The sequence below is a fragment of the Actinokineospora enzanensis DSM 44649 genome (genome assembly GCF_000374445.1).
GTDB lineage: Bacteria > Actinomycetota > Actinomycetes > Mycobacteriales > Pseudonocardiaceae > Actinokineospora > Actinokineospora enzanensis.
On sequence record NZ_KB894416.1, the window covers coordinates 1 to 164,672 of the forward strand.

General features: G+C 69.9%; 162 protein-coding genes, 1 tRNA gene, 2 pseudogenes and 1 riboswitch. Of the genes and pseudogenes, 67 read left to right on the forward strand and 98 right to left on the reverse strand.

Going from position 1 to position 164,672, the window contains the following annotated elements; all coding sequences use genetic code 11:
- Position 1: 1 nt before the first annotated feature.
- Both C503_RS0117560 and C503_RS0117565 read right to left on the reverse strand, forming a co-directional pair.
- Positions 2-883 (reverse strand): ABC transporter permease, encoded by an 882-nt coding sequence (locus C503_RS0117560; protein ID WP_051114864.1) that lies wholly within the window; start codon positions 881-883, stop codon positions 2-4.
- Between the two features lie 101 nt (positions 884-984).
- Positions 985-3,849: an alpha/beta fold hydrolase gene (locus C503_RS0117565; RefSeq protein WP_026316414.1), complete on the reverse strand. Its 2,865-nt coding sequence runs from the start codon at positions 3,847-3,849 to the stop codon at positions 985-987.
- A 362-nt stretch (positions 3,850-4,211) separates the two neighbouring features.
- Between C503_RS0117565 and C503_RS0117570 the strand changes: the two genes are divergently transcribed.
- The gene (locus tag C503_RS0117570; RefSeq protein WP_018683529.1) at positions 4,212-5,285 is read left to right on the forward strand and encodes a TerC family protein; all 1,074 of its coding nucleotides are present in this window, start codon (positions 4,212-4,214) and stop codon (positions 5,283-5,285) included.
- 125 nt (positions 5,286-5,410) lie between these two features.
- Positions 5,411-7,345, forward strand: coding sequence for a S9 family peptidase (locus C503_RS0117575; protein WP_018683530.1), 1,935 nt, complete (start codon positions 5,411-5,413; stop codon positions 7,343-7,345).
- A gap of 328 nt (positions 7,346-7,673) precedes the next feature.
- Here the strand turns inward: C503_RS0117575 and C503_RS39740 are convergent, their stop codons facing one another.
- Both C503_RS39740 and C503_RS0117585 read right to left on the reverse strand, forming a co-directional pair.
- Positions 7,674-8,450, reverse strand: coding sequence for a hypothetical protein (locus C503_RS39740; protein WP_018683531.1), 777 nt, complete (start codon positions 8,448-8,450; stop codon positions 7,674-7,676).
- Positions 8,447-8,674 carry a hypothetical protein gene (locus C503_RS0117585; protein WP_018683532.1) on the reverse strand — a complete coding sequence of 76 codons (228 nt, stop codon included), beginning with the start codon at positions 8,672-8,674 and terminating at the stop codon, positions 8,447-8,449. The genes C503_RS39740 and C503_RS0117585 overlap by 4 nt, the downstream gene beginning before the upstream one ends.
- A 314-nt stretch (positions 8,675-8,988) precedes the next feature.
- On the opposite strand from C503_RS0117585, the gene C503_RS0117590 reads away from it, so the two are divergent.
- Positions 8,989-10,275, forward strand: coding sequence for a toll/interleukin-1 receptor domain-containing protein (locus C503_RS0117590; RefSeq protein ID WP_018683533.1), 1,287 nt, complete (start codon positions 8,989-8,991; stop codon positions 10,273-10,275).
- Between the two features lie 16 nt (positions 10,276-10,291).
- The gene (locus C503_RS0117595; protein ID WP_026316416.1) at positions 10,292-11,512 is read left to right on the forward strand and encodes an Rv0361 family membrane protein; all 1,221 of its coding nucleotides are present in this window, start codon (positions 10,292-10,294) and stop codon (positions 11,510-11,512) included.
- Positions 11,513-11,578: 66 nt separating this feature from the next.
- Here the strand turns inward: C503_RS0117595 and C503_RS0117600 are convergent, their stop codons facing one another.
- Both C503_RS0117600 and C503_RS0117605 read right to left on the reverse strand, forming a co-directional pair.
- Positions 11,579-13,531, reverse strand: a complete 1,953-nt coding sequence (locus C503_RS0117600; protein ID WP_026316417.1) for a vWA domain-containing protein — start codon at positions 13,529-13,531, stop codon at positions 11,579-11,581.
- Positions 13,528-14,925, reverse strand: coding sequence for an ATP-binding protein (locus tag C503_RS0117605; RefSeq protein WP_026316418.1), 1,398 nt, complete (start codon positions 14,923-14,925; stop codon positions 13,528-13,530). Before C503_RS0117605 ends, C503_RS0117600 begins: the two co-directional genes overlap by 4 nt.
- 837 nt (positions 14,926-15,762) lie before the next feature.
- On the opposite strand from C503_RS0117605, the gene C503_RS0117610 reads away from it, so the two are divergent.
- The 3 genes from C503_RS0117610 (at position 15,763) to C503_RS0117620 (ending at position 17,844) form a co-directional block, all read left to right on the forward strand.
- A complete protein-coding gene (locus tag C503_RS0117610; RefSeq protein ID WP_033400728.1) occupies positions 15,763-16,557 on the forward strand; it encodes a hypothetical protein in 795 nt (264 codons plus the stop codon).
- A 401-nt stretch (positions 16,558-16,958) separates the two neighbouring features.
- Positions 16,959-17,531: a hypothetical protein gene (locus C503_RS0117615; RefSeq protein WP_018683537.1), complete on the forward strand. Its 573-nt coding sequence runs from the start codon at positions 16,959-16,961 to the stop codon at positions 17,529-17,531.
- Between the two features lie 37 nt (positions 17,532-17,568).
- Complete coding sequence (locus C503_RS0117620; protein WP_018683538.1) at positions 17,569-17,844, forward strand: hypothetical protein; 276 nt, start codon at positions 17,569-17,571, stop codon at positions 17,842-17,844.
- A 58-nt stretch (positions 17,845-17,902) separates the two neighbouring features.
- Here the strand turns inward: C503_RS0117620 and C503_RS0117625 are convergent, their stop codons facing one another.
- The 3 genes from C503_RS0117625 to fabG form a co-directional block, all read right to left on the reverse strand.
- Entirely contained in the window at positions 17,903-18,943 is a 1,041-nt protein-coding gene (locus C503_RS0117625; protein WP_018683539.1) for a ferrochelatase, read from the reverse strand.
- Positions 18,940-19,707 (reverse strand): enoyl-ACP reductase FabI, encoded by a 768-nt coding sequence (gene fabI / locus C503_RS0117630; protein WP_026316419.1) that lies wholly within the window; start codon positions 19,705-19,707, stop codon positions 18,940-18,942. Before fabI ends, C503_RS0117625 begins: the two co-directional genes overlap by 4 nt.
- A gap of 314 nt (positions 19,708-20,021) precedes the next feature.
- Complete coding sequence (gene fabG, locus C503_RS0117635; RefSeq protein WP_018683541.1) at positions 20,022-20,726, reverse strand: beta-ketoacyl-ACP reductase; 705 nt, start codon at positions 20,724-20,726, stop codon at positions 20,022-20,024.
- Positions 20,727-20,864: 138 nt separating this feature from the next.
- Here fabG and C503_RS0117640 point away from each other — a divergent pair, with 138 nt between their 5' ends.
- Positions 20,865-21,494, forward strand: coding sequence for a DUF2461 family protein (locus C503_RS0117640; RefSeq protein ID WP_051114865.1), 630 nt, complete (start codon positions 20,865-20,867; stop codon positions 21,492-21,494).
- Between the two features lie 27 nt (positions 21,495-21,521).
- Here the strand turns inward: C503_RS0117640 and C503_RS0117645 are convergent, their stop codons facing one another.
- The 6 genes from C503_RS0117645 to C503_RS0117670 form a co-directional block, all read right to left on the reverse strand.
- Positions 21,522-22,505 carry a VWA domain-containing protein gene (locus C503_RS0117645; RefSeq protein ID WP_026316420.1) on the reverse strand — a complete coding sequence of 328 codons (984 nt, stop codon included), beginning with the start codon at positions 22,503-22,505 and terminating at the stop codon, positions 21,522-21,524.
- A 5-nt stretch (positions 22,506-22,510) separates the two neighbouring features.
- The gene (locus C503_RS0117650) at positions 22,511-23,392 is read right to left on the reverse strand and encodes a DUF58 domain-containing protein (protein ID WP_084477190.1); all 882 of its coding nucleotides are present in this window, start codon (positions 23,390-23,392) and stop codon (positions 22,511-22,513) included.
- Between the two features lie 65 nt (positions 23,393-23,457).
- The gene (locus tag C503_RS0117655; RefSeq protein WP_018683545.1) at positions 23,458-24,528 is read right to left on the reverse strand and encodes an AAA family ATPase; all 1,071 of its coding nucleotides are present in this window, start codon (positions 24,526-24,528) and stop codon (positions 23,458-23,460) included.
- A gap of 62 nt (positions 24,529-24,590) precedes the next feature.
- On the reverse strand, positions 24,591-25,136 hold the full coding sequence (gene mobA / locus C503_RS0117660) for a molybdenum cofactor guanylyltransferase (protein WP_018683546.1): 546 nt from the start codon (positions 25,134-25,136) through the stop codon (positions 24,591-24,593).
- A gap of 65 nt (positions 25,137-25,201) precedes the next feature.
- Positions 25,202-26,404: an FAD-dependent oxidoreductase gene (locus C503_RS0117665; protein ID WP_018683547.1), complete on the reverse strand. Its 1,203-nt coding sequence runs from the start codon at positions 26,402-26,404 to the stop codon at positions 25,202-25,204.
- Positions 26,386-27,003, reverse strand: coding sequence for a PadR family transcriptional regulator (locus C503_RS0117670; protein ID WP_033400740.1), 618 nt, complete (start codon positions 27,001-27,003; stop codon positions 26,386-26,388). The genes C503_RS0117665 and C503_RS0117670 overlap by 19 nt, the downstream gene beginning before the upstream one ends.
- 132 nt (positions 27,004-27,135) lie before the next feature.
- On the opposite strand from C503_RS0117670, the gene C503_RS39745 reads away from it, so the two are divergent.
- The 3 genes from C503_RS39745 to C503_RS0117685 are packed head-to-tail and all read left to right on the forward strand — an operon-like array spanning position 27,136 to position 29,195.
- The gene (locus C503_RS39745) at positions 27,136-27,822 is read left to right on the forward strand and encodes a GNAT family N-acetyltransferase (RefSeq protein ID WP_018683549.1); all 687 of its coding nucleotides are present in this window, start codon (positions 27,136-27,138) and stop codon (positions 27,820-27,822) included.
- 40 nt (positions 27,823-27,862) lie between these two features.
- The gene (gene ligD / locus C503_RS0117680) at positions 27,863-28,822 is read left to right on the forward strand and encodes a non-homologous end-joining DNA ligase (RefSeq protein WP_018683550.1); all 960 of its coding nucleotides are present in this window, start codon (positions 27,863-27,865) and stop codon (positions 28,820-28,822) included.
- A gap of 10 nt (positions 28,823-28,832) precedes the next feature.
- Positions 28,833-29,195, forward strand: coding sequence for a hypothetical protein (locus tag C503_RS0117685; RefSeq protein WP_026316422.1), 363 nt, complete (start codon positions 28,833-28,835; stop codon positions 29,193-29,195).
- On the opposite strand, the gene C503_RS39750 is transcribed toward C503_RS0117685, so the two are convergent.
- The gene (locus C503_RS39750) at positions 29,181-31,142 is read right to left on the reverse strand and encodes a PEP/pyruvate-binding domain-containing protein (RefSeq protein WP_018683552.1); all 1,962 of its coding nucleotides are present in this window, start codon (positions 31,140-31,142) and stop codon (positions 29,181-29,183) included. The genes C503_RS0117685 and C503_RS39750 overlap by 15 nt on opposite strands.
- Before the next feature lie 117 nt (positions 31,143-31,259).
- On the opposite strand from C503_RS39750, the gene C503_RS0117695 reads away from it, so the two are divergent.
- The 3 genes from C503_RS0117695 (at position 31,260) to C503_RS46020 (ending at position 32,577) form a co-directional block, all read left to right on the forward strand.
- Complete coding sequence (locus C503_RS0117695; RefSeq protein WP_018683553.1) at positions 31,260-31,853, forward strand: ArsR/SmtB family transcription factor; 594 nt, start codon at positions 31,260-31,262, stop codon at positions 31,851-31,853.
- A 2-nt stretch (positions 31,854-31,855) separates the two neighbouring features.
- A complete protein-coding gene (locus C503_RS0117700) occupies positions 31,856-32,266 on the forward strand; it encodes a VOC family protein (protein ID WP_018683554.1) in 411 nt (136 codons plus the stop codon).
- Between the two features lie 140 nt (positions 32,267-32,406).
- Positions 32,407-32,577, forward strand: coding sequence for a hypothetical protein (locus C503_RS46020; protein WP_018683555.1), 171 nt, complete (start codon positions 32,407-32,409; stop codon positions 32,575-32,577).
- Between the two features lie 7 nt (positions 32,578-32,584).
- On the opposite strand, the gene C503_RS0117710 is transcribed toward C503_RS46020, so the two are convergent.
- From C503_RS0117710 to C503_RS0117720, 3 genes are all read right to left on the reverse strand, one after another.
- The gene (locus tag C503_RS0117710) at positions 32,585-33,010 is read right to left on the reverse strand and encodes a pyridoxamine 5'-phosphate oxidase family protein (protein WP_026316423.1); all 426 of its coding nucleotides are present in this window, start codon (positions 33,008-33,010) and stop codon (positions 32,585-32,587) included.
- 28 nt (positions 33,011-33,038) lie between these two features.
- Positions 33,039-33,734, reverse strand: a complete 696-nt coding sequence (locus C503_RS0117715) for an SDR family oxidoreductase (RefSeq protein WP_018683557.1) — start codon at positions 33,732-33,734, stop codon at positions 33,039-33,041.
- A 64-nt stretch (positions 33,735-33,798) separates the two neighbouring features.
- Entirely contained in the window at positions 33,799-34,494 is a 696-nt protein-coding gene (locus C503_RS0117720; RefSeq protein WP_018683558.1) for an SDR family oxidoreductase, read from the reverse strand.
- Positions 34,495-34,585: 91 nt separating this feature from the next.
- On the opposite strand from C503_RS0117720, the gene C503_RS0117725 reads away from it, so the two are divergent.
- Together C503_RS0117725 and C503_RS0117730 are read left to right on the forward strand one after the other, a co-directional pair.
- Positions 34,586-36,610, forward strand: coding sequence for a S9 family peptidase (locus C503_RS0117725; protein ID WP_018683559.1), 2,025 nt, complete (start codon positions 34,586-34,588; stop codon positions 36,608-36,610).
- A 229-nt stretch (positions 36,611-36,839) separates the two neighbouring features.
- Positions 36,840-37,046 (forward strand): hypothetical protein, encoded by a 207-nt coding sequence (locus C503_RS0117730; RefSeq protein WP_018683560.1) that lies wholly within the window; start codon positions 36,840-36,842, stop codon positions 37,044-37,046.
- Between the two features lie 213 nt (positions 37,047-37,259).
- On the opposite strand, the gene C503_RS0117735 is transcribed toward C503_RS0117730, so the two are convergent.
- Positions 37,260-38,168, reverse strand: a complete 909-nt coding sequence (locus C503_RS0117735; protein ID WP_018683561.1) for a helix-turn-helix domain-containing protein — start codon at positions 38,166-38,168, stop codon at positions 37,260-37,262.
- A gap of 65 nt (positions 38,169-38,233) precedes the next feature.
- Positions 38,234-38,713 carry a MarR family winged helix-turn-helix transcriptional regulator gene (locus C503_RS0117740; protein ID WP_169514550.1) on the reverse strand — a complete coding sequence of 160 codons (480 nt, stop codon included), beginning with the start codon at positions 38,711-38,713 and terminating at the stop codon, positions 38,234-38,236.
- Between the two features lie 86 nt (positions 38,714-38,799).
- On the opposite strand from C503_RS0117740, the gene C503_RS0117745 reads away from it, so the two are divergent.
- Both C503_RS0117745 and C503_RS0117750 read left to right on the forward strand, forming a co-directional pair.
- Entirely contained in the window at positions 38,800-39,768 is a 969-nt protein-coding gene (locus C503_RS0117745; RefSeq protein ID WP_026316424.1) for a quinone oxidoreductase family protein, read from the forward strand.
- 38 nt (positions 39,769-39,806) lie between these two features.
- Positions 39,807-40,097 carry a DUF6191 domain-containing protein gene (locus C503_RS0117750; RefSeq protein ID WP_018683564.1) on the forward strand — a complete coding sequence of 97 codons (291 nt, stop codon included), beginning with the start codon at positions 39,807-39,809 and terminating at the stop codon, positions 40,095-40,097.
- Here the strand turns inward: C503_RS0117750 and C503_RS0117755 are convergent, their stop codons facing one another.
- The 5 genes from C503_RS0117755 to C503_RS48525 form a co-directional block, all read right to left on the reverse strand.
- Positions 40,098-41,201 (reverse strand): hypothetical protein, encoded by a 1,104-nt coding sequence (locus C503_RS0117755; protein ID WP_018683565.1) that lies wholly within the window; start codon positions 41,199-41,201, stop codon positions 40,098-40,100. It lies immediately after the preceding gene.
- A gap of 1 nt (position 41,202) precedes the next feature.
- Positions 41,203-42,306 carry a hypothetical protein gene (locus C503_RS0117760; RefSeq protein ID WP_018683566.1) on the reverse strand — a complete coding sequence of 368 codons (1,104 nt, stop codon included), beginning with the start codon at positions 42,304-42,306 and terminating at the stop codon, positions 41,203-41,205.
- Between the two features lie 48 nt (positions 42,307-42,354).
- Positions 42,355-42,912: a riboflavin biosynthesis intermediates N-glycosidase gene (locus C503_RS0117765; protein ID WP_018683567.1), complete on the reverse strand. Its 558-nt coding sequence runs from the start codon at positions 42,910-42,912 to the stop codon at positions 42,355-42,357.
- A 10-nt stretch (positions 42,913-42,922) separates the two neighbouring features.
- Positions 42,923-44,977: a HelD family protein gene (locus C503_RS0117770; RefSeq protein ID WP_033400730.1), complete on the reverse strand. Its 2,055-nt coding sequence runs from the start codon at positions 44,975-44,977 to the stop codon at positions 42,923-42,925.
- Between the two features lie 97 nt (positions 44,978-45,074).
- On the reverse strand, positions 45,075-50,165 hold the full coding sequence (locus C503_RS48525; RefSeq protein ID WP_018683569.1) for an NACHT domain-containing protein: 5,091 nt from the start codon (positions 50,163-50,165) through the stop codon (positions 45,075-45,077).
- Between the two features lie 81 nt (positions 50,166-50,246).
- Here C503_RS48525 and C503_RS0117780 point away from each other — a divergent pair, with 81 nt between their 5' ends.
- On the forward strand, positions 50,247-51,359 hold the full coding sequence (locus C503_RS0117780; protein WP_018683570.1) for a MerR family transcriptional regulator: 1,113 nt from the start codon (positions 50,247-50,249) through the stop codon (positions 51,357-51,359).
- A 13-nt stretch (positions 51,360-51,372) separates the two neighbouring features.
- Here the strand turns inward: C503_RS0117780 and C503_RS0117785 are convergent, their stop codons facing one another.
- Positions 51,373-52,680 carry an NlpC/P60 family protein gene (locus C503_RS0117785; protein ID WP_018683571.1) on the reverse strand — a complete coding sequence of 436 codons (1,308 nt, stop codon included), beginning with the start codon at positions 52,678-52,680 and terminating at the stop codon, positions 51,373-51,375.
- Positions 52,681-52,896: 216 nt separating this feature from the next.
- Between C503_RS0117785 and C503_RS39755 the strand changes: the two genes are divergently transcribed.
- A complete protein-coding gene (locus C503_RS39755; RefSeq protein WP_018683572.1) occupies positions 52,897-53,388 on the forward strand; it encodes a hypothetical protein in 492 nt (163 codons plus the stop codon).
- A complete protein-coding gene (locus tag C503_RS39760; RefSeq protein ID WP_018683573.1) occupies positions 53,385-54,878 on the forward strand; it encodes a flagellar basal body-associated FliL family protein in 1,494 nt (497 codons plus the stop codon). The genes C503_RS39755 and C503_RS39760 overlap by 4 nt, the downstream gene beginning before the upstream one ends.
- 24 nt (positions 54,879-54,902) lie before the next feature.
- Here the strand turns inward: C503_RS39760 and C503_RS0117800 are convergent, their stop codons facing one another.
- A complete protein-coding gene (locus C503_RS0117800) occupies positions 54,903-55,292 on the reverse strand; it encodes a hypothetical protein (protein ID WP_018683574.1) in 390 nt (129 codons plus the stop codon).
- Positions 55,293-55,457: 165 nt separating this feature from the next.
- Positions 55,458-55,811 carry a VOC family protein gene (locus tag C503_RS0117805; protein WP_018683575.1) on the reverse strand — a complete coding sequence of 118 codons (354 nt, stop codon included), beginning with the start codon at positions 55,809-55,811 and terminating at the stop codon, positions 55,458-55,460.
- A gap of 147 nt (positions 55,812-55,958) precedes the next feature.
- Between C503_RS0117805 and C503_RS0117810 the strand changes: the two genes are divergently transcribed.
- Positions 55,959-58,757, forward strand: coding sequence for an aconitate hydratase (locus tag C503_RS0117810; protein ID WP_018683576.1), 2,799 nt, complete (start codon positions 55,959-55,961; stop codon positions 58,755-58,757).
- Positions 58,758-58,952: 195 nt separating this feature from the next.
- Here the strand turns inward: C503_RS0117810 and C503_RS47905 are convergent, their stop codons facing one another.
- A complete protein-coding gene (locus C503_RS47905; protein WP_018683577.1) occupies positions 58,953-60,899 on the reverse strand; it encodes a Scr1 family TA system antitoxin-like transcriptional regulator in 1,947 nt (648 codons plus the stop codon).
- A 590-nt stretch (positions 60,900-61,489) separates the two neighbouring features.
- Here C503_RS47905 and C503_RS39765 point away from each other — a divergent pair.
- The 3 genes from C503_RS39765 (at position 61,490) to C503_RS39775 (ending at position 64,719) form a co-directional block, all read left to right on the forward strand.
- Positions 61,490-62,860, forward strand: a complete 1,371-nt coding sequence (locus C503_RS39765; protein WP_483756923.1) for an NsdA family TPR-like regulatory protein — start codon at positions 61,490-61,492, stop codon at positions 62,858-62,860.
- Between the two features lie 17 nt (positions 62,861-62,877).
- Positions 62,878-63,765, forward strand: a complete 888-nt coding sequence (locus C503_RS39770) for a phosphotransferase (RefSeq protein ID WP_063710809.1) — start codon at positions 62,878-62,880, stop codon at positions 63,763-63,765.
- A gap of 69 nt (positions 63,766-63,834) precedes the next feature.
- On the forward strand, positions 63,835-64,719 hold the full coding sequence (locus C503_RS39775; protein WP_211222414.1) for a phosphotransferase: 885 nt from the start codon (positions 63,835-63,837) through the stop codon (positions 64,717-64,719).
- Between the two features lie 231 nt (positions 64,720-64,950).
- Here the strand turns inward: C503_RS39775 and C503_RS48535 are convergent, their stop codons facing one another.
- From C503_RS48535 to egtA, 6 genes are all read right to left on the reverse strand, one after another.
- Positions 64,951-65,076 carry a hypothetical protein gene (locus C503_RS48535; protein ID WP_018683582.1) on the reverse strand — a complete coding sequence of 42 codons (126 nt, stop codon included), beginning with the start codon at positions 65,074-65,076 and terminating at the stop codon, positions 64,951-64,953.
- A 336-nt stretch (positions 65,077-65,412) separates the two neighbouring features.
- Positions 65,413-67,002, reverse strand: coding sequence for an alpha/beta hydrolase (locus C503_RS0117840; RefSeq protein WP_033400751.1), 1,590 nt, complete (start codon positions 67,000-67,002; stop codon positions 65,413-65,415).
- Between the two features lie 151 nt (positions 67,003-67,153).
- Positions 67,154-68,134 carry an L-histidine N(alpha)-methyltransferase gene (gene egtD / locus C503_RS0117845; RefSeq protein WP_018683584.1) on the reverse strand — a complete coding sequence of 327 codons (981 nt, stop codon included), beginning with the start codon at positions 68,132-68,134 and terminating at the stop codon, positions 67,154-67,156.
- On the reverse strand, positions 68,127-68,912 hold the full coding sequence (gene egtC / locus C503_RS0117850) for an ergothioneine biosynthesis protein EgtC (protein WP_018683585.1): 786 nt from the start codon (positions 68,910-68,912) through the stop codon (positions 68,127-68,129). The genes egtD and egtC overlap by 8 nt, the downstream gene beginning before the upstream one ends.
- Before the next feature lie 3 nt (positions 68,913-68,915).
- The gene (egtB, locus tag C503_RS0117855) at positions 68,916-70,241 is read right to left on the reverse strand and encodes an ergothioneine biosynthesis protein EgtB (protein WP_033400752.1); all 1,326 of its coding nucleotides are present in this window, start codon (positions 70,239-70,241) and stop codon (positions 68,916-68,918) included.
- A gap of 5 nt (positions 70,242-70,246) precedes the next feature.
- Positions 70,247-71,518 carry an ergothioneine biosynthesis glutamate--cysteine ligase EgtA gene (gene egtA / locus C503_RS0117860; protein ID WP_051114862.1) on the reverse strand — a complete coding sequence of 424 codons (1,272 nt, stop codon included), beginning with the start codon at positions 71,516-71,518 and terminating at the stop codon, positions 70,247-70,249.
- Between the two features lie 398 nt (positions 71,519-71,916).
- Between egtA and C503_RS0117865 the strand changes: the two genes are divergently transcribed.
- Positions 71,917-72,507 carry a TetR/AcrR family transcriptional regulator gene (locus tag C503_RS0117865; protein ID WP_026316428.1) on the forward strand — a complete coding sequence of 197 codons (591 nt, stop codon included), beginning with the start codon at positions 71,917-71,919 and terminating at the stop codon, positions 72,505-72,507.
- Positions 72,508-72,519: 12 nt separating this feature from the next.
- On the forward strand, positions 72,520-73,704 hold the full coding sequence (locus C503_RS0117870) for an MFS transporter (RefSeq protein ID WP_018683589.1): 1,185 nt from the start codon (positions 72,520-72,522) through the stop codon (positions 73,702-73,704).
- Here C503_RS0117870 and C503_RS44665 read toward each other — a convergent pair.
- Complete coding sequence (locus tag C503_RS44665) at positions 73,652-73,834, reverse strand: DUF397 domain-containing protein (RefSeq protein WP_084477184.1); 183 nt, start codon at positions 73,832-73,834, stop codon at positions 73,652-73,654. The genes C503_RS0117870 and C503_RS44665 overlap by 53 nt on opposite strands.
- 27 nt (positions 73,835-73,861) lie before the next feature.
- Positions 73,862-74,740, reverse strand: a complete 879-nt coding sequence (locus tag C503_RS0117875; protein WP_018683590.1) for a helix-turn-helix domain-containing protein — start codon at positions 74,738-74,740, stop codon at positions 73,862-73,864.
- Between the two features lie 115 nt (positions 74,741-74,855).
- On the opposite strand from C503_RS0117875, the gene C503_RS39785 reads away from it, so the two are divergent.
- From C503_RS39785 to C503_RS44670, 5 genes are all read left to right on the forward strand, one after another.
- Entirely contained in the window at positions 74,856-75,128 is a 273-nt protein-coding gene (locus C503_RS39785) for a hypothetical protein (RefSeq protein ID WP_018683591.1), read from the forward strand.
- Between the two features lie 19 nt (positions 75,129-75,147).
- Positions 75,148-75,717 (forward strand): TIGR03086 family metal-binding protein, encoded by a 570-nt coding sequence (locus C503_RS0117885; protein ID WP_018683592.1) that lies wholly within the window; start codon positions 75,148-75,150, stop codon positions 75,715-75,717.
- 154 nt (positions 75,718-75,871) lie between these two features.
- Positions 75,872-77,194 carry a hemolysin family protein gene (locus C503_RS0117890; protein ID WP_018683593.1) on the forward strand — a complete coding sequence of 441 codons (1,323 nt, stop codon included), beginning with the start codon at positions 75,872-75,874 and terminating at the stop codon, positions 77,192-77,194.
- Positions 77,191-78,243 (forward strand): hemolysin family protein, encoded by a 1,053-nt coding sequence (locus C503_RS0117895; protein ID WP_018683594.1) that lies wholly within the window; start codon positions 77,191-77,193, stop codon positions 78,241-78,243. Before C503_RS0117890 ends, C503_RS0117895 begins: the two co-directional genes overlap by 4 nt.
- Positions 78,236-79,231, forward strand: a complete 996-nt coding sequence (locus C503_RS44670) for a 3-methyladenine DNA glycosylase (RefSeq protein ID WP_245572509.1) — start codon at positions 78,236-78,238, stop codon at positions 79,229-79,231. Before C503_RS0117895 ends, C503_RS44670 begins: the two co-directional genes overlap by 8 nt.
- Here the strand turns inward: C503_RS44670 and C503_RS0117905 are convergent.
- Both C503_RS0117905 and C503_RS0117910 read right to left on the reverse strand, forming a co-directional pair.
- Positions 79,118-80,107, reverse strand: coding sequence for an inorganic phosphate transporter (locus tag C503_RS0117905; RefSeq protein WP_018683596.1), 990 nt, complete (start codon positions 80,105-80,107; stop codon positions 79,118-79,120). The genes C503_RS44670 and C503_RS0117905 overlap by 114 nt on opposite strands.
- Positions 80,108-80,734, reverse strand: coding sequence for a DUF47 domain-containing protein (locus C503_RS0117910; protein ID WP_018683597.1), 627 nt, complete (start codon positions 80,732-80,734; stop codon positions 80,108-80,110).
- A gap of 247 nt (positions 80,735-80,981) precedes the next feature.
- Here C503_RS0117910 and C503_RS39790 point away from each other — a divergent pair, with 247 nt between their 5' ends.
- The 4 genes from C503_RS39790 (at position 80,982) to rnhA (ending at position 85,020) form a co-directional block, all read left to right on the forward strand.
- Entirely contained in the window at positions 80,982-82,781 is a 1,800-nt protein-coding gene (locus tag C503_RS39790) for a VWA domain-containing protein (RefSeq protein ID WP_018683598.1), read from the forward strand.
- Between the two features lie 100 nt (positions 82,782-82,881).
- Entirely contained in the window at positions 82,882-83,955 is a 1,074-nt protein-coding gene (locus tag C503_RS0117920) for a hypothetical protein (RefSeq protein ID WP_156893293.1), read from the forward strand.
- An 88-nt stretch (positions 83,956-84,043) separates the two neighbouring features.
- Positions 84,044-84,568 carry a SecDF P1 head subdomain-containing protein gene (locus C503_RS0117925; RefSeq protein WP_018683600.1) on the forward strand — a complete coding sequence of 175 codons (525 nt, stop codon included), beginning with the start codon at positions 84,044-84,046 and terminating at the stop codon, positions 84,566-84,568.
- The gene (gene rnhA, locus C503_RS0117930) at positions 84,565-85,020 is read left to right on the forward strand and encodes a ribonuclease HI (RefSeq protein ID WP_018683601.1); all 456 of its coding nucleotides are present in this window, start codon (positions 84,565-84,567) and stop codon (positions 85,018-85,020) included. The genes C503_RS0117925 and rnhA overlap by 4 nt, the downstream gene beginning before the upstream one ends.
- A gap of 24 nt (positions 85,021-85,044) precedes the next feature.
- Here rnhA and C503_RS0117935 read toward each other — a convergent pair whose 3' ends face one another.
- Positions 85,045-85,872, reverse strand: coding sequence for an aldo/keto reductase (locus C503_RS0117935; protein ID WP_018683602.1), 828 nt, complete (start codon positions 85,870-85,872; stop codon positions 85,045-85,047).
- A 115-nt stretch (positions 85,873-85,987) separates the two neighbouring features.
- Entirely contained in the window at positions 85,988-88,855 is a 2,868-nt protein-coding gene (gcvP, locus tag C503_RS0117940) for an aminomethyl-transferring glycine dehydrogenase (RefSeq protein ID WP_018683603.1), read from the reverse strand.
- 155 nt (positions 88,856-89,010) lie between these two features.
- A riboswitch (glycine riboswitch) is annotated at positions 89,011-89,103 on the reverse strand.
- A 227-nt stretch (positions 89,104-89,330) separates the two neighbouring features.
- Here gcvP and C503_RS0117945 point away from each other — a divergent pair.
- Positions 89,331-89,903, forward strand: coding sequence for a hypothetical protein (locus C503_RS0117945; RefSeq protein ID WP_018683604.1), 573 nt, complete (start codon positions 89,331-89,333; stop codon positions 89,901-89,903).
- A 283-nt stretch (positions 89,904-90,186) separates the two neighbouring features.
- Positions 90,187-90,717: a hypothetical protein gene (locus C503_RS0117950; RefSeq protein ID WP_156893294.1), complete on the forward strand. Its 531-nt coding sequence runs from the start codon at positions 90,187-90,189 to the stop codon at positions 90,715-90,717.
- Between the two features lie 177 nt (positions 90,718-90,894).
- Here the strand turns inward: C503_RS0117950 and C503_RS0117955 are convergent, their stop codons facing one another.
- The 8 genes and pseudogenes from C503_RS0117955 to C503_RS0117990 form a co-directional block, all read right to left on the reverse strand.
- Positions 90,895-91,461 carry a MerR family transcriptional regulator gene (locus C503_RS0117955; RefSeq protein WP_018683606.1) on the reverse strand — a complete coding sequence of 189 codons (567 nt, stop codon included), beginning with the start codon at positions 91,459-91,461 and terminating at the stop codon, positions 90,895-90,897.
- A 206-nt stretch (positions 91,462-91,667) separates the two neighbouring features.
- The gene (locus C503_RS0117960; protein ID WP_018683607.1) at positions 91,668-92,141 is read right to left on the reverse strand and encodes a bifunctional nuclease family protein; all 474 of its coding nucleotides are present in this window, start codon (positions 92,139-92,141) and stop codon (positions 91,668-91,670) included.
- Positions 92,142-92,396: 255 nt separating this feature from the next.
- Complete coding sequence (ftsR, locus tag C503_RS0117965) at positions 92,397-93,107, reverse strand: transcriptional regulator FtsR (protein WP_018683608.1); 711 nt, start codon at positions 93,105-93,107, stop codon at positions 92,397-92,399.
- Between the two features lie 7 nt (positions 93,108-93,114).
- The gene (garA, locus tag C503_RS0117970) at positions 93,115-93,567 is read right to left on the reverse strand and encodes a glycogen accumulation regulator GarA (RefSeq protein ID WP_018683609.1); all 453 of its coding nucleotides are present in this window, start codon (positions 93,565-93,567) and stop codon (positions 93,115-93,117) included.
- A 132-nt stretch (positions 93,568-93,699) separates the two neighbouring features.
- Positions 93,700-94,083: a glycine cleavage system protein GcvH gene (gene gcvH, locus C503_RS0117975; protein ID WP_156893308.1), complete on the reverse strand. Its 384-nt coding sequence runs from the start codon at positions 94,081-94,083 to the stop codon at positions 93,700-93,702.
- A gap of 53 nt (positions 94,084-94,136) precedes the next feature.
- Positions 94,137-94,736 (reverse strand): cardiolipin synthase ClsA, encoded by a 600-nt coding sequence (gene clsA / locus C503_RS0117980; protein ID WP_018683611.1) that lies wholly within the window; start codon positions 94,734-94,736, stop codon positions 94,137-94,139.
- Between the two features lie 44 nt (positions 94,737-94,780).
- Positions 94,781-94,987: a hypothetical protein gene (locus C503_RS0117985; RefSeq protein WP_018683612.1), complete on the reverse strand. Its 207-nt coding sequence runs from the start codon at positions 94,985-94,987 to the stop codon at positions 94,781-94,783.
- Between the two features lie 169 nt (positions 94,988-95,156).
- Positions 95,157-95,351, reverse strand: a pseudogene (locus C503_RS0117990) (protease); the annotation flags it as partial.
- Between the two features lie 389 nt (positions 95,352-95,740).
- Here C503_RS0117990 and C503_RS0117995 point away from each other — a divergent pair.
- The 3 genes from C503_RS0117995 to C503_RS0118005 all read left to right on the forward strand — a co-directional run bounded on the left by C503_RS0117995 (position 95,741) and on the right by C503_RS0118005 (position 98,132).
- On the forward strand, positions 95,741-97,084 hold the full coding sequence (locus C503_RS0117995; protein WP_018683614.1) for an FAD-binding oxidoreductase: 1,344 nt from the start codon (positions 95,741-95,743) through the stop codon (positions 97,082-97,084).
- 55 nt (positions 97,085-97,139) lie between these two features.
- A complete protein-coding gene (locus C503_RS0118000) occupies positions 97,140-97,409 on the forward strand; it encodes a hypothetical protein (RefSeq protein WP_018683615.1) in 270 nt (89 codons plus the stop codon).
- 90 nt (positions 97,410-97,499) lie between these two features.
- Positions 97,500-98,132 carry a class I SAM-dependent methyltransferase gene (locus C503_RS0118005; protein ID WP_018683616.1) on the forward strand — a complete coding sequence of 211 codons (633 nt, stop codon included), beginning with the start codon at positions 97,500-97,502 and terminating at the stop codon, positions 98,130-98,132.
- A gap of 206 nt (positions 98,133-98,338) precedes the next feature.
- Here the strand turns inward: C503_RS0118005 and C503_RS0118010 are convergent, their stop codons facing one another.
- Both C503_RS0118010 and C503_RS0118015 read right to left on the reverse strand, forming a co-directional pair.
- The gene (locus C503_RS0118010) at positions 98,339-100,042 is read right to left on the reverse strand and encodes an AMP-binding protein (RefSeq protein ID WP_018683617.1); all 1,704 of its coding nucleotides are present in this window, start codon (positions 100,040-100,042) and stop codon (positions 98,339-98,341) included.
- Between the two features lie 193 nt (positions 100,043-100,235).
- Positions 100,236-101,051, reverse strand: coding sequence for a crotonase/enoyl-CoA hydratase family protein (locus C503_RS0118015; protein ID WP_018683618.1), 816 nt, complete (start codon positions 101,049-101,051; stop codon positions 100,236-100,238).
- A gap of 133 nt (positions 101,052-101,184) precedes the next feature.
- Between C503_RS0118015 and C503_RS46025 the strand changes: the two genes are divergently transcribed.
- The 3 genes from C503_RS46025 to C503_RS0118030 all read left to right on the forward strand — a co-directional run bounded on the left by C503_RS46025 (position 101,185) and on the right by C503_RS0118030 (position 103,139).
- Complete coding sequence (locus tag C503_RS46025) at positions 101,185-101,343, forward strand: hypothetical protein (protein WP_018683619.1); 159 nt, start codon at positions 101,185-101,187, stop codon at positions 101,341-101,343.
- A gap of 144 nt (positions 101,344-101,487) precedes the next feature.
- Positions 101,488-101,931, forward strand: coding sequence for an ArsR/SmtB family transcription factor (locus C503_RS0118025; RefSeq protein ID WP_018683620.1), 444 nt, complete (start codon positions 101,488-101,490; stop codon positions 101,929-101,931).
- Positions 101,928-103,139, forward strand: a complete 1,212-nt coding sequence (locus tag C503_RS0118030; protein WP_018683621.1) for an MFS transporter — start codon at positions 101,928-101,930, stop codon at positions 103,137-103,139. Before C503_RS0118025 ends, C503_RS0118030 begins: the two co-directional genes overlap by 4 nt.
- A 141-nt stretch (positions 103,140-103,280) precedes the next feature.
- Here C503_RS0118030 and C503_RS0118035 read toward each other — a convergent pair whose 3' ends face one another.
- Positions 103,281-103,778: a MarR family winged helix-turn-helix transcriptional regulator gene (locus C503_RS0118035; RefSeq protein WP_156893295.1), complete on the reverse strand. Its 498-nt coding sequence runs from the start codon at positions 103,776-103,778 to the stop codon at positions 103,281-103,283.
- A gap of 90 nt (positions 103,779-103,868) precedes the next feature.
- Between C503_RS0118035 and C503_RS0118040 the strand changes: the two genes are divergently transcribed.
- Complete coding sequence (locus C503_RS0118040; RefSeq protein ID WP_018683623.1) at positions 103,869-104,522, forward strand: FMN-dependent NADH-azoreductase; 654 nt, start codon at positions 103,869-103,871, stop codon at positions 104,520-104,522.
- A gap of 236 nt (positions 104,523-104,758) precedes the next feature.
- Complete coding sequence (locus C503_RS0118045) at positions 104,759-105,898, forward strand: type I restriction endonuclease (RefSeq protein WP_018683624.1); 1,140 nt, start codon at positions 104,759-104,761, stop codon at positions 105,896-105,898.
- A 46-nt stretch (positions 105,899-105,944) separates the two neighbouring features.
- Here the strand turns inward: C503_RS0118045 and C503_RS0118050 are convergent, their stop codons facing one another.
- The 3 genes from C503_RS0118050 to C503_RS0118060 all read right to left on the reverse strand — a co-directional run bounded on the left by C503_RS0118050 (position 105,945) and on the right by C503_RS0118060 (position 109,995).
- A complete protein-coding gene (locus C503_RS0118050) occupies positions 105,945-106,421 on the reverse strand; it encodes an HAD domain-containing protein (RefSeq protein ID WP_211222415.1) in 477 nt (158 codons plus the stop codon).
- 84 nt (positions 106,422-106,505) lie between these two features.
- Positions 106,506-108,695 (reverse strand): excinuclease ABC subunit UvrB, encoded by a 2,190-nt coding sequence (gene uvrB / locus C503_RS0118055; RefSeq protein WP_018683626.1) that lies wholly within the window; start codon positions 108,693-108,695, stop codon positions 106,506-106,508.
- A 67-nt stretch (positions 108,696-108,762) separates the two neighbouring features.
- Complete coding sequence (locus tag C503_RS0118060) at positions 108,763-109,995, reverse strand: DUF5685 family protein (RefSeq protein ID WP_018683627.1); 1,233 nt, start codon at positions 109,993-109,995, stop codon at positions 108,763-108,765.
- A gap of 128 nt (positions 109,996-110,123) precedes the next feature.
- Here C503_RS0118060 and C503_RS0118065 point away from each other — a divergent pair, with 128 nt between their 5' ends.
- Together C503_RS0118065 and C503_RS0118070 are read left to right on the forward strand one after the other, a co-directional pair.
- Entirely contained in the window at positions 110,124-110,687 is a 564-nt protein-coding gene (locus tag C503_RS0118065) for a ribonuclease FAU-1 family protein (RefSeq protein WP_018683628.1), read from the forward strand.
- Positions 110,688-110,831: 144 nt separating this feature from the next.
- The gene (locus tag C503_RS0118070; RefSeq protein WP_018683629.1) at positions 110,832-111,350 is read left to right on the forward strand and encodes a ribonuclease FAU-1 family protein; all 519 of its coding nucleotides are present in this window, start codon (positions 110,832-110,834) and stop codon (positions 111,348-111,350) included.
- 140 nt (positions 111,351-111,490) lie between these two features.
- On the opposite strand, the gene coaE is transcribed toward C503_RS0118070, so the two are convergent.
- A complete protein-coding gene (coaE, locus tag C503_RS0118075; RefSeq protein ID WP_018683630.1) occupies positions 111,491-112,663 on the reverse strand; it encodes a dephospho-CoA kinase in 1,173 nt (390 codons plus the stop codon).
- A 137-nt stretch (positions 112,664-112,800) separates the two neighbouring features.
- Here coaE and C503_RS0118080 point away from each other — a divergent pair, with 137 nt between their 5' ends.
- Positions 112,801-113,019 carry a hypothetical protein gene (locus C503_RS0118080; RefSeq protein ID WP_018683631.1) on the forward strand — a complete coding sequence of 73 codons (219 nt, stop codon included), beginning with the start codon at positions 112,801-112,803 and terminating at the stop codon, positions 113,017-113,019.
- A 31-nt stretch (positions 113,020-113,050) separates the two neighbouring features.
- Here C503_RS0118080 and C503_RS0118085 read toward each other — a convergent pair whose 3' ends face one another.
- Both C503_RS0118085 and rpsA read right to left on the reverse strand, forming a co-directional pair.
- Positions 113,051-113,665 carry a hypothetical protein gene (locus C503_RS0118085; RefSeq protein WP_018683632.1) on the reverse strand — a complete coding sequence of 205 codons (615 nt, stop codon included), beginning with the start codon at positions 113,663-113,665 and terminating at the stop codon, positions 113,051-113,053.
- A 195-nt stretch (positions 113,666-113,860) separates the two neighbouring features.
- Positions 113,861-115,360, reverse strand: coding sequence for a 30S ribosomal protein S1 (rpsA, locus tag C503_RS0118090; RefSeq protein WP_018683633.1), 1,500 nt, complete (start codon positions 115,358-115,360; stop codon positions 113,861-113,863).
- Positions 115,361-115,684: 324 nt separating this feature from the next.
- On the opposite strand from rpsA, the gene C503_RS0118095 reads away from it, so the two are divergent.
- From C503_RS0118095 to C503_RS0118130, 8 genes are all read left to right on the forward strand, one after another.
- The gene (locus tag C503_RS0118095; protein ID WP_018683634.1) at positions 115,685-116,509 is read left to right on the forward strand and encodes a class I SAM-dependent methyltransferase; all 825 of its coding nucleotides are present in this window, start codon (positions 115,685-115,687) and stop codon (positions 116,507-116,509) included.
- The gene (locus tag C503_RS0118100) at positions 116,506-117,426 is read left to right on the forward strand and encodes a GNAT family N-acetyltransferase (protein WP_018683635.1); all 921 of its coding nucleotides are present in this window, start codon (positions 116,506-116,508) and stop codon (positions 117,424-117,426) included. The genes C503_RS0118095 and C503_RS0118100 overlap by 4 nt, the downstream gene beginning before the upstream one ends.
- 157 nt (positions 117,427-117,583) lie before the next feature.
- Positions 117,584-118,222, forward strand: coding sequence for an ABC transporter ATP-binding protein (locus C503_RS39795; protein ID WP_018683636.1), 639 nt, complete (start codon positions 117,584-117,586; stop codon positions 118,220-118,222).
- Positions 118,219-120,198, forward strand: coding sequence for a YhgE/Pip domain-containing protein (locus C503_RS0118110; RefSeq protein WP_018683637.1), 1,980 nt, complete (start codon positions 118,219-118,221; stop codon positions 120,196-120,198). The genes C503_RS39795 and C503_RS0118110 overlap by 4 nt, the downstream gene beginning before the upstream one ends.
- Positions 120,195-120,776 (forward strand): TetR/AcrR family transcriptional regulator, encoded by a 582-nt coding sequence (locus C503_RS0118115; protein ID WP_018683638.1) that lies wholly within the window; start codon positions 120,195-120,197, stop codon positions 120,774-120,776. Before C503_RS0118110 ends, C503_RS0118115 begins: the two co-directional genes overlap by 4 nt.
- 89 nt (positions 120,777-120,865) lie before the next feature.
- Positions 120,866-121,657, forward strand: coding sequence for a DUF3592 domain-containing protein (locus C503_RS0118120; RefSeq protein WP_018683639.1), 792 nt, complete (start codon positions 120,866-120,868; stop codon positions 121,655-121,657).
- Positions 121,658-121,773: 116 nt separating this feature from the next.
- The gene (locus tag C503_RS0118125; RefSeq protein ID WP_018683640.1) at positions 121,774-122,475 is read left to right on the forward strand and encodes a DUF3592 domain-containing protein; all 702 of its coding nucleotides are present in this window, start codon (positions 121,774-121,776) and stop codon (positions 122,473-122,475) included.
- A gap of 172 nt (positions 122,476-122,647) precedes the next feature.
- A complete protein-coding gene (locus C503_RS0118130; protein WP_018683641.1) occupies positions 122,648-122,869 on the forward strand; it encodes a hypothetical protein in 222 nt (73 codons plus the stop codon).
- A 5-nt stretch (positions 122,870-122,874) separates the two neighbouring features.
- Here C503_RS0118130 and C503_RS39800 read toward each other — a convergent pair whose 3' ends face one another.
- The 4 genes from C503_RS39800 to polA form a co-directional block, all read right to left on the reverse strand.
- Positions 122,875-123,456 (reverse strand): Rossmann-fold NAD(P)-binding domain-containing protein, encoded by a 582-nt coding sequence (locus C503_RS39800; protein WP_018683642.1) that lies wholly within the window; start codon positions 123,454-123,456, stop codon positions 122,875-122,877.
- Between the two features lie 16 nt (positions 123,457-123,472).
- The gene (gene bluB / locus C503_RS0118140) at positions 123,473-124,108 is read right to left on the reverse strand and encodes a 5,6-dimethylbenzimidazole synthase (protein ID WP_018683643.1); all 636 of its coding nucleotides are present in this window, start codon (positions 124,106-124,108) and stop codon (positions 123,473-123,475) included.
- Positions 124,109-124,188: 80 nt separating this feature from the next.
- Positions 124,189-125,052 (reverse strand): DUF3592 domain-containing protein, encoded by an 864-nt coding sequence (locus tag C503_RS0118145; protein ID WP_018683644.1) that lies wholly within the window; start codon positions 125,050-125,052, stop codon positions 124,189-124,191.
- Between the two features lie 58 nt (positions 125,053-125,110).
- A complete protein-coding gene (gene polA, locus C503_RS0118150) occupies positions 125,111-127,840 on the reverse strand; it encodes a DNA polymerase I (RefSeq protein WP_018683645.1) in 2,730 nt (909 codons plus the stop codon).
- Positions 127,841-127,883: 43 nt separating this feature from the next.
- Between polA and C503_RS0118155 the strand changes: the two genes are divergently transcribed.
- The gene (locus C503_RS0118155) at positions 127,884-128,321 is read left to right on the forward strand and encodes a hotdog fold thioesterase (RefSeq protein WP_018683646.1); all 438 of its coding nucleotides are present in this window, start codon (positions 127,884-127,886) and stop codon (positions 128,319-128,321) included.
- A gap of 84 nt (positions 128,322-128,405) precedes the next feature.
- Here the strand turns inward: C503_RS0118155 and C503_RS0118160 are convergent, their stop codons facing one another.
- The 6 genes from C503_RS0118160 to C503_RS0118185 all read right to left on the reverse strand — a co-directional run bounded on the left by C503_RS0118160 (position 128,406) and on the right by C503_RS0118185 (position 135,163).
- Positions 128,406-129,119, reverse strand: a complete 714-nt coding sequence (locus C503_RS0118160; protein ID WP_018683647.1) for an ABC transporter ATP-binding protein — start codon at positions 129,117-129,119, stop codon at positions 128,406-128,408.
- Positions 129,116-130,009, reverse strand: coding sequence for an ABC transporter ATP-binding protein (locus C503_RS0118165; protein WP_018683648.1), 894 nt, complete (start codon positions 130,007-130,009; stop codon positions 129,116-129,118). Before C503_RS0118165 ends, C503_RS0118160 begins: the two co-directional genes overlap by 4 nt.
- Positions 130,006-131,838, reverse strand: coding sequence for a branched-chain amino acid ABC transporter permease (locus tag C503_RS43400; RefSeq protein WP_018683649.1), 1,833 nt, complete (start codon positions 131,836-131,838; stop codon positions 130,006-130,008). The genes C503_RS0118165 and C503_RS43400 overlap by 4 nt, the downstream gene beginning before the upstream one ends.
- Positions 131,835-132,764: a branched-chain amino acid ABC transporter permease gene (locus tag C503_RS0118175; protein WP_033400733.1), complete on the reverse strand. Its 930-nt coding sequence runs from the start codon at positions 132,762-132,764 to the stop codon at positions 131,835-131,837. The genes C503_RS43400 and C503_RS0118175 overlap by 4 nt, the downstream gene beginning before the upstream one ends.
- An 81-nt stretch (positions 132,765-132,845) precedes the next feature.
- A complete protein-coding gene (locus C503_RS0118180) occupies positions 132,846-134,090 on the reverse strand; it encodes a branched-chain amino acid ABC transporter substrate-binding protein (protein ID WP_026316439.1) in 1,245 nt (414 codons plus the stop codon).
- A 491-nt stretch (positions 134,091-134,581) separates the two neighbouring features.
- Positions 134,582-135,163, reverse strand: coding sequence for an ANTAR domain-containing response regulator (locus tag C503_RS0118185; protein ID WP_018683652.1), 582 nt, complete (start codon positions 135,161-135,163; stop codon positions 134,582-134,584).
- 145 nt (positions 135,164-135,308) lie between these two features.
- Between C503_RS0118185 and C503_RS0118190 the strand changes: the two genes are divergently transcribed.
- A tRNA-Leu gene (locus tag C503_RS0118190) sits at positions 135,309-135,382 on the forward strand.
- Positions 135,383-135,966: 584 nt separating this feature from the next.
- On the opposite strand, the pseudogene C503_RS48885 reads toward C503_RS0118190, so the two are convergent.
- Both C503_RS48885 and C503_RS0118200 read right to left on the reverse strand, forming a co-directional pair.
- A pseudogene (locus C503_RS48885) lies at positions 135,967-137,304 on the reverse strand (recombinase family protein); the annotation flags it as partial.
- A complete protein-coding gene (locus tag C503_RS0118200) occupies positions 137,301-137,924 on the reverse strand; it encodes a hypothetical protein (RefSeq protein WP_245572511.1) in 624 nt (207 codons plus the stop codon). The pseudogene C503_RS48885 and the gene C503_RS0118200, both read right to left, overlap by 4 nt.
- A 1,001-nt stretch (positions 137,925-138,925) precedes the next feature.
- Here C503_RS0118200 and C503_RS0118205 point away from each other — a divergent pair.
- Positions 138,926-139,915 (forward strand): 1-aminocyclopropane-1-carboxylate deaminase/D-cysteine desulfhydrase, encoded by a 990-nt coding sequence (locus C503_RS0118205; RefSeq protein ID WP_245572512.1) that lies wholly within the window; start codon positions 138,926-138,928, stop codon positions 139,913-139,915.
- A gap of 5 nt (positions 139,916-139,920) precedes the next feature.
- On the opposite strand, the gene C503_RS47320 is transcribed toward C503_RS0118205, so the two are convergent.
- Positions 139,921-140,946, reverse strand: a complete 1,026-nt coding sequence (locus tag C503_RS47320) for a hypothetical protein (RefSeq protein WP_211222416.1) — start codon at positions 140,944-140,946, stop codon at positions 139,921-139,923.
- Between the two features lie 176 nt (positions 140,947-141,122).
- Here C503_RS47320 and C503_RS46030 point away from each other — a divergent pair, with 176 nt between their 5' ends.
- From C503_RS46030 to C503_RS0118225, 5 genes are all read left to right on the forward strand, one after another.
- Positions 141,123-141,806 (forward strand): hypothetical protein, encoded by a 684-nt coding sequence (locus C503_RS46030; protein WP_156893297.1) that lies wholly within the window; start codon positions 141,123-141,125, stop codon positions 141,804-141,806.
- Positions 141,807-141,878: 72 nt separating this feature from the next.
- The gene (locus C503_RS46035) at positions 141,879-141,992 is read left to right on the forward strand and encodes an albusnodin family lasso peptide (RefSeq protein WP_245572513.1); all 114 of its coding nucleotides are present in this window, start codon (positions 141,879-141,881) and stop codon (positions 141,990-141,992) included.
- Positions 141,993-142,020: 28 nt separating this feature from the next.
- A complete protein-coding gene (locus C503_RS39810) occupies positions 142,021-143,904 on the forward strand; it encodes an albusnodin/ikarugamycin family macrolactam cyclase (protein WP_245572517.1) in 1,884 nt (627 codons plus the stop codon).
- A gap of 275 nt (positions 143,905-144,179) precedes the next feature.
- A complete protein-coding gene (locus tag C503_RS47915) occupies positions 144,180-144,623 on the forward strand; it encodes a lasso peptide biosynthesis B2 protein (RefSeq protein ID WP_281170516.1) in 444 nt (147 codons plus the stop codon).
- A 63-nt stretch (positions 144,624-144,686) separates the two neighbouring features.
- Positions 144,687-145,241 carry a GNAT family N-acetyltransferase gene (locus C503_RS0118225; RefSeq protein ID WP_245572519.1) on the forward strand — a complete coding sequence of 185 codons (555 nt, stop codon included), beginning with the start codon at positions 144,687-144,689 and terminating at the stop codon, positions 145,239-145,241.
- Positions 145,242-145,565: 324 nt separating this feature from the next.
- Here the strand turns inward: C503_RS0118225 and C503_RS0118230 are convergent, their stop codons facing one another.
- The 23 genes from C503_RS0118230 to C503_RS48890 form a co-directional block, all read right to left on the reverse strand.
- Positions 145,566-146,966, reverse strand: coding sequence for a site-specific integrase (locus C503_RS0118230; RefSeq protein WP_018683659.1), 1,401 nt, complete (start codon positions 146,964-146,966; stop codon positions 145,566-145,568).
- The gene (locus C503_RS39815) at positions 146,966-147,187 is read right to left on the reverse strand and encodes a helix-turn-helix transcriptional regulator (protein ID WP_018683660.1); all 222 of its coding nucleotides are present in this window, start codon (positions 147,185-147,187) and stop codon (positions 146,966-146,968) included. Before C503_RS39815 ends, C503_RS0118230 begins: the two co-directional genes overlap by 1 nt.
- A complete protein-coding gene (locus tag C503_RS0118240) occupies positions 147,184-148,314 on the reverse strand; it encodes a DUF3631 domain-containing protein (protein ID WP_018683661.1) in 1,131 nt (376 codons plus the stop codon). The genes C503_RS39815 and C503_RS0118240 overlap by 4 nt, the downstream gene beginning before the upstream one ends.
- Positions 148,311-149,222, reverse strand: coding sequence for a DNA cytosine methyltransferase (locus tag C503_RS39820; protein WP_018683662.1), 912 nt, complete (start codon positions 149,220-149,222; stop codon positions 148,311-148,313). The genes C503_RS0118240 and C503_RS39820 overlap by 4 nt, the downstream gene beginning before the upstream one ends.
- Complete coding sequence (locus C503_RS39825) at positions 149,213-150,199, reverse strand: bifunctional DNA primase/polymerase (protein ID WP_018683663.1); 987 nt, start codon at positions 150,197-150,199, stop codon at positions 149,213-149,215. The genes C503_RS39820 and C503_RS39825 overlap by 10 nt, the downstream gene beginning before the upstream one ends.
- An 85-nt stretch (positions 150,200-150,284) precedes the next feature.
- Positions 150,285-150,569 carry a hypothetical protein gene (locus C503_RS39830; RefSeq protein ID WP_018683664.1) on the reverse strand — a complete coding sequence of 95 codons (285 nt, stop codon included), beginning with the start codon at positions 150,567-150,569 and terminating at the stop codon, positions 150,285-150,287.
- A gap of 152 nt (positions 150,570-150,721) precedes the next feature.
- Positions 150,722-151,225 (reverse strand): hypothetical protein, encoded by a 504-nt coding sequence (locus C503_RS43405; protein ID WP_156893300.1) that lies wholly within the window; start codon positions 151,223-151,225, stop codon positions 150,722-150,724.
- A 27-nt stretch (positions 151,226-151,252) separates the two neighbouring features.
- Positions 151,253-151,528: a hypothetical protein gene (locus tag C503_RS39840; RefSeq protein ID WP_018683666.1), complete on the reverse strand. Its 276-nt coding sequence runs from the start codon at positions 151,526-151,528 to the stop codon at positions 151,253-151,255.
- A 78-nt stretch (positions 151,529-151,606) separates the two neighbouring features.
- Complete coding sequence (locus tag C503_RS0118270) at positions 151,607-151,870, reverse strand: hypothetical protein (RefSeq protein ID WP_018683667.1); 264 nt, start codon at positions 151,868-151,870, stop codon at positions 151,607-151,609.
- 37 nt (positions 151,871-151,907) lie between these two features.
- Complete coding sequence (locus tag C503_RS0118275; protein WP_018683668.1) at positions 151,908-152,678, reverse strand: PP2C family protein-serine/threonine phosphatase; 771 nt, start codon at positions 152,676-152,678, stop codon at positions 151,908-151,910.
- Between the two features lie 295 nt (positions 152,679-152,973).
- A complete protein-coding gene (locus tag C503_RS43410) occupies positions 152,974-155,226 on the reverse strand; it encodes a DMT family transporter (protein WP_018683669.1) in 2,253 nt (750 codons plus the stop codon).
- Positions 155,223-156,362 carry a hypothetical protein gene (locus C503_RS0118285; RefSeq protein ID WP_018683670.1) on the reverse strand — a complete coding sequence of 380 codons (1,140 nt, stop codon included), beginning with the start codon at positions 156,360-156,362 and terminating at the stop codon, positions 155,223-155,225. The genes C503_RS43410 and C503_RS0118285 overlap by 4 nt, the downstream gene beginning before the upstream one ends.
- Positions 156,359-156,613, reverse strand: coding sequence for a hypothetical protein (locus C503_RS39850; protein ID WP_156893301.1), 255 nt, complete (start codon positions 156,611-156,613; stop codon positions 156,359-156,361). Before C503_RS39850 ends, C503_RS0118285 begins: the two co-directional genes overlap by 4 nt.
- A 5-nt stretch (positions 156,614-156,618) precedes the next feature.
- Positions 156,619-156,795 carry a hypothetical protein gene (locus C503_RS46815; RefSeq protein ID WP_018683672.1) on the reverse strand — a complete coding sequence of 59 codons (177 nt, stop codon included), beginning with the start codon at positions 156,793-156,795 and terminating at the stop codon, positions 156,619-156,621.
- Positions 156,792-156,935 (reverse strand): hypothetical protein, encoded by a 144-nt coding sequence (locus C503_RS46040; protein ID WP_018683673.1) that lies wholly within the window; start codon positions 156,933-156,935, stop codon positions 156,792-156,794. The genes C503_RS46815 and C503_RS46040 overlap by 4 nt, the downstream gene beginning before the upstream one ends.
- Positions 156,932-157,312 (reverse strand): WDGH domain-containing protein, encoded by a 381-nt coding sequence (locus C503_RS39855; RefSeq protein WP_018683674.1) that lies wholly within the window; start codon positions 157,310-157,312, stop codon positions 156,932-156,934. Before C503_RS39855 ends, C503_RS46040 begins: the two co-directional genes overlap by 4 nt.
- Positions 157,309-157,695, reverse strand: a complete 387-nt coding sequence (locus tag C503_RS0118310; protein ID WP_156893302.1) for a hypothetical protein — start codon at positions 157,693-157,695, stop codon at positions 157,309-157,311. The genes C503_RS39855 and C503_RS0118310 overlap by 4 nt, the downstream gene beginning before the upstream one ends.
- Before the next feature lie 92 nt (positions 157,696-157,787).
- Positions 157,788-158,216, reverse strand: a complete 429-nt coding sequence (locus tag C503_RS0118315) for an NUDIX domain-containing protein (protein WP_018683676.1) — start codon at positions 158,214-158,216, stop codon at positions 157,788-157,790.
- A 60-nt stretch (positions 158,217-158,276) separates the two neighbouring features.
- Positions 158,277-158,471 (reverse strand): hypothetical protein, encoded by a 195-nt coding sequence (locus tag C503_RS0118320; RefSeq protein ID WP_156893304.1) that lies wholly within the window; start codon positions 158,469-158,471, stop codon positions 158,277-158,279.
- 175 nt (positions 158,472-158,646) lie between these two features.
- A complete protein-coding gene (locus tag C503_RS0118325; protein ID WP_018683678.1) occupies positions 158,647-158,886 on the reverse strand; it encodes a hypothetical protein in 240 nt (79 codons plus the stop codon).
- Positions 158,887-158,942: 56 nt separating this feature from the next.
- The gene (locus tag C503_RS47325) at positions 158,943-159,377 is read right to left on the reverse strand and encodes an RRQRL motif-containing zinc-binding protein (RefSeq protein WP_018683679.1); all 435 of its coding nucleotides are present in this window, start codon (positions 159,375-159,377) and stop codon (positions 158,943-158,945) included.
- Positions 159,377-159,817 (reverse strand): DUF3307 domain-containing protein, encoded by a 441-nt coding sequence (locus C503_RS0118335; protein ID WP_018683680.1) that lies wholly within the window; start codon positions 159,815-159,817, stop codon positions 159,377-159,379. Before C503_RS0118335 ends, C503_RS47325 begins: the two co-directional genes overlap by 1 nt.
- The gene (locus tag C503_RS48890; protein WP_169514553.1) at positions 159,814-160,032 is read right to left on the reverse strand and encodes a WhiB family transcriptional regulator; all 219 of its coding nucleotides are present in this window, start codon (positions 160,030-160,032) and stop codon (positions 159,814-159,816) included. The genes C503_RS0118335 and C503_RS48890 overlap by 4 nt, the downstream gene beginning before the upstream one ends.
- Positions 160,033-160,583: 551 nt before the next feature.
- Here C503_RS48890 and C503_RS0118345 point away from each other — a divergent pair.
- Both C503_RS0118345 and C503_RS44695 read left to right on the forward strand, forming a co-directional pair.
- A complete protein-coding gene (locus tag C503_RS0118345; RefSeq protein ID WP_018683682.1) occupies positions 160,584-161,378 on the forward strand; it encodes a GntR family transcriptional regulator in 795 nt (264 codons plus the stop codon).
- A complete protein-coding gene (locus C503_RS44695; RefSeq protein WP_245572514.1) occupies positions 161,375-162,280 on the forward strand; it encodes an NAD(P)-dependent oxidoreductase in 906 nt (301 codons plus the stop codon). The genes C503_RS0118345 and C503_RS44695 overlap by 4 nt, the downstream gene beginning before the upstream one ends.
- A gap of 1,023 nt (positions 162,281-163,303) precedes the next feature.
- Here the strand turns inward: C503_RS44695 and C503_RS0118355 are convergent.
- The 3 genes from C503_RS0118355 to C503_RS0118360 all read right to left on the reverse strand — a co-directional run bounded on the left by C503_RS0118355 (position 163,304) and on the right by C503_RS0118360 (position 164,529).
- Positions 163,304-163,588 (reverse strand): hypothetical protein, encoded by a 285-nt coding sequence (locus C503_RS0118355; protein ID WP_026316444.1) that lies wholly within the window; start codon positions 163,586-163,588, stop codon positions 163,304-163,306.
- 74 nt (positions 163,589-163,662) lie between these two features.
- Positions 163,663-164,088, reverse strand: a complete 426-nt coding sequence (locus tag C503_RS44700; protein ID WP_084477189.1) for a TIGR03668 family PPOX class F420-dependent oxidoreductase — start codon at positions 164,086-164,088, stop codon at positions 163,663-163,665.
- A gap of 111 nt (positions 164,089-164,199) precedes the next feature.
- A complete protein-coding gene (locus tag C503_RS0118360; protein WP_018683685.1) occupies positions 164,200-164,529 on the reverse strand; it encodes a hypothetical protein in 330 nt (109 codons plus the stop codon).
- Positions 164,530-164,672 lie beyond the last annotated feature (143 nt).

The window sequence follows — 164,672 nt, forward strand, 5'->3', positions numbered from 1 at the left end:
ACTAGCTGGTGATGTCCTTGCTCCGGAACCGGCGAGCGGCCAACAGGCCGAAGATGGCCGCGAAAGTCACCGCCGAGAACGTCCCCTGAGCCAGGTTCGTCCAGTCGATATCGGTGGCGATGAGATCGGACCAGGCGAAGGAGAAGTGGGTGGGCAGGTAGTTCCGGAGATTGTCCAGCGCGGTGATCTGGTCGAGGATCTGCGACAGGATCGCGACCAGCACCGTGCCACCCACCGCCCCGAGCGGCGCGTCCGTCGTGACCGACAGCAGCAGAGCCAACCCCGCCACCCACAACAGGTTGATGGCGATGTAGACGACCGCGAACACCATCGCCAGCAACGCGTCCGAGAAGGCGATGGCGTCCCCGGTCGGACTGACCGCCTCGCCGGAGCCGTAGAAGATCACGCCAACCAGCAGGGCCACCGCGGGCAGCAGCACCAGGGCCAGCAGGGACAGCAGGCCGGAGGTGGCGGCCTTCTGGCGCAGCAGCCGACCGCGTGGGATGGGCATGGCGAGCAGGTACTTCAGGCTCGACCACGAAGCCTCCGACGCGATGGTGTCGCCGAAGAACAGGGCGACGATCATCGGGAGCAGGAAGCTGCCGGAGGCGAACAGGACGAACACCACGAAGTTCGGGGCGCTCGCCGTGGCCAGGTCGACGAAACCGCCCGATCGACGGTTGCCGCTGTTGGTGCCGAACTCGAACGCCGCCCACAGGATGAACGGCAGCAGCACCAGGAAACCCAGCAGCAGCTGCGTGCGGCGGCGCCGGAGTTGGCGGGCCAGTTCGACGCGCAGGGGCAGGGTGCGGGACTGGCGGAAGCCCTCGACCGAGCCGTCCGCGGCGAAGCCGGTGTGTTCGTGCGCGGCCGCGTCGACCATGTCGTCGATGGCGGCCGGGTCGGTGTGGACCGTGCTCACGTTGTCGGCGGTCGCGGCGTTGACCTTCCAGCTGCCCTCGACCGGCCGGTGTCCGTTGTCGTTCACGCCGGGGGCTCCTCTCCCACGAGACTCAGGAACGCGTCCTCCAGGCGGCGGCGCGGGCCCGCCTGTTCGACCGCGACGCCCGCGTGCACCAGCGCGGTCAGGGCCGCGGAGCGCGGGGTGCCGTCGAGATCGGCGTGCACCAGGTCGCCGTCGACGATCACCTCGCGCACGCCGGTGACACCACGCAGGGCCTCGGCGGCGGCCGCCGGGTCGTCGACCCGGAAGGTGGCCTCGCCGCCGCCCGCGACGATGTCGGCGACCGCGCCCGCGGCGACCAGCCTGCCGCGGTGCATCACCACCACGTGGTCGCAGGCCTGCTCGACCTCGGCCAGCAGGTGGCTGGACACCACGACCGTGCGGCCGGTCGCGGCGTAGCGGCGCAGCACCTCGCGCATCTGGTGGATCTGCGGCGGGTCGAGCCCGTTGGTCGGCTCGTCGAGCACCATCAGGTCCGGGAAGCCGAGCATGGCCTGGGCGATGGCCAGCCGCTGCCGCATGCCCTGGCTGTACGTGCGGACCTTGCGGTCGACCGCCGCGCCGAGGCCCGCGATCTCCAGCGCCTCGGCGAAGTGCGCCTTCTCCGGCGGGCGTCCGGTGGCGTCCCAGTAGAGCTGGAGGTTGGCCCGGCCGGACAGGTGCGGCAGGAAGCCGGCGCCCTCCACGAACGAGCCGATCCGGGACAGCACCGGGGCGCCGGAGCGGATCCGGTGGCCGAACACGCGGATGCTGCCCTCGGTCGGCTGGATCAGCCCCATGAGCATGCGCAGCGTGGTGGTCTTGCCCGCGCCGTTGGGGCCGAGCAGGCCGAGCACCTGGCCGCGTTCGACCCGGAACGACAGCCCGTTCACCGCCTTGAGCCCGCCCGGGTAGGACTTGGCCAGCCCGTCGATCACCAGCGGCACGTCGGCCAGGTCGGGGTCGACGTCGTCGGCGCGGCGGCGGCGCAGCAGGCCCCACACCACCACGATCAGGACCAGGCCGACCACGACGGCGATGCCGATGAGCGGGCCCGCGGGCGGCGCGGTGCTGGAGCGGGTGCCGGACACGACCGGCACGGCCAGGTCGGCGCCCGCGAGCGAGACCTTGTACGAGGCCGCCTCGGTCTCCGCCGCGTAGGCCTGGTCGGTGGTGGACACGACCAGCTCCAGCCGGTGGTCGGCCTCGACCGGGCGCACGATGCCGGGCAGCGACACCGCCACCTCGACCGGTGTGCCGTCGGCGGGCAGCGGCGGGGTGCGCAGCGCGGACACGGCCGAACCGGGCAGCGTGCGCACGCCGTCCGGGCCGACGTCGTAGACCTTGGCGAACAGCGCCGCGCCGGTGGACCCGCCCGAGGTGCTCGACACCCGCAGCCGAACCGTGGACGCCCCCGCGACCAGCAGCTGGGTGGTCATCGGCGCGCTGGTGAACCGGGCCGACTGGCCGGGCAGGTCGACCGAGACCCGGCCCGCGAGCCGGGACGAGCCGCCGATGACCGAGCCGAGGCCGGGCATGCTGCTGATGGCCGCCGGGTTGCCGCCCGGCGGGTTGACCACGGTCTGCTCGTCCCCGGTCAGCGGGATCCGCCGCCGCTCGGCGGGCTGCCCGCCCGTCAGGCCGGGGTACGCGCCGGTGCTGACGGTGCGCACGGACGGGGTGCCCTGGGCGCGCAGCGCGCCCTGCACGGCGTACTCGAAGCCGGTGCCAGGGTCGGTGCCGCGGTGGCGCAGGTGGAAGTCGAACCAGTCGGCGATCTCGCCGCGCAGCGCCGGGCCGGGCTGGCCGCCGTCGTGGCCGCCGGTGTACCAGACGACCTTGACCGGGGCGCCCGCCGCGGCGACCTGTCGGGCGGTGGCGTCGGCCTGGTCCAAGCCGAACAGGGTGTCCTGCTCGCCCTGCACGATCATGGTCGGCTGGGTGATCCGGCCGGTCACCGAGACCGGGGACACCGAGTGCAGCAGCGCGACGGTGTCCGCGTCGGCCCGGCCGGTGGTCGCGATCTGCGCGTACGCCTTGCACACGGCGTCGGTGAACCGGCCGCACGGGTCGCCGTCGCCCTGCGCGGCCCGGCCGCCTCCCCCGCCGCCGGACGGCGCGTCCGCGACCGGGCCGGTGCCCGCGGCCGCCGAGGAGCCGCCGCTGTCGTCGACCGAGCCGGGCTCGCTGGCGTCCGCGGTCGGGTTCGCCAGGCCCGCGGCGCCGGTGCCCGCAGCGAAGAAGATGCCCGCCCAGGAGCGCTTGAACACGCCGTCGGCGGTGTACGGGTTGGCGGCGACGGTGCCGCCGGGGACCGACGGGCCCGCCGAGTTCGGGACCAGGGCCTGCCCGAGGTCGTTGTAGGTGATCACCGGTGCGAGCGCGTCGACCCGCTTGTCCGTGCCCGCGAGCAGCAGCGACAGCGCGCCGCCGTAGGAGCCGCCGGTGACACCGACGCGTGGGTCGTCCGGCCCGTCCTTGGCCACCTCGGGCTGCTGGGCCAGCCAGTCGACCAGGCGGCTGGCGTCGGTGACCTCGTAGTCCGGGTCGTTGAGCCCGATGCGCCCCTCGGAGCGCCCGAACCCGCGCGCGGACCAGGCCAGCGCGACGAACCCGCGTTGGGCCAGCTCCCGGGCCTGCGAGTCGACGCTGTCCTTGCTGCCGCCGAACCCGTGCGCGACCAGCACGGCGGGCGCGGGGGTCTGTTCCGGCAGGTAGAGCGTGGTGTCGATACGCACCGGCTCGTTCCGGTCGGGCCCGCTCTGCAGGGTCAGGAACTGCGCGCGCGTGGTCACCCTGGCCGGGGTGTCGCTCGCGTTCAGCCAGACCAGCCCGGCGGCGGCCAGCACGACGACCGCCAGGACGGCGAGCACCTGGCGGGGTCTGGGACGGGGTATCGACGGCACGGGACCGACCGTATTGGAATCTTGCTGAGAGTGCCGCCAGGCATCCACAGGGCGGGGCGCCCCTGTTCGGGCGGTATCCGGACGATCACTGTCGGATGTGCCCGCCGCCGGGGTACACCTGGAGTGGGCCCGGCCTGCCGCCGGGTCTGTGAGCAGGGCAACCTCGGATCGGAGGACCCGGACTGGTGGCGCCGGGCGGAACAGGGAAGAATCGGACATCGAAAGTGTCGGAGGGGAGTATTCCTTCGCACCGGTGTCGTCAGCACGGACCACTCGCGGGTCCCGGGGCCGGTGGCCGGAAGTTTTCCGGCGGAAGAGACCTCCGGTTGTCGGCATGCGCCCGTACACCGGAGGTTTGACCTATGCTCGTCCCCGCCTGGGCCTGGTTCGTCACGATCGGTGGCCTGATCGCCCTGATGGCGATCGATCTGTTCATCGTGGACCGCCACCCGCACGAGGTCACCGTCGGCGAGGCCGGTCGGTGGGTGGCCTTCTACATCGGATGCGCGGCCGCGTTCGGCGGCGCGGTGTGGGCCTTCGCGGGCGGCACCTACGCCGGTGAGTTCTTCGCCGGGTACATCACCGAGTACTCGCTGTCGGTGGACAACCTGTTCATCTTCCTGATCATCATGTCCGCGTTCAAGGTGCCGCGGATACACCAGCACAAGGTGCTGCTGATCGGCATCCTGCTGGCGCTGGTGATGCGCGGCCTGTTCATCGCCGTCGGCGCGGTGGCCATCGCCAAGTACAGCTGGGTGTTCTACCTGTTCGGCGCGTTCCTGATCTACACGGCGTGGAACCTGTCCCGGCAGGGGCTCGGCGAGGAGGAGGGGTACGAGGAGAACGGGCTCACCCGGTTCGCCCGCCGGATCCTCCCGGTCACCGACACCTACCACGGCGCCAGCTCGTTCGTGCGGGTCGACGGCAAGCGGTTCGTCACCCCGATGTTCATCGTGATGGTCGCCATCGGCACCGCGGACCTGCTGTTCGCTGTGGACTCCATCCCGGCGATCTTCGGACTCACCAAGGAACCTTTCCTGGTGTTCAGCGCGAACGCCTTCGCCCTGATGGGGCTGCGCCAGCTCTACTTCCTGCTGGGCGGGCTGCTGCGCAAGCTGGTGTACCTGTCGGCGGGCCTGGCGGTGATCCTGGCCTTCATCGGCGTGAAACTGGTGCTGGAGGCGCTGCACGAGAACTCGCTGCCGTTCCTCAACGGCGGCGAGCCGATCGGGGTGTGGGTGCCGGACATCCTGGTGTCGCTGTCGGTCATCGTGGGCGTACTCGCCATCACCACAGTTGCCAGTCTCCTCAAGTCCAAGCGGGACGCCGCGCGGTCGGCGGGCGGGGAGCCCGCCGTGGAATCGACGGCACCGGATTCGCCGAGCGGCGATTCCGCCGCGAACGATTCGGGCACACCGGTCGAACACCGGCACTGATCGGTTCTCCGCCGGTTCGCGAACGCGAAACCCGGACCCCGACCCATGCACGATCGCTTTTCTGTGGACGAGTGGGAATATTCAAGGGGTCCTGAGGTTTGGCGAGCGTCGGGTACGGTCGACATGTGCGCCCAGAGGACATCGAACTGCTGGCGGCGCCCGGCGCGCCCGCCCTCCGCGCCGACCTGCTGCTGGTCGGGGTGGCGAATCCCGACCTGCGGGACAATGCCTATCGCGGCGGGCTGCGCCGGGTCGGCCTGGCGGGCGGCGACGTGCGCGAGTTCACCCGCGGCTACCGCGACTTCGCGCCCGCGATCTCGCCGGACGGCACCCAGGTGGCGTTCCTGCGCTGCGTGGACGCGACCAGCGCCCCCCGCCTGTACGTGATCCCGGTCGACGGCGGGGAGGCCAGGGAGCTGGCCGCGCCGCCGCTTGGCGCGGGCGCCCCGGCGTGGGCCCCGGACTCGCGGCGGATCGCTTTCGTGGCGCAGGTTCCCGAGCCGGGCCGTTACGGCACCCCGGACGCGGACGGGTGGACGCCGGACGGTTCGGCCGAGGCGCCGCGTCGGATCACCCGGCTGGAGTACCGGCTGGACAACATCGGGTTCCTCGGCGACCGTCCACCGCAACTGTTCGTAGTGGACAGTGCACTGCCCGACGCGGAACCCCGTCAACTGACCGACGGGCCGGGTGAACCATCCGCGCCCGCCTGGACACCCTCCGGTGACCACGTGCTGGTCTGCGCGAAGCGCGACTGGGGCGCGACCGACACGCTCAACATCGACGTCTACGCCGTGCCCGCCGCGGGCGGCGAGCCGGTGCTGGTCGCGCGCAGCGAGGGCTCGGTGGAGCACCCGGTCGCGCTGTCCGACGGCACGGTCGCCTTCCTCGGCGATGCCTTCCCGGGCACCAGGAGCGTGGCACGCAACCTGGGACTGTGGACTGTCCCGTTGACACTGGACGGCGCCCCCGGCACGCCGCGCAGGCTCACCGACCCGGAGACCGTGGACTGCGAACCCGCCGCGGGCGCGCCGGTGGCGACCCCGGACGGCCTGCTGGTGGCCGTGCGCAACCGCGGCGCGGTCGAACTGCGCCGGGTGTCCCCCGCCGCCGACCGCGCGACGCTGTCCGAGCTGGCGCTGGTCGCGGGCACGCAGGCGGTCGTCAAGGGCTTCGCCGCGGACGGCGACCGGGTGGTCTGCACGGTGTCCACCTGGGACGCCATGGGCGAGGTCGAGCTGGTCGAGGACGAAACCACCCGACGGCTGACCGACTTCTCCGCCGCCGTCCGGCCGCTGGTCCGGCAGCCGATCGAGATCAAGGCATCGGCCCCGGACGGGTACGGCACGCACGGCTGGCTGGTGCTGCCCGAGGGCGACGGCCCGCACCCGCTGCTGCTGAGCATCCACGGCGGCCCGTTCATGTACTACGGCTGGGGCCTGTTCGACGAGGCCCAGGTCTACGCCGCCGCGGGCTACGCGGTGGTCATGGCCAACCCGCGCGGCTCCGCGGGCTACGGCGAGGCGCACGGCCGGGCCATCGTCGAGGCCATGGGCACCGTGGACGTGGCCGACGTGCTGTCGGTGCTGGACGCGGCGCTGGAGCGGACCGACATCGACCGCACCCGGGTCGGCGTGATGGGCGGCTCCTACGGCGGCTGGATGACCGGCTGGCTGGCCGCGCACCACGGGCACCGGTTCCGCGCGGCGTGGAGCGAGCGCGCGGTCAACGCGTGGGACTCGTTCGCGGGCACCTCCGACATCGGCTGGTGGTTCACCGAGGCCTACTGCGGCGGCGACCCGGCCGTGCACCAGGCCAAGAGCCCGCTGACCTACGTCGACCAGATCACCATCCCGTTCGCGGTCGTCCACTCCGAACACGACTGGCGCTGCCCGGTCGAGCAGGCCCAGCGCATGTACTCGGCGCTGCGCAGGCGCGGGGTGGAGACGGAACTGCTGCTCTTCCCCGGAGAAGGCCACGAGCTGAGCCGCTCCGGAAAGCCCCGCCACCGTAGGCAACGCTTCGACGCGGTCCTGCGCTGGTGGTCCCGGCACCTGTGATCAGGTGCGGCCCGGGGGCGGCGTAGGACCTCGGGCCGTTCGCAGCCGGTGGGCGAGGGCGTTCGCCCACCGGCTGCGAACCGTATTGTTTAGAGTCCCGCCACCCACCCCCTCGTCCCCACCCGGCACGGTTCCCGGCCTGGCAGGAGAATCGCCGCTTTGGTGGGGAGGTCGTGGCGGACGACGAGGAAGAGGGGTTAGCGCCTGGCTTTGCGGTAGCCGTTGCTGTCGCATTCCCGCTGCCTGCTCCTTCCCCGGCGCCCATCGTTCATCCCCGTTCGGTGTCGCAATCGTGTGGAGTGAACGGGTGGGCGCGATGCGAACGGGGCTAGGGGATGCGGTCCAGTCCGGGTAGGACGTTGGCGGCGGTGGCGTGTTTGCGGAAGGTCTCGCGTTGGGTGGTGGGCAACTTGCCCACCGCGGTGGTGAGGCGGACCATGCCTGCCTGGTCCAGGTGGTGCAGCAAGGGGTAGAGGTCCGCGGCCAGGTCGTCGGCGGCGGTGGCGAAGATCTTGGCGACGGCGGCGAGGCGGGTGTCCGTGATCAGGGCGAACAGGGTCGGGATGCGGTCGACGGACTCGCTGTAGACGGCCGTGCGCAGGAGGGACTCCTCGTCCAGGGCGGTGACGATCGCGCGCAGTGCCGCGTCCGGGAGGTCGCCGACGAAGCGGCCCATGGTGATGTGGTCGTGTCTGCGGACGAGTTCGCCTGCGACCTCGACCATGCGGGAGACCGGGAGCAGGACCAGCACGTCGGCGGCGCGACGCGGGTCCAGCTGGGCGGCGACGTCGGCCAGGAAGTCGACCGGCAGGCGGCCCGCGAGGTCGACCGCGCGTTCGGGTTCCAGCACGCCCGCGACCCGGGCGGACAGCAGCGGGCCGAAGGTGCGCTGGGCGATCGCGGCCGTCAGCGCCGACGGGACGAGCCTGCTGGCCGCGGCGATCCGCTCGAACGCGGACCGGTTGGCCGCGAACAGCACCTCGGTGGCGCGCAGGCGGACCGCGCGGACGTCGGCCGCGGACAGGTCTGCCAGGTAGTGGAAGCGGGCCGGGTCGGCGCCCAGCAGGTGGGCGAGCTTGGCGATCTCCAGCCGGGTGGCGCTCACCGGCCGACCACCCGGCGCACCAGCGGCCGCAGCAACCTCGGCAGCTGCGCCAACGACGCCTCGGTGGCCGCGGACAGCTGCTCGGCCTGCCGGGCCCGAGCGGTACGCAGGGCGGCGGCGAGGTCACGCAGCGCGGCGTCGTCGAGGGCCTCGACCGCGGCGGGCAGCGGGCCGCGGAACCGTGCGCGCAGCTCGGCGACCGGGTCGCCCGGTGCGTCGGTCAACCGCGCCTCCTCCCAAGTGGACTACCCCACGGTAGATCAATCCGGGCAGGCCCGCCGGGGAAAGCGACTTCGCATCGAAGATTACTGTCCGTATTCAACCGGAAGCGAACAGAAGGGGCGGTATCCACCCGATTCGAAGATCATCCGGAAAGTCTCTGCCGAACCTGTGAAAACAGGCCCTGCCTGCACAGTTGATGTACATGAACCGATTCCGCCAATCCCGCACCAGGGTCTTTGGTCCCTGTCGAGACCCGGGTCGTCGACATAGCGTGCGTGCACCCACGAACTACTGCCAGTGAACGCGAGAAACGAGGATGCACGTATTCATCAGCTATGCCCGACGCGACCAGGCGTCGATCTCCACCCTGCGCGCGGACTTCGAGCGGTTCGGCAACCGGGTGTGGTTCGACCGGGAGAGCCACGGCGGGCAGGACTGGTGGGCCGACGTGCTCAGCCACGTGCGCGGCTGCGTGGTGTTCACCTTCGCGGTGTCGCCGGACTCGCTGCGCTCCCGGGCCTGCCTGTCCGAGCTCGGCTACGCCCGCGCGCTGCGCAGGCCGATCCTGCCCGTGCTGGTGCGCCCGGTCGACCGCGAGGCGATGCCGGACGGGCTGCCCGCGCCCGTGGACTACGTGAACCGGACCGAGCTGAGCGTCATCACGCTGCGGAAGGCGCTCAGCGCGCTGCCCGCGGCCCGGCCGCTGCCGATCCGCCTGCCCGAGGAGCCCGAGATCCCCACCTCCTACCTGAACGCCTACCTGGCCCGCATCGACGCGCCGGAGCTGGACGAGGCCGCGCAGATCGAGCTGGTGCGCCAGCTGCGCGACCGGATGCGCAACGCCGACGAACGTGCCGATGTCTGGGACCTGCTGGTGCGCCTGCGCGACCGGCCCGAGCTGACCAGGCGGGTCGCCGACGTGGTGGAGCGGGTGCTGGCGCCGGGCTGGCAGCCGGACCCGCGGGAGCTGTTCGACGCGCGCTACTGGGACGGTCAGAGTTGGACGACGCTCGTTCGGCAGCAGGGGCGCGAGTTCAACGACCGCAACCTGCCACCGCGCGTGCACGCGCACACACTTTCCAGTACCGGTCCGTTGCTCCCGGTTATCGAACCTCCCGCCAGGACAGCCGAAACCGCGCCGACGCCCGCGGCCAAGCGGCGGCCGGAACCCCGGCTCAAGCACCGGCTGCGCACGCGGGCACCCCGGCGCCGCAAGGTCATCGCCCTGGCCGCGGGGGCCGCGGTGCTGCTCGGCGGCGGGGCGGTCGGGGCCGTGGCGCTGCTGAACCAGGGCCCCGGCGAGGACTCCGCGATCCGGATGGCACGCAACTTCGTGGACGCGGTGAACACCCGCGACAGCAACGCCATGCAGCAGTACGTGTGCGCGAAAGATCGAACAGAGAACGCCCACCTGTATACGGCGTTCCTCGACGCGGCTAACGTAACGCTCGAAAGCGTGGACGTGAGTGGGTCCGACCCCCGGTTCAACGTCCTCGCCACACGCACCGTAGGAGCAACCTCGGTGCGGTTGAGGATTCCGCTCGTCGTGGAGAACGACGAGTGGCGAGTGTGCGATATCAGCCGGGCACTGTCGGGGCGCTGATCGCGGAGTAGCAAATATGCAGGTGTTCGTCAGCCACGCCCCGTCCGACCGCGACATCGCGGCAGGCCTGCGCGCCGACCTGGCCCAACTGGGTCGCCAGGTCTCCCTCGACCGGGGTGAGCCGGTCGGTCCACGCTGGTGGGAAACGGTTCTGCAGCGGGTCCGCCGCTGCGACCTGTTCATCCTCGTCGCGTCCCCGGACGCGGTACGGTCCCCCGGCTGCCTCACCGCGCTGAGATACGCGGTGTCGTTGCGCAAACCGTTGCTGGTGCTGTCGGCCGGGCAGACCCCACTGCCGCCGGAGGCCAACGGCGCGCCCCGGTTCGACCCGGATGGACTGTCCATCACCGAACGCATCCCCAAGCTGCGCGGCGTGTTGCTGTCGTTACCGACCGCTCCCCCGCTCCCGGACCCGTTGCCACCGGACCCGGCGGTCCCCTATCTGGACCCGTTGCGCGAACGGCTGGACGAGGCCCGGTTGGAGCCGTCCGAGATCCGGGAGTTGCTGCGACAGTTGCGGTTGCGCCTGCGCGACGAGCACGAGCGCGCGGCGGTATGGGGTCTTCTCGTCCGGATGCGGACGAGAACCGATCTGCCACAGCCCGTCGCCTCGGAGATCGAGAAGGTTCTGGCGCCCGGGTGGCAGCCGGATCCCGAGCGGCGGGTGGAGAAGCGCTATTGGGACGGTCAGGCGTGGACGACGCTTGTCCGGCATGAGGGACGGGAGTTCAACGAGCGGCGGGTGCCGCCGCCGGAGGCCACGTGGTCCGGCGATCCCTCGCCTGCGCGTCCTCGGGCCGCTGCCGCCGCTGCCGCGCCGATGACTTCGGTGGCGCCTGCGCCGGTGCGGACGCGTCGACAGGTGTCGGCGCCTCGGGTGTCGCGTAAGCGGCTGATGGCTGCAGGCGGCGGGGTTGTTGTCGTGGTGGTTGCGATAGTGGTGGGTGTTTCTCTGTTTGGCGGGGCATCTGGTGATCCGACGGCTACCGCGCGGAAGTTCGTGGACGCGGTGAACGTCAGTGACATCAAAGCGTTGGAGCAGGTCACCTGTGAGCGGGATCGGGATCAGGCTTCGGTGTTGTTCTTGCAGTCCGGTCTGCGGTTGACGCTGGAGCGGGTGGATGACTCCGCGGATCCGCCCACGTTCACGGTGCTGGCCACGGACGCGGGAGCCAGCACTATTCGGCGGACTTATCCGGTGGTGGAGGAGTCCGGGCAGTGGCTGGTGTGCCAGTGACAGCAGGCCTTTGGCTTGCGCTTCGGTTTACCGGGCTCCTCTATTTCTCGAAATTGTAAAGATTGGTCAGCGGGTTTTTCGGTTGCGTAGGTAGTCGCCCACCACCGCGGTACCCAGGCCATCCAGGTCGGGGGCTACCACCCGGCCGTTGCCTCTGCGGGCGATCACGTCCACGAAGGCGGCGAGGCTCGGGTCCTCGCCGAGCATGAAGACGGTCACCGAGGCGCCCAGCTTGGCCAGGGTGTCCACTTCGGACAGGGTTTTGCGGAGGGTGTCCTGGGTGGTGGGGTAGTGGAAGACCGGTTCGCCGTCCGGTTCCAGGTGGGCGGTGGGCTCGCCGTCCGTCACCACCAGGACCACCGGGCGAGCATCGGGGTGGCGGCGGAGATGGCGGGCGGCCAGGAGCAGGGCGTGGTGGAGGTTGGTGCCTTGCTCCCAGACCCCCTCCAGGGCGGTCAGTTCGCCGATGTCCACTGTGGCGGCGTGGCGGCCGAAGGTGATCAGTTCCAGGGCGTCCGAGCGGAAGCGGGTGCTGATCAGGTGGTGCAGCGCCAGAGCCGTGCGCTTCATCGGGATCCAGCGGCCGTCCTGGACCATCGACCAGGACGTGTCCACGCACAGGGCCACGGCGGCACGGGCGCGCTGTTCGGTTTCCGCTACCTCCACATCGGACACGTCCAGTCGGACGCGGCCGGAGCCTGCCGATGCCGAGCGCAAAACGGCGTTGCGGACGGTTCGGGCGACGTCCCAGGGTTCGGTGTCCCCGAAGGTCCAGGCGCGGGTGGCACCCGTCAGTTCGCCTGCGGCACCCGCACCGGCGGTGTCACGTTCGCCTCGACGGGAGCGCATGGCGCCGATGACCTCGCTCAGGGCTGTCTCGCCCAGGCGGCGTAGTGCTTTGGGGGACAGCACCAGGGAGCCGTCCGGGGCTCGGTCCAGCAAGCCCTGGGCGCGCAGCTCTCGTTCCAGTTCGGACAAGCGGCGGGCGTCGACGCCTGCTTCGTCGCCCAGTTGGCGTTGCAGGGCTTCCAGGTCGATGTCTTCCAGGCGAGCACCCGGATACGACTGGGACAGCTGTTCCGCCAGGGCATCCAGCTCCGCGAGGTCGGACATCGCCTGGGCCCCCTCGCCCAGGCCCAATGGGTCCTGGCCACGGAAACGGGCCGAGGAAGTCCAGTCCTCGCCGGGGCGGAGGGCGCGGAGGTTGGCGTCCAGGGTGGCCACCTGTTCGGCGAAGCGGGGGTCGCCGAAGGCGTTGCCCATCAGCTCGCCCAGCTCGGCGCGCTGTTGGGCGCTCATCGAGTTCATCATGCGTTGGGCGGCGGCGGCGCGGGCGGCCAACGCGTCGATGAGTTCCTCCACCGTGCGCGGGTTCTCCGGGAAGAACTCGCCGTGGTCGTGCATGAACCGGGCGAACTGGTCCTTGGTGTCGTCACCGCGCAGGTGGGCCAGCAGCAGGGAGTTCAGGGCCGCCATCATCTCGCGGATGCGTTCGGTGTCCTCCGGGCTCATCTGGTTCAGGGCCTGTTTCATGCCCTGGAACCGGGACTCCATCAGGTCCTGTCCCAGTTTGTCCCGGATCTGCTCGTACGCCTCGCGCGCCGTGGACGATCGCCAGTCGTAGTCGGCCAGGTCACGGACGGCGGCCGCGGTGCCGGGTGGCAACGCGTCCAACTGGGCTTCGCGGAAGCGGGCGTCGTCGGAGGGATCCGGGAAAAGTTCCGTTCGTTCCGCCTCCAGCGCGCGGTCCAGCAGCTGGCGAACCTCGGTGAGGGTGCCGTCGAGTCGGTGTCGGCGTTGGATCCTGGAGCGGCGCTCCCACAGCCTGCGGGTCAGCTCGTCCAGGCCGGTCGTATTGTCGGTGCCCCGCCGCAGTAACTCCTCCAGCGCGGCTCGGGGGGACGAGCCCTCCATGACGTCTCGGCCGAGGGCCTCCAAGGCGGCGCGGAGGTCCACGGGTGGGGCAAGAGGGTCCGGGCCCTCGTGCCAGGGGCCGTAGTGGTAGCTGTCTGCCGTCACGGGCCGTACACCGCCTCCCCGTCGGACGAGTCCTTGGCCAGTTTTCGGGTCAGGTACAGGTATTCCAACGCCAGCTCGACGGCGGCGGCGATACGGCCGGGGGCGTCGGTGGCACGCACGTCCAGGCGGGCCGCGACCTCGTGCAGTACCGGGAGCTCCGGCAGGGCGGCCAGCAGTTCGCTGCCCGGTACCCGCTCCCCCGTCGCCACCAGGTGTCCGTCGACGACCGCGTCGACCAGTGGGCCCAGGTCGAGACCGCCGAAGCGGTCGCGGGCCGTCTCGGCGACGGCGCGACGCAGCAGGTGGGTGAGGTGTTCGGTCTCCCGGCCTTCCTCACCCGACTCGAACTCCAGCTTGCCGCGCAGTACGGCCGGGACCGACTCCAGGTCGATCGGCCGGGCCACCGCCGGATCCTCACCGATCAGCGCGGACCGGCGCAGGGCGGCCGCGCCCACGGTCTCGGCGGCGGCGACGGCGAACCGGGCCGAGACGCCGGAGCGCTGGTCGACCGCGCTGGAGTCGCGCAGGTTGCGGACGAAGCGGGCGATGACCTCAAGGAGCTCGTCGCCCACCTCGGCGACCAGGTCGGCCTCCTGGCGGACGACGTCGACCTCCGCGTGCACGCTGCGCGGGTAGTGGGTGCGCACCTCGGCGCCGAAGCGGTCCTTGAGCGGGGTGATGATGCGGCCGCGGTTGGTGTAGTCCTCGGGGTTCGCGGTGGCCACCAGCAGCACGTCCAACGGCAGCCGCAGGGTGTAGCCGCGGACCTGGATGTCCCGCTCCTCCATCACGTTCAACAGCGCCACCTGGATGCGCTCGGCCAGGTCGGGCAGCTCGTTGACCGCCACCACGCCCCGGTGCGCGCGCGGGACCAGTCCGAAGTGGATGGTCTCGGGGTCGCCCAGGGTGCGGCCCTCGGCCACCCGCACCGGGTCGACATCGCCGATCAGGTCACCGACGGAGGTGTCCGGGGTGGCCAGCTTCTCGGTGTAACGCTCGGAGCGGTGCCGCCAGGCGACCGGCAGGTCGTCGCCCAGCTCGGCGGCGCGGCGGATCGAGACCGGGGTGATCGGTTCCAGCGGGTGTTCGCCCAGCTCGGAACCCTCGATCACCGGGGTCCACTCGTCCAGCAGGCCGACGAGGGTGCGCAGGAGGCGGGTCTTGCCCTGGCCGCGCTCGCCCAGCAGGACGATGTCGTGGCCTGCCAGAAGTGCACGCTCCAGCTGGGGAAGGACGGTCTGGCCGAACCCGACGATGCCGGGCCAGGGGTCGCGGCCCGCGCGGAGGGCGGAGAGCAGGTTATCCCGGATCTCGACCTTCACACCCTTGGGCGTGTGGCCCTGTGCGCGCAGCTCACCGGCGGTGCGGGGCAGCGATGCTGGGGGCGTGTTCACAGACGTCACGCTGTGACGCTACGCAGGTTTGCCCACGTAGTCGACGTGGAGTGCGCTGTGTTTATTGGCCGCGGCTTCGCCGCGGCGGCGGGATCGCCTTCAGCCGGTCTCTTCCCACCCGATCCCACTCGGCCCTGGGGGCCTCCTGGGATCGGGTGGGAAGAGACCGGCGCGATCCCGCGTGGTGGTCGAGTCAGGGGTGGCCGAGGTGGGGGTGGGGGGTGGGGGTGGGGGGCTCGTGGTTGTTGAACGGGCTCCAGGATGGCCAACGCGATCAAGGACGTTGCCGCCATCGCCGCCAGCGCGGCAGTTTCGTCCGATTTGACCAGGTTGGACAACCACAGGTACGCGATCCAGCACCACCGCACAGGCTCCTCTCTCAACTCAGCCACCCCTAACCCAGCCACCACGCGGGATCGCGCCGGTCTCTTCCCGTCCAATCGCGTTCGGCCCCCCGGGCCGCACGCGATTGGACGGGAAGAGACCGGCTGAAGGCGATCCCGCCGCGAGGCGGAGCCGAGCCAATAAACACAGCAGCAGCCGCTATCCCTCCCTAAAAGCCGCACCCGCCCCCTGGAGCACACTCGCCCTTCCCAGAGCCACTCCCTTCCCAGAGCCACTCCTCTCCCTAGAGCCGCTCCCTCCTCTAGAGCACACTCCCCCTCACCAGAGCCACTTCCCCTCTCCAAAGCACACTCCCCTCCCTAGACCCACTTCCCCTCCCCAGAGCACACTCCCCCTCCTTAGAGCACACCGCCCCTAGAACACACCTCCCCTCTCACCTCCCCAGCCCCACCAACCCCCCTCCACCCACCCCATCCACTAAACTCAGTTCTCGTGTCAACTCCGAGTGCCACGTTCGCCGTCTGGGTGTCGGCGTGGCTGAACGGTTCGGCTGCCGCGGACGACGTGTTGGACGCGTTGCGCCACTGGGCCGAGCTGCACGACGTGGTCGCTGTCGACGAGTCCACCGCGGACAATCTGGACGTCCCGCTGCGTGGTCGGGCCGGGGGCCCGATCGCGGGTCTGCTCGCCGCCGTGCGCCGGGCCGAGTGCACCGGGGGCCGGATGGTCCTGCCGGTGCCGGGGGACGTCCGTGGCCTGGGTGGCCGTAGCGAGTTCGCGGGTGTCGCGCTGCACGCGGGTGAGGCGGTCGTGCTGCACGGTGCCCCGTTGGGGCTGGTTCCCGAGCCGATCGCGGACGGTGTGTTGCGCTGGACCGTGTTCGACATCGGCGACGCGCCCGCGACCGAGCATGTGCCGCTGGGCGAGGCCGAGCACGAGCTGACCGGGGCCATGCGGGTGGCGGCGGGCGTGCTGACCGAGCTGGGGGTGGCCAAGCACCGGGCGGGTGTGCGCGAGGAGATCACCGCCCGGGTGGCGCACCGGACGGCGGCCACCTGGCCGGAGGGCACGCCGCCGCGGGCGTTGCGGGTGTTGCAGCGGGCCAACGAGGTGTCCGCGATCCTGGAGCTGGCCGCCGAGGACGCTCCCGGTAACGCGTTGTCATCATCTTCCGCGCGCAGGCGGGCCGAGGCGCTACGGCCGCTGACGGACGCGGTACGGATCGCCCGACTGGCGGCGGTCGACGAAGCGGTGCGGGTCTTCTCGGAGCACGCCGACAGTCGTTGAGCTTGGTCGGCACCCAGCCTTCGGACCAATCCCCGTCTGGGCGATAAGGCAGGTTCGCGACCGCGCCGGTCACCACCGGCGCGGTCGTCGGCGCGCGCGGTTAATCGACATACGTGGAAGAATCTCCGGACTACCCATCAGTCTGGTTGTAGGTCACCGGGAATTCCCGCGCAACTTGCGGGAAGCACTTCTCCTGTAGACCTTCCGACCCCGACCCTCGCGGAACCCTTGCGCTACCTGCGGATCTCACCACGTGACCACCGAACTCCGTGGCGGAGCAGGGCAAACGAGCCGCGCGGCGCCGACATAACCCGGTGCTATGGGTCTTTGGGATGAGCGGCGCCCGACGATCTCCCCGATAGTGATCGCACTGGACCATCCGCTGTTACCGGAGTCACACGATGACCGCACAACTACTCGACCCCAAGCAGGCCGCCCGGCCGCTGGCCCTGGACACCAACCACCTGGGGGCCCTGCAGATGGTCGCGCGCGGCGAGGTCGGTGCCTACGGGGCTGGGGCCGCGTTGCGCCACCGCACCGACGACCTCGGCGTGCTGATGGTGAGCGCGCTGTTCACGCTGCGTCGGGACGGTTTCATCGGGTTCGGCGACGCCGTGCCCGACCCGCACGACGGCTGGCTGCGCGCGGGCCTGACCTCGGCGGGCGAGCGGCTGCTGGACATCTGGCTGCGCCGCGGCCGCCGTTCCCCGGACGAGGCCGCGCGCACCCGCGACTGGTTCGTGCTGCTGCGCTGCGCCCAGCGCGGTGACCTGGGCATGACCGAGAACAACCAGGTCGTGGACCGGGGCACGCCGGTGGAGAGCAGGCTGGCGGCACGGATGCGCGAGCTGGTCAGCGCGGGCCACCTGATCGTCGGCTCGGCCCGGCTGCGGGACTGCCGCATGATCACATTGAGCGAGACCGGCAGGCAGCTGCACACCCGGCTGGACCTGTCGCAGTCCAACCACGGTTAGAACCAGAGCAGAGACGAGGGCGGTGAGAGCGGTGCACATGGGCAGGGATCCACGCGGCGAGGTCTGCTGGGGAACCAGCGCCTCCTACGGCGGCCGGGCGCACGTGGTGCTGATGAGCGGCACCTCCGGCCTCTGCGGGCTGCCTGTGGAGACGCGCTACCGGGAACGCCCGCACGCGCGCACCGTCTGCCCCGAATGCGCGATCGCCTATGTCGCCGCGGTCTTCCCGACCGACACGGCGTACTCAACCGACATCACGACCACTTCGGCTGCTGCGCCAGACCTCCGGCACGAGGTCCGGCTGCGCGCCTGAATACGGGAGCGGCGCCGGAGGTCCCCCTGCACCCCCGGCGCCGCTTCCCCGTTTTTCCTTACCGGACAGGCCGTTTCGGCGCCTCGCAGCACGCGACCGCGCACAGTGCCCCGTTGGCGGTGCAGCCCGCGGCCGGGAAGTCCGACAGCTTGGCCGGTTCCGCCTCGCCCAGGTGCTCGCGGACCAGGCTCACCACCAACTCGGCGAACCGCGGGTCGCCGTTCGGGGTGGCCGCGCGGGCGAACGCCATGCCCAGCTCGGCGGCCTTCTCGGCGGCCTCGGTGTCGAGGTCCCAGACGACCTCCAGGTGGTCGCTGACGAACCCGATCGGGCTCACCACCACCGCGCGCACGCCCCGCCCGTGCAGGGCCTCGACGTGGTCGACGATGTCCGGCGCCAGCCACGGCACCTGCGGCGGACCCGACCGCGACTGCCACACCACGTCGAACTCGGCCACCCCCACCTCGGCGGCCACCAGCCGAGCCGCCTCGGCCACCTGCCGCGAGTAGCGCCTGCCACCCTCGCCCGGCGGGCCCGCGGACCGGTCGGCGGTCTCCGGCACCGAGTGCGCGGTGAACACCAGCCGGTAGTCCGCGGGCACCGTCGCGGCGGCCGCGCGGACCGCGTCCGCCACCGCGGCGACGAACAGCGGGTGGTCGAAGAACTGGCGCAGCTTCACCAGGTCGGGCGCGTCCGGGCCGACCGCGTCCCGCGCCCGCGCGATGTCCTCGTGGTACTGCCTGCACGCCGAGTAGCCGCCGTACGCGCTGGTGGGGAACACCAACGCGCGGCGGACCCCGGCGGCGGCCATCTCCGCCACGGTGTCCTCGACCATCGGGTGCCAGTTGCGGTTGCCGAAGTAGACCGGCAGGTCCAGGCCCTGGCGCGCCAGCTCGGCCTGGACCGCGGCGATCGCCTCGCGGTTGAGCCGGTTGATCGGCGAGACGCCGCCGAAGTGCTGGTAGTGCGCCTCGACCTCGTCCAGCCGCTCCGGCGGGATCCCCCGGCCGCGGGTGACGTTCTCCAGGAACGGCCGCACCTCGGCCGGGCCCTCCGGCCCGCCGAAGGACAGCCACAGCAGCGCGTCGACCACGGTCACATCCCCAGGGCGTGCACGCCCCCGTCGACCCACACCATCGAGCCGGTGGTGGACGGCAGCCAGTCCGACAGCAGCGCGCACACCGACTTGGCCACCGGGGTCGCGTCGTTGACGTCCCAGCCCAGCGGCGCGCGGCTGCCCCAGCCTGCCTCCAGGTCGGCGAACCCGGGGATGGACTTGGCGGCCATGGTCCGGATCGGGCCGGCGGCCACCAGGTTCACCCGGATGCCCTTGGGGCCCAGCTCGCGCGCCAGGTAGCGGTTGACCGACTCGAACGCGGCCTTCGCCACGCCCATCCAGTTGTAGGCGGGCCAGGCGACGCGCGCGTCGAAGTCCAGGCCGACGACCGAGCCGCCCGCGCCCATCAGCGGCAGCGCGGCGACGGCCAGCGACTTGAGCGAGTACGCGGAGACCTCGACCGCCACCGACACGTCCGACCACGGCGCGTCCAGGAACGGGGCGCCCAGGCAGCTCTGCGGCGCGAACCCGATGGAGTGCACGACGCCGTCGAGGCCGTCCACGTGCTCGCGCACCCGGTCGGCCAGCGAGTCGAGCTGCTCCTGGTTCTGCACGTCCAGCTCCACCACCGGGGCGGGCTGCGGCAGCCGCTTGGCGATCCGCTCGACCAGGCTGAGCCTGCCGAACCCGGTGAGCACCACCTGCGCGCCCTGTTCCTGGGCCACCTTCGCGGTGTGGAAGGCCATGGACGCGTCGGTGATCACGCCGGTGATCAGCAGCCGCTTGCCATCGAGCAGTCCGGACATCTCCGTCCCTTCGGTCATGGGTTGTGTCGCTGGTGAGTCTGGTGGCTCAAGCATCCCGTGACGTTCCCGGTGCCGTGGCGACGGTGTGGTTGCCAAGTCGGGAACGATGCCGGGCGGGGATGAGGGGGTGGGTGGCGGGAGGAAGAGAGACTAGTGGTGCGACCCAGAACGTCGGCCGTGTATCGGCGGGTCCACGGCGTGGCTGACGGTGCCGCCGAGACGACCTCGTACTGGATGTACTTGGTCGTTTCCGGCGGTGCCGCCAGGCACGTCGTGGGCGGGTCGAGACATGGTCGACGTTCTGGGTCGCACCACTAGTGACCCATTCCCAGGCCGCCGTCTACGGGAAGTACTGCGCCGGTGATGTAGCCGGCGGCGTCGGAGGTGAGGAAGGTGACCGCGGCGGCGACCTCCTCCGGCGTGGCGTAACGGCCGGCGGGCACGGCGGCGAGGATCTGCTGCTTGCGCTCCTCGCCCAGCGCGTCGGTCATGTCGGTGGCGACGAACCCGGGGGCGACCACGTTGGCGGTGATGTTGCGCGACCCCAGCTCGCGCGCGATCGACCGGGCCATGCCGACCAGACCGGCCTTGCTGGCCGCGTAGTTGACCTGACCGGGCGAACCCATCAGACCCACCACGGACGAGATGTAGACGATCCGGCCCCAGCGCGCGCGCAGCATCCCCCGGGTGGCGCGCTTGGTGACGCGCCACGCGCCGGTGAGGTTCGCGTCCAGCACGCGGGTGAACTGCTCCTCGCCCATGCGCATCAACAGCGTGTCGTCGGTGACGCCCGCGTTGGCCACCAGGATCTCCACCGGCCCGTGCGCGTCCTCGACCTCGCCGAACGCCGCGTCGACCGCCGCCATGTCGGTGACGTCGCACTGGACCCCGAACAACCCGTCCGGCGCGCCCGACCCTCGGTGGGTGACCGCGACCTTGTCGCCGCGCTCCCGGTAAGCCAGCGCGATCGCCAGCCCGATGCCCCGGTTGCCGCCCGTGACCAGTACCGACCGTCCCATGTGCCGTTGCCCCATCCGCCTGATTAGCCGTCTCCCCGGAGGCTATCTGCTGCCGTGGTCACCGGACCCGACCGGGTGTTCGTCACTTTCCGCGCCAGCGCGATCTCTCGGTGTCACCGCGAGCCGTACAATCCACCCATGCCCCGACACTTCACCGGTTGGCCGGAGCAGGCGTACGAGGTTCTCCTCCGCCTGGATGGGGTGCCGTCACCGGATACCCGCGAGGCCGTGCGCGCCGACCGCGAACGGCTCGTGCGGGAACCGATGGTGGCGCTGCTGAACGAGCTCGCCGACGCGAACCCCCGGCTCGGGGATTGGTCGGTATGGCGCTATGGCAGGAACCTGTGGTGGTGGCAGCACCAGTGCGCGGTCGTGCGGTTGGCGCGGAACGTGGAGATGGGACTGCGGTTCGATCTGGACGGGCTGCACGTGAAAGGCGCCTGGCACTACCCGGATCCGGCGCAGGTCCGGTCGTTTCGGGCCGCGGTCGCGGACGAGGCGTCGGGCGGCGAACTGGTTCGGATCATCGAGGGGTTACCCGAGCGGTACGACGTGGGCGGGGATGTGATGAAGCGGGGGCCTCGGGAGTACCCGGAGAAGCATCCCCGGGTGGGGTTGTTGCGGTACCGGTCGTTGATCGCCGGGTGCGGGGTGGGGTCGGAGGAGTCGTTGCGCAGCGGGGAGGTGTTGAAGGAGGTCGTGGTGGTGGCCGAGGAGCTGGCGGACCTGTTGTCGTGGTTGGCCCGGTACGTGACCGAGCCTGTCTGAGCCGGACGGAGCCCGATGGCCCGTTTCCTACGGGAGCCGCTGGCTCACGAACAGCGAGGCGGCCGCCGCGATGACCGCCAGCAGCGTGCCCAGGATCAGCCACGGCCGGCTCGCGTCGGCTTCCTTGATCTCGTAGCCGATCTGCTCGCCCAGGGTGTCGTAGACCTTGCGGAGCTGGTCGGCGGTGGCGGCCTTGTAGAAGTCGCCGCTGGAGAGGGTGGCGATCTCCTCCATGGCGGAGTCGTCGACGGCCACGGACTGCGGCTGGCCCTCGATCTCCACGGTGCCGTCGGCGGTGCCGAAGGAGATCGTGGTGATGGGGATCTTCTTCTGGGCGGCGGCCTTGGCGGCGGTGAAGGAGCCCCTCGGGTCGTTCTCGTTCTCGGTGGGGACGGTTTGTTTGCCGTCGGACATGAGCACGATGCGGGCCGGGGGCGGGCCCTCCGGACCGCCGACCACCTGGGAGAAGCCCTCGATGGACTGCAGGGCGGCGAAGATGGCCTCACCGGTCGCGGTGGACTGGGCGAGCTTCAGGTTATCGATGGCCTTGGCCACGCCGCCGCGGTCGGTGGTGGGGGCGACCAGGACGGTCGCCGTGCCCGCGAAGGTGATCAGGCCCAGGTTGACGCCGGGGGTGAGGCCCTCGGCGAACGACTTCGCGGCCACCTGGGCGGCCTTCAGCCGGGTGGGGGCCACGTCGGTGGCCTCCATCGACAGCGACACGTCGATGACCAGGATGACCGTGGCGCGGTTCCGGGGGACGCGCTGTTCGGCGGTCGGGCCTGCCATGGCGGTGGTCAGCAACAGCAGCGAGATCACCAGGGCGATGGCGGGGATGTGCCGGAAACGGTTCGGTTTGGCCGAGGAGACGCGTTCCAGCAGTTGCAGATTGGTGAACCGCATCGTGCGCTTCTTGCGTGCGCGCTGGACGAACACGTAGCCGACGGCCAGGCCGACGATCCCGATGACGAGCAGGAACCACCACGGGGCGGCGAAGTTGCGGAAGCTCAGACCGTTCATGCCGCACCCCCCGACCAGCGACGCTTGCGGGACACCACGAAGCGGACCGTGTCCGCGATCCAGTCCGAGTCCGTGCGCAGCACCAGGTGCCCGCTGCCCGCACGGCGGATGCCCGCCGCCACCGCGTCCCGGTGTTCGGCCGCGGCGGCCGCGAACTCCTTGCGCAGCAACGGGGATGCCGTGACCTCGCGCTGACGTCCGGTCTCCGGGTCGGCCAGGACGACCGTCCCGACGTCCGGCAGGTCGACGTCACGCGGGTCGACGACCTCGACGCACACCAGCTCGTGCCGCAGGGACAACGCGCGCAGCGGGCGTTGCCATTCCGTCTCGCCCAGGAAGTCCGAGACGACGACGGCCAGGCCGCGACGGCGTGGGGGCCTGCGCAGTTGTTCGATCGCGTCCGAGAGGTCGCCGCGGACGCCCTCCGGGGCACGCGGGGTCTCGGCGACGCGACGGACCAGGCCGCGGGCGTGCGCGAGGCCGCCGCGGGCCGGGACGCGGATGGTGGTGTCGCCGGTGGAGATCAGGGCGCCGATGCGGTTGCCGCCGCCCCTGGTCAGGTGGGCGATGGCGGCGACGGCGGCCACCGCAAGGTCGCGCTTCTCGCAGCCCGCGGTGCCGAAGTCGAGGCTGGCGGACAGGTCGACCACGACCCAGGTCTCCAGCTCGCGGTCGGCGACGGTCTCCCGGATGTGCGGGACCGTGGTGCGCGCGGTGACCGCCCAGTCCATCCGGCGCACGTCGTCACCGGGCTGGTACGGGCGGGCCTCGCCGGGTTCGGAGCCGGGACCGGGCACCAGGCCCAGGTGGTTGCCCTGGAGCAGGCCGTCCAACCGGCGCCGGACGTCGATCTCCAGCAGGCGCAGGCCCGCCTCCATGCGGTCGCCGCGCAGCACCGGCGGAACCCAGTTCGGGCGCTCCCCCTCGGTGTTCCTCTGCCTGCTCACGGCCTGCCGTTCACCCCGGCGGGCGGCTGGTGCCCGAGCGCCTGCGGGCGCGCGGAGACCTGCGGCAGCGGCACGGTCTGCAGCACGCGCGAGATCATGTGCTCGATCGGCACCCCGTCGGCCAGCGCGTCGTAGGAGAGCACGAGCCGGTGGCGCAGCACGTCGGGCACCACGTCCACGACGTCCTGCGGCAGCACGTAGTCGCGCCCGCGCACCAGGGCCAGCGCCCGGGACGCCGCGACGATGCCGAGGCTCGCCCGCGGTGACGCGCCGTAGGCGATCCACCCGGCGACGTCGGCCAGCCCGTGCTCGGCCGGGGTACGCGTGGCGAGCACGAGTCGCACGGTGTAGTCGACCAGCGCGTGGTGCACGAACACGTTGGCGGCGACCCCCTGCAACCGGACGAGCTCCTCCGGCGTGAGCACCTGGCTGGGCTCCGGCGGGGTCACCCCCATCCGGTAGACGATCTCCCGCTCCTCCTCGACCGTCGGATACTCGACGATGATCTTGAACAGGAACCGGTCCCGCTGCGCCTCGGGCAGCGGGTAGACACCCTCGTTCTCGATCGGGTTCTGGGTGGCCAGCACGAGGAACGGGGTCGGCATCGGGAACGTCCGGCCGCCGATGGACACGTGCCGCTCGGCCATGACCTCCAGCATCGCGGACTGCACCTTGGCGGGCGCCCGGTTGATCTCGTCGGCGAGCACGAAGTTCGCCACCACCGGCCCGAGCTCGACATCGAACCGCTCGCTGCCCTGCCGGTAGATCCGGGTGCCCAGGATGTCGGCGGGCACCAGGTCCGGCGTGAACTGCACGCGCGAGAACGAGCCACCGACCACCCGCGCGAACGTCTCCACCGCGAGCGTCTTCGCCACACCGGGCACGCCCTCCAGCAGCAGGTGCCCCTTGGCCAGCAGACCGACCAGCATCCGCTCGACCAGGCGATCCTGCCCCACGATCACCCGCTTGACCTCGAACACGGTCCGTTCGAGCAGCTGCGCGTCCCGCGCGGGGGTGGTGGGCGTCTCGCTCGCGAGCTCGGCCTGCCCAGGCTCGGTCACCGGCATCCTCCTCATGGCCTACGTCTGCCCCCACACCCAACCCCACGGACGGTGAGGGCACTGTGAGTTCAATCTGGGAACGCCTCAAGATCACTGGGAACGTCGATGTCGTGGGCGGAACCGTCGACATCTTGCACCTGGACGGGTGACAGCCCGGACAGGACTCGGTGGAGGGACATGCCTTCGGGGCGCTCCGGCATGTGTTCGCTGAGGACTGTGGTGCGCCAGGCGCTGAGAAGCCATTGGGGGCGCGCTTCTTGATCGATGAGGACTGCTCCGGTTTCCTTCACCGCGTCGACCAGTCGCTCCACGGTTCCCCGGGTGACCTGGGGGAGGTCTGCGGCCAGGACGGCGACCGTGGGGGTGGTGATGGTGGCAAGGCCTGCCGCCAGCGCTGCGAGCGGACCGGAGCCCTGGGGGTGCTCCCTGATCCAGCGGACGTGGGTGGTGGTGCGTCGTCTGGGGCCTACGACGGTGATCTCGGTGGCCCCGGTTGCCGCTTGGAGGGCGCGGTCGAGCATGGGGGTGCCGTTGACGATCAGGGCGGGTTTGTCGATACCGCCTAGGCGGGTGGCTTTGCCGCCTGCCAGGACGATCGCGGACCAGGGGGGCATGGTGGGGATTCTGCCGCTTCACCTTTGACGCGGCCCTGGTCCGGACCGATTCCTGGGTCGTATGGTCAGCGGGCGGTTACCCGCGCCTCCCAGTCGATGGTGTGGCCGTGTGTCTCTCGGAACATCCGCTCCGGGGTGAGGATGGTTCGGACCAGCAATGGCGCGACCAGTGCGGAAAGAGTCCGGGCGACCGGCCCCGCCGCCTTGGAGTTGTTGACCCGTCGAGCAGCGGCGGCGATCTTCTCCACCCGGCCGCGACGCAACGACTCGTAGGCGGCGAACGCCGACGGAAGGTCCGGTAGGTCGCGCAGGCATCGAGCCAATTGCACCGCGCTCTCCGCCGTGATTGATACACCTTGCCCCGAGCTGGGTGACGGCGCGTGCACCGAGTCCCCGACCAGGACCATCCGGTCCCGGTACCACCGGTCGGGCGTCGGAAGGATCTCCATCGACCCGGCCAACTCCAGCTCCTGCGTCCCGGCCACCACCACCCGCGCCGGGTAGTCGTCCGCGTGGGCCTCGCGCAGTCGGCGAAGCCACTCCGTGGTCGGTGTGGCCTGCATTTCCGCCATGGACATGTTCGTCGGGTCGGGCAGGTTGCTGAACCACATCATGCCGCCGTCAGGCGTGGCCCAGTACCCGAAGAACGCCCGTTTCCCCTGGGCGAAATGCATGGCATCCGGGTCCTCCAGCCCCGGGACGGACGGCCCGTACCCACCGATCCCCAGCAGCCCCACCGGCTCGGGTCCGCGCGCCGAAGGATCGATCAGCCCCCGCACCGTCGACCGGATCCCGTCGGCGCCGATCAGCACGTCGGCCGTGGCCTTGCTCCCGTCCGCGAACACCGCCGTGATGCTGTCCGCCGATTCCGCCACGGACACCAACCGTTTCCCGTACTCGACTTTCACGCCCTTCGCGAGCGCGTTGTCGTTGAGCACCCGGTAGAGGTCCGACCGCCACAGGGTCCGGGCGGCGGGCAGGCCGGGCAGGCCGGAGAACGCCATGACCTTCTTGCCCTGGCTGTTCTCCATCACCATGGTCCGAGTGGTCTGCCCCAGTTGTCCCACTTGCTCGCCGACCCCCACGGCGGCCAATGCGTTCAATCCGTTCGGTGCGATCTGGATGACGCCCCCGACGCCGTCCGCCGGGCTGTCGTAGGCCTCGTACATGGTGACGTCCACTCCGGCCTGGCGCAGTGCCGCGCCGACGACCGGGCCCGCGATACCGCCGCCGATGACCAGTGCCGTGCCTATTGCTCCCCTGCCCATGACTTTGTCCCCTCTTCGAAGAACTCCCGCCAGGCCCGGATGTATTCCGGGTCCCGAAGGCCGTCGATGAGGTCGGTGACGAGCCGCTGCTCCGCCTGCAGGAGGGCGAGCCGGTAGTCCTCCTCGATCAGGAAGACCCACATGACACCGCTCTCCCGCGCCGTGGCGATGTTCGACCGGATCTCCGCCGCCGTCGCGTCGAGTGCCAGGAGGCGTTCTCGGAGCAATCGGATCGCTTCGTCCGGTTCGAGCACACCCAGCAGGGACAGCGCGACACCGAAGCGGGGGTACTCGTGTTCCGGTTGGGACACCAGTTCCCGCATCCAGTCGTACATCTCCGCGCGGCCGCTGTCGGTGAGCGCGTAGACGGTGCGCTCGGGCCGGGCGGTGTCGCGCACGGTCTCCTGTTCGGTGATGAAACCCGCCTTCCGCAGCTGCTCCACGACCATGTAGAGCGAGCCCCGGTTGTATTTGATGTCGCGGTCCTTGCCGGTCTCCTTGAGCCGCTTCCCCATCTCGTACGGGTGCAGCGGTTCGACCACCAGGCCGCACAGCACCGCCAACGCCAGCGGGTTCGCCACCGCGCGCCGCTTCGCCACCACTCCCTCATTTCCAGCCTGGACTCAACTATCCAGGCTCAACTAGTCAGTGTCAACTATTTAGTCTCGGACCATGGTCCGCCCAGCGTGGCACGGCCCCGGTCGGGGTCCCACTTTTGGTTGACTGTGCGGGTGACCCAGATCGACACTCCCCTCCCCGAGTTGATCGAACGCTGGCAGCGCGGCTGGGCCGCCTCGCGCGGGTTCGACCCCGCCACACCGGTGCCGGGCGGGCTGCTGGTCGACATCAGGCTGCCGCACCGGCAGACCGAGCTGATCTCGCTGACCCCCGACGACCTCGACTCGGTGCGCGCCCTGGCCGAGCAGGCGGCCGCCGCCGACGTGCCGGTGTGGCTGACCGTGATGACGCACCTCCCCGTCGAGGTCGACCGGATCATGCGCGCGGCCGGGCTGAGCACGCTGCCCGACGAGTCCCTGATGGGCACCGACCTGTCGACCCACCCGCACCCCGGCCTCCCGGACGGGTACACGCTGGACGTGACCGTCGAGCGGGACGTCGTCACGGCCGTGGTGCTGCACTCCTCCGGCGCCTCCGCCGCGCGCGGGTACCTGGCCGTGGTGGGTACCGACGGGATCGCGGACATGATCAGCACCGAGCCCGCGCACCAGCGCCGGGGGCTGGGTCGGGCGGTCATGGGAGCGCTCGCCGAGGCCGGTCGGGGGCTCGGCGCCACCACGGGTCTGCTGCTGGCCAGCCCGCAGGGCCGGGAGCTGTACGCGTCGCTGGGCTGGCGGCTGTGCTCCCGCGCCGTGGTCGGCAAGCCGGTGGCCGGTTCGTACAGCGCACCCGCCGGGTGAAACGGTTTCCGCGGATGCCGTCGGCGGCTAGGTTGGCGGCATGGCGAGCACCAGCCCCGCGGTGGAGATCGAGGTCGACGGCCTCGCGGTCCGGGTGTCCAATCCGGACCGGGTGTACTTCCCGGCGCGCGGGGAGACCAAGCTCGACCTGGTGAACTACTACCTGTCGGTGGGCGCGGGCATCGTCCGGGCGCTGCGCGAACGGCCGTGCATGCTGCACCGGTTCCCCAGCGGCGTGAGCGGTGACAAGGTGCACCAGAAGCGCGTCCCGCACGGCGCGCCGCCGTGGCTGGAGACCGTGCGGCTGCACTTCCCCCGCTACAACCGGTATGCCGACGAACTGTGCGTGACCAAACTGGCCGATGTGGCCTGGGCGGTCCAGATGTCCACTGTGGAGTTCCACCCGTGGAACTCGCGGCGCGCGGACACCGAGCGGCCGGACGAGTGGCGGATCGACCTGGACCCGATGCCCGAGTGCGGCTACGACCGGGTGCGCCGGGTCGCGCACGTGGCCCACGAGGTGCTCGACGAGCTGGGCGCGACCGGCTGGGTGAAGACCTCCGGCGGGCGTGGCCTGCACATCTACGTGCGGATCGCCCCGGAGTGGGGGTTCGCCGACGTCCGCCGGGCCGCGCTGGCGTTCGCCCGCGAGGTGCAGCGGCGCGCGCCGGACGAGGTGACCACGACCTGGTGGCGCAAGGACCGCGACCCGGCCGCGCTGTTCGTCGACTACAACCAGAACACGCGTGATCACACGATCGCCAGTGCCTACTCGGTGCGCGGCGTGCCGGAGGCGTACGTGTCGACCCCGCTGCGCTGGGACGAGATCGACGACGCCGACCCCCGGGACTTCACCATCGCCACCGTCCCGGCCCGCTTCGCCGAGCTGGGCGACCTGCACGCGGGCATCGACGACACCGCCTACCGGCTGGACGAGCTGCTCTCCTCGGCCGACCGCGACGAACGAGAAGGCGCCACCGATCCGGGTGAACCGGACTAAGATCGACCTCGTGTTGGAGATCGGAAACCGACGGCGGGCGCAGCCCCCGCCACCTGCCGTGCTGTTCGAGGCGCTGACGAAGCCGCACCGCGACCCTACCCGACCGTGGCTGCTGTTACTGAAGGACGAGCAGGAACCGCAGATCCTGGAGGCGGTCGAGCCATCGTTGGTGGTGTGGTCGTCGCTGTGGACGCGGCGGCCGGACGCGGTGATCCGCTTCACGCTGGAGCCGGGGGAAAACGCGAACGGGACGGCGTTGCACTGGGCGTTGCTGGTGGACGAGCCCGAGCCGGACGCGTCGCTGGTCGGGCATCTGCGCAAGCGGTTGAACGAACTCATCCACCGGGACCTGCGGCACTCATTCGGCCAGTGACTCTTGTCCACTGTCCACTGTGCTGGTTCCGGTCGTCGTTCGATCGAGCTCGAAGCGGCCGCTGATCAGGTGCGGATACGGGGGCAGCTCCCGGTACCGGCGGTAGGCCTCGCGGCGGGCGGGGATGGACCTGAGGGACTTCTCGTCGCCTGCCAGGAGGGTGAGGGTCTCCTCGAAGGTGAGCATGAAGACGTCGTCGCCTTGGTCGGTAAGTTCGCCCGCGCGGACCAGGAACGCGCGGAGGACGGAGAACACCCGCGCCTTCTCCGATCTCGCCCGCTCGCGGACACGGCCTGCCACCGCCGCCTTGTCCAGTTGTCCGCGTAACCGGGCTGCTTTCTTCGGATGCTTTCGCGACATTCGGTCCCAGGCTTCCTCGCACTCCTGTTCCGGTGGCGCTTCATCCACTTCGGACCTGTCCGGCCAGTCGGGATCCTCGGCAGGCCGGGGCACCGACACCTCGAACTCGTCAGCGCAGCGGTGTCCCCATTGGCGCACATAGGTTTCACGGTCTGTCTCACCCGTGTACAGCCTCGCCTGCTCCGGGTCGTATACGGCCGCCAGAAGTTCGGCATCCTCTTTGGCCAGTCGCTGAAGCTTGGCTGTCAGACGTTCTCCCGTGCGATCGGCGCGTGTGCCCGCGTCAAGAATCACGCAGTCGCGGCGCAACAGCGAGTCCACATCGGATCGCCAAAGGGCGAGCAGCTCACCGCGCGTCGCGCACCGGGCGATGCGTTCGCGTAATACGGCACAGCGGGCCGGTGTGCGGGCGAGGAGTTCGGGGAGACGGCGGCGGTCTTCGCGGTTCCGGCGTAACAGGGGAATCGCGCCTTTGGCCGTCTCGACAAGGATCCGCCCCCGGGACATCGGCAACGCGGGCATCTCGGTGCCGCGCGGAATGTCGCGTCGGGCGAGCCTGCCCAGGCCCAATGCCGTGCCCACGGCCAATCGCGGGCTCAGGTTCAGGTAGAGACGACCACCGATGTTGCCGGTCGCCGGGACGTCCCCCAACCTCGCCTGCGCCAACACCCGCACGAGCGACCAGGTAGCGGGCGTCATCACGCTCGGCACATCTGCGGCGGCCCACAGGAAGTCACCGACCAGACTGTCGTTCCACACCTCGGCCACCGTCGCCGCGATCGGCCGCGCCTGCAACAACGCGAACCCGCTCCCGTCCCGGACCCACTCGACGTCGACCGGTACACCGTAAAGCTCCCGCACCCGCTCCCCCAGCGCGACAAGCTCCAACACCTTCTCGGTATCGAGAACCGCCGCCATCCGCGACGTCTCCAACACCGGCACACCCAGCACAGCCTTGTCGACGACCTCGCGCCGTACTTCCGCCCCACCCCGGACGACATAACTGTCCGCATTGATCCGACCGCTCCCCGACCCCCACGAGGCATTGACCACGGACTCGGTCGGATCACCGGTCACCGGATTCGCCGTGCACAACACCCCGGCAGCCCTGATCTCCACCATCCGCTGCACGACAACCCCCGCCGCCAGCCCGTCCTCGGCCACCCCCGACCGCGCCCGATAGGCCACCGCCCGGTCCGTCCACAACGACGCCCAACACTTCCGGATCGCGTCGAGCACCGCAGGCAGCCCCGTCACCCCAAGAAAGGTGTCGTACTGCCCCACCAGATCGCCCGCCTCCGCCACCACCGATGCCCGCACCGCGACCGGGCCCCCACCAAGCTCGTCATAGGCCTGCTCGACCGCCCGCACCACGGCAGGCGGCATCGCCACCCGGACGAACGCGGCCGGATCACCGTGGCGGGTGTCGGGGAAGAGAAACTCCCGGTAGGCATCGGTGGTGACGTGAAAGCCCGGCGGCACCGGCAACCCCGCCCGCACCATGACCGCGAGCGCGGCACCCTTGCCACCGACGGTCACCACATCGGCGGCCGGATCACCCAGCCCCAGCACCAACCCCTCACCCATGGCCGACATCCTGGCACCCAACCCGACCAATGCCCACCACCATCAAACCCCGACCGAGCGGGCTCCTTGCCCAAGCCGCAAGTTGACAAGAAAGTTTGTCAATGCGACCGTGGACCCATGCACGAGGTGGCGGTGATCGACGATCCCGGAGCGGCCGAGGTCTCCCTCGACCCGGTCCGCGCCCGCCTGCTCGCCGAACTGGCCGAGCCAGGCTCCGCCACCACCCTCGCCCGTCGCGTCGGCCTGACCAGGCAAAAGGTCAACTACCACCTGCGCACCCTCGAACAACACGGCCTGATCGAACTGGTAGAGGAGCGCCGCAAAGGCGGCCTCACCGAACGCGTCCTGCAAGCCACCGCCGCCGCATACGTGATCTCGCCGAGCGCCCTCCCGGCCGTCGAGCCCGACCCGGCCCGCTCCCCCGACCGCCTGTCCGCCCGCTGGCTGCTCGCCCTCGCCGCGCGGTTGGTGCGGGACGTCGGCGAGCTGATCACCGGAGCGACCAAGGCACGCAAACCATTGGCCACGTTCGCGGTCGACGGCGAGGTGCGGTTCGCGTCGGCGGCGGATCGGGCCGGGTTCGCGGAAGAGTTGACTGCGACACTGACGTCGTTGGTGGCCAAGTATCACGACGAGGGCGCGGCACACGGGCGGACGCACCGGATCGTGGTGGCCGTGCATCCGAAGGTTCGACGAGAAGAGAAGGATTGACGATGTTCGTTCCGGTGTCCAGCATCATGGTCGACGACCAGGACAAGGCCCTGGCGTTCTACACCGACGTGCTCGGCTTCGTGAAGAAGCACGACATCCCCATCGGCGGCGCCAAGTGGCTGACCGTCGTGTCCCCGGACGCGCCGGACGGGGTGGAGCTGCTGCTCGAACCGGACGGCAACCCGGGGATCCGGATCGAGGGCAAGCCCGCCGCGCAGGTCTACAAGAAGACCCTCTACGACGCGGGCATCCCGTACACGATGCTCGGCACCAAGGACCTGCAGGCCGATTACGAGCGGATGAAGGAACTCGGCGTCACCTTCACCCAGGAGCCCGCGAAGACCGGGTTCGGCGCGCAGGCCGTGTTCGACGACACCTGCGGCAACCTGATCGTGCTCGTGCAGCAGGACTGACCGGTGGACAAGAGATCCAGTGGCGCGACCGGAACGTCGGCCGTGTATCGACCGGTCCACGGCGTGTCCGGCTCGGCGCGGACCCAGCTCTCGGCGAACGCGTCCGCCGCACCCCCGAGAACCCGGAACCCATCGAGGGCGTGGTCGACCTGCGCGCCGAACACCTCCTCGGCATCCGCACCGAGCACGGCCGCTACCGCTTCACCGCCGATGCCCGACACCGCATGGTGAACACGATCCAGTACTTCTACGGTGTCACCATCGACCGCGCGGCACGCACCGCCGCCTGGCAGTCCTGGATCGAGGCGTGAACCCGGGTCAGCTCGAACCGAGATCCGCGGACAGCCAGTGCTCGGGCCGCAGGTGGATCGCCAGCTGTTCGCCGTGGTTCGCCTCGGCGAACGCGATGTACGCGGCCAACCGGTCGGCCGGGATGTAGCGGCCTGCCATCTCGCGGAGCATCTCGGGCGTGCCGGGTTCGGTGCGCGTGACCGGGCCCTCCACCGATACGTACCGGACCGTGGGCAGCACCCGTTCGGCCAGCAGCGAGAACCGGCCCGCGGCCGCGATCAGCCTGGCCTTGCGCGAGTGCACACCGGTCAGCACCCACAGCTCGCCGCCGGGCTCATACTGGTACCAGATCGGCACCAGCAGCGGGGCCCGTCCGTCCTCTGCGGACACCGCCAACGACCCGATGTGCGGTTCGGCAAGGAAAAGCTCGCGTTCCGCCACTGTCAACGCCATGTCCCGAACATACGGGAGGAAGGCGCCGTCAGACCGGTTGTCCCTTCGGGCGCACCACGATCGTGTTCACGTCCACCCCGACGGGTTGCGTGATCGCCCAGACGATCGCGGCGGCGGTCTGGTCGGCGGTGAGCAGTCCGCCCTCGGGCAGGTCGCCGTTCCAGAACGGCGTCTCCACCCGACCGGGTCCGATCAGCGTGACCCCGATGCCGTCCTCGGTGACCGCGCGGCGCGTGTTCTCCGCGAGTCCGGTCATCGCCCATTTCGTGGCGCCGTAGAGGTTCCCGGGCGTGTGCACGAATCCCGCCACACTGCCCACCAGCACGATCCGGCCCTTGGTCGCGCGCAAAGCCGCCACCGCCGCGCGAATGAGCAACGCGGGACCGAGCACATTGGTCAGCACCATGTCGCGCCAGCCCTCGGGGTCACCGTCGATCACGCTGTCGTGGGTCCCGAAACCCGCGTTGGCGACCACCACGTCCAGCCGCCCGAAGCGCGCGACCGTGTCGCGGACGGCCCCGTCCACGGTGTCCCAGTCGGCGGCGTCGCCCGCGATGGTGTGCAGCGTGCCCGGCCTGCCCACCGAGTCCGCGAAACCGGACAGCCGATCCGTGTCCCGGCCGGTGATCGTCACGCGGTGGCCGAGATCGAGCAGCTGCCGAGCGGCGGCCGCGCCGATCCCGCTGCCACCGCCGGTGATCAGGGCTACCGGTGCGTCGGTCATGCTTCTCCCTCTGGGTCGTCGAGCCCCGGAGGTTAGCCGCTGGAGCGCGCGCCAGGTCAAGCCGTTATAGCCGCTGTCCCACCGGACGAACCACGATCGTGTTCACGTCCACGCCCGCGGGTTGGCCGATCGCCCAGACGATCGTCGACGCGGTCTCGGCGGCGCCCAGATAGTGGCCTTCCGGCCGGTCGGCGGGCCAGAACGGCGTGTCCACCCGGCCGGGCGCGACCAGCGTGACGCCGATGCCGTCCTCGGTGACCGCGCGGCGGGTGTTCTCCGCGAGACCGGTCAACGCCCACTTCGTCGCGCCGTAGAGGTCACCGGGAGTGTTGACGAACCCGACCACACTGCCCACGAGCACGATCCGTCCGCGAGTCTTCCTCAGTTCCGCCACCGCGGCGCGGATGAGCAGCGCCGGGCCGAGCACGTTGGTCAACACCATCTCGCGCCACCGCGTCGGGTCGCCGTCCACCACCGAGTCGAGCGTGCCAGAGCCCGCGTTGGCGACCACGACGTCCAACCGGCCGAAGCGCGCCACGGTGTCGTCGACAGCGGCGCGGACCCCGTCCCAGTCTGTCGTGTCGCCGACGAGTGTCAGCAGATTGTCATTGCCCGGTAAGGAATCCGCGTGGCTCGCCAACCGGTCCGCGTTCCGACCGGTGATCGCGACACGGTGGCCGAGATCGAGCAGTTCGCGCGCTGCGGCGGCGCCGATCCCGCTCCCGCCGCCGGTGATGAGGACAACCGGGGAGTCGGTCATGCACTCCACTCTATGGCCGGTGTTCAGCCGTCGCTGAACCACTGGTCGGACCTGGGGCACGCCGCGGGACCGGACTTCGGTATAAGAAGACGTGATCTTCGACGCGGATGACCAACCCGCCGCGGGCCCCCTCGCCGATCTCGCGGGCTACATCGACATGCCCCAGGTGGCCGGTCTGTGGCTGGCCCCGGACGGACGCTCGCTGGTGGTCGGGGCGGCCCGGCCGGACCACACGGGAACCCGCTACCGGAAGGCGTTGTGGGCGGTCGACCCGACGGGCGAGCGGCCCGCGCGCAGGCTGACCAGGGGCGCGGAGGGCGAGATCGGCGTCGGCTTCACACCTTCGGGGGACCTGCTGTTCGCCTCCACCCGCCCCGACCCTGGCGCCGAGGACGGCCAGGCGCTGTGGCGGCTGCCCGCCGCGGGCGGCGACCCGGAGGTGGTGGCCCGGCCGTCCGGTGGCGTGCGCGGGGTGTCGGTCGCCGCGAACGGCACGGTCGTGCTCGGCTCGGGACTGCTGCCCGCGGCCGTCGACGTCGAGTCCGACCGGGCGATGCGCGCGCGCCGGGACGACCTGGGCGTGTCGGCGATCCTGCACGAGGAGTTCCCGATCCGGCACTGGGACCACGACCTCGGCCCGGACCGCACCAGGCTGCTGGCGCTCGGCGACACCCCGGACGACCTGCGCGACCTCACCGGCCACGTGGGACGCGCGCTGGGTGAGGACGCCACCTGGGACATCACCCCGGACGGCGGCACGGTGGTGTCGATGTGGGCGGTCGGCGAGCCGTGCGGCTCCCAGCGGTACTCGATCGTCGCCATCGACACCGCCACCGGCGCGCGGCGCGTGCTGGCCGACGACCCGGACTACGAGTACGACGCACCGCGCGTGTCGCCGGACGGCACGCGGGTCGCGTTCGTGGTGCAGCGCCGCAAGGACCCGCACGACCCCGGCGACCGCTGGCTGGGCGTGCTTCCCTTGGCGGGCGGCGAGATCACGCACGTCGCGCGCGAGTGGGACCGTTGGCCGCACTCGCCGCGGTGGACCCCGGACGGCGCCTCGCTGGTGGTCACCGCCGACCACCTGGGCCGGTCCCCGCTGTGGCTGGTCGACCTCGCGACCGGCGAACCGACCCGCCTCACCGACGACGACGGCGCCTACTGCGACGCGCGGGTCTCCCCGGACGGCCGGTACGTGTACGCGCTGCGGTCCGCGCTCGACGGTCCGCCCGCGCCGGTGCGGGTGGACCTGTCCGACCGGACGATCACCCCGCTGCCCGGCCCGGCCGAGGCGCTCGGCCTGGTCGCCCGGATCCGCGGCAGGCTCACCGAGGTCACCACGACCGCCGCCGACGGCACCCCGCTGCGCGCCTGGCTGACGCTGCCCGAGGACGCGGGCCCGGACGCGCCCGCGCCGCTGTTGCTGTGGGTGCACGGCGGTCCCGTCCTGTCCCGGAACAACTGGTCGTGGCGCTGGAACCCGTGGATCCTGGTCGCCCGCGGCTACGCGGTGCTGATGCCCGACCCCGCCCTGTCCACCGGCTACGGCATCGACTTCGTCCGCCGCGGCTGGGGCTCCTGGGGCCAGACCCCGTACACCGACCTGATGACGATCACCGACGCCGCGCTCACCCGCCCCGATCTCGACCCCACCCGCGTCGGCGCCATGGGCGGCTCGTTCGGCGGCTACATGTGCAACTGGATCGCGGGCCACACCGACCGCTTCGCCGCCATCGTCAGCCACGCCTCCGTCTGGGACCTCGACCAGTCCACCGACACCGCCGACATCGCCCACGACTTCCGCCGCGAGATGACCCCGGAGATGGCCGAGGCCAACTCGCCGCACCACTTCGCCGACCAGGTGCACACCCCGATGCTGGTCATCCACGGCGACCGCGACTACCGCGTCCCGATCAACGAGGCCCTGCGGCTGTGGTGGGACCTGTCCGCCCGCTCCCCGGCCGCAAACAGCCCGCACCGGTTCCTGTACTTCCCGGACGAGAACCACTTCGTCCTCGCCCCCGGCAATATCCGCGTCTGGTACGCGACGGTGCTGGCCTTCCTGGCCCAACACGTGCTGGGCGAGGAGTGGCACCGACCGGACCTGCTGGGGTAGACGGTCCGTTCCCATGTCCCGGTCCGGAACCTCGGCTGTTCCGGGACACGGCCGAGATTCCGGAACCGGGCTTACTTCGTGACGCACCGAACAAGACGGTCGCCACGAACGGGCGTCCGGTGTCCCCCGAAGGGCGGTGTTGTCCCCCGAAGAACCGTCATTCGCACACGTCGCGAAACCGCTGTACTGGGACCCGCACCGACACCGCCGAGCCGCACGAGGAGATGCCATGCGGCCTTGCACGAGGGCGATGGGCGCCGTCGCGGTACTGCTCGCGACGCTCCCGCTCTCGACCGGCTCCTACCAGCTCGTCGGCGAACAGCCGAGAACGGTGGTCCGGGTCAGCACCCGCCCGACGCCGCCCCCGGCACCCCGCCCGGCGACGACGGAGTACCCCTGCTCGGCGTCGGTGGACCCTTGCCCGTTAGTGGACTGACCGGCGCTCGGCACGTTCCGCAACGGCCCGCTCGATCACGGTGGGACACCAGCGCGTCCGGTGCACGCTCGGCGATGACCACCGGACACAAGGTCACCCTCCCCCGCGCGAGGGGGCACCCGGCGATCCGGGCCCGACTCGGGCGAGCCGGGCCCGGATCGTCCACTATGGATGAACCGGGTGCCCCGACCCCCTCGGGGCACCCGACTCCTGTCAGGCGTGCGCGCGCAGGGCCGCGGCGAACCATTCCATCGACGGCGCCGCGAGCGGGAAGGGCTCCTGGCCGTTGAGGATGGCCATCAGCTGCCAGTAGCGCTCCACGCGCCGGTCGGTGAACCGGTCGATCTGGTCGGCCAGCGCCTCCCGCTGGTCCGCGGGCAGGTCCGCGGACACGATCCGGTCCAGGATCTCCTTGCCCTGCGCGGATTCCGGGGCGACACCCGCCGCCACGGCCGTGCCCGCGTGTTCGATGACACGGGTGGGGTCCGGCGAGGCGACCAGCTGTTCGCCTTGGGCGCCGGTGACCGCCATCTCCCGGACGCGGGCGCGGAAGTCCGCGTCCGCGACCAGCTCGGCCAGCTCCACCCAGGCGTCCACCTGGGCGGCGGACGGCTCGTCCGGCAGGTCGGCGGGCAGTGCCCGCATGGCCTTGCCGATGTGCGCGCCGGGGGCGTCCGGGGCCAGGTCCGCGAACGTCTCGTCCACGAACTCGTCGATGACGCGCTGCCGCTCCACCGCGGACAGTCGGGCCATTTTGTTCATCAGTCTCATCTCCTCGGTCGTGCTTCCTCGTCGGGCGACCGATGTCAGCACCGCGCGCCGCAGGCGCAGGGTGCGGATCTCCGCGTCGATGGCGCGCACATGCGTGCGAGCCACGTCGGCCAACGTCACCTGTTCGCGCAGTACCCGCGTCACCGTGTCCAGGTCCACGCCCAGCTCGCGCAACGTGCGCACGAGGTCGAGGCGGGCGACCGCCTCGGTGTCGTAGAGCCGGTATCCCCCATGGGACCGGTCGGTCGGCGGCACGACCCCGCTGTCTGACCAGAAGCGGATCGTGCGTACCGAGAGGCCGGTGCGGGTGGCGAGCTGTCCGATGGTGAACAGGTCGGTTCGGTCGTCCACGTGGATAGCCTCAACCTTCCAGCGGCTGGAGAGTCAAGCGCGCACCCCGGGGAATGCGGTGTGGATCACTCCACCCCGGCGGGTCGCGCCGCGTCGAGCACCCTGGCCAGCAGGCTGACCAGCTGCTTTCGTTCGTCCGGGGCGAGCGTGGCGAGCAGTTCGTCCTCGGTCTCGACCACGCACACGTCGAACTCGCGCAGCGCGGCCGCGCCCTCCTCGGTGAGCGCGACGAGGTTGCGCCGCCGGTTCGCCGGGTCCGGGTTGCGGGTGACGTACCCGGCGGAGACGAGGTCGTTGAGCACGCCGACGAGGTCGCTGCCGTCGAGCGACAGCCGCCTGCTGATGTCGGCCTGGGTGACCGGGCCCGCCTCGTCGACGGCGGCCAGCACGGCGTAGTGCCACTTGCGGATGCCGTGCCGGACGAACCGCTCCTGCAGTGACTGGTGCGAGCGCAGGGCGGCACGGCCGAGCAGCCACACCAGCCCGTGGTCACGCCCGCGCGGGGTGGCCCCGACCTCCTCGACCTCGCAGTGCACGTCACGCATGGCCATCACGGTACTGGTCGGGTTTCCCGCGATCGGCTATGTTGGTCTTACCAATATTGGTATTACCAACATAGGGGGAAACGTCCATGCGACGTGTGCGCTACTACGAACACGGCGGCCCGGAGGTCCTGCGCCTGGAGGAGGCGGACGTGCCGACGCCGGGGCCGGGCCAGGCGCTGGTGCAGGTGGACGCGATCGGCGCGAACTTCGTCGACACGAAGTTCCGCGCAGGCGGCCTGGGGATCTTCACCCGCCCGCTGCCCGGCGAGCTGACCGGCGACGTCGTCGGCACGGTCACCGCCGTCGGCCCGGACACCACCCGGGTCGCGGTCGGCGACCGGGTGGCCGCCCTGGCCGACCCGGCCTTCGCCGAGTACGTGCTGGTCGACGCCGAATGGTCGGCCCCGGTCCCGGATGGCATGACCGACACCGCCGCCAGCACCCTGGCCATGACCGCCCCCGTGGCGTTGCGCGTCCTGCGCACCGGCCACCTCGGCGAGGGCGAGACGGTGCTGGTGCACGCGGCGGCGGGCGGTATCGGGCACCTCGCGGTCCAGCTGGCGAGGCTGCTCGGCGCGGGAACGGTCATCGCCACCGCGAGTTCGGCGGCGAAGCTGGAGTTCGCGCGGTCCCTGGGCGCGGACGTCGCGGTCGACTACACGCAGCCGGACTGGGTGGACCAGGTTCGCGCGGCCGTGCCGGGCGGTGTGGACGTCATCGCGGACTCGATCGGGGGCGAGATCACCCAGCAGGGCATGCAGCTGTTGGCGCCGTTCGGCCGCACGATCGTCTACGGCGCGGCGAGCGGCGCGCTGGCCGACGTTCGGTTCGTCGACCTCGCGCCGTTGAAGTACGCGGGCGGTTTCTCGTTGCTGGCCTGGCGCGCGGCCCGCCCCGAGCAGGCTCGTGAGGAGATGACGGAACTCGCGGGGTATCTGCGCGACGGCCGCCTGCGGGTGACACTGCACGGGGAGTACCCGATGAGCGAGACGGCCGAGGTCCACCGGCTGCTGGAGGACCGGGGCCAGATCGGTCGCCTGATCGTGCGCCCCTGACCCGGAACCCACCGGGACGTCGGGCCGTTGGAGGTGGCGTGGACACCCTGGAAGCGGTGCTGACCTGGAGCATCCCGCTCTCCACGCTCACCGTGGTCGGTGTGGGCGTGTACGAGATGCGCAGGCAGAAGCGGCGCAACAAGCACGGCACACCGGTCACCGCCACCTACATCAACGAGTTCACCGCGATGTTCTACGGCACCAAGCGCGTGGAGCTCGACCACCGCGACTCGACGTCCCTGCTCCGCGAGGAGGACGCCCAGGGCGCCCCGCCGGGCTCGGACCCCGCCCAGGGCGTGATCTACGTCCGGCGTCCACCAACAGACTGATCAGCCACCCAAGGTCGGGAAGACCGCGCGCACCTCGTCGAACAGGACCGGGTAGCGGCCGTGCCCGAACGCGACGGCGGTGTTCCACAGCGCGTCGGCGGCCGCTACCAGCGGGTCGTCCTGCTGCCCGGCCAAGATCGCGGGCAATGCCATGGCCTGCTGGAGGCAGTTGTCGGTCCGGCCGTCCGGCCCGGTGACGGTGGTGTGCCGGACGCGGTCGTCGGACAGCATCCGGCCGAAGGCGGCGTTGAAGTCGTCGAAGGGCGGGGGTAACGGCTCGCCGCTGTCGACCGCCGCGAGGGCGGGGACGATCCAGTCGATGTCCGCCAGGCCCGCCTCGGTGTAGCCACGCCGGATCGCCCAGCGCGTGACCCGGCGCTGGGTGGCCGGGTCGGCCTCGGCCAGGGCGTCGACAAGGTCGCGGTCGAGGTGGGCCAGGCTGATCACGTTGCCGTGCAGGGGACGCAGTCGCGGGCTGGGCATCCTGCCGCCCCAGGTCTCGATCTCCTCGGCCGCCTGCCGCAGCACGGCGTCCTGTGCACGGGCGCGACGGTCGGCCTCGGCGATCTCCGCGCGGTCGCGGGGTGGCGGGAGCGTGGCCGGGACACTGTGCCAGTACGCGGCGTGCAGGCTGGTCTGCCGGATCACCTCGTCCGGTGCGGGCGGCGCGGGCCAGAACTGGAGAAGGTAGCGGTCCACCTCCGGCTCGCCTGCCATCCGGGTGTCGTGGGCGTGCCCCTCGTCCATGCCCACCGCGCAGTAGCGCACCCGGTAGTCGCCCGCCGCCAATCCCAGCGGCACGGCGACATCGCTGTCCCAGTCGGCGAGCACGGTGTCACCATCGGAGCGGAACGGCGCCTCGACGACCTCCTCCCATTCCTCGCCCACCGGCGGCTCCGCGTCGTGCGTCTCGACGGTCAACCCCACCGAACCCGTGTGCAGACCGGTGACCAGGTGCAGCGCGCCCGACACCGCCGCCCCGCACAGCCCGTTGCGCTGCCCGGCCAGGCACCCTTCCAAGTCCGCGAACTCGTAGCCGGACCGCACGTAGAACTGCGCGTAGTGCACCCGGATGTCACCGCTCATCACCACTCGCACGGTCATGTCAGCCCACCAATCCCGGGAACGCTCGGCGCACCTCGGCGAACAACTCCCCGTATCGGCCGTGTCCGAACGCCGCCGCGCCGTTCCACAGTGCGTCGAGGGCGGCCGCCAGCGGATCCGGTTCCAGCTCCGAGAAGATCGCCGGGAACGCCATGGCCTGCTGCAACATGTCGTTTGGTGGACCGATGATCGAGGGCACTGTGGTGACCGGGACTCGTTCGTCGCCCAGGACCCGTTCCCATCCGTCGCGTCGGTCGGCGAACCACGGCGTCAACGGCTCACCACGATCCACCGCGGCGAGCGCGTCCACGACCCAGTCGACCTCGTCCAGCCGCGCCTCGACAAACGCGCGGCGGATCACCCACCGCGCGACCAGCCGCTGCGTGTCACCGTCGAGCCGCTCGACCGCGTCGACCAGGTCACGGTCCAGCGTCGACAGGCTCCGCGCACTGCCATCGATGGCGCGCAAGCGATCGCTGGGCGCCCGACCGCCCCACGACAGCGCCTCGGATCGCAGGCGTTGCTCCTCGGCCGCCCGCGCCCGCTCGATCCGGTCCAGCCGCTCCGCCTCGGCCTGCTCCTCGGGCGACGGCGGAGCCGGTTGCTCACTCGCGAACCGGTGCCAGTAGGTCGCGTTGGCACTGCTCTCCCGGACGATCCGGTCCGGTTCCGGTGGCGCGGGCCAGAACTGGAGCAGGTAGTGCTCCACGACCCGCGGCTCCTCGTCCAGGTCCGGCCAGGAGTCCTCGTCCAACCCGCGACCGCAATACCGCACCCGGTAGGAGACCGACTCCAGGTCCAGCGGCCATGACCGCTCCCCCGCCCACGCGACCAGCATCACCGGCCCCGCAGGCAGGAACGACGCCTCGACGACTTCCTCCCACTCGTCACCCACCGACGGCTCGGTCTCGTGCGCCTCGATCGTGAACCCGACATCGCCGGTGTGCAGACCGGTGATCAGGAACAACGACCCCGGCATGGCCGCCCCGCACAACCCGTTGCGCTGACCACCGAAACACTCGCCGAGCTCCTGCCACCGCAGCCCGCTCTCGACATAGGCCTGCCCATAGCTCACGCCCACATCGCCACTCATCAACACCCGCACGGCTTCCCCCTTCGCGTCGGGGGGAATCCTGCACCAGGGCACCGACAATCAACCGACAAGTCCGGCGAGCAACGCCCTGGTCTCGCACAACGCGAACCCGAGCAGGTTCGAGCCCTGCCAGTCGGCCGGGTTCTCGGCGCGCGGGTCATCGGCCGCCAAACCGATGCCCCACACCGTGTCCAGCGGGCTCGCCTCGACCAGCACGCGGTCGCCCGTGCCCAGCAGGAACGCGCGCAGGTCCGGGTTCTGGCCGAACTTGGCCACGCTCGCCGCCAGCACGATCTCGTAACGGGCCGCTTCCCAGACCTCGGCGTCGAATCCGCGCACGCCGCGGCCGAGATCCTTGGCCTGCTTGGGATGCCCGGCCGCGAGGATCTCCGCCGCGCTCGACGCGTCGTCGAACAGGGTCGCCTTGCGCCACATCATGTAGTGCTCGGCGCTGGCGAACTCCTGTCCGTCCACTTGGAACAGGGCGGGCCACCACTGGCTCAGACAGCCCTTGCCGATGCTCCCGTCGCGCTCCGGTTGATGTCCCCAGAAGAACAGGAACTTGACACGTTCGCCGGAGCGCGTCCGGGCCAGCAGGTCGTCGAGGTTCGCACGCATGGGAACGAGTCTAGAAGCCCGGTTCCACCGGATTTCGCTCCCGCAGGCGGGCGAGCACGTCCGGGATCGGACCGGTGTGGACGATGCCCAGCCGCTGGGTGGCCCGCGTCATGGCGACGTACAGGTCGTTGTGCCCGAGCACCCCGGCCAGGATGACCTCCGGGTCGACCACCACGACCGCGTCGAACTCCAGCCCCTTCGCCTGGTCGGGGGGAAGGACCACGACCGGGTCGATCGGGTCCGGCGACAGCGACAACGACAGCGCCGACGCCAGCTCCTCGACCCGCCCGGCCGGGGCGATGATCGCCAGGTGGCCGTCCGTGTGCGCCGCCACCAGCTCGGCGACGACCTGGACCGGGTCCGCCGCCCGCTGCCGCCACGGCGGCACCCCGGTCGACCGCACCGAGCCGGGCGGCCGCAGGTCGGGGTGGTGCGCGGCGAGCAGGTCGGCGGTCGCGTCCATGATCTCCGCCGGGGTCCGGTAGTTGACCGTGAGCTGGGCGAGCCGCCACCGGTCGGCCAGGTGCGGGCCGAGCACCCGCGCCCACGAGGACGCGCCGGCCGGGGTGCCGGTCTGGGCCAGGTCGCCGACGATCGTCATGGACCGGCTGGGGTCGCGGCGCATCAGCATCCGCCAGGCCATCTCGGACAGCTCCTGTGCCTCGTCGACCACCACGTGCCCGTAGGTGGCCCGCTGCCCCGAGCCGACCAGCACCGCCGCCTCGTCCAGCAGCGGGATGTCGGCGGCGCTCCAACCGTCGGACCGCCCGATCAGGTCGGCCACCACACCTTCGGGGGAGAGTTCCGGCCACACCGCGTCCATCTCGGCCTGCACCTCGGCGTCGGCGAGCAGCGAGTCCCGCAGTGCCACCCGGTCGACCTCGTCGAGCAGCGTGCGCGGGCCGCCGTCCACCTCGGGGTCGAACACCACACCGGCGGCCGCGAGGGCCTTGATGTCGGCCGCGCCCAGCCTGCCGTCGGCGCTGCCGCCGTCGAGGGCCTCGCCGGTGTCGCTGAGCACCACGGCCTCCATGAGGTCGGCCAGGCGCCCGGTGAGCGTCGCCACGACCTCGTGCTGGAACACCATCCTGGCGTGGTTGTGCGGCATCGACGCGGCCCGCGCCTTGGTCGCCGCGTGCCGCCAGTCGACCGGTTCGAGCGTCAGCGCCTGGCCCTCGAAGTCGATGTCCACCGGGGTCTCCGGCAGCACGACCCGCGCCCGCACCTCGGCCGCCACCCGCTCGGCCAGGTACGCGTCACCCTTCCCGGCCGCGACGTCCGGCGGGTCGACGCGGGTGATCCCGACGTCTGGGTAGAGGTCGGGGATCGTCGCCGTGACCACGCTGTTCTCGCCCAGGCCGGGCAGGACTTGACCGATGTAGTCGAGGAACACCTGGTTGGGACCGATCACCAGCACACCGCGCGCACGCAGGTGCTCACGCGTGTAGAGCAGGTAGGCGACGCGGTGCAGCGCGACCACGGTCTTGCCGGTGCCCGGACCGCCCTGGACGACCAGCGCGCCGCCGTGCTCGTCGCGGATGATCCGGTCCTGCTCGGTACGCAGGGTGGTGACGATGTCGCGCATGCGCCCGGTCCGCGCCACGCTCACGGCGGCCAGCAGCGCCGCCTCCCCGGTCAGCCCGGCCTGACCGGCGGCCTCGGCGTCGAGCAGCTCGTCGTCCAGCCCGACCACGACCCGCCCGCGCGTGGCGATCCGTCTGCGCCGCCGCACGCCATCGGGCGCTCCCGCCGTGGCGGTGTAGAAGGCGCGCGCGACCGGCGCCCGCCAGTCGACCAGCAGCGCTTCCTCGTCGTCGTCCCGGAACAACCCGGTCCGTCCGATGTAGACGCGACGGCCGTCGTCGAGGTCCAGCCGCCCGAAGCACAGCCCGTCCTCCACGGCCGCCAGCCTGGCCGCCTCGGCCCGCCACACCGCCCCGGTCTCGGCGTCCTCGGCCTTCTCCACCCGCCGCGCCGCCTCCACCCGCAGCCCGTCCAGGTGCGCGTAGAGGCCGGAGACGTACTCCTGCTCAGCGGAAACTTCTTCACGTTCAGTATCAGACAAAACCGTCGCGCCCCCACGAATCGGCGATCAACTACGACAAAGCATGCCCGCGAATTCGCCGGAAAAACAGACTTGTAGTTTTTGACACCTTCAGTCGTCACCAGGTCCGAGCTGTGACCTCTCCCAACAACGCCTGCGCCTCCCCCCGACAAAGCTCACTCAACTGGGCGAGCGCACGGGCCGCCTTGAACCGAACGTGCACGGGACAGATCTCCAGATGCGCCACCTCCCGCGCGACGACTGCGGCCGACTCCCGCAGCTCCCGGTTGAAGTCGATCATCGCCAGCGCGGCCCGCAGCCGGACCCCGGGCGGCAGGCCCTCCCGGGTCATCCGCCGCAACCCGACCGCCGCCTCCGCCGCCTCGAACCGCCCGATCGCCTGCCACACCTGGATCCGCGCCAGCGGCTTATCGGCGCCGGTCAGCCCACGCAACACCGCCAAAACCTCCTTCCGGAGATCCGGTCTACCCACACCGAGCGCCCGCGCCGCATCACTCCGCACGATCGTCGGCATGCCCTGATCGTGCGCGATCTCCAACAGGATCGGCGCCCCCAACTCCCGACCGCGCTCCCCGAACGACATCAGCTCGTGCGCGGCCTGTCCCCGCAACGTCGGCGAACAGGCCGGGTCGGTGGCGATGTCCGCCAACACGCGCGCACCTGCGGCCCGGTCCTCGATCGCGAACTCCCGCAAACGCTTGGCCGCCTGCCAACGCAGTGCAGGCGTGGCCCGCCGGTCATCCCGAATCCGCCGAAGCGGATCAAGCCCGTCCCGAGACCGCAACCGCCACAACGCCTCCACCCGATTCGCAACACCTTCGAGAACCACCGCGACATCGTCGGAGAGTTCCTGCTCCAACTCGGAGATCAGCACAGCCGCCCGCCAACGCGCCGCCCTGTCCCCATCACGCAGAACCACCCGAGCATCGGCCACCACCCGCTCCCGCCGCGAAACCCCCAACCCCGCCAACTCCCGCCGCGCACTGCTCCACGCGGCCGGAACGGACAGCATCGACTCCAACCAACTCTCGGCCTCGGCCACATTGACCCGAGACATCCGAGCAAACGCCCCCGCAGCCTCGACCCGGTCCGCGACCGAGGTCTCGACAGCCGTGTAAACGTCCCGGAGTACCTCCTCCGCCTCCGTCGCGAGTTCCGGCGCAGTCCACGCCGTCAGTCCCTCCACCCGCTGCCTTGGCGCCGCCCGTCGATCCTCAAGCAGCAGCCGTTCCAGCATGATCTGACCGGCCGAACCGACCCGACGGAGCAGCCAGCGCCGGATCGTGGGCGTGGCATCCGGCTCGTACGCCATGTCCAGGGCCAGTCGCTCCGCCTCGGCCGAGCTCTCCCGGCAGAAGAAGGCCAGCCAGTTCACGGCATCGAACCGGTCGTAGATCGATCCGCTGTCGGACCACGCACGCAGCGCGCGGATCACCTCGTCACCCACCGACGGCGCCAGGCAGAAGAGCACGTACGCGGCATCGGCTCGGCTACCGACCGGTTGCCGCACATCGAGAAACGCCGATCGACACCGATCCTGTCCACTCGCCAGCTCGTCCTCGGCAGCGAGGTACTGATGGATCCGAACCCGACTCCGCAGACCCAGATGCGGATCTTCCGCCTGGGCACGTAGTTCCGACAACGCCGCCGGTCGATCACGCCCGCCCGAGCGCGCGAGAATCCAGGCGGCCTTCTCCCGCACAGCGGCAGGCGTGTCGCGGTCCGACACCACATCGTTCAGATAGCGGACCGCACGACCATCGGCGCGAACGCATTCCGACGAGAGCCGCGTGAACTGCCACTCCGCCATCGACTCCTCGGCGAGCACCCCGGCCAGGATCTCGACCGCCCGATCGGGATACGCCCGGATGATAGTCGTGGCGGTCGGTATCCCGACGCGGTTCAGCGTCCTCTCGCGCAGCACATCCGTCAGCGCCCTGGACCCGATCTCCTCGGCGGCATCGGAACCCAGGTCGTACAGCGCCGCCGCGATCGCGCACAGCATCGCGCCATCGGCATCCTCGACCCGACCGAGCCCGCACAGCCTGTCGATCAGCTTCGCTCGGGCGCGGGCCCCACTGTTGTTCAAAGCCGTGACGGTCATGACGACGTGGTCGGCGGGGAACTCCGGGTCACCCAGCAGATCCAGCGCGCCTCGAACAGCGGCCTGCCGGGAACCGCGCCCGAGATAACTCAGGCTCACCACCGCGCCCCAGCGGGCAACGCCCCCGGGCGACACACCGGCCACCTCTTCGACCGCACCGGCCAACTGTCCGGCGTCATCCTCGCCGGAAGTGTCGAGGAAGTAGTCCCGATACGCCTGCCACCGCGCGACGCCGTCCTTGCCCGCGAGGGCGACCATCTCGGCGACCGCGAAGTCCCGTGCCTCGTTGCCCAGTTCACGCAGCAACATCAGGCCGCGCATACAGGCATCCGGGTTCCGCTCATGCCGAACGAGCCTGCCGAGGACTTCGACGACCTCACCGTGATACCCCGGCCCCAACGTGATCAGTTGCCGGGCCGCCTCGATCCGGCGCACCGAGCTCGCGGCCACGTCCGACAGCCCTCGTCGCAGGGAATCGACGGCGGTACGGCGGTGGCCTGCGCCCAGTATGGCCAACCGTCCCCAGGCCATCATCTGGGTGTACCCGGTGGCCGTCGGGTCCACCGCGATCCGGCGCAACACCGGCGCGGCCTCGTCCCGGTAGGCCGGGCCGAGGTGGGTCACCGCGTGGGCGGCCCAGTACCTTTCCTCGGGCAGGGCGGCGGGGTCGTCGAGGACGGATCTCAGCAGGACGAGCCCGGGTTCCGTCAGGCCGCAGTCGACCAGTGCGGCCCCCAGCCCCTGGCGCTCGCCACAGTCGATCAGGGGTTCGGCCGCGACGGCACGCAGAAGCCTGGCCGCTGTGGCGCGGTGCTGGGGACCAAGCTCGACAAGTACCCGACCCGCCATGATCCGAGTACCGCTCGCCAGGCGTTTGTCCGTCATGAACCCGGCGAGGGTGTTCGTGGTCTCGATCAAATGGTCCCCGCCCAGCGTGGCCAGGCCGAACGCGGCGCGCCGCAACAGGTTCAGTTGCCATGACGGTCGGGACAGGATGTCGCGGAAGACCTCCGCGCACCGCTCGTGGTGGTCCACGCTGATCTCGGCCAGGCCGATCGCGGACTCGACCACCTCCCGGTCGGCTGACCAGGCATCGTCCATCAGCTCGACCAGGCGGTCGATCACCCGGGCACGGGACTCACTGCCGAACGTCGCCAGGAGCATGCCTGCGGGGCGCAGGACACTGTCCGACACGGACGGATCATCGAGGATCGAACACAGACCCGTCTTGGCCGCGTCTCGATCGGGCCCACCACAGTCGGACAAGGCCTCGGCCGCACTCAAGCGCTTGCCCAGGTCGATCGTGGTGTTCTCCACTACCGCACGCAGCAGGGCCGTCGCCTCATCGCGTTCAGGTCCGCGTACTCGGGTCGCGAGGGCGGCGGCCGCCTCGACTCGGGAAGACCAAGGTGCAGCGGTGTTCCTGGCCAGGGTGATGAGCCATTGAGCCAGGCCCGGGTGGTGGGTGGCGCGGGTCGTCTGGGCCAGGATGACGACCCCGGTGTACTGGGTGCTCATGGCCCACTTGCCCACTGTCACAAGGAAAGCGTCGATGACCTCCGCGTTCACCGGCACGTGCACCGCCAGCAACCTGGCCGCGAGCAGGTGCTGATCGCCGTCCCGGGCATGCAGCCAAGTGATCAGCGCGTCGGCCTGCGGCGGGTGCAGTCGGGTGTAGTGCAACAGCACCGCACGCGCGTGGCGCCCGCCTTGCTCCGGTTCAGCCGCGTGCAACAGCTGGGCGAACTCCGGGCTCTCCGCATCAAAAGGCACCGGCAGCAAACGGGCCTTGGCCGTCGCCGCGAGATGTTCGGCGAAACTGTGGTGCAGGAACCGCAAATCGTCACCGCGTCGCGAGAGTGGCCCAACAGCAGCGAGATAGTTGACCAGTTCTTCCCGCTCGACCCCGGGCACCCGCTCCACCGCAGCCGCCACCAACGACGTGTCGGTCTCGACCCGCACTCGCCCCAGGTGCTCCAGCAACTCGTCCGTGAACGGATGGCCCGGCACCTCGTGCGCAGTCCGCAGATACTCCAGGTACGACTCGTACAACGAGTACTGGTTGTCCGGCAACGGCCGATCCACATGCCGCTCGAACACGATCGCCGCGATCGTCGCCAGCAACGGCACCCGCACCAACTCATCCAGGTGCGCGGCCCGGAGCTGACGCACGAACCGCTCGGCAGGCTCATCCGCCCCGAACCAACTGGACGCGAACCGCCCCAACGCCTCCTCGTCGAACGGTTGCAGCTCGTACCGCACCGCCCCCACCCGCTGCAACGGCGCGAGCGTCGCCCCCTCGATCGGTCGCGTGGTCAGGACCACCCGATACGGCGACCCTTCCTCCGCACCCCACCGCGCCAACACCGCGACCAGCCGGTCCCGGTCCCGCACATCCGCGACCTCGTCCAGCCCGTCGATCAGCAGCAACCACCGACACTCACCGACAGGCCCGTCCAGCAGCCGCGCGTCGAACGAGCCACTCAGCATGGCGCCGTACTCGGCCCGCGCGCTCGCCGCCAGGGCCTCCGAGAACGGCAGGTCGAGCCGCGTCGCCAGTTCCCGGGCCGTCAACCGCAACGGGATGACATGGCCGCGATAGGACGCCGCCAACCGCAACGACAGGGTCGACTTGCCCTGTCCCGGTCCACCTGTGATGACCACATGATCGGCCCCGTCCAACACCTCCCGCACCGTCCGCGTCGGCGGCCGCACGACCACCCGGACCGCCGGCCCCCGGTGCGCCGCGACGACCTGCCCGCGTTCGTCCAGGATCGGCTCCGGCGGCGGCTGGTCGACCGGTTCCTCCAGCCCGCTCCCCAGGTCCTGCCGCACGTACACATCGGCCAACGACGGCCGCCGCGCCCCGCGCAACCGATACGGCATGTCGTGCGCGGCTTCCTCCTGCGCCCGCAACAACGACCGCACCGCCGACGGCATCTCCCCCGGCTCGACCTGCTCGACCGGCGCGCCCGACAGGTAGAGGTGCACCCCGCCTTGGATCGTGTCCGCCTGCACGGACGGCCCGTGGACATCCCCGCCCACCTTGTTCACGGTCTCTCGGCGCTGCCCGTCATCCGGCATCCCCACATGGTCTCATGTCGGATTCCCGCTTCCGCCGTCCCGCTTGACGCTCACGTGGCGTGAGGCCGGATAGTCGAGGACGTGGAGCACCTGACCGTGGGGCGTGTGGCCGAGTTGGCCGGAGTGAGTGTCCGCACGCTGCATCACTACGACGACATCGGTCTCGTGCGGCCGTCCGCGCGGACTACCGCAGGCTACCGGGCCTACACACCGGCCGACGTGGAGCGACTGCGGGAGGTGCTCGCGTACCGGCGGCTCGGGTTCGGGTTGCGCGAGATCGCGGACCTGGTGGACGACCCGGCCACCGACGCCGTCGCGCACCTGCGCAGGCTGCGCGGCCTGTTGCTGGACCAACGCGACCGCGCCGCCGCCATGGTCACCGCTATTGATCGGGAACTGGAGGCACGGAAGTTGGGGATCCACACGACACCGGAGGATCAGCTGAAAGTGTTCGGCGCGCAGTTGTACGACACCATCGGGTCCGCCTATCCGGCGACGCGACGCACCGAACCCCGCATCGCCGCGCAGGTCTGGGACGCGCTCGGCGACGCCCGGACCGTGCTCAACGTCGGCGCGGGCACCGGCTCCTACGAACCCCCCGACCGCGATGTCACGGCCGTGGAACCGTCGGCGGTCATGCGGGCGCAACGTCCAGCGGGCTCGGCGCCGTGCGTGGCCGCGTCCGCCGAGAACCTCCCGTTCGCCGACCAGTCCTTCGATGCCGCGATGGCCTTCAGCACCGTCCACCACTGGCAGGACCCGATCGCCGGACTGCGCGAGATGCGGCGGGTGGCGCGCCGGGTCGTGGTGTTCACGCACGACGACAGCGACACCGGCTGGCTGAAGCGGTTCTGGCTCACCCGCGACTACCTGCCCGAGGTCGCGAACCTGGTCGTGGGCCGCCCCTCGGTGGACCGGCTGGCGCACGTGATCGAGGCGCGGATAGAACCGGTACTCATCCCGTGGGACTGTGCCGACGGCTTCTTCGAGGCCTACTGGCGCAGGCCCGAGGCATACCTGGACGAGCACGTGCGCCGCGCGATCTCGGTGTGGACGCGGGTCGGGCCGGAAGCCGAGCGACGGGCGGTGGACGAACTCCGCGACGACCTGTCCTCGGGCCGGTGGACCGAACGCAACCGCGAACTCCTCGGCCTCGGCGCGGCGGAACTCGGCCTCCGCCTGCTCGTGGCCTAGTGAACTACTGGCACTAGAGCACGCGCGTCGCGTAGGACTCGATCCCGCCGTAACGCACCGGAGCGATGCGCACGACCGAGCCGGAGTACGGCGCCTCCACCATCTGCCCGTTGCCGATGTAGAGCGCCACGTGGTGGATGTGCCCCTCGGACGACCAGAACAGCATGTCCCCCGGCGCCATGTCCGACAGCGGCACCTGCCGACCCGCCTCGGCCTGGTAGCCGCTGTAGTGCGGAAGTCGGACGCCGACCCCGGCGAAGGCGTAGATCATCAGCCCGGAGCAGTCGAAGCCGATCTTCGCGAAGTCGCCGTAGCTGTCGGCAACGCCGCCGTCGCGGATGCCCTGGGTCGGCCCCCGGCCGTCCCCGCCGCCCCACGCGTACTCGACGCCCAGCTGCGACAGCGCCCGGTCGATCACGGTTCGGGCACGACCGGCCGCCGGTCCCGCCGACTGACCGCCGCCGCCCCCGGCCGACACCCGGCGCGCGTTCTCCTCGTCCTCGCGCTTTTTGTCCGCCAGCCATTTCTCGTACCGCGCGCGCTGGTCCTCCAACCCCCCGACCTGTGCCTGCGCGTCGTTCAGCTGCTTCTCGTAGTCCGCCCGCGTCGCGCGCAGCTGCTCGGACTGGGCGAGCTGGTCGTGCTGCGCCTGCCGGGCCCGTTCCGTGGCGGCGTCGGCGGTCCGCTTGGCCTCCTCCGCCTCGCCCTGCCGCTTGGTCGCGACGTCCACCGCCGCACGCGCGCGCGAGTCGAGGTTGGCCTTGGTGAGCCGCGCCCGCTGCAAACCGTCGAGCGCCTCCAGCCCGCTGCCGCTGACCGCGTTGAGCATCTGCTCGCGCGCCAACAGGTCCTCGGGCCCCGTCGCCCCCAGGTACGCGGAGAACGACCCGAGCGTGCTGCCCTGCTTGAAGCTGCCCGCCGCGAACTCGTCCAGTTGTGACCGCGCGTCGTCGACGGCCTTGCCCGCGCCGTCGGACTCCCGGCGGGCGGCGTCCGCGTCGGCCTTGGCGCGGGTCGCCTCGTCCTCGGCGGCGCGCAGGTCCACCAAAGCCTTGTTGGCGTCCTCCAGTTTTGCCTCGACGACGCCCTGCAGGTCCATCAGCCGCGCCTCGGCCTCGGCGACCTGGTTGGTGAGCCTGCCGACCTCGCCCGCCTTCGCGTCCACGTCGGCGTGCCCGCGGTCGATATCGGTGTCGCTGGGATTGGGCGGCGGCGGCGGGACCGCGGCGACCGCCGGGGTGGCGGTGGCCACCGAGGCCAGCACCACCGCGGTGATCACCAGTCGCAGGGACAGCGTCCGTCGTACGGGCACCGCGCCCACCTCCTCGCCGCGGGGCGGCTCCCCCCGCCCACTTCGGCTCGACTGTGCCACTTCGGACACTCGCCGACCACTTGTACCAGCAGGAACTCCGGTATCGGCGACAACAACCGACCCGGCGGCGACGGAGCGTGTCGCCCGGCTGTCGATTGAGGACAGACGGACCACTCGAACGAGGGTGCCGTCCCCTGGCCGGGAGGCTCCTGGGAACATGGAGTCGTGTCCGAGGGGAAACACCGCCTGCGCGTCGCGCTGCCCGCCGCCGTCACGGCCGTCGGCCTGCTCACCGTCGCGGTCGGCACGTTCCTGCCGTGGTTCCGGTCCGGCGCGGTGCTGCGCGACAGCTACCAGGTGGTCGGGGTGATCACCTCGCTCGGCTTCCTGCGCGGCGACGTGCTGGAACTGCTGCTGTACGCGTGGTTCGGGGTGGTCCCGGCCATCACGCTCAGCGTCGTCGCGTACGCGGTCGGCATGCGCCGCGTGTCCGCAACGCTCGGGGCGATTACAGCGATAATCACCGGAACCGTGTCCGGTGGTGCGACCGTCGAAAGTGGTGGCGGTGACATCGCGCTCGGCATCGCGACCACCGGACCGGCGACCACACTCGTCGGCTCGGTGCTCGCGCTGGTGGGCGCGATCGGCATCGTCGTGTTCGGGCGCGGCAGCGCACGCAGGGCAGCGCACGCGAGGACTGTGAGAGGGGAACCGTGACCTATCCACCGGGGGGCGGCGGCCAATGGCCGTCGAACGACCCGTACCAGCAGCAAGGCCCGGGTAGCGGAGGCTTCCCGGCGCAGGGCTACCCGCAGCAGCAGCCGGGGTACCCGCAGACGGGTCAGCAGCCCGCGCAGGGCTTCCCGCAGACCGGGCCGCAGCCCACCCAGGGCTACCCGCAGACCGGGCCGCAGCAGGCGCAGGGTTACCCGCAGGCGTTCCCGCAGCAGCCCTACGGCGGCCAGTACGGCTACCAGACGCCGGAGCAGCCGGGTCCGTCCAAGAAGCGCAAGGGCGTGATCATCGGCACCGTCGTGGCGGTGCTGGCGGTCGGCGCGGGCGCGGGTGTCACGGTGTGGGCGCTCAACCGGGGCAGCGCGCCCGCGGGCGCGCAGAACCCGACCGCGGCGGCGACCAGCCTGGTCAACGCCATCGGCAAGGGCGACGTCGCCGGTCTGCTCACCGGCTTGGCCCCGGCCGAGCGCGACCTGCTGACCACGCTGAACTCGCAGACCACCACCGAGCTCAAGCGGCTCAACGTCTACAAGGCCGACGCCGACCCGAACCAGTTCGGCGGCTTCGAGCTGAAGACGGAGAACCTGCAGTTCGACGAGTCGGCCGCGGAGAAGGTCAACGACCACCTGACCATCACCAAGCTGGTCGGCGGCAAGGTCACGGTCAGCTCGGACGCCAGCAAGCTGCCGTTCACCGAGGAGTTCATCGACCTCGCGTTCCCGCACGGCATGACCTCGTCCGGCCCGCAGACCGAGACCGTCGACGTCGCGGACCTGGTGAAGAAGAACAAGGGCAAGGCCATCAACATCGCGACCGTGAAGGTCGACGACGAGTGGTACCCCAGCCTGCTCTACACCATCGCCGACTACGCGCTGGCCGACGCCAAGCAGTCCTGGCCCAAGCAGGCCACCCCCGCCAAGGGCGCGAGCAGCCCCGGCGACGCCGTGCGCGGCGTGGCCGACGCGGCCCTCAACGAGGACCTGGAAGGCATCATCGAGCTGCTCCCGCCGGACGAGATGGGCGTCCTGCACGACGTCGGCCCGGTGCTGATCAAGGAGGCGGGCCGCGGCAAGCCCAGCGGGGTGAAGATCACCAAGCTGGACACCGAGACCCAGGACGTGGACAACGCCACCAAGGTCCTGCTCAAGGAGATCGTCCTGGAGAACGACGGCGAGACCGTCCGCATCACCAAGGACGGCGACTGCTACGCCGCCGAGGTCAGCGGCGAACGCGAGCGCGTCTGCGCCGACGACCTGGCCACCAAGGTCGGCGGCAAGCGCATGCCCGCGGACGCCAAGCGCGCGGTGTCCAACCTGGTCAAGGGCATGATGGCGAACACCGGCGTGGTCACGACCGAGGTCGACGGCAAGTGGTACGTGAGCCCGATCCGGTCGATCACCGAGCTGGAGATCACCGCTCTCAAGAGCCTCCAGCCCGCCGACGTGAAGGCCCTGCTCAACCTGGCGAAGTAGGCCCCTCGCGAACGGCCCGTCTCCCTACTCGGAGGCGGGCCGTTCGCCTGCCCGGGGCATGGCGACGACCTGGTGCTCGTCCTCGTAGATGATCAGCCCCGGGTCGGTGGCCGCCAACCGCACCCAGCCGACCTGGTGCTGGTCGAGGATCTCCAGGTAGCCGGTGACCCGCTCGATCAACTCCCCCGCCGACGCCTTGAACCAGGCCACCGCACCGGGATGAAGCCCCTGGTCATAGACCGACGGGTCGACGGTGCCCGGGTTGGTGAAGTTCGCATCGAACCAGTCGTTGCTGACGCGCCGGAACGCCTCCTGCTCCCCGCTCAACACCCCTCGCCGCGCCAGCCCGTTGACCAGCCCGAACACCCCCGGAAACCGCCCATCCCCGGTCTCGACCGCCGCCTGAAACCGCACATACCCACCAACGCTCGCTACCACGCCACTCCCGGTCACACAACCCCCAGCCCCATTTTCAAGATCACCCCAAACCGCCCCCGAACAGGCCCCGCCCACCCGGGGGCGCCTGCCACCGCGATGATCGACTTCGCCGAGTTCACCGAGCGGGTCCACGGAGCGGGTTCAGGGCGCGAGGAACTCCAGGCGGTTGCCGTGGGGATCGTCCGTATGAAAGCGGTCCCGCCCCGGCGTCTCCGCCGGGTCGGCCCACCGGACCGGATACCCCGCCAGAGTCAACGCGGCCGACACCGCCACCACATCCACCACGAACCCCGGATGAGCCTTCCGCGCGGCCCGGAACCCCTCCTCCACCCCCACGTGCAGCTCACCCCCACCCGGCACCGCGAACCAACACCCGCCCCGCGCCGCCAACAACGGCGGTTTCGCCAGCTCAGCCCACCCCAACACACCCCCAAAGAACTCTCGGGCGGCACCCTCGCCCCCGGGCGGACAGGCGATCTGTACGTGATGGATCACATCGACCTCCTCGGCGCGTCCCCTTGTAGCGCTTTATAGGACAAGCGTACTGTTAAAACGGTGAGGCCGTCGATGCGCTCCCCCGCGGGGTGCGCGAGACTCACCGTCGAGTACCGCACTGACTTTGCGCCGCCACTGGAGTTGGACGTGACCACATCGAGCAAGGACAGCTTCGGCGCCCGCGCCACGCTGAAGGTCGGGGATGCCTCGTACGAGGTCTTCCGGCTGGACGCGGTGGACGGGGCCGAGCGCCTGCCCTACAGCCTGAAGATCCTGCTGGAGAACCTGCTGCGCACCGAGGACGGCGCGAACATCACCGCCGACCACGTGCGCGCGCTGGCGTCCTGGGACCCCACGGCCGAGCCGTCGACGGAGATCCAGTTCACCCCGGGGCGGGTGGTGATGCAGGACTTCACCGGCGTGCCCTGCATCGTGGACCTGGCCACCATGCGCGAGGCCGTCACCCAGCTGGGCGGTGACCCGGCGAAGGTGAACCCGCTGGCGCCCGCCGAGCTGGTCATCGACCACTCGGTGATCGCCGACGTGTTCGGCAGGCCGGACGCGTTCGAGCTGAACGTCGACCTGGAGTACGAGCGCAACAAGGAGCGCTACCAGTTCCTGCGCTGGGGCCAGAGCGCGTTCGACGAGTTCAAGGTCGTCCCGCCGGGCACCGGCATCGTGCACCAGGTCAACATCGAGCACTTGGCGCGCGTTGTGATGATCCGCAACGGGCAGGCTTACCCGGACACCCTGGTCGGCACCGACTCGCACACCACCATGGTCAACGGCCTGGGTGTGCTGGGCTGGGGCGTCGGCGGCATCGAGGCCGAGGCCGCCATGCTGGGCCAGCCGGTGTCCATGCTGATCCCGCGCGTGGTCGGCTTCAAGCTGCACGGCGAGCTGCCCGCGGGCGCCACCGCCACCGACCTGGTGCTCACGATCACCGAGATGCTGCGCAAGCAGGGCGTCGTCGGCAAGTTCGTCGAGTTCTACGGCTCCGGCGTGTCCGCCGTCCCGCTGGCCAACCGCGCCACCATCGGCAACATGAGCCCCGAGTTCGGCTCCACCGCCGCGATGTTCCCGATCGACGGCGAGACCATCGATTACCTGCGCTTCACCGGCCGCTCCGAGGAGCAGGTGGCGCTGGTCGAGGCATACGCCAAGGAGCAGGGCCTCTGGCTCGACCCGAACGCCGAGCCCGCGTTCTCCGAGACGCTGGAGCTGGACCTGGCCACCGTGGTGCCGTCGATCGCGGGCCCGAAGCGCCCGCAGGACCGCATCGAGCTGACCGACGCGAAGAGCGCTTTCCGCGCCGCCCTGGGCAGCTACACGACCGATGCACCGAAGTCCGCTGTGGACGAAGCGGTCGAGGAGTCCTTCCCGGCCAGCGACTCCCCCGCGGTCAGTGGCGGCAACGGCAACGGCGCACCGTACGACTACCACTCGGCCGCGCGCGGCGCCGAAGGCCGGGTGAGCAAGCCGACCAAGGTCACTGTGGACGGTGCCGAGTTCGAGCTGGACCACGGCGCGGTCGCGATCGCGGCGATCACCTCGTGCACCAACACGTCCAACCCGTCGGTCATGATCGGCGCGGCGCTGCTGGCGAAGAAGGCCGTGGAGCGCGGGCTGTCGCGCAAGCCGTGGGTGAAGACCACGCTCGCGCCGGGGTCGAAGGTCGTCATGGACTACTACGACCGCGCGGGCCTCACGCCGTACCTGGACAAGCTGGGCTTCAACCTGGTCGGCTACGGCTGCACCACCTGCATCGGAAACTCCGGCCCGCTGCAGGAGGAGATCTCCGCGGGCGTGCAGGAGTCCGACCTCGCCGTGGTGTCGGTGCTCTCCGGCAACCGCAACTTCGAGGGTCGGATCAACCCGGACATCAAGATGAACTACCTGGCGTCCCCGCCGCTGGTGGTCGCGTACGCGCTGGCCGGGTCGATGGACATCGACATCACCACCGAACCGCTCGGCGAGGACTCCGACGGCAAGCCGGTGTACCTCGACGACATCTGGCCGTCGCCGCAGGAGATCTCGGACACGATCACCACCGCGCTGTCCGCGGAGAGCTTCGCGCAGAGCTACGCCGACGTGTTCGCCGGTGACGACCGCTGGCGCTCGCTGCCCACCCCGACCGGCAACGTGTTCGAGTGGGACACCGAGTCCACCTACGTGCGCAAGCCCCCGTACTTCGAGGGCATGGAGATGACCCCGGCCCCGGTGACCAAGATCGAGGGCGCCCGAGTGCTGGCCCTGCTCGGCGACTCGGTCACCACCGACCACATCTCCCCGGCGGGCGCCATCAAGCAGGACTCGCCCGCGGGCCGGTACCTCACCGAGCACGGTGTGTCCCGTAAGGACTTCAACTCCTACGGTTCCCGCCGCGGCAACCACGAGGTGATGATCCGCGGCACGTTCGCCAACATCCGCCTCCGCAACCTGCTCCTGGACGACGTCCAGGGCGGCTACACCCGCGACTTCACCAACGGCGGCGAGCAGGCGTTCATCTATGACGCCGCCCAGAACTACGCCGCCGCGGGCACCCCCCTGGTCGTGCTGGCAGGCAAGGAATACGGCTCCGGCTCATCCCGCGACTGGGCCGCCAAGGGCACCTCGCTGCTGGGCGTCCGCGCCGTGATCGCGGAGTCCTTCGAGCGCATCCACCGCTCGAACCTGATCGGCATGGGCGTCCTGCCACTCCAGTTCCCCGCGGGCGAGACCGCCTCGTCCCTGGGCCTCGACGGCACCGAGACCTTCCTGTTCACCGGCGTCACCGCCCTCAACGACGGCACGACCCCGCGCACCGTGAAGGTCTCCGCAGGCCGCGCCGACGGCACGACGATCGACTTCGACGCGGTCGTCCGCATCGACACCCCCGGCGAGGCGGACTACTACCGCAACGGCGGCATCATGCAGTACGTGCTCCGCAAGATGGTCAACAGCTGACCTGAACCGGACACACAGCGGGGGCCGCCTTCGGGCGGCCCCCGCTGTCGTCTTCCACTACCTGCCTTGTCCACGAGCAAGATCGACACTTCTCCTGGGTACGCGGGGCCTGCCACCATCTGCTGCATCCCGATCGCATTGCCTGTCAATGTCGTTGCCCGTTGGCCTTTGCCTGGATACGAGGCGGCTGGATGATCACCATGGTGAACTGCGGGGGTGGTCGGTCCACCAGGAGATCAGGCCGGTGTCGTCGTCTCGGTCCTTTCTTCTGGCTTCGCGCACCCTTGCGTCGAGGTGGGTGGCGAGTTCTGTGAGGAACTGGATTGTGTGGTCTTCGGTGAGGGCGGTGGTCTGGATGTGTTCGATGGTGTGGGTGTGGTCGTAGACAAGGACGGGATCGTCGCGGTAAAGGACGGCGTCGTCGAGGTCGAAGGCGGCGACGCGGGTGCCGTCGGTGAGGGTGACCACGCGGTAGGGCACCGTGGTTGTCATGACCGCGTCGGGGACCATGCGGATGGTGACGCCGGGTTTGTCGGTGTCTCGGATAACGCGTCGGATCTGTTTGGCGGTGGTGTCGAGGTCTCGGGCGGTGCGGATGAACGCGATTTCGCCGATGAGGTGGGTGTAGGTCGGGGTGGTCTTGCGGCGGCGCGGAACACGGAAGTCGCGGCGTCGGTGTGCGCGCAGGCGGAGTTCGGGCGGGAGGTCCAGCGGGGAGAAGGTGATGATGTCGCGGGCTTCGGCTTCGAGTTCGCGCCAGACGATCTCCGCGGCGCGGACCGGGCCCAGCCACATGCTTTCCCGGCAGGTCCATTCGTTCTGCTCGATCTGCCGTTTGAGGGTGAGCAGCGTCGCGTGTTCCCGGTCGGAGGTCACGCCGCAGTGCCGGAGGAGTCGGATCAGATCGTCGTCGGTGAGGTGTTGATCGCCGCGTAGCCGCCGCCACAACGTTGTCGTGCTGATATCGAGGTGGCAGGCGAGAGTGGCCTGGGTGTGGCCCGCGGCCTCGGCCAGGTCGGTGAGCAGTGCGGCGAACACGCGCCTGCCGATGGGGAACTGTCGTTGGTGCACCAATGGACCTTTGTGGAGCATGGCCTGTGGCCAGGTGAGATTGGCTGGGGCGCCCTGGTGATGGTTGGTGTTGACCGGGCCTTGGGTGACGTGCCCGTCATCGACGGTGGCCTGGAATGTCCAGCCCGCGTCGCGCAGGTCGATGAGGCGTTGCAGGTCAGGGAACGGGGGCGATCGCGCGCGTCGGGTGAGGTCATGGTCGGCGCTCGGGTGGTCAGCTTGCCTGGGCGATGTCTTGGCCGTTGTGGGTGTGGAGTCGTTGCAGGGCTGCCGTGATGCGGGTGATGGAGTCCGTGGGGGTGAGTGCGTGGGTGCGCGCGTGGTGGATGTCGCGGTGAGGTTGTGGAGTTCTTCCGGCCGGTGCAGCCAGATGGTGGTATGTCGGGTGTGCAGGATGGCGACGGTCGCCTCCGGGGTTTCGGTCAGTGCCAAGGACAGGTCCGGATTCCAGCCCGGGGTCGTGGGTGTCACGCGCAGCTCGACGCGGGGATGTCGAGTGAGTCGCAGGAGTCGTTCGAGTTGGGCGACGAACATGCCGGTGTGGCCGGCCGGTGGGGTGAGTGCGGCGGTCCCGATGAGAGCGGTCACCTGGGTGTCGCTCTGGGCGAGGACGAGCCGCTGGCGTTCCATCAGTGCGGTGACGTGGGCGTCGACCCGGTCGGCGGGGACTTCTCCGGCTGCGGCGATGGCGGTGGCGGTCTCGCGGGTGCGCAGCAGGGGCGGTATGCCGTGGGGTGCTGTCTCGGTGATGTGGGTGGCGGCGGTGGTGAGCGCGAGGTAGGCGTCGCGCTGGATGTGTTGCTCGTCTGCGGTGGAGGCGATCCAGTTGGGGTGGTCGAGGTTCTCGGCCAGTCGCATCACGTGGCGGAAGCGGGTGCCGTGGATGTCGAGCAGGGCGAGGATCTGGGCGACGTGGTGGAGCTTCGGGGTGCGCTCCCCGGTCTCCCAGCGGGACAGGGTGGCGAAGTCTCGTTCGATCTGGTCGGCGAGCCCGCGCTGGGAGATGCCGCAGTCCTGGCGGAGTTGCCGGAGGGTGCGCCCGAGGGCGACGGCGCGGGGCGTGGAAGACATGGGTTTCCCTGTGATGTCGCGGCGGATGTCAACGGATGACGGGCAGGAGAGGGGACGGCCAGGTGGGCGGGGCAGGCGGCGGGGCGAGGGGCACCCGCCGCGCCATCGAACCGCCCGGATGTCGGTGGTCCGTGACTGACGCCCAAGAGCGTGGGTCAGCTCCCCGGCCCTACCTGACCTGATCGTGGGGTGGGCAGCCCGACCACGTCCACTCGCGGCCATGGCTGAAGCGGGCTTCGCAGCGTTCTCGCTGTTGTCGATCGTGTCAGCGGGAAGTGCGAGTGTGGTCATCGCGATTTCCTTCGCCATGGTGGGTGGACATCTCTTGACCTGTACGCGATCGCTGAGGGCACAGTGTCGGCCCACTACCGCACTTGCGGCGCTTCGGGCGATGGCATGAGAATGGCGGGAACGTCGCCCGATCGCTGTAGTAAATTGCCGGTCACGTTGACAGTCACGGAGGCGGTCAACTTGGAGATCCGCTTGTGCGAACCGAGGAATGATGCAACCGATCCGGGTATGGCACGATCATCGCATCGGGGTCCCGGGAGGTGGACGTGGCCGAGAGAAACGTGAAGTTCGAGGCGGCGATGCGACGCACACCGTCTCCTGCTCATTCCGGCAGGAACGGGCCGATCAGTCGCGCGGAACTCGCCGAGGAGGTCAACCGGTGGGTTCGTGAGCACACCACGGCGAAGACCGCGATGGACGAGCACCTGGTCGGCAAGATCGTCAGAGGCGAGACGCGGTGGCCGGCGGCCCACACACGCAAGGCGCTGTGCGCGATCCTCGGTGCCCGAACCGAAACCGATCTCGGATTGATCAAAGGACGCAACACCGCTCGGCGGAGTGGCCAACTCCTGACAGCCGATACCTGTCCACCTTCAGGCGCGGTCACACAACTCGAACCTGGATCATCTTCTGCGAGCATTCCAGCGACGAACATCGACAGAATCCTCTGCGAGACGAGTGGCAACACCGGTGACGTTGATCTGATGACGAATGTGGACGCCGTCCGCGCCCTGGCTGTATCCACGATCACCGGCAGGTCTGCGTCCGACGAGGTCGTCGACCTCATCGAGGAACGCGTGCATGACCACACGCTTTCCTATCCGAGTTCGGCGCCGAAGCATGCCTTGGGTGCGTTGGTGGCCGACATCGGTCGGGTGCAGCGACTGGCGGGCGAGCGGCAGCCCGCGACCGTTCAGGGCAGGCTGTCCGCGGCGAGCGCGGTGTTGTTCACCCTGGGCGCCGACGCGCTGATGAAACTCGGTGACAGTACCCGCGCGCGCCGCTGGTACCAGACCGCGATGATGGCCGCCGGCGACGCGGGGCGTCCTGAGCTGCGCGCACTGGTCCACGCACAGCAGACGATGCTGTCCTACTACTCCGGCCGCTTCGACGAAGCGGTCGAGCTGGCCCGGAACGCGCAGCAGCTACTGTCCGGCAGACCCTGCGGCCCGGCCGCGCTCGCGGCCGCTGCCGAGGGCCGCGCGCTTGCCCGCCTCGACGATCACCGCGGCGCCGAGCAGGCCATCGGCAAGGCGCGGGACCTGGTCGACAAACTCGGTTCCCGACCGCCCGACGTGGCCTTCGAGTTCGGCGAGGAGCGTCTGCTGCTCTACTTGTCTGGCACTCTCACCTACATGGGACAGCACACACGAGCCGAACGGGTCCAGGCGCGGGCGTTGGAGCTGTACGCCCGCCGACCTCATGTCGTGGTCGACCCCGCCCTCATCACGCTCGACCAAGCCATCGGCCGAGTCGCCGCCGGGTGCCCCGCCGAGGGCTGCGCGCTGGCCACGGCCACCCTGCGCGACCTCGACCCCGAGCACCACCGCACCCCCCTCCTGCTCAACCGAGCCCGCGAAGTCATCACCGTCGTTCCCGCCGGTCACCGCGCCGCCGCCGCGACCGAACTTCGAGAACTACTCGCTGAGCAGTACGAGCGTTCGCGGTGACCTCGATCCACGCCCCCATGGCACGCCTCACCGAGCAGACCTTTCTCCCCCAGAACACCCAGACCGTTGCCGAACACGCCTGCCGCGCCTACGGGCTCGACCCCGCAGGCGCGGTGTTGCTCCGCCACCAGACCAACGCGGTGTTCAAGCTCGTCACGGCCCCGGTCATCGTCAAGGTCACCCGCCCCGGAATCACCCACACCGATGTCGTCGTCTCCCTGGTCGAATGGCTGCACGAACACAACGTGCCGACCGTTTCCCTGATCCAGGGAAGCCCTCAGCCCCTGACCGTGGCCGGCTGCGCGGTGACCTTCTGGGAATACCTTCCCCAAAGCACACCGATCCTGGCACAAGAGATCGCCGAACCCCTACGAGTATTGCATGAGTGCCCACCGCCGCCGCAGGCACTTCCCGCCTTGGACCCGATCGGCGCGATCCACCGCTCCATCGACACCAGCCGCATCCTCGACGACGACGAGCGACGCCTACTGCGCCGCACGTGCGGCGACCTCGAAACCCTCTACCGCCAACTGCCCTATCAGGACACATCGAGGGTCCTCCATGGTGACCCCCAGCATCGCAACACCCTGCGTGGCCCCGACTCCGTCGTCCTGTGCGACCTGGACAGCATGGTCATCGGACCACCGGAATGGGACCTGGTCACCATCGAAGTCCACTGCCGCAGGTTCAGTCATCCACCGGATCACTACCGCGCCTTCGCCGACCGCTACGGCGCCGACATCCGCACATGGCACGGCTATCCCGTCCTCTCCGCTGTCCGTGAACTGCGGATGATCACCTCGAACGCGCGCAAGTCCGCCGCCGGAAGCGCCCAGGCAGACGAGGTGCACCGACGCGTCCGGGACCTACATCTGGCACCGACAACCCCGTGGACGATCCTGTAGATCTATACCAGGTGCCGGGAGGTGGGCGTTGCCGAGAAATGTGAAGTTCGAGGCGATGTGGCGCACAGGGTGACCGCTCCTCACGACGACCACGTCCGTCGCCTCGTGGTTCTGGCTGCCAAGCAGCTGGGTTTGGACTCACGTGGGCTGGACTTGTTGCACCGGCACGCGACCGCTGTGTACCTGCTTCCCGTGGAAGGCGTGGTCGCTCGTGTCCAGTTCGGCGACGTCGCCGCCGTCGGGCGGGCCGTGACGCTCACTCGCTGGTTGGCCGACCATGCGGTCCCGGTCACCGAACCGGCGCCGGGCGCGGGCCCGGTGGTCGTGGACTCGGCCGCGGTGAGCTTCTGGGTGCACTACCCCCAACCCTCTCCCGCACGCGTCCCGCCCGCGGCCCTCGGTCGGATCCTGCGTGACCTGCATGGCCTGCTCGCCCCGCCGGTGGACCTGCCGGTCTACCGACCGTTGGCCTCGCTGCTCGACACCGTCACGACCACCGAGGTCCTCGACCCGGCCGATCGCGGGTGGCTGCTCGATACCGGTGCCGCGTTGCTGGCCGCCTACGACGCCCTGGACTTCCCGTTGGGGCGCGGATTCGTGCATGGCGACGCCTACCCGGGCAATCTCCTGTACGACGCGCTCCGCGGCCGGTGGCTGCTGAGCGATTGGGAGGAAGCCGCCATCGGCCCCCGCGAACTCGACCTGGCGAACACCTACCAAGGGGTACGGATGGGCCGCACAGCCGCCGACCTCGACGAGTTCGCCGCCGCGTACGGCTACGACCTGCGGGACTGGTCGGGCCTGGACACGTTGCGCGGATTGCGGGACCTGCACAGCATCGGCGCCTTCCTGCTCCGCGCCGCCGCGGGCGACCGATTCGCTCACGACGAAGTCACCCATCGACTCGACGTGCTGCGCCGAGGGGACCCGACGACTCCCTGGCACACCAGGTGATCGTGGGCCGGTCAAGGCATCCACAGGCAAGATCGACACAAGCCCGCGCAACCGCCTCGACCGGTAGAATGGATCTCGGGGGATCCCCGCGAGTTGTCCACAACGAGGCCGGATCATCCACATCCCGGCCGGGGCTGTTGCGCGAGGCTCAGGCCGCGGTCTGCTGTGCGTGAATGGCCGCCGCACCCGACTCGGTGAGCCAGGCGGTGAGGGTTCGCAGGCCTGGGTGGATCACGCGCAGGGTTTCGATGTCGGCGTGCCGCGGTCGCCCGCCAGCCAGCGTTTCCTGGTCTCGACGACCGCAGGCATGATCGCGGCGGCTTCCGTGTCGGTGCGTTGCGCGTAGCGGACCGGCACGCCGATGGCCTCTGTGATCGCGGCGGCGGCACGTGACGCAGGCGCACACCACCGTCACGAAACCACCCGCGCACACTACGTCGAATGCGGCACCCGCCTGAATCTCCGATCCACCGGCCGACCACCCCGCCACTGCGGCCCGACCTGCCGCCAACGCGCCCATCGTCGCCGCGCCGCAGGCTGAACGGCCACGGCGCCAGACCCACGGGCAGGCACAGCATTGTCTCTCCCGGCCTGGCAACGGGTCGAGCCGATCGCTCGCCAAGTGCTGGACAGACCGGTGGCGTTGAGCAACGGCCAACGCCACCAGCCTGCTTCCAGAGGCGGAGTCTTGGGTCAGGGCTTGGGGAAGACCGGGAGGTCCGGGGCGCAGACCTGGCCCGGGGCCGGGACCTTCAGGTTCACCAGGTAGTCCGCCGCGATCCGGTCCGTGCACGTGCTGTCGCCCAGGATGCAGTGGCCGAACGCGTCCACGCTGACCAGGCGGGAGTTTCCCAGTTCGGCGGCCATGCGTTGGCCGAATTGGTATCGGGTCGCCGGGTCGTTGTAGTTGCTGAAGACCAGGACCGGGTTGGGGGTCTTGCGGTCCCATGGACCCGCGTACCGGTCGGCGAAAACCGGCCATTCCGCGCACAGTGCCTGGTCGCCCCAGGCGCCGTGGCGGCCGTAGGTGGGCATTTCGCGGTCCCAGCGGTCGGCGGTTCGGGGGACGTCGGTGAGTTTGTTGTGGAACGGTTTGTCGCTGCAGTTGACCGCCGCGTACGAGTCGTCGCCGGTGTAGGGGCTGTCGGGGTTGTCGAGGCGGGTGTTGCCGGACAGCAGGGACGCGGCCTGGCCCGGTGCCAGGAGGGCGGGGTGCGGGGCGAGGGACGGGTGGATGATGTCGTACAACTCCTGCAACAGCCTCGCCAGGTCGGGCAGTTCCGGCCGCGAATAGAGAATGCTGCCGGTCGCGCTCACGAACAGTCCGTACGTCACCTCGGTGCCGTCCGACAGTTTCACCGGACCGTGCGTTTTCAGGTATTCCCGGCTTTCGTCGAACTTCGCCCGCGCGCCGCCACTGTATGCGCATAGCGGGCCTGCTTTGTCGCATTCCTTGAGGAACGCGTCCAGGGAGATCTCGAAACCGGCCGTGCGCTGGTGGTCGTATTCCGAGCCGTCCGAGGTACGCAGCGCGGGGTCGACGTTGCCGTCCAGCACGATCGCGCGGGACCGTTGTGGGAAAAGGTTGACGTAGGTGGCGCCGAGCAGGGTGCCGTAGGAGAAGCCGAGGTAGTTGAGCTTGTCGTCGCCCACACCCGCGCGCATCAGGTCGAGGTCGCGGGCGACGTCCTGTGTGGACATATGGGCGAGCAGCGGGCCTGCGAACCGGTCGCAGTACTGGCCGTACTCGCGGGTGCCCTCGATCGTGTCGCGAATCTCCTTCCTGGTGTACGGCACGGCGGCGATCTTGGCGTTCACCGCGGCCGCGTCCTCCGCGGTGGCGAAGCAGCGGAGAGTGGTGCTGCGCCCGATGCCGCGCGGGTCGAAGCCGATGATGTCGAAGCGGTCCAGGACGGCGGGCTGCACGATCCGGGACGCGACGGTCGGCAGGGCGAAGCCGGAGCCGCCCGGACCGCCGGGGTTGAGGAACAGCGAGCCGATCCGGTGGGTCGGGCTGTCGGCGGCGCGGCGCAGCATGGCGATGCTGATCGTGCCCAGCCGCGGGCGGTCGTGGTCCAGTGGCACGTTGTAGTCGGCGCAGCTGTACTTCGTCCGCTCGCCGGGCGGCATGGTCGTCGGGAGCGCGTCGGCCGGGCAGGTGTGCCACGCCACCGGCACCGGGGTGGCGGGTGCCGGGGCCGCGGTCGCGGTCGCGGTGGGCGCCACCACCACCCCGGCGACGAGCGCGGCCACCGCAGCGGCGGCGCGGGTCAAGGTACGCATGGTCACGAATTTCCCCTCGTTTTCACGTACATGACCAGACGAGACTCACACGTGAATACGAGGGGAAACATCCGCGAATCGGCGCAATTATCACCGACATCCGGCCGCTGACGAAAGACAGGGGCCGGACAGGTGACCACCTACACTATAGCTAATCCGCCCTGGCCAGGGACAGTGCGAACCGGCCTGCGGTGTCGGTCCACCAGCGCTCCAGGGTGAACCCGGCGTCCGAGAGTTCGACGGCGACCCCGTCCCGGCGGAATTTCGCCGAGATCTCGGTCCGCATTTCCTCGCCCTCGGCAAATCCCACTTCCAGACCCAAAGCGGATATCGTGGCCGTGATCTCCCGGCGGGCCCGTAGCCGCATCTCGATCCATTCCTGTTCCGAGTCCCACACCGCCACGTGCGCGAAGTCGTCCGGGTCGAAATCGGCGTCCAGCTCGCGGTTGAGCACGTGCAGGACGTTGCGGTTGAACTCCGCGGTGACCCCGCGTGCGTCGTCGTAGGCCTGGACCAGGGTCCGCTCGTCCTTGACCAGGTCGGTGCCCAGCAGCAGCCACTCCCCCGGCTTCAGCACGCCGCGGATCGCGGTCAGGAACTCGGCGCGCTCGGCGGGCAGGAAGTTGCCGATCGTGCCGCCCAGGAACGCCACCAGCCGGGGCGGCTCGCCCGGCAGCAGGCCAAGGTGCTCGGTGAAGTCGCCGACCACGCCGCTGACCCGGATCCCGGCGTACTCCTCGGCCAGCGCCGTCGTCGCCTCGCGCAGGGCCGAGTCGGAGACGTCCAGCGCCACGATGTGCGCCAGCGTGCCCGCCGCACGCAGGGCGTCGAGCAGCAGGCGGGTCTTCTCCGACGAGCCGGAACCCAGCTCGACCAGGGTGTGCGCGCCGGTGACGGCGGCGATCTCGGGGGCGCGCTGGGCCAGGATCTCCCGCTCGGCGCGTGTCGGATAGTACTCGGGCAGTCGGGTGATCTCCTCGAACAGCTCACTGCCCCGCGCGTCGTAGAACCACTTCGGCGGCAGCGACTTCGGGTCCGCGGCCAGGCCCTCCCGCGCGTCCTTGGCCAGCGCCCGCGCGGCGTGGTCGTCGGGCAGGTGCACTTCCACTGGGTCGAGCAGGTGGTCAGTCATCTGCGGTGGTGTCCCTTTCGGGGGAGGTGGGCCCGAGCGCGCGCACCCGCACGTCCGGGGCAGGGGTCAGGGTGGCGACCAGCAGCGACCGGTCCGCCACCGGGGTCCACTGTGGATCGTCGGCCCACGGTTCGGAGGCTACGACCACGCTGTCGGGTCCGCACAGCACGGACAGCGAGTGCCACCACGTCGTGGCCACCAGCGTCGTGCCGTCGGTGAGCAGGAAGTTGAGCCGGGAGTCCGGCGCGACCTCGGCGACGAGCAGCGCCACCTCGGCGACGGCGTCCGCCGGGTCCACACCGGACCGTAGTCGTTCACGGACCATCGCCCACAACAGCGCGCTGTCGGTGGGCGCGTCCAAGGTAATCAAGTCGACAATGGACAGTGAGGCGGCCAGCCCGGCCACACTGTGCGGCCAGCCGGTGACGCGTCCATTGTGGCTGAACAGCCAGCGCCCCTCGGCGAACGGCGCGCACGCGGTGTCCACGACGGGCATCCCGAACGTGGCCGAACGCACCGCCGCCAGGACGGCGCGACTGCTCGTCACCGCCGCCAGCTGGGCGAACGACGCGTCCGTCCACATCGGAACCGCCCGCCGGTACCGCACCGGCGGTGCCTCGTCGTCGAGGTACCAGCCGACGCCGAAACCGTCCACGTTGACGGTCCCGCCGCCGCGCATGTCCGCGGGCGCCCAGGTCTGCCGCAGCAGCCCGGACGGCCCGTCGAGCAGACCGGCCAAGGGCACGGCGGGACCCAGGTAACCCAGATGGCGGCACATCCGTCAGCGCGCCTCGGCGGGCGTCGCGTCCCGCGCGCACCGGAAGCCGGAGAAGATCTGCCGCCGGATCGGGTGATCCCAGTTGCGGAACGTCCCGCGCACCGCCGACGCGTCGGTGCCGAACGACCCGCCTCGGAGCATCTTGTAGTCGCCGCCGAAGAACACCTCGGAGTACTCCCGGTACGGGAACGCCGCGAACTCCGGGTACGGGTGGAAGCCCGAGTCGAGCCACTCCCACACGTCCCCGATCAGCTGCCGCACGCCCAACGGCGACTCGCCCCTCGGGTACGAGCCGACCGGCGCGGGCCGCAGGTGCCGCTGCCCGAGGTTGGCGTGTTCCGGCGTCGGGTCCTCGTCACCCCACGGAAACCGGCGGGACCGCCCGGTCGCGGGATCGAAACGGGCCGCCTTCTCCCATTCCGTCTCGGTCGGCAGCCGCTTGCCCGCCCAGGTCGCGTATGCCTGGGCCTCGTGGAAGCAGACGTGCACGACCGGCTCGTCCAACGGGACGGGTTCCACATTCCCGAACCGCCGCCGAAACCAGGTGTCGCCCTGCAACTCCCAGAACTCGGGTGCGACAAGTCCCGCTTCCTGCCGGTGCGCCCAGCCTGCCGCCGACCACCAGCGCGGCTGGTCGTACCCGCCGGAGTCGAGGAACTCCAGGTAGTCGCCGTTGCTGACCGGCACGGTGTCGATGTAGAAGGCGTCCACGAACGTGCGGAACGCGGGCCGCTCGTTGTCCAGCGCCCACGGCTCGGTCGACGTACCCATGGTGAACTCCCCCGCCGGGACGAACACCTCGCGCCGGTCGGGCCGGGTCGCGGGTTCCGGATCGGGCGCGTGCAACACCGGCGCGCCGATCCGCAACTGGTGCGTGGCCAGCATGGTCTCGTCGTGCTGCTGCTCGTGCTGGACGATCATGCCGAACGCGAAGCCCTGGTCGACCAGCCTGCGCCCCTCCAGCGGACTGCGGTCCAGCACGTCGAACACCTTGTCCCGCACCTCGCGCACATACGTGCGCGCCTCCAGCGGCGAGAGCAGCGGTAACGCCGGTCTGTTGGCCCGCGCGTGCTGGAACGCGTCATACAGCTCGTCGATGTCCTGGCGCACCGGCTCGCGGCCGCCGACATCGCGCACCAGCCAGAGCTCCTCCTGGTTGCCGATGTGCGCGAGGTCCCAGACCAGCGGCGACATCAGCCTGGAGTGCTGCCGGACGAGGTCGCCGTCGTCCACCGCCTCGGTGAGCAGCGTGCTGCGCTCGCGTGCGCGGACCAGTTGCTCGGCGACCCTGGCCCGGAGCTGCTCCGGCTCCAGAAGTCGATCATCCATCGTGGTCACGACTGCCTCCCGTTCGTCGTGCTCGCGCCCGCCGTCCCGCCCGGACAGTGGAACGCGCTCGTGTCCCGCAACCGCGCCAACCCGGACGCGACCACGGCCCCGATCCCGGGCGGTAACCCCAACCGGGCCACCGCCGACAACCCCAGCTCCAGCACCCGGCACGCGGCCCGCGCGAGGTCCGGGTCCGCCAACCCGAACTGGGCCGCCGCCAGCCACCGATCCGCCACCGGCGCGCACGCGTCCACCACCGCGTCCACCGTGACCGGGTCGGCCAGCAACGCGACCAGCAGCGCGGCCGGGGTGACCCACTCGCCGCCGTCCTGCGCGTCGAGGTAGCGGACCTCCAGGTAGCCGTGCGGCCGGACCGGCGGGAACAGCGTGCTGATGTGGTAGTCGAGGTCGTCGGTCGAGGGCGGCTCGGGCAACGCGCCGTCGATCCAGTCGGCGAAGGTGACGCCCGCGGGCGCGTCCCAGCAGTCGTCCGGTCTTCGCACGCACAACAACGGCGCGTCCAGCACGTACTCGGCCCACGCCGCGGCCGGGTCGTCGGTGATCGGGACCGGCCGCGACCGCCGCGGGTCGACCCCGAGCACGGACCTGACCCGCGCGGACGCCCAACCGGTCGGCGCACCGGCCAGGTCGGGCGAGTTGGCGAACAGCGCGATCAGCACCGGGCCCAGCGCGGACACCGCGGCCCAGCGGGCCACGAACCGGTCGGCCTCGCCGATGTCCAGGCATACCTGTAGACCCGCGCTGGCACACATCATCGTGATGCCGTCGGGTCCGATGGGGGCGAACGCGCGTTCCATGGCCGCATAGCGCGGCGTGTCCAACACGCGTCGTGGGGAGCGGTGCGCATCGAGCCCGCGGGGCCCGAGCACGAGCCCGGCCTGGTCGAGGAGATCGGCGAGATACCGGTGGTCGGCGGTGACCGCATCGATCAGCGAACCGAGGTCGGAGGCCGGGAGGGAGGAGATCTCCACCTGCCCACCTGGCTCAAGAGTGAGCGGCGAACCGGCCGGAAGCGGCAGGTGGGGGCTGTCGGGAAGGAGTGTGGCCGGGGCGTGCGGCCCCAGCGCGGCAGCGAGGTGATCGGGTTCGAGCCGCCGCCGGGGATCGTCGCGGTGGTGCACGATCCATTCGAGCTCGACACCCAGCAGACATGGCGGACCATGCTTGAAACAGACCGACGCGACGTAGGCCTCGGCCTCCACCCTGGCCCGCAGGCGCCTGCGCTCAGGCTCCAGGGTCCGGCCAGGAACGGACATAACGATCACTCCCCTCACCCTGTCGAGAGCTTGTCTCCGCTGGAAAACGACGCTACACGCGGCCACCGACAACCGCATGGGCCGCGCGTCGACAAGGGTGGGTGGGCAGGGCCCGGACCTGGGCGAAGACTTCGAGCGCACCCCGAGATCACAGTCGGCGGCGGTACGGTGGTGTCCTGGGCCGCTGGACGACGTTGCTGGACGAAGCCGCCCGAAGCAACGACGGGATTCGAACCCGCGTCTCCCGAATGTGCAGTTCGAAGTAACCGCTGCCTTCGCACCGGGGCACGCTCGAAGTCTTGCAAGTGTCAGCCTAGGGGTGGTGCCAAGTGAATATCCGGGAACCCAAAACGTACGTACGGATTGCTTAATCGGCGGGGCACTGACACCATCATCCGGTGCCCAGGGTGAGCCAGGACCATCTCGACGCGCGACGCCGCCAGATCCTCGACGGTGCGCGGTCGTGTTTCGCGCGCTACGGGTACGAGGGTGCGACCGTGCGGAGGCTGGAGGAGGCTACCGGACTCTCCCGGGGGGCCATCTTCCACCATTTCCGGGACAAGGAGTCGCTGTTCCTGGCGTTGGCCGAGGACGACGTGCTCCGGATGACCGAGGTGGTGGCCGAGCAGGGCCTGGTGCAGGTGATGCACGACCTGCTGTCCACCAAGCCCGCCGGGGAGGAGAACCCGGCCGACTGGCTGGGCACCCGGCTGGAGGTGTCCCGCCGGTTGCGGACCGATCCCGAGTTCCGGTCCCGTTGGGCGGAACGATCGGAACAGCTCACAACCGCGACCCGGGAACGGTTGTTGCGCCAGCGTGAAGCCGGGAAACTCCGGGACGACGTGGACGTGGTCGTGCTCACGGCGTTTCTGGAACTGGTCCTGGAAGGTCTCGTGTCCCACCTGGCGATGGGACTCCCGGCCGACGACCTGGACCCGGTGCTGGACCTGGTGGAGGAAACAGTTCGACGCCACCGCAGGTCGAGCTAGATCATCGGGGGCGTGCGCGCCTACGTAGCGGCGGCCGGGTTCGCCCGGATCGCGGACGAGATGGTCGGTATCGGCGTCGTGTTGTTGACGCTGGATCGCACGGGCAGCGCGGCCTGGGCCGGGGCGACGGTGATGGCCTACACCCTGCCATCCATTGTGTCCGGCCCGGTGGTGGGCGCCTGGCTGGACCGGGTGGCGTACCGCCGAGCGGTGTTGGCGGGCGGCGGCGTGTTGTTGGCGGCGGTGTGCCTGGGCCTGACGGCGACGGTGGGACGGGCACCGGCGGTCGTTCCGTTGTTGCTGGCGGGTGTTGCGGGACTGGCGGTACCGCTGACGACCGGGGGTTATTCGAGCCTGATCCCCCGGCTGGCACCGGAACGACTCGGGACGGCGAACTCACTGGACGCGGCGACGTTCAGTATCGGCACGATCACCGGTCCCGCGTTGGCCGGGACGGTGGCGGCGGCGGTGAGCCCGGCGGCGGCCGTGAGTTTGATCGCAGTGCTCGCCCTGGCGGGGTCGATCAGCACGGCGTTCCTGCCCAGGATCGGGACGGTGACGGGTGATCACGCGCCGTTGTTGCGGACGGTCCGGGCGGGACTGTCCCACTTGTTCCGGACGGCGCCGTTGCGTGGGGCGACGCTGACCACGGTCCTGGGTTACGGCTCGGTCGGCATTCTGGCGACGGCACTCCCGTTGCGGGCGGAAGAACTGGGACAGGAACGGGCGACGGCGGGATACCTCTGGACGGCGTTGGAAGTAGGCAGCCTGATCACGGTGGCCGTGCTGGGGAAGCTGGCGGCGGGGGCGCGGCCGGAACGGGTGGTGTTCGTCAGCACGGCGGTGTTCGGGTTGGTGATGTTGACGTGGCCGCTGGCCGGGAGCTTCCCGTGGACCATGGTGTTGGTGGCGGTGGCCGGGCTCGCGGAGGGGCTGGCGTTGCCCGCGATCATGGCTACTCGGCAGCGGTACACGCCGCAGGAGTTGTTGGCACAGGTGTCGACGACGGGGGCGAGCCTGAAAGTGGCGGGGTATTCGTTGGGAGCGCTGGCGGGCGGATGGCTGGTACCGGCCGGAGGGCCGACGGCGGCGATCTTGACGACCGCCGCCGTCCAGCTGGTCGGGGCTGGATTAAGCGCTTGGACTAGCGCGAAATCGAGCGCACCAACTCGGCCATCGCAGACGCCGACAGGCTGAGCTGACCGGCCTCGGGCGCCTTGCTGTCGCGAAGCAGGTAACCGGTGTTGAGGCAGGCGGCCTCCACACAGTTACCGCCGCCGAAACCCCCATCACCGGAGAAGCTGCTCTTACGCCAAGTCACACGCATGAGCGGTCCCTTCGCAGAAAATCGTCCTCAAGAAGTCTTGCCAACCTCGCTTAGCAGGTCAAGCGATCGCTCTGGCGATAGCGCTCGCTGTGTGAGGATGCCCCATCGTTCCAGGCACATGCGGACCACATCGCGGTCCTCGATGTAGATCGAGCCGCCCGGTCCCTCGGTGTAGCCGAAGTCCGGGATCGGGTCCGGGAGTGACAGCACCGAGAAGGGACCGTTCACAGCGGGTGTCGCACCCGTGTCTTTGGCCAGGATCTGGATCGTGATGTGCTTCTCTTGGGCGGCGTCGATCAGCCGACCAACCTGACCGCGCATCACTTCTGGTGAACCGATCCGCCGTTCCAGGATCGACTCGTCGAGAACCACGTGGTACCTCAACGGATCCGGCCGTGTCAGCACGCTCTGGCGCACCGTGCGGGCAAGGATGCGCCGTTCCAGAACATCGTGAGACAGTCCCGGATTGGCTCCAGTGATCAGCGCACGGATGTAATCGGTGGTCTGGAGCAGTCCAGGCACCACTACGGTCTCCAACTGTCGCACGGCTTGCAACGCTGGTTCGATGTCGAACAGGTTGTGGAACTGCTCGGGCAGGTCCCGGCGTAGGGCCAGCCAGTGTCCGCGTTCTGCGGGCTTGGCAGCCAGGTCGAGGATCTGAATGCGGACTGCCTCGTCCGTCACCCCGTAGGCCGTGAGCAGTCGCTCGACGTCGAAGGACTTCACGCCCTGTTCGCGGTTCTCGATGCGGCTGATCTTGGATTTGGACCACTTGCCGCCCAGGCCCTGGAGGATGTCCACAGCCTGGTCCATGGTCAGACCGGCCTTCTCGCGCAGTTGGCGCAGTGTCTCGGTGAGTTGCCACTGCCGCACCGTGGCGTTCACCGGTCCGGGCTCGATCGACACCCCATCCCCCAATCGTGTGAAAAGTGGGAGTTCCACTTTCCCGTCGTCTAGTTGCGATCCACTCTTACTACAGATGATCAGTGTCCATCCCATGCTGAGTAAGAGAGAACGAGACATGACTGTGCTGACCCACGTGACCCGAACGGGTACCGAGTCCGACATCGACCTGGCGATTCCCCTCCCTCCCAGGGTCTTCGCCATCGTCTACCACGGTCCGGACGTCGATCCCTGGATGGCCGCCTGGGGCCTGGTCCTGCCCGACCGCATCGAGGTCATCAACATCGAGGGCGGGCCCCGGATGAGTCTGAGCTCCCTCGACCTCGTCATGCGCATGTACGACATCGAGGACGACGCCAGCCCCCGGCTCATCTGGGTGCCCACCGAGTGAGTCTGCTGAACTGGACCCCATGGATCTCCGTGAAGCCCACGACCACGCACGGGACGTCTTCGACCGGGCCGTGCGGTCCGTCCGGGACTGGAACGCGCCGACCCCCTGCGCCGACTGGAACGCCCGGCAGCTCGTCAACCACCTCGTCGCCGAGCAGCTCTGGGTCCCGCACCTGGTCACCGGCGAGACCATCGAGCAGGTCGGCGACCGCTACGACGGCGACCGCACCGGGGACGACCCCGCCAGTGCCTGGTCCGACGCCGCCGAGATCGCCCGGCAGGCATGGGCCGAGGTGCCCGACGACCAGCCGGTCCACCTCAGCTACGCCACCGTCCCGGCCCGGGACTACCGCTGGCAGATGACCCTCGACCTGGCCGTGCACGGCTGGGACCTGGCCACCGCGACCGGGCACGACGCGGTGATCGGGGATCAGCTGGCCGAGGCGTTGATCGGCGAGTTCGCGCCGCAGATCGCGCAATGGGCGGACGCGGGCATCTTCGCCGCGCCGGTCGCGGTGGCGCCGGATGCCGACGGGCCGACCAGGCTCGTCGCGCTCACCGGGCGCGATCCGGGGTGGCGGGCCGGTTGACCACGCAGGACGTCAGGCGCCGGCTCTAGACTGGGCCGGTCGCGGACCACCCCGGCCCGCAGACGAGGAGAGCCCTTTCCGTGCGCAAGGCGCAGCCCCCGTCGGGTGACGGTCCCGGCGACCATACCGACCCGGTAGCCGAGCGGGGCGCTCGGTGACCGGTCCCCTTCTCAGCGTTCTCGGCCTGCTGGCCGTGTGCGCGCTCACCCTGGGCACGGCGGTGTTCGTGGCCGCCGAGTTCGCCCTCACCACTCTCGAACGCAGCCAGGTCGACCACCACGCCGAACAGGTCGGCGACCGGCGGGCGCTGGCGATCCAGAAGGCGCACCGGACACTGTCCTTCCAGCTGTCCGGTGCGCAGCTGGGCATCACGATCACCACGTTGATCACCGGCTACATCGCCGAACCGGCCCTGGCCGCGCTCTTCGAGCCGGTGCTGGCCTGGACCGGGATGGCCGACGCGGTGGCCACCGCGATCGCCGTGGTCGTCGCCCTGTTGCTGGCGACCGCGCTGTCCATGGTGTTCGGCGAGCTGGTGCCGAAGAACCTGGCGATCGCGCGGCCGCTGCCCACGGCCCGCGCGGTGGCGGGCGTGCAGGCCATGTTCTCGTCGGTGTTGCGGTGGCTGATCAACGGCCTCAACGGGTCCGCGAACTGGGCGGTCCGCAGACTCGGGGTGGAACCGCAGGAGGAACTGCGTTCCGCTCGGTCACCGCAGGAGCTGGGCGGCCTGGTCCGTTCCAGTGCGGCTTCCGGGACGCTCGACACCGGGACCGCGACACTGCTGAGCCGGTCGTTGCGGTTCGGCGACCGCACGGCCGAGGAGCTCATGACTCCCCGCGTGCAGGTCCAGGCGTTGCGGGCGGACGCGACGGTGAGCGACCTGATCGAACTGGCACGGGCCACCGGCTACTCCCGTTTCCCGGTGCACGGCGGCGACCTGGACGAGGTGCGCGGCGTCGTGCACGTCAAGCAGGTCTTCAATGTGCCGTCCGCGCAGCGCGCGACCACCCGGGTCGGCTCGCTGGCCCGTCCTGTCCCATCCGTCCCGGAAACGCTCGACGGGGACGTATTGCTGGAACGGCTGCGCGGTTCCGGTCTACAGGTGGCGCTGGTCGTCGACGAGTACGGCGGCACGGCGGGCCTGGTCACGCTGGAGGACCTGATCGAGGAGATCGTCGGCGACGTCCGGGACGAGCACGACCGGGGCGAGGTCAGCCCGGTCCGCAGGCTCGGCCGGGACAGCTGGATGGTCTCCGGCCTGTTGCGGGACGACGAGCTGGCCGAGGCCACCGGGTTCCGGATGCCGACCGGAGAGTACGAGACCGTGGCGGGACTCGTGTTGACCCGGCTGGGACGCATCCCGGAGGTCAACGACGAGATCCGGGTCGACGGCTGGCGGGTGACCGTGATGCGCATGGACCGGCACCGGGTCGCCGAGCTGCGGGTGGCCCGCGTCCCGGGAGCGAGCGCGTGAGCGACCTTCTCTCGCTGGGCGCGACGATCCTGTTGCTGCTGGGCAACGCCTTCTTCGTGGGATCCGAGTTCGCGATCATCACCGCCCGCCGGGACCGGCTGGAGGCGCTGGCCCGCGAAGGCAAGTCCCGGGCCGCGGTGGCCGTGGAGGCCAGCCGGAACCTGCCGCTGTTGATCGCGGGCGCGCAGCTGGGCATCACGATCTGCTCGCTGGGCCTGGGCGCGCTGGCCGAGCCGACCATCGCGCACCTGGTCGAGGGCCCGTTCACCGCGTTGGGCCTGCCCGAGGCGGTCGTGCACGGCGTCGCGTTCGCGCTGGCGCTGGGCATCGTGGTCACCCTGCACACCGTGCTCGGCGAGATGGTGCCGAAGAACCTGGCGATCGCCGGGCCGGAGCGCGCCGCGATGGCGCTCGTGCCCGTCCACCTGGCGTTCTGTCGGCTCGTCCGGCCGGTGCTGTCGATGTTCACCGCGGTGTCGACGGCCGTGCTGAAGGCGTTCGGGGTCAGCCCGCGAGACGAGCTGGAGAGCGCGTACACCCCGGACGAGCTGGCCACCCTGATCGCCGAGTCGCGGCGGGAAGGGCTGCTCGACGACTCCGAGCACCGCAGGCTCACCAACACGCTGACCTCGGCGGAACGGACCGTGGCGGAGGTGCTGGTGCCGCTGGCGAAACTCAAGACGCTCGCGCACCCGCCCACCGTGGGCGAGGTGGAGGCGGCGGTCGCGGAGACCGGGTTCTCCCGGTTCCCGGTACGCATGCCGGACGGCTCGCTGAACGGGTATGTGCACGTCAAGGACGTGCTCGACCAGGTCGACTCCGACCCGGCGACCCGGGTCCCGTGGTCCCGGGTGCGCGGCCTGCCGGAACTGCCCGCGGACTCCCGGCTCGACGAGGCGCTGACGGCGTTGCGGCGGGCGCAGAGCCACCTGGCCAAGGCCGTCTCGGCGGACCGGCGGGTGCTGGGGGTCGTGGCGCTGGAGGACCTGGTCGAGGAGTACGTCGGGACGGTCCGGGACGGGACACACATCGGGAACGGAAATGGCTGATCCCGTGCCGTCCGTTCCGGCTGAAGTGGCCGTGTTGCGGGAACAGGAGTGGCACGCCCGGCGGGACGCACACGTGGAACGGGTGCGGGAGTGGACCGTCCCGCACCAGGAACGCCGGGCCCGCAAGGAGAAACACCCGGTCCTGGACTTCCTGTTCACGTACTACTCGTACCGTCCCGCCCACCTGGAACGGTGGCATCCCGGTCCGGGAGTCGCGTTGGCGGGCGAGTCGGCACGCGAATACCTGCGCTGGCCCGCGTATGTCGAGACCTCGGACGGTGTCGCGCTGGCGCCGCTCGCCGCGAACCGGCGCGGCACGGCCGAGTTCGTGCGCGACCTGCTCGCCGCCACCGCGTCCCGGCCGCCCCGGCTGGGCTGTTTCGGGTTGCACGAATGGGCGATGGTGTACCGGTCCCGGGAGATCCGGCACGAGGCGTGGCCGTTGCGTCTCGGTTCCGAGGGGACCGACGCGGTGGTGGAGTCGTCCACGATCCGTTGCGGGCATTTCGATGCGTTCCGGTTCTTCACGGAACCGGCGCGGCCGCGCAACACGTTGCACCCGACCCGGGACGGCCAGATCGGGATGGAACAGCCGGGCTGTCTGCACGCGAACATGGACCTGTTCAAGTGGGCCTACAAGCTCGACCCGCACTGCCCGTCCAAGCTGGTGGCCGACTGTTTCGAACTCGCGGTGGACGTGCGCGCGCTGGACATGCGGGCAAGCCCGTACGACCTGTCCGCGCTGGGCTACTCCCCCGTGCGGATCGAGACCGAGGAAGGGCGCGCCGAGTACGTGCGCGCCCAGTCGGCGTTCGCCGCGCGTTCCATGCCGTTGCGGGAGCGGTTGATCTCGTTGTGCGAGACGTTGCTGGGGTCAGACGAACAGGTCGATCCCGTACGAGGCGACGACGGCGACCAGCGCGGCGGCCGGGAACGTCAACACCCAGCCGGTGACGATGCTGCCCGCCACGCCCCAGCGCACCGCTGAAAGCCTGCGCGTGGCACCCACGCCCATGATGGCGGCGGTGATCGTGTGTGTGGTGGAGATGGGTGCGCCGAAACCGATACCCGCCCCGTAGAGCACGCCCGCAGCGGTGAGCTGTCCCGCGAACGCCTGCGGTGGGTCGAGCTGGATCACCTTGCCGCCGAGCGTGCGCATGATCCGCCACCCGCCGCTGTAGGTGCCGAGCGCGAGAACGGCGGCAGTCAGCAGGAACACCCACAGTGGGGCGCCCTCGCCGTGCCACCAGTCGCCGACGGTCAGCGCCAGGACGACGACACCGATGGTCTTGGCAGCGTCCTGCAACCCGTGCCCGAGCGCGAGCGCCGCCGACGACACCCACTGCGCGCGGCGGAACCCGCGGTTGACCCGCGTCGGATGCGCCCTGCGCAACAGCCACATCAGGCCGATCATCACCACGTACCCGAGCGCGAACCCGGCCAACGGCGAGATCACCATCGGCACCAGCACCTTGCCGACCACCCCGCCCCACAGCACCGGCGCGCCGCCCACCAGGGCCGCGCCGACCAGACCGCCGATCAGCGCGTGCGAGGACGAGGACGGCAGGCCGAAATACCAGGTCGTCACGTTCCACACGATCGCGCCGATCAGCCCCGCGGCCAGGATCAGCAGGCTGTCCCGGCCGGGCGGCAGCACGGTGATCTCCTTGCTGACCGTGCTGACCACCCGCCCGCCGAGGAACGAGCCGAGCAGGTTGCCCACCGCGGCCAGGGCGAGCGCCGCGCGCGGTCGGATCGCCCGGGTCGAGATGGCGGTGGCGATGGCGTTGGCCGCGTCGTGGAAGCCGTTGGTGTAGTTGAAACCCATGGCCAGCAGCACGACGCCGACTACCAGGAGGTCCACTCAGGACTCCTTGAGCACGATGGTCTCCAGCACGTGCGCGACCTGCTCGCAGGAGTCGACGGTCAGCTCCAGCTGGTCGGCGATCTCCTTGAGCTTGAGCACGCACAGCGGGTCGTAGTCGCCGCCGAACAGCTCGACCAGCAGCGCCCGGTAGGTCTGGTCGCCGTGGTTCTCCAGCCGGTTCAGCTCGATGCAGTAGCCCTCCAGCCGGTCCAGCTCGGGCAGCCGGGGCATGGCCTCGGCCAGCTGGGCGGCGCACTGGCCGATGATGTCGATCATCTCGTGCATTCCGGTGGGCAACGCGGGCAGACCGGACAGGCCGTAGAGGTGGACCAGGGTCCCGACGGACTCCATGTGGTCCATCACGTCGTCCAGGCTGGCGCCGAGGCGGTGCACGTCGCCGCGGTCGAACGGGGTCACGAAGCTCTTGTTGAGCTTGCGGTAGAGCCCGTGCGTGACCTCGTCGTTGGCGTGTTCCAGCTCGGCCATCCTGGCCGAGACGGCGGCCCGGTCGGCGTCGGCGGACTTCAGCCCGGCGAGCACGGCGGCGCCCTCGACGAGGTTGGTGCCCGCGCGGACGAAGAAGTCGTAGAACGAGTCGTCCCGGGGACGGATCCGCCACCTCACCTGCTCAGACACTCCTTGTTCACATGTTGGTCGCCGTTCGTTCATTAGTGAGCCTACGCATGCACCCGGCGGGACCGTCCACCCAGGACGCGGTCCACGCGGAAGTGGCTCCGGTCACAGCTGGGGTGCCGTAGCGCTAGTGAATTTCACCCAGCGTGACTTCACTTGACGCTTCCGCTTCCCCTAATAGAGTGCTGGAGGCCTTGCGCGGTCACCTGCGAGTTCACCGCCGCGCGGAAAGGACGTGATGGCTGCACACGGGAAGAGGGGGTCCCGGTCGCTGGTCGCGGGCGCGGTCGTGGCCCTGGTCGCGCTGCTCGTGCTGGTGTGGGCGGGGTGGAACTGGTTCACCGCCGACCGGTCCGGCCGCTCCGCCGCGGACGCGGCCGCCTGCCCGTCCGGCGATCTGGTCCTGCGCGTCGCGGTCACCCCGAGCGCGGAACAACCGGTGCGCGCGGCGGCCCGCCTGTGGAACGCGGCCCAGGGCGCGCACGCGGTCGACGGCCACTGCGCGCGCGTGGACGTGGTCTCGGTCGAGTCGGCCCGCGCGCTGGCCGGTCTGACGGGCGAGTGGGACACCCGCGCGCTCGGCGACCGCCCGGACGCGTGGCTGCCGGAGTCGACCCTGTGGACCGACCGCCTGACCGCGTTCGACGACTCGCGCATCGCCGCGGCGCCGGAGTCGGTGGCCACCAGCCCGGTCGTCCTCGCCGCCCCCGAGGCGGCGGCCCGCATCCTGCACGACGCGGCACGTTTCCAGTGGTCGGAACTGGGCGACCTGACCTCGGACACGTCGGGGTGGACCCGGTTCGGCCAGCCGTGGGGACGCATCACGGTCGCGCTGCCCAAGCCGGTGGACAACACCGCGAGCGTGCTGGCCGTGCAGGCCACGCTGACCAAGGCAGCGCAGGCGAGCCCGGTAACCCAGCCCATGCTGACCCAACCCGCGGTCGCGGGCGCGCTGACCGGACTCGCGAACTCGCAACCCGCCGACGTCCCCACCACCACCAGCGCCGCATTGGCCCGTCTCGGGGAAGCACCGGACGTGGGCACCGCTCCGTACACGGGCGTGGCGGCGTTGGAGGTCGACCTGCACCGCCGCAACATGGCGCTGGACAGCATGCCGCCCGCTAAACAACCCCTCGCGGAACTTGTCCCGGACGGTCCCACTCCGACCGCCGACTTCCCGTACGTGGTCATCACCGAACCCGCGGAGACCGAGGCCCCCAACAATCCCGGCCAGCCGGACACCCCGCGCTCGGACGCCGCCAACCGGTTCCGCCAGTACCTGCAGGAACCGGATCAACAGGTCGAGTTCGGCCGCGCAGGCCTCCGCGCCGCGCGCAGCACCGAGCGACCGGCGAAGTCGATCGGGATGACCTGGGACCCGACGACCCCGGGCTTCGCGAAGTCCGATGCCCGCACGACGCAACAGCTCACGACCACGTGGTCCGCGGCGGTGGAGGGCGGGACGGTCACCACGATCCTGGTCGACGTCTCCCGCTCGATGAGTACCGCCGAGGCGGATGGGCGGTCGCGGTTGGACTGGGTGAAGGAAGCACTGCACGGCTACGTGGATTACACGGTGTCGGGATCGGTGGGCCTGTGGCCGTTCTCGCACGATCTGTCGAAGGGCAAGCCGTACGAGGTGGCAGTGCCGACAGGGCCGGTCGGCAATCGGCGGGCGGAGTTCCACACTGCCGTGAACGGTCTTGCCGCGTCCGGTAATACGGACTTCTACGAGACCGTGACCGCTGCCTACCGGACTGCCGTGCAGACCTACGTTCCCGGCCGCCGCAACCAGATCGTGGTCATCACAGACGGCGGGACGGACGGCGCGATGTCCCTGTCCCAGGCCAAGTCCGCGATCCACCGCGTCGCGGACAAGACCAAGCCGGTGACGCTGACCGTGATCGGCATCGGCCGCGCCCCCGACCGCTCCTACCTGCGCGACCTGACCGCCACCACCGGCGGCACCCTCACCCCGCTCCCCGACGCCCGGGGCGTGGCGGCGGCACTCGACCAAGCCGTGACCGCGAACCCCTGACCATTCGGGCAACCAAAGGACCGTCCCGTTCGAGGCACACTTCTTGTCCGATCGGCTCCACACCGGACACGGTGGGACGAAAGGACCGTGGAGGTGCCCTGTGCTGGATCGGACGACCCCCGAAGAAGCAGTGCCGACGCCGCACCGGCCTGCCCGTCCCACCACTCCCGGCCACCCGGGGGCGGTCGGCGCATCCACTGTGCTGGCACTGCAACGGACGGTGGGCAACCGCGCCGCGGCCCTGGCGGTCCAACGGGTGGCCGACCCCAGGGAGGGGCTGTGGAGCCCGGACACCGAGACACTCCTCCCAGAGGGGTGCCAGGGCGGGACGGACACGCCCTGGAGAGGGGGAAGGATCAGCTTCAACACCGCGTTCAAGGCGAGTCTCATCAACGAGAAATGGGCCGACAGGCCGGTGCTGATGACAGACAAGGGCGGGCGCCGGGAAGTGGTGCGAACATTCCACGCGGACCCGCACTACGGCAACTGGGTTCCGCTCATCGCCTACCAGATGGACCACATCCTCCCGTGGGCCGAGATCCGGCAGGCCCTGGCGGAGATGACGACCTGGCCCACTGACAAACCGAGCGCGCGCGCTCTGTGGGAAATGAGGACAAGGCACCGAGGCATCGACTTCGGCCAGCTCGTCGTCAAGGACGGCGCAGGCTGGGCACCCTCCATGTACGCGGCGACGATGTACTACCACAACGCGGAGAACCTCCAGCCGCTGGAAGGCTCGTTGAACGCGGCGAAGGGCAAGTCCACCGGAAATCCCTACCGGCAATACGCGAACAGCGCCGACAAAGTCGGCGACAAGCACCTGGACCTGGAGCGGCGGCTGACCCGGGTGTACCTCACTCTCCTGGACAAGATCCAGCACATGGGTCACCACGCCAATGGTGACGATTCCTGGATCGAGTACTGCTGGCAGCTGCTGCAACAGCCGATCCGCGCGCTGGAGTCGATATCGGTGGACCAAATCCAGAAACTCGACGCGTCGGTGCGAGCGGAAAGCGATGCGATGACTCCGGTCCACGACAGCAAGCTGACCGTGCACGTCGGCACTCCGCCGACCCCGCCAGGTGTGAGCGGCTCACCCGACCACTCCGTCGACGAGCCGGAGAGCCCGCCCGCGAGCCCCTACCAGCCGCCCCGGAGTCGATCCAGGCACTGATGTGGTTCGACGATGGTGCCGAGCACGAGCAGGGCACCTGTGGACAACTCCGCGCGGGCCCCGACGCGCTCGTCCTAGGATCGCCGGTATGCGGAAAGTGATCGGTGGTCTGCTGGCGTGCCTGCTCACGTTCGGCCTGGTCGCCTGCGGTGATGCGACCGTGCAGGGTGTGCCCGTCGGACAGGGTTCTCCTGCCGCTGGCACGTCGGGCGGGCCGATCGAGGCCAAGGTGCCGGTCGAGCTGCGGCCGGTCACCAACGTCTCCCCCAGCGGCGAGCCGTCGGGGCCCGACCAGTTCCTCGGCAAGGACGGCGCGGTCTACACGCTGGCGGCGAAGATCGGGGAGTTCACCCGGTTCACCAAGCTCACCGCCGAGGTGGAGCCGCAGACCGGGCAGTGGATGGTGGTCATGGAGCTGCCCGCGGACTCGTCCGCGTTGTTCGCCAAGTGGACCTCCGAGCACGTCGGCGAGCAGCTCGCGTTCGTGGTCGACGGCAAGCTGGTCTCCGCGCCGACCATCCAGGCCGCGATCACCGCCGGGGCCGTGCAGATCTCCGGCGGGTTCGACAAGGACTCCGCACGGCAGCTCGTCGACGACATCATCGGCCGATGACCGCCGTCGAGATCTACACCGACGGCGCGTGCAGCCCGAACCCCGGCCCCGGCGGCTGGGGCGCCCTGCTGCGTTACGGCGGCCACGAGCGCGAGCTGTCCGGCGGCCAGGCGACCACCACGACCAACAACCGGATGGAGCTGACCGCGCCGATCCGGGCCCTGGAGGCGTTGACCCGCCCCTCGGTCGTGCGCCTCTACACCGACAGCACCTACGTCCGCAACGGCATCACCAAGTGGATCGACGGCTGGCGCGCCCGCGGCTGGGTCACCGCCACCGGCGACCCGGTCAAGAACGTGGACCTGTGGCAGCGCCTCACCGCGGCGGTGACCCGGCACGAGGTCGAGTGGCACTGGGTCAAGGGCCACAGTGGACACCCGGAGAACGACCGGGCGGACGCGCTGGCGGTGGCGGGCATGCGAGCGGCGATCAAGCTCGCCGAACCGGCCTAGCGGCACGATCCGGCGAGCCGGACCTCACGGGTTGAAGATGTCCGGATCCGGCCCGACGCGCTTGCCGTTCTCCAAAGCCGCCAACACCGCCACATCCTCAGCGGACAGCTCGAAGTCGAACACATCGATGTTGGCCTGAATCCGCGCGGGCGTCACCGACTTCGGGATCACCACATTGCCCAGCTGCACATGCCAGCGCAGCAGAACCTGCGCCGGGCTCCTGCCGTGCTTCTCGGCGACCGCGGCCAGCGTCGCGTCGCCGAGGAGCTCGCCCTGGGCCAGCGGGCTCCACGCCTCGGTGGCGATGCCGTGCTCGGTGTGGAAAGCACGCAGTTCGGCCTGCGGCAGGTTCGGGTGCAGCTCGATCTGGTTCACCGCCGGGACCACGTCGGTCTCGGCGAGCAGGCGGCGCAGGTGCGGCACGTGGAAGTTGGACACGCCGATGGAGCGGGCCCGACCGTCGGCGCGGATCTTCTCGAACGCGCGCCAGGTGTCCACATAGGCGTCGCGGGCGGGCACCGGCCAGTGGATCAGGTACAGGTCGACGTACTCCAGGCCGAGCCGCTCCAGGCTCGCGTCGAACGCGCGCAGCGCCGAGTCGTGGCCCTGGTCGTGGTTCCACAGCTTGGTCGTCACGTAAAGCTGCTCGCGCGGCAGGCCGGACTCGGCGATCGCGATGCCGGCGCCGCGCTCGTTGCCGTAGATGGCGGCCGTGTCGATGCTGCGGTACCCGGCCGCCAGCGCGGTGCCCACGGCGGTGACCACCTCGTCGTCCGGCACCTGCCAGACGCCGAAGCCGAGCTGCGGGATGGTGTGGCCGTCGTTCAGCCGGATGCCCGGGACCTGCGCCATGGGGTGTTCCTTGTCTCGAACGGAGTACTCCAGGACAGCCAACACCGCCCCGGCGCGTTCTCTTCCCGGATGTGAGATTGCCCGCCCGGGATTCCCCGGACGGGCAACGCCGACCTCAGCTGTACGCCTCCATCGGCGGGCAGGAGCAGACCAGGTTCCGGTCGCCCTTGGCCCCGTCGATCCGGCGCACCGGCGGCCAGATCTTCGGCGCGGACGTCCCGGCCGGGAACACCGCCTCCTCGCGGCTGTACGGGTGGTCCCACTTGCCCGCGATGGACGCGGCCGTGTGCGGCGCGTTGGCCAGCGGGTTGTCCTCGCGCGGCCACTCCCCCGCCGCGACCCGGTCGATCTCGCCCCGGATTGCGATCATGGCCGCGCAGAACCGGTCCAGCTCGGCCAGGTCCTCGCTCTCCGTGGGCTCCACCATCAGCGTGCCCGCGACCGGGAACGACATGGTGGGCGCGTGCAGGCCGTAGTCGGCGAGCCGCTTGGCCACGTCGTCCACGGTCACGCCGGTGGCCTTGGTGATCGGCCGCAGGTCCAGGATGCACTCGTGCGCGACGAAGCCGCCCGCGCCGGTGTAGAGCACGGGGAAGTGCTCGTCGAGGCGGCGGGCGACGTAGTTGGCGGCGGCGACGGCGGTCAGGGTGGCGCGGCGCAGGCCGTCGGCGCCCATCATCCGCACGTACGCCCAGGAGATCGGCAGGATCGACGCGCTGCCCCAGGGTGCCGCGCTGATCGGACCGACGCCGGTGGCCGGGCCCGCGGCGGGCTGCAGTGGGTGGTTCGGCAGGAACGGCGCCAGGTGCGCGCGCACGCCGATCGGGCCGACGCCGGGGCCGCCGCCGCCGTGCGGGATGCAGAACGTCTTGTGCAGGTTCAGGTGCGACACGTCCGACCCGAACCTGCCGTAGCGGGCGAGTCCGATGAGGGCGTTGAGGTTGGCACCGTCCACATAGACCTGGCCGCCCGCGTCGTGCACCAGCCCGCACACCTCGCGCACGGTGTCCTCGTAGACGCCGTGCGTGGACGGGTAGGTGATCATGATCGCGGCCAGGTCGGCGGCGTGTTCGGCGACCTTGACGCGCAGGTCGGCCAGGTCGATGTTGCCGGAGTCGTCGCAGGCCACGACCACCACGCGCATGCCTGCCATGACCGCGCTCGCGGCGTTGGTGCCGTGCGCGCTGGACGGGATCAGGCACACGTCGCGCTCGCCGTGGCCCTGGGCGCGGTGGTAGGCGCGGATGGCCAGCAGGCCCGCGAACTCGCCCTGACTGCCCGCGTTCGGCTGGAGGCTGACCGCGTCGTAGCCGGTGAGCTTGGCCAGCCACTGCTCCAGGTCGGCGACGATGCGCAGGATGCCCCGGGCGTCCTCGGCGGGCGCGAACGGGTGCAGGTCGGCGAAGCCGGGCCAGGTGATCGGCTCCATCTCGGCGGTCGCGTTGAGCTTCATCGTGCACGAGCCGAGCGGGATCATGCTCCGGTCGAGCGCGACGTCCTTGTCCGAGAGCGAGCGCAGGTAACGGAGCAGGGCGGTCTCGGAGCGGTGCGTGCCGAAGACCGGGTGGGTGAGGTAGTCGGAGGTGCGCAGCAGGTCGGCGGGCAGCGCGTCCGGGGTCTCGGTGTCGAGTTCGTCGACGTCGCCGGAGACGCCGAACGCCTGCCAGACGGCGCGCAGGTGGGCGCGGGTGGTGGTCTCGTCGGTGGCGATGGCGACGTGGTCGCCGTCCTGGCGCAGGTTGACGCCCAGCTCGCGCGCGGCGGCCACGACCTCGGCGGCGCGGCCGGGCACGTGCGCGAGGACGGTGTCGAAGAACCCGTCCTCGACCACCTCGACCCCGCCCCGGCGCAGACCCTCGGCCAGCACGGCGGCCATCCGGTGGGTGCGGGTCGCGATCGAGCGCAGCCCGTCCGGCCCGTGGTAGACCGCGTACATCGAGGCGACGACGGCCAGCAGCACCTGCGCGGTGCAGATGTTCGAGGTGGCCTTCTCGCGGCGGATGTGCTGCTCACGGGTCTGCAACGCGAGCCGGTAGGCGGGCTTGCCGTCGGCGTCGACGCTCACCCCGACCAGCCTGCCCGGCAGCTGCCGCTCCAGGCCCTTGGCCACGGCCATGTAGCCTGCGTGCGGCCCGCCGAAGCCCATCGGCACGCCGAACCGCTGCGTGGTGCCCACGACCACGTCCGCGCCGATCTCGCCGGGCGCGCGCAGCAGCGTCAACGCCAGCAGGTCGGCGGCGACCGCGACCTTGGCGTCCCGGCCGTGCGCCGCGCGGATCAACTCGGCGTGGTCGCGCACGGCGCCACTCGTGCCCGGGTAGGCCAGCAGCACGCCGAAGAAGTCCTCGACCGGCAGCCCCTCGGCCAGGTCGGCGACCACGACCTCGATGCCCAGCGGCTCGGCGCGGGTCTCGATCACGGCGATGGTCTGCGGGAACGTGTCCGCGTCGACCACGAACCGGTTCGACTTGGACCGGCCCGCCCGGCGCAGCAGCGTCATCGCCTCGGCGGCCGCGGTGGACTCGTCCAGCATGGAGGCGTTGGCGGTCGGCAGGCCGGTCAGGTCGCCGACCATGGTCTGGAAGTTGAGCAGCGCCTCCAGGCGGCCCTGGCTGATCTCCGGCTGGTACGGGGTGTACGCGGTGTACCAGGCGGGGCTCTCCAGCACATTGCGGCGGATCACCGGCGGGGTGACCGTGCCGTGGTAGCCGAGGCCGATCATGGAGGTCAGCACCCGGTTGCGGCCCGCCAGCTCACGCAGCTCGGCCAGCGCCTCCACCTCGGTGGCGGGCGGCGGCAGCTCGATGGCCAGCCCGCTCTCCCGGATGGAGTCCGGCACCGCGTGCTCGGCCAGCTCCTCCAGCGACCCGACCCCGATCACGTCGAGGATCCGGGCCAGCTCGGCGGGCCGCGGGCCGACATGCCGGTCGGCGAAGGGGGTGCCGTGCTCCAGCGCGGCGAGCGGGATCCGGTCGGTCGTCATCGGGCGGGCTCTCCTCGGGCGGTCGGGCCGGACGCGTGTCCGCTGGGCCCTCCCCCTCTGTCCGTGCCCGCGGGCGCCTGAGAGCTTCGCCCGGCCCGGCCGGACTTGCACCTTCGGCGGGGCGCCCTTGTCGGTTGCCCGCTTTCCAGAGGCGTCTCACCAGCACGGTCCCTGTGCCTGAGAGGTTCCGGGGAGGAGTTGCTCCTTCGGCGCCGGCTCGGTGGTCCGGACTCTCCCGCGCTGGTTAGGCGACGCTCATCGAGTCTAACCCGAACGAGTTGTAACTCGATTGCGCGCGGGTCGAGGCGCGGGTGCGGTTCGCCTCCTGGACCGAGCCGCAGTGCCCCCGAGCCCTCGACACGCGGCTCCGCCGCCCCCTGACCGGCAGCGTTGACCCGCAGGTCAGGCCAGCTCCGCGGCGGTCGGGTCCGGTGGAGATGTCACCTCACCTCGACACCGCTGCGAGGATGGAAGAGTGAGGTGGTTCCGCAAGCGCGCGAGCAAGAACCCGTTCTGGGCACACAACGCCTGGATGGAGTCCCGAATGCGGGACACGGCAGTCTCCCTGCCACTGTTCGGCCTGGCAGGCTGGTCGGGCCTGCGAATGCCGGGATGGTGGACCTTCGCGGACGAGTGGCAACCGGAGACCGGCAGTCTCCGGCACGGGGATCCCAACGACCCCACCGCGAGGACCATCCTCGTCTGCACCACTCTGGGCGACCCGATACAAGCGGTCAGAAGTCTCCGATTCAGCCGTGCCACGGCGGGGATGCCCACCGATCGACAGGGCATGGCCGCCGCCCGGCGACTTGTCCTGGACGACGAGCCGTCGGGTTCCACCCGGATCACCGTGGCGGGACGCGCCATCGAGTCGCGACTGTGGACATACGCCGACTCGTGGCAGGCCTACTGCAGAATCGACGACTGCCACTCGCTTGTGCTGGATGCCTACCGTTTCGATCCTGCCGAGGTCGCGCTTGTCCGCGTACACGACTTCGAGGCGTGTCTGGCCGACCGCCGCGACTGGATCAGGGCCTACTACGAGTAGACCGGTCCCGAGAAGACCGCAAACAAGCATTGGGCGGCCTTGGCCAAATAAATACTTGGCAGACAACTCCCCAAGCTGAACCAGCAAAGACTATTCCATCAGGTCAAGTATTCGCCGTACCACTTTTGGGCCATTCGGCGTATTTTGCATCTCCCACCAGCGGGGTAATCTCCTTTTCGTACCAACTGGGGGTACCACGAGATCGACCATGCGTCCTCGCCGTCGTCGAGGGCTCTTTTGTCGTCGATATCGGACCCACTTTCTAATAGCCAAGGAGAGTGTCATGGTGCGAAGATTTGCGGTGATCCTGCTGGCCGCGTTGTCGGCGCTGCTGCTCGCGGGTGGGACCGCGCAGGCGGCCCCGACCACCGAGGAGCATGTCCCGGCAGGCGTTGCCGCGAAGGAACCGGCACTGCCGCTCAAGACCACGATCTACCTGCACTTCGAGCAGCGTCCAGATGGCTCGGTCGCCCAGGTGGCCTACCCCACCGGATGCGGGATCACCGTGACCATCTCCCGCTGGGCCAACACCATCGACAACGACACATTCACCAAGTGCTCGTTCGCGGTGGCAAGCATCCAGCACAACCTGAAGATCCAGCGCAGCCGCTGGTATGGCTGGGAGACCCTGCAAGACGTGACCAGCACCGTCACATTCAACTCGGACTACAAGTTCAACCACATCAGCTACGACTGCGGCGGTACCGGAATCCACGACTTCCGCATCATCGGTTCCGGCCAGGTGATTCCTTACGGCCAGCCGGTCACCACTGCTGCCGCTTACGACCAGCTGGACAACCAGAACTGCGGCTGACGTCGTTCTCTCGTGCGCGGACGCGTCACGACCCGCCATCGAGATTCTGACCGACCACCCGAGATCTCCCACGACCGGCCGAGCGGGGCGACCCGCTCGGCCGGTTCTCGTCTCAGGCCAGGCACCCCGGACAGAACGCCGAGCAGCAAACCCCCCAGCGACGTGATCGGCCCCGGCTCAGCCCACGTTGCGGGCCTTCCGGCGCTGGGTCAGCTCGTCCTCCACCGCCTGCGGGATCTCCACCCCGTCCGCCCGCTCGGCCGGGAACTCGTGGATCGTCCCACTGATCTCCCGGATCGCCCCGCTGACCGCGATCCCGAACACCCCCTGTCCGCCCTGGAGCAGGTCGACGACCTCCTCCGGCGACGTGCACTCGTACACCGTCACGCCGTCGCTGAACAGGGTGATGCGGGCCAGGTCGCGCACCCCGCGTTGCCGGAGGTGGTCGACCGCGACCCGGATGTTCTGCAGTGACACCCCGGTGTCCAGGAGGCGTTTGACCACCTTCAGCACCAGGACGTCCTTGAACGAGTAGAGCCGCTGCGAGCCCGACCCGTGGGCGCTGCGGACCGTGGGGACGACCAGGTCGGTGCGCGCCCAGTAGTCGAGCTGCCGGTAGGTGATGCCTGCGATCTGGCACGCGGCGGGACCCCGGTAGCCGACGAGCTCGTCGGGCAGTGAGGCGTCCGGGAACAGTTCGCCCTGCTCTCCCGCGTCAGCCCCGACGGGACCTTCCTCGAACACGCCTGCCTCCCCTCGTCCGGCCGCCCATGGCCGGCGAAAACGAGACCGCCCGCTCCACCCTGGGGAACCGTCGGCCGAGCGGGAACCGCCCGACGGCCCCCCGGTGCGGTGTACCGGAGGTGGGTTCGGGCGCGATCCGCTCGTCCCTGACGGTAAGACGGGGGCGCGGGGAGGTCAACGCGACGCGCGGGGGACCGCGCAGTCCGCTACGTGTCCGCGCCGCGGAAGTCCTCCGGGGAGACCGAGTCCAGGAACTCCCGGAACTTCTCGACCTCGTCCTCCTGCTCGTCCGGGATGATCAGCCCGGCCTCCTGCAGCACGGCGTCCTCGGCGTGGATCGGCACACCCACGCGCAGCGCCAGGGCGACCGAGTCGCTCGGCCGGGCGGAGACGCGGACGTCGCCGTCGAAGACCAGCTCGGCGAAGAAGGTGCCCTCGCGCAGGTCGGTGATCCGGACCTGCTCCAGCTCCCGGCCGAGCGCGCCGATCACGTCCTTGAGCAGGTCGTGGGTGAGCGGTCGGGCAGGTCGCACCCCCTGTTGCTCCAGCGCGATCGCCGTGGCCTCGACCGAGCCGATCCAGATCGGCAGGTACCGTTCGCCCTCGGTCTCGCGCAGCAACAAGATCGGCTGGTTGCCGGGCAACTCCACCCGGACACCCACGACGCGCATCTCGCTCATCGGGCTCGCCTCCCTCCGCTCGCTGGGGCATCGGCGTCCCGCGGTCCCATCAGGCCCTGTCCCATCAAGCTGTGTCCATCAAGCCGTGTCCATCAAGGCTTGTCCGCCAAGCCCTGTCCGTCAGACCTGACCGTCAAGCCCCGGTCCCATCGAGGATCGCTCATCGCCAACTTCGACGCTACCCGCCATCCGGCCCCCACGCCCGCCTATCTCACCGTGATCACGCCACCCGGGACAACACCTGGCGGGGCGAAACTATTTCCCGGTCACGCGCCGCAGCCCGACGTTCACCAGCAGCGAATGCAGTGTGACCGTCAGCCCGGACAGCTCCCGCGCCAGCTCGTCGGCCCGCGCCCGCGCCGCCGGGTCGCGCTGCCGGTACATCGGCGCCACCACCTGCTCCACCAGCCCGACCTCGCGGTCGGCCGCGGCCAGGAAGGCGCGCAGGTGGCGGGGTTCGATGCCGTACTCGGACAGCGCCGCGGCGGTCTTGACCACGCCGAACGCGTCCGCGTCGAACCAGCCGTCGGCCTCGGCCCTGACCAGCCCGTACTGCTCAAGGTCGGCCAGCAGATCCGCGTCCGCGCCCGCCCGCGCGAGCAGGTCGGCGCGCGGCATCCGGGCCGGGACCGGCTCGGCCCGCGCGGGCGTCGGCACCGCGGCGAGGCCCCGGGTCGGGCGGTCGAACGCCTCCGGCGGTGGGCCGCCCGCCCGGTCCAGCTGCTCCTTGATCACCTTCAGCGGCAGGTAGTGGTCGCGCTGCGCCGCCAGCACGAAGCGCAGCCGCGCCACGTCCGCCTCGGTGAACCGCCGGTAGCCCGACGGCGTGCGATCCGGGCTGACCAGCCCCTCCGCCTCCAGGAAGCGGATCTTGGAGATGGTCATGTCCGGGAAGTCCGGCCGCAGGCGCGACAGGACCGCGCCGATGCTCAGCCCGGCACGCTCGGGCCCACCGGCCGCCGTCACGACCGCCCTAGGCCCCCATGCCGGGGCCGGTGAGGAACACCAGGCGGAACTTGCCGATCTGCACCTCGTCGCCGCCGTTGAGCACGGCCTGGTCGACCGGCTCGCGGTTGACGTAGGTGCCGTTGAGGCTGCCCACGTCGATCACCACGAACTCGCCGCCCTCGCGGCGGAACTCCGCGTGCCGCCGGGAGACGGTGACGTCGTCGAGGAAGATGTCGCTGTCCGGGTGCCTGCCCGCGCTGGTCGTGTCCCGGTCCAGCAGGAAGCGGGAGCCCGCGTTGGGGCCGCGCTTGACCACCAGCAGGGCCGAACCGGCCGGAAGGGCGTCGACACCCGCGGTCGCGGGTTCGGGGGCCGGGGGAGGAACCTCGCCGCCCTCGGTGAGGAAGTCGGCCCGGAAGACCGAAGTCCGCTCCGGAGACTGCTCCGGCGGGACGCCGGGCCCGTCGTTCGTGCTCACCTGAGCTCTCCTCCTGCTGGTCAGTTCGGCTGAACAGTTGCCAACGTACCGTGCGCGATCAGGCGCCGGGTCGGTGGTACCCCCTCGCGGGAGCGGTCCCCCACCCGGTCGGTCAAGATCGTCGCATGACCTTCACGACCGGGTGACCACCTGGTAGGCGTCGGCGTCCAGCAGCGCCTCCACCGCGTCCGGGTCGTCCAGCCGGATCTCCACCAGCCAACCCTCGCCGTACGGGTCGGAGTTGACCAGGTCGGGCTCGACGTCCACGGCGACGTTGACGGCCACCACCTCGCCGCCGACCGGGGCGACGACCTCGGCGGTGGCGCCGTCGGCGGCGACCGAGCCGAGCGCGGCACCCGCGGCCACCCGGTCGCCGAGCTCGGGCAGCCGCACCGACACCAGGTCGCCCAGCTCGTCCTGGCCGTCCTCGGTGATGCCGACCCGGACGACGTCGTCGTCCCTGGTCGCGACCCAGACGTGGTCCTCGGTATAGCGCAGTTCCTCGGGAATCACCAGACGCCCTCTTTTCGGGACAGGGACCGCCGAAACGTGAAACGGTGCTGCGGAGCTTAAACGCTCACCGCGGGCGGCAGGCGCAGCGCCGCCCGGGTCTGCACCACGTACAGCAGCCCCGACCACAGGAACAGCAGGCCACCCCAGACCACGAAGGCGTAGGCCACCGGTCGGACCACGGCGGCGAAGTCGGAACCGCCCTGCGCCACCAGGAGCATGGGGAAGGCGTACATCAGGTTGAAGGTCGCGGCCTTGCCGACGTAGGTGACCTCGGGCGGGGCGAACCCGTTCCGGCGCAGCACGAGCAGGCAGACGGCGACCACCACGTCCCGACCCACCAACAGCGCGGCGACCCACCACGGGACGATGTCGCGCAGCACGAAGGCGATGATGGTGACCAGCGTGTAGAGCCGGTCGGCGGCGGGATCGAGCAGCGCGCCCAGCCTGCTGGTCTGGTCCAGCCAGCGGGCGATCTTGCCGTCCAGCCAGTCGCTCAGGCCGCTGAACGCGAGCACGGCCAGCGCCCAGCCGTCGGCCTTGGGCCACAGCAGCAGGTACAGGAACAGCGGCACGCCTGCGAGGCGCAACATGCTCAACAGGTTCGGGATCGTCCACACCCGATCCGGGAGCTGCCCTTCCCGCACGACTTCGGCCATGCGGGAAGGGTAGACGCGGGCGGTGGGAGCGTTCGCGGCGCGGGTCAGCCGGTGCGCGTGTGCGTCCAGCCCTGGCGTTCGAGGGCGGTCGCGGACAACGCGGTCGGCCTGCCGAAAGCATCGAAACCGACCCAGCGGGCGCCCCCGCCGGAGTACTCCAGCACGTAGGCGTGCCCCTGGCTCCACACGACGCTGCACGGCGCGGTGGGCAACGCTGCCCCGGCTTGCTGAGAAATCGTCTCGGCACTCATGGGTCTCACCTCCTGCCCCGGACGTCGGCATCACGGCGGGGGTCGTTAGCGCATTTCGCCCCCTATACCGATGCGATTCCGGTAGGAGCTAACAACCGAAGTGCTCCCGAGGGGCGGCGCAGGAGGTGGGCAGGTCATCGGTTTCACGACTGGTGATGAGCTGATTACCGGATGTGTCGATCACGACCTTGTCGACCGGGAACAGGTCACCCTGGTCGAGGTGGTTGAACGCCTGCACCTGGCCTGGTTCGGTGGAGCCGAGCACTGGCCTGCCGCCCGCCTGCCACGGCTCGGTCAACTCCACCTGTTCGGTGCCCTCCGGTGCCACCAGGAAAGCGATCCCGCGGTCGGTGAGCGCTGCCATCTCTGATTCCTTCCCGTCGACTACCCCATCCGAGTTCCCGATGCGACGGATTTCAATCACCCTCCGCACCTGTCGACGGGGTTGTCCACAAGAGCCCCGAATCCACAGCCCTGGCCGCGCTGGAACCGGATGGGACCGGGCCTCGTGGGGAGACAAGGGTGGCGGCGGTCTGGCCGTAGACGTGTTCCCGCTCGTCGACTGCACTGTCCATATCGGACTCGACGAGGGCCGGTTTCCCGGTCTGGCAAGGGTTTCACCGTGAAGAAGGCGAGCTGTGATCTCGCCGAGGAGTTCGCCGTCCGGAACAGGCGCCAGACTCGTTGGGAGTCACCGGAACAGGATGACGGTTCCGGGATAGCGTGGAACGGGATGGAACGAGGAGGCACGCGGTGGGATTGGCGGAACGGCTGGGCGAGGTCGTCGGGCGGGCGCATGTGCTCACCGATCCCGAGGTCGTCGCCGGGTACGCGACCGACTGGACCGGGCGGTTCTCCGGGAACGCCCGGCTGGTGGTGCGTCCGGCGGATCGGGACCAGGTCGCCGAGGTGTTGCGGATCTGCCGGGAGATCGGTGTGCCGGTCGTGCCGCAGGGTGGAAACACGGGGCTGGTCGGTGGCGGTGTTCCGCGCGACGGCGAGGTCGTGCTGAGTCTCACGCGGTTGACCGGGTTGGGGGCGGTCGACCCGGTCACTCGACAGGTCACGGTGGGCGCGGGGGTGACCTTGGCCGCGCTGACCGCGCACGCGATGTCGGCCGGGCTCGATTTCGCGGTCGACATCGCCTCGCGGGACAGCGCGACCGTGGGTGGGTTGGTGGCCACCAACGCGGGCGGGTTGCGGGTGTTGCGGTGGGGGTCGATGCGCGAGCAGGTCGTGGGCGTCGAGGCGGTGTTGGCCGACGGGCAGGTGGTCGGGAACCTGGGTGGGCTGCCCAAGGACAGCACCGGGTACGACCTGGCGGGCGCCCTGGTCGGCAGCGAGGGCACCCTGGCGGTGATCACGGCCGTCCGCCTGCGTCTGATCCCCGCGTTCACGCACCGCGCCACCGCGACGCTGGCGTTCGATCGCACCGAGGATGCCGTGACCGCGGTGGCCGCATTGCGCGCGCTCCCGTCGCTCACTTCCGCCGAGATCTTCTACGACGACGGACTGCGTCTGGTGTGCGCGCACCGTCGGATCGCTCCGCCCTTCCCGGCCGCGCACCCCGTGTACTTGCTCGTCGAATGCACCGACAACGAGGACCCGACCGACGCCCTGGGCGACCTTGTCGCCGACCTCCCCGCCCTGCGCGACTCGGCCCTCGCCATCGACGAGGCGTCCCGGCGCACCCTGTGGACCCACCGCGAGGCCCACGCCGAGGCCATCAACACCCTCGGCCCACCCCTCAAACTGGACGTCGGCGTCCCACCCGCCGAAGCGGCCGCCTTCGAACGCGACGTGCGCGCGTTGATCCCGGAAACCGCGACGCTGGTGTTGTTCGGCCACCTCGCCGAGGGCAACTTCCACGTCAATGTGGTCGGTGCGCCGGACGAGGAAGCCCTCACCGACGCCATCCTCCGCGCGACTGCCACTCGCGGCGGAACGATTTCGGCCGAACACGGAATCGGCACAGCGAAGGCTCCTTGGCTCCCGCTGACCCGATCGCTCGCTGAACGCACCCTCTACCACTCGATCAAACACGCGTGGGACCCCGACAACCTCCTCAACCCCGGCGTCCTGCTCACCGCCGAGTAACAGCCCGCACACGCCCGGCGACACAGAAGGGTCACCCAGCGACGGGAGCCCACCGATGGAAGAACCCGCACACTCGGACCTGCGCCACATCACCAGCGACTTCGAAGCCGGAATAGCCCCTCGGGAAGTACAGCTGTGGGAAGACCTCATCAAGGAGGCGCCCGACCAGCAGGCCGCGCAGACCCAGATCCTCTACCACCAGTTGCTGCAACTGCGGACGATCAAACTCATTCTCATCTGGACCCTGGTCATCCTGCCGCTCGTCGTCGGCATCGGCCTGTTCCTCCTCGGCAAGGCCGCCGACTCGACCCCCTCCTGGCGCTGACACCCGCCCTGCTTCCCGACCCGACCGACCGGCCTTGCCGGTTCGGCAACAAAGTTCGCCAAGGTGGCCAGGGCGGCGCATCATTCGGGGGTGACTGATACTTCTTCGCAGAGTCCCGCCGAGTTCTGGGAGAGCTTCTACCAGGAGCGGGAGCAGGTGTGGTCCGGCAACGTCAACGGGTTGCTGGTGCGGGAGGTCGCCGACGAGGCGCCCGGGAGTGCGCTCGATCTGGGGTGTGCTGAGGGTGGGGACGCGATCTGGTTGGCGGAACGCGGGTGGCGGGTGACCGCTGTGGACATCTCCGAGACGGCGTTGGGGCGGGCGGCGAAGCGGGCCACCGAGGTCGGGGCCGAAGTGGACTGGCGGCGGGTGGATCTCGGGGAGTCCTTTCCGGACGGTGAGTTCGACCTCGTGTTCGCCGCCTACTTCCACTCCCCGGTCGAGCGTGCGGGCGAGCGCGCCGGGGCGTTGCGGCGGGCCGCGCAGGCCGTGAGGTCGGGCGGGGTGTTGCTGGTCATCGGGCATGCCGGGTGGCCGTCGTGGATCACCGAGCCCGCGCATGAGCATCGGTTCCCGACGACGGCGGACGTTCTTCAGGAGATCGGGCAGGCGGATGGCGGCTGGCGCGTGGAGACCGAGGAGGTCGTCGAGAGTCCGATGAAGGGGCCGGACGGGCAGGACGCCAGCCGGGTCGACAACGTGGTCAAGGTGCGGCGGGTCTAGGCGCTGTCCGGTAAGTCTGGTGCGCGGGATCCGTGATCCGCGCGGTCTCTGGGCGTGCGGGCGGGAAGCCGCACGTACCGGGTTGTACTTGGGCTTTCCGCCCGTGCGGCCACTGGCCGCACGGGCGCGGATAGCGCGTGCCGGACTTGCAGGACAGCGCCTAGCGGCCTGAACCGGGAGGTCGAGCCTCAGCCGCCATCGAGCGGTCAGCGCAGGTCGGGGAAGTCCGTGTCCGCGTACTCACCCGAGACCGCGGCGGGGCCCGCGTGAATCTCGTTCTCGCGGCAGCGCAGTTCGACGCGGCGGATCTTGCCGGAGATCGTCTTGGGCAGGTCGGCGAACTCCAGGCGGCGGATTCGCTTGTAGGGGGCCAGGTTCTCGCGGGCGAACGCCAGGATGGACCGGGCGGTGTCGGCGGTCGGCTCGTGTCCGGCCGCCAGCACCACGTACGCCTTGGGCACCGCCAGCCGGACCGGGTCCGGGGACGGGACGACGGCGGCCTCGGCGACGGCCGGGTGTTCGATGAGGACGCTCTCCAGCTCGAACGGGGAGATGCGGTAGTCCGACGCCTTGAACACGTCGTCGGCGCGGCCCACGTAGGTGATGTAGCCGTCCGCGTCGCGGGAGCCGACGTCGCCGGTGTGGTAGTGGCCGTCGCGCATGACCTCGGTGGTGCGGTCGGGGTCGTCGGCGTAGCCCACCATGACCCCCACCGGGTCGCCTGCGAGGGCCACGCCGATCTCGCCCTCGTCGGCGGTCTCGCCGGTGACCGGGTCGACCAGGTTGACGGTGAAGCCGGGCAGCGGCCTGCCCATCGACCCGGGTTTCACCGGCTGACCGGGCGTGTTGGCGACCAGCACGCTCGTCTCGGTCTGGCCGAAACCGTCCCGGATCGTCACGCCCCAGGCGCGGGAGACCTGTTCGATCACCTCGGGGTTGAGCGGCTCCCCCGCGCCGACGACCTTCGTCGGCGGGGTGGCGAGCCTGGTGAGGTCGGACTGGATCAGCATCCGCCACACCGTGGGCGGGGCACAGAAGCTCGTGACGCCACAGCGATCCATTTCGGACATGAGCGCGGCCGGGTCGAAGCGGGTGTAGTTGTGGATGAACACCGTGGCCTCCGCGTTCCACGGTGCGAAGACGTTGCTCCAGGCGTGTTTCGCCCAGCCGGGCGAGGAGATGTTGAGGTGGACGTCGCCGGGGCGCAGGCCGATCCAGTACATCGTGGACAGATGACCGACCGGGTAGGACACATGCGTGTGGCCGACCAGTTTCGGGCGAGCGGTGGTGCCGGAGGTGAAGTAGAGCAGTAGCGGGTCGGTGGCCTTGGTCGGACCGTCCGGTGCGTACTCGGCCGAGGCGCCTTCGGTGTCCGCATAGGACAACCAGCCGTCCACGGTGCCACCGACGGCGACGCGGGTGTAGTCGCCGGGGACGTCGGCGAACTTGGGTGCGTCCACCGCTCGGGCCACCACGTGCCGGGCCGCGCCGCGATCGACGCGGTCGCGCAGGTCGGCGGGGGCGAGCAGGGTGGACGCCGGGATGATCACCGCGCCGAGCTTGATCGCGGCCAGGATGGTCTCCCACAGCTCGCCCTGGTTGCCGAGCATGAGGATCACCCGGTCGCCGCGCCGCACACCCTGGTCCCGCAGCCAGCACGCGACCTGGTTCGAGCGGCGGGACAGCTCGGCGAAGGTCCACTTCCGCTCGCCGCCATCCTCCTCCACGATCCACAACGCGACCCGCTCGGCGGTCGGCGGCTCGGCGGCGATCACGTCGAACCAGTCCAGCGCCCAGTTGAAGGTGTCGAACCGGGGCCATTCGAAGTCCGCGTAGGCGCGCCGGTAGTCGTCGCCGTGCTCGATCAGGAAATCCCGAGCCGCCCGAAACGCTGTGGTCGCCTCGCCCACGCCGCCACCTCCGCACACCGACACCGCTGTCCGCCCCGAAGCCTGCCCCAGCCGGGTCTCCCCCGCCAAGCCCCTGCCGGTCGGGCCCCGGCCCACCGGTCGGTGCCCGTGGTCGCCATCGGGTTGCGGGGCAAGCCTTTGCCCCGATGCCTCGCGCGGCGGCACAAGGGGCGGCCGCAGGCCCGGGTGGCGATCACTGGCCGGTGAAACGGGGTGGGCGGCGTTCCAGGAAAGCCTGGACCGCCTCACCCAGGTCCTTGCTGGGCAGGAACGCCGCGTTCCACGTCGACACGTAGCGCAGGGCGTCGGCGACGCGGGGTTCGCGGGCGTGGTCGAGCACGTCCTTGGTGCCCTGCACGACCAGTGGCGGGTTGGCGGCGATCTCCGCGGCCAGCTCTCGGGCCGCGGCGAGCACGTCCGGGACGATGTCGTTCACCAGTCCGATGCGCGCCGCCCGGTCCGCGTCGATGTCCTTGCCGGTGAAGGCCAGCTCGCGCAGGTGCCCCTCGCCGATGACGCCCGCCAGCCGCTGGAGGCTGCCCAGGTCGGCGACGATGGCGACCCGGACCTCGCGCAGGCTGAACCTCGCGTCGGCGCTCGCCAGCCGGATGTCGGCGGCGGCGATGACGTCCAGACCACCGCCGACGCACCAGCCGCCGACGGCGGCGATCACCGGCTTGCGGCAGGCGGCGACGGACGACACGGCGGCCTGCAGGGCGCGGATCTCGCGCAGGAAGTCGGTGCGCGGCGCGGCAAGTGCGGTGCCGTCCAGCAGGCCCGCCCAGGAACCCATCATCGCGGGCAGGTCGAGGCCGTAGGAGAAGTTCGCGCCAGAGCCGGTCAGCACGACGGCGCGGACCTCGGGGTCGGCGTCCAGGCCCGCGAAGACCAGCGGCAGCTCACGCCAGAAGTCGGGGCCCATGGCATTGCCCTTGCCGGGACCGAGCAGGGTCACCTCCGCCACGTGACCGGTGATCTCGACCCGCAGGGACACCAGCTCGTCGGTCATGGCGCCAGTATTACCCATGGGTAGCCGCCGTCGACCACCGCCCGGTTCCCCCGATCGTGGGACCTCCCGAATGACCGGGACGGAGCGGACACCGGGGTAGGTTCCTCCCCAGCCGGGTAGCGAGGGAGGCCAGATGGCGAACCAGAACGTGATGTCCACGCCGATCTTCGACGAGTTGCTGCGCGAGATGACCGAGGGCACCGCGTCCCTGGACGAGCCCGTGGAGCCCGCGGAGGCCACCCCGCCCAAGCCGCCCGCGCCGGGCGGCAGGCGGCGTGCCCGGTCGAGCTGAGCAGGCGCGCGACCGTACGGCGTTAGGCCAACCGCAGCATAGGCATTTGACACGGTTGGTCCGCGTTCAGAAACTCGCTGTATGAACATGGGGGATTCACGCTCGACCTTGCACGGGATGCGCGCGCTCGCGCATCCCCTTCGAATGCGCATCCTGTCCCTGGTCACCGAACGCGCGATGAGCGCGGCCGAGGTGGCCAGGGAGCTCGGCGACAGTCAACCGAACATCAGCTACCACCTGCGCAAGCTGGCGGACGCGGGGCTGGTGGGGATCGTCGAGGAGGTGGCGATCCGCGGCGGGATCGCCAAGCGGTACCGGCACGACCCGCCCGCGGTCGCCGCGCCGCGCGGCCCGGAGGAGGACGCCCTGCTGGCCAGGGCGCTCGCCGCCGGGCTGGGCAGCACACCGCCGGGCACCCCCGAGGTGGCCAGCGCGGAGCTGTGGATCGACCAGGAGGTCTGGGAGAACCTGGTCGCCGACGTCCGTGATCTCAACTCGCGACTGCGCGACGCCGCGCAGCCGCCGCGCACACCCGGCACGGTGCGGGTGAGCACGACGATCTCGGCGTTCGAGCTGGACGGCGTGTGAGCCGGTCGGCCGGGATGCTCGCCCCGCTGCGGGAGCCGATGTTCCGCAGGCTGGCGCTGGGCCGGGTCACCACCTATCTCGGCAACGCCGTCGCCCCGGTGGCGCTGGCGTTCGCCGTGCTCGACCTCACCGGGTCGGTGGTGGCCCTCGGCCTGGTCGTCGGCGCGCGGTCGGTGGCGAACGTGGCACTGCTCCTGGTGGGCGGCATCCTGGCCGACCGACTCCCGCGCGGGGTGATCCTGTCCGGGGCCAGCCTCGCCGCGGCCGCCTCCCAGGCGGCCACGGCGCTGGCTGTGCTCCTCGGGTTCGCCTCGGTCCCGCTGTTGGTGGTGTTGAGCGTGGTCAACGGCGCGGTCTCGGCCGCGTCGTTGCCCGCGGCCTCCGCGCTCACCCCGCAGACCGTGCCGCCGACGATGATCCGGCAGGCGAACGCGGTGGCACGGATGGGCACGAACACGGCGCTGATCGTGGGCTCGTCACTGGGCGGCATGCTCACCGCGATGACCCGGCCCGGCTGGGCGATGGCGGCCACCGCGGTCGTGTTCGCGCTGGCCGCGCACTGGTACGCGCGGGTGCACGCGCCCGAGATCGACATCGACGCGCCCACCCGGCCGCTGGCCGACCTGCGCGAGGGCTGGACCGAGTTCTCCTCGCGCACCTGGCTGTGGTCGATCGTGGTGGTGTTCATGGTCGTGAACGCCGCCGTGGTGGGCGGCACGCAGGTACTCGGGCCGTCGATCGCGGACGGCTCGTTCGGGCGGATGGCGTGGGGGTTCATCCTCGGCGCGCAGACCGTCGGCGGGCTGGTCGGCGGGGTGCTGGCGAGCCGGTGGCAGCCTCGTCGGGCGTTGTGGTTCGGCACGGTGGCGGTCTCGGTGGAGGCGGTGCCGTTGCTGTTGTTGGCGCATGTCCCGGTGGTGGTGCCGTTGTTGGTGGCGAACTTCGTCGGTGGGGTCGCGATCGAGCAGTTCGCGGTCGCCTGGGACGTTTCGCTACAGGAGAACGTGCCCGCGGACAAGCTCGCGCGGGTGTACTCGTATGACGCGGTGGGCTCGTTCGCGGCCATCCCGATCGGGGAGATCGCCACGGGGCCGGTCGCCGGTGTGTTCGGCACGGCGGCGACGTTGACCGGGCTGGCGGTGCTGGTGGCCGTGGCGACCGGTGTGGCGGCGCTGGTGCCGAGCATTCGCGGGCTCACCCGGGGCTAGATCAACACTGCCGGAACGAGTCCTCACCCGCAGGCGACGTTGTCGGAATACCCGGGTCGGCACGTTTCGTCCGTTTGGGCAGGGCGGCAGCACAACCCGACGACCAGGTCGCCGGACGCGTAGGTCCGGGTGTCGGCCGCACTAGCAGACTTCGCCGTCGTGCAGGCGGGCCGCGGCGTCCTGGACCACCGCGCAGGCCGAGTGGGTGCCGTCGTCCTGCCAGGTGGCGAGTTTCCTGAGCAGGTCGCGCAGTGTGTCGCGTTCGGCGGCGCTGAGCGGGCTGAGCACCCATTCCTCGGCCTGGCGCAGTTCCTCGGCCGTCTCGGCGTGTCGGGCGCGGCCCGCGTCGGTGGCGAACAGCAGGCGGGCGCGGCGATCGGCCGGATCGGGCTTGCGTTCGACGAGACCGGAGCGTTCCAGGTCGTCGATGAGGTAGGTCATCACGGTCTTGTCGATGCCGAGCCGGTGCGCGAGCGTCTGCTGGCTGCACTGCTCACCCTCGATGGCGGTGGTGAGCACTTGGAAGCCACGCGGCCCGCCGGGCAGGCCGGACAGCACCCGGTCGGCGGCGCGCAGGTAGCCGCGGAACACCGCACCCAGCGCCCACCCCAGATCGGCGGCGACGGCGGGTGTGGTCACGGCCTCATCGTACGACACGGGACTGGACAGTCGGCTGATCTGTGAGCAAGATAGTCTGTATTGCAGACGATCTGATTTCGGGAGGAATTCATGGCCCTGCTCCGCGTCGACAGCAGCATCCGGGTGACCGACTCGGTCAGCCGAGCGCTCGCCGACACCGTCACCACGTCCTGGCTCGACACCCACCCCGCGGGCGACGTCGTCCGCCGCGACCTGGGCACCGACCCGGTCCCCGCGTCCGCCTGGTCCGACTCGTTGCAGGCCGCGGCCACACCCGAGGCCGACCGGACACCGGACCAGCGGGCGGCGCTCGCGCTGGCGGGGACCGTCGGGGACGAGGTGCTGGCGGCGGACTCGGTGCTGATCGCCACGTCGCTGTACAACTTCGGGGTCTCGCAGCACCTGAAGACGTGGATCGACCTGCTGCTCACGCACCCGGAGTTCGCGCCCGGGAAGCAGCCGCTGGCAGGCAAGCCGGTGGCGTTCACGATCGCGCGGGGTGGGGGCTATGGGCCCGGGACGCCGCGCGAGGGGTGGGATCACGCGACGCCGTGGCTGGTGCGGATCTTCCAGGATGTACTGGGGGGCGAGGTGACCGTGGTGGCGGCGGAGCTGACGTTGGCCGAGGTGAACCCGGCGATGGCGGAGCTGGTCCCGTTGGCGAAACAGTCGGCGGTGGACGCGCACGAACGGGCGGCGGGCACGGGCCGCGCCCTCGCCGAACGCACCACGGCGGCCGCGTGAGGGACGGGGTCGCGGGGTGAGCATCCGCGCCTCACTCCGCGACCCGCGGGCGAAGTCAAGAGGGAACTCGTATTCCCGACGATTTTCCACCAGTCGAGGTAAATCGGGACCGAACGCGCGATATGGCGGTAACGCCCCGACACAACGGCTCGATCTACGGCGCACGAACGGATCGAGGAACGACGTCAGGGCACGGGCCGGGCGAACCTCGAATGCGTGGAAATGGGGCGTTCGCCATGGAGATCGCGGACCGGGCCCAGGCACTGGCCCTGAAGATCCGGAAGCACAAGGCCGGAATCGAGACCGAGGAGGCGACCAAGAACGCCTTTGTGATGCCGTTCATCAGCATGGTGCTCGGTTACGACGTGTTCAACCCGGACGAGGTCATCCCCGAGTTCACCGCGGACGTCGGCACCAAGCGCGGCGAGAAGATCGACTACGCCATCGTCCACAACGGACAGGTGCAGGTGCTGGTCGAGGCCAAGAAGGTCAACGACCCGCTGACCCTGGAGGGCGCGTCGCAGCTGTACCGGTACTTCGCGGTGACGAACGCGCGGATCGCGGTCCTGACCAATGGCGAGGTGTACCGGTTCTACACCGATCTGGACGCGCCGAACCGGATGGACTCGAAACCGTTCCTGGTGCTGGACTTCGCCGACATCGATCCGACCCTGCTCCCCGAACTGGCGAAGCTGACCAAGGAGTCGTTCGACCTGGACTCGGTGATCAGCGCGGCGGGCGAGCTGAAGTACATCGGGCAGTTGAAGCGCGAGCTGGCGTCGTTGTTCAAGGACCCGTCCGACGGTTGGGTGCGGTTCCTGACCACCCGGGTCTACGAGGGGTCGTTCACCCAGCGAATCCGCGAGCAATTCGGTCCGTTGGTCGAGAAGGCGATGCACCAGTTCCTCAACGAGCAGGTCAACGACCGGCTCAAAAGCGCCCTGGGTGGACCGGGCTCCTATGTCAGCATCTCCGCGCCCGCTGCCGCCGAGCAGGCCGAACTGGCCGAGGCGGCAGGCGACGACGGGGACCAGGCGCAGGCGGTCGGTGACATCGAGACGACCGAGGAGGAGCTGGAGGGGTACCGGATCGTGCGGGCCATCGCGTGCAGCGAGGTGGCGAGCACCCGGGTGGTCGGTCGGGACGGGAAAACGTACTTCGCGGTGTTGTTGGATGACAACAACCGCAAGCCGATCGCCCGGCTCTGGCTCAACCGGTCGAAGAAGTACCTCGGCGTGTTCGACGAGAACAAGACCGAGACGCGGGTGCCGTTGAACTCGCTGGAGGACATCTACCTGCACGCCGAGCACCTGCGGCGAACCGTCTCCCGGTATTTGCGGCCGGTTCCGGTCGAGGCAGTCGAACAACCCGCCTGACCCGGCACGTGCGGCGTCGGCTCACCGGAGTGAGCCGGTGCGGCGATCAGGCTGGGTTGGTGGCCCGGAGCCATTCGGCGAGAATGGTGAAGTCGGCGGGGGTGAGGCCACGGCTGGGGTCGACGGGGTGGAGGAGGGCCTGCGTCGGGTGGTGTCTTGATACCCAGGTGCGGTCCAGGGCGGTGATCTCGTCGTCGAGCCAGATGAACGGGCGGGTGGCCGCGGTTCGGGCCAGGGTTCTGGTTTTCCAGTGCAGCAGGTCCTGGTCCAGCGAGTCCGGGAAGTCGACCACGGGAAGCCGGGGTAGGCCGAGGGCCGGGGAGAGGATCTCGTTGGCCTCGTGCATCCAGGTGGTCGCCCACATCAGGTCGCAGGGCAGGGCCAGGAGGCGGGCGCCGTGGGTGGGGTCGAGTCCGGCCAGTAGCGGGTTCGCCGGGGGTGGGGAGGCGGGGCGGGTGTCGGTGGGGCCGAAGGGTAAGAGGGTTCCGTCGATGTCGAGGAACAGCAGCGGGCGTTCCGGCACGGACACACGATAGCCACCCACGGACGGACGGCCGTATGGCGCTTTCGGTGTCCCGAGGCGAGAATGCCCCGGGACACCGATGGGTCAGCTGATGCCCGCGGCGTCCATGCCGCGGAGTTCTCGCTTCAGGTCGTGGATTTCGTCGCGGAGGCGGGCGGCCAGTTCGAACTGGAGGTCGCGGGCGGCGTTCATCATCTGGTCGGTGAGCTGCTGCACCAGGTCCGCGAGTTCCGCGCGCGGCATGGACTTCACGTCGCGTTCGCCGACGATGCCCGCGCTGCGGGTGTTGCCGGGTTCGCCGGTGGCGCGCTTGCCGCGGGAGGCGTTGCGGCCGGAGCCGCCGATCGGGACCGGTTCGTCGTCCTCGGCCTCGGTGTAGACGCGGTCGAGGATGTCGGCGATCTTCTTGCGCAGCGGCTGCGGGTCGAGGCCGCGTTCCTCGTTGTAGGCGGTCTGCTTGGCCCGGCGGCGGTCCGTCTCCTCGATGGCGTTGCGCATCGAGTCGGTGATCTTGTCGGCGTACATGTGGACCTGGCCGGAGACGTTGCGGGCGGCGCGGCCGATGGTCTGGATCAGCGACGTCGTGCTGCGCAGGAAGCCCTCCTTGTCCGCGTCCAGGATCGCGACCAGGGACACCTCGGGCAGGTCGAGGCCCTCGCGCAGCAGGTTGATGCCGACCAGCACGTCGAACTCGCCGATGCGCAGCTGGCGCAGCAGCTCGACGCGGCGCAGGGTGTCGACCTCCGAGTGCAGGTAGCGGACGCGGATGCCCAGCTCCAGCAGGTAGTCGGTGAGGTCCTCGGCCATCTTCTTGGTCAGCGTGGTGACCAGGACGCGCTCATCGCGCTCGGCGCGGACGCGGATCTCGTGCACCAGGTCGTCGATCTGGCCCTCGGTCGGTTTGATCACCACCTCCGGGTCGATCAGGCCGGTCGGGCGGATGACCTGCTCGACGAACTCGCCGCCCGCCTGGCCCAGCTCGTACGGGCCGGGGGTGGCCGACAGGTAGATCGTCTGGCCGATCCGCTGGGTGAACTCCTCCCAGGTCAGCGGGCGGTTGTCGACCGCGCTCGGCAGCCGGAAGCCGTGCTCGACCAGGTTGCGCTTGCGGGACATGTCGCCCTCGAACATGCCGCCGATCTGCGGGACGGTGTTGTGCGACTCGTCGATGACCAGCAGGAAGTCGTCCGGGAAGTAGTCGATCAGGGTGGCGGGCGCGGTCCCGGCGGCGCGGCCGTCGATGTGCCGGGAGTAGTTCTCGATGCCGGAGCAGAAGCCGACCTGGCGCATCATCTCGATGTCGTAGGCGGTGCGCATGCGCAGCCGCTGGGCCTCCAGCAGCTTGCCGTGCTTGTCCAGCTCGGCCAGCCGCTCCTCCAGCTCCCGCTCGATGCCGCCGATGGCCCGCTCCATCCGGTCCGGGCCGGCGACGTAGTGGGTGGCCGGGAAGATGCGCAGCTCGTCGCACTCGCGGACGATGTCGCCGGTAAGCGGGTGCAGGTAGTACAGCTTGTCGATCTCGTCGCCGAAGAACTCGACCCGGATGGCCAGCTCCTCGTACGCCGGGATGATCTCCACGGTGTCGCCGCGGACGCGGAAGGTGCCGCGGGCGAAAGCGATGTCGTTGCGGGTGTACTGCACGTCGACCAGCGCGCGCAGGAACAGGTCGCGGTCGAGCTCGGCACCGACCTTGAGCCCGATCGAGCGGTCCAGATAGGACTGCGGGGTGCCCAGGCCGTAGATGCAGGACACCGAGGCCACCACGATCACGTCGCGGCGGGAGAGCAGGCTCATGGTGGCCGAGTGGCGCAGCCGCTCCACGTCGTCGTTGATCGACGAGTCCTTCTCGATGTAGGTGTCGGTCTGCGGGATGTAGGCCTCTGGCTGGTAGTAGTCGTAGTAGCTGACGAAGTACTCGACCGCGTTGTCCGGGAAGAACCCGCGCAGCTCGTTGGCCAGCTGGGCGGCCAGGGTCTTGTTCGGCGCCATCACCAGCGTCGGCCGCTGCACCCGCTCGATCAGCCAGGCCGTGGTGGCCGACTTGCCGGTGCCGGTGGCGCCGAGCAGCACGACGTCCTGCTCGCCTGCCCGGACCCGCCGCTCCAGCTCCTCGATGGCGGCGGGCTGGTCGCCCGCGGGCTGGTAGTCGGCGGCCATGCGGAACTTCCCGTCGGCGCGCGGGATGTCGCTGACGGGGCGGTGCTCGGAGTGCGCGAGGACCCGCTTCTCGGCGGCCACGCGCTTCTTCTCGGACTTCTCGGTCGGGAACGCCACGCCACGAGGCTACGCCCCACCACCGACAGTCCCCGGGCGGCGATCACGGCCCGGGGACCTGCGGTGATCAGCAACCATCGCAGCAGCAACCGTCACAACAGCAGTCACAATCGCAACAGTTGCAGTCGCAGCCGCTGCAGCCGTCGCCGCAGTCGCAGTTGGCGCACCAGCCGGACTTGGGCTCGCCGGTCCACGGGTCGTGGTACGGGTCGCGGCAGCAGTACTGGCAGGTGCAGCACAACACAGACGCCACCGCGCAACCGTGGAACCAACCGCGCTGACGACCCCATCCGGACTTGTCCGAATGCGACGGATCGTGCGGCTGCGGTGGCTCCCACCCCGGCGGGCGCTGCCCCGGGTGCTGGCCGGGATGCTGTCCAGGCGGTGGGCGCCAACCCGGCGGCGGGGCCTGGGGCGCGCGCCAGTTCGGGTCTTGCCGGTCCGCGTCGAGATGGCCGAACGTGCGGGTGACCGCGGCCTGCAACTCGTGCACCAGCAACGCGTGCACGAGCTTTCCGTCGTCGAACTCTGCCTCGCGCAGCGCCAGCCGCACCCCGAACACCGCGTCGTCGCAGAGCCTGCGGGCCTCGGGCAGGGTGGTGCCGGTGGCGGCGAGCGGGTTCCACGCACCGGTGGCCGCGTCCTCGTCGAGGTCCTCGACCGCGTCGAGCAGGTGCGCGACCCGACCGAACAGCCTGCCCGCCTCGGCCAGTGGCGCGGCGTTGCCGGGTTTGCCCGCGAGCACGGCGGTGTGCGCGAACGCGGCGGAGGTTGCGCTCTCGGTCGGTTCGGTGGCCAGCAGCACCGACGCCCCGGTGCCCAGGCCGCGCTCCAGTTCGCCCTGCCTGCTCACCGCGTCGAGCAGCACGGCGGTGGAGAAGCCGATCCGCTCCCCCGTCTCCGCGCCCTGCCGCGCCCACCGGCCCGCCACCCGTCGGGCGACACCCGCCACCGGAGCGCGCCGGAACGCGCCGTCGCCGTCGTCGACATGGTCGCGCATCTTGGCCGCGGCCAGCACCAGCGACACCGCGCCCGCCAGCCGCGCGCCCGCGCCCTCGGCGACCGAGGCGGGCCGCATGCCGCGCAGCGGGCACGGGCCCGCCTTCCGGCGCGTGCCCACGGTCGGCGCCTGGGCCTCGACCAGGGCGGAGATCACCAGGCCGTCGTAGTTGGTGACCGTGCGGGCGAGCTGCCCGTGGTCGTCGCGCAACGCCAGGCACAACCCGCACAGGTGGGCCAGCCACGAGGTGCGCAGGGTCGGCGAGAGCCGGTGCCGACAAGGTCTGATGATCCCGAACAAAACTCACTGCCTCCGCGCCGCGTTCCACCCGATCGGGGCGGGAGCATAGCGGTCGCTCACCCGTTCGGGGGGCAGGAATCCACCAAAAGCCCTGGGCCGGAGGGGGGATCGGTAGGCACGATGTGGGCATGCGCGCGAACCACACGATCCCGGTGCCGCCCGCCCGCGGCAACGACCGCGAGCACGAGATCCACCCGCCCAAGGTGGAGCACTTCGACCCGGCGGCGATGACCAACACCGACCCCAAGGGCTTCGTCCGGCGGGTCGACGAGTACCGGGAGACCGCGCACGGTCTGTACATGTCCCGCCCGGTCGAGGGACACCGGCGGATAGCGCACTTCGAGTCGCTGCTGCTGCCCGATCTCGGGCTGCGGGTGTCCAAGTGGCGCGGCAGACCCGGGGTGGACCTGGGCCACGACTTCTATATCGACGTGGTGGACGTGACCGACGGTCCGGTGTGGATGACCGTCGACCTGTACCTGGACGTGCTTGTGCGCACCGGCCGGGACCTGCGGGTGGAGGACTCGGACGAGCTGCTGGCGGCGATGCGGGCCGGGCTGGTCGACCTGTCGACCGCGCGGCGGGCGATGGAGCGGGCGCACCTGGTGGTGGACGGGGTGGCGCACGCGGGGTACGACGTGGACGGGTGGCTGGCGACGCGGGGCATCGCCGCTCCGTGGCGACTTCGATAGTGGTGAAATCGGGGTGAAGTCGACGGTACGTCAGCGTTCGCGGTGGCAATTCGCCTGAACGATATCGGAGAGCGCACGACTCGTTACATAACGAATCGACCCCCGACGTCACACAGAGCACGTCCGCAACTACGCTCTGGCCCCGTGGGCACGGCCATCACCCCGCAGCTGACCGACGTCGTCGACACGGTCACCGCGGTTCGCAGCTACTCGTCCGGGATGACCCGGACGCTCCGCACCTGCCAGGTGGAGCGCTGGGGCCTCCGCACGGAAAGCCCCACCCCGGAGGACCCGTTCTACGACGCCGAGGTGACCTGGCTGCTGCCGGAGCTCAACCTGCGGCTCACCCAGCCCAAGCCGCGCTCCCGGCACGCCAGGGGCGGACCGAGCGTGCTGACCGCGGTGCGGGTCGTGCGCGACGGCCGGACCTGGCGCACCACCGACCTGCTGCTCGGCCTGGCCGCCACCACGGGCACCACGGCGCGGATCGTGCGCTCGGAGGAGTTCGCCGCCGCGGTCGCCGGTCGGGTGCTGCGGGTGGGCGACGCCGACCTGGCGCTGTGCACGGTGCACCGGACCCTGGAGGAACTCAGCCGGTTCCGGCACGACCTCTCATCGTGGCTCGCCTACAAGCACATCTTCGAGGTCTGGCCGCCTTACTGAGTTGTTTTCCTCCCGCCGCCCGCCCCCTCATCCCCGCCCGGCACGGTCCCCGGCCCGGCAGCCATACCGGCACCACGTCACCGGGAACGTCGCGGGACGGGACCGCCGGACCGGGATATGACCCGGAATCCCGGGCAGTGTCAGCCGGTGGTCCAGCCGGTCGATGCCGCCCAGGCGTCGGCTCGGGGGATCGCCTGGTCGAACCAGGGTTCCTTGGCCAGGCCGTACTCCGGGATGGAGTCGAAGCCGTCGGCGGTGAGACCGCGCTTGACCGCCTCGTACTCGGCGCGGGCCGCCTCGTCGGCGCGCAGCCAGGCCGGGAACAGCAGCGTGTAGCGGGTGAACGGCGAGTCGGCGGCACGGACGTGCACGTTGGCCCAGCGGGCCGGGTCGGCCGAGGCATGTGTGCGCTTGGGCGTCGGCGCGCCGCCGGGCGGGTGCGGGGCGTCCTCGTCGAACCCGGGCAGTCGGGGGAAACCGGCTGCGGCAAGCGGCTCGTCGAGCGAGTCGTCCAGCGCGGGCACCACGACCTGGAAGTCGAGTACGTCCTTGGCTGCCAGCCCGGGCACCGAGGTGGAGCCGACGTGGTCGACGCGGACGGCCCGGTCGCCCACCGCCAGCCGCAGCCGGGCCAGCATCCGCTCGGCCAGGGTGGTCCAGGTGGGGTCGTGGTCGACCAGCACCGGGGCGCCGCGGTCGGTGTGCTTGCGCAGCCGGATGTTCTCCTCGTACGGGACCAGCCGATCGGTCCACAGCGCATCGACCTCGGCGAGCAGGTCGTCCGGGGCGCCGCCGTTGTCCAGCCAGACGTCGGCGACCGCGCGGCGGGCGCACTCGGTGGCCTGGGCGGCGATGCGGGCGCGCGCGTCGGTCTCGGTGAGACCGCGGGTGACCAACCGGGACACCCGGGTGTCGACCGGGGCGTCCACGACCAGGACCAGGTGGTAGAGCGCGCCCATGGCGTTCTCCACCAGCAGCGGCACGTCGTGCACCACCACGGCGTCCTCCGGCGCGGCCGCGATCAGCTCGGCGGTGCGCGCCCCGACCAGCGGGTGCACGATCCCGTTGAGCCGCTGCCGGGCGGCGGCGTCGGCGAACACGATGCCCGCCAGCCTGCCCCGGTCCAGCACCCCGCCGGGCGCGACGTCCGCGCCGAACTCGGCGACCACCGCGGCCAGGCCGGGGGTGCCCGGTTCGACCACCTCGCGCGCCACCCGGTCGGCGTCCACGACCAACGCGCCGTGTCCGGCCAGCCGGGCGGCCACCGTGGACTTCCCCGAGCCGATCCCGCCCGTCAACCCCACCCGCAACATGGAACCGATTCTTCCAGGATGCGATCTTCCCTGGTGAACAGTTATCCACATGCGCCGGGACACGCCGGGGAGTTGCGGTGTTTTCGCATGTGGGATGGCTACGGTGAGGCCAGGTAGTCACCCATGCGGAGGAACAGATGCGCGACCTGAGGCAACGCGGCAGGCACCGGCTGGGCACGCCGGGCCTGGTGTACTGCGGTCAGCACCCGTCCGTGGCCGCCGCGCTGGAGGTCGCCCGGCGCACCTGGCTGGCGGGGATCATCCTGCCCGCCCGGCACAGCATGGCCGGTCTGCGCAGGCGTGCCGCCCTGGCCGCGACCGAGCGCGCGTGGGCGCCGCTGGTCCGCGCCGCCTGAATCCGGCGCTGTTCCGCAAGCCGTTGCACGGTCAGCGCTCGGTGAGCGCGAGATCGGCCAGTTTCCCCAGTACCTCCGCCGCCCGCTCGGCGGTGACCAGCGTCGGCTTGGCCGTCACCGCGACGGTGATCTTCCCGTGCGCGGCGATCAGCGTGTGGTCGGCGCCGTCGAGCAGCGTGCCCTTGCCCGCGCCGACCGCCACCTCCACCGGCTTGGTCCCCTTGTCCCGCTCGGTGTCGATCGTGCCCTGGATCCGCTCCCCCGCCTTCGCCGCGTCGGTGTACCCGGCGAGACCGACGATCAACGGCGCCGCCGCGTTCGGCTGACCTTCGGGAATGCCGTAGTAGCAGTCGATCCGGCCGGTGCGTCCGATCGACGGCAACGCCACCCCGACCACCACCTCGGTGCGGCCGGTGAGCGTGGACTCCAGCGTCTGGTCGAGATCGGCGCGGGTGAGGACCTTGCCGCAACTGTCCGGGAGCGTCCGCTCGGCGCGCGGTTTCGGCGGCGTGGTGCTGAACTGCGGCAGTGTCGGGGTCGGTCGCTGCCCGCTCGCGGGCGGTTGCGCGGAACACGCGGCGAGCGACAGTGCGAGCAGCGCCACGAGCAAGCGCCGCCCCGGGATCCCCGACAGCATGGTCCGCATCGGCACACGGTAAGTCGAAAACCCTTACCGGGAAAGGGGAAAAAGCGTGACAGCCCGACTCGGACCGGTGACATTGATGTTCCGCGATCCATACGGCAACAGTGGGACCTGATCGAGCCCCGGAGATAGCCCGAGGGCCCCGCACCGGATCGGTGCGGGGCCCTCGGGACGTGCTGCGTGCTTACCGTCGGCTGATCAGACGCCGCCGGACAGCTTCTCGCGGAGCGCGGCGAGCTGCTCGTCGCTGGCCAGGGTGCCACCGCTCTGCGCGGGCTTCTCGGCCCCCGCGGAGGAGTAGCTCTGGTCGCCACCCGTGGCACCGCTGGCGGCGCCCTCCGCCTCGGCGGCGGCGTCGGCCTCTGCGGCCTTGGCGATCTGCTTCATGTGCTGCTCGTAGCGGGTGTGCGCCTCGGCGTACTGGCGCTCCCACTCCTCGCGCTGCTTCTCGAAGCCTTCCTGCCATTCCTGGGTGTCCGGGTCGAAGCCCTCGGGGTAGATGTAGTTCCCCTCGGTGTCGTACTCGGCGGCCATGCCGTACTGGGTCGGGTCGAACTCGGTCTCCGTGGTGAAGCCCTCGTTCGCCTGCTTGAGCGACAGCGAGATCCGGCGCCGCTCCAGGTCGATGTCGATGACCTTGACCATGACGTCGTTGCCGACCTGCACGACCTGCTCCGGGATCTCCACGTGGCGCTCGGCCAGCTCGGAGATGTGCACCAGGCCCTCGATGCCCTCGTCCACCCGGACGAACGCGCCGAACGGAACCAGCTTGGTGACCTTGCCCGGCACGATCTGGCCGATCGCGTGGGTACGGGCGAACTGGCGCCACGGGTCTTCCTGGGTCGCCTTGAGCGAGAGCGACACGCGCTCGCGCTCCATGTCGACGTCCAGGACCTCGACCGTGACCTCCTGGCCGACCTCGACGACCTCGGAGGGGTGGTCGATGTGCTTCCAGGACAGCTCGGAGACGTGCACCAGGCCGTCCACGCCACCCAGGTCCACGAAGGCACCGAAGTTGACGATCGAGGACACGACGCCCTTGCGGACCTGGCCCTTCTGCAGCTGGTTGAGGAACTCGCTGCGCACCTCGGACTGGGTCTGCTCCAGCCAGGCGCGCCGGGAGAGAACCACGTTGTTGCGGTTCTTGTCCAGCTCTATGATCTTCGCCTCAAGCTCGCGGCCCACGTACGGCTGCAGGTCGCGCACGCGGCGCATCTCGACCAGCGACGCGGGCAGGAAGCCGCGCAGGCCGATGTCGAGGATGAGACCACCCTTGACGACCTCGATGACCGTGCCCTTGACCGGCTCGTCCGACTCCTTGAGCGCCTCGATCGTGCCCCACGCCCGCTCGTACTGAGCGCGCTTCTTGGACAGGATCAGGCGGCCCTCCTTGTCCTCCTTCTGGAGAACGAGGGCCTCGACCTCGTCACCGACGCTGACCACGTCGGCGGGGTCGACATCATGCTTGATCGACAACTCGCGCGAGGGGATGACACCCTCGGTCTTGTAGCCGATGTCGAGCAGGACCTCATCCCGGTCGACCTTGACGATCGTGCCTTCGACGATATCGCCGTCGTTGAAGTACTTGATCGTCGCGTCGATCGCGGCGAGGAACTCCTCCTCTGTCCCGATGTCGTTGATGGCGACCTGCTGCTTCGGCGCGGCTGCAGCCGGGACAATGGTGGTGTCGGTGGACATTAGGTAGGTGGCTCCGGTACGGATTGGGGGTCGCTGGGTTCAGTTCTTGGCGCCGCGGGATCGTCGTCGCCGACGGACACCCGGAAGATCAGGAACCACACCGCCAACGCCACGCCGCTCCGGGATATTCCCAGTTCCGGGGTGTGCTCCCGGGGCAGGAAAACCTGAGGCAGCGCGATACCACCGCGCGGATGTATCCTACGCGGTCCCGCGATAACCGGGCAAACCCGGGGTGCAGTGTGTCCGAGACCCGCCCGCCATCCCCCACGTGCGAGCCCCGAGTCCGCCGCACGGGCGGGCGCGGTGTGCTGACAGGATGACCGCGTGTCGAGCGATACCAGCGCGGAGCGGGTCCTGGGGACGACCGGGGTGGCACGCCGGGAGGTGGGGTCGCGGGAGTCGGTCGCGGCGAACATCGCCTGGTGGGACGCGGACAGCGACGACTACCACCGCAGGCACGGGGACTTCCTCGGGGTCAGCGACTTCATGTGGTGCCCGGAGTCGCTGCGCGAGGAGGACGCCCGGCTGCTCGGTGACGTGTCGGGTCGGGACGTGCTGGAGATCGGCTGCGGTTCGGCCCCGTGCGCGCGGTGGCTGACGGAGCAGGGCGCGCGCGTCGTGGGGTTGGACCTGTCCGGCGGGATGTTGCGGTACGCGGCCGCGGCGAACACGGCGACGGACACACACCCTGCGTTGGTACGCGCTAACGCGGAGCGGTTGCCGTTCGCGTCGGAGTCGTTCGACATCGCGTGCTCGGCGTTCGGCGCGGTGCCGTTCGTAGCGGACGTGGGCGCGGTGTTCCGCGAGGTGGCCCGCGTGCTGCGGCCGGGCGGCACGTGGACGTTCGCGGTAAACCACCCGATGCGTTGGATGTTCCCGGACGATCCCGGACCGGACGGTCTGGTGGTCACCGGTTCCTACTTCGACCGCACTCCTTATGTAGAGGTCGACGACGACGGCACGCCCACCTACGTCGAGCACCACCGCACGCTCGGCGACTACGTGCGCGCGCTGCACGAGGCCGGGCTGACGCTGTTCGACCTGATCGAGCCGGAGTGGCCGGAGGGGCACACGCGCGAGTGGGGCCAGTGGAGCCCGTTGCGCGGCGAGCGGTTCCCCGGCACGGCGATCTTCCGCTGCCACAGGTGACCGGGCCGCTGCTGCGCGCCCAGTCCGCGCACTTCGCCGAGATCGACGCGTTGCTGCCCGCCGCCATCGAACCTCCCGCCGGGGAGGTGTTGACGGCGGCGCTGCCGGACGGTGATCGGGTCGCGGGGATGCTCACCCGCACGACGTTGGCGCCCGGGTCGCCGCAGACGCTGTGGTCGACGGCCGAGGTGTGGGAGCTGCACCCGTTGGTAGGTGCGCACGGCGGGGTCGGCATGCGGGCGTTGTTGGATCTGTGGCCCGCGGTGATCGCGCGGGCCGCGCCCGGACGCGACTCTGCGTGCGTGGTCAACTGGCCGAGCCGGGACATCGACGCGACGGCGGCGTTCCTGTCGCACGGGTTCGTTCCGCTGGCGGTCCTGGCCGTGCGCACCGACGCCTCCTCCCCTGTCGCCACCCGCGCGGACGTGCGCGTGCGGCGCGCGGTGGGCGCGGACCTGGACAGCCTGGTGGGCCTGGCGATGGCCGAGGTGGAGTACTCGTCCCGGGTCGGCGGCGCGATCGTGCGCGCGGGCGCGGCCACGATCAAGCGCGACACCCTGCGCAGGCACCTGGCGCAGGGTGACCCGGTGTGGATCGCGGAGCGCGAGGGGGTCGCGGTCGGCCACGTGGAGGGCTGGCACACGACGTCGGCCGCGGGCACGTGGGCGGAGACGCGGGTGCGGCACGGGCGGTGGGGGTATGTGAACTGCCTGTCGGTGACGCCGTCGGCGCGCGGGACCGGGATCGGGCGGACGTTGATGGACGTGGCCCACCGGACGCTGCTCGACCGGGGCGCGGCCGGGGCGTTCCTGTACTACAACCCGCCGAACCCGGTGTCCCCGGTGTTCTGGGCGCGGCAGGGCTACCGGCCACTGTGGACGGTCTGGGAGGTGCGCCCGGCGCGCGCCCTGCGCTGACCGACCCGTCGGGACCGATCATGAATGAAACCGTGCCGAGCGGACGTCCTGGTCGGACGTTCGCTCGATCGAGTCATGCGCGTCACCCCGTCTCCGCTTGCGACCCGGCCCCGTTCGGCGCACTATTTGAACTGACCAGTCAGTTTAAGGAGGCGGCGTGGAGATCCATGCGGACCAGGTGGCGGTGCAGGGGGCGCACGGGCCGCTGCTGTCGGCCACGTCACTGCGGGTGCGCGGTGGGGAACTCGCCGTCGTCGCGGGCGAGCCCAACGACGGGCACACCGCGTTCGGACTGGCGTTGACGGGTCGGATCGCGCCGTCGACCGGGAGTGTCTCGCCCGGCGGGGCCGAGCTGCGGGCGCACGCGGTGTTGGTCGACGCGCCCGCGGTGACCGCGCCGGAGCCGAACCTGCGGGTGGCGGACGTGATCGCCGAGGAGTTGGCGCTGGCCGGGGCCCGGCCGCGCAAGGCGGTCGTGCGGCAGCTGCTGGAGGCGCACGACCTGGTGTCGGACACGCGGTTCGAGGACGTCTCCCCCGCCGCCCGCGTCGCGCTGCTGACCGAGCTGGCCGCCACCCGGCCCGGCGCGGACCTGCTCGTCCTGGACACCCCCGACCGCCACACCAGCAACCCCGATGACTGGTACCCGACGGCATTGGCGCAGGCCAGGCAGGGGCGAGCGGTCGTGGTGCTGTGTGGCACCTCGACCGCGGTGCTCATCTTCCAGAGCCTGCACATCAACGCGGCCCGGCTCGGCGAGTCGGACCAGCCCGCACCCCTGGAGTCGATCTCGTGAGTGTGTTCCGCCTCGCCCGCAACGAACTGCGCCGGGTCAGCTCCGGCACCCTGCCCAAGCTCGCAGTGATCGCGCTGGTGCTGGTGCCGCTGCTCTACGGCTCGCTGTACCTCTACGCCAACGCCGACCCGTACAACCGGCTGGACAAGATCCCGGCCGCGTTGGTCAACACCGACCGGGGCACCACCAACGCGGACGGCAGCAGGCTGGACGCCGGTGTCGAGGTCGCCGCGAAGCTCAGGGAGTCGGGCGCGTTCGACTGGCGGCAGACCGACCCGGTGACCGCCGAGAACGGGGTGCGGTCCGGCGAGTTCACGTTCTCGATCACCCTGCCCGAGGACTTCTCCGCGTCGCTGAGCTCGTCCGCGCAGTTCGCGCCGCGTCAGGGCCTGATCACGGTGACCACCAACGACGCCAACAACTACCTGGTCGGCACGATCGCGGACCGGGTGGTCAGCGAGGTGCGCAAGTCGGTGGCGGCCGCCGTGGGCACCCAGGCCGCGGAGAAGTTCCTGGTCGGTTTCGGCACGGTCTACGACCGCACCCGGCAGGCCGCCGACGGCGCGACCAAGCTGGCCGACGGCGCGTCGCAGGCGAACGCAGGCGCGGCCCGGCTGGCGGACGGTCAGCGGAAGCTGTTGGCCGGGTCGGGCGAGCTGACCGACGGGTTGAACACGGCCGTGAGCGGGTCGGCGAAGCTGTCGTCGGGGCTGAACACGTTGCAGGACAAGACGAAGTCACTGCCCGCGCAGACCGCACAGCTGGCCAAGGGCGCCAAGCAGGTGGCCGACGGGAACGAGCAGGTGGCGACCACGGCCGGGCAGCTCGCGAGCGCGACACAGAACCTGACCGGCAAGCTGGGCGACCTGGACAGCGGGATCAGTGCGCAGTTGCAGTCCGCCGGGCTGTCGGACGCGCAGATCACCCAGATCATGACCGGGCTGCGGGAGCTGCGGACGCCGATCCAACAGGCGAACTCGCAGGTCCAAGGCGCGGCGGGGCAACTGCGCACGCTGGCGGACGGGGCCAAGCAGGTGTCCGACGGCAATGCCGCGCTGGCCGCCGCGACGCCGACGCTGGCAGGCGGGATCGAACAGGCGGCGACCGGTGCGCGTGATCTGTCGGCGGGCGCGGTGAAGCTGCGCGACGGCGCGGTGGCGTTGCAGGACGGGGAGAAGACCGCCGTCGACGGCACCGACCAGCTTGCGACCGGTACCAAGACCTTGGCCGATGGCACTGTCCAGTTGCGGGACGGTCTCACCGCCGGACTGGACCAGATCCCGCACCCGGACGACGCCACCCGCAACGCCACCGCGCAGACGATCGGCGACCCGGTGGCTGTACACACTGTCGGCGAGAACAGCGCGGGCAGCTACGGCGCCGGCTTGGCGCCGTTCTTCCTCGGTCTCGCGATGTGGATCGGCGCGTTCGTGCTGTTCCTGTTGATCCGACCGCTCTCGGCGCGCGCGCTGGCGGCGGGACACTCCGCGGCGCGCACGGCGTTGGCGGGCTGGCTCACCCCGGCCGTGTTGGGTGTCGCGCAGGTGGTGGTGATGTACGCGGCGGTGACCACGCTGATCGGCATCCACCCCGCGCGACCGGTCGCGACGCTCGGCTTCCTGATGCTGACGTCGGTGACGTTCGTGGCCGTGGTGCACGCGCTGAACGCGTTGCTCGGGCCGGTGGGTAAGTTCGTCGCGCTGGTCGTGCTGATCCTGCAGCTGATCAGCGCGGGCGGCACGTTCCCGTGGCAGACGCTGCCGGACGCGCTGATCCCGCTGCACCGGGCGCTGCCGATGGGGTACGTGGTGGACGGGCTCCGCCACCTGCTCTACGGCGGACCGGCGTCGAGCCTCGGGCTGGACATCGGGGTGCTGCTGGCCTACCTGATCGGAGGACTCGTGCTGTCGACCCTCGCCGCGCGCAGGCAGCGGGTGTGGACCCCGGCCCGGCTCAAGCCGGAACTGGTCTTGTGAGCGAACGCACCGAACGCACCAAGCGCAAGCTGTTCGAGGCCACCCTCCGGCTGGCGGGCAGCCGCGGCATGGTCGGCCTGACGGTGGACGAGATCGCCGCCGAGGCCGGGGTCGCGAAGGGCACCGTGTACTACAACTTCGGCAGCAAGGACGGCCTGATCGACGCCCTCCTCCGCTACGGCGTCGACCTGCTCGCCGAGCGCCTGCGCGCGGCGGAGTCCGGGGTCGAGGCTGGCGACACGCTGGCGTTGCTGGTCGACGGCATGCTCGCCTTCTTCGCCGACTACCCGACGTTCGCCCAGCTGCTGGTGAGCGAGCTGTGGCGGACGCCGGGGCAGTGGCAACAAACCCTGACGCTGCTTCGGGAACAGGTGACCTCGATCATCCGTGCGCAGCTCCAGCGGCTGGCCGACACCGGGCAGGTCCCGGCGGGCGTGCGGGTGACCACGGCGGCGTCCGCGCTGTTCGGCACCGTGCTGGTGGTCGCGCTGGACTGGCAGGTCTTCGCACCCGAGCAGACCCGCGCGGAGGTGCGCGACTCGGTGCTGATGCTCGTGCGCGGCCTGCGCGGCGGCTGACCGGGCCAACTGGTCGGTCCACATCGGACCTGAGGGTTCCCGCGCCCGCCGCGCGCCTGGCATGATCGCGGCACTGGGGAGGGGGCGCGATGGAAGCGCGGTTGGCAGATGTCCGACGGTTGTCGCTGCACACTGCGATCATCAGCCCCTGGCAGCTGCCCCTGCCCGCGCGCGACTTCACCTCGATGGCCCCGGAGGTCGCGACCCGGGCCGTGCGGCGGCTGCGAACACGCGCGCTGGTCCTGGTCCTGCTCGGCGTGGTGTCGGCCGCCGCGTTCGTCGTCGCCTCCGTCCTGCTCGATGATCGCTACACCGGGCTGCGCGAACACGGCGTGGCGGTGCCGGGCGTGGTCGTCTCCGTGTACACCACGAACCACACCGACAAGATGAGCGTCCGCTTCCCCGTCGACGGCGTCGACCGGGTGCGCGAGCTCAGCCTGGACGACCAGGAGCCCGCGGTCGGCGACCAGGTCACCATCTACTACGACCCCGCCGACCCGGACCGTCTCGCCGCCGGGATCACCGCGAACATGCCCGGCTGGCAGCTTGGCCTGCTGGCGGGCGCGCTCGGCGCGTTCGTGCTGCTGACGACCGTCGGCTCGATCTCGCTGACCCGCTGGGCCCGCCGCGCCCGCGCCGTCCGGCGCCATGGCTGGTGGCCCGGCACCGCCCGCCCGCACCCCGACTGGCCCAGGATCCTGGAGGTCCGCTTCGACGACTGGCCGGATACCGTCCTGCACCTGACCCCCGGCTACTCCGCGGGCGACAGTCTGACCGACGAGCTCCGCACCGGCCCGGTCCTCATCGGCGGCACCGGCCGCCGGATCACCATCGTCTACCTCCGCGGCCCCATGCTCCAGGCCGCCCGCGAATGGCCCTGATCCCCTGGCCCCGCCCCGAAACCGGCCACCCGGCGGCGGAGAACGACCGCCTGCCAGGTGTGGTCCACCCGGATCCGCATCAGATCGTATGCTCCCACCCGACTGGGGAGGGTGCGATGACGCGGTCCGACGTCGTTCCGCCGGATGTGATCAGAGGTATGCGGCGGCGCAGTGCGTTGATGGTGGTGGCGGGCCTGCTGCTGTTCGGCCTGTTCACGGCCGGGGTCGTCATCTCCGGGGGACGGTTCGAGAGCCTGCTGGTGCGGGGTGAGCCCGCCGCCGGTGTGGTGGTGGCGAGCCACCCGGGCAGCCGGTGGGGGTCGGCGTCGGTCGAGGTGCGGTTCACGGTGGCAGGGGTCGAGCGGGTGCGGGAGGTGCGCACCGAGGACGCGACCCGCAAGGTCGGCGACCCGATCACCGTGCACTACGACCCCGACGATCCCGAGCAGGTCACCGGCCCCGACATGCCGCACGACCCGGGCTGGCTGACCCTGTTCATGCTCGGCGCGCTCGGCCTGGCCCTGCTGCTCACCACGTGCGGCATGGTCGGCGTCGTCCGCTGGGTCCGCCGCACCCGCGCCCTGCGCGCGCACGAGTGGCGGTCGGGTCAGGCGGAGCTCGTGGCGAAGCGGCGGGCCCGGGTGCGGTTCGACGACGGCGACGACGACCTGGTCCTGGCGGTGAACCTCACCAGCCCGGTCGCGGGCGCGCTGCACGACGGCCCGGTCCTGGTCGGCGGCAGCGGCACCCGGTTGGTCGTGGCCCGCCCGTCCCCACTGCTGCTCCTGGCCGCGAAACAGGTCGACGAAAGCACCTGAATAGACCACGATCCCGGGAATTGCCCACCGGGCAATGCCGATCACGAAACCCGGCCGCGCCGAATACCCGCGCGATCCGTGTCCACTCCGAACACGCCCACTCCCCTATTCCGCGGAAGATCTGGCATGATCTCCGCATTCCGGGCGGCGTCCGGGTGCTGGGGAGGGTGACATGGCGAAGGTCGACGGTCCATCCGCCGCGACGGGCAAGCCCCGCCGCTGGCGTCGCCGAGTGGTGAAAGCGCTGGTGGGCGTGGCAGTGCTGGCGGTCGTCCGCGGCGCGGTGCGCGAGCCGGACGGCAAGGGCGGGGGCAAGGCCGACCGCGCCAAGGCGCAGGCCTACCGGAGCGCGGCCGCCCGCCGCCGCGCGAAGAAGCGGCGCGGCGGCCGGTAAAACGGCTACGGGCGACCGGACACCGAAAGCGGCCCGACACCGGACCGCTCGCGCTGACTGGGAATGGCCGGGCTGTCGCCGTCGCCGATGTAGTGGACGGACGGGGTGCGGTGCGTCAGCGCCCGGTCGACGGCGTCCACGATGGCGGCCGTGACCTCCGCCGAACTCAACCACCGCGTACGGCCCGCGTACCCGACGACCCCGAGCACGACGTGCTGGGTCGGGTGCGCGGGCAGGGTGGTGGCCGGGCGCGGCGCGTGGTCGGTGACGCCGTAGACCTCGATGACCGGCGCGCCCGGGGCCAGCAGTGGCTCCACCGCGCGCAGCACCGACAGGCGGGCGGAGTCGTCCAGCCACGCGATCACCAGATCGGCGGGTCCTTCCAGAACGTGACCCGCGCGCCGCGCCAGAGCGCGTGGAGCGGACCAATCCGCCTCCACCCAAAGCGCGCGGCCGAGGCCGCGGTCGGTGGCCAGCGGTGCGTACCGGCGGCTCGGCAGCACGACGTGCCAACCGCCCGCGACCAGACGGGCCGTGCAGCCCGCCAACATGCCCGTGCCGCCCAGAACAAGTGCCCGCTTCGCCACGCCGCCTCCCTGGGAGTCAGCCGGTGTCCGCGCGCGGGGTGTAGCGCTCGTGGTGCACGACCCGCTCCAGCGGCAGCCGGCTTCGCCAACCGTGCCGTTCGAGGTCCGGGACCTCCTGCAGCCGCTCGACCGGACCGAGGCAGAGCCAGGCGACCGGCCGGACCGTCGCCGGGATACCCAGGAGGGACCGGAGGTAGTCCTCTTGGTAAAAGCTTACCCAACCCACCCCCAATCCCTCGGCTGTCGCGGCCAGCCAGAGGTTCTGGATCGCCAGACAGACGGAGTAGAGACCGGCGTCGGCGATCGCGTGCCTGCCTAACACGGCGGGCGAGCCGCGGTCGGGGTCGTAGGTGATGACGATCGAGAGGGTGGACTCCAGGATTCCGTCGATCTTGATCCGGTCGAAGGTGGCGGCCCGCTCCCCGGTCAGACCCGCGGCGAACCGGGCGCGCTCGGTGTGCACGTGGTGGTGGAAGGTGGCGCGGGTGTCGGGATCGCGGACGATGACGAAGTCCCAGGGTTGGGACATGCCCACGCTGGGTGCCGCGTGGGCGGCGTCCAGGACGCGGTGCAGCGTCTCGTCGTCGAGCGCGGCACCGGTGAACTCGGCGCGCACGTCCCGGCGGCGGGTGATGGCTTGGTAGACATCCATCGGATCAGCCTATGTGTGCGTGTTTCGGATGTGAGAGCCGCTCACGCACGACGTCACCGGTCGTTCCGTTCGCCTCGGGGTCATGGGCGTTCCTTGGCGAACTGCACCACGGGGGAGGTCGCCGAGGCGATCACCATGCTCTTTCCCTTGCCGCCGACCAGTACCGGGCCCCTGGTGATCTCCGGCGGGACGGGTGTGCGGGTGGGCTCGTCGACCAGTTGCAAGTGGATCACGCCGCCGTGGTCGTCGGTCCACGTGATCTTCACGAGCTTGTGGTCGCCTCGACGCTGGGACGCCACGCCCGAGCGCCAGCCGGAGCGGCGGATCGCGCGGGTGCGGCGGTCGGCGGCGGTGAACAGAACGATTCCGGTGGGCAGCAGGGGGATGCCGGGGATCCCCATGACCAGGCCGAGAGCGGTCAGACCGCCGGGGTCGTCGGGGACGCCGGGGGACGCGATCCGTTCCGGGTCGGCGCGGTCGTAGAAGATCGTGACGCGGTCGCCGACGTGGACGGTCGGGCTCGTGTTGTCCCGGCCGAGCGTGCGGACGCGGTCGACGCCGTCGACCGGGAAGCGGACCTCCATCGGGCCCGCGTACTTGCCCGACTCGGAGTGGGTGACGGCGACGACGACGCCCTCGACCCGCGCACCGTGTTCCGCCAGGTCCTGGAACCGGGTCTCGGCCAGGTCGGCGATGACGGTCATGCCGGTGAGCAGTGCCAGACCTGCCAGCATCAAGGTCAGGGACACCCACCACTTGCGCCGTATGAGGCGCTCGGCTGCGGCCACCGACACGTCGCGCGGTGGCAACTGGACCGGTGGTGGCGGCGGGGCCGATGGCGGCGGGGTGTTGCCGGGGCGCCTACCACGAACCGCGCGACCGACCGCGAACGCGGCGACTCCGGCCGCTGCGGCGATCGCGCCGCGCCGCACGATCGACTTCACGGCACCACCCCCCAGGACAAGGGGATCATGCCGGCCCGCGGCGTGTTCCGGAACGTCCCTAGTGGGCGGCCTCGTTCCAGGAACGACCGAAGCCCACCGACACGTCCAGTGGGACGCGCAGATGGAAGGCGGCGGCCATCTGGGTGCGGACCAGAGCCTCGACCGGCTCGCGCTCGCCATCGGCGACGTCCAGCACGAGTTCGTCGTGGACCTGGAGCAGCATCCGGCTACGCAGCTTCTGCGCGCGCAGTTCGCGGTGGACGTTGAGCATGGCGACCTTGATGATGTCGGCCGCGCTGCCCTGGATCGGGGCGTTGAGGGCCATCCGCTCGGCCATCTCACGCAGCTGGCGGTTGTCGCTGGTGAGGTCGGGCAGGTGGCGGCGGCGGCCGAAGAGGGTCTCGGTGTAGCCCTCCTTGCGGGCGATCGCGACGACCTCGTGCAGGTAGTCGCGGACGCCGCCGAAGCCCTGGAAGTAGTCGTCCATCAGGGCGCGGGCCTCCTCGGTGGAGATCCGCAGCTGCTGGGACAGGCCGTACGCGGACAGGCCGTAGGCGAGGCCGTAGTTCATCGCCTTGATCTTGGCGCGCTGTTCCTGGTTGACCTCGGTCGGCTCGACGCCGAAGACGCGGGCGGCGGTGGCGGCGTGGAAGTCGAAGCCGGAGTTGAACGCCTCGATCAGTGCCGCGTCCTCGGAGAGATGGGCCATGATCCGCATCTCGATCTGGCTGTAGTCGGCGGTGAGCAGCTCGGCGTAGTCGCGGCCGACCACGAACGCCTCGCGGATCGTGCGGCCCGCCTCGGTGCGGACCGGGATGTTCTGCAGGTTCGGCTCGGTGGACGAGAGCCGACCGGTGGCCGCGATGGTCTGGTTGAACGTGGTGTGGATGCGGTCGTCCTCGGACACCGACTTGATCAGGCCCTCGACCGTGACCCGCAGCCGGGTGGCGTCCCGGTGCTCCAGCAGGTGCGCCAGGAACGGGTGCTCGGTCTGCTCGTAGAGCGTGGTCAGCGCCTCGGCGTCGGTGGTGTAGCCGGTCTTGGTGCGCTTGGTCTTGGGCATCTGCAGCTCGTCGAACAGCACGACCTGCAGCTGCTTGGGCGACCCGAGGTTGATCTCCTTGCCGATCACGTCGAACGCGGCCCGCTCGGCGGCGCGGACCCGGGCGGCGAACTCGGACTCCAGGATCGACAGCCGTTCCCGGTCGACCGCGATGCCCGCGGCCTCCAGGTCGGCGAGCACCCGCAGCAGCGGCAGCTCCATGTCGGTGAGCAGCTCCGCCTGACCGGTACGCGCCAGCTCGGCGTCCAGCGCGTCGGCCAGCTCGGCTATCGCGCGGGCGCGCAGGATCTCGCCCGCGGCAAGCTTGCGCTCGTCGTCGCCCTCCTCGTCCAACAGCGACAGCTGCTGCTCCCCCGCGCCGTCCTCCACGCGCAGCTCGCGCTGTAGGTAGCGCAGCACGAGATCGTCGAGAGCGAACGAGCGCTGGCCGGGGCGCACCAGGTACGCGGCCAGCGCGGTGTCGGTGACCAGGCCCGCCAGCTCCCAGCCGCGGTGGCGCAGCGCGTGCAGCGAGCGCTTCACGTCGTAGGTGAGCTTGAGCGTCCCGGTGTCGGCCAGCCAGGCGCGCAGCACGGTCTCGTCGGCCTCGGTGAGCGCGGTGACGTCCACGTAGGCGCCGACGCCCTGCGCGGTGGCCAGCGCGATCGACCGCAGCTCCACGGCCTGACCGGACACCCCGGTCGAGGCGTCCCGGAAGGACAGTCCGATCCGCGACCCGCTCGGCGCGTGCTTGGCCAGCCAGCCGGGCAGCTCACCCTCGGCGAGCACGCCGCCGCTGACCTCGAAGCCCTCCTCGGCCTCCGGCTCGGCGGTCGAGAGGGTCTGGAACAGCCGGTCGCGCAGCACCCGGAACTCCAGCTCGTCGAACAGCCGGTGCACCGCGTCCCGGTCCCAGTCGCGCACCTCAAGCTCGGCGGGCACGACGCCCAGCGGAACGTCCCTGACCAGCTCGGTGAGCTGCCGGTTGAGCAGCACGTGTGCCAGGTTGGCCCGCAGCGAGTCGCCGACCTTGCCCTTGATCTCGTCCACCCGGTCGACCAGGTCGCCGAGCGAGCCGAACTGCTGGATCCACTTGGTGATCGTCTTCTCGCCGACGCCGGGGACCTTGGGCAGGTTGTCGCTGGGGTCGCCGCGCAGCGCGGCGAAGTCGGGGTACTGGGTGGGGCTGACGCCGTACTTCTCCAGCACCAGCTCGGGGGTGAACCTGGCCAGCTCGGACACGCCCTTGACCGGGTAGAGCACGGTGACGTCGTCGGTGACCAGCTGCAGCGCGTCCCGGTCGCCGGTACAGATGGCGACCCGGAAGCCCTCGGCGGTGGCGGCCGTGGTGAGCGTGGCGATGAGATCGTCGGCCTCGTAGTTGTCCAGCGACAGCCTGGTGATGTTGAGCGCGCCGAGGACCTCCTCGATCAGGCTCACCTGCCCCTTGAACTCGTCCGGGCTGGCGCTGCGGTTCGCCTTGTACTCCGCGTACTGCTCGGTGCGGAAGGTCTTGCGGGAGACGTCGAAGCACACCGCCAGGTGCGTTGGCGCCTCGTCGCGCAGCAGGTTGATCAGCATCGAGGTGAAGCCGTAGACGGCGTTGGTGTGCTGACCGGTGCCGGTCTGGAAGTTCTCCTTGGGCAGCGCGAAGAACGCCCGGTAGGCCATCGAGTGACCGTCGATGAGCAGCAGTCGCTTGGTGGCGGTCTCTGACGTGGCACGGGTCTGCGTCTTCGCTGGCACGGTCCGAGTCTAGGGTGGGGCACCGACACCCATCGGAGGACCCATGAGCGGGATCGACCCCAGCAAGCTGCCAGGAGTGCGGGCGGAGGTCGCGGACCAGTTCCTGCCCGACAAGCTGGGCATCGAGATCACCGACTGGGACCCGGCGCGGCTGGTGGGGACCATGCCGGTGAAGGGCAACCTGCAGCCGTACGGACTGCTGCACGGTGGGGCGAACGCGGTGCTGGCCGAGACGCTGGGGTCGGTGGCGGCCGGGTTGAACGCGCCGGAGGGGAAGTTGGTGGTGGGGTTGGAGCTGTCCTGCACCCATCATCGGGCCGCGCGGTCGGGGATCGTGACCGGGGTTTGCGTGCCGCTGCATGTCGGGCGGAGCACTTCCACATTCGAGATCGTCATCACGGATGACGAGGGGCGACGGACTTGCACGTCGCGGTTGACCTGCGTGACGCTCAACCGGGCGCCTGGGGACGCGCCTGCCTGATTGCCGAGCTGCTGCACGGCTCGCGTCGGAAACGACAACGGCGCCGAGAACATCGTGTTCCCGGCGCCGTTGTCGTTTATCAGATCAGTTCTCGCCCAGGTAGGCGGCTCGAACCCGTTCGTCGGCCAACAGCTCGTGCCCCGGACCGTCCAAGGACGTTCGGCCCAGGTCGATCACGTAACCATGGTCGGACAACGCGAGCGCGGCCAGCGCGTTCTGCTCCACCAGCAGGATCGTGGTGCCCTGCGACTGAAGCTCCCGGATGGTGTCGAAGATCCGCTGGGTCATGATCGGCGAGAGGCCCATGGAGGGCTCGTCGAGCATGAGGAGGCGGGGTCGGGACATCATCGCGCGGCCGATGGCGAGCATCTGCTGTTCGCCGCCGGAGAACAGGCCCGCCTTGTTGTGCCTGCGTTCGCCGAGGACCGGGAAGAGCTCGTAGACCCGGTTCATGTCGGCCTCGACGCCGGTGTCCCTGCGGACGTAGGCGCCGAGCTGCAGGTTCTCCTCGACGGTCATCCGGCCGAACAGGCGCCTGCCCTCGGGGCAGTGCGCGATGCCGCGCTGCAGGATGACGTGCGCCTCCAGGGAGTCGATCGACTCCCCGGCGAACAGGATCTTGCCCGACTTGGGGCGCAGCAGGCCGGAGATCGTACGCAGGGTGGTGGTCTTGCCCGCGCCGTTGCTGCCGATGAGGCTGACGATCTGCCCCTCGTCGACGGTGAACGACACGTCGCGCACGGCCTCGATGGCGCCGTAGGCGACGGTGAGGTTCTGCACCTCCAACAGCGCGGTCACCGGCTGCCTCCCTCGGTGTCCAGGTCCTCAGCAGAGTCAGCGGGGTCCGCGGTACCTGCGGTGCCAGTCGAATGAGCGGCCTCCTCGGCGTACTGGCGGACCTCCGCCTCGACCTCCTCCGGCGGCTTGCCCAGGTAGGCCTCGATGACCCGCGGGTCGCCGCGCACCACCTCTGGCGTGCCCTGCACCAGGAGCCTGCCCTGCACCAGCACGGACACGTGGTCGCACAGCGAGAAGATGAACTTCGTGTCGTGCTCGATGACCACCACCGCAACACCGGTGTCCCGGATGGCGAAGATCAGCTGCCGGGCGGCCTCGGTCTCCTGCGGGTTCATGCCCGCGGTCGGCTCGTCCAGCAGCAGCACCGCCGGGTCGGTGGCCAGCGCGCGGGCGATCTCCAGCCTGCGCTGGTCGCCGTAGGGCAGGTTGCGGGCCAGTTCGTCGTCCAGGCCCCGCAGGCCGACGAACTCCAGCAGCTCCAGCGACCGGCGCCGGGCGTCCGCCTCGCCGCGGCGGTAGGCCGGGCCGTGGAAGAGCGAGGCGATCGGGCCCTGGGTCATCCGCGCGTGCCGTCCCACCAGGACGTTCTCCAGCGCGGTCATGCTGGGGAACAGCCGGATGTTCTGGAACGTGCGGGCCACCCCGGCCACGGTGACCCGGGCCGGGTCGCTGGGCAGCCGGTCGCCGCGCAGGGTGACCGAGCCCTTGGTCGGGGTGTAGAGACCGGTGAGGCAGTTGAAGAAGGTGGTCTTGCCCGCCCCGTTCGGTCCGATCAGGCCGAGGATCTGGCCCTCGTGCAGCTCCAGGCTGACCTCGGCGAGCGCGGTGAGGCCGCCGAAGACCATGGAGACGTCCCGGGCGGCGAGCACGGGCGCGGTGGTCGCGGTCATCGGGCCACCGCCTGCGCGGTCGACCCGTCCGGCGCGTCTGGCACGTTCAACTCCTCGATCGGCACCCCGTCGGCGCCCTCGTCGGCCAGTTCGGCCCGGCGGTGCCGGTCCGGCATCAGGCCCTGCGGTCGGAACCGCATGATCACGACCAGCGCCAGTCCGAAGAAGAACAGCCGCCAGTCCTGCAGGTCGCGCAGCTTCTCCGGCAGCACCAGCAGCAGCGCCGCGCCGAGCACCGCGCCCGGGATGGAGCCCATGCCGCCGAGGATGACCGCGGCGAGCAGGGTCACCGACTCGATGAACTGGAAGCTGTTGTAGGCCACGGTGGACGTCTTGTGCGCGAACACCGCGCCCGCCAGGCCCGCGAGCATCGCACCGATCAGGAAGGCGAGGATCTTCACCTGCCCGGTCTTGATGCCCATGGCCCGCGCGGCGTCCTCGTCCTCGCGGACGGCGATCCAGGCGCGCCCGATGCGGGAGTTCTTCAGGTTCGCGAAGATCACCATCACCAGCGCGACCAGCACCATGATCAGCACGTAGTACAGCACGCCCGAGGGCAACCGCACCGAGCCGATGGTGAGCGGGGCGCTGAAGTCCCGGCCGAACCAGTTGATCGGCGGGATGTTCGGGATGGCGTTGGCGCCGCCGGTCATGCCGCCGATGTTGAACTGGGCGGCCTTGCGGAAGATCTCACCGAAGGCCAGCGTCACGATCGCCAGGTAGTCGCCGCGCACCCGCAGGGTCGGCGAGCCGACGATCGCGCCGAAGATGCCCGCCACGATCGCCGCGATCACCGCCACCAGCACGAACGGCAGCTCCACGTGCAGCGCCGAGGCGGCCGCGCCGGAGAAGTTCGCCGCGATGTACGCGCCGATGCCGAGGAACGCGATGTACCCGAGGTCGAGCAGGCCCGCGAGGCCGACGACGATGTTCAGGCCGATCGCGGTGGCGGCGTAGACGCCGACGTTGACCGCGATGGTCATCCAGTAGTCGGTGCCCGCGTCGGTGAACGGCAGCGCGAGCGCGCAGACCACCAGCACCCCGATGCTGAACACCCGGTGCCGCTCGGAGAGCGCGGTGAGCCAGCCGAGAAAGCCGAACGCGTGCAGCGCGCCGAGCGCGGCGCCGAGGAAACTGAGCAGGGACAGGAAGATCGGGCCCGCGTAGGTGTTGGTGTTGCCGTCGGGGTCGGTGCCCGCGTCCAGCATCCACGCCACGACCAGCAGCAGGACCACGTAGGACACCACCAGCACCGCGTACGCGAGCAGCCGGGGGACCTTGGGGTTCCAGTGCGGCAGCGGTTCCAGCGGACCCGCCTTCGCCGAGGTGGCCACGACCCAGCCCGCCACCAGCGTGGCCACGCCGCCGAAGGCGAACGCGCCGTCGGCCGCGGTGATTGCGCCGAAGCCGCCGCCGCTGATCAGCGGGAAGATCGTGTTGACCAGGCCGAGGGCGATCAGGCCGAGGCCGATCGCGCGTTCCACCCGGCGCGCGGGGACCGGCAGGAACGGCGCCGCGATCGCCACGACGCCGAGCAGCAGCACGAACAACCGGAACCCGGTGACGCCCCACGGCTCGTCGAAGAACTGCAGGGTGGCCAGGTCGGGGTAGGGACCGTCGTTGAACCGGAACGTGACCCAGGGCAGCAGCGCCGCGAGCACCGCGAGCACGCCGCCCGCGATGGCGATCGGACGCAGCATGCCGGGCTTGTCCGCCAGGGCCTTCGCGCTGCGCTGCCAGAGCAGCCGCAGCGCGAGGACCACCGCGACCGCGATCGCGATGTAGAGCAGGCCGAGGCCGAGGATCGGCCAACCGGGTGGGATGGTCATGCGCGTACCCTTTCCGGCTCGCCGAACAGGCCCTGCGGCCGGAACACCAGCACCAGGATCAGCAGGATGAAGACCCACACCACGTCGTAGCCGGTGCCGCCGGGCAGCAGCTGGCCGCCCAGGGTCTTGACCACGCCGATGATGAACCCGCCGATGACCGCGCCCTTGATCGAGCCGACGCCGCCGAGCACCGCGGCGGTGAAGGCGAAGATGCCGTAGAGGAAGCCCACCTCGGTGTCGACCGTGTTCAGGTGGATGCCGTACAGCACGCCCGCCACCGCGGCGAGCAGGCCGCCGAGGGCGAAGGTGAAGACGATGGTGCGGTTGGGGTTGACCCCCATGAGCTTGGCGGTGTCGGGGTCCTGCGCGGTGGCGCGCATCGCCCGGCCCATGCGGGACCGGGAGACGTAGAGCTGCAGGATCACCGCGCCGACGATGGACACCGCGATGAGCAGCACCGAGGTGGCCTGCAGGACCACCGTGCCGCCGGGGACGGTGATGATGATCGGCTCGTCGATGAACGCCCGGGGCACGTTGATCGCCGACTTGGCGTCCGGGTAGTTCAACCGCACGATCTCCTTGAGCATCTGCGACACACCCAGCGCCGTGATCAACGGCGCCAGTCGCGGTGCGTTGCGCAACGGCCGGTAGGCGAAGCGCTCCATCAGCACCGCGAGCACGACGGCGACCAGGACCGCCCCCACCAGCATGCAGGGCAGGGCGATCTGCCAGGTGTTCTCCCAGCTCTCCGGGATGAACCACTTGTAGGTGGCGGCTGCGGCGAAGATGCTCACCATGAACACCTCGCCGTGCGCGAAGTTGATCAGCTGGATGATGCCGTACACCATCGTGTAGCCCAGTGCGATGAGCGCGATCAGAGCGCCCAGCACCAGGCCGCTAGCTAGCTGCTGTAGCAGCGTGGCCACGTCTGCCTCCAAGAGTGGCGGGGGCGGGCCGTACGCCCACCCCCGCCACGTCCGTGCAATGGGACAAGGAAGTTGTTGCGGTCAGCCGCCGAAGGTGCCGGTCGTCTCGGTGGCCCACTTGCCGCCCTGGACCTTGTAGACGGTCAGCAGCTTGTTGGTGCTGTCGCCGTACTGGTCGAACTTGACGTCGCCGGTCGCGCCCTGGGCGGAGTAGCCCTGCACGGCCTTGATCAGGTCCGCGCGCTTGGCGTCGCTCCACTCGCCGCCCGCGAGCGCCTTGCCGAGGGACACCACGACCACGTTCGCCGCGTCGTAGGCGAAGCCGCCGTAGGCGCTGTAGTCGTCCTTGAACTTCTTGGCCTTGTAGGCGTCCAGGTAGGCCTTGGCGGTGTCCAGGTCCTCGACCGGGGCGCCGACCGAGGTGGCCAGGTCGCCGTCCTTGGCGCCGAGCTCGATGAACTTGTCGTCCTTGAGACCGTCGCCGCCCATCAGCGGGACGTTCAGGCCGAGGTCCTTGGCCTGCTTGGACAGCGGGCCTGCCTGCGGGTACTCGCCGCCGTAGTAGATGGCGTCCGGGTTGGCACCCTTGATGGAGTTGATCGCGCCGGAGAAGTCGGAGTCGTTCTCGCCGACCTTCGCCGTGGCGACGATCTTGGCGCCCTCCTTCTCGGCCTCCTTGCGGAACTCAGCCGCCAGGCCCTCACCGTAGGTCTTGCCGTCGGTGATGATGGCGATGTTCTTCTTGCCCGCCTTGCCGACCAGGTAGTTGGCCGCGAAGCCGCCCTGCAGGTCGTCGGTGGCGCAGACCCGGAAGTAGGTCTCGAACTGCCGCTTGGGGGCGTTCTTGAAGTCGTCGCCGCGGGTCAGCGACGGGGTGGTGTTCGCGGGCGAGACCTGGAGGATGTTCTTGCCCTTGAGGATCGGCTGCACGCTCTGCGCGACCGACGAGTTCAGCGTGCCGACCACGCCGACGACGTTGGGGTTCGACGACAGCCGGGTGGCCGCCTGGGCGCCGACCTGCGGGGTCGCCTGGTCGTCCTCGGCCTGCATCTTGAGCTTGTACCCCGGCACGACGCACTTCTCGTTGGCCTGCTCCACCGCGAGGTCCACGGAGTTGCGGATGCCCAGCCCGAGCGCGGACAGGTTGCCCGACAACGGCGCGATGACGCCGACGACCAGGGTGCCCTTGCTCGTGTCGCAGGCCTGCGGGGCGTTGCTGCCCGTGCCGCCGCCGTTGGAGCCGCCCTCGGTCTTGTTCGTGCCGCAGGCCGCGAGCAACAACGCGCCGGCCACCAGCACCGCGGCCTTCACCGTCTGGTTACGCACGTGATGTCCCTTCTCCGCATTCGTCCGGACAATGCGTGTAAGCATGCCGAACCTCGGCCCTCGTACCTGTTGGAGGGTTGCGCCGGAACGTAGTGACCCCATGCGACGTAGTCACGCCCCTGCCGGGCCTGTGACCAGACTGCAACGAAAGGGCGGGCGGGTGTCCGCAGTCCGGACATCCGGGGCGAACCGCCGGTCTCGACTTCACAACGAGGGGTTACGACAGGTCACCGCTCCGCCTAGGGTGCGGCCGGTCGACCAGGCGAAACGGACCCCGTCCTGCCCGTTTCCGGCTGCCGTGGGGCCGGGCTAGCCGGGCATCCCGGATGACTCTCCGCAACCGCCATTCCGGCGTGGATATTGCCGTCTGAATGGGTGAATATCGACACCGCGGATGGCGGGCGCGGCAGAAGACGACCACTCCGCGTGACTTCCGGACCGGCCAATCGCGATTGACACTTTCGGGCACACATCTCGCCCGTTCAGGTGCCTCAGGTGATCTTCTGCACGACCAGCTCGGCCACGGCCTTCATGGTGGTCCGCTGGTCCATGGCGGTCCGCTGGATCCACCGGAACGCTTCCGGCTCGGACAGCCCCTGGGTGGTCATCAGCAGCCCCTTGGCCCGCTCGATCACCTTCCGGGTCTCCAGCCGCTCGGTCAGCCCGGCCACCTCGTGCTCCAACGCCTGCAGCTCGGCGAACCGACTCACCGCCAGCTCGATCGCGGGCACGAGGTCATGCTTGGCGAACGGCTTCACCAGATACGCCATCGCCCCGGCATCCCGCGCCCGCTCCACCAGCTCCCGCTGCGAGAACGCGGTCAACATGACCACCGGCGCGATCCGCTCCCCCGCGATCCGGGTGGCCGCGTCGATCCCGTCCATCCGCGGCATCTTGACGTCGAGGATCACGAGATCGGGCTTCAGCTCCCCGGCCAACCGCACCGCCTCCTCCCCATCGGCGGCCTCCCCGGCGACCTCGTACCCCTCCTCCCGCAACATCTCGACCAGGTCGAGCCGAATCAACGCCTCGTCCTCGGCCACCAACACACGACGCGCGGCCGGATCGCTCACCGCAACCCTCCCTAGCAGGAAAAAGACGGAGCTTGAAGCCTACCGCCCCACCCCCCGACCCCACCCGCCCAGCACACGTGATCACCCCGACACCGGGAACCTCGATGCACCCGCCAAACCCGATCGCGTAGAATTCCGCCCCGACGCCCCCGTAGCCCAACCGGCAGAGGCAACGGACTCAAAACCCGTCCAGTGTGCGTTCGAATCGCACCGGGGGCACGTACAGCATCCACACAAGCGCCTGAGCCATCCTGGCCAGGCGTTTCGTGTTTGTCGATCATGGTGTTGATGGTCTCGGCGGTGCTGATGATCTCCGGGAGGGTGTCGCCCGGTAGGCGGACGCTGATGGTGACGTGGTCGCCGTCGTCGGTGAGCTTCACGGCCAGGCTGACCGCCTCGAACAGCCGTCGTAGCAACGGTTCCGGTGCTTCGGACAGGTGTCCGGTGAGGTAGGGAAGCGCGTCCAGCAGGTCCACGTCCGCTGTGTCGGGGCGGGCGGGTTGCGCGTCGTCGGCGGCGTCCAGCGCAGTGATGGCGGCTAGGGCTGCGTGGCGTTCGGCTTCCAGGTCGTTGTAGGTGCCCCGCAATGCCCTGGTGAACGGGTCGTCGGGGTCGCCGTCCTGGGCTTGGCGCATGATCGAGTTCTGGCGTCGGGACAGGTCCGCCAGTACCCGCCGCAAGCGGTCCCGTTCGGCGTCTCGCGCTTGCGCTTCCCGGTCATCCACGGTGGACAAGTCAGCCGCCAGGATGGTCCGGCGGTTCGGCCCGAGAACCCTGTCGGCAAAGAACCGCGACACCGCGTCCAACACGGCGTCTTCACGCAGGTAGACGGCTTTCGGATGTCCGGCGTACTTGTCGGGGCGTCCCCGGTTGTTGTTCTTGGGCCAGCACATGTAGTAGGCGGATTGGTGCCGGACGTTGCCGTTCATGCGCCTGCCGCAGTGACAGAACAACAATCCACGGAACACGTAGGTTCGCAACGTCTCTGGGTGAGCGTTGGGTGTGTTGTCATCCCGTGAGCCGCGTCGTGTGGCGCGGCGGGCGTTGAGTTCGTCGTACATCCATTTCGGGATCAACGGCTCATGCGCCGGTTCCAGCGACCACACCCACAACGCCGGATCGTTCACCTTCCCACCCCGAGACCGTGACGCGCGACGGTTGAACACCTGATACCCGGTGTACTTCGGGTTCCGCAGGATCTCGTACACCGACGTCTTGCCCCACGCCCCACGCGCACGCCGCCCACCCGGTGGAGTGGGCGGCGGGTACTTCACGGGATCGGCGTTAAGCCGGTCGGCGATGGTGTCGTACCCGATACCCTCGTGGTGACGCCATAGCGCGATCTGAGTCACCGTCTCACCCAACACGCCATCGGGTTCAAGGCGAGACTTTGTCTGCCCTTTGTCGGCTTTCGTCGGGTTGGGGTGACGGAAGATTTTCGCCTTGTAGCCGTAGGGGGCTTTGCCGATGTTCCACCCCTCCCGCACGTGAGTACAGAGCCCGCCCCACGACTGTTCCAGGGTGTTCAACACCTCATATTCGGCTACCGACTGGTTGATGCGCCGTTGCAGAATCCGCTGCGCACGACTTCCCGTGAGCGTGATGGGTTCGTTGGCCGCGAACAGCGGCACGCCCGCGTTCTCCAATTCACGCTCGATCGACAGACCCTCGAACGTGCGGCGGGCCACCCGGGAGACGCTTTCGCAGATCACCACGTCGAAGCGTCGCCCGGGGTGCGCCGCTTCGGCCAGCAGGTCCGCGACACCGCCGTCACGTGGGATGGGGATGTCGTACTTCTCGTAGTTCGCGCGCTGCCCGCGCGCGTCCAGTTCAAGCCGCCCAGACTCGACGTCGTAGAAGTGGGCGACGATGACCCATGATTCCGGGATCGCCGTGCGACTGTTGCCCAGTTGCCGTATGGCCGACTGGCGCGGGTCTTGCTGGTCATCGGTCGAGGTCCGCCCGAGCCACGCGACCCGGATTTCATCGCGCATGAGCGCCAACGGCGCACCCAACGGCGACACCGCGTAGTCCGACAGGCCGGACGGTCCGGAGACCGGCACGGACGCCGCCAGCGACACCGCCCGTCTCGTCAAGCCGGGGGCGGGCGGGTTGACCGTCGAATCGTCTGGTCGACTCATCCAGCGTCCCTTTCGTTGGAGGATTGCCGCTTGGCGGCCCACTTCAGCAAATCGAGCACGGCAGCGGCAAGGTCGCCGCGAATACGTTCAGCCTCACCGCCGACAACATGGGTCACATGCCCGGTATAGGTCCGGTCATGCTTTCCCCTACGCCTTTCATGATACCGCCATAGACCCCCATCGGTCACGTCTTCCGCGCCGTCGGCTCGTGGCCTATTCAGCGAAACGACAGCGGGATTCGCGACTTTGGGTATCGGGATGGACTTGCCGCCGGAAAGATCGAATACGGCGTCTTGCCGCGACGCGCGGCCCAGCTCCAGCGCCGCGTCCAGGGTGGACACAACGACGGACACGTCCAGGAAGATCCGTCCGGTATCCGGGTCGTTCCATCCACCGAGCACCCGACCGGGCAGCGCGGCGGCGCGATCCTTGTCCGCCAGGTAGCGGACAAGGTCATCGGCGGTCACCGGCCGGTCGTAGATCCTCTCCCAGTACGGATCAACCGACACCGCGTAGCCCTCGACCACGTCGGCCCCGGTAACCAGGTCGATGGTGAAGCCACCGTCGGACACGGTCAGAGCGGCCGCCAGCGCCGCCAGGCGGGCCGGTGGCAGCGCCAACGGCGGCAGCGGTGGTCCGACAGCCTCACTCGGCCCGGGGATGTGCGGCGTGGGCGCCATGGGGCGCGAGGTGGGTTCATCATCTAACAACGGGGCGTCCTCCTGCTCTCTGACCTGGACACCCCTTAACTCCAAAAATAACACCGTTTGGGGACACGGTGATCTATAACGAATTGGTAAAGTCGGAACTCTCGCGCCCCGCCCGGCGGCCGAATCCACCCGGCACTACTCGCTTAGGTGGCCGAGTTGGCCGACGCTTGGGAGGACCTCATGGGCGGCCCTTCCAGGGGAAACTCGACCTCATGGGTCCCCCCGCCTAATGGGAGGATTGACGGGGGGATGGATGGGAGCGGGAGCCAGCCGAGGGGTTGCCGCATCGCGTCCAGCAGACCGCCTCGCCCCGCCACGAATGGGCGTCAACTGAAGTTTTGCCTATGAGTCTGGGATACCACCGGAGCCCCCTACACCACCCTTGAACAGGGGTTATGCGACCTCGTGGGGGATCCGCTCTAAGCGGACCCCCGATTGGATCCCCGGTCGGACCCCCGGTCGGATCCCCCAACGGCACTGGTACCAATGTCTACATTGGACACGCTTTGCGGACCTGGAACAAGATCGCCGATGCCCGCTAGGATCTGGCCTCCGACCTGCAATGCTAGTAGGTCGCTAGTAGCTCTCGGAAGTCCGCAACCGTTCCCCGCTAGATCAAACGCCCGTCGCAAGCGGACTAGATGGCGCCAGTTGACGCCCAGGCTCCACCCGAGACACCTCAACGCGCGTCCGGCCCGCGCCAGGGAGCCGCCGACGCGCGAGATCGAGCATCGTTTCTCGAACTAGTGACCGCTTCCGAATAGACCAACGCCGCCGCCCGGGCGACCCAACGATGCTGACACACTCACATACGAGATCACAAGTCAAGTAGAGGTCGAGTGACTTTCATCATAGTGCGTCCAATGCGTGTCCCTGGGCGCAACGAACACACCAGGTGACACTTCAACGCAATGGGTGATGTCACTAGCTCGCGTCGCCGACCTGGGCTGATCGCCAGCCTGGCGATCAGCCGCACGGCAGGAGCGCCCCGCGCCTATGCTGGTCGTGTGGTCATGCGCGAGCCGGAAACGTGGAGAACCGTGGTCGACCTACCTTCTCCGTTGGTCGATTTGAAAGACGAGCGCATCGCCGAGTTTGGCGTGCAAGTGTACGTGAAACGCGATGACCTTATTCACCCGGAGATGTCGGGCAACAAGTCGCGCAAGCTCAAATACAACCTTTCGGCCGCGCGCGATTCCGGATGTTCGACTCTGCTTACATTCGGCGGAGCATTTTCCAATCATATTCGAGCCACGGCCGCGGCGGGCCACTATTTCGGGTTTGAAACGATTGGCATTATTCGCGGAGAAGAGCATCTTCCCCTCAACGACTCACTAGCCTATGCGGCACATCGCGGTATGCGAATCGAGTACATGGATCGTGAAACTTACCGACAAAAGGGCCACCCGGACGTGATTGCCGAATTGATTGCAGAGTTCGGCCCGTGTTACCTGCTTCCGGAAGGTGGTAGCAATGTCCTTGCCCTTCGCGGATGCGCCGAGTTGCCTGGCGAGATAGAAATGGACTTCGACGTCATTTGCTGTGCTTGCGGTACCGGAGGCACCCTGGCGGGTATTGCCGCCGGGCTGCAAAGCGATCAGCAACATGCCCTAGGATTTGCCGTCCTCAAGGGTGGCTCGTTCCTGGACGACGAAGTGCGCAGATTGCAGCTTGAAGCATTCGAGACAACGACTGAAAACTGGTCTCTTGAATACGACTTCCACTTTGGCGGATACGCCAAGAAGCAGCCCGCACTCACGGCCTTTATCGAGGATTTCGAGATGCGCCACGGCATAACGTTGGACTGGGTGTACGAAGCCAAGATGATGTACGGCTTGTTCACGCGCATCACACAGGGCGCATTTGCTCCCGGCACATCCGTTGTTGCTGTCCTGAGTTGAATCGCTCAAGCTTTGTCGTAGTAGGCGCGCTGCGCATTCTTTGAAATCTGCGCCTCACACCAAGTCAATTCCCATTCGCCGCTGTTGATGGAAAAGTCTTTGCCGAAACCGAGCCACATCCCTCTCATGTGACGCCCGCCGGGATCGACAACCATTTGTAGCGTGCCATGGTAAGTCGCGCCCTTGTAGTAGCCGGTCGGCGAAGTTTGCTCTCGCCACGTGCCAGTCGCTACGGCCCTCTCTACAGATAGTTCGAGGCGGAGGCGAGAGCCAACCGAATGCTGCACACTTTGGCCGATCAGTCGCGCTTCATGTTGACGAAGCACGACGTAGTGTTCACCGACAAATGTCTTTCCACGCCCACTGCTTGGGTAGACGTACCTGCTGTGCCAGATACCCGTAAGCTCATCATTCGTTTGTGCGAACTCGTGCCGGTTCCTGGCCGCAGTGTCGTCATCGAGTACAGGGCTTGCGGACGCGAGCGATAGTGCTGCACTCAACTTCAACAGGAGAGCGCGGCGGCTTACGTCCGCTCCCCCGGAGCGCACCCAAGATGCGACGGTCGTAGCCATCTCCGACACATCGACGTAGTCCAGTTGGGTAACAAAGTCGCGCATGGCGTTCGCCGCGTCACCGCGATCCAGAATCCGTAAATGGCGAGCGGCCCGGTAGGCGTCGTCTGCTTCCCTGTGATCCACGCCATCGATAAGCAGGTCGGCTATACGGCACTCGTACAGTTCGGCTAGCCTGTTGAGCACGTCAAGCGACGGCGAATGACCGGTGTCGGCTGGCCACAGTTCCCAATATGAGAAGTTCTTGAGCGTCTTGGGTTCTGCTGGCCAACGCGCGTTCCAATGTTCGGCGGCATCCCGCTGACTCCACCCACGCGCAAGCCGCAGTGCCACGCGCATATTGACCTGGTAGCGCCTCGTGAACACATCGGCGACCTCTACCCAGGTCTTGGATTGCGCCCTAAGCTCCGCCGATAGTTGGCGCTGTTCCTGGCGCACGCTGCGGGTCACAGATGGCATCCGGCGCTCCTTACTCGGCGTATCTGGGCGGACCGTAACTCATCTACAGTCTGCCGCAGAGATTCCCCGTTGAACAGGGAGGTCTTGTCCCACAAGATCACGGTCCAGCGGGGTGGTTTAGCGCCTTGACCTGCTGTTTCCTTGGACCAGCGCCCACGCCAGCGACCGCGAACCCCATGCGGGTCGAGCTGGCCGTCAACCCGGGCCATCGAGGAGAGGCGGAACCCGTGACAACTGCGCTGGCCAAACATGCACCGTGCGACCGCGAGAGCGGCAGGAACGCTCTTGGAACGGCCCTCGCCTTCGCGGACAACGGTTTCCCTGTCCTTCCTGGTTCGACCTTCAACGGGCGGCGGTTCGTGGTCGAGGGGAAGCGAATCACGAACGGAATCCGGCCGATCGAGCCGCGCAACAAGGCGACAACAGATCGAGTGACCATCATGGACTGGTGGTCTGGAGAGGGTGCCCTCAAGCCGACGGTGTTCCTCCGCTCGGGGCTGGTGTTCGACGCGATCACAGCCCCGCTCGATCTCGCCGAAGCCTGCATCAAGGCCCCGGAGTTTCTTGACGACCCCGGCCCGGTCGTCTACCGGCCGGATGAGGGGCTGGCGTACTTCATGGTGACGTTGGGGACGATGCCCCGCTACGGCTTCGGTCGAAATGCCGCGACCGTTCGCCTGCTGCTGTCCGGGGCCGTCGTGCTCGTTCCTCCGGCTGCGGTTGGCGTCGACTCTCACGCGCGCTGGCTGGTCTTCCCCGAGATGACGCGGTGGAAGCTCGCGAAGTTCGACACGGTTGCGCGTCTGCTGGCGCACACCGTGATCGAAACCAAGACCCGCCCCGTCGCTGGCCACGAATAGGCGGCGAGGCGTCGCAAGGGTGCGGCCCCTTGGCCGCCAAGACAAGGAAGGCAGGAAACGATGCAGGACAACATGGCAACTCCCATGGAGCCCATCGGCCCGTTGCTGGACCTCGGTGACGCCGCCGAACTGACCCTGGGGGTCGGCCGCTCGACCAACGAGGACAAGCGCTACATCTACAACTAGTCCGCTCGCCCTGGTGCCCGCCTCCGCCGTGAGGCGGGCACCGCTCGCCCGGTCAATCAAAGAAGGGAGGGGCATTCAGTTGTTGCGGTTCGGAGGATTCAGGGGCACGTCCCGCGCGGCGCAAGTACCTGCCAACAGTCAGCTTCTGTGGCAAGCCGATACCGCGTGCTGGCTGGACGGGCCGTGGCGGGCACACGAGGTACGCCGGACGCTGGCCGGACGCCGCCGCATCGCCGTGATCGGACCGTGCGGCATCCCCGACGGCGAACTAGCCCGACTGGCGACACACGGCGTTCCCGATGACGTGGCGTGGCGCTGGCCCGGTAGCTACACCGTTGTAGCCGCAGACGATCACGAAACGACGATATGGACCGACGTTGGTGGAGCCTGGCCGATCTACACTACGTGGGCCGACGGTGGGATGCATTGGTCGTCCAGTGCCCGTGCCTTAGCCAGTCTCAAAGGTAGTCGGGTCGATGTTGACCGGCTTGCCGCGTGGCTCATCGCTCCGGGTGTGCCTACCCTCTGGGGTGTCCGGTCCGCGTTCGCCGATGTGTCACTGTTGCCACCCGGCTATCGGGTGACCTTGACCGCGAATGGTTCAGTTGACCGCCAGCCAGTATGGAGACCCCAACCACGCGCCGGTGACCACCTCGCACGGTTGCGGGCCGAACTGTCGTCGGCCGTTGCGGTCCGTGTGGACGCTGCCGCATCACCGACCGCCGATCTGTCCGGAGGACTCGACTCAACCAGTCTCGTTGTGCTGGCGGCTGAACGACTGGCCCCCGAGCGGTCAATCACCGGCGTCACCCTGCACCCGAGAGGGAACACCACCGACGGGGATGCGAGGTACGCCCGCGAGGCTGGCGGCACACCGGGTGTGTACCACCGCTGGCTGTCACTCGGTTCCGAGCACATGCCTTACAGCCTGCTTGACGTTCCGGCCACCGACGAACCTGCACCATCGACCATCGGCTACGCGTCGTTCTCCGCTCGGCTCGGCTGGTTGCGAGACCAGGCCAAGACGGATTCCCATATGACCGGGGACGGCGGAGACGGCTTGCTGTGCACTCCGGCGTTGTTCCTGGCAGATCTGATCCGCGCACGTCGATATGGCAGGGCGACGGTCGAGACGATGCGGTGGGCGCGTTTGAACCGCCGTTCGGTGTCTCCGCTGCTGCGGTCAGCGCGGCGGGTCGCTCGAACGACTCCTGCCAGTGCACTGGACGCGTGGGCGAATGCGTTGTCCGCCATAGGGCAGAGCGCGCCTACCGTCAAGCTGGGGCACGGTGACGTGGCGTGGTTTCCGCCCGTCTCCCCACCGCCATGGGCAACGGACTCGCTGTGGGAACGCGTCGCCATGGCGGCGGCTGCGGTACCCGGTAGTGATGACACAAGAGAGTGGCCGGACTGGACCACCCGTCGGCTAGCCGAAGTCATGGCCGACACCGGGCGGACAGCCCGCGCGGACGTGGACATCGCCGCGCACGCTGGCGTACCTCTGCACAATCCGTTCCTTGACTCCCGGCTCCTCGACGCCTGTCTGTCGATGCCAACGGATGAGCGTCCAGGCCCGTCCGATTACAAGCCGGTATTGCGGCGTGCCCTAGCGGACCTGCTGCCGGAGTCGATCGCCGGTCGCGTCTCGAAAGGGGATCAGACGGCCGACTACTACCAGGGTTTGAGAGCCAACAGAGCGGCTATTGAGGACATGGCCCATGGACGACTGGCCGCGTTGGGACTAGTGGACCCGACGATGGTTCGCCAACTGGTCACGCGGGCCGCCACCGGTATGCCCGACGCGTACGGCATGGTCGAACCGTTTGTCTCGGCTGAGGTCTGGTTATGTGCGGTCGAGTCGGCACCGGTCACACCGTGGAAGATGGTTCGCGCTGAACAGGGGGTGTCCTGATCTTGGGGTACGTCACGACTCACGAACATGTGTCGACGGTTGACCTGGGTCCCGCGACCGTCCTTGTGGACTACCGAACCGGAGGGGTCAAGGTTCTATCCGGGCCGTCCGCCCGGTGGTGGACCGAACTGGCCACCACCGGGGACACCGCTACCCCGACCGCGTTGGACGAGCCGTCCGCGCAAGCGCTAACAGGCCAACTCCAAGCGGCCGGTCTGCTGATCACCGGCGAGAGTCCCCGGCCCTGGCCGGTACCCACGACCGGGCGTCCGATCGTGCCGAGTTGGGGCACACAGGAAGTCCAAGCCGGGCGCACGCCGATTCCCCCGGTCAGGTATCGGGCGCTTCCCCTGGCGGCTCTGGCACTGGCCGGCGTGCTGACAGTTGCCCACACCGGCCCGGCCCGGACACGCATGGCCCGGCTGACACGGTTGATCCGGTGGGCGACTCTCCGAACGGTCCGCCCCGCCATGATCGAACGAGCGTTAGAGGCCATCCACGCGATACGACGGGTCGGGATGCTGGCGCCCGGCCGCGTGGCCTGCCTCGAAGAATCGTCCGCCGTCGTACTCATGCTGGCCGCGTACCGCCAACGGGTGACCTGGTGTCACGGCGTCGCAGCCGACCCGATACGCCTGCACGCATGGGTGGAGACTGACGGACAGCCGATAGCCGAACCGGCATCCACGTCGCGATACACACCGCTTCGCACCATCTAGCACCGCACGAAGGAGAAGACCATCAGCAACGAACCCACTGTCCGGCCCGATCCGATTCTGTGGCTGCGGGGAGAACGCGCCGCACTCGGACCGTTCGAGCGCGACCTAGTACCGGACTACTGGCGCTGGGAGAGCGAACCCCGCGTCCTGGTCGGCTACGGCCAACACAACGCCGAGACGGTGCAGACCCGGGCGGACGTGTTCGACGGTCAGTCCCGATCGGGGAACCCGTACTTCACGATCTACGACGTGACCGGCGACGCCCCGACACCGGTCGGCATCAGCCTGATCCTGGTCGACAACCGGACCCACACCGGCGAATTGATCATCACACTGGGAGCGGAGGGACGCGGCAAGCGGCTGGGGGCCGAAGCAACCCGGCTGACCGTCGACTACGGCTTCCACATCACGAACCTCCGCAACATCTGGCTATCCGTACTGGCACCGAACACGGCGGGAATCCGCGCCTACGAGCAGGCAGGCTTCAAGACGATCGGCCGCCGCCGCAACTCCGGACACTGGCTAGGGGAGATCGTCGACCACGTCTTCATGGACACGATCCCGGACGACTTCCCCGGCACGTCTGTGGTTAAGAGCATGATCGAATCAACCTCGTAGGCCCTCTCCGGGGCGCGCGCCGCAGTACGTAGCCAGGCCCCGCAAGACACGAGGACGCCCACCGGGGTCGCAACCCGGCGGGCGTCCTCGTGTCTTGTGGGCGATCCTCAGCCCGTCCTACGGCGGCGGCGCATGACCCCCAACGTGGCAGAAACGTGCAGCTCACGACGGGTACGGGTTCGTGTGGATGCTGTACGAGCCTGCCCGGGGGCACTCCCATGACATCGCGAAACGGGCCCTGACCAGCGTGAAAGCTGGCAGGGCCCGTTCGCTGCCTATCCGGCTATGTTCGGCTGAAACCGGGGGTGTACGGCTGGTTTCTCCCTATACGCTCCCTGGAACCAGCTCCCGATAGGCCTCGTCGATGCGGCTGCGCGCCATGTCCTCCATCCCCACGATGACCTGCGCGTAGATCTGCAACAGCACCCACACCGAGTGCCCCACCCACTCCGCGATCTGCCGTGGCGGCACGCCTGCCATCAGGCACGTGGACACGAACGCGTGCCGCAGGTCGTAGGGCCGCTTGGCCAACGGAGACCGGTACTCCTCCTCGGTCAACGCGACTTTCCGGGCCTTGTCGTAGACCCGCGCGATGGTCGACTCCGCCACCTGCCCGCCGTCGAGCCCGCGGAAGAGCCTGCCGTCGCCCGCATACCCGAACCGCTCGACGTGCTCGTTGAGGATCCCGGTCAACACCGGCGGCGACTGCGCCACCCGAACCTCGTGCGCCGCGCGATGCTTGAGATGGCGCCGGTCCCTGCGCTCCCCCGTGTCGGTCCAGGCGGCCCCCGCGATGGGCGCGGTGTCGGACAGCAGAAGCTCACCCCACCCTTCCTTCGGCAAGGCACGCAACTCCTTGCGCCCCAGCATCGCGGCCTCCGCCGGACGCAACCCGGCGTAGTACATCGACGCGAAATACGCGCGCAACATCGGCCCCGAGGACCGGCGCGGCTGGCCCTCCACCTTCTGCGCGGCGACCGCGTCCAGCAAGGCCACGGCTTGACGCGGGTTGACGACCACGCGCTTGTCGATCGCCTTCACGGTCTTGGGGATCTGCCATTTGACCTCGCCCAGCCGGTTCACAGACAGCGCTTTCAGCTCCACCGCGTACTCCAGCGTGTTGTGGAAACCCGCCCGTTTCCGCGTCACCGTCTTGGCGGCGGCATGACCACCGTCCATCTTGAGAGCCAGAGCGTCCAACGCCTTCCTCAGGAACGCGACATCCTCCAACTCGGACACCTTGACCGTGTTGGCCGCCAGCCACGCCAATGTCCGCTCGACCTCCGGTGGCTTGTCGGTGTCCCTGCGGATGACGTTGTAGGCCCAACCGGTCAGCGCGGTCCGCATCGCTTTCACATCCGGTCTCCCCCGGTCGCCGCTGAGCATGGCGGGCATGACGGTCGCGAGCATGTCCGCCACCCCGGCCCGGGACTTGGCAGCCGCCCGTGGCCACTTCATGTCCACATACTTGATGGACAGCTCATACCAGCTCAACGACGACCGTGTACGGGCCATCGAGACCGGCAGACCGGACTCGGTGTCGAACGCTTCACCCTTGCGCGTGGCCGCGACCAGATCGGACCGGAACCCGTCCGCGAGCGCGCGGGTGTGGAAGGTGTCCCGGAACATCCTGCCATCGACAGTCCAGGCGACCCGGTAGCTGACACCCTTCACCAGCTTCCGGGCCTCGATCGCCCAGACGCCGACCTTGTAGGACCCTGGCATCAGGCGGGCTCCCCGTCGTCGAGGGACTCGAACCAGGACTCGTAGTCGGCCACCAGGATGCATATCCGCCCGTTGGGCAGACGCCGGCAGCGAGGTGCTCGTTTCTTGGCACGCCATTCATAGAACGTCGACCGGCGGATCTTCAACGCAGCGCACACCTCGTCGATCGAGTAGTTCGGTGGGATGACCGGAGCGGTGTTCTTGGTGTTCTTCCTGGTCATGCGACATCACCTTCGACTGGTTCGGCGGAGTGGAGTTGGAACACAGCTCCCGATGTGGGGGACGATTTCTTCGGGGCGTCTTTCGGGTTGGAGCAGTAGCGGTGCCAGGAGTCGGTGAAATGGACCCGTTTGTATCCTTTCGCTTGGCTGCCGTCGGGAAACCGGATCGTGGTGGAGCGGATGCCGTACTCGCGGAGGTAGTCGGCGAGTTTGGCGGGCGTGAGCCCGGCGGGGCCGTGGGCGGCCCAGGGTGATTCCGGGTCGCGTTTGAGCCGGTCGAGCAGTGCGGCGGTGGCGATCGCGGAGTCCTCGGCGAACACGGCGCGGCAGTCGGTCAGCAGCCGTACCCCGAGGGACTGCTCTTGGTCGTCGTGGTCGGCGGTGAGCGCGAGAACGGCTTTCCGGGCCCGCTCGGGCCAGTCGCCGCCGGCGTGGTCGGCGACGATGATCAGCGGTTCCCAGGTGTCGGCCGCGCGGTCTTCCACCGGCATGTCGGGCACGGCCGATTCGAGGGCGTCGAGATCGGCGCGCAGCCACCGGTCGAGGCCGTGTGCGAGTTCCCGTAGTTGCGGCCGGTCCCGGCGGTGCCGGAACGGCGCGGCGTCCTCATCGGCGAGGCGGCGGCGCATGCGGACGATGACGGCGCGGTCCTCGATCGTGCCGGGCATCGCGCCGATCCCGGCGAGCGCGGCCATGGCGAAGGTGGGCAGCGACTCGACCTGTTTGGCTTCGGCGTTGTAGCGCTTGATCGGCCTGTTGCGTTGGTGGCCGGCGTTGAGCAGCCCGCGCAGGTCCTCGTGCTGGGCGGCCTTCGGCCCGAAGATCGTGTCGGCTTCGTCGACCAGCAGGGTGGGCGGGTCGTCGGTGACCGACCGGTAGATGGCCGACGTGCTGGAATTGACGGTGATGAACGGGTCATGCGCGAGTGCCTCGATCAGGTCCAGCAGCCGGGACTTGCCGCAGCGTTTCTCCGGGGCCCGGATCACCAGCCTGGGCGCGTGCGCCCACGCGGGCTGGGCGTGGGTCGCGGCGATCCACAGCGTGATCGCGTCCGCTGTCTCCCTGGTGGGAAGTACGACGTAGCGGGCCAGAGCGGAGTGAACGGCGTTGAGCAACTCGGCGGTCATGACGCTGCCTCCGCATCGCGGGAACGGGTGTTGGTGCCCTGGCGGGCCCGGTAGGCGGCTTGGCGGCAGGCGGGCGAGCAGTGGCGGGGCCACCGGCCGGTGGCCGGTCGGGTCAGCGGGGCGCCGCACCGGCAGGCGCGGGTGGTGACGGAATCCCTGAGCTCACCGGTGACGGTAGCGACCAGGGCAGTTCCGTCACCGGGACCGTCGGTGGGCTCAGTGGTTGCGTCACCGGCGGCCGGGCCGAGGTGGCCGATAAGTTGGGTTCCCAGCCAGAAGGTGTAGGCGGGCGGGATGGCCTGTGTCAGGGCGGGCCAGGGCATCCAGTCGATGCCCATCGCGGTCCGCGCCTTCTCCGCGTCGGCGGTTCCGGTGCTGGTGCGTTGCCCGTGGGTTCCGTAGACCGGTACTGCCGGTTCGGGCCGGTCGTGGTGGCAGTCGGTGCCGCGTAGCGGCAGGTTGGACTCGAACAGCCGGTGTCTGCGCACCCCGAGACGGAGGGTGTCCCCGCAGAGGGTCACCGGGTCGATCAGCGGCGCACCGACGACGTTTTCGATCACATAGGCTCGCGCGTCACCGACGGCGACCGCAGCCTGTAGACGGTCCCGGATCGGGCCGACCAGGTCGGCGTGGTCGGCGCGCCTGCGTGCGGGCGTCACGCAGGAGAACGCTTGGCAGGGTGGTGACGCGGCGATCACGTCGAACCCGGACAGGTCCACGGTCAACGCGTCGGCCTGGATGAACGGGAACGGGTAGTGCGGCTGGGGTTCGATGTCCACCCCGGTCACCGCGAACCCCGCCGCGTGGTACCCGGCGGATGCCCCGCCCGCCTTGCAGAACAAGTCCAGCAGCCGCCACCGTCGGTGGCGAATCCCGGTCGACGGTCGACGCCCTTGCGTCACGCGCATGCCGCGCCTCGCCGTCCGGCCGGGTCGGTGGGGGTGATCCGTCGCGGGTGGGTCGCTCCGGCGCGCAGGCCGTTGGTGATGGTGCGGAGCACTTTGGACTCGGTGCAGTCGCACCGGTCGCTGATCATGTGGGCGGCGGCGGTATGCAGGTGGTGTTGGGCTGTAGCCGAGGGGAGCACGCCCGCGCCGACCAGTTGCCCGAGCGCCACCGCCGCGACGAACAGGGTTTTGTCGTGGGTGCCGGGTTGCGCGGCGGCCACTCGGTCGCGTTCTCCGTCGAGCGCGGCGGTGACGTAGGCGGGCATCCGGTCGGGCGGGGCGGTGACCGGGGTGGGGGCGATCGTGCGGGGTGTCGGGGTCAGCTTGCGGCGCAGCCACTCGGGCAACGGCGCGATCGGCGCGTCACACACGACCCGGTACACCCCGGCGGCGGTCACCGACCCGGCGGCGACGACGTGGCCGCCGTGCGCGCGGGTGTCGATCTTCCAGCCCAGGCCGTTGCCGGTGTCGCCCTCGGTGTTGCGCAGCTCGATCCCGGCGGGGGCACGGAAGTACAGGTGCTTGCCCTGACTCGGGGTGGCCACGGTGAAGGTCTCCGGCCAGGGCTGCCCGGCTTCCTCGCACAGCAACACGAACACGTCGTGACCGTCGCGCACCCCCTCCCGGTTCCAGCGTGCGGGAGGGGTCTCGCCACCGAACTTGGTCCTGTCCAGGTCGACCACCACCAGGCCGCTGGGGCCGGTGGCGATCCCGATGTTGTAGGGCCCGGCAGCCCAGCAACGTGTGATCACCGCCGGGTCGGTGGTGGCACGCTGCTCCGGCTTGGCGTGCCCGCCCGCGCACGCCCCGGTTCCTGGGCAGCGGGATTCCAGGTGCAGGGCGGGGCGTTTGCTGCCCGGGCGCAGCGGGAAGACGCGGAAACCCATCCGGGCCGCGTCGAGCGCGTGCTGCGGCAGCATGTCCTCGAAGTGGTTCATCACGGTGCCCTTCTCGATCCGGAATGGACGGTGAGTAGGAGCGGCGCGGGGCGGGTCCACACGCGGAGGACCCGCCCCGCGGCCATCAGGTGTGGTTGTGGTGGTTCCAGGTGATGAGGTGGTTGTCCTCGTTGCCGATGCGGATCGCGGCGGCCCGCGCGGCCGGGGTGAGCGCTTTCCGGTTGGACTCGGGAACCAGATGGATCTTGCGTTCCCGCAGCATCCGCACCAGGTGCCGGTCCTGCGCGGCCCGGGACGTCCCGGCCAGCGCCGGGCGCAGGTCGACCAGCCCGACCCAGCCCCCACGGCGCGGTGCCAGCGCTTCGATCGCGGCTCGCACGGCCTTGTCCCAGCGGGTGTCCACCGACATGGTGTCCTCCTGTTCGTTGGCTGGTGGGAGGTGTCCGCGTGAGGAGCCCGCCGCGGGGCCCCTCACGCGGACACGCGGGGGCTAGTTCACGCGGCGGCCGTTGACACGGATCTCGCCGTGGACGATGCCGAGCTGCTGCCCGCCCCCGGCGGTCACGGCCTGGTCATCAGCGCGACGGGTGTGCCGCCGATGGTGGCCTGGTGCACGGCCGTGATGACGGCGCGTTCGTAGGCGACGGTCAGGTTCTTGGCGTTGTGCTGGGCCTCCGGGAGCCTGCCCAGGGCACCGGCGCCTTCCATGTCGTAAGTCGCCCGTACGGCCTTCTCGGCGGCATCGGTCACCGCCGGGATGAGGCAGCGCACCCACAGGTGCGGCCCGGTGACCGCGTCACGGGTGGTCTCCGACGCGCCCCGCCACCGTTGCTCGCCGTCCGCGTCGCCCTGTTCCCGCGCGTCCTCCAAGTACCACATGGCATTGCGGTGCGCGTCCAACGCCGTGAGCAGGTCCACGGCGGCAGCGAGGGCGTCCTTGGCCTGTTCCCGGGCGAACCCCAGCCCGGCTTGTTCGGCTTCCTGCCGGGCCCGCCACACGGTGGTGATCACCGACCCGGCCAACGCGCTGATCGCGGCCAGACAAGCGGAGAGCACAACAGTCATGATCATCACTCCCAGGGTTCGGTGTGTTCAGCGGATCCGGATGAGGTGGTTGTCCTCGTTGCCGATCCAGACCGCCGCGTCCCGCGCGGCCCGGGTGAGAGCCTTCTGGTTGGACTCCGGGGCCAGCACGACCTTGCCCTCGTGCGACATGCGCCGCAGGTGCCGGTCCTGCGCCTCACGGGTCGTGCCCACCAGGCGCGGGTGGAAGCGCAGCTCGCACAAGCCCACCCACGCTCCCTTCCGAGACTGCAACTCGGTGATCGCGTCCTGAACGGCCTTGTCCCATCGGGTGTCCACCGACATGGTGTCCTCCTGTTCGTTGGCTGGTGAGGGTTTCCGCGTGAGGGGCCCGTGTCGGCCCCTCACGCGGACATGGCGGGGCTAGTCGACGCGGCGACCGTCGACGTAGCGGCGGACCTTGCCGGTGACGTGCCCGAACTGGGACTGGTGGTCGAACCCGGCGGGCATGGGCTGGGCGGTGGGCTGGCCGTTGATGGGTGCGTCCGGGCTTCGACCACGCGAGGACCGGGAGCGGTCGTTGACGATGGTCACGTCACCGTCGACGACCTCGACCTGCTTGCCGACCCGGGCGTTGCCGCTGACCGAGTTGTGGACACGCACGGACTTCTTGTCGTTGGCGTTCATCACGATGTCCTTCCGTTGTGGTGCGAGATGAGACAGGTCAGGCGGTTGGGGGGATGGCGAGAACGGCGACGGTGACGTTGTCGCCGCCCTCGGGGTCGCGCATCAGCGCACTGTCGAGCAGGGCGTCGGCGATCAGCCCGGGGTCGGTGTGGAAGTCGTCCACCAACGCGGCCATCAGGTCGGCCGGGAGTTGTTTGTGGACGCCGTCGCTGGTGATGATCACCAGCTCGGGGTTCTCCTCCCGCACGATGGTGGAAGACACGGTGCCGACGGTGGCGCGGCCGAGAGTGCCGAGCAGGTAGTGGTCCATGACCTCGATCGGGGCCGCCAGGGCCTGTTCCAGCGTGGCGCGCTCGTCGTCGGTGAGGCCCGGGTTGGTCAGCATGTGGCGCATGTACGCGCCGGCGGTGTGCTCGACGGTCCACCGCCGCAACCCGCGCCGCGAGTCCCACAGCCACACCGCGACGTCACCGATGTGCGCGATCTCCAGGCGCCCTTGCGGGTCCAGCGACACCACCGCCGCGACCGCGTCCGGCGCACCGGGGTAGTCGGGCAGGGTGTCGGCGGCGGCCAGCAGCCCGACCAACGCGCCGCGGTGGCAGCCCACCGCGACCGCGGCACTGGCAGCCAGCAACGCGGCGTCACAGGTTTCCAGGCTGCTGCCGATCCCGTCGACCACAGCCACGGCCGTCCCGACCGGGGTGGAGCGCACATCGATGGCGTCGGCGTTGATCTGCCTGCCTCCGGCGTGGCTCGCGGTGGCGGTGGTGACGCTCCACGGGTTCATGCTGATGTCCCAGGGGTTCATCCGACTCCCTCTCGATAGTCACTGTGTGTAATGAGTGGTGAGTAAGGCGGTCGCCTGGGTCGCCGGGTGCGCCGACCGGCCGCGCGGGTGCGCGGGACGCGGTCGGGTGGGGCGCCCAGGGCGTGTTCCGGGTGGTTTCGGCCGGGGTGGCGGGAGGGGGTCCCGTGGGTCCCGTGCGCGGTGTCTGCGCTGTTCGGGGCGCGGGACCCGATCGTGGGACCCGGTGTGGGACTAGTCCCGTGCCGGGGGCGGGCTCCCGTGTCGGGTCCCGCGCGCCCGGCGGGGTGTGCCGGGGCTATCCGGTGGTGTCGGTGTCGTCGTCGGGCAGTTCGCCGTTGTCACGGCGTGTGATGGCCGTGTGGACGTCGTCGGCGCGGATGAACTTGTTGCTGCTCTTGATGACGCGGATGTGCCAGCGGCGCAGTTCCTCGGCGAGTCGCTCGGCGTTCCAGCTCTCGTAGACGGTGGGGTCGTCCTCGATGAGGCGGGCGAGGATGACGGTGGTGCGTACGCGGGGTTCGTCGCGCAGGGCGCGGTCGATGTCGGCCAGGTGGTCGACCGGCGTGGCGGGTTCGCTGTCGGTGTCGGTGGTGGCGGGGGTGCGGCCGTGGCGGGCCATGATCTGCATGGCGCGGTCGACGACGCGGTAGGCGTCCTGTGTGGACACGTAGTGGGTGCGGACGATGATGAACGCCTGGCCTGCGGGGATGTCCTCGACCTCGCCGGTGGCCACGACGGTTCCGGCGTCCGCGCCGGGCCGCAGGTCCTGCGGGCGCGCGCCCCGGTCCACGGCGTCGGCGAGGATCATGCGGGCGGTGGGTTCGTTGGGGACGTTGAGCGAGCAGCGCACGTGCGCGCCTTCGCGGACGCGGACGGGCAGGGTGCGGTCGTCGGGGCGTTGGGTGGCCTGAATCAGGTGGATGTTGACCGCGCGGGCCTGGTCGTGCAGGCGTTTGGCGGTCTTGGCCGCGCGGGCGTCGTTCTTGGTGCCGCCGATGGGGTGCTCGGCGCCGTAGAGGACCTGGCATTCGTCCACGATCAGGTAGATCGGGTGGAAGCCGGAGCCTTTGCGGCGGGAGAGTTCCCGGGTGATCGCTCCGACGATGTTCTGTTCGGATTTGGCCTGGTAGCGGCGTTCCATCTCCGCCACGCCCCATTCCAGCATCGCGCAGGTGGCCTCGGCGTCCTCCTGTGTGGACCCCTCGATGTAGGTGGCGACGCGCGGGGTGAACATCTTCCAGTCGCCGTCGCCTTTGAGGTCGGCGATGCGCAGCTCCACCGTGGGATCCAGGGCCAGGCCCAGGGCCAGCAGCCGTACCGTGGTGGTCTTGCCCTGTTTGGAGGTGGCCCCGTACAGGTGGTGTTTTTGCAGCATGCCCATGGCCACCTGTTCCTGGCGCATGGTCACCCCGAAGGGCACCCGGTCGCGGAAGACGTCGACCTGCCCGTCCTCCAGCAGCGGCCAGGGCGGGGCGGGCCGGTCCATGGTGCCCTTGTCGGCGATCCACAGGTCCAGCACGCGGGCGTCGGCGTCGGGGTCGCGCTGGGGCCAGGTCTCGTGCTTGTGCCGCCCGAGGTTGCCGGCCAGCAGCTCGACTTTCCGGGAGTCGAGCAACTCCGCCGCGATCACCCCCAGCGGGAGCCTGATCTGGGTGTAGGTGCCCCCGCCCTGCTCGCGGGGCTGAATCAGGTACTCCAGTTTCCCGCCCTGCTTGAGGAACCCGGTCAAGGCGACGATCTTGACGTGCGCGAGCGCCCGGGTGATCAGGTCTTCGGTGATCTCGGAGTCCATCTCCGCCCGTTCGGTGCGCGAGACCAGCCAGCGCGGTGCCGGCGCGGCCCGGCGGCCTTCCCGCCACGCCGCGACCAGCAGCGCGGGCAGCCCGCCCCACACGATCAGGTGCATCGCGATGGTGGCCAGCACACCGAGCACCCCGGCGACATCGCCCAGCAGCGTCCACCAGTCCGCCCAGCCCCACCCGCCGGGGGTGAGCTGGATGGCCACACCGCACAGCAGCAGCACCCCGGCCAGCACCGTCACCGCGACCAGCAACGCCCGCAGACCCGCCCACAGAGTGGCGGGCAGGCCCCGCACCCGCTGCGCCCGGCCGTTCTTGAGCGCGTCCAGCCGTTCGGTCCACTCCGCCAGCGCCACCGAGTCCCCCGCCGCGCGGGCCAGCCGGACCTGCTCCCGCACGTGCCCGTGGGTCAGGGCCTGCCCGGCCCGGCGGGCCCAGGACAGATGCCCCTGCGCCACCGTCCACCCCGCCCGCGCCGCCACCCGCGCGCCCCGGGCCGCCTGACCCGACGCCGGGTGCGCGCGCACCACCCGCACCAGCTCCCCCGCCCGACCGCGCACCGACTGCGCGGCCAGACGACGGTCCAGTGCGGCGGACTCCTCGGCCGTGAGCACCTCACCGACCAGGGCCCCGTCCGGCTCCAGCTCCCCACCCACGGCGGGGCCGGTCGCGGGGCCGGTGTCGGTGGCGTGGCGCAGGGGCAGGTGCACCACGTTGGTGTCGTCGGGGTCGGGCAGGCGGGGGGTCATCGCGTGCCGTCGCTTCCGGTCGCGCCCCGCCCGGCCGGGTCGGTCACCATGTCACGCAGTTCGCGGGCGTACTCGCTGCCGCACCGCAGGTGCGCGCGGATGGCGCTGGCCGACGCGGTCGGCGGCAGGTCCCCGGCGGCGATCGCCGCCCGCAGGCGGGGCAGCAACGCCGCCGCCCGCGCGGACAATCGTCCCTGAACGATCGGGGCGTCGGGGGCGTGGGCGGCCCCCGCCGAGGCCCGCTGCGCCGCCCCGGCCGGGAGGGCCTCGCCCGCGGTGTCGGTGCGCTCGTCGGTCGGGTCCGCCGCCCCCGACCGGGCCGGGTCGGTGGGGGTGTCGCCGCCGTGATCCAGGCGGGCGAAACCGTCCCAGATGATCGGCATCACGGTGACCGCGCCGACCGCGACCAGCGGCCCGATCGCGTGCGCCAACAACGCCATCGGCGCGAACACCTCGGCCGCCCAGGGCAGGTAGGGCCAGACGTTGAGCGTCAACGTCACCCCCAACGCCCCCGCCTCGACCGCGCTCAGGTGCCGGTGGCGCAGCGTGTGCCCGCGCGTGGTCAGGAACGCCTTCGCCGCGACCACCACCAGCAACACGGCCGAGAGGACCGGCTCCACCGCCCACGCCCCCCACCAGGCCGCGCCCCGGTCGGACATGTCCATCGTGAGGGTGTGGTGCACGCCGGTGGTCGACCACCCCAACGCCCCCACCAACGCCACCAGCGCGACCACGGTGAGCACCAGCCGCACCCGCGCGGCCTGCCACGCCCGCGCCATCGGGTCCCGGCCCAACGCGTGCAGCCGCGCGGCCTCACGGGACCGCTTGAGCGCCCGCCGCACCCGCCCGGTGTCCACCAGCAGCGGCGCGGTGTCGCCCTGCAACGCCAGCAGGGCGTGCGCCTCGGCCACCTCGGCGGACAACCGCCGCACCCGCCCGGTCCGCCCCACCGACGACCCGACAGCGACGGAACGGCCCTGGTCGCTTCCGTCACCGGTGTCCTGGTCGTCGTGCTCGACAGGCTGGACCCGGGGAGGGGGCGTGGGGGCGGCCGCGGCCACATAGCGCTCCACCTCGGCCACCGCGTCGGCGAACGGGTCGGACTCGTCCGGGCCGGGCACGGCCAGCGCGCTCATCGCCGCACCTCCCGCGCACGGCCCGCGACCACCACCGGCGACACCCGCCGCACCAGGTCGCTGCGTGACAGGGCGTAGGCGGTGATCAACGCCGGCAACGCCAACACCGCCACCTGCACAGACGGATCCGGCCCGGCGGCCAGGAACAGCCACTGCACACCCGCGATCACCGCGCCCACCGCGAGCACCCGCCACACGTACATCAACACCAGCGCCGCGGCCATGACCAGCAACACCAACACGACCTGCATCACCCTCACCGTCCCTTCCGCGCGTTCTTCTTCGCCTTCTTGGCCGCGATGCAGCCGGGGCAGGTCGGCGAGGCCAGGGTGTAGCGGGCCTCGACCTTGGGGATGACCCACCCGCACAAGGTGTGCACGTCCCCGTTCCACACACTGCGGCGTCCACTGTGGACTTCGTACTTGCCGCTCATCGGGCGCCCTCCCCCACGTTTCCGCACTGACCGGCGGTGTGCGTGCCGACCATGCGGGCACAGCGGCACTCGCACAGCGCCTCGTCCTGCTCGATCACCACGGCCGGGACCCGGGCCGCGACGATGGGGTGCCGGGTCATCGCGGGCCCCCGGCCGATCCGGCACCGGCGGTGTCGACACAGCCATCGGCGAACCCGTCGAGGTAGGCGGAGAACAACGCGCCTTCCTCGTGCAGGTCCAGACGCGCGATCTCGCGGTGGATCCGCTCGTGCCTGGTGGCGGCGTCGTGCCCGTCCCACTCGCGTGCCCGACGCGGCAGCCACCCGAACAGGTCCATGTCGTCGCGGTGCACGTGCCAGGACAACTGGCCGGTGATGGTGTCGATCACCACCACCATGGCCACCTCCGGCGCGGGCGGGGCCGGGTCGGTCTCGATGTGCGCGGGATACATCGCCGCCAGCAACGCCACCACGTGCGCACGATCCCGGTACAGCTCACGGATGCTCGCGTCGTTCACGCCGCACCCCCGACCCGGGTGTGGCCGGTGAGCACCTGGGCCAGCCGCGCCAGCTGCATGGTCCGGTGCGAGGTCGAGGCACCACCAGGAACGTCGGGCACCCGGGTGAACACGGAGAACTCGACGCCCTCGACGGTCTTGGTGACCATGACCGCCACCTCACCGCCGGCGGTCGCCCACACCTGGACGGCGGCGCAGCCCAGCGCCGCCGCCCACACCGGCAACGCCGCCGGGTGCACCGAGACCATGACACTGCGACGGCCGACGCTGACGTGCTCGGCGACCAGCTGGTGCGCGCCGATCAACCGGACGGCGGCGGTCATCGTGTTGGCGCTGCCCGAGAGCATCGCGAGAGTACTGTCATGCGTGGGGGTGGATACCATGGTGACTCCTCCACTGGAGTTGGTTGGTGGGGGTTGCGAGGCCCGGCCCGGCGGACTTCTTTGGCGGGATGGACCGCCGGGCCGGGGCAGCGTCAGGTCAGGTTGAGCAGCAGGACCGCGTCGGTGAGGATGCGGTCGTGGTCGAACGCCAGCGTCGACCGCGCGAGGGTGTCGAGCTCCACCCACCGGGCGGCGCGGGCGTCGTCGGCGGCCCTCGGCATGGGCAGCGTGTCCATGAGCGCGGCATAGGCGTGGCTGACGTAGTCGCCACGCGGGTCCCGGCCCCACTTGTCGTAGACGCCGACCTCGACCACCCGGCGCGGCATGATCACCCCGGTCTCCTCCCGCAGCTCCCGCGCCACGGCCTTGCGCGGAGACTCCCCCGGGTTCAGCTTCCCGCCCGGCAACGCCCACCGGCCCCGGTACGGGCTCTTCCCGCGCTGGATCAGCAACACCCGCCAACGGCCCTCGGCGTGGCCGAACAGGACCGCGTCAGCGGTGACGATCTTGCTGGTGTTCAACGACTCTCTCTCCCTTGGTTTGTCGAATGGTCCATGTCCTGTCACCTCATGCCGGGTGACCTAGTCCGCCAGCACCCACGCCGCGCACACCGGGTCGCCACAGGTCTCCGTGCCCCGAAACCGCTTGCGCTGACACGGCCTGCCGTACGGCCGCGCCGTGCAACGAGTGCCGTCGACACGCTCCTGTCGCTGCTTGCCGCGCTCGGCCACCGCCGCCGGGCTCACCGCGCGCAGCGTGGACTTCAAAATCCCCATCGTCACTTCCCCTTCCTCGTCCGCTTGCCCTTGCCGTCGTTGCACTCCGGGCACGACACCCGCCGCTGCGGGCCGCCCCCGAAACCCGCCCAGAGCCCGACACCACCGCAGGTGACGCACAACCCACGCGCCCGCAACACCGACGGACTCTCATTGCTGTTCCGGCTGTTCTCCGTCACGGCCTGAGCCGCTTCCGATTCCGACCCGACACAGCGCCGACGTCGGTCTTGTCGGCCCGCGTGGCGTGCGCGGTGACGATCTTCTGCGGGACCTCCAGCTCCCCATAGGTGCGGATCGCGCCCGGGGCGCGCGCCGGGTAGGTCCTGCCGCTGAACGTGATCCCCAACTGCCCCACCACCGCCATCACCGCCTCGACCTCCGCCGCCGGGCCGATCAAGCGCACTTCCACCGACATGGTGTCCTCCTGTTGTTTGGATGATGCGAACCGCCACGGACCGCGGCGGCACACGGTCAGGCGACCGCCGGGTCCCGCGTGGACTCGGCGGTGGCCAGCCAGCAGGGCGTGCACTGCCGGGTCTCCAACGGCACGACATAGCCCGCGTCCCGACCGCAGGTCCGGCACAGCCGCCGCGCGAGGTTCGCCTTCGCGATCGCGGTGTGCTGCGCCGGGGTCGCCGGCCTGTGCGGCGCGGCCCGGGACACCAGGAACAACTCCGCGAACACCTGCTTGCACGCCCGGCGGCACCGGAAGTACAGATAGGCCACCGGCTCCTGCCCGGCCGGCCGCTTCCCCATCCCCCGCAACTGCCGCCGCGTCGCCAACACCCCACGCGGCGCGATGCCCCACGACAACAACGGCAGGCCCTGATGCGTGCCCCGCGTGTACTCCTGCGACTGCGACCAGGGGACCGTGGCCAGCACCCACGGATACCGACGCGTGCCCATCACGCCACCGCCGTCACCAGAGCGGCCACCAGCAACCACAGCTGGTGCCAGGACTGGTCCAGGATGTAGCCGCCACCCAACGGGCCACCCAACCGCGCGAACGCGCCCTTCCCGGCCACGCGCGCCAGCCAGGACAGCGTGAACCGGCGATCCGCCCAATAGTGCGTCACAGCCGAGATGGCCTGACCGGCCACGAACCCCACCGGTGTCACCGGCAGGCCCAGCAGCCACCACAACACCGCCACCGTGCCCGCCGTGACCACCGTGTACGAGGCGACATGCCCCACGCACGCCATCCGGCCAGAACGGTCCCGACGGCCCTTGGCCACCGCCTGGTGATCGGTCTGCGCCCAGTGATCACCCACCTGATGCGCCACCAACAACGCAGGCAACAACACAGCGAACGTCACCGCGGACGGGCCCACCACCGTGCCGGTCACCGCCGCGCCCCGTCCGACCTGCGCGACAGACGACGCTGCCGCGCGGTCTGCCCACCCCACACACCATCGGCCTGCCCGGTAGACCGCGCGTACGCCCCGCACTCCACACGAACCTCACACCGCCCACACACCTGCCGCGCCGGGGCCGCCCGCACCCCACCCCGCTCCGGGTGAAACGCGTCCGGATCCGTCTGCGCACACAACGCCGAATCCATCCACCGCGTCGCGTCCACCGTGCTCACGCCGCCACCCCCGACCACCTCGGGCACGTCGGGGCGTGACCACCAGCCCACTCACAAAACGGACACGACCTCGCCGCCACGGCCGCGGCCCGGGACAACGCCCGACCCCACCGACGCCGCGCCCGACGCATCGCGTCATCCCGATCGACAAACACCGGCGGCACGGTCACAACCGGCACAACATGCCGCCTGACCTGCCACAACAGCCTGTTCACGACGGCCTCCGTGACGCCGTCAGGGTAGTGACTGGGGTAGCTCACTTCGCACCTCGATCCGGTCTCCTGCACCACCATCTTCTTGTGGCGACCAGCCGAAGCTAACAGTTGCCCTGTTTCATGTCAACTGCCAGAGATGCAAGTCAACTGGCTGGCCAACATGGTGCATCCAGATGGCCGCCCACCTGCGATGATGCGCCCGTTGACCTGTTAGGTAACTGATATGATGCGCGAACCAGTGCTTCGATTGGAGATCGCATGGCAGACGACCGACCCCGACTCTCCCGATCGGAATCGCTCCATCAGCAGGTGGCGCGCAACATCCGCAACGACATCGAGGCGGGGCGCCTGCGAGATGGGCAACCGCTGCCGTCGACCAGGGAATTGGCCGCGCAGTGGGGGGTAAGCGTCTTCACGATCGACTCGGCGATGAAGATCTTGATCGCGGACGGCTTGGTAGAGAGCAAGCCGCGGGCAGGGAGGGTCGTCACCGCCCCGGCCCAGCGAAACGAGGTTCGAACCAACCGGCCGGTCGTACTTCTCATCGGAGGCTACGCGGGCAGCGGCAAGACAGAGCTGGGCCGCATCCTGGCTCGGGAAACGGGCTGGCCCATGCTGGACAAGGACACGCTCACCCGCCCCGTGGTGGAAGCCGCCCTTGAGTTTGTCGGCTGTTCTCCCAACGACCGGGAGTCGGAGACTTATCTGCACTCGATCCGGCCGCGAGAGTACGAGGCCTTGCACAACGCGGTTACTGAAAACGTGCAGTGTGGCAACAACGCGATCGTCACGGCCCCATTCATCAAGGAACTGCGCGACGAATCATGGATCGCCAGAACCAGAGCTACCTTTGCCGCGCTCAACGCGGATCTCACGTTCGTATGGGTGCACTGCGACCTGGCGACGATGCTCACCTACGTGCGACACAGGGGAGCGGCCCGGGATGCGTCGAAACTGGACAACTGGTCCACGTACGCAGAATCGGTTGACGTCGACTTCCGCCCATCCGTCGACCACACCGTGATCGACAACAGCGCGTCGGGCGAGCCTCTACAGGCACAGGCGCATAACCTGGTCGCCACACTACTGACGGCACGTCCGTGAGCAATCTGCGCGTTCTCGTCAGCTCAGAACCAGATGATGCGGTCGGCAGGGAGTTGCTATCGCAACTCTCCGGTGTTCGTGTGATCGCATATGACCCCAATGCTGACGAGTTGAACAATGACCAAGCAGCGGCGGACGTGCTAATCCCGCCCTACCGCAGCAGCCACCGCCCGATCAAGCTGCTTGGGTACCTTTCGAACCTTCGCATGGTTCAACTGCTTTCCGCAGGAGTGGACGAATGGGCGCCGCACGTCTCCGAGGATGTGATCCTCTCCAGCGCCCGTGGCGCCCACGCAGGGCCAGTCTCCGAGTGGATTCTGTCCGCGATCCTCACCCAGTTCCGCCAGTGGCCTGCACTTGTCAGGTTCCAAGACGAACATGTCTGGGCACATCGCAGGTTCCATGCGGACACCCTGGCCGGAAAGCGAGTCTTGATCGTCGGAGCGGGCAGTATCGGCATGGCCTCTGCCAAACGCCTCGAAGCGTTCGATGCAACAACGACCCTCGTAGCCCGCCGAGCCCGGGACGGCATCCATGCTGCCTCTGAACTGCCGGAGTTGATCCCTGATCACAGAGTCGTTGTCATCGCCGTGCCGTTGACCCAGGAAACCAGAGGCATGGTGGACGCCCGATTCCTCGCATCGATGGACACTGGCGCCTTGCTCGTGAACGCCGGGCGCGGCCAAGTAGTGGACACCGATGCCTTGGTCACCGAACTACGTCAAAATCGGCTCACGGCCGCACTCGACGTCATGAACCCGGAACCTTTGCCCCCTGAACATGCGCTTTGGAGATGTACGAACGCCATCATCAGCCCGCATTCGGCACGAACTGTGCCAGGCACCAATGTTCTTTGCTACAAGGCGGCGGCACACTGCATTGGCGTGCATTTGATCGTGTGACGGTATCCGCTCTAACAGTGACCCCAGGGTCAGTGTCATCGACTACAGCCCAGACTGCCAGCGGTTCTCGTCCGCTACCGCGTTCCCGGCGGCGATCAGGCAGGGGACGCACATAGGGCCGCGCTGATCGAGTACGAGGTTGGCGGGGACGCTCAGGCCGCAGGCTGTCTGGCGTACGCGACCCGGTACAGGGTCGGGGGACACCCAGAGATGGACCAGTTGGTCCCGGGCGCACCACAGCGGCGTCATTGTCGTCACCCTCCGGTCGGTGATCGCTTCTTGGCGTGAGCAGTAAACGCCAGAAACGCCAGATTCGCCACTATCGCCAGTTGACCAGGGCAAACGCCAGATTCGCCAGGCAGAGTGACCGCCGTGACTGCTCGCCTGGTGTCGACCGGAGACGCGGCGCGGGAACTCGGATCCACCGGGAGACGCTGCGGGCATGGTGGCGCGCGGGCCTCGTCACCCCGGCAAGCGAGACAGCCGGTGGTCACGCCCGCTGGGACGTGGACCAACTCAAACGCGACCTTCGAGCGCTGCAACAGCGAGACGCGTGACCAGCACTAGCGGGTTGGCCGGGCACCGGTCCCAAGGGCACGGTTTGCAAACAACCCCCACTAGCCCCCCGCTCCGACCTGGCGGACAAGCCCGCCACCGACGCGGTGGACGGAAGCGACCTGGACGCCATCGTCACGGCGGCCCCGGCGGTGGTCGCGCCCGGGGTCACCGCACCCATGGACCCGGTCTCCCTCTCGGCTGCGGCTGTGTCGGTGCCCGCAGCGGTGTCGGGTGGGGGCGCGGCCGTGGTTGTCCTCGTTGCCGTTGGTGACGCGGCCATACCTCCGGGGCTCCCCTTGGAAGCCAGTCCCCAGGGGCTAGCGGGGCGTCTTGCTGTGCTGCGGGTTTGAAACCCGCAGGGCACAGCAAACCCGCACCAAACCCGCGAATCATCTCCGCAGGTCACGGCCCTAAAATCCAACTCTTGCGGGTTTACAATCCTGGCTGAAATGTTCGACTGACCATTTAGTCACCGCGCTCAATCAGTGTGGTGAGTAGCGTGACGACGTGTTCCTGCCCTGCCGCCATCCCGTCAACCTTGCCGCGCAGTGCGGCCATGCCGTCGTTGAACTGGGTGCGGAGATCGTGCAGGTCTTCGCGCATCGCGTTGAGGGTGCCGACGGTGGCCTGTCGGAAGTCGCGGATCTCGTCACGGATCTCCGCGACGTCGCGGTCGGCTCCCCCGGCCAGTACCCGGGCCGCACGCAACTGGTTGGCGATCCGCCGGAACATATATACGTGACCCGCCATTGCCGCCCCGCTTCCTCTTGGGTATGCAACCAGTCTACTCCATGTTAACGCCAGTGCAGACTTAAGCCGCCAATCTACCTTCCGTCGTAGGCCCACCCTGACCACCTGTCGACCGCAACCAATACAAGCGGACCGACAGGCGGCCTTTCCTGATACTGATTGTACTTTTCAACCAAGCACGAAAGATGCTGCCGCCCTTCATGCAAGTCTTCCATGATTCGCGCCTTACCGTCAGCGCGAACCCACCAGAGTTGAGACCAATCCGAGTCCACGTATTCGTCTACCAGCAAAGAAGCGCGATCGTTCTCGACGATGTTGCGCAGCCGCTTCAGGTTAGTCGTTTTCTTGGGTTTGTGGTCTATCGCGAAGACGATAGTGTCCTCATGTACAGCGAAGGTCACGGGTACCAAGTGTGGGATTCCTGCGGCATCTGCGGTCCCCAACCTAGCGACTCGGGCCGCCGCGAACCGCTGACGGTAGCCATCATCCTGCTCACCCATGTGTGCACCCTGCCATCCCGACTCCTTACTGCCCATCCCAGGCGCGCTGGTAGATCAGTCGGAATCCGAGTGGGCCGAGATGGCGCACTACCCGCGCGACTGCGGCACCGACTAGTCGTCACGCTCAATCAACGTGGTGAGCAGCGTGACGACGTGTTCCTGCCCTGCCGTCATCCCGTCGACCTTGCCGCGTAGAGCGGCCATGCCGTCGTTGAACTGGGTGCGGAGGTCGTGCAGGTCTTCGCGCATCGCGTTGAGGGTGCCGACGGTGGCCTGTCGGAAGTCTCGGATCTCATCGCGGATCTCCGCGACGTCGCGGTCGGCTCCCCCGGCCAGTACCCGGGCCGCGGCCGCGTCGTGTTCGCTGGCCCGTACCCGCTCGTCCAGGGCGGCGAGACGTTCCTCCAGTGCGGCCACACGCGGTTCCAGGTCATCCGCCACGAGTTGACCGTACCGCAACAGGTGACGGCTGAGCGGGATACGACAGGCGAGGCTGGGACGGCACCGGGGCTCGGAACGGCACCACCCCGCCTCGACCACCCACCGTGACCACCACCAGGCCATGTCCCGAAACGACCCCCCTG

Coding starts and splice junctions, on each gene's coding strand:
- C503_RS46025 (WP_018683619.1), top strand. CDS start 101,185: ATGGCGAACCAGAACGTGATGTCCACGCCGATCTTCGACGAGTTGCTG.
- C503_RS0117985 (WP_018683612.1), bottom strand. CDS start 94,987: ATGAGTGCCGAGACGATTTCTCAGCAAGCCGGGGCAGCGTTGCCCACC.
- C503_RS0117740 (WP_169514550.1), bottom strand. CDS start 38,713: ATGCGTGACGTGCACTGCGAGGTCGAGGAGGTCGGGGCCACCCCGCGC.
- C503_RS0118325 (WP_018683678.1), bottom strand. CDS start 158,886: ATGTCGGTGGAAGTGCGCTTGATCGGCCCGGCGGCGGAGGTCGAGGCG.
- C503_RS0118275 (WP_018683668.1), bottom strand. CDS start 152,678: ATGAACCCCTGGGACATCAGCATGAACCCGTGGAGCGTCACCACCGCC.
- C503_RS0118310 (WP_156893302.1), bottom strand. CDS start 157,695: ATGGTATCCACCCCCACGCATGACAGTACTCTCGCGATGCTCTCGGGC.
- C503_RS0118045 (WP_018683624.1), top strand. CDS start 104,759: ATGGAGATCGCGGACCGGGCCCAGGCACTGGCCCTGAAGATCCGGAAG.
- C503_RS0117755 (WP_018683565.1), bottom strand. CDS start 41,201: ATGACCGTGCGAGTGGTGATGAGCGGTGACATCCGGGTGCACTACGCG.
- C503_RS0117950 (WP_156893294.1), top strand. CDS start 90,187: ATGGTGCGAAGATTTGCGGTGATCCTGCTGGCCGCGTTGTCGGCGCTG.
- C503_RS0118085 (WP_018683632.1), bottom strand. CDS start 113,665: ATGCGGACCATGCTGTCGGGGATCCCGGGGCGGCGCTTGCTCGTGGCG.
- C503_RS0118240 (WP_018683661.1), bottom strand. CDS start 148,314: ATGACCGCCGAGTTGCTCAACGCCGTTCACTCCGCTCTGGCCCGCTAC.
- C503_RS0117745 (WP_026316424.1), top strand. CDS start 38,800: ATGCGACGTGTGCGCTACTACGAACACGGCGGCCCGGAGGTCCTGCGC.
- C503_RS0117640 (WP_051114865.1), top strand. CDS start 20,865: ATGCCCCGACACTTCACCGGTTGGCCGGAGCAGGCGTACGAGGTTCTC.
- C503_RS0118355 (WP_026316444.1), bottom strand. CDS start 163,588: ATGGCGGGTCACGTATATATGTTCCGGCGGATCGCCAACCAGTTGCGT.
- C503_RS43410 (WP_018683669.1), bottom strand. CDS start 155,226: ATGACCCCCCGCCTGCCCGACCCCGACGACACCAACGTGGTGCACCTG.
- C503_RS0117765 (WP_018683567.1), bottom strand. CDS start 42,912: ATGCGTGCGAACCTCGACGACCTGCTGGCCCGGACGCGCTCCGGCGAA.
- C503_RS0118285 (WP_018683670.1), bottom strand. CDS start 156,362: ATGAGCGCGCTGGCCGTGCCCGGCCCGGACGAGTCCGACCCGTTCGCC.
- C503_RS44665 (WP_084477184.1), bottom strand. CDS start 73,834: ATGCGTGTGACTTGGCGTAAGAGCAGCTTCTCCGGTGATGGGGGTTTC.
- C503_RS47320 (WP_211222416.1), bottom strand. CDS start 140,946: ATGCCATCTGTGACCCGCAGCGTGCGCCAGGAACAGCGCCAACTATCG.
- C503_RS44700 (WP_084477189.1), bottom strand. CDS start 164,088: ATGGGTGAGCAGGATGATGGCTACCGTCAGCGGTTCGCGGCGGCCCGA.
- C503_RS0118130 (WP_018683641.1), top strand. CDS start 122,648: ATGGCGAAGGTCGACGGTCCATCCGCCGCGACGGGCAAGCCCCGCCGC.
- C503_RS46030 (WP_156893297.1), top strand. CDS start 141,123: ATGCGGGTCGAGCTGGCCGTCAACCCGGGCCATCGAGGAGAGGCGGAA.
- C503_RS0118080 (WP_018683631.1), top strand. CDS start 112,801: ATGCGCGACCTGAGGCAACGCGGCAGGCACCGGCTGGGCACGCCGGGC.
- C503_RS0117710 (WP_026316423.1), bottom strand. CDS start 33,010: ATGGCGTTGACAGTGGCGGAACGCGAGCTTTTCCTTGCCGAACCGCAC.
- C503_RS46040 (WP_018683673.1), bottom strand. CDS start 156,935: ATGACCCGGCACCCCATCGTCGCGGCCCGGGTCCCGGCCGTGGTGATC.
- C503_RS0118025 (WP_018683620.1), top strand. CDS start 101,488: ATGCGCATCCTGTCCCTGGTCACCGAACGCGCGATGAGCGCGGCCGAG.
- C503_RS39785 (WP_018683591.1), top strand. CDS start 74,856: ATGACTGTGCTGACCCACGTGACCCGAACGGGTACCGAGTCCGACATC.
- egtC (WP_018683585.1), bottom strand. CDS start 68,912: ATGTGCCGCCATCTGGGTTACCTGGGTCCCGCCGTGCCCTTGGCCGGT.
- C503_RS39850 (WP_156893301.1), bottom strand. CDS start 156,613: ATGCAGGTCGTGTTGGTGTTGCTGGTCATGGCCGCGGCGCTGGTGTTG.
- bluB (WP_018683643.1), bottom strand. CDS start 124,108: ATGGATGTCTACCAAGCCATCACCCGCCGCCGGGACGTGCGCGCCGAG.
- egtD (WP_018683584.1), bottom strand. CDS start 68,134: ATGACTGACCACCTGCTCGACCCAGTGGAAGTGCACCTGCCCGACGAC.
- C503_RS0118015 (WP_018683618.1), bottom strand. CDS start 101,051: ATGACCGACGAGCTGGTGTCCCTGCGGGTCGAGATCACCGGTCACGTG.
- C503_RS47325 (WP_018683679.1), bottom strand. CDS start 159,377: ATGGGCACGCGTCGGTATCCGTGGGTGCTGGCCACGGTCCCCTGGTCG.
- C503_RS0117650 (WP_084477190.1), bottom strand. CDS start 23,392: ATGGAGGCGGGCCTGCGCCTGCTGGAGATCGACGTCCGGCGCCGGTTG.
- clsA (WP_018683611.1), bottom strand. CDS start 94,736: ATGGCCGAAGTCGTGCGGGAAGGGCAGCTCCCGGATCGGGTGTGGACG.
- C503_RS43400 (WP_018683649.1), bottom strand. CDS start 131,838: ATGACCATCCCACCCGGTTGGCCGATCCTCGGCCTCGGCCTGCTCTAC.
- C503_RS46815 (WP_018683672.1), bottom strand. CDS start 156,795: ATGAGCGGCAAGTACGAAGTCCACAGTGGACGCCGCAGTGTGTGGAAC.
- C503_RS0118120 (WP_018683639.1), top strand. CDS start 120,866: ATGGAAGCGCGGTTGGCAGATGTCCGACGGTTGTCGCTGCACACTGCG.
- C503_RS0117935 (WP_018683602.1), bottom strand. CDS start 85,872: ATGGCGCAGGTCCCGGGCATCCGGCTGAACGACGGCCACACCATCCCG.
- C503_RS0118000 (WP_018683615.1), top strand. CDS start 97,140: ATGGAAGAACCCGCACACTCGGACCTGCGCCACATCACCAGCGACTTC.
- C503_RS48890 (WP_169514553.1), bottom strand. CDS start 160,032: ATGGATTCGGCGTTGTGTGCGCAGACGGATCCGGACGCGTTTCACCCG.
- C503_RS48525 (WP_018683569.1), bottom strand. CDS start 50,165: ATGCCGGATGACGGGCAGCGCCGAGAGACCGTGAACAAGGTGGGCGGG.
- C503_RS39770 (WP_063710809.1), top strand. CDS start 62,878: ATGGCACGCCTCACCGAGCAGACCTTTCTCCCCCAGAACACCCAGACC.
- C503_RS39830 (WP_018683664.1), bottom strand. CDS start 150,569: ATGTCGGTGGACACCCGCTGGGACAAGGCCGTGCGAGCCGCGATCGAA.
- ligD (WP_018683550.1), top strand. CDS start 27,863: ATGGCGAGCACCAGCCCCGCGGTGGAGATCGAGGTCGACGGCCTCGCG.
- coaE (WP_018683630.1), bottom strand. CDS start 112,663: ATGTTGCGGGTGGGGTTGACGGGCGGGATCGGCTCGGGGAAGTCCACG.
- C503_RS0118320 (WP_156893304.1), bottom strand. CDS start 158,471: ATGGGGATTTTGAAGTCCACGCTGCGCGCGGTGAGCCCGGCGGCGGTG.
- C503_RS39820 (WP_018683662.1), bottom strand. CDS start 149,222: ATGCGCGTGACGCAAGGGCGTCGACCGTCGACCGGGATTCGCCACCGA.
- C503_RS44670 (WP_245572509.1), top strand. CDS start 78,236: ATGGCTGATCCCGTGCCGTCCGTTCCGGCTGAAGTGGCCGTGTTGCGG.
- C503_RS0117695 (WP_018683553.1), top strand. CDS start 31,260: ATGCACGAGGTGGCGGTGATCGACGATCCCGGAGCGGCCGAGGTCTCC.
- C503_RS0118125 (WP_018683640.1), top strand. CDS start 121,774: ATGACGCGGTCCGACGTCGTTCCGCCGGATGTGATCAGAGGTATGCGG.
- C503_RS0117665 (WP_018683547.1), bottom strand. CDS start 26,404: ATGGGCAGGGGAGCAATAGGCACGGCACTGGTCATCGGCGGCGGTATC.
- C503_RS0118205 (WP_245572512.1), top strand. CDS start 138,926: ATGGGTGATGTCACTAGCTCGCGTCGCCGACCTGGGCTGATCGCCAGC.
- C503_RS39840 (WP_018683666.1), bottom strand. CDS start 151,528: ATGTCGGTGGACACCCGATGGGACAAGGCCGTTCAGGACGCGATCACC.
- C503_RS47905 (WP_018683577.1), bottom strand. CDS start 60,899: ATGTCTTCCACGCCCCGCGCCGTCGCCCTCGGGCGCACCCTCCGGCAA.
- C503_RS46035 (WP_245572513.1), top strand. CDS start 141,879: ATGGCAACTCCCATGGAGCCCATCGGCCCGTTGCTGGACCTCGGTGAC.
- C503_RS0117715 (WP_018683557.1), bottom strand. CDS start 33,734: ATGACCGACGCACCGGTAGCCCTGATCACCGGCGGTGGCAGCGGGATC.
- C503_RS0117960 (WP_018683607.1), bottom strand. CDS start 92,141: ATGAGCGAGATGCGCGTCGTGGGTGTCCGGGTGGAGTTGCCCGGCAAC.
- C503_RS39825 (WP_018683663.1), bottom strand. CDS start 150,199: ATGAACCACTTCGAGGACATGCTGCCGCAGCACGCGCTCGACGCGGCC.
- rnhA (WP_018683601.1), top strand. CDS start 84,565: ATGACCGCCGTCGAGATCTACACCGACGGCGCGTGCAGCCCGAACCCC.
- C503_RS0118040 (WP_018683623.1), top strand. CDS start 103,869: ATGGCCCTGCTCCGCGTCGACAGCAGCATCCGGGTGACCGACTCGGTC.
- C503_RS39815 (WP_018683660.1), bottom strand. CDS start 147,187: ATGACCAGGAAGAACACCAAGAACACCGCTCCGGTCATCCCACCGAAC.
- C503_RS0118230 (WP_018683659.1), bottom strand. CDS start 146,966: ATGCCAGGGTCCTACAAGGTCGGCGTCTGGGCGATCGAGGCCCGGAAG.
- C503_RS0118155 (WP_018683646.1), top strand. CDS start 127,884: ATGAGCGGGATCGACCCCAGCAAGCTGCCAGGAGTGCGGGCGGAGGTC.
- C503_RS0117615 (WP_018683537.1), top strand. CDS start 16,959: ATGACCGCACAACTACTCGACCCCAAGCAGGCCGCCCGGCCGCTGGCC.
- C503_RS39790 (WP_018683598.1), top strand. CDS start 80,982: ATGGCTGCACACGGGAAGAGGGGGTCCCGGTCGCTGGTCGCGGGCGCG.
- egtA (WP_051114862.1), bottom strand. CDS start 71,518: ATGTCCGTTCCTGGCCGGACCCTGGAGCCTGAGCGCAGGCGCCTGCGG.
- egtB (WP_033400752.1), bottom strand. CDS start 70,241: ATGGATGATCGACTTCTGGAGCCGGAGCAGCTCCGGGCCAGGGTCGCC.
- C503_RS0117700 (WP_018683554.1), top strand. CDS start 31,856: ATGTTCGTTCCGGTGTCCAGCATCATGGTCGACGACCAGGACAAGGCC.
- C503_RS0117720 (WP_018683558.1), bottom strand. CDS start 34,494: ATGACCGACTCCCCGGTTGTCCTCATCACCGGCGGCGGGAGCGGGATC.
- C503_RS0117560 (WP_051114864.1), bottom strand. CDS start 883: ATGGTCGACGCGGCCGCGCACGAACACACCGGCTTCGCCGCGGACGGC.
- gcvP (WP_018683603.1), bottom strand. CDS start 88,855: ATGACGACCGACCGGATCCCGCTCGCCGCGCTGGAGCACGGCACCCCC.
- fabG (WP_018683541.1), bottom strand. CDS start 20,726: ATGGGACGGTCGGTACTGGTCACGGGCGGCAACCGGGGCATCGGGCTG.
- C503_RS0117730 (WP_018683560.1), top strand. CDS start 36,840: ATGCGGCCTTGCACGAGGGCGATGGGCGCCGTCGCGGTACTGCTCGCG.
- C503_RS0117595 (WP_026316416.1), top strand. CDS start 10,292: ATGCAGGTGTTCGTCAGCCACGCCCCGTCCGACCGCGACATCGCGGCA.
- C503_RS0117925 (WP_018683600.1), top strand. CDS start 84,044: ATGCGGAAAGTGATCGGTGGTCTGCTGGCGTGCCTGCTCACGTTCGGC.
- mobA (WP_018683546.1), bottom strand. CDS start 25,136: ATGCCCCCCTGGTCCGCGATCGTCCTGGCAGGCGGCAAAGCCACCCGC.
- C503_RS0117655 (WP_018683545.1), bottom strand. CDS start 24,528: ATGCCGGTGACCGAGCCTGGGCAGGCCGAGCTCGCGAGCGAGACGCCC.
- C503_RS0117840 (WP_033400751.1), bottom strand. CDS start 67,002: ATGCGTACCTTGACCCGCGCCGCCGCTGCGGTGGCCGCGCTCGTCGCC.
- C503_RS39750 (WP_018683552.1), bottom strand. CDS start 31,142: ATGGGTGAGGGGTTGGTGCTGGGGCTGGGTGATCCGGCCGCCGATGTG.
- C503_RS0117620 (WP_018683538.1), top strand. CDS start 17,569: ATGGGCAGGGATCCACGCGGCGAGGTCTGCTGGGGAACCAGCGCCTCC.
- rpsA (WP_018683633.1), bottom strand. CDS start 115,360: ATGTCCACCGACACCACCATTGTCCCGGCTGCAGCCGCGCCGAAGCAG.
- C503_RS0118165 (WP_018683648.1), bottom strand. CDS start 130,009: ATGACCGCGACCACCGCGCCCGTGCTCGCCGCCCGGGACGTCTCCATG.
- C503_RS0117885 (WP_018683592.1), top strand. CDS start 75,148: ATGGATCTCCGTGAAGCCCACGACCACGCACGGGACGTCTTCGACCGG.
- C503_RS43405 (WP_156893300.1), bottom strand. CDS start 151,225: ATGACTGTTGTGCTCTCCGCTTGTCTGGCCGCGATCAGCGCGTTGGCC.
- C503_RS0118270 (WP_018683667.1), bottom strand. CDS start 151,870: ATGAACGCCAACGACAAGAAGTCCGTGCGTGTCCACAACTCGGTCAGC.
- C503_RS39765 (WP_483756923.1), top strand. CDS start 61,490: ATGCGACGCACACCGTCTCCTGCTCATTCCGGCAGGAACGGGCCGATC.
- C503_RS0117570 (WP_018683529.1), top strand. CDS start 4,212: ATGCTCGTCCCCGCCTGGGCCTGGTTCGTCACGATCGGTGGCCTGATC.
- fabI (WP_026316419.1), bottom strand. CDS start 19,707: ATGTCCGGACTGCTCGATGGCAAGCGGCTGCTGATCACCGGCGTGATC.
- C503_RS0118065 (WP_018683628.1), top strand. CDS start 110,124: ATGCGCGCGAACCACACGATCCCGGTGCCGCCCGCCCGCGGCAACGAC.
- C503_RS0117590 (WP_018683533.1), top strand. CDS start 8,989: ATGCACGTATTCATCAGCTATGCCCGACGCGACCAGGCGTCGATCTCC.